The 225,327-nt window shown below is 69.2% G+C and carries 220 protein-coding genes and 1 other RNA gene; 126 read left to right on the top strand and 95 right to left on the bottom strand.

Features of this window, described 5'->3' with window-relative positions:
- A partial coding sequence (locus ED92_RS01230; protein WP_037332257.1) for a sigma-70 family RNA polymerase sigma factor occupies positions 1–996 on the bottom strand: 996 nt, incomplete at its 3' end.
- Positions 997–1,253: 257 nt separating this feature from the next.
- Between ED92_RS01230 and ED92_RS01225 the strand changes: the two genes are divergently transcribed.
- From ED92_RS01225 to purE, 5 genes are all read left to right on the top strand, one after another.
- Entirely contained in the window at positions 1,254–2,126 is an 873-nt protein-coding gene (locus ED92_RS01225) for a hypothetical protein (protein WP_037332256.1), read from the top strand.
- An 82-nt stretch (positions 2,127–2,208) separates the two neighbouring features.
- Positions 2,209–3,561 (top strand): glycosyltransferase 87 family protein, encoded by a 1,353-nt coding sequence (locus ED92_RS01220; RefSeq protein WP_037332255.1) that lies wholly within the window; start codon positions 2,209–2,211, stop codon positions 3,559–3,561.
- Positions 3,536–4,741: a glycosyltransferase 87 family protein gene (locus ED92_RS01215; RefSeq protein ID WP_037332253.1), complete on the top strand. Its 1,206-nt coding sequence runs from the start codon at positions 3,536–3,538 to the stop codon at positions 4,739–4,741. Before ED92_RS01220 ends, ED92_RS01215 begins: the two co-directional genes overlap by 26 nt.
- A 13-nt stretch (positions 4,742–4,754) precedes the next feature.
- Positions 4,755–5,939 (top strand): 5-(carboxyamino)imidazole ribonucleotide synthase, encoded by a 1,185-nt coding sequence (locus tag ED92_RS01210; RefSeq protein WP_037332252.1) that lies wholly within the window; start codon positions 4,755–4,757, stop codon positions 5,937–5,939.
- A gap of 12 nt (positions 5,940–5,951) precedes the next feature.
- Positions 5,952–6,449, top strand: coding sequence for a 5-(carboxyamino)imidazole ribonucleotide mutase (gene purE / locus ED92_RS01205; RefSeq protein ID WP_037332250.1), 498 nt, complete (start codon positions 5,952–5,954; stop codon positions 6,447–6,449).
- Positions 6,450–6,522: 73 nt separating this feature from the next.
- Here purE and ED92_RS01200 read toward each other — a convergent pair whose 3' ends face one another.
- On the bottom strand, positions 6,523–8,172 hold the full coding sequence (locus tag ED92_RS01200) for a class I adenylate-forming enzyme family protein (protein ID WP_037332249.1): 1,650 nt from the start codon (positions 8,170–8,172) through the stop codon (positions 6,523–6,525).
- A 105-nt stretch (positions 8,173–8,277) separates the two neighbouring features.
- Between ED92_RS01200 and ED92_RS01195 the strand changes: the two genes are divergently transcribed.
- Complete coding sequence (locus tag ED92_RS01195; RefSeq protein WP_174492065.1) at positions 8,278–9,450, top strand: acyl-CoA dehydrogenase family protein; 1,173 nt, start codon at positions 8,278–8,280, stop codon at positions 9,448–9,450.
- A 75-nt stretch (positions 9,451–9,525) separates the two neighbouring features.
- Here ED92_RS01195 and ED92_RS01190 read toward each other — a convergent pair whose 3' ends face one another.
- Positions 9,526–9,792, bottom strand: a complete 267-nt coding sequence (locus ED92_RS01190; protein ID WP_037332248.1) for a DUF3027 domain-containing protein — start codon at positions 9,790–9,792, stop codon at positions 9,526–9,528.
- 106 nt (positions 9,793–9,898) lie between these two features.
- Here ED92_RS01190 and ED92_RS01185 point away from each other — a divergent pair, with 106 nt between their 5' ends.
- Positions 9,899–10,327, top strand: a complete 429-nt coding sequence (locus tag ED92_RS01185) for a hypothetical protein (RefSeq protein ID WP_037332246.1) — start codon at positions 9,899–9,901, stop codon at positions 10,325–10,327.
- Here the strand turns inward: ED92_RS01185 and ED92_RS01180 are convergent.
- Positions 10,275–10,727 carry a hypothetical protein gene (locus ED92_RS01180; RefSeq protein WP_037332245.1) on the bottom strand — a complete coding sequence of 151 codons (453 nt, stop codon included), beginning with the start codon at positions 10,725–10,727 and terminating at the stop codon, positions 10,275–10,277. The two genes, ED92_RS01185 and ED92_RS01180, sit on opposite strands and share 53 nt — an antisense overlap.
- A gap of 134 nt (positions 10,728–10,861) precedes the next feature.
- On the opposite strand from ED92_RS01180, the gene ED92_RS01175 reads away from it, so the two are divergent.
- Positions 10,862–11,287, top strand: a complete 426-nt coding sequence (locus ED92_RS01175; RefSeq protein WP_016331387.1) for a DoxX family protein — start codon at positions 10,862–10,864, stop codon at positions 11,285–11,287.
- Between the two features lie 64 nt (positions 11,288–11,351).
- On the opposite strand, the gene ED92_RS01170 is transcribed toward ED92_RS01175, so the two are convergent.
- The 3 genes from ED92_RS01170 to ED92_RS01160 form a co-directional block, all read right to left on the bottom strand.
- The gene (locus tag ED92_RS01170) at positions 11,352–12,059 is read right to left on the bottom strand and encodes a TIGR03089 family protein (protein WP_037332244.1); all 708 of its coding nucleotides are present in this window, start codon (positions 12,057–12,059) and stop codon (positions 11,352–11,354) included.
- Between the two features lie 10 nt (positions 12,060–12,069).
- Entirely contained in the window at positions 12,070–13,389 is a 1,320-nt protein-coding gene (locus tag ED92_RS01165) for an LCP family protein (protein ID WP_037332243.1), read from the bottom strand.
- A gap of 88 nt (positions 13,390–13,477) precedes the next feature.
- A complete protein-coding gene (locus ED92_RS01160) occupies positions 13,478–15,010 on the bottom strand; it encodes an LCP family protein (protein WP_037332241.1) in 1,533 nt (510 codons plus the stop codon).
- A gap of 151 nt (positions 15,011–15,161) precedes the next feature.
- On the opposite strand from ED92_RS01160, the gene rfbB reads away from it, so the two are divergent.
- Together rfbB and rfbD are read left to right on the top strand one after the other, a co-directional pair.
- Positions 15,162–16,145 (top strand): dTDP-glucose 4,6-dehydratase, encoded by a 984-nt coding sequence (gene rfbB, locus ED92_RS01155; protein ID WP_037332240.1) that lies wholly within the window; start codon positions 15,162–15,164, stop codon positions 16,143–16,145.
- Positions 16,132–17,022, top strand: a complete 891-nt coding sequence (gene rfbD / locus ED92_RS01150; protein WP_152610811.1) for a dTDP-4-dehydrorhamnose reductase — start codon at positions 16,132–16,134, stop codon at positions 17,020–17,022. Before rfbB ends, rfbD begins: the two co-directional genes overlap by 14 nt.
- Before the next feature lie 58 nt (positions 17,023–17,080).
- On the opposite strand, the gene ED92_RS01145 is transcribed toward rfbD, so the two are convergent.
- From ED92_RS01145 to ED92_RS01135, 3 genes are read right to left on the bottom strand one after another with little or no spacing between them, the layout of a single operon-like run.
- Positions 17,081–18,169: a glycosyltransferase family 1 protein gene (locus tag ED92_RS01145; protein ID WP_037332239.1), complete on the bottom strand. Its 1,089-nt coding sequence runs from the start codon at positions 18,167–18,169 to the stop codon at positions 17,081–17,083.
- Entirely contained in the window at positions 18,162–20,675 is a 2,514-nt protein-coding gene (locus ED92_RS01140) for a glycosyltransferase (RefSeq protein WP_037332237.1), read from the bottom strand. The genes ED92_RS01145 and ED92_RS01140 overlap by 8 nt, the downstream gene beginning before the upstream one ends.
- A 32-nt stretch (positions 20,676–20,707) precedes the next feature.
- A complete protein-coding gene (locus tag ED92_RS01135) occupies positions 20,708–21,619 on the bottom strand; it encodes a glycosyltransferase family 2 protein (protein ID WP_037332236.1) in 912 nt (303 codons plus the stop codon).
- A 19-nt stretch (positions 21,620–21,638) separates the two neighbouring features.
- Between ED92_RS01135 and ED92_RS01130 the strand changes: the two genes are divergently transcribed.
- Positions 21,639–22,694 carry a glycosyltransferase family 1 protein gene (locus tag ED92_RS01130; RefSeq protein ID WP_037332235.1) on the top strand — a complete coding sequence of 352 codons (1,056 nt, stop codon included), beginning with the start codon at positions 21,639–21,641 and terminating at the stop codon, positions 22,692–22,694.
- A 70-nt stretch (positions 22,695–22,764) separates the two neighbouring features.
- The gene (locus tag ED92_RS01125) at positions 22,765–23,901 is read left to right on the top strand and encodes a glycosyltransferase family 1 protein (protein WP_037332234.1); all 1,137 of its coding nucleotides are present in this window, start codon (positions 22,765–22,767) and stop codon (positions 23,899–23,901) included.
- Positions 23,902–24,027: 126 nt separating this feature from the next.
- On the opposite strand, the gene ED92_RS01120 is transcribed toward ED92_RS01125, so the two are convergent.
- On the bottom strand, positions 24,028–24,561 hold the full coding sequence (locus tag ED92_RS01120; protein WP_037332233.1) for a hypothetical protein: 534 nt from the start codon (positions 24,559–24,561) through the stop codon (positions 24,028–24,030).
- Positions 24,562–24,689: 128 nt separating this feature from the next.
- Here ED92_RS01120 and ED92_RS01115 point away from each other — a divergent pair, with 128 nt between their 5' ends.
- Positions 24,690–25,553, top strand: a complete 864-nt coding sequence (locus tag ED92_RS01115; RefSeq protein ID WP_200882659.1) for a glycosyltransferase family 2 protein — start codon at positions 24,690–24,692, stop codon at positions 25,551–25,553.
- A gap of 58 nt (positions 25,554–25,611) precedes the next feature.
- Positions 25,612–26,652 carry a serine hydrolase gene (locus ED92_RS01110; protein ID WP_037332231.1) on the top strand — a complete coding sequence of 347 codons (1,041 nt, stop codon included), beginning with the start codon at positions 25,612–25,614 and terminating at the stop codon, positions 26,650–26,652.
- A gap of 61 nt (positions 26,653–26,713) precedes the next feature.
- Here the strand turns inward: ED92_RS01110 and ED92_RS01105 are convergent, their stop codons facing one another.
- Together ED92_RS01105 and ED92_RS01100 are read right to left on the bottom strand one after the other, a co-directional pair.
- Positions 26,714–27,151 carry a hypothetical protein gene (locus ED92_RS01105; RefSeq protein WP_081975671.1) on the bottom strand — a complete coding sequence of 146 codons (438 nt, stop codon included), beginning with the start codon at positions 27,149–27,151 and terminating at the stop codon, positions 26,714–26,716.
- A 188-nt stretch (positions 27,152–27,339) separates the two neighbouring features.
- Entirely contained in the window at positions 27,340–27,792 is a 453-nt protein-coding gene (locus ED92_RS01100; protein ID WP_016331402.1) for an HldE family cytidylyltransferase, read from the bottom strand.
- Between the two features lie 74 nt (positions 27,793–27,866).
- Here ED92_RS01100 and ED92_RS01095 point away from each other — a divergent pair, with 74 nt between their 5' ends.
- Entirely contained in the window at positions 27,867–28,763 is an 897-nt protein-coding gene (locus ED92_RS01095) for a DNA-3-methyladenine glycosylase (protein WP_037332224.1), read from the top strand.
- A gap of 1 nt (position 28,764) precedes the next feature.
- On the opposite strand, the gene ED92_RS42865 is transcribed toward ED92_RS01095, so the two are convergent.
- From ED92_RS42865 to ED92_RS01060, 7 genes are read right to left on the bottom strand one after another with little or no spacing between them, the layout of a single operon-like run.
- Positions 28,765–28,956, bottom strand: coding sequence for a hypothetical protein (locus ED92_RS42865; RefSeq protein WP_037332221.1), 192 nt, complete (start codon positions 28,954–28,956; stop codon positions 28,765–28,767).
- 9 nt (positions 28,957–28,965) lie between these two features.
- Positions 28,966–29,316, bottom strand: coding sequence for a GntR family transcriptional regulator (locus tag ED92_RS01085; RefSeq protein ID WP_037332219.1), 351 nt, complete (start codon positions 29,314–29,316; stop codon positions 28,966–28,968).
- Between the two features lie 20 nt (positions 29,317–29,336).
- Complete coding sequence (locus tag ED92_RS01080) at positions 29,337–29,999, bottom strand: hypothetical protein (protein WP_233629594.1); 663 nt, start codon at positions 29,997–29,999, stop codon at positions 29,337–29,339.
- A gap of 30 nt (positions 30,000–30,029) precedes the next feature.
- Positions 30,030–30,575, bottom strand: a complete 546-nt coding sequence (locus ED92_RS01075) for an NUDIX hydrolase (RefSeq protein WP_037332216.1) — start codon at positions 30,573–30,575, stop codon at positions 30,030–30,032.
- Positions 30,572–31,909 (bottom strand): coenzyme F420-0:L-glutamate ligase, encoded by a 1,338-nt coding sequence (locus ED92_RS01070; protein WP_037332214.1) that lies wholly within the window; start codon positions 31,907–31,909, stop codon positions 30,572–30,574. The genes ED92_RS01075 and ED92_RS01070 overlap by 4 nt, the downstream gene beginning before the upstream one ends.
- Entirely contained in the window at positions 31,902–32,900 is a 999-nt protein-coding gene (gene cofD / locus ED92_RS01065) for a 2-phospho-L-lactate transferase (protein ID WP_037332212.1), read from the bottom strand. The genes ED92_RS01070 and cofD overlap by 8 nt, the downstream gene beginning before the upstream one ends.
- Positions 32,897–33,631 (bottom strand): N-acetyltransferase, encoded by a 735-nt coding sequence (locus tag ED92_RS01060; RefSeq protein WP_037332210.1) that lies wholly within the window; start codon positions 33,629–33,631, stop codon positions 32,897–32,899. The genes cofD and ED92_RS01060 overlap by 4 nt, the downstream gene beginning before the upstream one ends.
- Positions 33,632–33,684: 53 nt before the next feature.
- Between ED92_RS01060 and ED92_RS01055 the strand changes: the two genes are divergently transcribed.
- From ED92_RS01055 to dapC, 3 genes are all read left to right on the top strand, one after another.
- Positions 33,685–33,885 (top strand): hypothetical protein, encoded by a 201-nt coding sequence (locus ED92_RS01055; protein ID WP_037332209.1) that lies wholly within the window; start codon positions 33,685–33,687, stop codon positions 33,883–33,885.
- A 110-nt stretch (positions 33,886–33,995) separates the two neighbouring features.
- Positions 33,996–34,316, top strand: coding sequence for a ferredoxin (gene fdxA, locus ED92_RS01050; protein WP_016331413.1), 321 nt, complete (start codon positions 33,996–33,998; stop codon positions 34,314–34,316).
- Positions 34,313–35,404, top strand: coding sequence for a succinyldiaminopimelate transaminase (gene dapC / locus ED92_RS01045; protein WP_037332207.1), 1,092 nt, complete (start codon positions 34,313–34,315; stop codon positions 35,402–35,404). The genes fdxA and dapC overlap by 4 nt, the downstream gene beginning before the upstream one ends.
- A 6-nt stretch (positions 35,405–35,410) precedes the next feature.
- Here dapC and ED92_RS01040 read toward each other — a convergent pair whose 3' ends face one another.
- Positions 35,411–36,019 carry a TetR/AcrR family transcriptional regulator gene (locus tag ED92_RS01040; protein ID WP_037332205.1) on the bottom strand — a complete coding sequence of 203 codons (609 nt, stop codon included), beginning with the start codon at positions 36,017–36,019 and terminating at the stop codon, positions 35,411–35,413.
- A 79-nt stretch (positions 36,020–36,098) separates the two neighbouring features.
- On the opposite strand from ED92_RS01040, the gene ED92_RS01035 reads away from it, so the two are divergent.
- Positions 36,099–37,502, top strand: a complete 1,404-nt coding sequence (locus ED92_RS01035; RefSeq protein WP_037332204.1) for an FAD-dependent monooxygenase — start codon at positions 36,099–36,101, stop codon at positions 37,500–37,502.
- On the opposite strand, the gene ED92_RS01030 is transcribed toward ED92_RS01035, so the two are convergent.
- The 3 genes from ED92_RS01030 to ED92_RS01020 all read right to left on the bottom strand — a co-directional run bounded on the left by ED92_RS01030 (position 37,478) and on the right by ED92_RS01020 (position 40,165).
- Entirely contained in the window at positions 37,478–38,446 is a 969-nt protein-coding gene (locus ED92_RS01030) for a CHAD domain-containing protein (RefSeq protein WP_037332202.1), read from the bottom strand. The genes ED92_RS01035 and ED92_RS01030 overlap by 25 nt on opposite strands.
- A gap of 308 nt (positions 38,447–38,754) precedes the next feature.
- Positions 38,755–39,741: a 2,3,4,5-tetrahydropyridine-2,6-dicarboxylate N-succinyltransferase gene (gene dapD, locus ED92_RS01025; RefSeq protein WP_037332200.1), complete on the bottom strand. Its 987-nt coding sequence runs from the start codon at positions 39,739–39,741 to the stop codon at positions 38,755–38,757.
- Between the two features lie 28 nt (positions 39,742–39,769).
- Positions 39,770–40,165, bottom strand: coding sequence for a hypothetical protein (locus tag ED92_RS01020; RefSeq protein WP_052120195.1), 396 nt, complete (start codon positions 40,163–40,165; stop codon positions 39,770–39,772).
- Positions 40,166–40,207: 42 nt separating this feature from the next.
- On the opposite strand from ED92_RS01020, the gene dapE reads away from it, so the two are divergent.
- Complete coding sequence (dapE, locus tag ED92_RS01015; protein WP_037332197.1) at positions 40,208–41,281, top strand: succinyl-diaminopimelate desuccinylase; 1,074 nt, start codon at positions 40,208–40,210, stop codon at positions 41,279–41,281.
- Here dapE and ED92_RS01010 read toward each other — a convergent pair.
- From ED92_RS01010 to ED92_RS00985, 6 genes are all read right to left on the bottom strand, one after another.
- Positions 41,274–42,161, bottom strand: coding sequence for an aminoglycoside phosphotransferase family protein (locus tag ED92_RS01010; RefSeq protein WP_200882658.1), 888 nt, complete (start codon positions 42,159–42,161; stop codon positions 41,274–41,276). The genes dapE and ED92_RS01010 overlap by 8 nt on opposite strands.
- Positions 42,158–43,411 carry a helix-turn-helix transcriptional regulator gene (locus ED92_RS01005; protein WP_037332196.1) on the bottom strand — a complete coding sequence of 418 codons (1,254 nt, stop codon included), beginning with the start codon at positions 43,409–43,411 and terminating at the stop codon, positions 42,158–42,160. The genes ED92_RS01010 and ED92_RS01005 overlap by 4 nt, the downstream gene beginning before the upstream one ends.
- An 85-nt stretch (positions 43,412–43,496) precedes the next feature.
- Positions 43,497–44,552, bottom strand: coding sequence for a chitinase (locus ED92_RS01000; RefSeq protein ID WP_037332194.1), 1,056 nt, complete (start codon positions 44,550–44,552; stop codon positions 43,497–43,499).
- Positions 44,553–44,755: 203 nt separating this feature from the next.
- A complete protein-coding gene (locus ED92_RS00995; protein ID WP_037332192.1) occupies positions 44,756–46,342 on the bottom strand; it encodes a M28 family peptidase in 1,587 nt (528 codons plus the stop codon).
- A gap of 90 nt (positions 46,343–46,432) precedes the next feature.
- Positions 46,433–48,700: a M4 family metallopeptidase gene (locus ED92_RS00990; protein ID WP_152610809.1), complete on the bottom strand. Its 2,268-nt coding sequence runs from the start codon at positions 48,698–48,700 to the stop codon at positions 46,433–46,435.
- A 277-nt stretch (positions 48,701–48,977) separates the two neighbouring features.
- Positions 48,978–50,294 (bottom strand): helix-turn-helix domain-containing protein, encoded by a 1,317-nt coding sequence (locus tag ED92_RS00985; RefSeq protein WP_235213171.1) that lies wholly within the window; start codon positions 50,292–50,294, stop codon positions 48,978–48,980.
- 183 nt (positions 50,295–50,477) lie between these two features.
- On the opposite strand from ED92_RS00985, the gene ED92_RS00980 reads away from it, so the two are divergent.
- From ED92_RS00980 to ED92_RS00970, 3 genes are all read left to right on the top strand, one after another.
- Positions 50,478–52,340, top strand: coding sequence for a glycoside hydrolase family 9 protein (locus tag ED92_RS00980; RefSeq protein ID WP_037332187.1), 1,863 nt, complete (start codon positions 50,478–50,480; stop codon positions 52,338–52,340).
- A gap of 113 nt (positions 52,341–52,453) precedes the next feature.
- The gene (locus ED92_RS00975; protein WP_016331429.1) at positions 52,454–53,239 is read left to right on the top strand and encodes a TIGR00730 family Rossman fold protein; all 786 of its coding nucleotides are present in this window, start codon (positions 52,454–52,456) and stop codon (positions 53,237–53,239) included.
- Positions 53,239–53,817 carry a TIGR00730 family Rossman fold protein gene (locus tag ED92_RS00970; protein ID WP_037332184.1) on the top strand — a complete coding sequence of 193 codons (579 nt, stop codon included), beginning with the start codon at positions 53,239–53,241 and terminating at the stop codon, positions 53,815–53,817. The genes ED92_RS00975 and ED92_RS00970 overlap by 1 nt, the downstream gene beginning before the upstream one ends.
- Before the next feature lie 431 nt (positions 53,818–54,248).
- Here the strand turns inward: ED92_RS00970 and ED92_RS00965 are convergent, their stop codons facing one another.
- The gene (locus ED92_RS00965) at positions 54,249–54,923 is read right to left on the bottom strand and encodes a 1-acyl-sn-glycerol-3-phosphate acyltransferase (RefSeq protein WP_037332183.1); all 675 of its coding nucleotides are present in this window, start codon (positions 54,921–54,923) and stop codon (positions 54,249–54,251) included.
- A gap of 51 nt (positions 54,924–54,974) precedes the next feature.
- Here ED92_RS00965 and ED92_RS00960 point away from each other — a divergent pair, with 51 nt between their 5' ends.
- Positions 54,975–55,877 carry a glucosyl-3-phosphoglycerate synthase gene (locus ED92_RS00960; protein WP_037332181.1) on the top strand — a complete coding sequence of 301 codons (903 nt, stop codon included), beginning with the start codon at positions 54,975–54,977 and terminating at the stop codon, positions 55,875–55,877.
- Here the strand turns inward: ED92_RS00960 and cydC are convergent.
- Genes cydC through ED92_RS00940 form a run of 4 tightly spaced genes read right to left on the bottom strand, consistent with a single transcriptional unit; the run spans position 55,866 to position 61,157 of the window.
- Positions 55,866–57,416, bottom strand: coding sequence for a thiol reductant ABC exporter subunit CydC (gene cydC / locus ED92_RS00955; protein WP_037332179.1), 1,551 nt, complete (start codon positions 57,414–57,416; stop codon positions 55,866–55,868). The genes ED92_RS00960 and cydC overlap by 12 nt on opposite strands.
- Positions 57,413–58,972, bottom strand: a complete 1,560-nt coding sequence (cydD, locus tag ED92_RS00950; RefSeq protein WP_037332178.1) for a thiol reductant ABC exporter subunit CydD — start codon at positions 58,970–58,972, stop codon at positions 57,413–57,415. Before cydD ends, cydC begins: the two co-directional genes overlap by 4 nt.
- A 10-nt stretch (positions 58,973–58,982) precedes the next feature.
- Positions 58,983–59,975, bottom strand: a complete 993-nt coding sequence (locus ED92_RS00945; RefSeq protein ID WP_037332176.1) for a cytochrome d ubiquinol oxidase subunit II — start codon at positions 59,973–59,975, stop codon at positions 58,983–58,985.
- A gap of 3 nt (positions 59,976–59,978) precedes the next feature.
- Positions 59,979–61,157, bottom strand: a complete 1,179-nt coding sequence (locus tag ED92_RS00940) for a cytochrome ubiquinol oxidase subunit I (RefSeq protein ID WP_037332174.1) — start codon at positions 61,155–61,157, stop codon at positions 59,979–59,981.
- Positions 61,158–61,297: 140 nt separating this feature from the next.
- Between ED92_RS00940 and ED92_RS00935 the strand changes: the two genes are divergently transcribed.
- From ED92_RS00935 to ED92_RS00905, 7 genes are read left to right on the top strand one after another with little or no spacing between them, the layout of a single operon-like run.
- Positions 61,298–61,624: a helix-turn-helix transcriptional regulator gene (locus tag ED92_RS00935; RefSeq protein WP_005155407.1), complete on the top strand. Its 327-nt coding sequence runs from the start codon at positions 61,298–61,300 to the stop codon at positions 61,622–61,624.
- Positions 61,621–62,286, top strand: a complete 666-nt coding sequence (locus ED92_RS00930; protein ID WP_037332172.1) for a permease prefix domain 1-containing protein — start codon at positions 61,621–61,623, stop codon at positions 62,284–62,286. The genes ED92_RS00935 and ED92_RS00930 overlap by 4 nt, the downstream gene beginning before the upstream one ends.
- Complete coding sequence (locus tag ED92_RS00925; RefSeq protein WP_037332170.1) at positions 62,283–62,933, top strand: permease prefix domain 1-containing protein; 651 nt, start codon at positions 62,283–62,285, stop codon at positions 62,931–62,933. Before ED92_RS00930 ends, ED92_RS00925 begins: the two co-directional genes overlap by 4 nt.
- Positions 62,930–63,604, top strand: coding sequence for a permease prefix domain 1-containing protein (locus tag ED92_RS00920; protein WP_081975670.1), 675 nt, complete (start codon positions 62,930–62,932; stop codon positions 63,602–63,604). Before ED92_RS00925 ends, ED92_RS00920 begins: the two co-directional genes overlap by 4 nt.
- Positions 63,601–63,903, top strand: coding sequence for a DivIVA domain-containing protein (locus tag ED92_RS00915; protein WP_037332168.1), 303 nt, complete (start codon positions 63,601–63,603; stop codon positions 63,901–63,903). The genes ED92_RS00920 and ED92_RS00915 overlap by 4 nt, the downstream gene beginning before the upstream one ends.
- Positions 63,900–64,349 (top strand): SRPBCC family protein, encoded by a 450-nt coding sequence (locus ED92_RS00910; RefSeq protein ID WP_037332167.1) that lies wholly within the window; start codon positions 63,900–63,902, stop codon positions 64,347–64,349. The genes ED92_RS00915 and ED92_RS00910 overlap by 4 nt, the downstream gene beginning before the upstream one ends.
- On the top strand, positions 64,342–64,911 hold the full coding sequence (locus ED92_RS00905; RefSeq protein ID WP_037332166.1) for a DNA-3-methyladenine glycosylase I: 570 nt from the start codon (positions 64,342–64,344) through the stop codon (positions 64,909–64,911). Before ED92_RS00910 ends, ED92_RS00905 begins: the two co-directional genes overlap by 8 nt.
- Before the next feature lie 94 nt (positions 64,912–65,005).
- On the opposite strand, the gene ED92_RS00900 is transcribed toward ED92_RS00905, so the two are convergent.
- On the bottom strand, positions 65,006–65,800 hold the full coding sequence (locus tag ED92_RS00900) for an enoyl-CoA hydratase/isomerase family protein (protein ID WP_037332165.1): 795 nt from the start codon (positions 65,798–65,800) through the stop codon (positions 65,006–65,008).
- A gap of 195 nt (positions 65,801–65,995) precedes the next feature.
- Between ED92_RS00900 and ED92_RS41715 the strand changes: the two genes are divergently transcribed.
- Together ED92_RS41715 and ED92_RS00895 are read left to right on the top strand one after the other, a co-directional pair.
- Complete coding sequence (locus ED92_RS41715) at positions 65,996–66,163, top strand: DUF3117 domain-containing protein (RefSeq protein WP_005155393.1); 168 nt, start codon at positions 65,996–65,998, stop codon at positions 66,161–66,163.
- A gap of 90 nt (positions 66,164–66,253) precedes the next feature.
- Complete coding sequence (locus ED92_RS00895; protein WP_037332162.1) at positions 66,254–67,717, top strand: M17 family metallopeptidase; 1,464 nt, start codon at positions 66,254–66,256, stop codon at positions 67,715–67,717.
- 8 nt (positions 67,718–67,725) lie between these two features.
- Here ED92_RS00895 and ED92_RS00890 read toward each other — a convergent pair whose 3' ends face one another.
- Both ED92_RS00890 and ED92_RS00885 read right to left on the bottom strand, forming a co-directional pair.
- A complete protein-coding gene (locus ED92_RS00890; protein ID WP_037332159.1) occupies positions 67,726–68,337 on the bottom strand; it encodes a phosphatase PAP2 family protein in 612 nt (203 codons plus the stop codon).
- Between the two features lie 69 nt (positions 68,338–68,406).
- Entirely contained in the window at positions 68,407–69,291 is an 885-nt protein-coding gene (locus tag ED92_RS00885) for a LysR family transcriptional regulator (RefSeq protein ID WP_037332158.1), read from the bottom strand.
- A 105-nt stretch (positions 69,292–69,396) separates the two neighbouring features.
- On the opposite strand from ED92_RS00885, the gene ED92_RS00880 reads away from it, so the two are divergent.
- A complete protein-coding gene (locus tag ED92_RS00880) occupies positions 69,397–70,632 on the top strand; it encodes an MFS transporter (protein WP_152610856.1) in 1,236 nt (411 codons plus the stop codon).
- Positions 70,633–70,654: 22 nt separating this feature from the next.
- Here the strand turns inward: ED92_RS00880 and ED92_RS00875 are convergent, their stop codons facing one another.
- Positions 70,655–71,305 (bottom strand): O-methyltransferase, encoded by a 651-nt coding sequence (locus ED92_RS00875; protein WP_037332154.1) that lies wholly within the window; start codon positions 71,303–71,305, stop codon positions 70,655–70,657.
- A gap of 178 nt (positions 71,306–71,483) precedes the next feature.
- Here ED92_RS00875 and sigE point away from each other — a divergent pair, with 178 nt between their 5' ends.
- On the top strand, positions 71,484–72,104 hold the full coding sequence (sigE, locus tag ED92_RS00870) for an RNA polymerase sigma factor SigE (RefSeq protein WP_037332153.1): 621 nt from the start codon (positions 71,484–71,486) through the stop codon (positions 72,102–72,104).
- On the top strand, positions 72,101–72,778 hold the full coding sequence (locus ED92_RS00865) for an anti-sigma factor (protein WP_037332152.1): 678 nt from the start codon (positions 72,101–72,103) through the stop codon (positions 72,776–72,778). Before sigE ends, ED92_RS00865 begins: the two co-directional genes overlap by 4 nt.
- 9 nt (positions 72,779–72,787) lie before the next feature.
- On the opposite strand, the gene ED92_RS00860 is transcribed toward ED92_RS00865, so the two are convergent.
- Positions 72,788–73,420, bottom strand: a complete 633-nt coding sequence (locus ED92_RS00860) for a hypothetical protein (RefSeq protein WP_037332150.1) — start codon at positions 73,418–73,420, stop codon at positions 72,788–72,790.
- 160 nt (positions 73,421–73,580) lie between these two features.
- Here ED92_RS00860 and ED92_RS00855 point away from each other — a divergent pair, with 160 nt between their 5' ends.
- Together ED92_RS00855 and tatB are read left to right on the top strand one after the other, a co-directional pair.
- Positions 73,581–75,122 (top strand): trypsin-like peptidase domain-containing protein, encoded by a 1,542-nt coding sequence (locus ED92_RS00855; RefSeq protein WP_037332148.1) that lies wholly within the window; start codon positions 73,581–73,583, stop codon positions 75,120–75,122.
- Positions 75,123–75,177: 55 nt separating this feature from the next.
- Entirely contained in the window at positions 75,178–75,588 is a 411-nt protein-coding gene (gene tatB, locus ED92_RS00850) for a Sec-independent protein translocase protein TatB (protein ID WP_037332145.1), read from the top strand.
- 97 nt (positions 75,589–75,685) lie between these two features.
- On the opposite strand, the gene ED92_RS00845 is transcribed toward tatB, so the two are convergent.
- Genes ED92_RS00845 through ED92_RS00830 form a run of 4 tightly spaced genes read right to left on the bottom strand, consistent with a single transcriptional unit; the run spans position 75,686 to position 79,597 of the window.
- Complete coding sequence (locus tag ED92_RS00845; RefSeq protein WP_037332142.1) at positions 75,686–76,831, bottom strand: Mrp/NBP35 family ATP-binding protein; 1,146 nt, start codon at positions 76,829–76,831, stop codon at positions 75,686–75,688.
- Between the two features lie 9 nt (positions 76,832–76,840).
- A complete protein-coding gene (locus tag ED92_RS00840; protein ID WP_037332140.1) occupies positions 76,841–77,350 on the bottom strand; it encodes a DUF1003 domain-containing protein in 510 nt (169 codons plus the stop codon).
- On the bottom strand, positions 77,343–78,641 hold the full coding sequence (locus ED92_RS00835) for a magnesium transporter MgtE N-terminal domain-containing protein (RefSeq protein ID WP_037332139.1): 1,299 nt from the start codon (positions 78,639–78,641) through the stop codon (positions 77,343–77,345). The genes ED92_RS00840 and ED92_RS00835 overlap by 8 nt, the downstream gene beginning before the upstream one ends.
- Before the next feature lie 44 nt (positions 78,642–78,685).
- On the bottom strand, positions 78,686–79,597 hold the full coding sequence (locus ED92_RS00830) for an aminoglycoside phosphotransferase family protein (RefSeq protein ID WP_037332137.1): 912 nt from the start codon (positions 79,595–79,597) through the stop codon (positions 78,686–78,688).
- Positions 79,598–79,685: 88 nt separating this feature from the next.
- On the opposite strand from ED92_RS00830, the gene ED92_RS00825 reads away from it, so the two are divergent.
- Together ED92_RS00825 and ED92_RS00820 are read left to right on the top strand one after the other, a co-directional pair.
- Complete coding sequence (locus ED92_RS00825; RefSeq protein WP_037332136.1) at positions 79,686–80,531, top strand: slipin family protein; 846 nt, start codon at positions 79,686–79,688, stop codon at positions 80,529–80,531.
- A gap of 66 nt (positions 80,532–80,597) precedes the next feature.
- Positions 80,598–81,686, top strand: a complete 1,089-nt coding sequence (locus tag ED92_RS00820) for a hypothetical protein (protein ID WP_235213170.1) — start codon at positions 80,598–80,600, stop codon at positions 81,684–81,686.
- Between the two features lie 18 nt (positions 81,687–81,704).
- Here ED92_RS00820 and ED92_RS00815 read toward each other — a convergent pair whose 3' ends face one another.
- The 3 genes from ED92_RS00815 to ED92_RS00805 are packed head-to-tail and all read right to left on the bottom strand — an operon-like array spanning position 81,705 to position 83,116.
- Positions 81,705–82,340: a DUF4190 domain-containing protein gene (locus ED92_RS00815; RefSeq protein WP_037332135.1), complete on the bottom strand. Its 636-nt coding sequence runs from the start codon at positions 82,338–82,340 to the stop codon at positions 81,705–81,707.
- Positions 82,341–82,392: 52 nt separating this feature from the next.
- Positions 82,393–82,767 (bottom strand): DUF4190 domain-containing protein, encoded by a 375-nt coding sequence (locus tag ED92_RS00810; RefSeq protein WP_037332132.1) that lies wholly within the window; start codon positions 82,765–82,767, stop codon positions 82,393–82,395.
- Between the two features lie 31 nt (positions 82,768–82,798).
- Positions 82,799–83,116, bottom strand: a complete 318-nt coding sequence (locus tag ED92_RS00805) for a DUF4190 domain-containing protein (protein WP_037332130.1) — start codon at positions 83,114–83,116, stop codon at positions 82,799–82,801.
- 158 nt (positions 83,117–83,274) lie between these two features.
- On the opposite strand from ED92_RS00805, the gene ED92_RS00800 reads away from it, so the two are divergent.
- The 7 genes from ED92_RS00800 (at position 83,275) to ED92_RS00770 (ending at position 90,481) form a co-directional block, all read left to right on the top strand.
- A complete protein-coding gene (locus ED92_RS00800) occupies positions 83,275–84,471 on the top strand; it encodes an acyl-CoA dehydrogenase family protein (protein ID WP_037332128.1) in 1,197 nt (398 codons plus the stop codon).
- 60 nt (positions 84,472–84,531) lie between these two features.
- The gene (locus ED92_RS00795; protein ID WP_037332126.1) at positions 84,532–85,047 is read left to right on the top strand and encodes a general stress protein; all 516 of its coding nucleotides are present in this window, start codon (positions 84,532–84,534) and stop codon (positions 85,045–85,047) included.
- Between the two features lie 225 nt (positions 85,048–85,272).
- Entirely contained in the window at positions 85,273–86,595 is a 1,323-nt protein-coding gene (locus tag ED92_RS00790; RefSeq protein ID WP_037332125.1) for an ABC transporter substrate-binding protein, read from the top strand.
- Entirely contained in the window at positions 86,592–87,542 is a 951-nt protein-coding gene (locus tag ED92_RS00785) for a carbohydrate ABC transporter permease (protein WP_037332124.1), read from the top strand. Before ED92_RS00790 ends, ED92_RS00785 begins: the two co-directional genes overlap by 4 nt.
- A complete protein-coding gene (locus ED92_RS00780) occupies positions 87,542–88,384 on the top strand; it encodes a carbohydrate ABC transporter permease (RefSeq protein ID WP_037332121.1) in 843 nt (280 codons plus the stop codon). The genes ED92_RS00785 and ED92_RS00780 overlap by 1 nt, the downstream gene beginning before the upstream one ends.
- Before the next feature lie 3 nt (positions 88,385–88,387).
- The gene (locus ED92_RS00775; RefSeq protein WP_037332119.1) at positions 88,388–89,566 is read left to right on the top strand and encodes an ABC transporter ATP-binding protein; all 1,179 of its coding nucleotides are present in this window, start codon (positions 88,388–88,390) and stop codon (positions 89,564–89,566) included.
- A gap of 153 nt (positions 89,567–89,719) precedes the next feature.
- Positions 89,720–90,481: an NPP1 family protein gene (locus ED92_RS00770; RefSeq protein WP_037332116.1), complete on the top strand. Its 762-nt coding sequence runs from the start codon at positions 89,720–89,722 to the stop codon at positions 90,479–90,481.
- A 7-nt stretch (positions 90,482–90,488) separates the two neighbouring features.
- Here ED92_RS00770 and ED92_RS41710 read toward each other — a convergent pair whose 3' ends face one another.
- Entirely contained in the window at positions 90,489–90,689 is a 201-nt protein-coding gene (locus tag ED92_RS41710) for a PspC domain-containing protein (RefSeq protein WP_063774594.1), read from the bottom strand.
- Positions 90,690–90,888: 199 nt separating this feature from the next.
- Here ED92_RS41710 and ED92_RS00760 point away from each other — a divergent pair, with 199 nt between their 5' ends.
- Positions 90,889–91,812: a hypothetical protein gene (locus ED92_RS00760; protein WP_037332115.1), complete on the top strand. Its 924-nt coding sequence runs from the start codon at positions 90,889–90,891 to the stop codon at positions 91,810–91,812.
- 67 nt (positions 91,813–91,879) lie between these two features.
- On the opposite strand, the gene ED92_RS00755 is transcribed toward ED92_RS00760, so the two are convergent.
- A complete protein-coding gene (locus tag ED92_RS00755) occupies positions 91,880–92,560 on the bottom strand; it encodes a TetR/AcrR family transcriptional regulator (RefSeq protein WP_037332113.1) in 681 nt (226 codons plus the stop codon).
- 122 nt (positions 92,561–92,682) lie between these two features.
- Between ED92_RS00755 and ED92_RS00750 the strand changes: the two genes are divergently transcribed.
- Complete coding sequence (locus ED92_RS00750) at positions 92,683–94,206, top strand: MFS transporter (RefSeq protein ID WP_037332112.1); 1,524 nt, start codon at positions 92,683–92,685, stop codon at positions 94,204–94,206.
- Positions 94,207–94,282: 76 nt separating this feature from the next.
- Here the strand turns inward: ED92_RS00750 and ED92_RS00745 are convergent, their stop codons facing one another.
- From ED92_RS00745 to corA, 3 genes are all read right to left on the bottom strand, one after another.
- Positions 94,283–95,122 carry a ParB N-terminal domain-containing protein gene (locus tag ED92_RS00745; protein ID WP_037332111.1) on the bottom strand — a complete coding sequence of 280 codons (840 nt, stop codon included), beginning with the start codon at positions 95,120–95,122 and terminating at the stop codon, positions 94,283–94,285.
- Positions 95,119–95,766, bottom strand: a complete 648-nt coding sequence (locus ED92_RS00740) for a metallophosphoesterase (protein WP_037332110.1) — start codon at positions 95,764–95,766, stop codon at positions 95,119–95,121. Before ED92_RS00740 ends, ED92_RS00745 begins: the two co-directional genes overlap by 4 nt.
- Before the next feature lie 178 nt (positions 95,767–95,944).
- Positions 95,945–97,033, bottom strand: coding sequence for a magnesium/cobalt transporter CorA (gene corA / locus ED92_RS00735; protein ID WP_037332108.1), 1,089 nt, complete (start codon positions 97,031–97,033; stop codon positions 95,945–95,947).
- Positions 97,034–97,283: 250 nt separating this feature from the next.
- Here corA and ED92_RS00730 point away from each other — a divergent pair, with 250 nt between their 5' ends.
- Both ED92_RS00730 and ED92_RS00725 read left to right on the top strand, forming a co-directional pair.
- Complete coding sequence (locus ED92_RS00730; RefSeq protein WP_225949972.1) at positions 97,284–97,862, top strand: MaoC family dehydratase; 579 nt, start codon at positions 97,284–97,286, stop codon at positions 97,860–97,862.
- A 33-nt stretch (positions 97,863–97,895) separates the two neighbouring features.
- Complete coding sequence (locus ED92_RS00725; protein ID WP_037332105.1) at positions 97,896–98,999, top strand: DUF2332 domain-containing protein; 1,104 nt, start codon at positions 97,896–97,898, stop codon at positions 98,997–98,999.
- A 330-nt stretch (positions 99,000–99,329) separates the two neighbouring features.
- On the opposite strand, the gene ED92_RS00720 is transcribed toward ED92_RS00725, so the two are convergent.
- Positions 99,330–99,743 (bottom strand): NUDIX hydrolase, encoded by a 414-nt coding sequence (locus tag ED92_RS00720; protein ID WP_037332103.1) that lies wholly within the window; start codon positions 99,741–99,743, stop codon positions 99,330–99,332.
- 186 nt (positions 99,744–99,929) lie between these two features.
- Between ED92_RS00720 and ED92_RS42935 the strand changes: the two genes are divergently transcribed.
- The 7 genes from ED92_RS42935 to ED92_RS00690 all read left to right on the top strand — a co-directional run bounded on the left by ED92_RS42935 (position 99,930) and on the right by ED92_RS00690 (position 104,461).
- Positions 99,930–100,091: a hypothetical protein gene (locus ED92_RS42935; RefSeq protein ID WP_005167589.1), complete on the top strand. Its 162-nt coding sequence runs from the start codon at positions 99,930–99,932 to the stop codon at positions 100,089–100,091.
- 24 nt (positions 100,092–100,115) lie between these two features.
- Positions 100,116–100,676 carry a PH domain-containing protein gene (locus ED92_RS00715; protein ID WP_016331479.1) on the top strand — a complete coding sequence of 187 codons (561 nt, stop codon included), beginning with the start codon at positions 100,116–100,118 and terminating at the stop codon, positions 100,674–100,676.
- Positions 100,677–100,727: 51 nt separating this feature from the next.
- Complete coding sequence (locus tag ED92_RS00710) at positions 100,728–101,591, top strand: PHP domain-containing protein (protein ID WP_037332102.1); 864 nt, start codon at positions 100,728–100,730, stop codon at positions 101,589–101,591.
- The gene (locus ED92_RS00705) at positions 101,588–102,217 is read left to right on the top strand and encodes a MarC family protein (RefSeq protein ID WP_016331481.1); all 630 of its coding nucleotides are present in this window, start codon (positions 101,588–101,590) and stop codon (positions 102,215–102,217) included. The genes ED92_RS00710 and ED92_RS00705 overlap by 4 nt, the downstream gene beginning before the upstream one ends.
- A gap of 246 nt (positions 102,218–102,463) precedes the next feature.
- On the top strand, positions 102,464–103,324 hold the full coding sequence (locus ED92_RS00700; protein ID WP_037332100.1) for a PD-(D/E)XK nuclease family protein: 861 nt from the start codon (positions 102,464–102,466) through the stop codon (positions 103,322–103,324).
- 34 nt (positions 103,325–103,358) lie between these two features.
- The gene (locus ED92_RS00695) at positions 103,359–103,697 is read left to right on the top strand and encodes a hypothetical protein (RefSeq protein WP_037332099.1); all 339 of its coding nucleotides are present in this window, start codon (positions 103,359–103,361) and stop codon (positions 103,695–103,697) included.
- A gap of 119 nt (positions 103,698–103,816) precedes the next feature.
- The gene (locus ED92_RS00690) at positions 103,817–104,461 is read left to right on the top strand and encodes a hypothetical protein (RefSeq protein WP_037332097.1); all 645 of its coding nucleotides are present in this window, start codon (positions 103,817–103,819) and stop codon (positions 104,459–104,461) included.
- A gap of 41 nt (positions 104,462–104,502) precedes the next feature.
- On the opposite strand, the gene ED92_RS00685 is transcribed toward ED92_RS00690, so the two are convergent.
- Positions 104,503–105,897, bottom strand: coding sequence for a hypothetical protein (locus ED92_RS00685; protein WP_037332096.1), 1,395 nt, complete (start codon positions 105,895–105,897; stop codon positions 104,503–104,505).
- Positions 105,898–105,933: 36 nt separating this feature from the next.
- The gene (locus tag ED92_RS00680) at positions 105,934–107,523 is read right to left on the bottom strand and encodes a DEAD/DEAH box helicase (protein WP_037332095.1); all 1,590 of its coding nucleotides are present in this window, start codon (positions 107,521–107,523) and stop codon (positions 105,934–105,936) included.
- A gap of 463 nt (positions 107,524–107,986) precedes the next feature.
- Here ED92_RS00680 and ED92_RS00675 point away from each other — a divergent pair, with 463 nt between their 5' ends.
- The 3 genes from ED92_RS00675 (at position 107,987) to ED92_RS00665 (ending at position 110,326) form a co-directional block, all read left to right on the top strand.
- A complete protein-coding gene (locus ED92_RS00675; RefSeq protein WP_037335764.1) occupies positions 107,987–108,640 on the top strand; it encodes a ferritin-like fold-containing protein in 654 nt (217 codons plus the stop codon).
- A 60-nt stretch (positions 108,641–108,700) separates the two neighbouring features.
- Positions 108,701–108,931, top strand: a complete 231-nt coding sequence (locus ED92_RS00670) for a DUF3107 domain-containing protein (protein WP_005167610.1) — start codon at positions 108,701–108,703, stop codon at positions 108,929–108,931.
- Positions 108,932–109,045: 114 nt separating this feature from the next.
- On the top strand, positions 109,046–110,326 hold the full coding sequence (locus ED92_RS00665) for a heparan-alpha-glucosaminide N-acetyltransferase domain-containing protein (RefSeq protein WP_037332093.1): 1,281 nt from the start codon (positions 109,046–109,048) through the stop codon (positions 110,324–110,326).
- A 112-nt stretch (positions 110,327–110,438) separates the two neighbouring features.
- Here the strand turns inward: ED92_RS00665 and ED92_RS00660 are convergent, their stop codons facing one another.
- A complete protein-coding gene (locus tag ED92_RS00660) occupies positions 110,439–110,765 on the bottom strand; it encodes a DUF4873 domain-containing protein (protein ID WP_016331491.1) in 327 nt (108 codons plus the stop codon).
- On the bottom strand, positions 110,762–111,529 hold the full coding sequence (locus ED92_RS00655; protein ID WP_037332089.1) for a TetR/AcrR family transcriptional regulator: 768 nt from the start codon (positions 111,527–111,529) through the stop codon (positions 110,762–110,764). Before ED92_RS00655 ends, ED92_RS00660 begins: the two co-directional genes overlap by 4 nt.
- Before the next feature lie 50 nt (positions 111,530–111,579).
- Here ED92_RS00655 and ED92_RS00650 point away from each other — a divergent pair, with 50 nt between their 5' ends.
- On the top strand, positions 111,580–112,488 hold the full coding sequence (locus tag ED92_RS00650) for a diiron oxygenase (protein WP_037332087.1): 909 nt from the start codon (positions 111,580–111,582) through the stop codon (positions 112,486–112,488).
- A complete protein-coding gene (locus tag ED92_RS00645) occupies positions 112,485–113,408 on the top strand; it encodes an alpha/beta fold hydrolase (protein ID WP_037332085.1) in 924 nt (307 codons plus the stop codon). Before ED92_RS00650 ends, ED92_RS00645 begins: the two co-directional genes overlap by 4 nt.
- Positions 113,409–113,876: 468 nt before the next feature.
- Here the strand turns inward: ED92_RS00645 and ED92_RS00640 are convergent, their stop codons facing one another.
- Entirely contained in the window at positions 113,877–114,413 is a 537-nt protein-coding gene (locus ED92_RS00640; protein WP_037332083.1) for a carboxymuconolactone decarboxylase family protein, read from the bottom strand.
- 156 nt (positions 114,414–114,569) lie between these two features.
- On the opposite strand from ED92_RS00640, the gene ED92_RS00635 reads away from it, so the two are divergent.
- The gene (locus tag ED92_RS00635) at positions 114,570–115,988 is read left to right on the top strand and encodes an amidohydrolase family protein (RefSeq protein WP_037332081.1); all 1,419 of its coding nucleotides are present in this window, start codon (positions 114,570–114,572) and stop codon (positions 115,986–115,988) included.
- Positions 115,989–116,060: 72 nt separating this feature from the next.
- On the opposite strand, the gene ED92_RS00630 is transcribed toward ED92_RS00635, so the two are convergent.
- A complete protein-coding gene (locus tag ED92_RS00630; protein WP_037332079.1) occupies positions 116,061–116,684 on the bottom strand; it encodes a TetR/AcrR family transcriptional regulator in 624 nt (207 codons plus the stop codon).
- A gap of 244 nt (positions 116,685–116,928) precedes the next feature.
- Here ED92_RS00630 and ED92_RS00625 point away from each other — a divergent pair, with 244 nt between their 5' ends.
- The 3 genes from ED92_RS00625 (at position 116,929) to moeZ (ending at position 120,331) form a co-directional block, all read left to right on the top strand.
- On the top strand, positions 116,929–117,786 hold the full coding sequence (locus tag ED92_RS00625) for an alpha/beta fold hydrolase (RefSeq protein ID WP_037332077.1): 858 nt from the start codon (positions 116,929–116,931) through the stop codon (positions 117,784–117,786).
- Between the two features lie 81 nt (positions 117,787–117,867).
- Positions 117,868–119,034: a DUF3152 domain-containing protein gene (locus ED92_RS00620; RefSeq protein ID WP_037332076.1), complete on the top strand. Its 1,167-nt coding sequence runs from the start codon at positions 117,868–117,870 to the stop codon at positions 119,032–119,034.
- A gap of 118 nt (positions 119,035–119,152) precedes the next feature.
- Positions 119,153–120,331 (top strand): adenylyltransferase/sulfurtransferase MoeZ, encoded by a 1,179-nt coding sequence (moeZ, locus tag ED92_RS00615; protein ID WP_016331501.1) that lies wholly within the window; start codon positions 119,153–119,155, stop codon positions 120,329–120,331.
- A gap of 299 nt (positions 120,332–120,630) precedes the next feature.
- Here moeZ and ED92_RS00610 read toward each other — a convergent pair whose 3' ends face one another.
- Entirely contained in the window at positions 120,631–121,599 is a 969-nt protein-coding gene (locus ED92_RS00610) for a hypothetical protein (protein ID WP_235213169.1), read from the bottom strand.
- Positions 121,600–121,704: 105 nt separating this feature from the next.
- Between ED92_RS00610 and ED92_RS00605 the strand changes: the two genes are divergently transcribed.
- A complete protein-coding gene (locus tag ED92_RS00605) occupies positions 121,705–122,502 on the top strand; it encodes a TIGR02569 family protein (RefSeq protein ID WP_037332073.1) in 798 nt (265 codons plus the stop codon).
- A gap of 1 nt (position 122,503) precedes the next feature.
- On the opposite strand, the gene ED92_RS00600 is transcribed toward ED92_RS00605, so the two are convergent.
- The 3 genes from ED92_RS00600 to ED92_RS00590 are packed head-to-tail and all read right to left on the bottom strand — an operon-like array spanning position 122,504 to position 125,964.
- A complete protein-coding gene (locus tag ED92_RS00600) occupies positions 122,504–124,747 on the bottom strand; it encodes an FtsX-like permease family protein (RefSeq protein WP_037332072.1) in 2,244 nt (747 codons plus the stop codon).
- The gene (locus ED92_RS00595) at positions 124,744–125,424 is read right to left on the bottom strand and encodes an ABC transporter ATP-binding protein (protein ID WP_037332071.1); all 681 of its coding nucleotides are present in this window, start codon (positions 125,422–125,424) and stop codon (positions 124,744–124,746) included. Before ED92_RS00595 ends, ED92_RS00600 begins: the two co-directional genes overlap by 4 nt.
- Positions 125,425–125,439: 15 nt before the next feature.
- Positions 125,440–125,964, bottom strand: a complete 525-nt coding sequence (locus ED92_RS00590; RefSeq protein WP_016331506.1) for a PadR family transcriptional regulator — start codon at positions 125,962–125,964, stop codon at positions 125,440–125,442.
- 497 nt (positions 125,965–126,461) lie between these two features.
- Here ED92_RS00590 and ED92_RS00585 point away from each other — a divergent pair, with 497 nt between their 5' ends.
- From ED92_RS00585 to ED92_RS00560, 6 genes are read left to right on the top strand one after another with little or no spacing between them, the layout of a single operon-like run.
- Positions 126,462–128,531, top strand: coding sequence for a molybdopterin oxidoreductase family protein (locus tag ED92_RS00585; protein ID WP_235213168.1), 2,070 nt, complete (start codon positions 126,462–126,464; stop codon positions 128,529–128,531).
- Entirely contained in the window at positions 128,528–129,955 is a 1,428-nt protein-coding gene (locus tag ED92_RS00580) for an FAD-dependent oxidoreductase (RefSeq protein WP_037332068.1), read from the top strand. Before ED92_RS00585 ends, ED92_RS00580 begins: the two co-directional genes overlap by 4 nt.
- A 29-nt stretch (positions 129,956–129,984) precedes the next feature.
- Positions 129,985–131,343, top strand: a complete 1,359-nt coding sequence (locus ED92_RS00575) for a NarK/NasA family nitrate transporter (protein ID WP_037332066.1) — start codon at positions 129,985–129,987, stop codon at positions 131,341–131,343.
- Positions 131,343–133,847 carry a nitrite reductase large subunit NirB gene (gene nirB / locus ED92_RS00570; RefSeq protein ID WP_037332064.1) on the top strand — a complete coding sequence of 835 codons (2,505 nt, stop codon included), beginning with the start codon at positions 131,343–131,345 and terminating at the stop codon, positions 133,845–133,847. Before ED92_RS00575 ends, nirB begins: the two co-directional genes overlap by 1 nt.
- Positions 133,844–134,191 carry a nitrite reductase small subunit NirD gene (gene nirD / locus ED92_RS00565; RefSeq protein ID WP_037332061.1) on the top strand — a complete coding sequence of 116 codons (348 nt, stop codon included), beginning with the start codon at positions 133,844–133,846 and terminating at the stop codon, positions 134,189–134,191. The genes nirB and nirD overlap by 4 nt, the downstream gene beginning before the upstream one ends.
- Positions 134,188–135,291, top strand: coding sequence for a uroporphyrinogen-III synthase (locus tag ED92_RS00560; RefSeq protein ID WP_037332059.1), 1,104 nt, complete (start codon positions 134,188–134,190; stop codon positions 135,289–135,291). The genes nirD and ED92_RS00560 overlap by 4 nt, the downstream gene beginning before the upstream one ends.
- Before the next feature lie 62 nt (positions 135,292–135,353).
- Here ED92_RS00560 and ED92_RS00555 read toward each other — a convergent pair whose 3' ends face one another.
- Entirely contained in the window at positions 135,354–136,472 is a 1,119-nt protein-coding gene (locus tag ED92_RS00555; protein WP_037332057.1) for a DNA glycosylase AlkZ-like family protein, read from the bottom strand.
- Positions 136,473–136,481: 9 nt separating this feature from the next.
- The gene (locus tag ED92_RS00550; protein WP_037332056.1) at positions 136,482–136,877 is read right to left on the bottom strand and encodes a DUF3224 domain-containing protein; all 396 of its coding nucleotides are present in this window, start codon (positions 136,875–136,877) and stop codon (positions 136,482–136,484) included.
- Between the two features lie 60 nt (positions 136,878–136,937).
- Here ED92_RS00550 and ED92_RS00545 point away from each other — a divergent pair, with 60 nt between their 5' ends.
- Genes ED92_RS00545 through ED92_RS00535 form a run of 3 tightly spaced genes read left to right on the top strand, consistent with a single transcriptional unit; the run spans position 136,938 to position 140,052 of the window.
- On the top strand, positions 136,938–137,906 hold the full coding sequence (locus ED92_RS00545) for a YafY family protein (protein WP_037332054.1): 969 nt from the start codon (positions 136,938–136,940) through the stop codon (positions 137,904–137,906).
- Positions 137,899–138,708, top strand: a complete 810-nt coding sequence (locus tag ED92_RS00540; RefSeq protein ID WP_037332052.1) for a uroporphyrinogen-III synthase — start codon at positions 137,899–137,901, stop codon at positions 138,706–138,708. The genes ED92_RS00545 and ED92_RS00540 overlap by 8 nt, the downstream gene beginning before the upstream one ends.
- 54 nt (positions 138,709–138,762) lie before the next feature.
- On the top strand, positions 138,763–140,052 hold the full coding sequence (locus tag ED92_RS00535; RefSeq protein ID WP_037332051.1) for a sensor histidine kinase: 1,290 nt from the start codon (positions 138,763–138,765) through the stop codon (positions 140,050–140,052).
- Positions 140,053–140,310: 258 nt separating this feature from the next.
- Here ED92_RS00535 and ED92_RS00530 read toward each other — a convergent pair whose 3' ends face one another.
- Together ED92_RS00530 and ED92_RS00525 are read right to left on the bottom strand one after the other, a co-directional pair.
- Complete coding sequence (locus ED92_RS00530) at positions 140,311–141,138, bottom strand: siderophore-interacting protein (protein ID WP_037332049.1); 828 nt, start codon at positions 141,136–141,138, stop codon at positions 140,311–140,313.
- A gap of 14 nt (positions 141,139–141,152) precedes the next feature.
- Positions 141,153–141,476 carry an MGMT family protein gene (locus tag ED92_RS00525; protein WP_037332048.1) on the bottom strand — a complete coding sequence of 108 codons (324 nt, stop codon included), beginning with the start codon at positions 141,474–141,476 and terminating at the stop codon, positions 141,153–141,155.
- A gap of 54 nt (positions 141,477–141,530) precedes the next feature.
- Between ED92_RS00525 and ED92_RS00520 the strand changes: the two genes are divergently transcribed.
- Both ED92_RS00520 and ED92_RS00515 read left to right on the top strand, forming a co-directional pair.
- Positions 141,531–144,746, top strand: coding sequence for an ATP-dependent DNA helicase (locus ED92_RS00520; protein WP_200882657.1), 3,216 nt, complete (start codon positions 141,531–141,533; stop codon positions 144,744–144,746).
- Positions 144,743–148,000: an ATP-dependent helicase gene (locus ED92_RS00515; RefSeq protein ID WP_037332046.1), complete on the top strand. Its 3,258-nt coding sequence runs from the start codon at positions 144,743–144,745 to the stop codon at positions 147,998–148,000. Before ED92_RS00520 ends, ED92_RS00515 begins: the two co-directional genes overlap by 4 nt.
- 24 nt (positions 148,001–148,024) lie before the next feature.
- Here the strand turns inward: ED92_RS00515 and ED92_RS00510 are convergent, their stop codons facing one another.
- Positions 148,025–148,411: a membrane protein gene (locus ED92_RS00510; protein ID WP_037332044.1), complete on the bottom strand. Its 387-nt coding sequence runs from the start codon at positions 148,409–148,411 to the stop codon at positions 148,025–148,027.
- An 88-nt stretch (positions 148,412–148,499) separates the two neighbouring features.
- Here ED92_RS00510 and ED92_RS00505 point away from each other — a divergent pair, with 88 nt between their 5' ends.
- Positions 148,500–149,576, top strand: coding sequence for a TrkA family potassium uptake protein (locus ED92_RS00505; protein ID WP_037332041.1), 1,077 nt, complete (start codon positions 148,500–148,502; stop codon positions 149,574–149,576).
- 126 nt (positions 149,577–149,702) lie between these two features.
- The gene (locus tag ED92_RS00500) at positions 149,703–150,110 is read left to right on the top strand and encodes a hypothetical protein (protein ID WP_152610854.1); all 408 of its coding nucleotides are present in this window, start codon (positions 149,703–149,705) and stop codon (positions 150,108–150,110) included.
- 637 nt (positions 150,111–150,747) lie between these two features.
- Here the strand turns inward: ED92_RS00500 and ED92_RS00495 are convergent.
- Entirely contained in the window at positions 150,748–151,833 is a 1,086-nt protein-coding gene (locus ED92_RS00495) for a neutral zinc metallopeptidase (protein ID WP_369797369.1), read from the bottom strand.
- 216 nt (positions 151,834–152,049) lie between these two features.
- On the opposite strand from ED92_RS00495, the gene ED92_RS00490 reads away from it, so the two are divergent.
- From ED92_RS00490 to ED92_RS00465, 6 genes are all read left to right on the top strand, one after another.
- On the top strand, positions 152,050–153,156 hold the full coding sequence (locus ED92_RS00490; protein ID WP_037332038.1) for a hypothetical protein: 1,107 nt from the start codon (positions 152,050–152,052) through the stop codon (positions 153,154–153,156).
- Complete coding sequence (locus ED92_RS00485) at positions 153,150–153,791, top strand: DUF4129 domain-containing protein (protein ID WP_037332036.1); 642 nt, start codon at positions 153,150–153,152, stop codon at positions 153,789–153,791. Before ED92_RS00490 ends, ED92_RS00485 begins: the two co-directional genes overlap by 7 nt.
- Entirely contained in the window at positions 153,788–154,912 is a 1,125-nt protein-coding gene (locus tag ED92_RS00480) for a DUF4350 domain-containing protein (protein WP_037332034.1), read from the top strand. The genes ED92_RS00485 and ED92_RS00480 overlap by 4 nt, the downstream gene beginning before the upstream one ends.
- A 17-nt stretch (positions 154,913–154,929) precedes the next feature.
- The gene (locus ED92_RS00475; protein WP_073847551.1) at positions 154,930–155,889 is read left to right on the top strand and encodes a MoxR family ATPase; all 960 of its coding nucleotides are present in this window, start codon (positions 154,930–154,932) and stop codon (positions 155,887–155,889) included.
- A complete protein-coding gene (locus tag ED92_RS00470; RefSeq protein WP_037332030.1) occupies positions 155,889–157,175 on the top strand; it encodes a DUF58 domain-containing protein in 1,287 nt (428 codons plus the stop codon). The genes ED92_RS00475 and ED92_RS00470 overlap by 1 nt, the downstream gene beginning before the upstream one ends.
- Before the next feature lie 92 nt (positions 157,176–157,267).
- Positions 157,268–158,050 (top strand): hypothetical protein, encoded by a 783-nt coding sequence (locus tag ED92_RS00465; RefSeq protein ID WP_037332028.1) that lies wholly within the window; start codon positions 157,268–157,270, stop codon positions 158,048–158,050.
- A gap of 17 nt (positions 158,051–158,067) precedes the next feature.
- Here the strand turns inward: ED92_RS00465 and ED92_RS00460 are convergent, their stop codons facing one another.
- Both ED92_RS00460 and ED92_RS00455 read right to left on the bottom strand, forming a co-directional pair.
- On the bottom strand, positions 158,068–159,141 hold the full coding sequence (locus ED92_RS00460) for a hypothetical protein (RefSeq protein ID WP_037332026.1): 1,074 nt from the start codon (positions 159,139–159,141) through the stop codon (positions 158,068–158,070).
- A 17-nt stretch (positions 159,142–159,158) separates the two neighbouring features.
- Positions 159,159–160,166, bottom strand: a complete 1,008-nt coding sequence (locus ED92_RS00455) for a stage II sporulation protein M (RefSeq protein ID WP_037332025.1) — start codon at positions 160,164–160,166, stop codon at positions 159,159–159,161.
- Between the two features lie 61 nt (positions 160,167–160,227).
- Between ED92_RS00455 and ED92_RS00450 the strand changes: the two genes are divergently transcribed.
- Positions 160,228–161,109 (top strand): RDD family protein, encoded by an 882-nt coding sequence (locus ED92_RS00450; RefSeq protein WP_037332022.1) that lies wholly within the window; start codon positions 160,228–160,230, stop codon positions 161,107–161,109.
- A 298-nt stretch (positions 161,110–161,407) separates the two neighbouring features.
- Here the strand turns inward: ED92_RS00450 and ED92_RS00445 are convergent, their stop codons facing one another.
- Positions 161,408–162,670 (bottom strand): neutral zinc metallopeptidase, encoded by a 1,263-nt coding sequence (locus ED92_RS00445; RefSeq protein ID WP_052120193.1) that lies wholly within the window; start codon positions 162,668–162,670, stop codon positions 161,408–161,410.
- Between the two features lie 268 nt (positions 162,671–162,938).
- On the opposite strand from ED92_RS00445, the gene ED92_RS00440 reads away from it, so the two are divergent.
- The 5 genes from ED92_RS00440 to nudC are packed head-to-tail and all read left to right on the top strand — an operon-like array spanning position 162,939 to position 170,056.
- Complete coding sequence (locus ED92_RS00440; protein ID WP_235213167.1) at positions 162,939–164,708, top strand: DUF2207 domain-containing protein; 1,770 nt, start codon at positions 162,939–162,941, stop codon at positions 164,706–164,708.
- A gap of 34 nt (positions 164,709–164,742) precedes the next feature.
- Positions 164,743–166,329, top strand: a complete 1,587-nt coding sequence (locus ED92_RS00435) for a DUF2207 domain-containing protein (protein WP_152610852.1) — start codon at positions 164,743–164,745, stop codon at positions 166,327–166,329.
- Positions 166,330–166,350: 21 nt separating this feature from the next.
- Positions 166,351–167,670, top strand: a complete 1,320-nt coding sequence (locus ED92_RS00430) for a pitrilysin family protein (protein WP_037332018.1) — start codon at positions 166,351–166,353, stop codon at positions 167,668–167,670.
- Positions 167,667–169,043 (top strand): pitrilysin family protein, encoded by a 1,377-nt coding sequence (locus tag ED92_RS00425; protein WP_037332017.1) that lies wholly within the window; start codon positions 167,667–167,669, stop codon positions 169,041–169,043. The genes ED92_RS00430 and ED92_RS00425 overlap by 4 nt, the downstream gene beginning before the upstream one ends.
- Positions 169,043–170,056 (top strand): NAD(+) diphosphatase, encoded by a 1,014-nt coding sequence (gene nudC / locus ED92_RS00420; protein ID WP_037332016.1) that lies wholly within the window; start codon positions 169,043–169,045, stop codon positions 170,054–170,056. The genes ED92_RS00425 and nudC overlap by 1 nt, the downstream gene beginning before the upstream one ends.
- A 101-nt stretch (positions 170,057–170,157) precedes the next feature.
- Here nudC and ED92_RS00415 read toward each other — a convergent pair whose 3' ends face one another.
- Together ED92_RS00415 and ED92_RS00410 are read right to left on the bottom strand one after the other, a co-directional pair.
- Positions 170,158–170,514, bottom strand: a complete 357-nt coding sequence (locus tag ED92_RS00415) for a hypothetical protein (RefSeq protein ID WP_037332014.1) — start codon at positions 170,512–170,514, stop codon at positions 170,158–170,160.
- Positions 170,511–170,888, bottom strand: coding sequence for a TetR/AcrR family transcriptional regulator (locus ED92_RS00410; protein WP_052120191.1), 378 nt, complete (start codon positions 170,886–170,888; stop codon positions 170,511–170,513). The genes ED92_RS00415 and ED92_RS00410 overlap by 4 nt, the downstream gene beginning before the upstream one ends.
- A gap of 140 nt (positions 170,889–171,028) precedes the next feature.
- Here ED92_RS00410 and ED92_RS00405 point away from each other — a divergent pair, with 140 nt between their 5' ends.
- The 7 genes from ED92_RS00405 (at position 171,029) to ED92_RS00375 (ending at position 178,330) form a co-directional block, all read left to right on the top strand.
- Positions 171,029–171,274, top strand: coding sequence for a hypothetical protein (locus ED92_RS00405; protein WP_016331544.1), 246 nt, complete (start codon positions 171,029–171,031; stop codon positions 171,272–171,274).
- Between the two features lie 277 nt (positions 171,275–171,551).
- Positions 171,552–172,802, top strand: coding sequence for an ROK family transcriptional regulator (locus ED92_RS00400; protein ID WP_037332012.1), 1,251 nt, complete (start codon positions 171,552–171,554; stop codon positions 172,800–172,802).
- Positions 172,803–172,812: 10 nt separating this feature from the next.
- Positions 172,813–174,195 (top strand): extracellular solute-binding protein, encoded by a 1,383-nt coding sequence (locus ED92_RS00395; protein ID WP_037332011.1) that lies wholly within the window; start codon positions 172,813–172,815, stop codon positions 174,193–174,195.
- A gap of 4 nt (positions 174,196–174,199) precedes the next feature.
- On the top strand, positions 174,200–175,189 hold the full coding sequence (locus ED92_RS00390) for a carbohydrate ABC transporter permease (protein ID WP_037332010.1): 990 nt from the start codon (positions 174,200–174,202) through the stop codon (positions 175,187–175,189).
- Positions 175,186–176,079: a carbohydrate ABC transporter permease gene (locus ED92_RS00385; protein ID WP_037332009.1), complete on the top strand. Its 894-nt coding sequence runs from the start codon at positions 175,186–175,188 to the stop codon at positions 176,077–176,079. Before ED92_RS00390 ends, ED92_RS00385 begins: the two co-directional genes overlap by 4 nt.
- Complete coding sequence (locus tag ED92_RS00380; protein ID WP_037332007.1) at positions 176,076–177,341, top strand: 6-phospho-beta-glucosidase; 1,266 nt, start codon at positions 176,076–176,078, stop codon at positions 177,339–177,341. Before ED92_RS00385 ends, ED92_RS00380 begins: the two co-directional genes overlap by 4 nt.
- A complete protein-coding gene (locus tag ED92_RS00375) occupies positions 177,326–178,330 on the top strand; it encodes an N-acetylglucosamine kinase (protein ID WP_037332006.1) in 1,005 nt (334 codons plus the stop codon). The genes ED92_RS00380 and ED92_RS00375 overlap by 16 nt, the downstream gene beginning before the upstream one ends.
- A 63-nt stretch (positions 178,331–178,393) precedes the next feature.
- Here ED92_RS00375 and ED92_RS00370 read toward each other — a convergent pair whose 3' ends face one another.
- From ED92_RS00370 to ED92_RS00355, 4 genes are read right to left on the bottom strand one after another with little or no spacing between them, the layout of a single operon-like run.
- Positions 178,394–178,903 (bottom strand): SRPBCC family protein, encoded by a 510-nt coding sequence (locus tag ED92_RS00370; protein ID WP_037332003.1) that lies wholly within the window; start codon positions 178,901–178,903, stop codon positions 178,394–178,396.
- Positions 178,900–179,226, bottom strand: a complete 327-nt coding sequence (locus ED92_RS00365) for a helix-turn-helix transcriptional regulator (protein ID WP_016331552.1) — start codon at positions 179,224–179,226, stop codon at positions 178,900–178,902. The genes ED92_RS00370 and ED92_RS00365 overlap by 4 nt, the downstream gene beginning before the upstream one ends.
- A 43-nt stretch (positions 179,227–179,269) precedes the next feature.
- Positions 179,270–180,637, bottom strand: a complete 1,368-nt coding sequence (locus tag ED92_RS00360) for a gluconate:H+ symporter (protein ID WP_037332001.1) — start codon at positions 180,635–180,637, stop codon at positions 179,270–179,272.
- Entirely contained in the window at positions 180,637–181,128 is a 492-nt protein-coding gene (locus ED92_RS00355; RefSeq protein ID WP_037331999.1) for a gluconokinase, read from the bottom strand. Before ED92_RS00355 ends, ED92_RS00360 begins: the two co-directional genes overlap by 1 nt.
- 103 nt (positions 181,129–181,231) lie before the next feature.
- Here ED92_RS00355 and ED92_RS00350 point away from each other — a divergent pair, with 103 nt between their 5' ends.
- Entirely contained in the window at positions 181,232–181,927 is a 696-nt protein-coding gene (locus ED92_RS00350; protein ID WP_016331555.1) for a FadR/GntR family transcriptional regulator, read from the top strand.
- Between the two features lie 38 nt (positions 181,928–181,965).
- On the top strand, positions 181,966–182,919 hold the full coding sequence (locus tag ED92_RS00345; RefSeq protein ID WP_200882656.1) for a CobD/CbiB family cobalamin biosynthesis protein: 954 nt from the start codon (positions 181,966–181,968) through the stop codon (positions 182,917–182,919).
- 546 nt (positions 182,920–183,465) lie between these two features.
- Here ED92_RS00345 and ED92_RS00340 read toward each other — a convergent pair.
- From ED92_RS00340 to ED92_RS00330, 3 genes are read right to left on the bottom strand one after another with little or no spacing between them, the layout of a single operon-like run.
- The gene (locus ED92_RS00340; RefSeq protein ID WP_037331997.1) at positions 183,466–184,086 is read right to left on the bottom strand and encodes an FMN-binding negative transcriptional regulator; all 621 of its coding nucleotides are present in this window, start codon (positions 184,084–184,086) and stop codon (positions 183,466–183,468) included.
- Positions 184,087–184,141: 55 nt separating this feature from the next.
- Complete coding sequence (locus tag ED92_RS00335; protein WP_037331996.1) at positions 184,142–184,963, bottom strand: SURF1 family protein; 822 nt, start codon at positions 184,961–184,963, stop codon at positions 184,142–184,144.
- A gap of 23 nt (positions 184,964–184,986) precedes the next feature.
- Positions 184,987–185,448, bottom strand: a complete 462-nt coding sequence (locus ED92_RS00330) for a low molecular weight protein-tyrosine-phosphatase (protein ID WP_037331995.1) — start codon at positions 185,446–185,448, stop codon at positions 184,987–184,989.
- Positions 185,449–185,578: 130 nt separating this feature from the next.
- On the opposite strand from ED92_RS00330, the gene ED92_RS00325 reads away from it, so the two are divergent.
- Positions 185,579–185,899, top strand: a complete 321-nt coding sequence (locus ED92_RS00325; RefSeq protein ID WP_037331993.1) for a hypothetical protein — start codon at positions 185,579–185,581, stop codon at positions 185,897–185,899.
- 41 nt (positions 185,900–185,940) lie between these two features.
- On the opposite strand, the gene ED92_RS00320 is transcribed toward ED92_RS00325, so the two are convergent.
- Positions 185,941–186,495, bottom strand: coding sequence for a chorismate mutase (locus ED92_RS00320; protein WP_037331991.1), 555 nt, complete (start codon positions 186,493–186,495; stop codon positions 185,941–185,943).
- A 31-nt stretch (positions 186,496–186,526) separates the two neighbouring features.
- Between ED92_RS00320 and ED92_RS00315 the strand changes: the two genes are divergently transcribed.
- From ED92_RS00315 to ED92_RS00300, 4 genes are all read left to right on the top strand, one after another.
- On the top strand, positions 186,527–187,348 hold the full coding sequence (locus ED92_RS00315) for a Nif3-like dinuclear metal center hexameric protein (RefSeq protein ID WP_037331989.1): 822 nt from the start codon (positions 186,527–186,529) through the stop codon (positions 187,346–187,348).
- 17 nt (positions 187,349–187,365) lie between these two features.
- On the top strand, positions 187,366–188,103 hold the full coding sequence (locus tag ED92_RS00310) for a zinc ribbon domain-containing protein (protein ID WP_037331988.1): 738 nt from the start codon (positions 187,366–187,368) through the stop codon (positions 188,101–188,103).
- The gene (locus tag ED92_RS00305; protein WP_174492060.1) at positions 188,100–189,209 is read left to right on the top strand and encodes a bifunctional RNase H/acid phosphatase; all 1,110 of its coding nucleotides are present in this window, start codon (positions 188,100–188,102) and stop codon (positions 189,207–189,209) included. The genes ED92_RS00310 and ED92_RS00305 overlap by 4 nt, the downstream gene beginning before the upstream one ends.
- A 112-nt stretch (positions 189,210–189,321) precedes the next feature.
- Positions 189,322–191,058 (top strand): hypothetical protein, encoded by a 1,737-nt coding sequence (locus ED92_RS00300; RefSeq protein WP_037331986.1) that lies wholly within the window; start codon positions 189,322–189,324, stop codon positions 191,056–191,058.
- A gap of 48 nt (positions 191,059–191,106) precedes the next feature.
- Here ED92_RS00300 and sfnG read toward each other — a convergent pair whose 3' ends face one another.
- The 4 genes from sfnG to ED92_RS00280 are packed head-to-tail and all read right to left on the bottom strand — an operon-like array spanning position 191,107 to position 196,014.
- Positions 191,107–192,198, bottom strand: a complete 1,092-nt coding sequence (sfnG, locus tag ED92_RS00295; protein WP_037331985.1) for a dimethylsulfone monooxygenase SfnG — start codon at positions 192,196–192,198, stop codon at positions 191,107–191,109.
- A gap of 33 nt (positions 192,199–192,231) precedes the next feature.
- Positions 192,232–195,057 carry an AAA family ATPase gene (locus ED92_RS00290; protein WP_037331983.1) on the bottom strand — a complete coding sequence of 942 codons (2,826 nt, stop codon included), beginning with the start codon at positions 195,055–195,057 and terminating at the stop codon, positions 192,232–192,234.
- 31 nt (positions 195,058–195,088) lie between these two features.
- Positions 195,089–195,448 carry a zf-HC2 domain-containing protein gene (locus ED92_RS00285; protein ID WP_235213166.1) on the bottom strand — a complete coding sequence of 120 codons (360 nt, stop codon included), beginning with the start codon at positions 195,446–195,448 and terminating at the stop codon, positions 195,089–195,091.
- An 11-nt stretch (positions 195,449–195,459) separates the two neighbouring features.
- On the bottom strand, positions 195,460–196,014 hold the full coding sequence (locus ED92_RS00280; RefSeq protein ID WP_037331979.1) for a sigma-70 family RNA polymerase sigma factor: 555 nt from the start codon (positions 196,012–196,014) through the stop codon (positions 195,460–195,462).
- A 246-nt stretch (positions 196,015–196,260) separates the two neighbouring features.
- Here ED92_RS00280 and ED92_RS00275 point away from each other — a divergent pair, with 246 nt between their 5' ends.
- The 5 genes from ED92_RS00275 to rnpB all read left to right on the top strand — a co-directional run bounded on the left by ED92_RS00275 (position 196,261) and on the right by rnpB (position 199,891).
- Positions 196,261–196,911, top strand: a complete 651-nt coding sequence (locus tag ED92_RS00275; protein ID WP_037331977.1) for a DUF4142 domain-containing protein — start codon at positions 196,261–196,263, stop codon at positions 196,909–196,911.
- The gene (locus ED92_RS00270; RefSeq protein WP_037331976.1) at positions 196,908–197,717 is read left to right on the top strand and encodes a ferredoxin; all 810 of its coding nucleotides are present in this window, start codon (positions 196,908–196,910) and stop codon (positions 197,715–197,717) included. The genes ED92_RS00275 and ED92_RS00270 overlap by 4 nt, the downstream gene beginning before the upstream one ends.
- A complete protein-coding gene (locus ED92_RS00265; protein ID WP_037331975.1) occupies positions 197,714–198,997 on the top strand; it encodes an NAD(P)/FAD-dependent oxidoreductase in 1,284 nt (427 codons plus the stop codon). The genes ED92_RS00270 and ED92_RS00265 overlap by 4 nt, the downstream gene beginning before the upstream one ends.
- Entirely contained in the window at positions 198,918–199,478 is a 561-nt protein-coding gene (locus ED92_RS00260) for a hypothetical protein (RefSeq protein ID WP_228694698.1), read from the top strand. The genes ED92_RS00265 and ED92_RS00260 overlap by 80 nt, the downstream gene beginning before the upstream one ends.
- A gap of 14 nt (positions 199,479–199,492) precedes the next feature.
- Positions 199,493–199,891: RNase P RNA component class A (rnpB, locus tag ED92_RS41290), an RNA gene on the top strand.
- A 207-nt stretch (positions 199,892–200,098) separates the two neighbouring features.
- On the opposite strand, the gene ED92_RS00255 is transcribed toward rnpB, so the two are convergent.
- Genes ED92_RS00255 through ED92_RS00240 form a run of 4 tightly spaced genes read right to left on the bottom strand, consistent with a single transcriptional unit; the run spans position 200,099 to position 202,791 of the window.
- Complete coding sequence (locus ED92_RS00255; RefSeq protein WP_037331973.1) at positions 200,099–200,734, bottom strand: hypothetical protein; 636 nt, start codon at positions 200,732–200,734, stop codon at positions 200,099–200,101.
- A 50-nt stretch (positions 200,735–200,784) separates the two neighbouring features.
- Positions 200,785–201,927: a hypothetical protein gene (locus ED92_RS00250; protein ID WP_037331972.1), complete on the bottom strand. Its 1,143-nt coding sequence runs from the start codon at positions 201,925–201,927 to the stop codon at positions 200,785–200,787.
- 5 nt (positions 201,928–201,932) lie between these two features.
- Positions 201,933–202,265 carry a hypothetical protein gene (locus ED92_RS00245; protein ID WP_037331971.1) on the bottom strand — a complete coding sequence of 111 codons (333 nt, stop codon included), beginning with the start codon at positions 202,263–202,265 and terminating at the stop codon, positions 201,933–201,935.
- A 25-nt stretch (positions 202,266–202,290) separates the two neighbouring features.
- Complete coding sequence (locus ED92_RS00240) at positions 202,291–202,791, bottom strand: YbaB/EbfC family nucleoid-associated protein (RefSeq protein ID WP_037331969.1); 501 nt, start codon at positions 202,789–202,791, stop codon at positions 202,291–202,293.
- 256 nt (positions 202,792–203,047) lie between these two features.
- Here ED92_RS00240 and ED92_RS00235 point away from each other — a divergent pair, with 256 nt between their 5' ends.
- From ED92_RS00235 to ED92_RS00195, 9 genes are all read left to right on the top strand, one after another.
- Positions 203,048–203,911 carry a hypothetical protein gene (locus ED92_RS00235; RefSeq protein WP_037331968.1) on the top strand — a complete coding sequence of 288 codons (864 nt, stop codon included), beginning with the start codon at positions 203,048–203,050 and terminating at the stop codon, positions 203,909–203,911.
- A 443-nt stretch (positions 203,912–204,354) separates the two neighbouring features.
- Positions 204,355–204,621, top strand: coding sequence for a hypothetical protein (locus ED92_RS00230; RefSeq protein WP_005166545.1), 267 nt, complete (start codon positions 204,355–204,357; stop codon positions 204,619–204,621).
- 9 nt (positions 204,622–204,630) lie between these two features.
- Entirely contained in the window at positions 204,631–205,107 is a 477-nt protein-coding gene (locus ED92_RS41705) for a hypothetical protein (protein WP_076153445.1), read from the top strand.
- A 3-nt stretch (positions 205,108–205,110) separates the two neighbouring features.
- Positions 205,111–208,065, top strand: a complete 2,955-nt coding sequence (locus ED92_RS00220; RefSeq protein ID WP_037331966.1) for an ATP-binding protein — start codon at positions 205,111–205,113, stop codon at positions 208,063–208,065.
- Positions 208,062–210,227 (top strand): hypothetical protein, encoded by a 2,166-nt coding sequence (locus ED92_RS00215; RefSeq protein WP_037331964.1) that lies wholly within the window; start codon positions 208,062–208,064, stop codon positions 210,225–210,227. Before ED92_RS00220 ends, ED92_RS00215 begins: the two co-directional genes overlap by 4 nt.
- Before the next feature lie 3 nt (positions 210,228–210,230).
- A complete protein-coding gene (locus tag ED92_RS00210; protein ID WP_037331963.1) occupies positions 210,231–210,827 on the top strand; it encodes a hypothetical protein in 597 nt (198 codons plus the stop codon).
- A gap of 4 nt (positions 210,828–210,831) precedes the next feature.
- Positions 210,832–211,830, top strand: a complete 999-nt coding sequence (locus ED92_RS00205; RefSeq protein WP_037331962.1) for a C40 family peptidase — start codon at positions 210,832–210,834, stop codon at positions 211,828–211,830.
- A 102-nt stretch (positions 211,831–211,932) separates the two neighbouring features.
- Complete coding sequence (locus tag ED92_RS00200) at positions 211,933–213,096, top strand: hypothetical protein (protein WP_037335729.1); 1,164 nt, start codon at positions 211,933–211,935, stop codon at positions 213,094–213,096.
- A gap of 34 nt (positions 213,097–213,130) precedes the next feature.
- Positions 213,131–213,328, top strand: a complete 198-nt coding sequence (locus ED92_RS00195; protein WP_037331961.1) for a hypothetical protein — start codon at positions 213,131–213,133, stop codon at positions 213,326–213,328.
- Positions 213,329–213,412: 84 nt separating this feature from the next.
- Here ED92_RS00195 and ED92_RS00190 read toward each other — a convergent pair whose 3' ends face one another.
- Positions 213,413–214,378 carry an AAA family ATPase gene (locus tag ED92_RS00190; RefSeq protein WP_037331959.1) on the bottom strand — a complete coding sequence of 322 codons (966 nt, stop codon included), beginning with the start codon at positions 214,376–214,378 and terminating at the stop codon, positions 213,413–213,415.
- Between the two features lie 134 nt (positions 214,379–214,512).
- On the opposite strand from ED92_RS00190, the gene ED92_RS00185 reads away from it, so the two are divergent.
- Together ED92_RS00185 and ED92_RS00180 are read left to right on the top strand one after the other, a co-directional pair.
- On the top strand, positions 214,513–215,922 hold the full coding sequence (locus ED92_RS00185; RefSeq protein ID WP_037331958.1) for an RNB domain-containing ribonuclease: 1,410 nt from the start codon (positions 214,513–214,515) through the stop codon (positions 215,920–215,922).
- Complete coding sequence (locus tag ED92_RS00180; protein WP_037331956.1) at positions 215,919–216,680, top strand: helical backbone metal receptor; 762 nt, start codon at positions 215,919–215,921, stop codon at positions 216,678–216,680. The genes ED92_RS00185 and ED92_RS00180 overlap by 4 nt, the downstream gene beginning before the upstream one ends.
- 40 nt (positions 216,681–216,720) lie before the next feature.
- On the opposite strand, the gene ED92_RS00175 is transcribed toward ED92_RS00180, so the two are convergent.
- Both ED92_RS00175 and gabT read right to left on the bottom strand, forming a co-directional pair.
- A complete protein-coding gene (locus ED92_RS00175; RefSeq protein ID WP_037331955.1) occupies positions 216,721–218,151 on the bottom strand; it encodes an aldehyde dehydrogenase family protein in 1,431 nt (476 codons plus the stop codon).
- Positions 218,148–219,479 (bottom strand): 4-aminobutyrate--2-oxoglutarate transaminase, encoded by a 1,332-nt coding sequence (gabT, locus tag ED92_RS00170; RefSeq protein WP_052120189.1) that lies wholly within the window; start codon positions 219,477–219,479, stop codon positions 218,148–218,150. The genes ED92_RS00175 and gabT overlap by 4 nt, the downstream gene beginning before the upstream one ends.
- A gap of 110 nt (positions 219,480–219,589) precedes the next feature.
- On the opposite strand from gabT, the gene ED92_RS00165 reads away from it, so the two are divergent.
- The gene (locus tag ED92_RS00165; protein ID WP_037331952.1) at positions 219,590–221,077 is read left to right on the top strand and encodes a PucR family transcriptional regulator; all 1,488 of its coding nucleotides are present in this window, start codon (positions 219,590–219,592) and stop codon (positions 221,075–221,077) included.
- On the opposite strand, the gene ED92_RS00160 is transcribed toward ED92_RS00165, so the two are convergent.
- Positions 221,061–221,795 (bottom strand): cache domain-containing protein, encoded by a 735-nt coding sequence (locus tag ED92_RS00160; protein ID WP_037335726.1) that lies wholly within the window; start codon positions 221,793–221,795, stop codon positions 221,061–221,063. The two genes, ED92_RS00165 and ED92_RS00160, sit on opposite strands and share 17 nt — an antisense overlap.
- A gap of 32 nt (positions 221,796–221,827) precedes the next feature.
- The gene (locus tag ED92_RS00155; RefSeq protein ID WP_037331950.1) at positions 221,828–222,571 is read right to left on the bottom strand and encodes a FadR/GntR family transcriptional regulator; all 744 of its coding nucleotides are present in this window, start codon (positions 222,569–222,571) and stop codon (positions 221,828–221,830) included.
- A 157-nt stretch (positions 222,572–222,728) separates the two neighbouring features.
- Between ED92_RS00155 and ED92_RS00150 the strand changes: the two genes are divergently transcribed.
- Positions 222,729–224,150 carry a gamma-aminobutyraldehyde dehydrogenase gene (locus ED92_RS00150; RefSeq protein WP_037331948.1) on the top strand — a complete coding sequence of 474 codons (1,422 nt, stop codon included), beginning with the start codon at positions 222,729–222,731 and terminating at the stop codon, positions 224,148–224,150.
- Between the two features lie 20 nt (positions 224,151–224,170).
- A complete protein-coding gene (locus ED92_RS00145) occupies positions 224,171–225,265 on the top strand; it encodes an ABC transporter ATP-binding protein (protein ID WP_037335723.1) in 1,095 nt (364 codons plus the stop codon).
- The last annotated feature ends 62 nt before the right edge of the window (positions 225,266–225,327 follow it).

The following is a 225,327-nucleotide window of genomic DNA, read 5'->3' as shown; positions in this document are numbered from 1 at the left end:
GGCCGGGATCTCCTGGGTGCCGCCACCGGCGGCGAGCGCCACCGCGACGGCGGCGACGATGGCCACACTCGATCCGGCCACACCGGCGAACTGGCGCGGTCCGGCCGCGGCGGCACCGGCGGCGCCGCCCGAGGTCGAACCCGCGGCGGCGGCCGTCGCGGCCGCGGTGACCGCGCCCGCCTTGCCCGCCCCGGTCGTCGCCAGGTATCCGAGAGCCGCGCCACCGAGCACGATCGGCGCGATGATCCCGCGCAGCCCGGTGTTGACGTCGGCCAGTTCCGCGGCCAGCGCGCGGCATTTCTCGCATTCGTCCAGGTGGTTCTCCACCTGGGCGCGTTCGCGTTTGGACAACCCGTCGCGGGTCCACGCGCCGAGCTTGTCCGCGCTCGCGCGGCAGCGTTCGGCGGAGTTCTCGGCCAGGTGGACCTGCAGATACGCCTGCCGCAGGCCTTCACGCGCCCGGTAGGCGAGCGCGGAGACACCGTTCGCGGTCAACCCCAGCAGCGGCGCGACCTCGGCGGGCGTCTGCCCTTCGATCTCGGTGTGCCACAGCACCGCCTGCCACCGCTCGGGCAGCCGGGCGAACGCCTTCGCGGCGAGCGTGCGCTCGAGCCCGGCGACGGCCGTGTCGGAGAAGGGGACCGTCAGCGCTTCGCCGACGGCACCGCCGACGTCGGACATGTCCTCGTTCAGGTCGACGCGTTTGTCCTTGCGCGTCTTGTCGTAGGCGGTGTGCCGGAGCGCGGTCAGCAGGTACGCGCGGAACGCGGCGTCGGGGCCTTTGCCGCCGCGCAGCGTGTCCAGCACCTTCGCGAAGGCTTCCGAAACGAGGTCGTCGGCTTCGGAACTCGAGCGGGCGAGCTGGCGGGCGAGGTTGTGCGCCGCGCCGGCGTGACGCTCGTAAAGGGTTCCGTAAGACGCGATCTTCCCGTCACGCACCTCGGCGATCAGCTCGGCGTCACTCTTACCGGAGAGATCGGCGGGAACGGTGGACACGGGGCTCCTTCATCTGCGGGTTAGGCGGGTCTACTCTTCCTAACGCCCGAACACGCTCAGTGTGACGGAACGGGCGACGCACGTCACCTCGCGGTCCCTTCGATGACCCGGAGGGCGCAACGCCATCACCCAGGATGGGTTACCGAAGAGTTCGGAAAGATCCTTGAAAAACGCCGTCACGCGCGGCGTGGACGGGCGTCCCCACCGTGAAGCGATCGCAAGATCGAAAAGATCGGAACGGAAAGGGGCGGTGGGCAGTGGACGTACCGGCCACCGGTGCGCCGTCCGGGGGATCCGACGGGCAAGCCGCCTGGAACCGGTTCGAACGAGATCGCACGCTCCGCGCACTGCGGGCCCGCTGGCGGACGGCCAGCCTGGCCGCGGGCTGGCGTTTCCCCAGCGACTGGGGCCTGCCCGAGGTCGACGCCGTCTGCGCGGCGGTGATCAAGAACGGCCGGGTCGCTCCCGCGGAAGTGGCGGAGACCGCCCTCGCGGGGCTGGGCCGGGCTCGGGCCGCCGCGGGTGCGGGACTGGCCGAGACGCTCGCGGACCTCGCGGCGTTGCACGCCGTGCTCGCCGACCCGGACGCGGTGGACGGTTTCCTCGCTCCGGATGTCGACTCCACGCCTTCCCGGCTACTCCGGGTGACGGCGCTGGCCTGGGCGGACGTCGCGACCGATCAGCTGGTGAACACCGAGGTCACCGAACCCCTCACCGGTCTGCCCACCGCCGCGTACCTGAGGACCCGGTTGAGTGAGCTGTACCGCCAGGCCCGCCGCGACGAGCGGCCGGTCGCGGAGGCGCACACGCTGCTCGTGGTCTCGATGGACTTCAGCTCGGTCGCGGGCTGGCCCCGGCTGACCGGGATGATCCTGGTCGCCGACGCGTTGAAGCAGGTGTTCGACGGCGGGGAGAGCGTCGCCTCGATCGGGCCGTCCGTCGCGGGCGCCCTCGTGCCGAAGGACGTGAGGCTCGCCTCGTCCGGCGTCGCGCTGCGAAGGGCGCTCAACGAGCGGCTTTCGGTGGACGCGCAGTTGCGCGACACGGGCCGTCCGCAGATCTCGGCGGTCCGGCTCCCGGCGACCTACGATCTGGCGTGCGATCTGCTCGGCTCCCTCGCCCGCTCCTGACGCTGGGTTAGCGTAAGAGGTTCTCCAGGTCACGGGCGACCCTGTCGACCAGGCACAACCCGGTTCATGATTTCCTGTTTGCGTGACCCGGACTGTTGACGCCGACGCCAACGGCGACGTTTCGGCGAGCCGACCGCAGCATCGTCTCTCGCTGCGGAAGTCGCTCGCCCGCTTGTCCGTCCGGCCGAGGTCGATCCTGATCCTGTCGGTGATCCCGCTGGTCGCGATCGGTTTCGGCATCTGGGGATGGCAGCACGAATGGGTGCTGGGCGTGGACAGCGCGGTCTACCGCGCCGGTGCCGAGACCTTGCTCAACGGTGACCCGCTGTACGACGCGAACACCCTTCCGGTGGAGCCGTGGTGGGCGCTGTTGCCGTTCACCTACCCGCCGACCGCCGCGCTGCTGTTCATCCCGCTCGCGATGGTCCCGACGCAGGTCGCCTGGGGGCTCCTGACCGCGGTTTCGCTGCTGGCGCTCGCGCTGTGCGTCCGGATCGCCATTGGCGCGCTGCCGAAGCCCTCGACCGACGGGCCCCGCTGGTGGGCCTCGCCCGCCCGGTCGACGATCGCGTTCTTCCTGGTCTTCCTCGGCCTCGAGCCGGTGTGGCGCACGATCTTCCTCGGCCAGATCAACATCATCCTGATGGCGCTGGTGATGCTGGACATCCTGGTCATCGGGGCGAGGGGCAGCCGCTGGGGCGGCGTGCTCGTCGGCGTCGCGGCGGCGGTGAAGCTCACCCCGATCGTGTTCCTGGGGCATCTGTTCATCACCGGCCGCCGGATGGACGCCGTCCGCGGGCTCGTCACGTTCGTCGTGATGCAGGGCCTGATGTTCCTGATCATCCCGCACGACGCGGCCCGCTACTGGACCTACACGCTGCCCGACACCGGCCGCATCGGCCCGGTGCACTGGGCGGGCAACCAGTCGCTGAACGCGCTGATGAACCGCTTCACCGAGCTCGCGCCCTGGGCGTCGAAGGCCGCGATGGGGATCGGCGCGCTGCTCGCGATCCCGGCGATCTGGCTGGTGCTGCGTTTCCACCGCAAGGGCCAGGCGCTCGCGGCGATGCTGGTGACGGCGTTCTGGATCCTGCTGATCTCGCCGATCTCCTGGACCCACCACTGGGTGTGGGTGGCGCCGCTGGTCGTCCTGCTGGTCTCGCGCCTGCCGAAGACCACGCCCGCCACCGCGTGGAAACGCTGGCTCGGCACCTTCGCGGTGTTCTTCGTCTTCATCAGCTGTGTGCTGCTGATCCTGCCGAACGGCCGCAACGTCGAGCTGCACTGGAAGGTGTGGCAGAACATCCTCGGCAGCGCGTACATCTTCATGCCGTTGGTGCTGGCGGTCGCGCTCGCCGGACGCTGGTGGTACCTGCGGCGGAAGCAGGGCACGGGGGACACCGGAAAGCATGCTGAAGTCACGTCCGGCGGCTGAGGCCCGGCTCGTCGGGATCACGCTGGCGGGTGTGCTCGCGCTGGCGATGCTCACGCTGGGCGTCGTCGCGTGGCTCGGCGAATGGCATCTCGGCGCGGACAGCGCCGTCTACCGGGCCGGCGCCCTCACACTGCTGAAGGGTGAACCGCTCTACACCCGCGAGGCGCTGACGACACTGCCGCCGTGGGTGCTGCTGCCGTTCACCTACACCCCGGCCGCGGCGCCGCTGTTCCTGCCGCTCGCGATCGTGCCCGCCGGGCTGACCTGGGGCGTCGTCGGCGCATTGTCGCTGGTCTGCCTCAGCGTCGTGATCTCCGTGGTCGCCCGCGCCTGCGGTGCCCCGCTCACCCGTTGGTGGGTGCTTCCGCTGGCCACGGCGGGCGCGCTGGTGCTGGAGCCGGTCTGGAAGACGATCTTCCTCGGGCAGATCAACCTCATCCTGATGGCGTTGATCGTCGTCGACGTCCTGGTGCTTTCGGCGCGCGGTTCGCGCTGGGCCGGGGTGCTGATCGGGATCTCGGCCGCGATCAAGCTGACTCCGCTGATCTTCGTGCCGCATCTGCTGTTCACCGGACGCTGGAAGGACGCGCTGCGAGCGCTCGGCACGTTCGTCGCGCTCGAAGCCGTGATGTTCGCGGTGATCCCCGGTGACGCCGTCCGGTTCTGGACCGAGTCGGCGACCGATCCCAGCCGGGTCGGCTCCGTGCACTGGATCTTCAACCAGTCGCTCAACGGGCTGGTGAACCGCGCTTCGGAACTCGCGTCGTGGTCACTGGCGGTGGCCATCGCCGTCGCCGCCGTCCTGGCCGTTCCCGCCGTCTGGCTGGTCGTGCGCCTGCACCGCCGCGGCGACCCGGTCGGCGCATTGCTGGTGACCGCCTTCTACGGGCTGTTGCTCTCGCCGGTGTCGTGGTCACACCACTGGGTGTGGACGGTGCCGCTGCTCGTCCTGCTCGTCGTCCGCCGGGCGTGGGTTCCTGCGGCGGGCGTCGCGGTGCTGTTCGCGAGCGGCGTGATCATGTTCGTGCCCAACGGCGGGGACACCGAGTTCGGCTGGGGGCTGGGCTGGTCGCTGCTCGGCAACGTCTACGTCCTCACCGCTGCGATCGCCATCACAGGCCTGGCCGTGCGGGAGCTGCGACGCGGGTCCGCCCAGGTCGCGGCGGTGGCGGCCAAGTAATCTGCACGACGTTATGGACAAACGAACCGGTCTTCCGATCGTGGGCATGGTGGGCGGCGGACAGCTGGCCAGGATGACCCACCAGGCGGCGATCTCCCTCGGCCAGTCCCTGCGCGTGCTGGCCGCCGGGGAGAACGAATCCGCCGGCCTCGTCGCGGGCGAGGTCGTGCAGGGGCACCACACCGACCTCGAAGCGCTGCGCTCGTTCGCCGCCGGGGTCGACGTGCTGACCTTCGACCACGAGCACGTTCCCGGCGAGCACCTGCTGACGCTCGCGATGGAAGGCGTCACCATCCGGCCGGATCCGGCCGCGTTGTCGATGGCGCAGAACAAACTCGTCATGCGCGAGATGATGGCCGGGCTCGAGATCCCCGGCCCCGCCTTCGCCGAAGTGTCCTCTGTGGACGATGTAATCACCTTCGGCGACAAGCACTCGTGGCCGGTGGTGCTCAAGGCGGCACAGGGCGGCTACGACGGCCGCGGCGTCTGGATGCTCGACACCGCGCAGCACGCCCGCGAGACCGTCCCCGAACTGCTCGACGCCGGAACCCCCTTGCTGGTCGAGGAAAAGGTCGTCATGCGGCGCGAACTGTCCGCGCTCGTGGCCCGGTCGCCGTTCGGGCAGGGCGCGGCGTGGCCGGTGGTGGAGACCGTGCAGTCCGGCGGGATCAACACCGAGGTGCTCGCTCCCGCCCCGGGCCTGAGCCTCGAACGCACGCAGAAGGCGCAGGATCTGGCGCTGCGGATCGCCGCGACGCTGAACGTGACCGGCCTGCTCGCCGTCGAGCTGTTCGAGACCGACGAAGGCCTGCTGGTCAACGAACTCGCGATGCGCCCGCACAACTCGGGGCACTGGACCCAGGACGGTTCGAAGACCTCGCAGTTCGAGCAGCACCTGCGGGCCGTGCTCGACTACCCGCTCGGGGTGACCGATCTGATCGCCCCCGCCTGCGTGATGGCGAACGTCCTCGGCGCGCCCGAGGCACCGGAAATGGGCCCGGACGAGCGGCTGCACCACCTGTTCGCGCGGTACCCGGACATCCGCGTTCACTTGTACGGCAAGGGAGAACGCCCCGGCCGCAAACTCGGCCACGTCAACCTCGTCGGCGAACGCATGGAAGAGCTGCGCGACCGCGCGCTGCTCGCCGCGCATTGGCTTTCCCACGCCGTCTGGCTCGACGGCTACGAGATCCACTAGGAGTAACTGAGTATGTCGCCGCAGGTTGGCCTGATCATGGGCAGCGATTCGGATTGGCCGACGATGGAAGCGGCCGGGCAGGCGCTGGCCGAGTTCGGCATCGAATACGAAGTCGGCGTCTACTCGGCGCACCGCACTCCGCAGCGGATGCTCGACTACGCGACTTCGGCCGCTTCGCGCGGTGTGCGCGTGATCATCGCGGGCGCCGGCGGTGCCGCGCACCTGCCGGGCATGGTCGCTTCGGCGACCGTGCTTCCGGTGATCGGGGTGCCGGTGCCGCTGAAGTACCTCGACGGCATGGACTCGCTGCTCTCGATCGTGCAGATGCCCGCCGGTGTCCCGGTCGCGACGGTCTCCGTCGGCGGGGCGCGCAACGCGGGTCTGCTCGCGGTGCGCATCCTCGCCGCGTCCGATGAGGCGCTTCAGGCGAAAATGGCGCGATTCCAGGCGGATCTGGAGCAGCTGGTGCTCGACAAGGACTCCGCGCTGCGGAAACGCGTCGAAGGCTGACCCCGCGTTTCGTCCTCTGAATGCGATAGTTCGCCATCGAACCACCGCATTCAGAGGACGAAACGCGCGGGGTTCAGTCGGCGAGCTGCTTCCGCAGTTCCCGTTTGAGCACCTTCCCGGCCGCCGACACCGGGATCTGGTCGACGAAGTGGATCGCCCGCAGTCGTTTGTACGGCAGGACGCGGGCGCCGACGGCTTCCAGGAGTTGTTCGGCAGTGACGTTCTCGTCGCTGCGCACCACGAACGCGACCGGCAGCTCGCCGACCTCGGTGTCCGGTTTGCCGACGACGGCCGCCGCCGAGACGCCGGGCAGGGTGATCAGCAGCTCTTCGAGCTCGCGCGGGAAGACGTTGTATCCCTTGTACAGCAGCATGTCCTTCTTGCGATCCACAATGGACAGATAGCCGTCTTCGTCGAGGACGCCGATGTCGCCGGTGTGCAGCCAGCCGTCGACGAGCGCGGCCGAGGTCTCCTCGGGGCGGTCGCGGTAGCCGATCATCACCTGCGGGCCGCGCAGGCAGACCTCGCCGCTTTCCCCGGCGGGCAAAGGATCTTCGCCGCCTTCGGCCGGGACGATCTTGATTTCGGTGTCGGGGAGCGGAAGGCCAACCGAGCCCACCTTCCGGACCGCGGAGCGGTAGGCCGGCGCGATGACGGCTCCCATGGTGACCTCGGTGAGGCCGTAGCCCTCGATGACGAGCACACCTGGGAAGCGTTTCTGCAGCGCGCGGATCATCTCGTGGTTCATCGGCGCCGCGCCGGAACCGATGGTCAGTACCGAAGACAGGTCGGCTGTGTGAAACTCGGGGCAGGCGAGCAACGCGGCGAACAGCGCGGGCGCGCCGCCGATCGTGGTGACCCGGAGTAGTTCGGCGTCGGCCACGTACGCGGCCGGGTCGAAGCGGTCGTGCAGGACGATGGTGCCGCCGTCGAGCAGTGGGACGTTGAGCGCGGCGATGGTGCCCATGGCGTGGAACCACGGCGTCAGGTTGAGGGCGATCCCGGTGCCGATCCGAGACGGCCACTCGTCCGGGCCGCCGAGCTGCTCGACGATCACCTCTCCCGAATCGTCGACCGCGGGGACCGCGCCCAGGCGCCAGCAGGAGCTCTGCAGACTGTTGACCACGACGTTCCGATGCGGCAGGCGGACACCCTTCGAGCGTCCGGTGGTGCCGCCGGTGTACGCCAGATGGGCGAGATCGCGGTAGATGTCGATCTCGACGTCCGGCCGCTCGTCGGAGTGACCCGAGTGGAACTCCGTGAACTCGACCTCTCCCTGCCCGAGTGCCTCCGGCGGGTGAACGACGATGGTCAGCCGGACCGACGTCCGCTCGCGCACCGAAGCCAGCACGCGCGCGAACGGGCCGACGGTGACTGCGGCGACCGCTCCGGCGTCGGCCAGTTGGATGGCGAGGTCCTCGGGTGGGAGCAGGGGATTCGCCGGGCTGAAAGTCGCCCCGGCGAGCAGCGTTCCGTAGTAGGCGACCGGGTACGCCAGGCAGTTCGGCAGGTGGAGCGCGACGACGTCGCCCCGGCCGATGCCCTCGGCGCGCAGGGCGTTCGCGAACCGGCAGGCCGCGCTGTATGTCTCGGCGAAGGTGAGGCTCTGGTCTCCGTGGGCGAACGCCGTGCGGGAGCCCCAGCGAGCGGCGGCGCCGGCGAGCACCGAGCCGACCGGGACCTCGGGATAATCGAGCGACCGGGGGAACGGGGTGAGCTCCATCACTCGAACGTACGGACTTTGCGGTCAAAGACACAAGCGCTCGCGATGTCGCACCATGTGAACGAGCGCTAACATCGGTCAAACTCCCAAACGCGGTTAGAAGAGGTGACGAAGGTGTCTGACGGCCCGGGTCTGTACCAGCTTGCCGAAGAGCACGAGGAGCTGCGGGCCGCGGTGCGTGCCCTCGCCGAGAAGGAGATCGAGCCGTACGCGGCCGAGGTCGACGAGAACGAGCGGTACCCGATCGAGGCGTACAACGCGCTGGTCAAGTCGGGTTTCAACGCCGTGCACATCGACGAGGCCTACGACGGCCAGGGCGCGGACGCCATCGCCGCCTGCATCGTCATCGAAGAGGTCGCGCGGGTCGACGCGTCGGCGTCGCTCATCCCGGCGGTCAACAAGCTGGGCACGGTGCCGATCATCCTTTCGGCGTCGGAAGACCTCAAGAAGCTCGTGCTGCCTTCCATCGCGTCCGGTGAAGCCTCGGCGTCCTACGCGCTTTCGGAGCGTGAAGCCGGCTCGGACACCGCCTCGATGCGCACCCGCGCGAAGCTCGACGGCGACCACTGGGTGCTGAACGGCACCAAGTGCTGGATCACCAACGCGGGTGAATCGTCCTGGTACACCGTGATGGCGGTGACCGACCCCGAGGCCGAGAAGAAGGCCAACGGCATCTCCGCGTTCGTCGTGCACAAGGACGACCCCGGCTTCACCGTCGGCTCGAAGGAGCGGAAGCTCGGCATCAAGGGCTCGCCGACCCGCGAGATCCACTTCGAGAACGCCACCATCCCGGCCGACCGCATCATCGGCGAGCCCGGCACCGGCCTGAAGACCGCGCTGCGCACCCTCGACCACACCCGCCCGACCATCGGCGCGCAGGCGCTGGGCATCGCGCAGGGCGCGCTCGACGCCTCCATCGCGTACGTCAAGGAGCGTAAGCAGTTCGGCAAGTCGATCTCGGAGTTCCAGGGCGTCCAGTTCATGCTGGCCGACATGGGCATCAAGATCGAGGCCGCCCGGAACCTCGTCTACGCCTCCGCCGCGGCGACCGAGCGTGGCGACAAGCGCGGCGGCTACATGGCCGCGGCCGCGAAGGCGTACGCGTCGGACATCGCGATGCAGGTGACCACGGACGCCGTGCAGCTCTTCGGTGGCGCGGGCTACACGCGCGACTTCCCGGTGGAGCGCATGATGCGCGACGCGAAGATTACGCAGATCTACGAAGGCACCAATCAGATCCAGCGCATGGTCATGGCGCGGGCTCTGCTCAAGGGCTGATTCTGCGGTAAGTACATGAAGGCCCCCTTCCTTGCGTCTAGCGCAAGGAAGGGGGCCTTCATGTACTTAGGAGCGTCAGCCGAACGAGCCGTCACTGCGCTCGGTGAAAGCGGTGCAACCGTCGTGTTCGAAGCGGACCACTCCATCGAAGAACGAACGTGCATTGGTGCAGGCGCCGTAGTCGTCGCCGAGCCGTCCGTGCAAGGCGACCCAGAAGGCGCATCCGCCGCATTGTTCGCCCTGCCGGTCACCGAGGCGGTTGAATCGTTCGCGCCAGCGCGCGTGACAGGCGCGGTTGAAGTTCTCGTCGTCGCCCGACCAGGGCTGGTTCGTGGCGGGCACGGTGTGAGATTAGATGCGCCGGGTCACGCAGGCGATCGGTTTAGCCCTCGGTGAGATGCTTCACGGAAGTACGGCGATCATGGGCCGCCGGTGTCACTCTCGAAGGATGTTCTGGTTCGCTCCGGTGTCGTGGACACCGCACGACGAGGCCGAGCTGATCGCCGGCTGGCGGTTGTGGCTCGAACTCGGGGATCGCACGTGGCCGTCGGCCGCGTGGGACGGGACGGCGGCCGACGTCGTCAGGCCGCTGCGGGAGCTGGTCGCGGCCTGCGACGAGATCGAGACGGGATACCGCGGCGCCGTCGACGAGCCGTCCGAGGAGTTCATCCGGATCATCCAGTTCCTCGTGTGGACCGTCAGCACGGTCATCGAGCTGTGGGCCGACGACGAGGTCCCACTCGACGCCGAGCGGATAGCGTTGCTGCACGCCGATCTGGCCGGGTTCGCCGAGCAGGCGGAGCGGGTGCTCGAGTTGCTGGCCGTCAGCGGCGGCTGGACGGGTCTGGCCGCGGAGCATCGGCGGACGGGTCGCTGAGCGATTCCGGTTTCTCGACCCAGGCGAACCGTGATCCCGCCAGGTGCTCATCCAACGCGCGGTCCAGCGAGAGCAGGGTCACCGGGTTGCCGAACGGATCCTCGCCGGGCGCGATTTCGTAGCCGAGCCGGATGACGGACTCTTCTTTCTCGTCGGACTCGACTTCGTGACGGGTGAAACCGTCTTTGATCGACCACGTGCCGCCGAGAGCGCGATGGAAATGCAAGACCAGTTCGCCCGGAGTCGCCCAGGTGAAGCGCGACACCGCGAATTCGGTGCTCCAGCTCGACCAATAGAGCCATCCGGAGCCGTTGTCCAGGAACGCCAGGTCGACGGACTCGACGCTGCCCGGATACACGATCTCATCCGACCAGAGGCCGACCAGCCGTTCGTCCGTCACGGCGGGGATTCTGCCGTATGGGAGTTCCTGTCGGGTACCTGTCGATCACGCTCCGGAGGTGCCGTCGGAGGCGCTCGGTGCCCTACCGTGATCCGGGTAAGTTGAATATTCACCGACCAGAAAGCTGATACCCGATGTTCGCTCGTTTCAAGGATGTCGCCCTCCTGCTGGGCCGGATCGGTGTCGGTGTGGTCTTCCTCGCACACGGCCTGCAGAAGTGGGAAAACGGGATCGACGGCACCGCGAAGTTCTTCGAGCAGACCGGAATCCCGCTCCCGACGCTCGCGGCGATCTTCGCGATCGCGGTGGAGATCGTGGGAGCCATCTTGTTCATCGTCGGTTTCCTGACGCCGCTGGTGGGCCTCGGCTTCGTCGTGGTCTCCGTCGGCGCCCTGCTCTCGGTGCACCTCGACAACGGCCTCACCGGTCAGGGCGGTTACGAACTCGTCCTGGTCCTGGCGGTCGCCGGGCTCGCGCTCGGTTTCAACCCCGGCAAACTGTCGCTCGACCACGCGCTCTTCGGCCGCAAGCGTGAGGCGAAGCAGCTCCAGGACGCCTGACCCCAGATGTCATGAAAGGGCCGTTCCTGACGTATTTCGTCAGGAACGGCCCTTTCATGACATTTCAGGAGGGGAGATCCGCGGTAGTCCGCTCCGCTTCGCGCCGAGAAGCGAGTTTGGCCGGATCAGCGTCGGTGACCTGGACCAGATGGGCACCGGCCGCCAGCGGCGTCAGGAAGCCCGCCAGGATCCCTTCCGTCCCATTCCATTCCACAGTGGACAGAACGCGGTCGTCGGCGGACAGGCCCAGATCGGACGCCCGAGATCGAGCCGCGGCGAGCACTTCGTCCACAGTGGACGAGCCCAGGGCGGGAGTGTCGCCGGGCACCGGGAACAGCGGGCTGAACTGGTCACCCGAAAGCCGGGCTTCGGTCAGGTAGTCCATCGCCCCGTCGGGTACGGAGCCGGCGGGCAGCCCGAGACCCATGGGGTGCAGCGAGACGACGGCGGTCGCGGCCGCGTCGGAGGCGCCGCCCGGCGCGACGAACGCCACCCGTGCGCCCGCGGTCTCCGTCACCACCCTGGCGCCGCACCACCACGCGCCCAGCAGCACACCGGCGGTCTGCCAATGCGACGGCAGCACCACGGCGACCTCGTCGCCAGGCTCGACGTCGAACTCGTCGACCAGCCAGTTCGCCGTTTTGGCGGCCCAGTTCACCGTGGTCGCCACGGACAGTTCGACCCGGCTGCCCTGCTTGTCGTCGTAGTGCGTGATCAGCGGTTTCGCGGGCGACCCGAGTACGGGCCGCAGCAGCAGTTCGGTGAGGCTCACGCCCCCAACGCTAGTTCACGCAGGGAACGCTCGACGCGGCGAGCAGCGGAGCCGCCCCAGGCGCCCCACCGCCACCACCCCGGCCCACCAGGCCGGAGACGAACGACCGCACCGCGGCGGGGTCGATCTCGACGATGCTCTGGCCGTCGGCGCTGCGGCCGTTGATGTTCACCACCGGGATCGTCGTGAACGTCAGGTCGCCCGACGCGATCCCCTTCGCCTGCTGCGCGAACTCCAGCAGGTCCAGCCCTTCGTCGAGGACGATCGACCTGCGCACGACGTCCATCAGGCCCGCCATCGTCGACGGGCTGGTCAGCGTCCCCGCGGAGAGCACCTGGTTCAGCGCCGACGACAGGAACGTCTGCTGCCGCACGATGCGGTCGAGGTCGCCACGCGGCAGGTTCTTGCGCTGCCGGACGAACGAAAGCGCCTCACCGCCCGACACGGTCTGCTCACCGCGCCGGAAGTTCGCGCCGGAGTCCTTGTCCTCGGTCGAGTGGTTCAGGCAGACCTTGACGCCGCCCAACGCTTCGGTCAGCAGATAGAACCCGAGCAGATTGACCTCGGCGTAGTGGTCGATGCGGATCTGCGTCAGGTCCTGAACGGTCTGGACCAGTGCCTTCCGGCCTTCCTGATCGGAATCGCGTTCGAGTTTCGCCTGATCGGATTCCCCGCGATGCGCGTTGGCGTAGTTGGTCTTCGCGACGCCGTAAGCCGAGTTGATCTTGTTCGGGCCGCGGCCGGGGATGCCGGTCCAGGTGTCCCGCGGGATCGAGACGCCGGACGGTTTCCCGCCGTTCTTCGGGATCCGCAGGATGATGATGGTGTCGGTGTTGACGCCCGGCTTCTCCTCGGTGCGCAGCTCCTTGAGCACCCGTAGCGGCAGCGGATTGCCCTGCGCGTCGGTGCGCGCGTCGCTGCCGACCAGGAGGATGTCGTTCGCGCCGTCGTCGGCGGGCGGGGCGGCGGGATCGTCGGCCTTGCTCAGGGCGTTCGTCGTGGGGACGTTGTTCTGCAGCTGGTCTTTGGTGACGTACGCGTAGCCCGTCGTGCCGAGGGCGAGCAGGGACACGAGGCCGACCGCGATCCGGCGGGTGATCCGGCCGGCGCGGCGCAACGGGCGTTCGGGAACGGCGAGCGTGCCAGAGACGGCTTCGTCCCCGGCCGGCGTGGACGGCTGGGGGAGCGGCGGATTCCGCGGGTACGGCGTCGGGACGAACCGGGGCTCTTCGTCACTCTCGGTGTCCGATTTGGTGTCCTCTTCGGACTTCGGCTCCTCGTCGTCCAACTGCTCAGAACGTGCGTTGACGCTCTTTTCCTCGTCGCTCATCCCTGATCACCTCCCCTTGCGCTGTCGCTCGTCCGATCGTAGGAGAAGGCTAGGCCACCGTGAGGTCGGCCACGCTGAGTACCCGGGATTAATTGACGCAGGGCACATTGCCCGCGACGATCGGCGTCGTGCTGGGCGCCGCCGGGGCGCTGGAGGGCGGCTGAGCGGGCTTCGAAGGGATCGAAGTCTTCGACGGGGCCGTGGTCGCGCTCGCGCCCTTGAAGTCCTTGCCGAGCAGCACCCGCACCTTGCCGGGGGCGACGTCACGGTCCGCCTCGGCCTGCACCGCGGTGCCGAAGACCTGCTTGATCAGGGCCAGCGCGTCGTCGTCACCCGGCGCGTACCGGACGACCGTCGAGTTGCGGGTGCTGAGCTTGGTGTCGGCCGCCAGTTTGAAACCCTTGCCCTGCAACAGGTTCCGCGTTTCGGTGGCCACCGTGGGCGAGCCGGATCCGTCGAAGAGTTCGACGGTCACCGCTTCCGCGCCCGGCAGGGTGGCCGGGGTCTCGGCCGGTGCCGTCTCGCCGTCGGCGGTCAGGCGGGTGACCTCGGCCTGCACCTGCGCCGGGTCCACCCGGAGCACCGCGGCGCCGCCGATATTCGCGTCGCCCTGGGTCGGGATGGTGTGGAACTCGACGTTTCCACTGGTCAGGCCCCGCATCTGGGCGGCGAACTCGGGCAGATCCCAGCCCGCCGACAGCACGACCGACTTCTTCACCGCGTCGATCAGGTCGGAGATCTTCGCCGGGTTCATCAGGACGTCGGAGGAGAGCACCTTGTTCGCCAGCCCCGACAGGAAGGCCTGCTGCCGCGCGATCCGGTCGAGGTCGCCGTTCTGCAGGTCGTAGCGCTGACGGACGAACGCGAGCGCCTGCACGCCCTCGACGATCGACTTGCCCGCGGGCAGGTCCACGCCGGACTTCTTCTCCTTGACCGCGTTGTTGAGGCAGACTTCGACGCCGCCGATCGCCTTGGTGATCTCGTAGAAGCTCGACAGGTTCACCTCGGCGTACCGGTCGATCATCTTCGGCTTGCCGATGAACTTCTCCAGCGTCGCGATCAGGTTCTTGCGGCCGGCGTCCTTGGCCTTGGCGTCGACGTCCTTGAGATCGGAGTTGCCCTGCTGCTGCAGCGTCTTCGACGTGTCGTTGTAGGCGTACACGTACGCGCTGTTGAGCTTGTGCTTGCCGAAACCGCCGGTGATCTCGACCCACGAGTCGCGGGGGAAGGAGATCGCGACCGCCTTCTTACCGTTCTGGGGGATGTGCACCAGGATCATCGTGTCGGTCTGGCGCTCGCCGTCGGAAACCCCGGCGTGCAGCATGTCGAGGACCTCGCGCGGCAGCGGGTTGCCTTGCGCGTCGGTGCGGCTGTCCTGACCGACGAGCAGGATGTCGATCGCGCCGTCCAGCGGTTTCGCCGGCGGATGGCCGTTGTCCTCGAAGATGTTCGTGGTCGCGAAGCCCTGCGACGGGTCACCGATGAACTGCCAGCCCCACCAGGTCAGCGCCAGGATCGTGATCGAGACCAGGCTGAACACGACCTTCACGCCGCGGCGGGCGAACACCACGACGCCGCCGCCACGGCGCGCCGGAATGGGTGGCCCGGGCCACTCGGTCACGTGCGGTCCTCCACGAATCTCCCCAGGGCACACGCGTGCCTCGCCGGTAACTCTACTGATCCTCGTGTTAGACGTCCGTAGGCTGGTGAAAGGTTGCCCCGGTCGTGACACACTCGGCCGGTCGGTGAAGTCGTAGAGGGAGGATCGCGGGATGCGAGTGCTGGTCACCGGGGGTGCCGGGTTCATCGGTTCGCATTACGTCCGGCAGGTGCTGACGGGCGCGTACCCAGGCTTGGCCGACGCCGAGCTGATCGTGCTCGACAAGCTGACCTACGCGGGCAACGAGGCGAACCTGGAGCCGGTGCGCAAGAACCCGCGCTACCGGTTCGAAAAGGGCGACATCTGTGACGGTGCCCTGGTCAGCGAGCTCATGCGGGGCGTCGACCTCGTCGTGCACTTCGCCGCCGAGTCCCATGTGGACCGTTCGATCGCCGGTGCGGCCGACTTCGTGCTGACCAACGTCCTGGGCACGCAGACCCTGTTGCAGGCCGCGCTCGAGGCCGAGGTCGGGAAGTTCGTCCACGTGTCCACCGACGAGGTGTACGGCTCGATCGACGAGGGTTCCTGGTCCGAAGACCACGCTCTGGAGCCGAATTCGCCGTACTCGGCGTCGAAGGCGTCCTCGGATCTGTTGGCGCGTTCGTTCTTCCGCACGCACGGGCTGCCCGTCTGTGTCACGAGGTGCTCGAACAACTACGGTCCGTACCAATTCCCGGAGAAGGTCATCCCGCTCTTCGTGACCAATCTGCTCGACGGCAAGAAGGTCCCGCTCTACGGCGACGGACTCAACGTGCGTGACTGGCTGCACGTGGACGATCACTGTCACGGCATCCAGCTCGTCGCCGACGGCGGGAGGCCGGGCGAGGTCTACAACATCGGCGGCGGCACGGAACTCACCAACCGCGAGCTGACCGAGCGGCTGCTGACCGCCGTCGGCGCGGACTGGGAGAGCGTCGAGCCGGTCGAGGACCGCAAGGGGCACGACCGCCGGTACTCGGTCGACATCACCAAGATCTCGACGGAGCTCGGCTACGCGCCGCGTCAGTCCTTTGAGGACGGTCTGGCCGAAACGGTCGCCTGGTACAGCGGAAACCGGTCGTGGTGGGAGCCGCTGAAGAACCGTGCGGGGGCGTGAGCGGGTGCTGAGCATTCTCGTACCGGGTGGATCCGGTCAGCTCGGGCAGGACCTCGCGGCGCTGGCCCCCCAGGTCGCGGCACCGTCGTCTTCGGAGCTGAACGTGCGCGACACCGGCCAGGTCGTCGCCGCGGTGACCGAACTGGCGGACCGGGCGCGGGCGACGGGGACGTCGCCGGTGGTGATCAACGCGGCGGCCTACACCGCGGTGGACGCGGCGGAAACCGATGAAGAGCGGGCGTTCGCGGTGAACGCCGACGGACCCCGGGTGCTCGCCGCCGCGTGCTCGTCGCGCGGGGTGCCGCTGATCCACGTGTCCACGGACTACGTGTTCGCCGGTGACGCGACTACGCCGTACGAGCCCGGTGACCTGCTGGGCCCGCTGAACGCCTACGGCCGGACGAAGGCGGCCGGCGAGGACGCGCTGCTCGGATCCGGGGCCCGGTCCTGGATCGTGCGGACGTCCTGGGTGTACGGCAAAACCGGGTCGAACTTCGTGAAGACCATGGCGCGCCTGGAGAAGGAGCGCGAAGAACTGTCCGTAGTGGACGATCAGACCGGTTCGCCGACCTGGTCGCGCGACCTCGCCGCCGGGCTGCTGGAGCTGGCGGGCCGGATCGCCGCGGGTGAAGGGCCTTCGCAGCGGGTGCTGCACTGCACGGGCGGTGGGTCGACGACGTGGTGCGGCTTCGCGAAGGCGATCTTCGCGGAACTCGGCGCGGACCCGGCTCGGGTGAAGCCGTGTACGACGGCGGAATTCCCACGTCCGGCTGCGCGTCCGGCGTATGGGGTGCTGTCGAATGCTTCGTGGCGCGAGGCGGGTCTCACGCCGCTTCGGGACTGGTCCGATGCCCTGAAGGCCTACTTCGCTTCCTGACTCCTCCCGCATTTAGTCCTCTGAATGCGCTCGCATTCAGAGGACTAAATGCGGGAGGTCAATGCTTCGTGCTCGCCTGGCGGTACGCGGCGACGGTGAGTTCGGCGCACGCGCGCCAGGTGAAGTTCGCGACGTGGGCGCGGCGCGCGGCCGAGGTGGCGACGGCGTGCGGGTCGCTGACGGCCATCCGCAGCGCCTCCACGAGTCCGTCGACGTCCTCGTAGGGCACCAGGCTCGCGCAGTTCCCCGCGACCTCGCGCAGCGCCGGGATGTCCGTGCACACCACGGGAACGTCCGACGCCAGCGCTTCCAGCACCGGAAGCCCGAAGCCTTCGTCGCGTGACGGCAGCACCAGCGCGCTGGCCCCGGCGACGACCCGCCGGAGGTTCACGTCCGACAGGTAGCCGACATGCCGCGAACGTGAGCCCACCGAGAACGAACCGGGGCCGACGAACACCAGATCCGGCAGATCCGGCGCGGCCTCGTGGGCCTGCTGAAGCCAATGCAGGCCCTTCCGGGGGCCGGGGGCGCCCGCGAAGAGCAGGTACTTGTCCGGGAGCCCGAGTTCCTTGCGGCGCTCGGAATCCGGCGGGCGCGCGGTGAACCACGCCGGGTTCACGCCGAGCGGGGTGACGATGATCTTGCCGCGGTCCACGTCGAGCCGTTCGGCGACCTGATCGGCGACGGCGTTGGTGGGCGTGCAGATCGCGTCGGCGAGCCGGGCACCGCGCCGGACCAGCCGCGGCAGCTCGTGATCGCTCGGCGCGAGCTCCTCGGGAGCTTCCAAAAAGGCCAGATCGTGGATGGTCACCACACCCGCCGCGCGGAACCGGCCGGGCAGCACGAAGTTGGTGCCGTGTACGACATCCGTCGGCCCGGCGAACAGTTCGACGGGCGGCAGCTGCGATCGCAGCCACGCCTTCCGCAACAGCCGCGCGGCCACCGGCATGCCACGGGCCCGGACGCCGTGCGGGAGCACGTGCCGCAGCCGTCGCCAGCCGCGCAACGTGAACGCGACCGCACGAGTGTCCACTTCGGACATCGAGGCGAGCTCTTCGGACAGGGCGACGGTGTACCGGCCGATACCCGTCCTGGCGCCGAGCAGCGGGGTCCCGTCGAGCAGGACGCGCAAGGGGCGGTCAGCCACGGCCGAGCCTCTGCTTGGCGACCTTGACCACCCGGCCGCCGACGCGCCGCACGAGTTCCTTCGGCCCGCCGTCGGCGAGATACTCGCGGATCAGGTCGACGTCGCGGCGCAGCATTTCCTTGCCCCGTACCGGAGCCGTGACCACGAGGTCCTCCGAGCCGGGCAGCCGGTCCGCGGCGGGCCGCGGGTTCCGGCAGAACTCCACCAGCGGTTTCAGCGCCTCGGGCCAGGCGTAACGCTGGGCGACGGCGGCCATCCGCTCGACGCAGCGGGCGGCGAACTCCTCGTCGTACAACGCCTTTTCCAGCGCGTCGGCCAGCGCGTCCACATCCTCGGCCGGGACGACGACGCCGAGCTTCTCCTCGCGGACCAGATCGGCGAACGAGTCCCCGTCGGTGGTGACGATCGGCAGCCCGGCCCACAGGTAGTCCAGCACCCGCGTGCGAAACGCGAACGTCGTCTCGACGTGCTCGTAATGCGTGGTGACACCGCAGTTCGCGTCGAGCAGCCAGTTCTGGCGTTCCTCGTAGGGCACCCACTGCTGGTTGAAGAACACGTGCTTGCCGGTGAGGCCGAGCGTGTCCGAGAGCAGCATCGTGCGCGCGCCGATGTCCATCTCGGTGACCTCGGGGTTGGGATGCTTCATCCCGAGGAACACCAGGCGGACGTCACCGCGGCGCTGCCGGAGCCGTTCGATCGCCCGGACCAGGGTCAACGGGTCGAACCAGCTGTAGACCCCGCCCGCCCACAGCACGACGTGATCGGTCTCGCCGATACCGTCCAAAGTGGATCGAAGACCGGGGCCGGTGCGGACCGGTGCCTGCGGCGACAGGCCGAACGGGACGATCGACAGCAGCGACTGGGTCGTCGGATCGGCGTCGTACAGCCGCGGCGAGAGCCTGCCCATCGCGGCGAGGTGGCCCAGCCAGAAGTGGCGCTGACGCTCCGAGGCGCACAGGAAGAAGTCCCCGCGCTCCAGTTGCGCGTCGAGGACCTTGGTGACCCCGATGAGGTCCAGCGCCCGTTTGTCGTCGGGCACGCCCTTGCCCTGTTCGAGCAGCTCCAGATGCATCGGGTCGTACAGGTCCGCGACCACGATCTTGTGCGCGTACTGCTTCTTGAGCGACGGTGCGAGCTCCAGCACGTGCCCCTGCAGGATGATGATGTCGGCCCAGGCGATCGGTGTCTCCAGATCGCGCCTGGTCGCCGCGCTGACCCGGAACGGCGCGGGCGGCGGGTCGGCGAGGGGGTTGATCGTCACCAGGTGGACGTCGTGCTCGGTGGCCAGCGTCGCGGCCATGTTCCACGCGCGGATCGCCGGGCCCGCCATCCGCTCGGTGATCGCGTCGCCGGTGATCACCAGCACCTTGCGGCGCTGCCCGAAGAGCGCGTCGATCCCGAACGTCTCGACCAGGACGTCGTGCGCGGCGAGATAACGCGGCAGCGGATACGCGGGCTCCAAGGCCTTGCGCAGCAAGGGAAGCAGATCGGCGTCGGTGCGGACACGGGCGGCCTGTTCGGTGGCGCGCGCCTCGGCGATCGACGGCAGGAGTTCGACGAACTGGTCGATCGCCAGCACCCCGGCCAACGTCGTTCTCGGCACTTCGACCGGGCCGGTTTCGGCCGGGCCGACACCCCGGGCGAGATCGAACTGGGTGGCGTCGAGGTCTCCGCGCGCCGTCGCCCGGCGGACGGCCAGGGCCAGCGCGGCGGGCAGCGCCCGCGAGAGGGTCTCGTCGGAGAGGTTCTTGTACAGCGCCGCCAAGGCGTTGCGCTCCAGCAAGAACGTCTCGCGCCCGGAGTCCGGAGCGTCCACTGTGGACATCGTGGCGTGGTGCTTGTGGTAGGTCAGCGACTCGGGCACGTACCGCACGCGCCAGCCGCGCAGGTTCAGCCGCCAGCCGAGGTCGACGTCCTCGTAGAACATGAAGAACCGCTCGTCGAAGCCGCCGAGTTCGGCGAACACCCCGGCGCGGACGAACATCGCCGAACCGGTCGCGAACAGGACGTCCTTGGCGATCTCGTGTTCGGCGGCGGGGACGTCGGCCAGCGGGCTGCCGGCGTGGCGTTTGTAGCCCATGCCGAACCAGGTCAGGCCCGCGTCGACGAAATCGGTGCCGGTGCCGTCCCAGTCGAGGACCTTGCTGGCCACCGCGGCGACGGTCGGCTGTGCGCGCAGCTCGGCGACGGCCGCGCCGACCCAGCCGGGAGCCGGGCGGGCGTCGTTGTTCAGGAAGGCGAGGACGGTGCCGGTGGCGTGCCGCGCGCCGAGGTTGCAGCCGCCCGCGAAGCCGGAGTTCACCGGGGATTCGACGAGTTTGACGCCCGGTGCGGCGGCCTTGATCTCGGCGACGTCGGTGCCGCCGGAGGCGTTGTCGACGCAGATGACCTCGAGGTTCGGGTAATCGTGTTCGGCGAGTGCGCGCAGGCAGGTGACGGTGTCGGCGGCCCCCCGGTAGTTCACGACGATCACCGAGACGACCGGTTGCGTTTCCCCCTGCGCCAAAGCCGTACTCCCTGCTCTCGATTGGGGCAAGCTTAATTGCCCGCCCACGCCTCCCAGACCGCGCCTCGGCCCAGTGTCGCCCGTCGCCCGACGGCCCGCCGCTCGACCAGCGTGCGCGGCAGGCGGACGGCGACGGCGCCGAGGACGCGGCACCGGAGGCTCGGACGGAAGTTCGGTGCCGCCGGTTTCCCTCGGAGGGGCAGCACCAGGGTGAGCACGGCGAACTTCACCAGCTGGCGGATCGCCACCGCGCGCGGAGCACACCGCAGCAGGGTCAGGAGGCGGTTGCGTTCATTCCACAGGTGGAACCGGACCGAACCCGGCCGGGTGCTCGCGCCATGCTGATGGGTGACGTCGGCTTCGGCGCTGACGACGTCCCAGCCCGCCAGCCGCAGCCGCCACGCGGTGTCGGTGTCCTCGTAGTAGCAGAAGTAGGAGGCGGGGACGCCGCCGACGGAACGGAGCGCCTCGACGTCGAGCACGGCCGCGCCCCCGCAGAAGCCGAAGATCTCGTCGGCGGATTCCGGCAGGTCGGCGCCGTGACCGTCGGCGGTCAGGCGGACGCCGGTGGACTGGACGGTCCCGTCGGCGAGCGTCAGGCGGGCGCTCACGGCGGCGGCGAGCGGCGCCTTCGCGAGCGTGTCTTCGCAGGTCGCGAGCCAATCCGGGCTCGGCGCGGCGTCGTCGTTGAGCCAGGCCATCAGCGGAGTGTCCACTTTGTCCAGTGCGGCGGCCATGGCGCCCGCGTAGCCGGTGTTGTGCCGCAGCCGGAGCACTTCGGGTTTCGACGGATGGGCGGCGAGCAGGGCGGCCGTTCCGTCGTCGGAGGCGTTGTCGACGACCAGGGTCCGGTGCGCGCGGGACTGGGCGGCGAGGGCGTCGAGGCAGGCGGTGATGTGCGCGGCGCCGCGCCAGGTGACCACGACGACGGTGGTGCTGGTCATGGTGGAGAGAATAGAGACCATGCCCGAACTGGTCGTGCTCGCCGAGCAGCTGCTGGCGCCGGTCCCCGGCGGGACCGGCCGCTACACCGGTGAGCTGCTGCGCGCGCTCGCCGAGACGGCGCCGCCGGGCTGGACGGTGTCGAGCGTCGTCGCGCGGCACGCCGACATCGAAGCCGCGGTCGTCGAGGGGGTCGAGGGGCCGCGCGTGCTGCCGATCCCGCCCCGGGCGCTCATCGCCGCTTGGCAGCTGGGCCTGCCGTGGTGGCCGGGCGGCGACGCGGTCCACGCGCCGACACCACTCGCACCCGCCCGGGTGCCGAAGGGGCGGACGTTGTCGGTCGCGGTGCACGACACCGTGCCGTGGACGCATCCCGAGACGCTGACCCCGCGCGGCGTCGCTTGGCACAAGGCGGTGATCGCGCGGGCCGCGTCACGGGCGACCGCGCTGACCGTGCCCACGCAAGCTATTGCGGACGAGCTCGCCGCGCTGGTGCCGGTTTCGGTGCCGGTGCGCGTGATCCCGCACGGGGTGCGGCCGCCCGCCGGGTTCGCCGAGGTCGCGCTGCCGGAGAAGTACGTGCTCGCGATCGGGACGATCGAGCCGCGCAAGGGCATCGACGTGCTGATCGACGCCGCCGGCCGGATCGGCGTGCCGCTGGTGCTGGCCGGTCAGCCGGGGTGGGGCGGTATCGATCCGTCGGCGCTCGCGCGCGAGCACGGCGCCGACGTCCGGGTGCTGGGGAAGGTGAGCGACGCGGAGCTGGCGTTCGTGCTGCGGGGCGCGTCGGTGCTGGCGATGCCGAGCCGGGCGGAGGGGTTCGGGCTGCCGCTGATCGAGGCGATGGCGGCCGGGGTGCCGGTGGTGCATTCGGACGCTCCCGCCCTGGTCGAGGTGGCCGGGGGAGCGGGCGTCACCGTCCCCGTCGGCGACGCGCAAGCGCTTGCGGATGCCCTTCGCGGCGTCCTCGACCAGCCGGAGCGTGCGGCAGCCCTGCGTGACAGTGGTCTCAGTCGTTCGAGTGAGTTCACCTGGCAACGAGCCGCTTCGGCGGTTTGGGGGCTCCACCTGCGCTAGCAGTTTGTCGGTTCCCCACCGCGAACGCAGTGCACCGCCGTACCCTCCTAGGGTGACCGATGACCCTCGCGTGCTTATCGACGCGACCGCCGTCCCCGCGGACCGGGGTGGCGTCGGTCGTTACGTGGATTCGCTGGTCGCGGCGCTGGACGAGGACGGCGCGCGGATCACCGTCGTCTGCCAGCCGCGGGACGCGGTGCTGTACGACCGGCTCGCGCCCGGCGCGCGGATCGTGCCCACGTCACCGTCGACGTCGACCAGGACGGCCAGGCTGACCTGGGAGCAGGCGACCCTGCCCCGGCTGGTCCGCCGGCTCGCCGCCGACGTCGTCCATTCACCGCACTACACGATGCCGCTGGCCAGCCCGGCCGCTTCGGTGGTGACGCTGCACGACGCGACCTTCTTCACCGACGCGGTCTTGCACTCTTCGGTGAAGGCGCGCTTCTTCCGCGCCTGGACCGCGACGGCGCTTCGCCGGGCGACGCTGTGTGTCGTGCCGAGCATCGCGACGGCGGCCGAGCTGGAACGCGTCGGCCAGGTCCGCACGGCGGAACTGGAGATCATCCACCACGGCGTCGAACCGGATCGGTTCCATCCGCCTTCGCCTGCGGAGATCGAGGCCGCGCGCAAGGCCGTCGGACTCGGGAAGACGCCGTACGTCGCCTTCCTCGGCGCGCTGGAACCGCGCAAGAACGTGCCCGCGCTGATCCGCGGCTTCGCGCACGCCGTGATCGGCAGGCCGAACCCGCCCGCCCTGGTGCTGGCCGGGCAGCCGGGCTGGGACTCGCAGGTCGAACGCGCGCTGGACGCCGTTCCGCACCGGCTGCGGGTGATCCGGGCCGGGTATCTGCCGTTCGACACGCTCGCCGGTTTCCTCGGCGGCTCCGAACTGGTCGCCTATCCGAGCCTCGGCGAGGGCTTCGGGCTGCCGGTGCTGGAGGCGATGGCGTGCGGTGCGAGCGTGCTCACGACGCGACGGCTTTCGCTGCCGGAGGTCGGCGGGGACGCGGTCGCCTACTGCGGTGTCGGCGCCGGAGACGTCGCCGCAGCCATCTCGGAGCTGCTCGATGCCCCGGCTCGCCGGGCCGAACTGGCCGAAGCCGCGCTTCGGCGGGCGAAGGAGTTCTCGTGGGCGACGACCGCGGAGCGGCACCGGGAGGCTTACGCGAAGGCTTGGCACCGGCATGCGCAGCGGCGGGCGAGCTGAGGTCCCACTTCCGCCAGGGGAGCCGTTCGCGGCATGTGGGGTATGCTTGAAGCGCGAGGTCCCGGTGGGGCCGAGTATGAAAGCCCGTGACGCGTCCGGACGGTCGTCTCGCGGGCTTTTCGCCGTTCAGAGTTCGATGATCGCGTCGACGAGCCGGTCTGCTTTCCGGCGCCAGTGACCGCCCGCGCCGAAACACCATCCCACCGCGTCGGAAATCCACAGCAGCGGCTCGGCGGTCGAGTTCAAGTGCTCGTAGGTGAGCTCGGTCTTGGAAGGCCGATGGCCGAGAGCGCGCTGCAATGTTCTGCGGTCGTGGACATCGCGGTGGTCACGCGAGTCGAGAACCAACCGGTGTGCGTTCTTGGCGAGTAGATCGGTGACAGCACGTTCAAGGCATTTCTGCCTGGTCTCTTCCTCTTCTTTCCGGGTGCACGAGCCCAGATACAGGATCGTCGTGACTTCCAAGGCGGCTATGCGGTCGATCAGTCGCCTGCGACGGGGTTCCTTTTCCTTCTTGAAGTGCAGTTCCCGTGCGCCAGGAAGAAGCAGTGCGGTCAGCTCTCGTCGCGACGGTGCCAGCTGTGCCGGGGGAACCAGCGTCATGCACAGGAGGTACCGCTGGTCTCGCACCGATTCGTCGATGAAGGCGTGCACGGGCATCGGTCCATTCTGCCTGCCGCTGATTGCGTAAAGCAGTCGGGTGCGCACGCTCTGTTGCGGCCGTGCAACCCGCGTGGCCGAGGTGGGTGGGCCGAAGTCGCGTTCGGTGACGGGTGGACAATGGCCGCGTGACTGAGCACCCCAGCTACGGCGACGGGATCGCCGTCGTGACCGTGACGTACTTCCCCGGCGAGACCCTCGAGAAGTTCCTCGACACCCTCGAGAAGGCGACGGACCGGGACGTCCAGGTCGTCGTCGCCGACAACGACTCCACGGACGGCGCGCCGGAGAAGGCCGCCCGCCGGGACAACGTCAAGCTGCTCAGCATCGGCGAGAACGTCGGCTACGGCACCGCCGCCAACCGGGGCGTCGCGGAACTCGACGACAACTACGGCTGGGTCGTCGTGGTGAACCCGGACCTCGAATGGGAGCCCGGTTCGCTCGACGCGTTGCTCGAGGTGGCCGAGCGCTGGCCGCGCGGGGGCGCCTTCGGCCCGCTCATCCACGACCTCGACGGCACGGTGTACCCGTCGGCCCGGCTGCTGCCGTCGTTCGGCCGCGGGATCGGGCACGCGGTGTTCGGCAAGATCTGGCCGGGCAATCCGTGGACTCGGCAGTACCGGCAGGAGACCGGCACCCCGGTCGAGCGCACGGCGGGCTGGCTTTCCGGGTCCTGCCAGCTGTTCCGTCGCGAGGCCTTCGACTCGGTCGACGGGTTCGACACGCGCTACTTCATGTACTTCGAGGACGTCGACCTCGGTGACCGGCTGTCCCGCGCCGGCTGGCTGAACGTGTACGCGCCTTCGGCCAGCGTCATGCACATCGGTGGTCACTCGACGTCGCAGGCGTCGGCGAAGATGCTGCGCGCGCACCACGACAGTGCGTACCGCTACCTCGCGGACCGTCACCGCGGTCTCCTGTGGAAGCCGGTCATGCTCGCGGTGAAGGCCGGGCTCGCGCTGCGTCTCAAGCTCGAAACGCGCCGGAAGTAGTCGTTCCGGCCACCGGAATTCACGCGACTGGGTTCCTCGTCGTCGTTACCGTCGGTGCATGGACTTCGCCGCACTGGACACCTGGCTGACGGAACGCGCCGGGGAGGATCGCTTCTCCGGAGTCGTGCTGATCCGGCGCGGCGACGAGACCCTGTTCGAACGCGGTTACGGCCTGGCCAGCCGCCGCTGGTCGGTGCCGAACGCGCCGGACGTCCGGTACGACACCGCGTCGATCACCAAGGTCATCACCTCGATCGCCGCAGTGCAGTTGGCCGACGAAGGCCGCTTGGACCTCGACCGCCCGATCGGCGAGATCATCGACCTCGGCGACACGATGATCACGGCCGGGGTGACGACGCGGCATCTGCTCACGCACACGTCCGGGATCGCCGACGACGCCGACGAGGAAGCGGGCGAGAGTTACGAGGCGTTGTGGGTCGACAAGCCGGTGTACTCGGTCGTCGAGACGCGTGACCATCTGCCCAATTTCGCTTACCGGACACCGAATTTCGCGCCCGGCGAGGGCTGCCGGTACTGCAATTCGGGCTATGTCCTCGCGGGGCTGGTGATCGAGGAGATCACCGGGAGGCCGTATCGCGACCACGTCCGGGAGGCCGTGCTCGACCGCGCGGGGATGACCGATTCGGGGTTCTTCGACCGGCGTGATCCGCAGCCGAGGGTCGCCGAAGGCTGGGACCCGATCCTCGACGGCGATCGGATCACCGGCTGGAAGCAGAACATCTTCAGCTACCCGCCGATCGGTTCACCCGACGGAGGGGCGTACTGCACCGTCGGCGATCTCGTGCGGCTTCTGCGGGCGATCCGCGAAGAACGGCTCTTGAGCCCTGAGCGCACGAAGGAGTTCCTCACGCCGCAGGTACTCCACAGCAGCGGAGTCTGGTACGGCTTCGGCCTCGAATTCGTGCCGGCACCGGACGGATCGGTGCGGCACTACTACAAGGACGGCGGGAACGTCGGCGTCTGCTCGCTCATGCGGCACTACCCGGCCGAAGGGCTGGATGTCGCGATGCTGTCCAACGCCACGTACGGCGGAGGTGCGGCGATCAAGGAGATCGATCGGCTGATCCGGAGGCCATGAAAGGTCCTTTCCTTGCAAATTTTGCAAGGAAAGGACCTTTCATGCCACGCGTGTGGAGGGGCTAGATGCCGTCCAGCCGGCGCGAAAGGTTCGAACGCCCCGAAGGGTTCTGCTTCACCGTCGGCACCAAGCCGCCGACCTCGTTCTCGACGGTCTCCGGCTCCGGCTGCTCGATCAGCGGGCTCTGCACCGGAGCGGCGGGCGGCCGCCGGGTGAGCGGGGTCGTCGCCTGCGGCAGCGGTCTGGTCTGCTGCGGGGTGCCGGGACGCCGGGGATACGGCTGCGGCTGGGTCGAGCCCTCGCCCCGCGCCGGCGGCAGGTCCAGCCGCGTCGTCGGTTCGGGTCCCGCTAGCGGGTGGTCGTTCTCCGCGATCAGCGAAGCAGGCAGCTGAGTGGTCGTGTCCGGGTCCGACGAACGGTCGATCTCGGCGACCACCGACCGGGGGATCTGCTGAGTGTTCGCGGAGTCCATCGGAGACGTCGCGTTGTCCGGTGTCACGACGAAGGCTCCACGCGCGCTTGCGCGTGCGAGCAAGGCGTCCGCCCGAGCACGGGGGTCCATTCCCCTAGGCCTCCCGACTGACCTGGGGCCCTCTGGGTTCAGGGCCGACTGTGTGATGTCTAGGGTAGGCCCTAGGAGCGGCCGCCGTCAGCAGACCCGCGAACGTCGTCCGACAAATATCGGCGTCAGGCTTCCATGTCCGAAAGGATCCGGGTGCTGGAGTCGGCCTTGTCCGTGCCGCCGATGCCGTAGATCATCGAGATGTTGTTCCGGGCCCCCGCCTCGACCTCGTCGGCGGGCAGCTCGTCGACGTTGCGCCGATCCCCACCGTTGCAGAACTCGAGCTCCGTGTCCGGGTACGCCGCGCGGATCAGGTCGAACGACTCGTTGATGCCGGGCCCCTGCTCGACGGCGATGTACACGTCGTCGACGATGCGCAGCGCGCGGACGATCCGGGCCCGGACGTCCTCGACCTGGATCACCCTGCCCTTCTTGAGGACCTGCTGGTGATCGTTGTTGACGATGACGATCAGGTAGCCGGACCTGGCCTGAGCGGCCTCGAACAGGTCGAGATGGCCCTGGTGGAGCGGGTTGAAGTACCCGCTGACGATCGAGGCCTTCGCCGGTCGCTCGGTCATCGTCGGTGTCCTCCGTAGGCGTACGGTTTCGGGTGGCCCGCTCACCCTAGCCGAGTGCCGGGTAGTTTCCGTGTGTGCGATTCCGTCCTGCCTTCGAGCTGGACCTGGACACCGTTCTGGGCCCGCTGAGCCGTGGGTCGCGTTCGCCCAACGTCGTCCGGACCGAGGGCGGGGTCACCTGGCTTGCCGCGAACACCGCGGACGGCCCGGGCACGCTCGCGCTGCTGCGGCGCGCGGACGGCGAGATCGAGGCGGAGGCATGGGGCCCCGGCGCGGACAGGCTGCTCGAAGGCGTCCCGGCGATGCTCGGCGCCCACGACGACGACTCCGGATTCGTCGCGCACCACGACGTCATCGCGTCGGCTCGGCGCCGGAACCCGGGACTGCGCCTCGGCTCGACCGGCCGGGTGTGGGACGCGCTGGTGCTCGCCGTGCTGGAACAGAAGGTGACCAGCACGGAGGCGCTCCGGTCTTGGGGCGAACTGTGCCGCTGGTTCGGCGAACCGGCGCCAGGCCCGGCGCCGTCACGGTTGCGCGTGCCGCCGACGCCCGTCGCCATCCGATCCATTGTGGACTGGAAATGGCATCGCGCCGGGGTGGATCTGAAACGGCGGACGACGCTGATCGCGGCGGCCCGGGTCGCACCGCGGCTGGAGAAGGCCGTCGAACTGAAGGGTGTCGAGGGCCGGGCCTGGCTGCGGAAGGTACCCGGCATCGGTGTGTGGACCGCGGCGGAGATCGCGCAGCGTGCCTGGGGAGATCCGGACGCGGTCAGCTTCGGCGACTACAACATCCCGTCGATGGTCGGGCACGCGCTCGTCGGCACGAAACTCGACGACGCCGGGATGTCCGAAGTGCTGGCGCCGTATTCGCCGCAGCGGCAGCGCGCGGTGCGCTACCTCTCGACGGCCGGATTCCGGCGGCCGAGGTTCGGGCCGAAGATCGAACTCCGCGACTACCGCGCGATGTGACTCAGTTGCCCCAGCCCTGCGGCGGGTAGGGCTGCTGCTGGCTGGGGTACTGCGGCGGCTGCTGCGGGTACTGCTGGTACGGGTACACCGGGGGCTTCGGCTTGCTGAGGGCCTTCACCAGGAAGAAGATCCCGACGCCGACGCCGGCGAGGAACAGGATGACGACCAGCAGCATCAACACGGAGACTCCCATTCGGTGAGGCTAGCCCAGCGCGGCGTCGACGATCGCCTTGGCCTCGTCGCGGCCGAGCCCCAGCTTCCTGGTCAGCGCGGCGTAGTCGGCGGCGGCCTGCCGGGCCCGCTCCCGGCTTTCGTCACCGACCGCGCTCACGAACGTCCCCGCCCGGCCACGGGTTTCGATGAGACCGGCTTCTTCGAGCTCGCGGTAGGCCTTGGCGACCGTGTTCGGGGCGATGCCGAGGTCTTCGGCGAGTTTCCGCACGGTCGGCAGCTTCGCCCCGACGGGCAGCGTGCCGTCGTTGATCCGCTCCGCGTAGGCGGTGCGGACCTGCTCGAACGGCGGGACCGAAGAATTCGGGTCGACCCTGACCATGCGGTTTCTCCCTGCTGGGGTTACTGGCTGGGCGGGACCACCTGGGTCCGGTCGCCGCCGCCACCGGGTACGACCTGGGTGGCGTCACCGGAAACCACCTGCGTGCGGTCGGCGTTCGCGGGCGACACGACCTGGGTGCGGTCGGCGTTCGCGGGGGAGACCACCTGCGTGCGGTCGGCGGCCGCCTGCTGCTGCGGGGACACGACCTGTGTGCGGTCCGCGTTCGGGTCGATCGGCGGCCCGGCCTGCGGAGGCGGCGGCGGGAAACCGGGCTGGGGCATACCGGGCGCGCCGAACGGGCTGGGCGCCGGGGCGCCGGGCGGCGGCGCGAAACCCGCCGGGGCCGGAGCCGGAGGCGGCGGGAAGCCGGGCGCCTGGCCGAAGCCGGGCTGAGGGGGTGGCGGGAAGCCGGGCTGCTGCTGCCAGTTGCCCTGCGGGGCGGGGCCGCCGGCGGGCGGAGGCGGCGGCGGGAAGCCCGGAGCCGGGCCGCCACCGCCGAAGTTCGGGTTCTGCGGGAAGGTCATCGGCGGTTTCTTCGCCTGGTTGACCTTCACGATGATCACCACGATCACGATGATGACGACGATGATCGCCAGCACCAGCAGAAACCAGCCGAAGCCTTCACCGTCACCGCTGCTGTGGACCCGGACCCGGTCCAGGTATGGCGTCAGTGTCGTCAGCATCATTCCCCCTTAAGAACGTCAGCCGACACCCTAACGGCCGGACGCCGCGGGCACGGCGGCTTCCACCAGTTCGGCGAGATCTTCCGACCCTTTCGGGAGGGAATTCACCGGCCACCAACGAAGATCGTCCGATTCGTCGCTTTGGACCGGTTGTGCCCCGCGGGGTGCGCGCACCACGAAACGCACGTCGAAATGCCGGGTCGGCACGCCGAGCGAGCACGTGATCGGGTGGACGTCGAGATGCACCGGAGCCGGGTCGATCACGAGGTCTTCGATACCGGATTCTTCGCGTGCCTCACGAAGGGCGGCGTCCGCGAGCGTCGCGTCGCCGGGTTCGCAATGCCCGCCGAGCTGCAGCCAGCGGCCGACCCGCGGATGCAGGGTGAGGAGCACGTTCTCCGCGTCGGCGTCGAGAAGGACGGCCGAGGCGGTGATGTGCCCGGCCGCGCATTCGCGGCGGCAGACGTCGTCTCGTGCGGCGAGGAAACCGAGATAGGCCTGGCGCAAGGATTCCTGGGCCGCGTCCGCCGGTCGCCAACCGGACAATGTGGACACGACGTCTTCGTGCAGGGTCACAGTTCGAGAAGTCCTTCACCGGGTTCGACGGGGCCGCGCGCGGGCGGGAGGGCGGCGGGATGGCCGATCGCGACCGCGCCGAGCGGTTCCCAGCGCTCGTCGAGGCCGAGGACGTCGCGCACGATGGCGGACGCGAAGATCGTCGATCCGATCCAGCACGAGCCGAGGTCTTCGGCGGCGAGCGCGACCAGCAGGCCCTGCACGGCAGCTCCGCCGGCGACGGTGAACATCGTGTGTTCACAAGCGTTCCGGCGGTCGTCGGGGTAGGTGTGCGCGCCCTCGGCGACGAGGAACGGCACCACGACCTCGGGCGCGTTGTACAGGATGTCGCCGCGGCTGAGCCGTTTCGCGACCTGATCCGGCGTGAAGCCGTCGCCTTCGAGATCGGCCTGCCACGACGCCTTCATCGCGTCGAGAAGCTTGCGGCGCAAGCCTTCCTCGCGCAGCCACACGAACCGGACCGGCTTCGTGTGATGCGGCGCGGGCGCCGTCAGCGCCGTCCCGACCGCGCGGCGCAGCACCTCGGGATCGACCGGCTCGTCGGTGAACGACCGGATCGACCGCCGCGCGAGCACGGCTTCCCGGCGGCCCTGCGCGATGGATTCGTTGGTACCGAGGCGGAACAGGTCCTCCTCGACCGGCCGGAGCAGTTTCCTGGCGGTCGAGCCGTCGTCAGTGAGCCGAAGGCCGCGCACGACGGCGACCGGCGTCCCGCCGAGCTTGCCCTTCACCAGATCCGCCGCGGCGGCCAGTTCGTCGGCGATCGCCACCTCGGTGACGGCGAGTTCGTTGCCCTGGCTGTCGACCTCGCCCGCGTACGAATGCAGCACCCGCAGGCCGGACGCGCCGATCGCGGCGTCGGTCTGCCCGATCCGCCACGCGCGGCCCATCGTGTCGGTGACCACGACCGCGATCTCGACGCCGAGCCGCTCACGCAGCCCGTTCCGCAGCGCGAGCGCGGACGCGTCCGGATCCGACGGCAGCAGTGCGACCTCACCGGAGGCCACGTTCGACGCGTCCACGCCGGACGCCGCCTGCACGATGCCGAGTTTGTTCTCGGTGATCACCGTCCGGTTGATCCGCGCGATCACGCGGACGGACTCCTCCTCGACGAGTTTGCGCCGGGCGGCGTCACGCTCCTCGGGATCGGACGGGACGCGGATCAGCATGCCCTCGGCCTTGGAGACGATCTTGCTCGTCACGACCAGGACGTCGCCCGAACGCAGCCACGGGGCCGCCTCGACGATCGCGCCGGTCAGGTCGTCGCCGGGCCGGAACTCCGGCAGGCCCTCGACCGGCAGGATCTCGATCTTCGCCGAAGCGTGGTCAGTCAACGGAAACTCCAGCCAGATCGAAGGCGGCAAGCACCATCGCCGCGGTCGCGTCCACATCGGACATCAGCAAGGGCACGTCGCGGACGGCGACGCCCGGCACGTCGACGGTTTCGCCCTCGGCCACCAGCCAGCCGTCGAGCACACCGTCGGTGGATTCCTTGCGGGAACCGTAATGCCGCCCGACGGCTTCGGCGGAGGTCTCCACGCCGATCGCGCTCAGGCACGCGTCGGCCATACCGCGCAACGCCTTCCCGCCGATGATCGGCGAGACACCGACGACCTTGGCGCGCGTTTTCCGCAGCGCGTCGCGGATTCCCGGGACGCCGAGCGTCGTGCCCACCGAGACCACCGGATTCGACGGCGCGAACAGCACGACGTCGGCGGCCGCGATCGCGTCGAGCACGCCCGGCGCGGGCTTGGCCTCGTCGGCGCCGACGGCGATGATCGAATGCGCCTTCGGCTCGGAGCGGTAGCGCACCCACCACTCCTGGAAGTGGATCGCCTTGCGCTGGTCCGGATCCTCCGGATCGTCGATCACGACATGCGTTTCGACGCGGTCGTCCGACATCGGCAGCAGGCGCACGCCCGGCTGCCAGCGATCGCACAGCGCCTCGGTGACCTGGGACAGCGGATAGCCCGCGCGCAGCATCCGCGAACGGATGAGATGCGTCGCGATGTCCTTGTCGCCCAAGCCGAACCAGGTCGGCTCGGCGCCATAAGCGGCGAGCTCCTCCTTGACCGTCCAGGTCTCGCCGGCGTGGCCCCAGCCGCGTTCGGTGTCGATCCCCCCGCCGAGGGTGTACATGCAGGTGTCCAGGTCCGGGCAGATGCGCAGACCGTGCATCCACACGTCGTCCCCGGTGTTCACCAGCGCGGTCACCTCGTGCGGCGATTCCGGCGCGGAACCCGTCGCGGGCAGACCCAGTGCTTGCTTGACCCCCAGCAGGAAGCGGGCCCCGCCCACTCCGCCGACCAAAATGACGACCTTCACGACGGGCGATCCTCGCACGTCCCCGGAGCGGGAGCCCAGTAGCGGTACCTGTGGTGCTCCGTACAGCCCAGGCTTTCGTACAGCTTCAGCGCGCCGGAGTTCGCCATCGCGACCTGCAGGAGCATCCCGGTCGCGCCCTGACCGGCGCCCCAGGCGCCCACGGCGTTCATCAGCCCGCGGGCCAGCCCTCGCCGCCGGAACTCCGGCCGTACCTCCAAACGGGCGATGTGCAGCCACTCACCGACGACCGCTCCGCGCACCGCGCCGGCCGTGACGCCGTCCAGTTCCACGATCCCGAAGCCGACCTTGCCGGTGCCGAGGACGTGACGCGGCGCCTCCGGCGGGTCGGCGCTGCCCGCCGTCATCTCCCACCATCCGGACGTCGGCTCGTCGAGAATCACCGCTTCCGCCGAGGTCCCGCGCGAGAGCGGCCCGGTGAGCAGGCGAACCTCGTGCGCGGGCCGGTGTTCCACATAGTGGACCCAGCCGGAGGCGGCGAGATCGTCTTCGAGAGACGTGTTCTGGATCACCTGAACGACCGGCGGGATGGCATGATCGTGGGCGAAGTCACAGACCGCCCGCAGGGCGTCTGGCAGCGGTTTTCCCGGGTCACCGATCGCCAGGGCGCTGTTGGCCCGGGCGGTGAACCCGTCCGCCCAGCGGAGCCGCCAGTCACCGATCCGGCTCTCCAGCAGGGGAGTCCAAGCCCGGCTACAGGTGAGCTCGAGCATTTCCGCACTGTTCACGGTTAGATTGTGCCAAGGAAGGCAGTGGAGGGACCCCGATGAGCATCGCGCGCAAGGACGACAGGCACAACGAAGACCTGGTTCGCGAGATCTCCGACGGCTTCAACCGGGCGTTGGGCGCGGAAAAGGCCGTCGAGCAGGACGAGAAGGACGCAGCGGCGACGAAGCCCGCCGCGCCGCAGTTCGTCATCACCGGGGACAGCAGGGCCACTCCGCCGCCACGCCGGAAGGACCGCTGAAGGCCCATACCCGGGGTATGGATAAGGGTGGCCTAAGCGGGCCGGTCGCGCCCGTGGGCGCGTAATGTCCGTTGCAGACTGGTGAAGCAGAGATAAAGCAGGAGTACGCAGTGACCTACGTGATCGCCGAGCCCTGCGTCGACGTGCTCGACAAGGCGTGTATCGACGAGTGCCCCGTGGATTGCATCTACGAGGGTGACCGCATGCTGTACATCCACCCGGACGAATGCGTCGACTGCGGTGCCTGCGAGCCGGTCTGCCCCGTCGAGGCGATCTACTACGAGGACGACGTCCCCGACGAGTGGAACGACTACACCAAGGCCAACGTCGACTTCTTCGACGAGCTCGGTTCGCCCGGTGGCGCCTCCAAGGTCGGCAAGACCAGTCACGACCCCGCCTTCATCAAGGCTCTTCCCCCGCAGGGCGAATGAGCCGGGTCGCTCTTCCCGATTTTCCCTGGGATTCCCTCGCCGAAGCCAAGGCGAAGGCCCAGGCGCATCCCGGCGGCATCGTCGACCTGTCGATCGGTACGCCGGTGGACCCGGTCCCCGAGAGCATCCGCGCGGCGCTCGCGTCCGTGTCGGAGATCCCGGGGTACCCGACCACACACGGGATCCCCGAGCTCAGGGCCGCCGCGATCGAAGCGCTTTCGCGGCGGCACGGCATCTCGGGTGTTCCCGAGGCCGCCGTGCTGCCGACGATCGGCTCGAAGGAGCTGGTCGCTTCGCTGCCGCGGCAGCTGGGCTTCGGCCCCGGTGATCTCATCGTCATCCCCGAGGTGGCGTACCCGACCTACGAGGTCGGCGTGCTGCTGGCGGGTGCTTCGCTCCTGCGCGCGGACAGCACGTTCGCGCTCGGCCCCCAGCGGCCTTCGATGCTGTGGCTGAACTCGCCGTCCAACCCGACCGGGCGCGTGCTCGGAGTCGACCATCTGCGCAAGGTCGTCGACTGGGCGCGGGAACGCGGCGTCGTCGTGGTGTCCGACGAGTGTTATCTGGCGCTGGGCTGGGAAAGCGAGCCCGTGTCGATCCTGCACCCGGACGTGCACGGCGGCTCCCTCGACGGCCTGCTGGCCGTCCATTCGCTGTCGAAGTCCGCGAACCTCGCGAGCTATCGCGCCGGATTCGTCACCGGTGACCCGAAGCTCGTCGCCGGCCTGCTGGAGATCCGCAAGCATTCCGGGCTGATCGTGCCGCGGCCGGTGCAGGAGGCCATGGTCGCCGCGCTGAAGGACGACGAAGCGCTTGCCGTGCAACGGGAACGCTACGCGCGCCGTCGGCTGGTGCTGCGGAAGGCGTTGCTGGACAGCGGTTTCGAGATCTCGCACTCCGAGGCGGGGCTGTATCTCTGGTCCACGCGCGGCGAATCCGCGCTCGACACGGTCGACTGGCTCGCCGGACGCGGGATCCTCGCCGCGCCGGGCACGTTCTACGGGCCGACCGGTGGGAACCACGTCCGGATCGCCTTGACGGCGACGGACGAGCGGATCGACGCCGCCGTGGAGCGGCTCACCGCCTGATCGGCTTCAGGACACGTCGCGACCGGTGAAACCCCGGTAGACGAACCGCGTCAGCGCCTCGACGGCTTCTTCTTCCGAGATCGCCGACGGGTCGAGCAGCCACGTGTGCGCGAAACCGTTGACCAACTCGGCCATCATCGCGAGCGTGACCTGCTCCGACGCCGGGAGTTCCATGCCCGCCGCGGTGATGTACCCGAGGTGGTCGAGGATGTCCGCCGCCTGGTCGGCGCCGAAGCGCGCGTAAGTGCGTGCGAACTCGTCGCTGACCATCGCGGCCTGGCGCAGCGCGAGCATCGTCGCGGCGTTGTCGCGGTGGAAGTTCCAGTACTCGCGGACATGCCAGCGCACGGCCTGCGGGTCGGTGAAGTCGGGGATGTGCTCCGGTGAGGCCGCGTTGACGTCGCTCTCCGCCGCCAGATCCTCGAGAAGCGCTTCGAGCAGTTCTTCCTTGCTCGCGAAGTGGTTGTAGAACGAACCCGCCGCGCGTCCGGCCTCCGCCGTGATGTCGGTGATCTTGGTGTTCAGGTACCCCTTCGCCGCGAAAACGCGCTTCGCCGCCTCCTTGAGTGCGGCCTCGGTCTCCGCCGCCTTCTCCTTGCGGCTCATCGCCGTCATCGGCACCTCCTTGACACGGAAGGCTAGCAACGAGCATAGTGAATCCAGATTCACTGAATCCTAATTCACTGGAGGAGAGATGACCGAAGTGCTGATCGCGGGGGCCGGGCCGACCGGGCTCACGCTGGCCATCGACCTCGCGCGCCGCGGCGTCGGCGTGCGGATCGTGGAGAAGGCCGAGACGTTCTTCGAGGGCTCGCGTGGCGACGGCCTGCAGCCGCGCACGCTGGAGGTCTTCGAGGACCTCGGCGTCCTGGACGCGGTACTGGCCGCCGGGCAGCCGCCCGTGGCGATGAAGATCCATCTGGGCGGCGAGGTCGTCGGCGAGCGCTGGATGGCCGAGCTCGCCGAGCCGACGCCGGACGTGCCGTATCCCAACGGCCACTTCCTCGGCCAGTCGCGGACCGAGGGCATCCTTCGCGAGCGGCTCGCCGAATTCGGCGTCCAGGTCGAGCTCGGCACGCCACTGCTCGGTTTCGAGCAGGACGCCGACGGGGTGACCGCCGAACTGCCGGGCGAGCGCGTCCGGGTCGACTACCTCGTCGGCGCGGACGGGGGGAAGAGCTTCGTGCGCAAGGCGCTCGGGATCGCGTTCGAGGGCACCACCGACGAGTCGGTCCGCATGTTGCTGGGCGACGTCCAGGCCGAGGGGCTCGATCGTGCGTACGGGCACTGGTTCGCGAAGCCCGAGGATCCGATGTCGGGGATCGTGCTCACGCCGCTGCCGGGGGTGCCGCATTTCCAGTTCGGTGCGCCGCTGGGCGAGGAGGAGGTCGAGGCCTCGCTCGGCACGTTGCAGTCCCGGCTCGACGAACTGTCCGGCGGCGGGGTCCGGCTGCACGATCTCGCCTGGTCGACGGTGTGGCGGCCCAATATCCGGCTCGCGGAGCGGTTCCGTGACGGTCGCGTGTTCCTCGCCGGCGACGCGGCGCACGTCCACCCGCCGACCGGTGGGCAGGGGCTCAACACCGGGGTCCAGGACGCGTACAACCTGGGCTGGAAGCTCGCCGACGGTTCACCGGAGCTGCTCGACAGCTACGAGCCCGAGCGTCGCGGGGTCGCCGCGCGGGTGCTGAAGATCAGCACCGAGATCCTCGAGAAGTACAAGGAAGGCACCGAAGACGCGCACGAGCGCGGCGAGAACACGCGTCAGCTCGACATCGGCTACCGCGGCGGCCCGCTCGCGCCCGCGGCGACCGGCCGGATCCGGCCCGGCGACCGCGCCCCGGACGCGCCGCTGAAGGACGCGAACGGCAAACCCGTCCGGCTGTTCGAGCTGCTGCGCGGCCCGCAGGCGACGCTGCTGGTGTTCGGCGACGGTCCGGCCCCCGAAGGCGCGCGGCGGATCCTGCCGCCGGGCAGCGCACTGTCCGATGTGGACTTCGAGGACGTGGGCGGGCACGCTTTCGCGGCGTACGAAGCCGTGAACGGGCGGCAGGTGGAGATCCGCCCGGACGGCTACATCGGCGGGCTCACCGCCTGAGCGGCCGCGTCGACCTCCGCCCAGACGTCGCGCCACACGGCACGGACCTCGGCGCGGCGCAGTAGTTCCTTCTCGGCGACCCGGCCCGCGATGAACGCGACTTCGGCGTCGACGGACGCCACCACGCCACGCATCCGATCCGCGGCGACGCAGGCGTCCTGGTGCTCCCCGAGGACGGTCTGGAAGTTCTTCGTGGCCTTGATCAGCCGCTGGATTCGTTCCGCTTGCTTCTTCTTCGCCGCGGGCTTGGCCATTTCGGCGGCGTAGCGGAGTTTCTTGCCGTAGATGCGAAGCGCGTGAAGGTCGTCGTCCGGGGGATCGGAGGGAAGCGCCTTCACAGCCTTCGCGAGCTTTCGATGCGGCTTCGCGAGACCGGCGACGAGATCGGCCGAGGTCTGGGGGCTTTCATCGGCTTCCTCGGTGGCGGGCTGCCGGGCGAGACGGCCGATGTCCTGCAGCATCGAGGCGTACCGGGGGCTGGCGAGCGCCCGGGTGAGCCGCCGCTTCGCGACACCGCGTTCGGTGACGAACTTCGAGACCAGACGGCGCGCGGCGGGCTGGTCGCGCACCTCGAATTCGGCGACGACCTCGCGGAGGTGCCCGATCAGGACGTCGTAGTCGCGGACGTCGCCGAGGGACTGGCCGAGCCAGCCGAGTTCGGTGCGCACGGGCTCGGCGTCCGGGCCGACGAGGCGGCCCGAGAGTTTGAGGACGCTCCGCATGCGGCGCAGCGCGACCCGCATCTGGTGGAGGTCTTCGGGATCGGTACCGGATTTGGTGCCCGGTTCGTGCGCGAGGAGGGCGCGGATCTCGACGTCGAGTTTGACCCGGACGTGGGTGGCCGCCGGATCGCCCGGTCCCGCTTTCGCGGGCCGGTCGCCGAGCCCGAGCGCGGCAGGAGTGGTCGAAGGGACGTTCTTGCGCGGCAGGGTCTCGGCTGTCACAAGATGAATTCTAGGTGAACCGGCAAGGTGGTCCAGGCCGTGAGAGAAGCAAGGGACCTTTGCTACCGCCCTCCGGGGGAGAGTGGTAGCAAAGGTCCCTTGCTCTCTTTCTCTGGCTTCGGCCTTGGTGACTGTGTGGGTTTTGGGTCATCCAACGCACCAAAATCCACACGGTGGCCAGTGTCGCTACGCGGGGTGAGGGGTGTGTGGAAATAGGGACACTCAACGTCTCTGTTTCCACACACCCTCTGCCGTCCGCCCGGTCCAGCCTGGGCGGTAGCAAAGGTCCCTTGCTCTCTTTCCGCAGGTCAGTTGGCGTGCAGTGCCGCGTTCAGCTCGATGCCGACACCGGTGCGCGCGACGACCTCGACGGCGCCGGTCCCGGAGTTCCGCCGGAACACCGCACCCGAGATGCCGGACAGCTCCAGCGCCTTCACGACCTTGCCCTCGAAGGTCACCTTCGTGCCGGCCGTGACGTACAGCCCCGCCTCGACGACCGAGTCGTCGCCGAGCGAGATGCCGACGCCGCCGTTCGCGCCGATCAGGCAGCGCTCGCCGATCGAGATGGTCTCCTTGCCGCCGCCGGACAGCGTGCCCATGATCGACGCGCCACCGCCGACGTCGGAGCCGTCGCCGACCACGACGCCCGCCGAGATCCGGCCTTCGACCATCGAGGCGCCGAGCGTGCCGGCGTTGAAGTTGACGAAGCCCTCGTGCATGACCGTGGTGCCGTTGGCCAGGTGCGCGCCGAGGCGGGCGCGGTCGGCGTCGGCGATGCGGACGCCGGTCGGCACGACGTAGTCCACCATCCGCGGGAACTTGTCCACGCCGTAGACGGTGACGTTGCCGCGCGCCCGCAGCCGCAGCCGGGCCGCCTCGAAGCCCTCGACGGGGCACGGCCCGTGGTTGGTCCACACGACGTTCGCCAGCAGGCCGAAGATGCCGTCGAGGTTCGCGCCGTGCGGCCGGACCAGACGGTGCGACAGCAGGTGGAGGCGCAGATAGACGTCGTGCGTGTCGCCGGGGGCGTCGGCGAGCCTGGCGATGGTCGTGCGGACCGCGACGACCTCGACACCGCGGTCGGTGTCCGGGCCGAGCTGGGCGGCGGCGGCCTCACCGAGGGCCTCGGAGGCCTCCTCGGCGGTCAGCCGCACCGTGCCGGCCTTGCCTTCGGTGCCGTCGATCAGCTTGGGCAGCGGGAACCAGGTGTCCAGCACCGTGCCGTCGGTCGTGACGGTGGCCAGTCCGACGCCGGTGGCGCCGGTCGTTTCGGGGTCAGGGGTCTGCTCGCTCACGTCCTGAACGGTAACCCAGTGACCCTCCTCAGCCGCCGACGAGGCTCTTCACACTGGTCAGCGCCGTCGCCATGTCGCCGAGCGCCTGGCCGCACGGTCCGCCGGGAGCCGCCACGTCCTGGCAGTTCGCGGCGCGGAAGGCGGCGATCGGGCGGTCGAGGACGTCGGCGTGCGACGACAGGTCCGGGCGCCGCTTGCGGATGCTGCCCGCGGCGCTGGAGAGTTCGGTGACGTACTTCTGGCAGCCCTTGGGCGATTCCGTCCCCGGCGCCAGGTAGCACTGGTCGGTCGTCAGCGCTTTGAGCTTGATCGGCAGCACGTCCGGCCCGGTGCTCTGGGTCGGACGGACCTTCACCGGGACTTCCCCCGATCCGCAGCCGCTGAGTACCAGGAGGAGGGCGACCAAGATCGTTCGCATGCGCACTCCTTCACGGTAGCCCCGGGCGCCCGGCGGTACGGTGCGGGCATGCCTTCGCTCGATCTGCACGCGGACCCCGTCGACCTCACCGCCGCGCTGGTGGACATCTTCAGCGTCTCGGACGAGGAGAAGGTCATCGCGGACACCGTGCAGGCCGCGCTCCAGGCGCAGGCGCCGCATCTCGAGGTGATCCGCAACGGTGACGCGGTCCTCGCCCGCACGAACCTCGGCCGTCCGTCGCGGGTGCTGATGGCCGGGCATCTCGACACCGTTCCGGTCAACGAAAACATGCCCGTGCGCCGCGAGGGGGCCGGTGACGACGAGATCCTGCACGGACTCGGCACCGTCGACATGAAGAGCGGCGACGCCGTCTTCCTGCATCTCGCCGCCGCCCTCCGGGAGCCGAAGCACGACGTCACCTTCGTGTTCTACGACTGCGAAGAGATCGAAGCGACGAAGAACGGCCTCGGGCGCATCGAACGCGAGCTGCCCGAGTGGCTGGGGGCCGACCTCGCGATCCTCGGTGAGCCATCGAACGGGGGAATCGAGGGCGGCTGCCAGGGCACGATGCGGATCGAGATCCGCGTCGAAGGCGCCCGCGCGCACACGGCGCGCGGCTGGATGGGCGTCAACGCGATCCACGGGCTCGCCGAACCGCTGCGCAGGCTGGCCGAGTACACGCCGCGGGTGGTCGACATCGACGGCCTGACCTACCGCGAAGGGCTCCAGGCCACGAAGATCGGCGGCGGGGTCGCGGGCAACGTCGTGCCGGACGAGGCCGTGCTCACGATCAACCACCGCTTCGCTCCCGACAGGAGCGGCGAGCAGGCCGAAGCGCACCTTCGCGAGCTCTTCGAGGGCTACGACGTCGAGGTTGTCGACTTGTCGCCAGGAGCGTTGCCCGGGCTGAGCGCTCCTGCGGCGGCCGAGCTGGTCGCCGCGGCCGGCGGCAAGGCGGTCGCGAAGCTGGGCTGGACCGACGTCGCGCGCTTCGCGGCTCTCGGGATCCCTGCGGTCAACTTCGGACCCGGCGACCCGACGCTCGCGCACACCCGCCAGGAGAACGTGCGGGCGGGCGAGATCCGGCAGGTCGCTTCGGTGCTGCGAGCGTTCCTCAGCTAGCCAGGGCGAGGAATTCGTCGAGAGCCGCCTCCGGGCCGCCGTAGGTGAGGTGCGAGATGGCGAACATCGGGGCGATCACGCGGCTCCAGGCGTACAGCCGGTCGCCGTCGAGCCCGCACGCGGCCGCCACCACCTGACACCGGACGTCGACACCCTCGCGTCCGGCGCCGCCCACCACGTAGTCGACGGCGTCGAAGCACGGATCACCCACGCACGCCTTCGGATCGATCGCGATCAGGCCGCGCGGGCCCCCGTCCAGGACGTTGCCGAGATGCAGATCGCCGTGGAGCAGTACGACCTCGGCCTGCGTGTCCAGCAACCGCTCGCAGCGCTCGATCGCCCGCCGCCAGGTGGCCGGGCCGACCCGGGCGGCGATGTCCGGTTCGGTGACCCGGCGGCCGATCCGGTCGAAGGACTCCTCGAACCGGCCGCGCAGGCTCCACGGCCAGCCTTCGGGCGGGGCCACGGAGTGCAGGGCGGCGAGCAGCTCTCTCCATTGCCCCGGCAGGGTCGATGACGGCAGGTTCTCGGCTTCGGTGCCCGGCTGGATCTCCTCCAGCACCATCGCACCGGCGTCCGCGTCGGCGGCCAGGACGGCGGGCACCCGGCCCGACGGCGCGAACACCCGCAGCATTTCGAGCTGTTTGGTCAGCAGCGGCCCGTCCGGGCTGAGTTTGAGCACCGCCGGTGTCCCGTCGGACCACCGGCAGCGCAGGACGACGGACGAGGCTCCGCTGTCGAACAACTCGCCGAGCGCGAAGTCCCATCGGGAGGCCAGGCGTTCTGCGAGGGCGGGCACACCGGCGAGCCACCCTTCGGCATCGGCGCCGAAGCGGCCGACCAAACGGGTGCCGATGTCGTCCAAGTCCACTTCGGTCACTGGGAAACGTCCTCCTCGGCTCCGAGAAGGAGCAGTCCACGCCGCAGTACGTCCGCGGCCTCTTCGAAGCGCCCCTGATCGCGAAGGAGCTCTCCCGCCTTGTCGATCGAAGCGGCCAAGACGCCGCGAGCGTCGCGGAGTGCCGCTACGTCAATGGCGTGCGCGAAGCCCGCTTCGGCTGCTTCGAGGTCTCCGCGAGCCAGCGCCAGCGACCCCTGCTGGAACACGAGGGACGCGAAGAGCGGCGAGTCCGCGGGGATGGCTTCGGCCGCTTCGGAGAGTAGACCGGCGGCGTCGTCGAGACGACCGAATTCGCGGCAGACGTCGGCGAGCACCAGCGTGACGGCGTGATCGGGCGCGGCCGCGCGTGACGCGCGAAGGTCCGCGAGAGCGCCTTCGAGGTCGTCGGCGCGCCGGACCAGCGCTCGCGCGAACAGACACCGGGCCAGCATCGGCCGCAGGGCTCGTTCGTGGAGCAGGTCGTGCAGCGCCGACACGGCGGCGACGGCGTCGGCCACCCGTCCGTCACCGAGATACGCCTCGGCCAGCCGACGCTGGTTCTCGGCGAGTTCGGCCAGGATCTCCTCGTCGCCGCGAGCCAGCCGCAGTGCCTCTCCCGCGTGATGCGCGGCCTGGACGGTCTCGCCGAGACGGAGCTGCCCGTCGGCGAGGTACGCGTGCAGCGTCAGCAGGAGCACCGGATGCGGATGACGGTCGAGGCTCGCGTCGAGCGCCGTCCGGAGCAGGTGCATCGCGTGGTGCGGCTCGCCCCGGCCGACCAGGACGTTCGCCTGCAGCGCGGCGGCCAGCCCCCGGTACGCCGGGATGTCGTTCGCGAGCGCGGTTTCGGCGGCGGCCACCAGCCGGGGCCGGGTGTCGCCGTGGGCGGATCGCGCGAGCCACAGCCAGGCGAGTCCGGCCTGGCGGTCACGGCCGATCTCCTCCGCCCGCCGCGCCAGCCGTCGCATCTTCGGCGCCGAACCGTGCCCCGCCAGGAAATCCACCGCGGCCGCCGCGATGTCCAGGTCGAGCCGGACGTCGTCGCGCGGCGAAGTCACGCCCAACAGCTCACCGGTGTCCACACTGAGCCGGGTGGCGAAATGGCGCACCGCGTCGCCGGACGGGGTCCGCGCGCCCGTCTCGACGGAAGAGACGTACGCGGCGGTGTAGTGCGGCTCGGCGAGCTCGCGCTGGGTGAGGCCGCGTTCGGCGCGCAGCCGCCGCAGTCGTCCACCGACCTCCTCGTCCATACCCGAGAACGATACGGGCGACCGCGGCCGTACTGACTCGTGAGTGGTAAGGAGGGTTGGAACCGTCCTTACCACTCACGAGGCTTCAGCGGCCCTGCAGGGATTTCACGTTCTGGCCGAAGGTCCAGTTCCGCGAACCGTCCCAGTTGATCGACCAGGTCATCAGGCCCTTGAGCGAAGGAATGCTGCGGTACGCCTGGGAAACCAGGCTCGGCGACATGTAACCGCCACCCGCACCCGCCTGCGCCGGCAGGCCGGGGGCCTGCTTGTCGAAGGGGACGCGGATCGTCTGGCCCTGGATCACCAGGCCCTTGTCGAGGCAGTTGGTCTGCGCGACGAAACCCTGGACCGTCCCGGCCTGGTACGAATCGCCGGAGCAGCCGTACATGCTTCCGTTGTAGTACTGCATGTTCAGCCACCACAGCCGGCCGTTGTCCGCGTACTTCTTGATGATCGGCAGGTACGCGCCCCAGATCGAGCCGTAGACGACGCTGCCACCGGTGACGTACGCGGTCTCGGGCGCCATGGTGAGCCCGAAGTTCGGCGGCATCGCGGCGAGGACGCCGTCGATGATGCGGATGAGGTTCTTCTGCGACGCGGAAAGCGTGTTGATGTTCCCGCTGCCGGTGAGGCCGGTTTCGATGTCGATGTCGATCCCGTCGAAGTTGTACTTCTTCAGGATCGGCACGATGGTCGCGACGAATTTGTCCGCCACGGTGGCCGAATTCAGATCGATGCCCGCGGTGGCACCGCCGATGGACATCAGGATCGTCGCGCCCGCGTCCTTGGCGGCGCACATTTCGGACGGGGTCGCGACCTTCACAGTCGCGTCCATCCCATCCTCCCATTTGGCCGTTCCGTCGGACAGGATGACCGGAAAGGCAGCGTTGATCACGTTGTACCCGTTGGCTTTGATCCGGGCGTCGGTGATCGGGATCCAGCCCAGCGGCGGATGGACGCCGTTCGAAGCGCCGTCCCAGTTCTCCCAATAGCCTTGCAGGACCTTGCCCGCGGGCTTCGATTTGACCGCGCAGACCTCGGCGTCGGGCGAGGCGTGTGCCGGGCTCAGTACGACGAGTGTGGTGACGGCGAGTACCGCCGCGCCGGTGATTGCGAGCAGCCGTGAGACGCGACCGAACATACCCAGCTCCCATCTCGAAAGCGGTTTGAACGAACAGGAAGCGGCCGTTCGGCTCAACATAGGTCGCGGTGCCCGGCCCCCGCTACCGACGATCGGGTGGTCTAGACCAGATATCGAAGAGTTGCCCGAAAATCCCTCTCACGCACGAAGGCCATCTCACGAGGCCGGGTGTCCTCGTGAGATGGCCTTCGCCATTCGGATGGTCAGACGGTGATGGTCCAGCTGTCGAGCGTGCCGGTGTCCTGCGCGTAGGCGTCGTAGATCACGAGCGTCCAAGTGCCGGAAGCGGCTTCGTTGGTCACCGGGACCGAGTAGTTCCGCGTGCCGAGGTCGGTACACGGAAGGGATCCGGTGGGCTTGACCGAGTACGTGCTGCCGTCGGGCGCCTTGAGGCTGATCCGCAGATCCTCGGAGCAGGTGTGCGTTCCGGTGATCGACACCTTCACCGGCGACGTCGCCGTACCCGTCGCGCTGGACGTGATCGGGCTGTTGACCGTCGCGTAGTCGTTGAGCGCGTAGTCGGTGCCGTTGGTGAACGTGCGCACGCTGACGTCGCCGACGGTGAGCGTGTACTGCGCCGTGCGGTCCACCGAGGTCCCGTCACCGGTCACGGTGATCGTGCTGGTGCCGTTGGGGGTGCTCGCCGACGTCGCGATGGTGAGCGTCGAAGAACCGCCCGACTGCACCGAAGCGGGGTTGAACGTCGCGGTGGCTCCGGCGGGGAGGCCGCTGGCGCTCAGCGAAACCGTTTGTGCCGCACCGGAAGTCGTCGTGGTGTTGACCGTGACGGTCGTCGACTGTCCAGGTTGGACGGTGCCGGAGGACGGGGACAGGCCGAGCGAGAAGTCGGGGCCCGTCGACGTGCCGACGGCGAGCTTCCAGAGCGCGTAACCGATCGCGTCGCTGTTCTTCTCCAGCGGGGTGTCCGGGATGTTGGACAGCGTGTCGCACGCGCGGTGGTAGCAGCTGTCGAACGCCTGCCCGGCGGTGCCGCCCCATTTCTGTTGCTGCGCGGAGCTCTTCGTGTAGCCGGCGCCGGTCGCGAGACCGCCGACCGGGATACCCGCGCTCTTGAACGACGCGTGGTCCGAGCGGCCGTCGCCTTCGGTGTCGCCCTCGGTTTGGATGCCGATCGTCCGGAAGTATTCGTCGAACACCGCCTTGACCGAAGCGACGTCGTCATAGACGAAGTAGCCCCAGTTGTCGGAGCCGATCATGTCGAAGTTCAGGTATGTCTTGATCTTCGTGCGCTCGGTCTGCGGCAGGCTGTTGACGTAGAACTTGGAGCCGCGCAGGCCGGACTCCTCGTCGGCCCACCAGCCGAAGCGGACGCGCTTGGCCATCGCCGGGTTCTCGCGGGCCAGCGTCAGGGCGACTTCGAGGATCGAGGCCGAACCCGAGCCGTTGTCGTTGATACCGGGACCGGCGCTGACGCTGTCGAGGTGCGCGCCGAGCATGATGACCTGGCTCGCGTCACCCTGCGGCCATTCCGCGATCACGTTCTGGCTCGAACCCGCGCAGCTCGAACAGGTCTGCAGTGTGACGTTGTAGCCGGCGTCGCGCAGTTTCTGTGCCACATAGGACACCGATGCCGGATAGCCCGGCCGCCCGGAGGCGCGGTTGCCGCCGTTCTGGTTGGCGATCGTCTGCAACGCGCTCAGATGCGCCTTGACGTTGGCGAGCGAGATGTCCGGTGCGGCGGTGGTGGTCGCCTGCGCGGGCGCGGCGACGACACCGAGTACGGCGGCCATGCCGACGACGGCCGCTCCTATTCGCTTTCCCCACTTCATGCCGGGGTGTTCCTTTCTGGAGGGGTTTGCGTGAAGGACTCCTTCCCTCGGCTGAGCCGAGGGAAGGAGTCCTTCACGCGCGAGGTGGAGCTAGACGGTGATCGACCAGCTGTCGAGCGTGCCGGTGTCCTGCGCGTAGGCGTCGTAGACCACGAGGGTCCAGGTGCCCGCCGCGACCTCGTTGGTCACGTTCACCGAGTAGTTCCGCGTGCCCAGGTCGGTGCAGGGCAGGGAACCGGTGGGCTTGACCGAATACGTGCTGCCGTCGGGCGCCCGCAGGCTGATGCGGAGGTCCTCGGAGCAGGTGTGCGTACCGGTGACCGTCACCTTCACCGGGGACACCGCGTTACCGGTGGCGGTGGAGGTGATCGGGCTGTTGATCGTCGCGTAGTCGTTCAGCGCGTAGTCGGTGTCGTTGGTGTACGTCCGCAAGTCGCCGCCGGTGCCGACGGTCAGCTTGTACTGAGCGGTGTGCGTGCCGCTCGCCGCGGTGCCGGTCACCGTGATGGTGCTGGTGCCGTTGGGGGTGCTCGCCGACGTCGCGATGGTGAGCGTCGAGGAGGCGCCGGACTGCACGGTGTCCGGGTTGAACGTCGCGGTCGCCCCGGCCGGGAGGCCCGAAGCGGTGAGCTTCACCGACTGCGCCGCACCGTTGACGGTCGCGGTGTTCACCGTGACGGTCGCCGATTCACCCGGCTTGACCGAACCGGACGCCGGGGTGACGCCGACCGAGAAGTCGGGGCCGGACGGCGTGCACGAGGTCGGCTCGCCGGTCGCCGCGGTGACGCTGATGGCGTCCCACGCCGCCTTGGTGGTGTTGAACTCGGTGCAGGAACCCGGGTACAGCGCGAGCGCCGCTTCCAGGGTCGCCTTGCGGGCGGCCTTGTGGTTCCAGCTGGAGGTCTTCTTCAGCAGGCCGTTGTAGAAGATCTTCGCGGCCTTCTGGATGCCGATCCCGGTGATCGAGGTGTTGTTGCAGGTCGGGCTGGCCGGCTTGCCGACCGGCGCGGTGCCCTCGGCGAGCAGGTAGAACCAGTGGTTCTGCGGGCCCGCGGCGGCGTGCACCTCGGTGTTCGGGATGGACGACGTGTAGCAGTCGGGGTTGCCGGAGATCCTGCTCGGCTTGTTCATGTAGCGGATCGGGCCCTGGCCGACCAGGTTCACGCCCTCGCCGACGTCGTAGTCCGGGACGTCCTTGGCGTTGTTGGCGTAGTGCTCGGTGATGGCGCCGAAGATGTCACCGGTGGACTCGTTGAGGCCGCCGTTCTCGTTGCCGCTGCCCGCGCCGCCCGGCGTGGTCTGGAAGATGGCGTGGCCGTACTCGTGCGCGACGACGTCCATCGGGGTGGCCTGGCGCTGGTTGTCCTGCGAGTGGCCGAAGGTGGTCGACGAGCCGTTCCAGTAGGCGTTGACCTGGTTGAGGCCGACGTAGGCGGGGAAGCCGCCGCCGCTGCCGTTGATACCGTTGCGGCCGAGCCATTCGCCCAGCATCTTCCACTCGGTCTGGACGCCGAAAAGCGTGTCGACACAAGCGGTTTCCAGGTCGGTGCCGGAGCCGTTGCCCCAGTTGTCGTCCGGTCCGCTGTAGGGCGAGCCGTTCTGGCGGGCACAGCTGATGTTGCTGCGCTGCGGGTCGCGCATCGTGTACGTGCCGCCGGAGTTCGTCGTGTCGATGGTGACGTTGCCGACGTAGTAGCTGTTCCCGGCGCCGAGCGTGCCGAGCTCGTTCGACGTGGACTTCTTCGCCGCGGTCGGGAAGTTCGACATCTTGACGTCGTCACGGGTTTCGAGCACCGCGCCGGTGGCGCCGTCCACGAACACGTGCAGGTTGCTCGGTGCCGTCGCCTTGGTGCCCGCGACGACGACCTCGTAGGCGAGCTTGGGGGAGTTCCCCGCCAGCACGACGAGCTTCGGCGCGACCACGCTGTCTACTTTGGACAGCTGGCCGCGGGCGACCTCGGTCGCCTTCGCCGCGGAGATCCTGGCCTTGGTGTCGACCGAGATCGTCGCGGTCTCCGCGGCGCTGGTGCCGCGGACGCGCCCGGCGCCGTCGGCGACCACCACCGCGTCCCCGCCGACGACCGGCAGGCCACGGTAGGTTCGTTCGTAAGCGGCGTAGAAGAGTCCTCCGCCGCCCTGGGTCAGCCCGACGCGACGGAAGTCCTCGTTGGCTCCCCTTCGCAGGTGATCCACTCCGGCCGCGGCGGCCTGGTCGGCCGCGCTCGCGGCCACGGCGTCGGGGCTCGCGGGCTGGATGGTGGCGGTGGTCGCGTTCGCCGGGGTCACCGGGAACGTCATGCTCAGGGCAAGGCCGGCGACGGCCGCCAACCCTGTTCTGAGCCCTCGCTGAACGGTCATGTGAACCTTCCATGGGCAGGACCGTGTACCCGGACGGCCAGTGGCGCGGCGGGGAATGCGACCGGGGCGGGTACACGGCGGGGGACGGGGAGCGTGCCCATTCGGATAACTGGAGTTATCCCGATGGACACGTCCGAGTAAAGGAGCCGCTCACAAGGCCGTCAATGGGCCGGATGGCCTAGCGGAGCGGACGAAGATCCACATGCGAGGAATAAAATCCCTGTGTAGTAAGAGTTTTTCCCGCCATGTGCGATATATGGCGACTTTCGTATGGTTTTCAGTCCGCCGGCCCGGAATCGGACATAGCGGCCGCGCGTACACCGCGCCGATAGGCCTCCGCCGCTTTTTCGATTAATCCGCGGGCTCGCAACGTGTCGCCCAAATGCAGTGAGGTGGCGACGAGCGCACCGCGCAGTTCGGACTTTTCCTGTGCGGTGGCGGCTTCTTCGAGCAACGCGGTCGCCGCGGGCAGATCACCTCGGGCGCGGGCGATGAGTCCCAGTAACCGGAGAACCTCGGCCTTCGCCTCGATATCGGGGGATCGATCCAGAAGCGGCCGGATCCCTTCGGCGAGTTCGGCCGCCTCGTCGAGTTCCCCTTGGCGGCGGCGGACGTCGGCGAGCTCGATCGTCGCGCCGAGTACGCCCTCCCGCGACCCGGCCTTGGCGAGCAGATCGCGAGCGAGCCGGAGTTCGGCGTGCGCCTCCTCGAGTTTTCCCAGCCGTCGCCAGAGGAAGCCGCGGGCCCAGCGGCTCCGGGCGGCGTCGCGGTCGTAGCCGATCGACGTGAACAGCCGCAGTGCGCGCGAAAGGTCCTTCTCCGCGCGGTCGACCAGACCGATCTCCTGCCACAGCTGCGCCGCCTGCCGGTGGTAGCGCGCGGAGATGTCCTTGCGGTGGGCGGAAGGAAGGACGCGTCGGCCTTCTTCGGCGGCCCGTCGCGCCCGGCGCAGCGCGCCCATTTCGATGAGCGGATGGATCAACGCGGTCAGCAGCGCCAGTTCGGCGTCCGGATCGCTCGTGCCGGTGGCGCGGAGTTCGGCGAGCGCCGTTTCGACGAGCGCGACCGACGCGCCCAGGTCGCCCGACAGCGCGCGGCAGGCGGCCAGCCGGTTGACGATCATCGCGCGCAACCGGGGCGAAGCGGCGTCGGCGAGCTCCATCGCGTGCGCGAAACCCTTGTCCGCCAACGGGATGTCGTAACGCTGCCACTGGACCTCACCGAGATAGAAGCGGGCGTGGCACTGGACGTCCGGCAGCCGGTACTCGGCCGCACGTCGCTCCACACGGGTGAATTCGCGCTCCGCCGCTTCGAGTCCGCCCTTCTGCAACTCGCGATACGCGGTTTCGAGGGCGTCGGTGAGTTCGTCGGCGGCGCCCGGCGGCCGATCGAAGCGGAGCTCGTCCGGTGTGAGGCCGAGCCGTCTGGCGAGGTGGGAGAGCACGTCGTCCGAGGGCAGGCGTCCGCCCGACTCGACCTTGGCGAGGAAGCCGCGGTCGTAGCGGGGCTCGGCCAGCTCGCGCTGGGTCAGCCCGCGTGCCCGGCGCAACCGCCGGATCCGCGCGCCGAGTGGTTCTGCCCCGCTGGACGGCACCTCGACCACGGTAGACGATTTCCCGGCGGGGATCCGGGTTGAGCAGGACGGATACCCGCCAACAACGCCCGGATCCGGTGACTTTCGACCGTCGAAACGGACATATTGACTGGTGGCGTTCCGGACGCTAGCGTCTTGCGCCATAAAAAGGAAACTTTCTTAACTAATTCGAGCGGGGCGCCGATGATGGTGAGTTCCTGGTCCCGGACGGTGGCCGCGGTTTCGGCACTGGTCCTCGGGGGTTTGACGGTTCCGGCGGTTTCGGCCGCGGCGGCGGTGCAGGGTGAGGTCCGGGTCGACCAGGTCGGCTACGGCATCACCGAGACCAAGCACGCGTATCTCCTCTCCAGCGCGCCGGGTTCGTTCTCGGTGATCGACGAACGCGGCCGGACCGTCCATCGTGGACGGACCGGGCAGTCGCTCGGCGCCTGGAACGCGAAATACCCGGCGGTGTACCAGCTGGACCTGTCGAAGGTCTGGCTTCCGGGCAAGTACCGGATCGAGGTCACCGGTGAGACCAAGGCGACCTCGCCGACGTTCCGGGTGGACACCAAGGACCGGCTCTTCACCCCGCTCGTCCGCGCCACCAACGAGTTCTTCCAGGCGCAGCGCGACGGTGACGACATCATCCCCGGCAGGCTCGACCGCAAACCCTCGCATCTGGCCGACAAGCAGGCCACGGTCTACGAATGGCCCGCGTTCGGCGGTGAATTCGGTGACGAGATCACCGAACCGCTGAAGCCGGCGGGCGGGCCGATCGACGTCGAGGGCGGCTGGGTCGACGCGGGCGACTTCGTCAAGTTCACCTCGAACACCGCGTACTCGCTGGCGGAGCTGGGATACGTGCTCCGCGAGGGCTACGACCCGGTGCTGGCCAAGGAGGTCAAGCTCGGTCTGGACTGGCTCGACAAGATGTGGGACGAGAAGAGCAAGACGCTCTATGCCCAGGTCGGCATCGGGACGGGCAGTGACAAGTTCGGCTTCCTGGGCGACCACGACGTCTGGCGGAATCCGCACGACGACGACCCGCTCGACGTGAAGCCGGGTGACCCCAAGTACTTCGTGAAGCACCGGCCGGTCTTCCCGGCGAACCCCGGTGGTTCCGCGCTCAGCCCGAACCTCGCCGGCCGCGTGGCCGCCGCGTTCGCCCTCGGCGCGCAGGTCGAGGCCAAGCGGAACCCTTCGCTGGCAAGGAAGTACTTCGCCGAGGCCGCCTCGGTGTTCGCGCAGGCCAAGACCGAGAACGTCGGCGAGCTGGTCACCGCGTTCCCGCACGCGTACTACCCGGAATCGTCCTGGCGGGACGACATGGAACTCGGCGCGACGCAGCTCGCCCTGGCGGCCAAGGCCCTGCGTGACCCGCGGTCGGCCGAATGGACCCGGCAGGCGGCGTACTGGGCGAAGGCCTACATCGACGTCGAAGAGAAGAGCACGCTCAACCTGTACGACACCAGTGCGCTGGCGCACGCCGAACTGGCGAAGCTCCTGCGGCACGGTGTCCCGGGTGCGGCGCTGGGGCCGAAGGAGCTGATCGGCGACCTCCGCCGTCAGCTCGACGAAGGTGTCGCGAGTGCGGCTCAGAGTCCTTTCCGGACCGCCGTCTCGGTGAAGGAATTCGACGCGGCCAGCAAGAGCTTCGGGTTCGCCGCGACCGAGCGGCTGTACGCGGACCTGACCGGTGACCGCCGGTACGCGGCGTTCGGCTCGCAGCAGCGGAACTTCACCCTCGGTGCGAACGCCTGGGGCATCTCGCTGGTCGTCGGCGTCGGCACCACGTATCCGCGCTGCCCGCACCACCAGGCGGCGAACCTCGCCGGTGAGGAGAAGGTGCTCTACGGCGCCGTCGTGAACGGCCCCAACGGAGCGGAGAACTTCGAGCACATGGAGCTCCCGCCCGGTTCGAAGGACTGCAAGAAGCCCTTCGACGCCTTCGACACCCCCGAGGCTCGCTACGCCGACGACCTCGCCTCGTGGCCGAGCAACGAGCCCGCCATCGACTTCACCTCGACGGCCATGCTCGCGTTCGCGCTGACCGGACGTTCCTGAGGCGTGATCGCGGGGCCCGCTTTCGTGGCGGGCCCCGCGTTCGCGTACCCGACAACTCCTGTTCGCGGCGATGCCGCCGCTCCGGACGGTGACGACGTCGTAGTCTTGGCGGGGTGAGTGAGACAAGCGAGTTCCCCGACGGCCAGTACCCGGAACGTCCGATCGAGCGCCACAAGGGCCCGGTCGTGCTGCGGCGGGATCGCCGTGACCAGGGCAGCACCACCGACCAGCGCCTGCTGGACTCGCGGGGGCCGAGCGATTGGGTGCACACCGACCCGTGGCGGGTGCTGCGGATCCAGGCCGAGTTCGTCGAGGGCTTCGGCGCGCTGGCCGAGGTGCCGCGCGCGGTGACGGTGTTCGGTTCCGCGCGGACCAAACGGGAGCACCCGGAGTACGAACTCGGCCGCAAGATCGGCGCCGCGCTCGCGAACGCGGGCTTCGCGGTGATGACCGGCGGCGGCCCCGGCGCGATGGAAGCGGTGAACCGCGGCGCCAACGAGGCGGGCGGGTTCTCCGTCGGCCTCGGCATCGAGCTGCCGTTCGAGCAGGGCCTGAACCCGTGGGTCGACCTCGGCGTCAACTTCCGGTACTTCTTCGCCCGCAAGACCATGTTCATCAAGTACTCGCAGGCGTTCATCTGCCTGCCCGGCGGTTTCGGCACGCTCGACGAGCTGTTCGAGGCGCTCACCCTGGTGCAGACGAAGAAGGTCACCAAGTTCCCGGTCGTGCTGTTCGGCAGCGACTACTGGGGCGGGCTGTACGACTGGATCGCCAAGACGCTGCTCGCCGAGGGCAAGATCGGCGAGAAGGACCTCGACCTGCTGCACGTCACCGACGACATCGACGACGCCGTGCGCGTCGTGCAGGAGTCGTACCAGGCATGGGAGGACACCCACTGATGGCGGCGCCGCGCCGGATCTGTGTCTTCTGCGGCTCGTCGATGGGCTTCGACCCGAGGTACGCCGACGAGGCCCGAGCACTGGGCACGCTGCTGGCCTCACGGGGGATCGGGCTGGTCTACGGCGGGGCCTCGGTCGGCACCATGGGCGTCGTCGCGGACGCCGCGCTCGCCGCGGGCGGTGAGGTGATCGGCGTGATCCCCGAGGCGCTGGGCAGCGTCGAGATCGCGCACGCGGGCCTGACCGAACTGCACGTCGTCGCCGACATGCACCAGCGGAAGGCGAAGATGGCGGCGCTGTCCGACGGGTTCCTCGCGCTGCCCGGCGGTGCGGGGACGCTGGAGGAGCTGTTCGAGGTGTGGACGTGGGCCCAGCTCGGGCTGCACGAGAAGCCGATCGGGCTGGTCGACGTCGGCGGGTACTACGCGCCGCTGCTGAAGTTCGCCGACCACATGGTGTCGGAGGGCTTTCTGTCGGCTGGGTACCGGGACATGCTGTCGATCGACTCGGACGCTTCGGTGCTTCTGGACGGCTTCGTGGACTACGTGCCTCCGCCTCGGCCTAAGTGGGCTAAGTAGGGCTTTGGGTCGCGTTGGTCGTGAGTGGCGATTCGGGTTCTAAGCCGAATCGCCACTCACGACCACCTGTACCGATCGGCCTGCCGGCGCTTGATCGACGCCGGAACCCCCGAGTGCGGCCTCCAGTCACGCGAGTTACGTCCCTGATCACGCGAGTCACGCCTTTGCCCACGCCGCGCGTTTGTGTCCAGTCCGTGAAGGCCTCCTTGAGGGACTCTGGGTCCCTCAAGGAGGCCTTCACGGCACTTCACCCAGGTAAGTCGCACCGTAATGCGCCAAATGTCCCTTTAGTCTCACTCGCCCCTGCAATGAAAGGCTCTTTCCTTGCAAAATTTGCAAGGAAAGAGCCTTTCATTGCAGGGGCGATGCGGAGCCGCGAGCAGCGGGGGGAGCAAGGGACCTTTGCTACCACCCCACGCCACCGCGAACCCTCAGGCAGCGCTCTGATCAGGCCGTTTGTGGTAAGAGTCGACGTACTCCTGCCCCGAAAGCTCCAGGATCGCGTACATGATCTCGTCGGTCACCGAACGCCGGATCGCCGGCGAAGAGTCCTGCCCCTCGTACCGCGAGAAGTCCAACGGCGCACCGTAGGTCACCGTGATCTTCGCCCGCCGCGGGATCCGCTTCCCGGCGGGCTGCAGGTTTTCGGTACCGGTCAGCGCGACGGGCACCACCTTCGCCCCGGTCGCCAGCGCCAGCGCCGCGACACCGGTGTGCCCGCGGTGCAGCCGCCCGTCCAGCGAGCGGGTGCCTTCGGGGTAGATCGCGAACGCGCCGCCCGCGTCGAGCACCTTCCGCGCCGCTTCGAGCGCGGCGAGACCGGCCTGCGCGTTGCCGCGTTCGACCGGGACGTAGCCGAGGCCGCCCAGGAAACCGGCCATCAGTTTGCCCTTGAGCCCGCGGCCGGTGAAGTACTCCGCCTTGCCGAGGAACTTGACCTGTCGCATCGCCGTGAAAGTGATCACGCCGGTGTCCAGCGCCGCCCGATGGTTGGGTGCCAGCAGCACCGGACCGGTGGCGGGGATGTTCTCCACGCCGCGGATCTCGGGGCGGTACAGCGCTCTGACCAGCGGGCCGAGCACGAAACGGACGAGCAGCGGTAGCAAGGTTCCTCCATCGACAGGGTGTCGGACTCCAGCATGGCACGATCACTACTCATGAGTTGGTTCGAGCGGCGCACCTGGCAGAACCCCGATTGGACGCTCGACGACATCGTCGCTGCGAAGGGTGACCGGACGGTTTCGGTCGTGCTACCGGCGCTCGACGAAGAGGACACCGTCGCCGAAGTCGTCGGCACGGTCCGCCCGTTGCTGGGCACGGTCGTCGACGAGCTGGTCGTGATGGATTCGGGCTCCACCGACGCCACCGCCGAGCTCGCCGCACGCGCCGGCGCGCGCGTGGTGCACCGCGAGGACGTGCTCCCCGAGCTGCCGCCGGTGCCGGGCAAGGGCGAAGTGCTGTGGCGGTCGCTGGCCGCGACGACCGGTGACGTCGTCGTGTTCCTCGACTCCGACCTGGTCGACCCGGATCCGGCGTTCGTGCCGACTCTCCTCGGGCCCCTGCTCTGCGAGGAAGGCGTCCACCTGGTCAAAGGCTTCTACCGGCGGCCGCTGCGCCTGGAGAGCAGCGGCGGCGGCCGGGTCACCGAACTGCTGGCGCGACCGGTTCTCTCGGCGCTGCGCCCGTCACTCTCGGGGTTGATCCAGCCGCTTGGCGGCGAGTACGCCGCTACGCGCGAGTTCCTCGAGTCGGTGCCCTTCGCGGCCGGGTACGGCGTCGAGATCGGGCTCATCCTCGACGCCGAAGCGCGCTACGGCCTCGAAGGGCTCGCTCAGGTCAACCTCGGCGTACGTAAGCATCGCAACCGCTCACTGCTTCAGCTGGGTGTGATGGCGCGCCAGATCCTCGGGACGGCGCTCGCGCGTTGCGGCATCAAGTCCGACGACCCGGCCCAGCTCACCCAGTTCGCGCAGGTGGGTGACGAATGGCTGCCGGAGGTGGCCGAGGTGTCGGTCAGCGACCGGCCGCCGATGCGCGAAGTGCGCGGTCTAGAGGCGTAGCACCTCGTCGAATCCGGCCACCTGCGATTCACGATGCGTCACGAGCACGACGGTCCCGCGCGCGGCGGCGAGCACGTCGGCCAGGACGGCGTCGCCGTGCGCCGGATCCAGACCCTCGACGGGCTCGTCCAGGACGAGGATCGGCGGTGCCGAGAGCACTGCTCTCGCCAGGATGAGCCGCTGGCGTTGCCCACCGGACAGCGCGTCGCCGTCGGAGCCGACTTCGCGATCCAGCGGCAGATCGAACCCGGCTGTGGCGCACGCGTCGAGCAGTTCGGCGTCGGAAGCGCCGGGCTTCGCGAGGAGGAGGTTCTCGCGGACGGTCGTGTGGAAGACGTGCGCGTCCGCGAGCGCGCCCGAAATCACCGACGGCAGCAGTGCCGGGTCGTAGGCATCCAGCGGCTTCCCGTTCAGCAGAGCGCGCCCGGACGTCGGCGCCACGGCTCCGAGCAGGACGTTCAACAGCGTCGTCTTCCCCGCCCCGCTCGGCCCCACGATCCCGATCCGCTTGCCCGGCGGCAGGTCCAGGTCGATGCCGTCCAGTGCCGCCGCCCTGCCCGCGAAATGAACGCCGACGCCTTCGAGCCGCAGATGTCCCGGCTCGGGAACCGCGGTCCCGCGCGCGGGCGGCGGTTCGGTCAGCAGCGAGCGCACCCGCTCGGCCGACGCCCGGACCTCGACCCAGCACTGGGCGGCCGCGGTCAGCGGCAGGACCAGTTCTAACACGGCCAGCGCGCCCAGGGCCAGTGCCGCGGTCAGTGGCGCTGAAACCCCGGCGGTCAGCGCGATCGCGACACAGGTCAGCAGCTGGACGAGGATCCCGGCCGCGGTCAGCAGGCTCGTGCGGTTCGCCGTCGCCCGGTCTCGCGACGCGAGGGAATCGACCGCGGTGTGCGCGGCGTCCACAGTGGATTCGTGGACGCCGTAGGCGATCAGCTCGCGTCGCCCGGTGATCAGTTCGACCGTCCGTTCGGCGAGGTCGGCGCGCGCCGGGGCGCTCGCTTCCGCCGCCGCGCGGGTGATCCGCACGCACAGCCACGGCAGGCCGATCCCGGCGACGGCGAGTCCTGACGCGAGCACGAGCCCGGCGGCCGGGCTGACGATCAGCGCGACCGTCGTCGACACCGCGCCGACGAAAGCGGCGACCCCTGCGGGCAGCAGGCAGCGGAGGATCGCGTCCTGTACGGCGTCCACATCGGACACCAACCGCGTGACGAGGTCGCCGCCGGAATGCCGCGAGACCCGGTGCGGCAGCAACGACGTGTACACGCGGGTCCGCAAGGCGCCGAGATAGCGCAGGACGACTTCGTGCCCGGCGAGCCGTTCCGCGTAACGCAGCCCGCCGCGCAGCAATGCCAGCGTCCGTACGGCGACGATCGCCACGGTGAGCGACGCCAGCGGCGGCTGCTCGGCCGCCTTGAGCAGCAGCCACGCGGCGGTGGCCATCAGTGCCAGTCCCGCCAGCTCGGCACCGGCCGCGATCAGCCCGGCACGGGCCAGCCGTACGGCGTCCTTTGTGGACACTCCCCAGACGTTCACACCAGTTCCCGTTCTCGTACGGCGCCATCGTGGACTTCGAGGACGCGGGTGGCCAGCGCGGTCATCGCGGGCCGGTGGGCGACGAGTACCGCGGTCCGGCCGGTGAGCAGTGCACGGGTCGCGCCGAGCACGGCGGCTTCGGTCCCCGCGTCGAGCCTGGCGGTCGGCTCGTCGAGCAGCGCCAGACCCGCCTCGGTGCGGGCCAGCGCCCTGGCCAGGCCGAGCCTTTGCCGCTGACCGGCCGAAAGCGGCGCGCCCAGTTCACCGATCCGGGTCCGGTAGCCGTCGGGCAGGCCGTGCACGACCTCGTCGAACGCCGCCGCGCGTGCCGCGGCTTGGACGTCCGGCACCTGGCCCATCGCGATGTTCTCTTCGACGGTCCCGGTGAACAACGTCGGCCGTTGCGGCACCCACGCCGTCCCGGCCCGCCACGCGGCCGGATCCAGCTCGCGCAGGTCGACGCCGTCGACGAGGACCCGGCCGGACGTCGGCGTGACGAAGCCCAGCAGCACGGCCAGCAGCGTGCTCTTCCCGGAACCACTGGGCCCGACGAGCGCGACGTGCTCACCCGCCTCGATCGTCATGTCCACTTCGGACAGTACGGTCTCGTCGCCGTACGCCACGCTCACCTTCTCCAGCACGATCCGCGGCGCGCTGCGGCGGGCCACCCGCGAGCCCCCGGTGACCTCTTCCGGACGCACGGCCAGCGCTTCCCGCAGCGTGGCGAGCCCTTCCGCGCTGGCGTGGAACTTCGCCCCCGCGGCCCGCAGTGGCAGATAAGCCTCAGGCGCGAGCAGCAGCACGAGCACCGCGGTGTGCACGACCATGCCGCCTTCCAGCAGCCGGAAACCGATCGGCACCGCCACGAGCGCGACCGAAAGCGTCGCGACCAGCTCCAGTACCAGCGCGGACAGGAACGCGACCCGCAGCGTGCGCATGGTCGCGTCGGTGTGCGCGTCCGCCATCGCCCGCACGGTCTTCGCCTGCGCCTCCGCGCGGCCGAACACCTTGAGCGTGCCGAGCCCGCGCACGACGTCGAGGAAATGCCCGCCCAGCTTGGAAAGCAGCGACCATTGCTTGGCGGTCTTCGCCTTCGTGTGCTGTCCGACCAGGATCGCGAACACCGGGATCAGCGGCAGCGTCGCGGTGATGATCAGCGCCGACGACAGATCCGCGGCGAACAGCCGGACGAGCACCGCGACCGGGATGATCGCCGAGAGCATCACCGTCGGCAGATACCCGGTCAGGTAGGCGTCGCTCGCGTCGATCCCCTTGGTCACCAGGGTCGCGACCTCGCCCGGGTTCTCCGCCTCCGCGCCGAGAAGCCGTTTGCGCAGCCCGGATTTGACGTTCGCCGCGAACCGGCCGCCGACGGAACCCTGGACACCGGCGAGCAGCGCCCGCGCCGCGATGGCGGCCACGAGCGTCCAGGTCACGCCGCCGCCGGTGAGCAGCGTCGCGAGACCGTCGGCCTGGACGAGGATCGCCGCGGCGGTCAGCGTTCCGAGGGCGGCCAATACGCCGAAGTGGCGCCGCAATCCGGGAAGGGGAGGCATCTCTCGGCTCCTAGAAGTGCAGCAGCGAACGCTGGTCGACGCGGGTGTCGTGCCTGCGCCAGGTCGCCCACTGCACGGCGGCGATCACCACGAGCGCGGGCGGCAGGACGAACGTGAGCAGGCCGAGCATCTCGGTGCTGGTGGCCGCTTCCGACAGGCTCAACGAGAACCCTCCGTCCACAGAGGACATCAGCGCGTCCGGCAGGCGCAGGGTTCCGACCGCCAGCACCGGCGACGCGGACAGCGTCATCGTGGCGACCAGCGCCGCCTTGTGTCGTCCCGCGCGCAGGGCCGCGGCCGCGACCCCCAGCGCGCCGAACGCCAGCACGATCGCGGGCAGCACCGACCACGACGCGGTGGTCTCGACGGCGCCCCAGACGACCGCCACGACCAGGAACGCGAGCGCCGGCGCGAGCAGGGCCTTGGCGATCCGGTTCGCGCGGGCGGTGAATTCGGCCGGTGCCCGGACGGCGAGGAAAGCCGCTCCCTGCAAGGCGAACAGCGCGACGAACCCGGCACCCCAGAGCAGCGCGTACGGACTGAACACCGCGAGGACGTCGCCCGCCGGTTTCCCGGCCGCGTCGAGCGGGAGCCCGAGCACGAGGTTGCCGAGGAACACGCCCCACGACACCGCCGTCACCCAGGCGCCGACGGTGATCGCCAGCGTCCAGGCGCCGCGGCCCGCGTCCGGCCGCCTGCTGCGCAACTGCACCGCCGCGGTGAACGTGACGAGACCGAGCAGCAGGGTGACGACCGGAAGGTACGCCCCGGCGAACACTTTTCCTTCCAGATGTGGGAAAGCGCCGAACAGGACGCCGACCGCGGCCACCAGCCACACCTCGTTGGCCAGGAAGAACGGGCCGAAAGCGCCGAGCACACGCCGCCGTCCGGCCTCGTCACGGCTGAGCCTGCCGAGCAGCATCCCGACGCCGTAGTCGTAGCCTGCCAGCGCGAAATAGCCGGCCGTCAGGAAACCGAGCACACACCACCAGAGGATCACCATCGGTCAGACTCCGCTCAGGACGGGAAGTTCGGGACGAGGCGCGACCGCCTCTTCGCTCGCGTCGGGGCCGCGTTTGGCGACCCGCGACATCAGGACCCAGTCGGCGATCGCGAGCGCCGCGAACAGCACGGTGAACGCGATGAAGGAGAACAGGACCTGCCCGGCCGGGATCGACGCGACGGCGTCCGCAGTGGTCAGCTGCCCGCGGATCAGCCACGGCTGGCGGCCGATCTCCCGGACGAGCCAGCCGGAGATCGCGGCGACGAACGGCAGCGGAATGGCCAGCACCATCACGTACAGCAGCGGCCGCACCTTGGTGATCCAGTTCCGGAACAGCAGCAGCGTGCCGAGCATCGAGGCGAGGAACGCGATGAAGCCGATCTGGATCATGAATCCCAGCGGGGCGCCGACCAGCGGATCAGGCGACTTGAGCTTGTCGGGGTGGTACTCGCCCAGCGGGCCGAACTGGCCGAAACCGAAGCCGATCACCAGTGTGCTGCCGACCAGCGAGGCGAGCACGCCGATCCGCATCGAGCGCTGGAAGAACTCGATCTCCTTGGTGCGCTTGATGAAGTGGTACGCGCTGACGCCGACCACGAAGAAACCGCCGGTCATGAGTGCAGCACTCAGCACGTGCGGCAGCGAGCTGGTCAGTGCCGGGTTGGTGAACAGCGCGCCGAAGTCGTCGAGCTTCAGCACGCCGTTTTCGGCGTGCGTGCCGACCGGGTTCTGCAGGAACGAGTTGGCCACCATGATGAACAGCGCCGAGGCGTACGCGGTCAGCGTGACCAGCCAGATCAGCGTCAGATGGACCCATTTGTTCAGCCGCCCCCAGCCGAAGATCCAGAGCCCCAGGAAGGTCGATTCGGCGAAGAACGCCACCAGCGTCTCGATGGCCAGCGGGGCGCCGAAGACGTCGCCCGCGACCGCGGACAGGCCGGTCCAGGTGAGTCCGAACTGGAATTCCATCACGATTCCCGTGACGATTCCCAGCGCGTAATTGATCACGTAAAGCTTGCCCCAGAAACGAGTCATCCGCGTGAGCTCCGGCTTTCCGCCGAACGCGGAGCGTGTCTGCATCACCGCGACGAGTGTCACGAGCCCCAGTGTGAGCAGCACGAACAGGAAGTGGAACGAGGTCGTCGTCGCGAACTGGAGTCTCGCGATCGGGAGTGCGTCCATGTCGAAGCACTGTATACGTAGGCTGGCTACATGTAGCCACTAAATCTATGAAATCGGGGTGATCTCGGGGACATTCCCTGAGGCCGGTCCGGGAAAGTCCCGGCTACCCTGGCAGGCGGCGATGTGTAGACTGTCTATCTATGAAGGCCGACAGCCTGCGCGGGCACCTCGACGCGCTGCTCCTCGCCGTCCTCGACGGCCGGAAGCTGCACGGATACGCCATCATCGAGGCGCTCCAGCTCCGCAGTGACGGTGCGCTCGACCTGCCGACGGGCACCGTCTACCCGGCGCTTCGCCGCTTGGAGCGCGCCGGATTCCTCGCCAGCGAATGGGACGTCGTGTCCGGCCGCAAACGTCGTACGTACAAGCTCACCCGCTCCGGGCAGAAGGCCTTGGCGGCGGAACGGGCGGAGTGGCAGGAGTTCACCACCGTGATCGGTGGTGTCCTCGGGGGGAGCACCGCATGAGCACGATCGAGGCCTACATCGGTGATCTGGACACCAGATTGCGCGGGTCGGCGGGGGCGAAGGCCGATCTGCTCACCGAGGCCAAGGACGGTCTGATCGACGCGGCCGAGGCGTATCGCGAGGGTGGTGTCGACGAGGCGGAGGCCGAACGCCGTGCCGTCGCCGATTTCGGCCCGGCCGCCGTGATCGCCCGCGAGTACCAGGCCGAGCTGGCGTTGCGCGGCGACATCGGCACGTTGTGGAAGGTCATCGTCGGCATCCCGCTGATCCAGGTCGGCTGGGAGCTGGCGCGGATCTGGACCTACGGCGACTGGAGCCGGAGCGGGAATGCGCATCCGGAGTGGTACATGTCCGTCATCGAGCTCTTCGGCGTCCTCGTCCTCGTGCCGCCCGTGCTCGGCGTGGTCGCGCTGTTCGGGACGCGGCGGCTGGGGCGCAGGCTCGACAGCGTCCGGCTCGGGAAGGTGACGCGGTCGACGGTGGGCGCCGCGGCGAGCATGAACCTGCTGGCGCTGTTGCTGCTCACCGTGGGTACGGCGGCCCTCGATCCGTCCAGGCTCAACGTGAGCCTGGTGTGCAACGTGCTCGCCCTCGGCTGGGTCGTGTTCAGCTTCAGGCTGCTTTCGCTGGCCTTCCGGCCCCGGTCCGCCCTCGCCGCATGAACGCGATCGAGGCCTACATCAGCGAGCTGGACGGCCGCTTGCGCGGGCCGCGGTCGGCGAAGGCCGATCTGCTCACCGAAGCGAGGGACGGTCTGGTCGACGCGGCCGAGGCCTATCGGGCGGGTGGCGTCGACGAGGCGGAGGCCGAACGCCGTGCCGTCGCCGATTTCGGGCCGGCCGACCTGATCGCCCGTGACTACCAGGCGGAATTGGGACTCCGGCGCGACATCCGCGTGCTGTGGGAGCTGATCGCCGGTGTCCCGCTGCTGATCCTCGGCTGGGATTTCGCGCGGGGCTTCGGTGACTGGTCGCGGTTCGGCGACGCGCCGTCCTGGTACCACCGCGCGATCGGTGCGGCCGACACACTCGCGGCGCTGTCCCCGGCCATCGCGGTCGCCGGGTTGCTCGCCGCACGGTTGCTTTCGCGGCGCGCGGGCGGCCCGCCCGTCGCCCGCGCGGTCTCGTGGTCGCTGGCGGGCGCGGTGGGACTGAACCTGCTCGCGGTCGCGACGTACGGCGGCGCGACCGGCCTGCTGGAACCCGCGCGCATGCTCGTCAGCGTGCCGTGCGCGGTGATGTCCGGAACCTGGATCCTGTTCAGCATGCGGCTCGCGGTCGCCGCGCGGAGTCGGAGAGCCACGGCATGACGGTGATCGAGGCGTACCTCGGGGAACTGCGCACCCGGCTGGACGGTCCGGCGTCGGCGAAGCGGGATCTGCTGCGCGAGGCACGGGACGGGCTCAACGACGCCGCGGACGCGTACCGCGACGGCGGTTGGAGCGAGCACGAGGCGCAGCGGCGCGCGGTCGCCGACTTCGGGCCGGTGCATCTGATCGCGCGGGACTATCAGGCCGAACTGGGGATGCACAGCGGCACCCGCACCTTGTGGAAACTGATCCTCGGCGTGCCGATGATGCAGCTCGCCTGGGAGTTCGCCCGCAAATGGACCTTCGGTGACTGGTCGCAGCTTTCGACGCCGACGCCGGGTTGGTACAAGTACGTCGCGCAGTTCACCCACGGCTCGGTGTTCATCGTTCCGATGCTGGGCGTGCTCGCGCTGCTCTGCATGCGCTGGCTTTCCCGGCGGATGGACGGCGCGCGGCTGGTCAGGACCGCCGGCGTGCTGATCGGCGAGGCCGTCGGGCTGAACCTGCTTTCGGTGGCGCTGCTGGTGATCGCCACCGGGTTCATCGACGCGTCGAGACTGTTCCTGTCGGTGCCGTGCGGGATCCTCATGGTGCTCTGGGTGGTGCTCAGCGTGCGACTCGCGTTGCTGGCGCGACGATCGTGGCGTTCGTGTGCCACGATCGTGGCGTGACGACCGCCCTGATCTATCTCGTAGTCATGCTGCTGGTGGCCGCAGTGGTGTTTTTGCTGGCCGCCGTGGTGTTCGGCAGGGGTGAGGAGCTGGCGCCGCTGCCGCCCGGCGGCTCGCCGACCAGGCTGCCCGCCGAGGACATCACCGCCGAGGACGTCCACGCCGTCCGCTATCAGATGGTGCTGCGCGGCTACAAGATGTCCGAAGTGGACTGGGTGATGCGGCGCCTCGGCGTCGAGATCGAGGACCTGCGGGCCAAGGTGGCCGAACTGGAGGCCGAGCGCGAGGGCGCCAGGTGACCGACGTCGTCGTCTCCGTCGACGTCGCGGTACCGGCGGGGACGGCTTGGCTCGCCCTGACCGACTGGGAACGCCAGGGCGAATGGATGCTCGGCACCGAGGTCAAGGTCGTCGAGGGCAACGGGCGCAGCGTGGGATCGAAGCTGTCGGCGTTCACCGGTGTCGTGGGGATCGGCTTCACCGACACCATGGAGATCACCAGCTGGGAGCCGCCGCTGCGCTGCGTCGTGCGGCATACCGGCAAGATCGTGCAGGGCACCGGGGTCTTCCAGGTGATCGAGAAAGGGCCGCATGCCTCGACGTTCGTCTGGGCGGAGCATCTGCGGCCGCCGTTCGGCGTCGTCGGACGGCTCGGCTGGCCGGTCGCGAAACCGGGCTTCGAACTGGGACTGCGGTTGAGCCTGCAGAGATTCGTGAAGTACGCGGAGGGGTACCGGGTTGGCTGAGGCGGGTCTGCTGGGCGCGGACGGGATCAACCGGTGTTCGTGGGGCAATTCGGCGCCGGACTACGTCGAGTACCACGACACCGAGTGGGGCGTCCCGCTCCACGGCGACGAAGAGCTGTACGAGCGGCTGTGCCTGGAGTCGTTCCAGTCCGGGCTTTCGTGGATCACGATCCTGCGGAAACGGGAGTCGTTCCGGAAGGCGTTCGCCGGGTTCGTGCCGGAGAAGGTCGCTCTGTTCACCGACGACGACGTCGCCCGGCTCATGGCGGACGCGTCGATCGTGCGGAACCGGGCGAAGATCCTGGCGGCGATCAACAACGCCCGGGCGATCTCGGAACTGGACGGTTCGCTGGACGACCTGCTGTGGTCGTTCGCGCCTGCGTCGCACACCCGGCCGCGGCGGATGGCGGACGTCCCGGCGATCACCGACGAGTCGAAGGCGATGGCGAAGGAACTCAAGAAGCGCGGCTTCGTGTTCCTCGGGCCGACGACCTGCTACGCGCTGATGCAGGCGACGGGGATGGTCGACGACCACGTGAAGGACTGCTTCCGGGCCGCTTAGCCCGCCGGAGCGCGGAGGTCCCGGATGTCATGAAAGGGTCGTTCAGGACATCTTTCGTCCTGAACGACCCTTTCATGACATGTCCGGTGAGCGACTACTTGCCCTGGAAGTTCGGCTTGCGCTTGCCCACGAAGGCCTCGACGGCCTCGGTGTGGTCCGCGGTCGCGCCGAGCGCGGACTGCGCGGCGTCCTCGGCGTCCAGCGCCTCTTCGAGCGTGGACTCGGCGGCGACCGCGAGGACGTTCTTGATCTTCGCGTACGCGACCGTCGGGCCGGCCGCGAGCTTCGCGGCCACCTTCTGCGCGCGGGCGGCCAGTTCCTCGTCCGGAACGACCTCGCTGACCAGCCCGAGCGTCAGCGCCTCGGCCGAGTCGACCGTGCGCGCCATCAGCATCAGCTCGGCCGCGCGGCCGAGGCCGATCAGCCGCTGCAACGTCCACGACGCGCCCGAGTCCGGGCCGAGGCCGACGTTCGCGAACGCCATCAGGAAGTTCGCCGACGTCGCCGCGATCCGGAGGTCGCTCGCGTACGCGAAGGCCGCGCCCGCGCCGGCCGCCGGGCCGTTCACCGCCGCGATGACCGGCTTCGGCATCCCGACGATCGTCTTGACGATCGGGTTGTAGTGCTCCTTGACGGTGTGTAGCGGAGCGGGGTCACCCGCCTGCAGCAGCCCGACGTGCTCCTTCAGGTCCTGCCCGGCACAGAAGGCCTTGCCCGAACCGGTCAGCACGACCGCGCGGACGCTGTCGTCGGCCGCGGCCTCGGTGAGGCCCGCCAGCAGCAGTTCCTTGAGTTCGACGGTCAGCGAGTTGTACGCCTGCGGCCGGTTCAGCGTGAAGGTGCGCACGCCATCGGCGTCGGCGGTCAGCAGAACGTCGGATGTGGTCACGGGATCTCCTAGTCGGCGAAACTGCGGTCCGAGACGAGTCTTTCAGCCTCGCGAGCCGCATACCAGCACCGATACGGCGGCAAAAGATCGGTCCGCGTTCGCGCTCGGCCGCTGATGAGGGACAATGGACAGTAGACCCGGCTGGCTTTGACGAGCGCGACCCGGGCGCGCCGGTTGAGACGGAGGGAGCACGCTATGGCGGCCATGAAGCCCCGGACCGGAGATGGTCCCCTCGAAGTGACTAAGGAGGGGCGGGGCCTCGTGATGCGCGTACCACTCGAAGGTGGTGGGCGCCTCGTCGTCGAACTCTCCGCGGAAGAAGCGAAGGATCTCGGCGCGGCCTTGCAGGAGGTCACCGGCTGAGCCGGACCGCACCAACGTTCAACCACCCGCACCCCGGTCTCCCTTCGGAGGCCGGGGTCGCGGTTCATCTGCGCCCGGAGGTCGCTCACTGTGCGTAACCCGCTACCCCCCGTTCCGGGGAAGCTGCTCGAACTCGAGGTCTCGGACGACCTAAGGCGCGGGACACCGCTGGCCACGCTGATCGCGGCGCCGTCCGAAGAGGACGGTGACGCCGGACTCGCGGAGATCGGCGGCGTGCGGCCCACCGGCAAGGCCGGTGACGTGCAGACCGTGCCGACCGGCGGCGTCCGCTGGCTGGCCGGCGTCGGAGACGGCGAGCCCAAGCAGTACCGCAAGGCCGGTGCCGCGCTGGTCCGCGCCGTTTCGTCGGCGCTGGAGGAAGACGTCAAGGCGGGCCAGAAGGCGTTCCGTGCCTTCGCCGTCGAACTGCCTGAAGACGCGGGCGCCGAGCACGTCGAGGAGCTCGCGTTCGGGCTCCTGCTCGGCGGCTACCGGTTCACGGTGACGGCCGAGGAGCCCAAGCCGAGCCTGCGGACCGTGCGCTTGATCACACGCCACGAGAACGCCGCGGACGCCTTGGAGCGGGTCCGCGAACTCGCCGCGGCCGCCGCGTTCGCGCGCGACCTGGCGAACACGCCGTCGAACATCAAGACCCCCGCCTGGCTCGCCGACACGGCCGTCCGCGTCGCCGGCGGCCTGCCGAACCTGACCGTGACGGCCAGGGACGAGAAGTGGCTGGCCGAGCAGGGCTTCGGCGGCGTCCTCGCGGTCGGTGGCGGTTCGGCCGCGCCGCCGCGGCTGATCGAACTGGAGTACCGGCCGCGCGGGGCGACGACGCATCTGCTGCTGGTCGGCAAGGGCATCACCTTCGACACCGGTGGGCTTTCGATCAAACCGGCCGACGGCATGCACCTCATGCGCACCGACATGGCGGGCGGTGCGGCGATCATCGCCGCGGTCCGCGCGATCGCCGCGCTGCGCCTGCCGGTCAAGGTGACCGCGCTGGTGCCCGCCGCCGAGAACCACGTGTCCGGTTCGTCGTACCGGCCCGGCGACATCGTCCGGCACTACGGCGGAAAGACGACCGAGGTGGGCAACACCGACGCCGAGGGCCGCATGGTCCTGGCCGACGCCCTCGTCTACGGCATCAAGAAGCACAAGCCGGACGCGGTGATCGACGCGGCGACCCTGACCGGCGCCATGAAGGTCTCGCTCGGCGTCCGCACCGGCGGCGTCTTCGCCAACGAGGACGCGCTCGCGGAGCGGGTCACGAAGGCGGGCGAGCGTGTCGGCGAGGCGTGGTGGCGGATGCCGCTGCTGGAGGACCTGGCCGAGACCGTGCAGGGCTCGCTCGGTGACGTCCGGCAGGCGCCGGGCGGTCCCGGCGGCATCGTCGCGGCGCTGTTCCTGCGCGAGTTCGTCGGGGACGTGCCGTGGGCGCATCTCGACATCGCCGGCCCCGCGCGGGCCGACAAGACCTACGCGGACGTCGTGCCCGGGGCCACCGGGTTCGCGGCGCGGACGCTGGTCGAACTGGTCGCGTCCTACGCCTGACCTGCGGTTTACCTGCGGGGTGGTAGCAAAGGTCCCTTGCTCCCACCCCGCAGGTCGACCTTGGGCATGGGCTGGGTCGGCGCGTCACCGGCGTGGGCGGTGAGCCGCCGGGCGATCCCGGTCGCGGGGCCGGTCAGGTAGCGGAAGACGAGCCACGCCGTCACGGAGCCGAGGACGAGCCCGGCGAGCACGTCGTGCGGGTAGTGCGCGCCGACGAAGACCCGCGAGAAGCCCATCAGCACCGCGCCCGGGAGCACCCACGGCGCGAGTCGCCGCCAAGCGAGTGCCAGCCCGACGGCGGCCGCCGCTCCGATGGTGGAGTGGTTGCTCGGGAAGGACCAGTCGCCGATCGGCGGGCAGTCGACGAGCGTGACGAGGTTCCGGCACGGCCGGTCCTCCTGGATCACGCTTTTCAGGCCTTCGCTGATCAGGTACGCGATCGCGGTCGCGGCGGGCGGCAGCAGCGCCACGGCGATCCGGACGGGTGAGGTGCGCGCCCGCCACAGCATCCAGGCGAAAAGCGCCGCGAAGACGAGCAGTCCTGCTTCGGTGAACAGGATTCCGGTCGCCTGAAGCCAGCTCGGGCTTTCCCCCGCCAACTCCACGATGTCGTCGTACATTCACCCGAAGTTAGCGAAAACGACGCGCCCGCGGGGTGGACGAACGGCAGGGACCGACCCTGACGATCGTCACCAGGGATGCGCGCGGACCCGTTCCCGGAACCTCATGACGGCGGGCGGCAGGACGACGTCCTTGCGCCAAGCCAGCCCGATGGTCCGGCCGACCGGCGGTACCAGCGGGACTTCGGCGACACCCGCCGGGCTGCCCGGCTCGAAACGGGGGAGCAGCGCGACACCGAGCCCGGCCGCGACGAGGCCTCGCACGGTGTCGGACTCCTGTCCTTCGAAGGCGATCTTCGGCTCGAAGCCGGCCGCGGCGCACAGTTCGTCGGTGATGGTGCGGAGGCCGTAGCCGGTCTCGAGGAGCACGAACTCCTCGTCCTTGAGGTCCTCGATGGCGGCGCTGGGCCGGTCGGCGAGGCGGTGCGACGTCGGCACGGACAGGAAGATCTCCTGCTCTGACAGCACGGCGGTGTCGAGCAGCGGGTCGTCGACCGGGGCCGGCGCGAGCAGCGCGAGGTCGAGCTCGCCGCTGGTCAGCCGGTCGACCATGTCCTGGCGCGAGCCTTGGACCAGCGTGAACCGGACTCCCGGGTGGTCCGCGCGATAGCCGCGGAGCAGCGTGGGGACCAGCGAACGGCCGAGGAGGTGCAGGAAGCCGAGGACGATGTGCCCGGATTCGGGGTCGACCTCCTCACGGGCTTGGCGGACCCCGGCGTCGACGGCGGCGAGAGCGCGCTCCGCGGCGTCGGCGAGCAACTCGGCGGCCCGGGTGAGCCGGATGCCGCGGCCGTCGGGGACCGTCAGTGGTGCGCCGAGGGCCTCGCCGAGTGCCGCGATCCGGCGGCTTACCGTGGGCTGCGGGACACCGAGCAGTTCCGCCGCGCGTGTGACGTTCGTCGTGCGGCGCAGTGCGGTGAGCAGAGCGAGCTGGGGGGCTAGCTGGGCGGTCATCCTTTCATTCAGCACGGTATCGATTGTGGCAGATGAGCGTATTAGACGTATCGTTTAGCGAGGCTTAGCTTCGACGTCGTGCCTGCTCCCGGAACCACCCGCCGCGTGACGATCGCCGTCGCCGCGGCCGGGATCTCCTCGTTCGCGCTGCTCTACGCGCCGCAGCCGGTGCTGCCGCAACTGGCCGAGCAGTACCACCTCGATCCCGGTGGTGCCTCGCTCGCGGTGAGCGTCGCGACCGGCGCGCTCGCGATCGCCGTGCTGCCGATCGCGGCGCTTTCGGAGGTGGTGGGACGGCGGCCGGTGATCATCGCCTCGGTGGTCGCGTCGGTCGTGTTCGGTTTCCTGCTGCCGCTGGCGCCGAGCTATCCGGCGCTGCTCGTGCTGCGGGCGCTGCAGGGGGTCGCCATCGCGGGGTTCCCCGGCGTGGCCGCGGCCTACCTCGCGGAACGGCTCGGGAAGGCCGGGCTGGCGGCAGCGGTGGGCGCGATGATCGCCGGGAACACCGTCGGCGGCATGGTCGGACGGCTCGCGGCCGGGTTCACCGCCGGACCGTTCGGCTATCAGGGCGCGCTGCTCGTCGTCGCGGGGGTCGGGCTGGTCTGCACGGTGGTCACGGTGCTGGCCCTGCCGCCGGGGGAGCAAGGGACCTTTGCTACCACTTTCGCGGATCGGCGCAGGTCAGAGCGCTTTAGTGACCAGGGCAAGGCGGTGCTGGCCGGGCTCGGCGCGGCCGTCCGGAAGCCGGTCCTGCTGGTCCAGTACGCGGTCGCGCTCCTGGCGATGGGCTCGTTCGTCGCGCTCTACAACGCCGCCGGCTTCCGCCTGACCGGCGAGCCGCTGAACCTCTCGCCCGCGATCGCGTCGCTCGTCTTCCTCGCGTACGCGATCGGCTCGGTCTCGTCCGCGACGGCGGGGAAGCTCGTCGGCCGCTTCGGGCGTCGCCGGTCGCTCGCCGGTGCCCTGCTGCTCACGATCGCGGGCGCCGCGCTGACGTTGTCCGACTCGCTGCCCGTGGTCGTCGCCGGGTTCGTGGTGCTGACCGGCGCGTTCTTCGCCGCGCACGCCGTCGCCAACGGCTGGGCCGCGGCGGAAGCGCCCGAGAACGCTCGCGGCCAGGTGGGCGGGCTCTACACGCTTTCGTATTACCTCGGCAGCAGCGTCGGCGGTGCGGTCGGCGCGACCGTGTACGGGCACGCGGGCTGGACGTGGCTGATCGTGCTCACCGCCGCCTGGCTGGCCATCGCCGCGGTGGCCGTGGTCGCGGTGGTCCCCAAGTCCGTGAAGGCCTCCTTGAGGGACTCTGGGTCTCTCAAGGAGGCCTTCACGGAACGGGTCTGAAAGTGGTAGCAAAGGTCCCTTGCTACGCGATCGCGGCGACCAGCAGCCCGCCGCCCACCGGCAACAGCGCCGGGACCAGCCGCACGTCCTCCCGGAAGGCCCGCGCGACCTCCCGGAGCGCGAGGGTGTCCGGATCACGCCGTGAGGGATCGGTCACCCTGGTGCCCGAGACGTTGTGGAACGCCAGTATCCCGCCGGGCCGCAGCAGAGCGACGGCCTTCTCGTAGCAACTCGGGTACTCGACCGGCGCCGAATCGACGAACACCAGGTCGTAACCGCCGGGGGTGAGCCGGGGGAGGACGTCGAGCGCGCGCCCCATGATCAGCCGGGTCCGCCCCGGCGGGTAGCCGGCCTCGCGGAACGCCGCCCGCGCCGCCCGGTGGTACTCCGGCTCGATGTCGATCGAGGTGAGGACCCCGTCGTCGACCATGCCGCCGAGCAGGCACAACCCGCTCACCCCGGCCCCGGTCCCGACCTCGACGACGGCCTTCGCCCGCAGCGTCGTGGCCAGGAAACGGAGAGTCGCGCCCGCGCCCGCGCTCAGCGGACCGCATCCCAGATCGGCCGACCGCGCCCGCGCGGCGGCCAGTACCTCGTCGTCGGGGACGTAGCCGTCGACGAGATCGGCGTCGGCGGCCTCGGCAGGCGAGCCCGCATGCGTCCCGGAATTCACACGCGGAGGTTAGCGCTGCCTATCGCCAAAAGAGCAGAAGACTCCTGGTAACGACTTCTCAGCCTCCTCTCAGTCCAGTCTCACTAGAAACATAAGCAGGCCGGACAGACTGGTCCTCGACAACGGGAACACCGTGCTCATCGCCCGCGTTGGGTGGAGTAGTTGGGAGAAGACGCTGATGGAGGTGCCTACTTCCCCGATGCAGGACACGATGCAGGACCAGCACGCGGACCAGGTCACGCCGGTGACGGTGGACGAGGCCGCATGGACGCCGCCCTCGTGGGACGAGGTCGTGCGTGAGCACGCCGACCGCGTGTACCGGCTGGCATACCGCCTGACCGGTAACGCCCACGACGCCGAGGACCTGACGCAGGAGACCTTCATCCGGGTCTTCCGCTCCCTCGCGTCCTACAAGCCCGGCACGTTCGAAGGCTGGCTGCACCGCATCACCACGAACCTCTTCCTCGACATGGCCCGCCGCCGCTCGCGCGTGCGGATGGAAGGCCTCCCCGAGGACACCGACCGCATCGTCGGTGACGACCCGAGCCCCGAGCAGGTCTACTCGGACACGCATCTCGACCCGGACCTGCAGGCCGCGCTCGACGAGTTGCCGCCCGAGTTCCGTGCCGCGGTCGTGCTGTGCGACGTCGAAGGCCTCTCGTACGAGGAGATCGGCGCCACCCTCGGTGTCAAGCTCGGCACCGTGCGCAGCCGGATCCACCGTGGCCGCCAGGCGCTTCGCGCTTCTTTGGAGCGTCGTCGCGCCGCGGCGCAGGAGTCTGCGAAGGTGGGGGTATGACCGCACCGCGAGGTTGGGGACTCCCCGAGTCGCATCTGCTTCCGGACGCCATCGTCGCCTTCGTGGACGGCGAGCTGACCCTCGGCGCCCAGGACAGGGCTTCGGCGCATATCGCCCGTTGCCAGTCCTGCGCCGCCGAGGTGACCGCCCAGCGCCAGGCCGTTGCGGCCCTGAAGCAGGCGGGAGCCCCGTCGATGTCGGCGGGTTTCCTGGCCAGCCTTTGCTCCATCCCGCAGAACACCGAACTTCCCGGCACGCCGGACAATCTGGCGATGACCGCGGACGGCCAGCTCGTGGCCATCCAGCGTCCCGACCGGGTCGCCGGCCTTCGCGACACCGGGGTCTTGGGCGGTACCGCGCCGTTGGGATCATCGGCACCGCTGGGCCAGTCGCCGAACGTCCTCGGCGGCGGGCGGTTCGGCCTCGCCCGGCGGAAGTACGCGCAAGGCGCCGGAGTCGTCGTTTCGGGCCTGGTCCTGAGCGCCCTGGCCCTGGTCGCGACCTCGGGTGACGGCACCGAAGACCAGCCGGCCACCGGTTTCACCCCGCCGCAGGGCGTCAACGCCGGGCTGCTGCCCGCGCAGCTGGGCGGCGGCACCCAGCCGGAACCACCGCGCAGCCCCACGCCGAGCCCGAGCACGTCCAGCCGGCCCATGCCCGTCTCGGCCCGCTGATCCGCTCCGTCAGGGTTTGACGAAGCAGATCGTCGCGCTCTTGAACTTCTGCGTCGCGCCGTACGCCGAGTAGGAGATCACCTCTTCTGTGCCCTCCTTGCACGGACTGTTCACGTAGCTGGCCTTGTCGAACACCTCGCTGATCTTCAGCCGCGCTCGCGAGCAGTCCACCAGCGGCGGCGGGGTCTTGGTCTTGATGACGTCGAAACACAGGCCGATCCGGGCGTTGATCCCCAGACAGAGTCCGACACCGTCACCGCGCAGCGGCGTCGCCACCGAGTAGCTGTAGAAGCCCTCCGGGCAGTCGCCCTTGACCGTGCCCTTGACGCTCACGACGTACGGCGTCCGCGGGTCGTCGCAGGCGGCCTTCACCGCGTCCGCCTCTTTCCCGGCGCCGGTCAGCTGGACGCAGTCGCCGGCCTCCACCTTGGTGGCCTGCTTCTCCGGCCCCGCGACCGATTTCATCACGACGACCAGGCCGATCCCGCCGCCGACCACGACGAGTGCCGCCACGAGCAGCAGCACCTTCACCTTGGTGCTCAGGCCCTTCTTCTTCGGTGGCTGCGGCCAGCCCTGCTGCTGCGGCCACTGCTGGTGAGGGACGTTCTGGGGCGGATAAGGGGCCCCCGGATTCTGCGACATGGCCGTCAGCGTGCCATAAGTGAGACATCTTCGCGGCAAGTGTCACATTTCTGTCCGGTCCGGGGAATCAACGCGCACTTCACCGTGGTCACGGCAGAATCCAGGGCGAGGCTTGGCGTACTCTCGCGTCCGGCCAACCTGATCTCAGCCCCGGGGAATGATGACCGAGCAGCCGAACGCGAAACCGCAGCAGCCTGGTGACCCGGCGGGGGATCGGCTGGCACCGCGCCCGCTGGCCCGGCCCGCCGTCGATCCGGCGCAGGCGGCCACGTTCGGGAGGCCGCATGGCGTCGATGGCGCCTTCGACAAGCTGTACCAGCCCAGCGCGAACGGACAGCCCGCGCCGGGCCTGAATCTGGCGCCCCCGACGCCGGAATCGCTCGCCGAAGCCTTCCGCCGCCCGCCGGGCGCCGAAGGTGTCGTGCTGGAGCGGCCGCACGGGACCAACGGCTCCGGGCCGTCCGCGAGCGGCGCGGAAGATCCGCTTTGGACCACGACGTCGGACCCGTGGCGTGATCCCGGTTCCGGCGCGGTGCTCGCCGGGCCCGCCGTGCAGCAGGACACGGAAGAAGAGAAGCAGGCGAAGCGCCCGCAGGGTGCGCTGCTGAGCCTTCCGGAGGTCCTCTTCGGGCGGCGTGTGCAGACGAAGGCGCTGGCGATGCTCGCCGCGGTCGCGCTGGCCATCGGCGCGGTCGGCGGGCTGATCGGCTGGTGGTTCGCCGACACCGGCACCGAGCTGACCGGCCAGGCCAGCATCTCCGAGGCCGACGCGGCCAAAGAACGGCCGGCGGGTTCGATCGCGGACATCGCCCATCGGGTGGCGCCCGCCGTCGTCTCGCTCGAGGTGTTCAAACCCGGCGCCGACGCGGGCCAGCAGGGCTCCGGCGTCGTCATCGACAACCAGGGCTACGTGCTCACCAACGAGCACGTGATCTCCGCCGCGACGGCCGACGCGGCCACCAAGGTCACCGCCGTGTTCTTCGACGGCAAGCGCGTCGAGGCGAAGGTCGTCGGCGCGGACGCCAAAACCGACCTGGCCGTGGTCAAGGTCGACGTCAAGAACCTCACCGCGCTCCAGGTCGGGAAGTCGTCCGACCTGGCCGTCGGCGACTCGGTGATCGCCGTCGGTTCGCCGCTGGCCCTGCAGAACTCGGTCACCGCCGGCATCGTGAGCGCGCTCAACCGCCCGGTGACCGCGGGCGGCGACGGCGGCAGCGCGCCGGTGATCTACGAGGCCATCCAGACCGACGCCGCGATCAACCACGGCAACTCGGGTGGTGCGCTCGTCGACGCGACCGGCGCGCTGGTCGGGATCAACTCGGCGATCCGCTCGTCCAGCGCCGAAGGCGGCAGCATCGGCATCGGATTCGCCATCCCCAGCGACTACGCGGTGAAGATCGCGAAAACACTGATCAAGGACGGCAAGGTCGTCCACCCCGACATCGGCATCAACGCTTCGTCGACCGTCGCGGGCTCCAGCACCATGGGCGCACAGGTCCGCAACGTCGCCCCCGGGGGCCCCGCGGCCTCGGCGGGGATCAAAGAAGGCGACGTCATCACGGAAGTCGGCGGCAGGCTCGTGCGCGACTCGGCGGAACTGCTCGTCGCGGTCCGCGCTCGCGAAGTCGGCGAAGTGGTCCCTGTCCGGCTTGTCCGGGATGGGTCTTCACTTGTCGTGGACGTGAAACTGGCCTCGGACTAGCGAGTTCGGCCGGGTACCCTGAACGGGGAAGACGCCGAGGCGGAGGTTCACACGGGTGTTCGAGAGTGTCGGCTGGGGAGAGATCCTCATCATCGTCGTCGCGGGTCTTTTCATCCTCGGTCCGGAGCGGCTGCCTGAAGCGGCGTCCTGGGTGGCGAAGAGCGTCCGCAAGGTCCGCGACTTCGCGACCGGGGCCAAGACGCAGCTGCGCGAGGAGATGGGCCCGGAGTTCGATCAGCTGCGCAAGCCGCTGGAGGATCTGCGGGGCCTGCGGAACTTCGACCCGAAGCGGGTCGTCACCCAGCACCTGTTCGACGGTGACACGGATCCGCTGGGGCTCAACAACGTCAACGGCACCAACGGGTCCAATGGCGCTTCGAAGCCCAACGGCCACCCGGCGCCGGCTTCGCAGCCCGAGCCGCTGAAGCCCGGTGAGCGCCCTCCGGTCGACCCGGACGCCACCTGACCCAGGCCTTCAACCCGACGCATTTAGTCCTCTGGATGCGATCCTTGCGCACGCAAGTACCGCATCCAGAGGACTAAATGCATAAGTAGGGGGACGGTCAGCGGCCCGCGGGGGTGACGTTCAGCATCATCCCGGCCAGCCCGCGCGCCCGGACGGTCAGCTTCTTCGCCGCCTCCTTGAGCACGAGCGACGCCGGCGCGTCCGGCTCGGCCAGCACGATCGGCGTGCCCGCGTCGCCGTTGGAGACCACGCGCGGGTCCATCGGGACCTGCCCGAGCAGCGGCACCGTCGAGCCGACCGACTTCGACAGCGAGTCGGCGACCGACTGCCCGCCGCCGGAGCCGAAGATCTCCATCTTCTGGCCGTCGGGCGTCTCCAGCCACGACATGTTCTCGATGACCCCGGCCACCCGCTGCCGCGTCTGCAGCGCGATCGCGCCCGCGCGCTCGGCCACCTCGGCGGCCGCCTGCTGCGGCGTGGTGACGACCAGGATCTCCGCGTTCGGGATGAGCTGCGCCACCGAGATCGCGATGTCGCCGGTGCCCGGCGGCAGGTCCAGCAGCAGGATGTCGAGGTCGCCCCAGAACACGTCGGCGAGGAACTGCTGCAGCGCGCGGTGCAGCATCGGCCCGCGCCACACCACGGGGGTGTTGCCCGGGGTGAACATGCCGATCGAGATCACCTTCACGCCGTGTGCCTGCGGCGGCATGATCATGGTGTCGACCTTGGTCGGCTTCTCCCGCGCGCCGAGCATCCGCGGCACCGAGTGCCCGTAGATGTCCGCGTCCACCACGCCGACGGACAGCCCGCGTTCGGCCATCGCGGCCGCGAGGTTCACCGTCACCGAGGACTTGCCGACGCCGCCCTTGCCGGACGCGACGCAGTAGACGCGCGTCAGCGAGCCCGGCTGCGCGAACGGGATCACCGGTTCGGCGGCGTCACCGCGCAGGGATTTCCGCAGCTCCGTGCGTTGCTCGTCGCTCATCACGTCGAGCTCGACCCGGACGTCGTTGACGCCGGGGAGCTTCTTGACGGCTTCGGTGGTGTCGTTGGTCAGCGTCGCCTTCAGCGGGCAGCCGGCGACCGTCAGGTAGATCCCGACGGTGACCACACCGTCCGAGCCGACCTCCACGTCCTTGACCATGCCGAGTTCGGTGATCGGTTTCTTGATCTCCGGGTCGTACACGGCCTTCAGCGCGGTGCGGACATCGTCGACGCTGGGGAGTTGCTGCGTACTGGTCACCCCACCATGTTACGTACCGGTAGGCGTGCGGTCGGGTTTGGCCTTGCGCGGCTTGGCGTCGAGATCCTCGCGGAGCCGGTCGAGCTCGCCCCGCAGGAAGTCCCGGGTGGCGACCTCGCCGAGCGCGATCCGCAGCGACGCGAGCTCCCGCGCGAGGTATTCGGTGTCGGCCTTCGTCTGCGCGGCGCGGTTCCGGTCCTCGTCGAGGGAGACGCGGTCGCGGTCGTCCTGCCGGTTCTGCGCGAGCAGGATCAGCGGCGCGGCGTACGCGGCCTGCGTCGAGAACGCCAGGTTCAGCAGGATGAACGGGTACGGGTCCCACCGCAGCGAGACCGCGACCAGGTTCAGCACGATCCAGACGATGACGATCAGCGTCTGCCAGAACAGGTACTTGCCGGTGCCGAGGAACCGCGCGATCCGTTCGGTGAACCGGCCGAACGAGTCGGGGTCGATGTTCAGCCTGAACCGGCTCTGGCCGCGGGGCTGGTCGAGCCGCCGCCCGGACGTCAGTTCAGGCACGTTCGGCCTCCTCGGTGATCTCGCCGGTGATGTCGTGCAGCCCGGTCTCGCGCCAGTCCTCCGGGAGCAGGTGGTCGAGCACGTCGTCGACGGTGACCGCGCCGAGCAGGTGATCCTCGGCGTCCACCACCGGCCCGCAGGTGAGGTTGTAGGCGGCGAAGTAGCGCGTGACCTCGGACAACGTGGCCTTCGGCCGCAGCGCGGGCAGCTGGGAGTCGATGGCGCTCGCCACCATCTCCGCGGGTGGCTCGCGCAGCAACCGCTGGAAGTGGACGACGCCGACGAAGCGCCCCGTCGGCGTCTCCGTGGGCGGACGGCAGACGAACACCATGCTCGCCAGCGCCACTGGGAGGTCCGCGTTGCGGATGTGCGCGAGGGCCTCGGCGATCGTGGCGTCCGGGGTCAGCACCACCGGCTCGGGGGTCATCAGACCGCCCGCGGTGTCGGACGAGTACTCCAGCAGCCGCTTCACCGGCGCCGACTCCTCGGGTTCCATCAGCTCCAGGAAGCGGTTCTGCTCGGCGGGCGCCAGTTCGGCCAGCAGGTCGGCGGCGTCGTCGGGGTCCATCGCTTCGAGGATGTCGGCGGCCCGTTCCTCGGCCAGGTAGGACAGCAGTTCCTTTTGGTCGTCCTCGGGAAGCTCCTCGATGACGTCGGCGAGGTGCTCGTCGTCCATCGCGTCGGCGACCTCGTGCCGTCGTTTGAGCGGCAGATCGCGGACCGTGGCGGCGACGTCGGCCGGGCGCATCGTGTCGAACAGCATCAGCAGCTGCGCCGCGCCCTGGGTCTGGCCGGTCAGATCGGTGAGCCCGAGCCCGGACACCTCCGACCACGGCAGCACCTGCATCGCCGAACGCCGCCTGCCGAGGCCGAGCCTGCTCGACCGTTCACGGATCGCGAGTTTCGCGAGCACCCAGTCCCGCGTCCGCGTCGGTTCCATGGCGGCGTCGACGACGGTGATCCTGGTGTCCGAGCCCGCGAGCGTGGCGTACGCATCGAAGAGCTGCCCGACCACCAGCACCTCGTTGGGCCGCTGGTGGAAGCGCCGCATGTTCACCGATCCGGTGGCGAGCGTGACCGCGGTGGGCTCGATCGAGGTCACCCGCAACATCGGCACGAACACGCGGCGCCTCGTCGTCAGCTCGACCACGATGCCCAGGATCCGGGGCGGCTGCTGATCGAGGCGCAGGCCCGCCACCAGGTCCCGCACCTTGCCGATCGATTCGCCATCGGGCCCGAAAACCGGCAAACCGGCCAGCTGGGCTGCGAATACCCTGTTCACGGCTGCCATGCCCGAAGGTTATCCGCTCCCGGGGCCCACGACGATTCGTGTGATCACCGCAATGCCCAGGCCGCGATTCCGGGGACGGCGGCGTAGGCCGGGTCTTCGGCGACGGTCTCGGGCGAGGCGCCCTCGGCGAGGTCTTCGTACAGCCAGGTCCAGTTCTGCACCGCGCGCACGAGCGTCCACGCCCGCGCCCGCTCCGCGTCCACCCCGGCCGCCGCGCAGAACCACTTGAGCTTTTCGTCCATTGTGGACTCTTCCGCGCGGTTCCAGAGGATCGAGATCGCACCGAACTCCAGATCACCCGAAAGCGGCTTCGGGTCGATCACCAGCCACGGTTCGCGCGCTCCGGCGAGGACGTTCTCGAAGTGCAGATCCTCGTTCACCATCAGCTCACCGGCTTCCGGCCCGAGGCTCACGCAGATCTCCACCGCCGCGTCGACGTACTTGCGGTCGAACGGTTCGCCCAGCTCGCTCCAGGTCTCCGGGAGTTCGGTGACCAGCTCCGCGGCCTCTTCCCGAAGAGACCGCTGCAGGGCTTCGGGAGCGGGGACGGCCAGCCGGCGCGCCAGCGCTCCGACCGTCTCGACGGCCTCCTGGATCGGCTCCGTTTCCAGCGACCGGGTGGCGTCGAGCCGCTCCAGGAGCAGCACGCCGTCCTCGGGCACGTTGTCGTACATCAGGACCGCGCCCTGACCGGCCCAAGTGGACAGTGCGAGCGGTTCGTCGTCGGACTCCTCGTGCGGCCAGCCGAGTTTGAGGATCGCGGGGGAGCCGTCCGCGCGGCGTACGGGCTGCGCGACGCCGACGAAACCGTGCATGGCCTCGCCGTCGTATTCGAGTTGCCACTTGGCGGTGTACTTCTCGGCGAGGAACGGGAGGGAATCGAGCCACTCGGCGGCTCCGGGGCCGAGGTCGGCGGCGCGGTCGAGGAACTTGGGCGGGATCTTGAAACCGGTCACGAACCCACCTTGGCAGGCCTGTCCACCGTGTTTCCCCCGTGACTCGCCGGGCGTACCGTGAACAGCGAGAACAACCCCGGGAGCAGCCATGGTGGTGGAGATTCTCAGTGCGGTCGCCGTCGCGGGCGGAGCTTGGCTCGCGGCCAGCCTTCGCGTGGTGAAACAGTACGAACGCGGTCTCGTGTTCCGGTTCGGGCGGGTGCGCCCGGCCATCCGGGAGCCGGGGCTCGCGCTGCTCGTGCCGATCGCGGACAGACTGCAGAAGGTCAACATGCAGATCGTCACGATGCCGATCCCCGCGCAGGACGGCATCACCCGCGACAACGTCACCGTGCGGGTGGACGCGGTCGTGTACTTCAAGGTGATCGACCCGGTGCTGGCCGCGGTCAACGTGCAGGACTACCGCTCGGCCGTCGGGCAGGTCGCGCAGACCTCGCTGCGGTCCATCATCGGCAAGAGCGACCTGGACGACCTGCTGTCCAACCGCGAACGGCTGAACGAGGGCCTGGAACTGATGATCGACAGCCCGGCGCTGGACTGGGGCATCCACATCGACCGGGTCGAGATCAAGGACGTCGCGCTGCCGGAGTCGATGAAACGCTCGATGTCACGCCAGGCCGAAGCCGAACGCGAACGGCGGGCGCGGGTCATCTCGGCCGACGGCGAACTGCAGGCGTCGCACAAACTCTCGCAGGCGGCGGCGACCATGGCCGACACCCCGGCGGCGTTGCAGTTGCGGCTGCTGGAGACGGTCGTGCAGGTTTCGGCGGAGAAGAACTCGACGCTGGTCCTGCCGTTCCCGGTGGAGCTGCTGCGCTTCCTGGACGCGAACACGCCGAAGCGGGAGGCGCCTCCGGAGGACGCGCCGGCCAACGGTCAGGTGGCGCCGGCGCCGAGGGAACCGGGCGACGTGGGTCAGGTCTCCGAGACGTGAAGAAGCCCCAGGCGCTTGCATCAGAGGCGACACTGGGGCGTTCGTCACTGACGGTAGCATCTTCGGGTGTCATCCGTCGAGACCGAAGAGTCCATGGTCTGGAACCTGCTGTCCGAACCCCGAATGGCTCCCTATCTCGAAGGAGCGTCGGGAGACCAGGTCGCGGCCCTGCGGTTGTACGAGTGGAGCGCGCGCACGTCTTCCGCCGCTTTCGAGGTGGTGGGCCATCTCGAGGTGCTCCTTCGTAACGCTCTGGATAGGTGTCTTCGCGAGCACTTCCGAGAGGATCAGTGCGGCATCCCGTGGTTCTTGCTGCCGACTCCGGGTGGGGACCATGTGGCGGAGGCCGTCGCCGCCGTGCGGGAGCGGCTGCGCCCCCAGCGGAAGGAAACCCGGCATCAGATCATCGCCGGGTTGAGCTTCGGTTTCTGGTCCGGTTTGCTCGGCCCCAAGTACGAGGAGCTCTGGCGCGACTGTCTTCATCGCGCTTTCCCGAACTCGTCGGGAAAGCGAAAACAGGTCGCCGTCGCGGTCGAGCGGGTCCGCAAGTTCCGGAACCGGCTCGCGCACCACGACTCGACGATCAACGTCGACATACCCTTCGAGCTTCGCCAGATGTTCGAACTGGCAGCGTATATCGACGTGGATGCCGCGCGATGGCTGAAGCGGTGCAGCGGATTGATGACCGTCTACGCACAACGACCGGTCACGATCGACGACACCGTCGTCGTGTCGGCGAAGCACGCTTGGCCGCTGTACGTGACCTGCTCCGCTTACGTGTGCCAATCCGGGCGGGCATTCCGGCCGATCGAGCGTGTGGCGTTCTACGTGGACCGTCAGGTGAAGCTCGACGTGCCCGCCGTGCTTCACCGCCGGGACAATGTCGAGTGGTCCTCGGAAGAGGCAGCGCGGCTCGGTGCCTCCGACGATCGGTTCGACCGCAAGATCGCCAAAGTCATCGAAGCGTCGGACGAGAACTGGAGGGATGGCCGCTATCAGGTCTTCTTGCTGACCGGTCCAGGCCATCCCGACCACCGGCGGCTACGGGCGGCGTTACCCCACCTCGGCACCGGCAGAGGCTCGGCATTCGTCCAGCGGCAGCGGTATGTCTCCCTGCACTCGTTGGAGAACGCGGCGACGACGGCCGACCTCTAGGCCGGACGAGGCCCAGCGCTAATCGAGCTCGCCGTTCACGCCGAGAATGATCAGCGTCCCGATGAACCCGACGTACAGCGCGATGACGATGTACGCGATGACCACCGCCGCGAGCGCGATGCCGCGTCCGCCCGCTTCGCCGCGGTTCGCCTTCGCCAGCCCGATGTGCCCCAGGATCAGCCCGACGATCACGGTCACGCACGAGCAGATCCCGACGAGCGAGCACACCAGCCCGGCGATCGCCATCCCGTTGTCCTGCGAACGCGGCGGTGCCGCCATCGCGTACGGGTTGTACGGCTGCGGCGCTGGATAAGCGGCAGGCAACGGCACGGGCGTGTACACCGGAGGAACCGAAGTGTCCGGAGCCGTGAAGGGCGGCGGGACGGGCTCGGCGGTCAGCGGATCGATGGTCTGCCCGTACGTCTCGACCGGAACCGGTGTCGGCTCCGGAGCCGGAGCGGACGCCGAAGGCACCTCGAACGGTGCGGGCGGCTCGAACGGCGGAGGCGGCGTGAAGGGTGCGGGCGGCTGGAACTGCTGCGGTTCCGCCGGGCTCGAAACCGTTTCGGACGACGCGGAAGTCGGATCCGAGAAGGTGTTCGAGTCGGTGTAGGACGACGTCGACGGTGTGTCCTGCGAGTCGGAACTGCTCATCCTGCTGGCCCCCTGGTTCGTGCGGGACACCACCGTATCGTCCGGCGACGGGTCACGAGACGCCCGCGGCACCGATCGCGAGCACCACGAAGACGAACCACAGGATGACCGGGATCAGCCACAGCGCGGTGACGACGTACCCGATGATCATGCCCGCCTGCGCCATGCCCTGGCCGCCTGCTTCACCGCGTTTGGCCTTCGAGAGCGCGATGTGCCCGAAGATGATCCCCAGGATCGCCGGGAAGCACATGAGTAGCCCGATCAGAGAGCACACCAGCGACGCCACCGCCATGCCCTGGTCCGGAGGCCGCACATAGGCCGGCTGGACGTAGTACTGCTGCGGCGGTGGTTGGTACGGCTGGAGTCCGTAGGGCTGCTCGAACTGCCCGGACGGCTGATGCCCGTACGGGTCGTGCGGATTCGTCATGCTGGTCCCCTCGTAGACGAGGACCGTATCGCTACCGGAAAGCGCCGTGTTTCGCGGCGACGTTGAGCAGGACCGGGACCGCGATGGCGTACAGGACGATCATCAGGTAGCCGACGACGAACGCGGCGAGCGCCATGCCCTTGCCGCCGGCCTCGCCGCGCCGGGCTTTCGCGAAGGCGACGTGTCCCAGGACGATCCCCGGGATCACGGACACCAGCCCGATCAGCCCGAAGAGTGAAAAGATCAAGGCGGCCGTCGCGAGGCCGGAATCCTTGCTCCGCGCCGGAGGCTGGTTCGGGAAGGCGTACTGCTGCTGCGGCGGGAACCCGCCGAAAGGCTGCTGAGCCACGTTTCGTCCCCCTCGGACTGTGATCGGCTTGTCACTGTAGTGGCATGCTCACGGATGGCGTACGCGTGACTGCGCTCATAGCGAGCTCCCACGTCAGACGGCATACTCACCGGTAACCCAGCGCCGGGAGCCCGGTGCGCGCGAATTTAGGAGCAGCGATGGCTCGCCTCGCCCAGACCGCCGGCTTGACCGACGTGCAGTCCGAAATCCTGGCCACGGTCCGCCAGTTCGTGGACAAGGAGGTCATCCCGCGCGCGCAGGAGCTCGAGCACTCCGACACCTACCCCGCCGAAATCGTCGAGGGGATGAAGGAGATGGGCCTGTTCGGGCTCACCATCCCGGAGGAGTACGGCGGCCTCGGCGAATCGCTGCTGACCTACGCGCTCGTGGTCGAGGAGATCGCGCGCGGCTGGATGAGCGTCTCCGGCGTCATCAACACGCATTTCATCGTCGCGCACATGATCAAGCAACACGGGACGCCCGAGCAGAAGCAGCACTTCCTCCCGCGGATGGCGACCGGCGAGGTCCGCGGCTCGTTCTCGATGTCCGAGCCGGACCTCGGCTCCGACGTCGCCGCGATCAAGACCCGCGCCCGCAAGACCGACGACGGTTACGTCATCGACGGTTCGAAGATGTGGCTGACCAACGGCGGCAGCTCCAACCTGATCGCGCTGCTCGTCAAGACCGACGAAGGCGCGGAGAAGGCCCACCAGAACCTCACCACGTTCCTGATCGAGAAGCCCGAGGGCTTCGGCGAGGTCGCGCCCGGGCTCACCATCCCCGGCAAGATCGACAAGATGGGCTACAAGGGTGTCGACACCACCGAAGCCGTGTTCGACGGCTACAAGGTCGGTGCCGACAAGGTCCTCGGCGAAGCGCCGGGCAAGGGCTTCGCGTACATGATGGACGGTGTCGAGGTCGGCCGGGTCAACGTCGCCGCCCGCGCCTGCGGCATCGCGATCCGCGCGTTCGAACTCGCGGTGGAGTACGCCCAGCAGCGCAAGACCTTCGGCAAGGCGATCGCCGAGCACCAGGCGATCGCGTTCAAACTCGCCGAGATGGCCACCAAGGTCGAGGCCGCGCACCTGATGATGGTCAACGCCGCCCGGCTCAAGGACTCCGGCGCGCGCAACGACGTCGAGGCCGGCATGGCGAAGCTGATCGCGAGCGAGTACTGCGCCGAGGTCACCCAGGACTCCTTCCGCATCCACGGCGGCTACGGCTACTCCAAGGAGTACGAGATCGAGCGCCTCATGCGCGAGGCGCCGTTCCTTCTCATCGGCGAGGGCACCAGCGAGATCCAGAAGACCATCATCAGCCGCGGTCTGCTTCGCGAGTACAAGTCCCGCTCCTGAACGTTCGCGCCTTTCGCCCGTCCTTGAGAAGATGGACCAGGACGGGCGAGAGGTGATTACGTGAGTGCTCCCTTTGGCGGAGGCGGCCGGGCCGCGGGTGGGCTGCCCAGGCTGCCGACACCGCCTTCCGGCTGGCCGATCGGTTCCTACGCGACGTACGGCGAAGCCCAGCAAGCCGTCGGCTTCCTCGCGGAGAAGGAGTTCGGGGTCGCCGACGTGACCATCGTCGGTGTCGACCTGATGCTCGTCGAGCGCGTCGTCGGCAGGCTGAGCTGGGGCCGGGTGCTGGGCACCGGTGCGGTGTCCGGCGCGTGGTTCGGCCTGATCATCGGGCTGCTGCTGGGCATGTTCAACAACCAGGGGTTCGCCTGGCAGCCCATGATCGGCGGGCTCGTGCTCGGCATCCTGGCGTGGACGGTCTTCGCCGCGATCAGTTACAGCATGTCCCGCCGCGACTTCTCCTCCGCGAGCCAGCTGGTCGCCGGCCGGTACGACGTGCTCTGCCAGCCGCGTTCGGCCGAACAGGGCCGTGAGCTCCTGGCCCAGCTGGCGTTGGGCGGCCGCCCCGCCGGATGACATTCGGCGGTACTCGTTCACCTGTTCGTCGTGCGGTCCGCTGAATCGTTACCGATACTGCTTGCGGGCGGTGATCGCCCGGAATAGGTTGCACAACACCAGTCGGGCGGTCATGTACTCCAGCGTGTCCGCCCGAGCACTAGCACGTCGGGGTGCTGGCGCGCGGGCTTCTTCAACGCGTCCTAGTGCCGCCGTTCCCCAGGCGTGCGCGGGTGAGGAGGCCTCATGGGGAAGAGGATGAGCGCGAGCCGGAGGGGCCGCTCACCAGGCCGCACCGGCTCGCTACTCGGCGCGACAGCGCTGACGGTCGGCCTGCTGGCGGGCTGCGGTTCGGATGCCGGACTGAAGATCAACGTCTACTACGCGCCCGAAGACAATTTCCAGTCCGTTGTGGACGATTGCACGAAGGCCTCGGGCGGGCGGTACGAGGTCGTCTACAACAAGCTCCCGCGACCGGCCGACGGCCAGCGGGAGCAGATGGTGCGCCGCCTGGCCGCCGGGGACGAGTCGCTCGACGTACTGGGGCTGGACGTCACCTGGGTCTCGGAGTTCGCCGAGGCGGGCTGGGTCGACGAATGGACGGGCGAGGCGAAGGCCGAGGCGACCGAGGGTGTCCTGCCGGGACCGCTCGAAACCGCCACGTGGAACGGAAAACTCTACGCGGCGACCAAGAACACCAACGTCCAGCTGCTCTGGTACGACGACCGGTTGACGCCGACACCGCCGAAGACCTGGGACGAGATGATCGACCAGGCGAAGGCGCTCAAGGTGCAGGGCAAACCGGCGAACGTCGTGTTCACCGGCGCGCAGTACGAGGGCCTCGTCGTCATCTACAACACGCTCGTCGAGTCCGCGGGCGGCAAGATCCTGTCCGACGACGGCAAGTCGGTCGTGATGGACGCCGGCGCGGTCAAGGCGCTGGAGATGCTCAAGAAGGTCACCACGTCCGGGATCACCGACCCGTCGCTGACCAACTCGAAGGAGGACGAGGTCCGCCAGTCCTTCCAGCGCGGCAACGCCGCCTTCGAATTGAACTGGCCGTTCGTCTACGCCTCCTACGCCAAGGAGAAGAAGGACGAGCTGAAGCACTTCAAGTGGACCACCTATCCGCGGCTCGAAGCGGGGAAGCCCGCCAAGACCACGATCGGTGGCTACAACCTGGCGGTCAGTTCGACCTCGAAGCACAAGGCCGAGGCATACGAGGTCGCGCTGTGCCTGCGCAGCGCGAAGAACCAGAAGTTCTCCGCGCTCAAGGACGGCGTCCCGCCGACGATCGAATCGCTCTACACCGACACGCTGCCGCTCGACGCGACGGCGCCGCAGAGTGACGACAACCCGAGTATGGAAACGAAGTACCCGATGCGGGAGACGATCCTGGACGCGCTCAAGGACGCGGCGGTCCGTCCGCTGACCCCGGCGTACCAGAACGCTTCGACAGTGCTGTCGAAGGTGCTTTCCCCGCCTTCTGAAATCGATCCGCAGAAGACGGCGGAGAAGCTGAAGGAACAGCTCGCCGACGCGCTCCAGTCGAAGGGAGTGATCCCGTGACCGTGCAGGAGACCGCCGGTTCGGCGACCGCGAGCAAACCGGGCAAGAAGGCGAAACCGGTTCTCAGCGAAGGAAAGAAGGCCGAGCGCAGGCTCGGGCTATGGTTGTGCGCCCCGGCGGCGATCGTGATGATCGCGGTCACCGGATACCCGATCATCTACTCGATCTGGCTCTCCCTGCAGCGCTACGACCTCAGGTTCCCTGCGCAGCAGGAGTTCGTCGGCCTCGACAACTACATTTCGGTGCTGTCCAACGGTTACTGGTGGACGGCGTTCGGGACGACGATGGGGTTGACCATCGTTTCGGTGGCGATCGAGTTCGTGCTGGGCATGGGCCTGGCGCTGATCATGCACCGGACGCTCGTCGGCCGGGGCCTCGTGCGGACGGTCGCCCTGATCCCGTACGGCATCGTGACCGTGGTCGCCGCGTTCTCCTGGTATTACGCCTGGACGCCGGACACGGGCTATCTGGCCAACCTGTTCTTCCCGGACAGCGCGCCGCTGACCGAATACTGGCCTTCGCTGGCGATCATCGTGCTGGCCGAGGTGTGGAAGACGACGCCGTTCATGGCGCTGCTGCTGATGGCGGGGCTGGCGCTGGTGCCGGACGACCTGCTGAAGGCCGCGTCGATGGACGGTGCGACGGCGTGGCAGCGGTTCACGAAGGTGATGCTGCCGGTGATGAAACCGGCGATCCTGGTGGCGCTGCTGTTCCGCACCCTGGACGCGTTCCGCATCTTCGACAACATCTTCGTGCTCACCAACGGGGCACAGGACACGTCGTCGGTGTCGATGCAGACCTACAACAACCTGGTCAAGGGGTTGAACCTCGGGATCGGGTCGACGATGGCGGTGTTGATCTTCATCACGGTGGCGATCATCGCGTTCATCTTCATCAAGGTGTTCGGCACGGCCGCACCCGGCAGTGACAATGGGGGTAAGCGCTGATGGCCATCGGTGGAGCGGTCACTCCCGGCCGCAAAGTCAAATGGGGCCTGGTCGACCTCCTGGTTCTCGTGTTCGCGCTGTTCCCGGTGCTCTGGGTGGTCTCGCTTTCGTTCAAGACCAAGGAGACCTTGGACGACGGGAACTTCATCCCGTCGGAATGGACGTGGCAGAACTACGCCGACATCTTCGAGACCACGGAGTTCATCAGGGCACTGGTGAACTCGATCGGCATCGCGATCATCGCGACGGTGATCGCGGTCGTCCTCGGCACGATGGCGGCGTACGCGATCGCGCGGCTGGACTTCCCCGGCAAGCAGGTGCTGGTCGGGATGTCGTTGCTGATCGCGATGTTCCCGCAGGTCTCGCTGGTGACGCCGCTGTTCAACATCGAACGTGAGCTGGGGTTGTTCGACACCTGGCCGGGGCTGATCCTGCCCTACATCACGTTCGCGCTGCCGCTGTCGATCTACACGCTTTCCGCGTTCTTCCGGGAAATCCCGTGGGAGCTGGAAAAGGCGGCGAAGATGGACGGCGCGACCCCGGCGCAGGCGTTCCGGAAGGTGATCGCGCCGCTGGCGGCACCGGGCGTGTTCACCACCGCGATCCTGGTGTTCATCTTCTGCTGGAACGACTTCCTGTTCGCGATCTCGCTGACCTCGACCGAGGCCTCGCGCACGGTCCCGGCGGCGTTGTCGTTCTTCACCGGGTCCTCGCAGTTCGAAGACCCCACCGGGACGATCTCCGCGGCCGCCGTGGTGATCACCGTCCCGATCATCCTGTTTGTGTTGTTCTTCCAGCGTCGCATCGTGGCGGGGCTGACGTCCGGTGCGGTGAAGGGCTGACCCATGGCTGAAATCGTTCTCGAAAAAGTGTCCAAGAAGTACCCCGACGGCGCCCTCGCGGTGTCCGAAGTGGACATCACGATCGCCGACGGTGAGTTCATCATCCTGGTCGGCCCGTCCGGCTGCGGCAAGTCCACGACGCTGAACATGGTCGCGGGCCTGGAGGACATCTCGTCGGGCGAACTGCGCATCGACGGCCAGCGCGTCAACGAGAAGGCGCCGAAGGACCGCGACATCGCGATGGTGTTCCAGTCCTACGCGCTGTACCCGCACATGAGCGTGCGGGAGAACATGGCGTTCCCGTTGCGGCTGGCCAAGGTCGACGACCGGACGGTGCGGGCCAAGGTCGAAGAGGCGGCGCAGATCCTCGATCTGACCGGCCATCTCGACCGCAAGCCGGCGAACCTCTCCGGTGGGCAGCGGCAGCGCGTCGCGATGGGGCGCGCGATCGTCCGCAACCCCAAGGCGTTCCTGATGGACGAGCCACTGTCCAACTTGGACGCCAAGCTCCGCGGTCAGATGCGGACCTCGGTGTCGAAGATCCAGAAGCAGCTGGGCACGACGACGCTCTACGTCACGCACGACCAGACCGAGGCGATGACCCTCGGCGACCGGGTCGTCGTGCTCCGGGCGGGCCACGTGCAGCAGATCGGGTCGCCGCAGTTCCTCTACGACAACCCGGCGAACCTGTTCGTGGCCGGCTTCATCGGCAGCCCGTCGATGAACTTCGTGCCCGCCACGCTGGAGAACGGGACCGCCCGCAGCGCGCTGGGCGACATCCCGCTCACCGACCGGGTACGGCAACTGGTCGAAGCCGCCGACGCGCCGCGTGAGGTCATCGTCGGCATCCGGCCGGAGCATTTCGAGGACGCCGCGTTGGTGGACGCCAACTCCCGTCAGGGTGCGACGTTCACCGCCCACGTCGACGTCCTCGAGTCGATGGGTTCGGAGAAGTTCGCGCACTTCTCGGTCGAAGGTGCGGCCGCGTCGTCGTCCGACCTCGCGGATCTCGCCGCCGACAGCGGATCCTCGGACGTTCCGGGTGCCGAGTCGCAGATCGTCGCCCGCCTCTCGGCGGCGTCTTCCGCGGCGGAGAACCAGAACGTGGAGCTGTGGTTCGACGCGGACAAGATCAAGTTGTTCGATGGGGCCAGCGGCAAGAACCTGACCTACACCGACTAGGTCTCCTGTAGCGCGTGAAGGCCCCCTTCCCTCGGCTCAGCCGCGGGAAGGGGGCCTTCACGCGCAATGGGACAGAGGACTCCCCACCTTCGGCGGTTTACGTCTCTCGGGGTGATCGGGAATCCTCCGGGTACCGAGAGAAGGGCGCTCGCCTTGCCGAAGAAGCTTTCACGCCGTCTCCTGCAGGGCCTGGTCGGCGCGGTCCTGATCACCACGCTCGCCCCGGCCGTCGCCTGGGCCGAACCCCCACCGGCGCTGCCGTCGAACGCGACCGAGGCCGACCGCACCTGGCAGCCCGCGTTCGATTACGACACCGACGGCTGCTACCCGACCCCCGCGATTTCGCCCACCGGCGCGGTGGCGACCGGACTCAAGAACTCCGGCGCCCTCAACGGTCAGTGCCGGGACCGGTCCGACCTCGACAACACCAACTCCTACGCCCGATCGAAGTGCAACAACGGCTGGTGCGCCCACCTGTACGACCTGTACTTCGAAAAGGACCAAGCCGTCCCGCTCATCGACTGCTGCGGGCACCGGCACGACATCGAACACGTCGTCGTCTGGGTCAACGAGGGCCAGGCCCGGTACGTCTCGACGTCCGCGCACGGCAACTACTCGACTTACGACCGCTCGAAGGTCTCCTGGGAGGGGACGCACCCGAAGATCGTCTATCACAAGGACGGCGCGAGCACCCACTGCTTCCGCATCGCGAGCGCGACCGAGCCGCCGGAGAACCACTACAACGCCTGGCAGTACCCGGATCTCGTCAGCTGGGACGGATTCCCGCCCGGTGTCCGCGACACGCTCGTCCGCGCCGACTTCGGCAGCGCGAGCCTGGCGATCAAGGACGGCTCGTTCGAATACAACCTCGGCAAGGCCAAACCGGCGGGCATCCCCTTCGATCCCAACGCCTGAGGCCGGCTCAGTACTCGCTTTCGGGCAGGGCGAGCCACAGCACGAGATAGACGATGAACTGCGGCCCGGGCAGCAGGCAGGACAGCACGGCGAGCAGGCGGACCTTGCCCGGCGTGGTGCCGAAACGTTTGGCGATCCCGGCGCAGACGCCGCCGATCATGCGGCCCTGGCGCGGTCGGGTCAAACGGGCGGCTACGGGGTTCGTCACGGGTCTTCCCTCTCTGTCATCACTGTGTGTGAAACCCATTTTCGTCGCGCGGCGGTCGTTCCGCATCCCACCGCGGAACGAAACGCACCCCTAAGGGCGTGAAATCGAGGTAAAGCACCCACCTGGGAAAACGCGGCGAGCCCTGTGTTCTTCGCCCGTAGGGGGTGGTGTTCCCGGATCTTTTGACGATACTGCTCCGGTGCCCCCGAAGAGACTGAGCGCAGTACTCTGCGGCCTGTTCCTCGCCGCGGCCTGTGCCACACCCGAACCGGCGGCGCCTTCGCCGACCACGGCGGGCGACGAGGCCTTGACCGCTTCCGAGGCGCTCGGCGAATACTCGTCGCTCGATTACTGCAGCCTTGTCGACCAGCGGAAAGTGATCGGCGGCGGAAACGCGGTCAAACCTCCGCTGTCCTCTTTCGAGTTCTGCCGCCTCGAATTCGTCGAGGGCGCCAATCGCTACACCGTGACCACCGGCCCGATCACTTCCGGGCAGGATCCGAACAATCAGCCCTACGAATACGCCGGGCCGCTGCCGGAAGGCCTCAGCGTCCAGCGGTCGACGTTCAACGAGGACACCGTCTGCACGCGGCTGCTCACCTTCGCCGACGGGATCCGGCTGTCCGTCGCCGTCACCTCCGATGCCAAGGCGCCCGCCGACCAGGCCGGCCGTTGCCGGACCGCGGACGCGACGGTCGGCAGCGCGGCCGGGGTGATCTCGGCGCGCAAGGTCGGACGGCTGAACCTGGACCAGCGCTCGTGGGGTCGCGTCGCCCCGTGCGCGTTGCTCGATCAGCACGAACTCGACGCCGCGGCCGGACCGGAGACCAAACCGGCACCGGCGCTGTCCGGGCACAGCTGCATCCGCGGCAAGGTCAGCTTCTCGCTGTCCGTCGGCGCGGACACCACGCCGGGCGCGACCGAGGCGCTGGGCGGACGGCAGGTCCAGGTCACCACTTCCGGCGCGTTCTGCCAGGTGACCACGCACCGGCCGATCCCGGGCACCCCGGACCGGGTCGAGCAGGCGGCGCTTTCCGTGGTCGGGGTCGACGGGGCGGCGGAGGACGTCACCTGCGGGGCGGCACGGGAGGTCGCCGCCGCCGTGTTCCCGAAGCTCCCCTGACGCGTTTCGTCCTCTGAATGCGGTCCTTGCACGCGCAACTACCGCATTCAGAGGACGAAATGCGGGGTCAGGAGCGCAGCTTCGGGAGCCTGAAGGAACACATCACCTCGTCCAGGGCCTCGAAGTCCAGCGGCGGATGCGGCAGCGGGGTCGCGCGGCCGGGTTCGGCGCGCAGGCCGTCCAGCAGCATCGCGAGGCACCGTCGCCACAGGTCCGGCTGGATACCGTGCGTGAACTCGATGACGGAGCCGATCATCTGGTGCAGGAGCGGCATGTCGGTCGGCACGAAATCGGCGCGGAGCACTCCGGCCGTCTGAGCCCGTTCGACGAGCTGTGTGATCAACGGCACCATGCGTGATTTCGCCTCGGCGACGCGCTCCTGGCCGAAGACGTTCGACAGCATGACTTCCCGTAACCCGCGGTCACCGGCGTGCAGTTCGGCCGCGCGCCAGGTGAAGTCCGCGAAGCCCTCCCACGGGTCTTCGGCGCGAAGCGCTGCTTCGGCGAACTCGCGGATCGTCTCGAACTGGTCGACGAACATCGCCTCGACCAGGTGTTCCTTGCTGGGAAAGCGGCGATAGACGGTGCCGACGCCGACGCCGGCGTGATGCGCGACGTCGTCGAGTGTCGCTTCGAGCCCGCGCTCGCCGAAGACATCGCGTGCCGCCGCGATGATGCGTTGCCGATTGAGTTCAGCGTCGCGCCGCAGCGGCCGCGCCGGTGCGGCGGGAGCGAGGTCCCGAGCCATTCGTCCAGCTTAACAAACGAAGTAGAGGACACTTCTCCACTTCTTGTGTACCTTGGGCGCGGAAAGGGGAGATACCTACTCCACATAGCTTCTTCGTCACTATCGGTGAGGAAACCGCCCGTATGCCTGACTCATCCACCGCTGTCGCCACGCCGCCGGGGGACGCGGCCGCGCAGCACACCAACCCGCACCACGCCAGGAGATGGCTGATCCTGGTGATGATCGGGCTCGCCCAGTTGATGGTGGTGCTCGACGCCACCGTCGTGAACATCGCGCTCCCGTCGGCTCAGCAGGACCTCGGATTCTCGAACGACGCCCGCCAATGGGTCGTCACCGCCTACGCGCTCGCGTTCGGGAGCCTCCTCCTGCTGGGCGGGCGGCTCGCGGACCTCTTCGGCCGCAAACGCGCGTTCCTCGTCGGGCTCGCCGGCTTCGCCATCGTCTCCGCGATCGGTGGCGCCGCGAGCAGTATCGAAATGCTGCTCGTCGCCCGCGCGGCACAGGGTGTCTTCGGCGCGCTTCTCGCTCCTGCGGCCCTTTCGCTGCTGACCACGACGTTCACCGATCCGAAGGAACGCGGCAAGGCGTTCGGTGTCTTCGGCGCCATCGGTGGTGGCGGCGCGGCGATCGGCCTGCTGCTCGGCGGCGTGCTGACCGAGTACCTCGACTGGCGCTGGTCGATGTACGTCAACATCATCTTCGCGGTGATCGCGTTCGCCGGTTCGTTCGTGCTGCTGAAGAACTCCGAGACCGAGGGCCCGCGCCCGAAGCTCGACATCCCCGGCACGATCACCGCGTCGGCCGGTCTCTTCGCGCTCGTCTACGGCTTCGCGAACGCCGAGCGCGACTCGTGGTCCTCGATCTCGGTGTGGGGTTTCCTCGCCGCCGGTGTCGTGCTGCTCGCCGCTTTCGTGGTGATCCAGCAGCGGGTCTCGCATCCGCTGCTGCCGCTGCGCGTGCTGCTCGACCGCGACCGGGGCGGCTCGTACCTCGCGATGTTCCTGCTCGCCATCGGGATGTTCTCGATCTTCCTGTTCCTCACCTTCTACATCCAGCTGAACCTCGGGTTCACGCCGGTGCAGAGCGGTGTCGCGTTCCTGCCGATGGTGGCCACCCTGATGGCCAGCGCGACGTCCGCGACGGCCGTGCTGCTGCCGAAGTTCGGCGCGAAACCGTTGGTGTCACTGGGAATGCTGATCGCCGGGGCCGGGCTGTTCTGGCTCTCGGCCATCGACGTCACGAGCACGTACACCGGCGGGGTGCTGTTCCCGCTGATGGTCATGGGCGTCGGCATCGGCCTCGCGATGGCGCCCGCGATGAGCGTCGCGACCTTCGGCGTCGACACGCACGACGCCGGTGTCGCGTCGGCGGCGGTCAACACCGCGCAGCAGGTCGGCGGCTCGATCGGGACCGCGCTGCTGAGCACGCTGGCCGGTAACGCGGCGACGTCGTTCACGGCCGGAAAGGTGCCTTCGGCGCAGCTGGCGGCCGAAGCGGCGGTGCACAGCTACACGACCGCTTTCGTGTGGGGCGGGTGGATCTTCGTCATCGGTGCGGTGATCTGCGGGCTGCTGCTGCGGTCGGGTGCTCCGGCGAAGGCTCCTGAAGGCGCTTCGGAGGCTACGCCGGTCGCCGTGCACATGTAGCTCACCGGATGTCATGAAAGGGCCGTTCAGGACGTTTCTTGTCCTGAACGGCCTTTCATGACACTTGAAGGGGGCGTCAGCGGGACTGTGACCGCACCGCCTCGAAGACCTCGTCGTCCCACCGGTGCGTCCGGATCAGCCGGTAACGTTCGCACGCCACCCACAGATACGCCTCGGCGTCCGTCCGCGCACCGATCAGGTCCGCCTGCCGCAGCATCGCCACCACCGGCACGAACTCCTCGTCGAACCACCGCTGCGCCAGCGTCGCCCGATCCGAGTACGCCCCTTCGTCCTGCATCAGCCGGAAACCCCACGCCTCCACGTGCTCGCCGAGCCGCGCGTAGTCCCACGGATCGGTGAACACCACCGAAGCCCGCGCGTGCCCCGAAAGCGGGACGCGCTCCAGGAACAGCCGCCGGTAGTCCTTGACGATCAGGTCGCCGCGATACCGGATCCCGCTCGGGTCCAGTTTGGTCCGCACCTCGGTGACCATCGCCTCTATTGTGGACAGTCGCATCGCGTGCGCCACCGAGACGCGATGGTGCCCGTCGATGATGAAATGCAGTTCGCCCACGCGGTACACCTCGATCGGCGGGATCGATTCGCCGCGCCGGGTGGCGAGCGCCAGCCGTTCCCAGCGTTCGCGCACCCGCCCGGACGTGGGACGGAAACGGCGGTCGAAATCACGGCCGCGGTCGACGCTGCCGACGATCGAGTCGAGCCGGATCACCCGCGCCCCGATCTTCCGCTCGCCGAGATAGCCGAGCGCGTCGACCACCTCGTGGAACGGCAGCATGATGTTGACGTCGTCGGGTTCGCGGCGCAGCCAGTTCGCCAGGCGTGACAACACCTGACGTCGTCGCGCGCGCAGGAAGTCGTGTTCCGCGTCCGCACGGGGAAAACCGGTGTCCTTCATACGAACTCCATGATCCGGTGCCCGACCACGTTGCGTACCGTGGTCCCGCCGACCACCCGGTCCGGCACGGGTTCACCGTGCGGGTGGATATGCCCGTGCAGCAACCATTTCGGCCGCAGCAACTCGATCGTGCGATGGAGACAGTCGAACCCGCGGTGCGGCGGATCCTCACGGTCGCCGCAGTGCCGCGGCGGGGCGTGCGTGAGCAGGACGTCGACGTCCCGCCCGTCCCGCCAACGGCGGAACCGGGCCCGGCGCACCAGCCGCCGGGCACGCCGCGCCTGCTGGCGTTGCGTCCACTGGTTCGGGCCGTCGTTGTAGCGGACCGAACCGCCGAGCCCGGCGAACCGGAGCCCGCCGACGTCGACGATCCGGCCGTCCGCGTTCACCCCGCCCGCCGGCCCGGGCCACACCGCGGGGAAACCGTCCTTCATGGACAGTCCGCCGTAGCGGGTGTAGCCGGACAGGTCGGGGTCGTGGTTCCCGGGGACGAACACGCACGGCACGTCGAGCGCGCCCGCCAGGAACTCGAGGTAGTCGTACGGCAGGTCGCCGGCGCCGATCACGAGGTCGGCCGGGTGGTTGCGGACGGCGGACGTCCACAGTCGCTCTTCGACCTCGTCCGCGACCACCAGCGCTTTCATGCGCTCCAGGGTAAGCCCGGCGGCGCTACTTCGTGCCGTGTGCGAACGCGGGGTCCTTGGCGATGATCGCGATCACGATGCCGAGCCAGACGAGGCAGAAGGCCAGCGCCCAGAACTTGAGGTTGGTCAGGATCCTTGGCATGAGGGAACTCCAGAACTACCGAAAGGGGAAGAAAGGTCAGAGCCAGCGGTTCTTCCTGAATATTCGGTAGAGCAGGATGCAGACGCCGAAGATGACCGTCATCGCCACCGGGTAGCCGAAGCGCCAATGCAGCTCGGGCATGTAGTCGAAGTTCATCCCGTAGATGCCGGCGAGCGCCGTCGGGACGGCGATGATCGCCGCCCACGCGGTGATCTTGCGCATGTCGGTGTTCTGCTGGAGCGTGATCTTCGCCAGCGTCGCGTCCACCAGGGTGGTCAGCAGTTCGTCGAAGTTCGAGACCCGCTCCGAAACGGTCGTCAAGTGGTCTGAGACGTCGCGGAAGTACGAGCGGACCTCGTCCGGGATCAGCCGCGTGTAGCCCTCGGCGAGCCGCTGCAGCGGCGTCCCCAACGGCATGACGGCGCGGCGCAGTTCGAGCACCTCGCGCTTCATGAAGTAGATCTGCTCGGCGCTCACCTTGGAGCGCGGCGCGAAGACGTGCGTCTCCATCTCGTCGATGTCCGACTCGATCGCCGTGGTGACGTCGAGGTAGTGGTCGACGACGTGGTCCGCGATCGCGTGCAGCACCGCGGACGGCCCGAGGTCGAGCCGCTCCGGATCCTGGTCGAGTTCGCGGCGCAGCCTCGCGAGCCCCGAGTGGTTCCCGTGCCGCACGGTGATCACGAAGTCGCGGCCGAGGAAGGCCATCAGTTCGCCGGTCTCGACGATCTCGTTCGCCGTCGCGGGCGACTCGTGCTCGACGTACCGGACGGTCTTCAGCACCATGAACAGCGTGTCGTCGTAGCGCTCCAGCTTGGGCCGCTGGTGTGCTTCGAGCGCGTCCTCGACGGCCAGCTCGTGCAGGCCGAAGGTGTCCGCGATGCCCTGGATCTGGACGGCGTCGGGTTCGTGCAGGCCGATCCAGACGAACCCGGCGTGCCGCTTGCGCACCTCTTTGATGGCCTCGGCGTGTGTCCAGCGGCCGGGCAGGCGCTTGCCCTCCACATACACCGCGCAATCGACGACGTACGCCGAAAGGGGGACGGGCAGCGGGCGTTCGGGGACGCTCTTGGCGCGGCCGTTGCTCCGGCCGCGAAGGCCGCCGAGCGAGGGAATGGCAGGCATGGGATCTCCTGGGCAGACGTCGTGCGTTGAAGCGCGAAGACGACGGGCCAAGCGGTCGGGGAGCCGCTCGGCTAGGCCAGCGTTCCCGGTTTCGTCAGCCCTGCCAGGTGGGGATCCGGCGAGATGTGAAGGCGGAAACGCTGCGACTACTAGGAAGCGGACTATCGCCACTGGACATCGGGTTCCTCACCTCCTTCGGCTCGGCGGACGGTTACGCAGTGGTGTGGGTCGCGTTGACGACCCGACACCAATGGTCGAGGGTACTCCTCAACACGAAGGCCTGTCGTTCCAGGCTCACGCCGCGTTACTCGTGCAGGAGGAATGGGTGCAGTTCGGTCGCTATTACGAAGAGTTCGAGGTCGGTGCGGTCTACAAGCACTGGCCGGGCAAAACGGTCACCGAGTACGACGACCACCTGTTCTGCCTCATCACCATGAACCACCATCCGCTGCACCTCGACGCGCATTACGCCGAGGAGACCACCGACTTCGGCAAGAACGTCGTGGTCGGCAACTACATCTACTCGCTGCTGCTGGGGATGTCGGTGCCGGACGTGTCCGGCAAGGCGATCGCCAACCTCGAGGTCGAATCGCTGAAACACGTGAAGCCGACCTTCCACGGCGACACCATCTACGGCGAGACCGAGGTGCTGGACAAGACGCCGTCGAAATCGAAGGACGACCGTGGTGTCGTCTACGTCGAGACCCGCGGCTACAAGCAGGACGGCACGATCGTCTGTGTGTTCCGTCGCAAGGTGATGGTGCCGAAGCGGTCTTACGGTGACTCCAGGGGCGGTGAACAGCCCGGCCGTCCCGTGCCGCACGAATAATGGGTGTCACGAACGGGAAAAGGGAGCGCGTCGATGCCCATCGGGCTGGATGAGATCAAGGACCGTCTGCGGAAGTTCGCGACGGTCGAGGCGGCCGGTGTTTCGCCGCTGTACGAGCACCTGGCGGCGAAGGCGGCCGAGGACGACGACGTCGCCGGGCTGCTGACGGACGCTCGCGGCGGTGAAGCACGCGGAACGCTGCTCATGGCGACCGCGCACCGGCTCATCCAGGCCGACCCCATCCACCCGCTCTCGCGGTACTACCCGTCCGTCGGCGGTTTCGACGGCGTGGACTCGGAGACGTGGCCCTTGTTCCGCTCGTTCCTGCTGGAGCGGGCGGACAAGGCGCGCGCGATCATCTCCTCGCGGTACACGCAGACCAACGAGGTCCGCCGGGCCGCGTTGCTCTACCCCGCGGTGACGGCGGCGGCGAAGGAGGCGGGCGGCAAGATCGCGCTGCTCGAGGTCGGCTGCAGCGCGGGCCTGCTCCTCGGCCTGGACAAATACGCCTACCGTTACCAGTGCGACGGCGGCGAACAGCTCACCGCCGGGCCCGCGAAAACCGCCGTCGGCCTGCACTGCGCGCTGGACCTCGCGCCCGGCGCCGTCACGCCGAAGGTGCCGAAGAAGCTGACGATCACCGCCCGCGCAGGCCTCGACCGCGCCCCGGTGGACCTGGCCGACGAAGACGAACTCGCCTGGCTCGAAGCGTGTGTCTGGGCCGACCAGCCGGACCGGATCCGGCTCCTGCGCACGGCCGCGGCGGCACAGGGCAAGCAGCGGCCGGAGCTGATCGCCGGCGACGCCGTCGACGATCTCGCCTCGGCGGCCGCCACGCTGCCCGCCGACGCCCCGCTCGTCGTGCTGACCAGCCACGTGCTGGCGTACCTGGGGGAGCGACGCGCCGACTTCCTCGAAGCGCTCCGGAAACTCGCCGCGGACCGGCCGCTGTGGTGGGTCAGCGAGGAGTTCTACGCCGCCGCACTGGAGCCGCTGGTGCCCGGCAGGGCCGATCTGGCCGAACCGGTGGATCAGGCCGTGCTCGGGCTCGTCCGGTGGGAGTCCGGCGTCCCGGACGTGCGGGCGCTGGCCAGGACGGCGCCGCACGGGCAGCGGATGACCTGGTTGCCCGTTTAGCGTTTCCGTGGATCGCTGACGGCGAGGGGTGGGTCGAGAGGCGTTGGACGCGGCCAGGTAGGTGCCGGCCCGGTCGTGAGTGGCGTTTCGTGTTCTAACCCGAATCGCCACTCACGACCACCCTGGGCCGAACGGGTACTTCCGCGCGCCTGAGTGGACGTCACGCGTGATCAGACGGACGGCATGCGTGAGGGGGCGGTCGGCGCGAACCCGGCCGGAGCCCCGTCAGCGACTGATGGTCGTTAGCGTTTCCGCTCTTCGAAGGTGACGGGAAAGCATCGGCGAGGATAATTTTCACCTTGCGCACTGCTTTATCCCGCGTCTTTCGGGCTAACCGGTCGGCAGCACTCCCCAGTCGCGGAGAGTGACGAACAGGAGTTCGGCCAGCCGGCCGCCTTTGTCGAGTTCGATCAAGGTTTCGGCGTCGATCCACCGGGCGTCGGTGGCGTCGTCCCCGGCACGGAGAGTGCCGCCGGCGACCGTGCAGGCGTAGTCGTGGATGTCGTACGGGCCGCGGCGGACGTTGCCGACAGGTGTGCCCGGTATCACGTCGAGCCCGGTCTCTTCACGCATCTCGCGAATGACGGCCGCTTCGTCCGTTTCGCCTGGTTCGACGCGTCCGCCGGGGACCGACCACAGTCCACGTCCGGGTTCATTCGCGCGCCGGATCAGCAGAATCCGGCCGAGTTCGTCGTGGACGATGCCGCCGACACAGCGGACGGTGCTGTCCGAAACGGTGTTCATTCCCGAATGGTAGACGCGGGCTTCCTGACAATGGCTGTCCTGTACACGGAGAGTAGCCGTGCGGTACACTTCCCCCTGCCGGCTGACCCAAGCGCGGGACTTCTCTCCCGCGCCGGTGGAAGGTGCGGTACAAAATGAATGGTCAGTATCCGCAGTCAGTCACCGTAAGAGACAGGATTGATCGCTGTGAACGCGAAAAAGCTCCTCACTTTCGCAGGAATCGCGTTGGTGCTGTTCTTCGTGATCGCGCAGCCAGGTCAGGCCGCGGGCCTCGTGGGAAACATCATCGGCTTCCTGCGTGACTCGGCCGAATCGGTGATCACCTTCGTCAGCAACGTCTTCAGCTAGCGGAGGAGCGGATACTCTATCGGTATGTTCGCCCCACGCGATCCAGACGAGTATCTCCTCGACACCGAGCGGCGGGTCATCAGGATCCGCCGTCACTGGGCGGTGCTGCTGTGGGACACCTTCGAGGCGGTGGCCTTGCTGGCCATCTGCGTCCTGGTGTCCTACCTGCTGCCGCCCGCCGCGTGGGTCATCCAGAACATCCTCTGGTATGCCGCGTTGCTCGTCATCCTGCGCTTCGCGTACGTGGTGATGGAGTGGTGGGTCGAGCGACTGGTCGTCACGGACAAACGGTTCGTGATGACGACCGGCGTCTACACCACCAAGGTGCTGATGATGCCGATCACCAAGGTCACCGACCTCACCTACGAACGTTCGGCCTGGGGCCGGATGATGGGGTACGGGACCATGGTGGTCGAGTCCGCCGGTCAGATCCAGGCACTGAACCGCATCGACTACCTGCCGAAGCCGGAAGAGTTCTACGACACCATTTCCGAGCTCGTCTTCGGCGACAAGCAGAAGCAGGCCGAGCGCTTTTCGATGATCAAGGCGCAGCGTGCGGCCCGCGGCAAGAAGAAGGTCGGTTAGCGCAGGTCCCGGGGTCGCTGTGACCTGGCGCATCGTCGATACTGATCCGCGATGCGCATCGACCTGCACGCCCACTCCACCGCCTCCGACGGTACCGACAGCCCTGCCGGGCTGATCGCCGCCGCCGCGAAGGCGGGCCTCGACGTCGTCGCGATCACCGATCACGACACCACGGCCGGCTGGGCCCCGGCCGCCGAGGCACTTCCGCCGGGGCTCACCCTGGTGCCCGGCGCCGAGCTGTCCACCATCTCCGTCGACCCGGTGACCGGGCGGCACATCAGCGTCCACCTGCTCGCGTACCTCTTCGACCCGGAGTCGGCGGCGGTCGTCGCCGAGCAGACCCGGCTTCGGTCGGAGCGGCGCTGGCGGCTGCGGGTGATGGCCGAACGGATGGCCGCCGACGGTCTCCCGGTGGATCCCGACGAGGTCATGTCGCTGCTTCCCGAGGACGGTTCCGCCGGACGTCCGCATCTCGCGCAGGCCTTGGTGCGTGCCGGTGTCGTCTCGTCGGTCAACGAAGCCTTCGCGAGCTATCTAGGCAACGGCAGCGGATACTTCGTGGCGCGGCAGGACACGCTCGTGGAGGACGCGATCGACATGATCGCGGAGGCGGGCGGGGTCACCGTCATCGCGCATCCCTTCGCTTACACGCGCGGGGCGACCATCAGCGTCGACGTGCTCGCCGGGCTGGCCGAGCACGGGCTCACCGGCGTCGAGGTCGACCACCCGAACCACGACGAGGAGACCCGCGTCCGGCTGCACGGGCTGGCGGGGGAGCTGGGGCTCGTGCGCACCGGGTCGAGCGACTACCACGGCACGAACAAGACCATCGACCTCGGCGACGAGACCACCGATCCGCTCGCGCTCGAAGAGCTCGTCGCGCGGTCCACCGGCTATCAGGTCGTGACCCGGTGACGATCACGGACTTCTTCGACGCGCGCCTGTTCATGAGCGCGACGATCACGCTGATCGTCATCATGGACCCGCCCGGCACGGTGCCGGTGTTCCTCAGCCTGACCGGCCGCAAGTCGGTGGCGTTCCGCGCCAAGGCCGCGCGGCAAGCGGTGCTGGTGTCGTTGTTGGTGATCTCGCTGTTCGCCGTCGCTGGACAGGCGATCCTGTCCTACCTCGGCATCGGGATCCCGGCGTTGCAGGGCGCGGGCGGGCTGTTGCTGCTGCTCATCGCGCTGCAACTGCTGACCGGCAAGACCGGCGGCGAGGCCGAGGCGGCGGGCGACGACGTCAACGTCGCCCTCGTCCCGCTCGGGACGCCGCTGCTCGCGGGCCCGGGTGCGATCGCCGCGACCATCGTCTTCGTACGGCAGGCTGATGGCCACGTCGGAGCGTACGTGGCTCTCGCGCTTTCGATCGTGACGGTGCACTTCGTGCTGTACCTGTGCATGCGGTACTCGGGCGTGGTGATCCGGCTGATCAAGGAAAGCGGGATCACGCTGCTGGCGAAGATCGCCGGTCTGCTGCTGGCCGCGATCGCGGTCGAGCTGGTGGCGAACTCGGTGAAGGGCTTCATCTCGGGCACGTGACGGCCGGGTGGTAGCAAAGGTCCCTTGCTCCTCCCGCCTCGCGCTCCCGCCTGCCCGATGCAAGGAAAGGCTCTTTCCTTGCAAATTTCGCAAGGAAAGAGCCTTTCATTGCACGCCCGACCCACCCGGCCCCGTGCGGACCACCGCCCGGCCGCGGGTGGTAGCAAAGCTCCCTTGCTCCCTTCGGCGGGGATCCCCTCGAAAAGTGTCGGTGGGGGTGCGTAGCGTTGCGCGCGGGGTGATCCGATGGAGCAGATTGGTTTCGACTTCGGCGTCGAAGCGCCGCGCAAGCTGACGAAGGTCTCGCCCGCGCGCCTCGCGACGTTCGAAGACTGCCCGCGCCGCTACCGCATGTCGTATCTGGACCGGCCGTCCCCGGTACGCACCGGCGCGTGGGCGCACAGCACGCTGGGTGCGGTGGTGCACAACGCTTTGCGGGCGTTGTTCGACCTGCCGGTGGTCAAGCGCGTGCCGCAGCGGGCGATGGCGCTCGTCGCCGAACACTGGAAGGACGCCGGGTTCGAAGACGCCGACCAGGCCGCCCGGTACCGCGCCAGGGCCAAGGCCTGGGTCGCGGAGTACGTCGAGCACAACGACGTCAGCGTCGATCCGGTCGGGCTGGAGCGCTGGGTTTCGGCGCCGGTCACGCTCGAACCGGGCAGCGGGCCCAGCCTCATCATCGAGGGCCGCGCAGACCGGATCGATCAGCGTGGCCGGGAATTGGTGATCATCGACTACAAGACCGGCCGTCGTGAGCCGGACGAGTACGAGGCACGTTCGTCGCAGGCCTTGGCGTTGTACGCGGTCGCGGCCGCCAGGACCCTGCGCACGCCGTGCTACCAGGTCGAGCTGCACCACGTGCCCACCGGCACCATCGCGGCCGCCGAGCACACCGAGCAGAGCCTCAAGCGGCATCTCCAACGCGCCGACGAGACCGCCGGGGACCTGCGGCTGGCAACGGATACCCTGGACGCTGGCGGCGACGAGGACGTGTTGTTCCCGGCGCGCCCGGGCCGCCGTTGCTCATGGTGCGACTTCCGGCCCAGTTGCGCGGCGGGCCAGGAGGCCGGTCCCGCGGCTCAGCCGTGGGAGTTGCTGGCGCCCTAGATTCTCGAAACCCGACGATTGGACAGGCGAGGACGTGTCGTCACCGGACACCGAAGAGCTCGCGACCACCCCACCGCCCGCGGACGAGCCCAAGACGCCCGAACGCGGCCGGTTCTGGCGCGGGCTGACCGGATCGCTCGCGGCCGGGATGGTCGTGCTCGCGGTGTGCGTCCTCGCCATCGCCGGGATCTGCCTGCTCACCGGGGCGCCGGGGCCGGGGACGCTGATGCTGATCGGACACCCGGTCGCGGCGGTCCTCGCCTTGCTGGCACAGCGGGTCGCCGACACCCGTAATGGCCGTGTCGCGGGCTTCGCCGGTCTCGGTGTCGTGGTGAGCGTGACGGCCGCGCTGAGCCTGTTCTGGTGGAGCTGACCACGGCAGGAAAGTGCCAGTTCGACCGAAAACCCCTTCCTCCCCTGCGAAACTGTGGCTCACTGGGCACGTCGTGGAGAACACGCTGCCCCGCAGCGAGGACGAAGGGCACCGTTGAAATGACCTACCCACCCCAGCCAGGACAGCCCGACGGCCAAGGCGGGCAGCAGTACCCGGGACAGCAATACCCAGGGCAGCAGTACCAGCAGGGCGGTTACGACCAGAGCGGCGCGTATCCGCAACAGCAGCAGTACCCCGGCTACGGCCAGCAGCCCTACGGTCAGAACCAGCAGTACCCCCAGGGCTTCGGCGGGCCGCCCGCGCCGCCGAAGAACAACAAGACCGGCCTGATCGTCGGCATCGCCGCCGCGGCCGTGGTGGTGATCGTCCTGGGTATCACCGGATTCGTCGCTCCCGGCTTCTTCCTGGGCGACGACAAGGCCGACAAGGCGGCGGGCCCCGAGGACACCGCGCAGGCGATCGTCGACGGTATCAACGCCCATGACAAGGCCGGCTTGACGGCGCTCAAGTGCAGCGACGCGGAACAGGATGTCGTCCAGTCCATCGAGCGCGTCAACGACGTTTCGAGCGCCACGCTCGACGGAGTCACGAAGGTCTCCGAAACCGAGTACACGGTGACAGTCACGGTGACCGTCGAAGGACGAGCCCGGAGCGGTTCCGGCAAGCTCGCCTCCGAGGGCGGCAAGTGGTGCTGGAAGGAAATCGGACGGCTGCGGAGCAAGACCTCGACGACGACGCGATGACGGCGGGCCGGTAGCAAGGGACCTTTGCTACCACTCTCCGGTCACTTGAGGGCGACGACGGTGGGGCCGCGCTGCTCCAGCAGCACCGGCCCGACCGAGGAGAGCAGCACCGGGCCGGTGTAGCCGCGCCTGTCGACACCGACGGTGCGGATGGTCGCGCCGGTCGTCTCGTCGAGTACGGCCAGCCCGCCCTGGATGGGCACGACCAGCTGTTCCCCGAAGGTCACGCCCGGACCGGTCGAGTTGTTCAGCGTCCAGCGCGGAGTGAGGTCGTCCCGCGAGAACGCCATGGTCTTCGAGCCGGTGAACCAGTAGACGCCCTGCGCGGTCCACGACGTCGTCATGACGCCGCCCACCGGATCCTGCGTGATCTCGGCCTCGGGCACGTCGAGCGGATACGCCGACTTCTGCAGGCCGTCACCGCTGTAGATGACCAGCAGTTTCTGTTCGGGCAGCACGATCAGCGCGAGATCGCCGGACATCGCGACGACCTTCGCGTTCTTCCCCGCGAGCACGGTGCTGTAGTCGACCTTCGGGTCGTCGGCCTCGTCGTTGGTCGCGCGGTAGACGGTGAAGCGGTCGGCCGGGTCGCCGGGGCAGCGCTCGATCACGCCGATCTTGCCCGCCGCGGCGGCCACCGTGCCGTAGGTGCAGCCCGTCCTCGGCTGCTTGTTCGGGTTCACGATGGCGGGGACCTGGCCGTACTCCATGCTCTTGACCAGGTCGTCGCGCCAGGTGTTCAGCAGTTTCTTGCCGGTCGTGGTGACGTGCGATCCGTCGACGACCAGCCTCGTGCCGAGCTCCGCGTCGCCGTTGCGCTGCGCCGTGCGGCGCCCGGTGCCCGCGTCGAGCTGGGTGACCTCGCTGCAGCCGGTGTCCTTGCGGTACACCGCGTCCACCTTGATCCCGGCGAGGGCGACGGTGCACAGTTCGAGATCGCGCGAGTAGCGCCAGCGGACGTCGCCGGTGTACGGATCCCGTCCGAGTACTTCGCCCTTGTCGGCGGTGACGACGCTGTTGGCCTCGCCGATCGGGACGGGGGTCGACGCGCTCGGCGCCTGCCACAGTTCGCTCAACGAGCCGGGAACCTGCGCCGGCGCGGGCGGGAGCCCTGGCGGCAGGGTGGTCGCGACCTGCGCGACCGTGGCCGCGTTGTCGCTGGTCACGCCGATGACGACGCCGGTGACCGCGACGACCACGACGATCGCCGCGGCGATCATGCGGTCCCGTTTGCGGTTCCACGGTGAGGGCCGGGCGCGTTTCCCGCCCAGCGGCGGCTCGGTGGCCACCGGCTGAGCGGGGTCGGCGTCCAGCACGTCCTCGGTGCCGATCGCGTTCTCGGCCGTCTCCGGCTCGCCGCCGTTCGACTGCTCGGGATCGGCGGGCACGGGCCGCGCCGGTTCGTTGTCCGGCGCGGCGTCCCAGCGTTCGCTCACGTGCCCCTAGCTCCCCACGTCTGCGGTCTGAAAACCTCAGTCTGCCGACGCAGGTGTATCAGAAGTCGCCGACGGACGGCGACGGCGGCGTCGGCGAGCCGGACGCTCGGCGCTGTCGCCCGCCTCCTTCTCGACCGCCGGACCACTGACCTCGGGGCTCGGCTTCGCGGCACCTCGGCTGCGGCGACGGGTCCGCGTGCGGCCCTCGGCCGCGGCGTCGCCCTCGGTGCCGTCCGCCGAAGCCGCCGCGGCGGCGTCCGCCGCTTCGATCTTGGCGGCCGCGTTCGCGCCGCCGCGGGTCCGCTTGCGCGGCGCGCGGTTGCGCTTGCGGGGAGCTTCTTCGTCGGTGGCGGCGCGACCACGGCCGCGGCGCTTGCCGCCCAGGTCCTCTTCGGCCTCGGCCGAAAGACCGGCGCGGGTCCGCTTCGACAGCGGCAGGCGCCCGGTGGTGCCCTCCGGGATGCCGAGGTCGCTGAACAGGTGCTTCGACGACGAGTACGTCTCGACCGGCTCGGGCTTGTCCAGGCCGAGGGTGTCGGAGATCAGCTTCCAGCGCGGCTCCTCGTCCCAGTCGACGAGGGTGATCGCGACGCCGGTACGCCCCGCGCGGCCCGTGCGGCCGATGCGGTGGACGTAGGTCTTCTCGTCCTCCGGCGTCTGGTAGTTGATCACGTGCGTGACGTCGTCGATGTCGATACCGCGGGCGGCGACATCGGTGGCGACCAGCACGTCGACCTTGCCGGAACGGAACGCGCGCAGCGCCTGCTCGCGGGCGCCCTGGCCCAGGTCACCGTGTACGGCGGCGGCCGCGAAGCCGCGCTCGACCAGCTCGTCGGCGACCTTCTGCGCGGTGCGCTTGGTGCGGGTGAAGATCATCGTCAGGCCACGGCCCTCGGCCTGCAGCGCGCGGGCGATCAGCTCGGGCTTGTCCATCGAGTGCGCCCGGTAGACGAACTGGGTGGTGCGCTCGTGGATGGCGCCGGCGTCGTTCTCCTCGGCGCGGATATGCGTCGGCTGGTTCAGGAACGTGCGGGCCAGCGTGATGATCGGACCCGGCATGGTCGCCGAGAACAGCATCGTCTGGCGCGCGTCCGGGACCATCCGCAGGATGCGCTCGATGTCGGGCAGGAAGCCCAGGTCGAGCATCTCGTCGGCCTCGTCCAGCACCAGGCCGCGGATCTTGCCGAGCACCAGGTGCTGCTGCTCGGCCAGGTCCAGCAGACGGCCGGGCGTGCCGATGACGACGTCGACGCCCTTGCGGAGCGCCTCGATCTGCGGCTCGTACGGGCGGCCGCCGTAGATGGCCAGCGTGCGGATGCCGAGGTGCTTGCCCGCGCCCTTGAGGTCGTTCGCGACCTGGATGCACAGCTCACGGGTCGGCACGACGACCAGTACCTGCGGGGTGCCGTCGCCGGGGACCTCGACGCGGTGCAGCAGCGGGACGCCGAAGCCCAGCGTCTTGCCCATCCCGGTGCGGGCCTGGCCGATCAGGTCGTCGCCGGCCATGGCCAGCGGCAGCGTCAGCGCCTGGATGGCGAAGGTGCGCTCGATGCCGGCCTCGCCGAGGGCCTTCACGATCTCCGGCTTCACGCCGAAGGAGGCGAAGGTGGGGGATTCGGGCTCCACCGGGGCGCCCGCCTGCAGCGGGTGCGACGTGTCCAGCGCGGCCGGACCGGTCTCGCTGTGCTCCAGCGCGACGGCCTCCGGGACGCCGGTGGTGGTGTTCTCTTCGGTTGTGGTTTCGTTCGTGGTCAGGGTGCTCGCCTCTCTCGTGACCAGCGCGCACTGCCCTGGTCACCGATCGACACTCGACCACGAAATTTCGCTCGGGCTCCGCGCTACTGGCGCTGGAGCGGCCCTTCGTGGGAATGCCGCAGGATGGCGTGCACGCACATCATTCTTGTGCTGACCGGGGCCACACCGGCTGTCCTTCAGCCGCAGCGGCGTCCCGATCCGGGACGGAAGATCCGTCGTATCCGGCGGCCAGTCTACCTGATCTGCGGTTTTTCGATAGCCCCCGACTCGCCAACCGGCGTGGGATCGGTCTCTTCCGGACCCGGCGGGTGTGTTCGGCGATACCCTTTCCGCCGTGACCGAGGCAAAGCAGATCAGTGAAGGCGTAGTCGATTTGCTCGGCGTACTCGCCTATGGGGAATTGTCCGCATTCGATCGCATGGCCGAGGACGCGCGCACCGCTCCGACGCTGTCCGGACGGGCCGCGCTGGCGTCGATGGCGGCCGCCGAGATCGGGCACTACGACCTGCTCGCCAAGCACCTCGGGGGGCACGGCGTCGCGATCGAAGACGCGATGCGGCCCTTCGTCGGGCACATCGACGCCTGGCACGCCTCCACGGCGCCGCGTTCCTGGCTCGAGTCCCTGGTGAAGGCCTACGTCGGCGACGGGCTCGCCGCGGACCTCTACCGCGAGATGGCCAGCTGGCTCGACCCCGAGACCAAGGACCTGGTGCTCACCGTGCTCGCCGACACGGGCCATTCCGCGTTCGCCGAGCGCGAAGTCGCGGCCGGTATCGAGGCCGACCCGAAGGCGCGCGACAAGCTCGCGCTGTGGGGTCGCCGTCTGCTGGGGGAGGCGTTGACGCAGGCCCAGTACGTCGTCGCCGAGCGGGACGGGCTCGCCGAGCTGATCGTCGAGGGCTCGGGAGACCTTTCGGGAATCGCCGCGCTCTTCCGCCGGTTGCAGCAAGGGCACACCAAGCGCATGCAGGTGCTGGGCCTCGGCTGAGGTCACTTCGGCTAGCCTTGGCGCACCAGTAAATTTCGAACTTTCAAGCGGAGGTCCCACGTGGAGGTCAAGATCGGCATCAAGGACACGCCGCGGGAGCTCGTGGTGTCCAGCAGCCAGTCGCCCGACGAGGTCGAGGAACTGGTCGCGAACGCCTTGAGGGCCGGCGACGGGATCTTCCGCCTCGACGACGAAAAGGGCCGTAAGTACATCGTGCCCACCGACCGGATCGCCTACGTCGAGATCGCGCCGTCGGATGTTCGCAAGGTCGGCTTCGCTGTTGGTGGCTAACCCGATCGGGTTGTAGTCGGATGTCACAGTGGCGTCACCGCCGCGTCTCAGCCAGCTCTCAGATTTGATCGTCACGCTAAGGCGGGGACGGCAGGGGGCTAGCCGAGAAATGAGGTGGACGGCGTCACTGTGATGGACCGCGCGCTGGTCGACGGCGTGCGCACTGTTCCCGACCAAGGCAAACGGGCCGTAGGGCGGCTGACCGGTATCGACGTCGCCCGCGGCCTGGCCGTTCTCGGCATGTACGCGGTGCATGTCGGCCCCGATCCGGCCAAAGGCGGCGTCGGGGTGCTTTTCAAACCGTTCGAAGGCCATTCCGCCGCGTTGTTCGCGGTGCTGGCCGGGGTCTCTATCGCGCTGATGTCCGGCGGACGCCGTCCCAAAGAGGGCCGCGACCGGACCCGTGTCGCGCTGAAACTGGCGACCCGCGCCCCGCTCCTGGTGGCGCTGGGGCTGTGGCTGACCAGCCTCGAAACCGGCTACATGGTGATCCTGGCCTACTACGGGGCCTGTTTCCTCTTCGCGATCCCGTGGCTGCGCGCGGGCGCGAAGGCGCTGGCGATCGCGGCGGTGACCGTCGCCGTGGTGGGCCCGCTGCTCTCACATCTGATCAGGGCGCAGCTGCTTCCCCGTGACCTGCTGTTCTTCGCGCCGGACCTGACCGCGGACGACGTCACCTCGACCGGGCTGCTGAAGGCCGCGACCGTCCTCGTCCTGACCGGCACGTTCCCCGCGTTGACGCTGATGGCGTACGTGTTCGCCGGGATGGCGATCGGGCGGATGGACCTGACCTCGCGCGGCGTGTGCCGGCGGCTGTTCTTCGGCGGTTCGGCGCTCGCGGTGGGCGGGTATTTCGTTTCGTGGCTCGCGACCGGGCCTCTCGGTGGCATGCAGGCGATCTACCGTTCTTTGGAACCGGCCGCCGCGCAGATGGGCATGACGCCGCCGGAATTCCTGCGGCTGCACCAGACCTGGATCCACGGCACGCCGCCGACCACCAGCTGGGCGTGGGAGCTGCTGCCGACAGGGACCTCGTACACGCCGTTCGACCTGCTGATCTCGATCGGGATCGCGGCGGCGGTGATCGGCGGCTGCCAGCTGCTGATGCCGAAGTTCGAGCGCGTGCTTCGGCCGCTTTCGGATCTGGGTGGGCGGGTGCTGAGCGCGTACGTGCTGCATTTCGTGGCGATCGCGCTGCTGTGGGACGAGAGTGACGGCGATTCGATCTTCAGCGTGCTGCACTTCGTCGAGTTCTCGGTGGTGGCGCTGACCGCCGCGGTGCTGTGGCGGAAGTTCGTCGGGCGCGGGCCGCTGGAATGGGCGATGAACAAGCTGTCGAGCTGGCCGAAGTACCTGGTGCCCAGTGCCCGCGTGCCCGCTCAACGGCGGGGCTGACCTGCGAAGTGGTAGCAAAGGTCCCTTGCTCCCCGCGCTCACGGGAAGTACATGAAGGCCCCCTTCCTCGCGCTAGACACAAGGAAGGGGGCCTTCATGTACTTCCGCCTGGTCAGGCGTTGAGTTCGTTCAGTTCTTCGAGGCTGGTCGGCACGTGGAAGGGCGGCGTGCTGGTGCCCATGATGCGGTAGCGGTCCCACGGGTCCGGGTCGGAGAGCTCGCCCTTCGCGCTGTACTCGCCCGCGCGGATCTCGACGGCGGTCTTCTTGCCGCCGGCGGCCGCGGACACCTGTTCGTTGGTGGCGACGCGGCCGTACCAGCGGTAGTACCCGTCGATGGGCTGGAAGTAGCCCCGCAGATCCACCGTCGTCGCGATCTCGGTCCCGTCGATCACGAGGACCGCTTCGCCGGCGTAACCGTCTTCGTCGTGCTCGCTCACTGTGCCTCCGATTCCTTCCGCATTTGGACGACCTTGTTCTCTTCGAGCGGCAGGTTCGGGTCGATGACGATGCCCTGCTGCCGGGAGAGGCCGTCGATCGCGGCCCAGATGATCTGCGTCAGGTACTCGACGACGCTGTCGCGGCCCATCGAGCGCCGGTCCAGCCACCATTCGCCGGTGCTCTGCACCATCCCGACGATGCCGTGCGCCCACGGTTCGGCGGCGCCGGAGTCCATGTTGAACATCCGCATGTAGTCGCCGAGCAGCGCGGTCAGCGCGGTGGCGATCAGTTCCTTGTCCTCGGCGACGACGTCGGATTTGACGACCACCTTCTCCTGCAGGCCGCCGCGTGCGAGCAGGCGGTACAGGTTCGGGTGCTCCTCGATGACGCTGAAGAAGGAATCGAGCGCCATCCGGATCCGGGGGACCGGGGCGAGCTCGGAGTTGATGGCCGGGATCAGCCGCTGGAAGAGGATCTCCGTGCCGCGCTGCCCGAGCGCGACGTACAGATCCGCCTTGTCGTCGAAATGCCGGTACAGCACAGGTTTCGTGACGCCCGCTTCGGCGGCGACGTCCTCCATGCCGAGGTCCGGGCCGTGCGTGTCGAGCGCGCGAAGGGCGGCCTCGACGAACTCCGCGCGGCGCGCGATCCGGTGCTTGCGCCAGCGGTCGCGGCGGGCGTCGCCCGTGTCGGCCTCACCCGCCGTGGGGTGCTTGCTCGACTGCTTGCTGTTGCGCTTGACACGTTCGATCACCCAAGTCATGCTACCAGAGGTAACTGTTACCACGAGTTACAGATAGGGGTGTGTCGGCAATGACGCGGGCGCTGAAGGAAACAGACCGGGAGAAGACAGCCGAGCGGCTGCTCAAGTCCTCCGCGAACAAGTTCTACGATCCCGACGTCGACATCGACTGGACCGCCCCGCTCGTCGACGGGAAGCGCTTCATCCCGGCACACCGTTCTTCGCTCTACGGCACGAAATTGTGGGACTCGCTGTCGGAAGAGCAGCGCATCGAACTCGGCAAGCACGAGGTCGCCAGCGTCGCCACGACCGGGCTGTGGTTCGAAATCCTCCTGATGCAGATGCTGCTCAAGGAGGTCTACGAAGAGGACCCGACCAGTTCGCACGCCCAGTACGCGTTGACCGAGATCGCGGACGAATGCCGTCACTCGACGATGTTCGCGCGGATGGCTTCGCGGATCGGCTGCCCGTCCTACGGGCCGGTGCCGTGGTTGCGGCGGCTGGCGAAACTGATGCCGGCGATCAGCTACGGCCCCGCGCGCTACGGCGCGATCCTGGTCGCCGAAGAGGTACTCGACCGGCTTCAGCGCGAGCAGATGAACGACCCGGACATCCAGCCGCTGGTCCGCATGGTCAACCGGATCCACGTGCTCGAAGAAGCCCGGCACGTCACCTTCGCCCGCGAAGAGGTGACTCGGGGGATGGCGAAACTGTCGAAGAAGGAAATCGTCTATCAGCAGTTCATCATCGCGCTTGTCTCGTATTTCGTGACCCGGGCCTTCATCAACCCGAACGTCTACAAGGCCGTCGGCATCCGTCCGCGTGACGGCGTCGAGGCCGCGCTGAACAACCCCAACTGGCGCGAAAGCATCCAGTGGGCGGGCGAGAAGATCATGCCGTTCCTGCAGGAATCCGGCCTGGTCGGCAAACCGGGCATGTACTTCTGGCGCAAGTCCTTCCTGCTGCCGGGGAAGCGATGAGGAGCGTCAAGCAGCGCGACGCCGTCTCGTGGGACCCGTCGCGGCAACATCGGTTCGTGACCGGTGACGGCACCGCCCTGCACGTCGAGACGAGCGGGCCCGCCGACTCCGAGCTCACGTTGGTGCTCGTGCACGGCTGGACGCAGGACCATCGGACCTGGGACGGCGTGGTGTCGCGACTCGGCGACTCCGTCCGGACCCTGCGCTACGACCTGCGCGGCCACGGCGGTTCCGCGCCGGCGAAACCGGGGACGGCCACGATCGCGACCCTCGCCGACGACCTCGCCGAGCTCATCCAGGACCGCGTCCCGAACGGGCCGATCGTGCTCGCCGGACACTCCATGGGCGGTATGACGATCATGGAACTGTCCCGCAGGCATCCCGATCTCGTGGCCCGGCGCGTCGCAGGGGTCGCGTTCGTCGCCACGTCGTCCGGTGAGATGGACCGGATCACCCTCGGCCTGCCGGGGATCGCGGGCAGCGGCGCGGCGAGGTTCGAACGGAGGCTCGCGAAGCTGCTCGCGAAGAACCGCCGGGACGCCTTGCCGCTGCCGCTGTCGGTGGTGCGGCCCGGTGCGCGGTTGCTCGTCTTCGGGCGGCGGCCTCAGCGCGCCGACGTCGACTCGGTCGCCGAGCAGTTGCTGTGCGCGCATCCGGCGAGCGTCGCGGGATTCCAGGACGCGATTTCGCGGCACGACTGCCGGGTGACGCTGGCCGCGCTGCAGGGCAAGCCGGTGATCGTGCTGGCGGGGGAGCGGGACCGGCTCTGTCCGCCGCCGCACGCCAAGGTCATCGCCGACGAGCTGCCGGAGGCCGAGTTCGTGCGGTATCCGGGGGCGGGGCACATGCTTCCGCAGGAACGGGCTCAGGAGGTTTCGGACCGCATCGCGGCGCTTGTCCGCCGCGCCGCGAGGGTCTGAAAGGGGAGCAAGGGACCTTTGCTACCACTTCTCTCGACATTGAGACAGGTGGTAGCAAAGGTCCTTTGCTCTCTTTCTGCAGGTCAGGGTCCCGGGTGAGGTGGTTGTGCTCGCCTGAAGGGAGGGTGCGTGGGATCAGGCGGACGACACGCGTGATGGAGTCGGCGGCGCGAGCGGCTCGTCACTGAGATCCAGCATCGTGCCCTCAGACTGTCCTAAAAGGATAATTCTCGAGATCAAGGCGTCCAGTTTGGGCACTTTGCGCAGTATTGCCCGGGGGTCGTGAGTGGCGATGGTCGTTCTAACCCTCTTTACCACTCACGACTCCCCGCAAAACCGGACTTACAAGCATAAAGCGGGCCTATGCTGCCCGGAAAGTGACCGCCCCTCAATAACCGCCCAGACTGGGCCAAGTGGCTTTCGCGACGTGTGGCCGGCGCGGGTGGTAGCAAAGGTCCCTTGCTCCCTTCAGAGGGACGTGTAGCCGTTCGCCAGGAGCCGGACCCCTGCCTCCTGGTAGGCGTCCTGGTCGTCAACGGCGAGCGTGGCCAGCCCGTCGACATAGCGGTTGAACATGCAGAACGCGGCCGCGATCAGGACCGTGTCGTGGATCTCGACGTCCGTCGCGCCCTCCGCGCGGGCGGTCTCGATCAGGTCTTCGCCCACCGACTTCCCGCTTTCGCGAACGGCGAGCGCGACATGCAGGAGCGCCTTCAGCTTCGCCGACACGGGGGCGTCGTCGACGTCCTTCCACGCCGCCTCTACGACCGGCATGCCGCCTTCGAGCGCTTCGGCGGCGACGGCGGCATGACTGCGTGAACAGAACGTGCAGTCGTTGCCGCGCGAGACGACGGCGCCGATCAGTTCGCGTTCGCCCACGCTGAGGCTGCTCGGGCCGCGAAGCAGGACCTCGGCGAGCTGCCCGAGCGGCGCCGCCGTCTCCGGCCGGTAGGCGAACAAGGCGGTGATGCCGGGAAGGTTCTCGTCGAGCGCGATATGCGGCATGGTGACTCCTCGCGGATCGGCAACGCGGTCGCTTTGATTCATAGCCGAAACCCGGCTCGTCGCGATGCCGCTGGATTGCTCGACATGAGAGCGAGGGGCATTGGGCGTCCGCGTCAGGTGAGCTAGCGTGATCTTTTCGACTGGGGAGTTGGAACGATGAAACGAAACAGATCGATCCTGTCCGTTTTCAGCCTCACCATCGCCGTGGTCCTCGGAGCGGCCCTGCTCACCAATCTGGGGCGCGAGACCACCGAAGCCGGCGACGCGGAATTCACCGGCGCCGGCCGGGTCGTCATCCGTGACGCTTCGATGGTGCTCACGATGGATCCCGGCCTCGGCGAAGGACCGCTCGGCGCCCTCGCCGACGCCGACGTCGTACTGGAAGGCGCCAAGATCAAGCAGGTCGGCAAGGACCTCGACGCCGGCACCGCGAGAGTCGTCGACGGCCGGGGCAAGATCGTGCTGCCCGGCTTCGTCGACCTGCACAACCACCTGTGGCAGTCGCTCATCCGCGGCTGCGCGGCCGACAAGGAACTCATCGGCTGGCTCGGCAAATGTGTCATCCCGCTGTACCGCGCCCCCGTGACCGACGCGGACGCGTACGCGGGCACGAAACTCGCCGCGGCCGACGTCGTCTCGACCGGGATCACCACGGTCACCGACTGGTCGCACGCGTTCAACACCGACTTCGCCAAGGGCGGTCTCCGCGCGCTCGGCGAGTCGAAACTGCGGTTCCTCTACTCCTACAACGGCACCACCGATCCCGCGCTGCAGAACGAGATCCGCCGCGTGAAGCGCGAGGTCATCGATCCGAACCCGTTGGCACGCCTGCAGATCGGCACGCATCCGTCCACGGGGAACTTCCCGAGCGTCGAAGCCTCGGAGAAGCTCGCGCGCGAACTCGGCGTCTCGCTGAACGTGCACCTGCTCGAATCGAAGGCCGATCTGACCGCCGGGCAGATGGACGCGCTCCGGCGCGCGAACGCGTTGCACTCCGGGCTGGTGGCGAACCACGTCATCCAGACCACCGACGCCGATCTCGACGAACTCGCGGCCGCCGGGGTCGGCGTGGCGCACAACCCGCTGTCGAACATGCGGCTCGCGTCGGGCGTCATCCGGCTGCCCGAGATGAAAAAGCGGAACATGAAGGTCGGGCTCGGCCTCGACGGCGGCACCAACGACACGAGCGACATGTTCAACGTGATGCGTGCGGCCGTCGGTCTCCAGCGGGCGACCACGACGGATCCGGCGGTCTACCCGACCACGACGGACGTCCTGCGCATGGCGACCCTCGGCGGCGCGGAGGCGCTCGGGATGGACAAGGAGATCGGGTCGCTGACGCCGGGCAAGCGGGCGGACCTCCAACTGGTCGACGCCCAGGCGGTCAACTTCGCGCCGAAGGTGGACTGGGTGAATCAGCTGGTCTTCAACACCCAGCCCGCGAACGTCTCATGGGTGTTCGTCGACGGGCGCGTCCTCAAGCGCGAAGGCCGCGTGGTCGGTATCGACACCGCGAAGGTCGTCGCCGACGCCCAGGCCGCCGCCGACCGCCTGAAGAAGCTCCTGCCCCAGTGACCTGACGCAATTCGTCCTCTGAATGCGATCGTTGCGCGTGCAAGGATCGCATTCAGAGGACGAAACGCGGGGTCAGTGCTGGAGCGGGAAGCCACCGCCGATGCCTCGCCAGGCGAGGTTGGCGGTCAGCGCGACGGCCTCTTCGCGGCTCATCGACTTGTGGTGCGCCAGCCAGAACCGCGCGCTGACCTGCGAGAGGCCCACCAGGCCGACGGCGAGCAGCCGGGCTTTGTCCTCGTCGAGGCCCGCGTCGGCGGTGATGGTCTCGGTGATCGCGTCGACGCTGGCCGACGTCGCCCGGTCCACCGCCTCCTGGACGGCGGGCTCGCCGCGCAGGTCGGACTCGAAGACCATGCGGAACGCGCCGGCGTCGTTGTTCACGAAGTCGAAGAACGCGCCGACGGTCGCCGGCACGCGCTGCTTGTTGTCCGACGTGGAGTCGAGCGCGTCCTTGACCCGCCGCACCAGTTCGTCGACGTGGCTCTCCAGCAGCGCGATGTAGAGGTCGAGCTTGCCGGGGAAGTGCTGGTAGAGGACCGGCTTGCTGACTCCGGCCTCTTCGGCGATCTCGTCCATCGCGGCGGCGTGGTATCCGTTCGCGGCGAACACCCGCTGCGCGGCGGCCAGCAGCTGGGCGCGGCGTTCCGTTCTGGGCAGGCGGACGCCTCGGGCCTGCAGTCGCGCCATTTCTGTCATCGTTCCTCCAGTAGCCGCGGGCTCCGCGGGGCGGGGTCACCGCCGCGTGAAGTGAGCTCGAGATTACTCGCCGGTACGGCCGGACCGCCAAGGGTCGGGCATCCTTGATGCTGTGTCTTCTTCAGTTTCCCGTGCCGCCGGGGGCCGCTCTCCGCTGACCCATGTGCCGCTCTCGCGCAGGTCATTGCCGTCGCTGGACCCGGCGCCGCCCCCTTGGCCCGGGGAAACAATAGGTGTCGGCGGGGTGAAATTGCACATCCGCCGGACTCCGGGCGGTCCCGAGACGGCCGTCTATGTCCACGGTCTCGGGGGATCGTCCACGAACTGGACCGACCTCGCCGCCCTCTTGGCGCCCCAAGCCACGGGCACGTCGGTCGATTTGCCGGGTTTCGGCTACTCGGAGCCGCCCGACGACTTCGACTTCAGCCTCGACGCGCATGCCGAGGTCGTGGCGAGCCACATCGAGAGTCTCGAAGCGGGGCCGGTGCACCTGTTCGGCAACTCGATGGGCGGCGCCGTCGCGCTGCTCGTCGCGGCCCGCCGCCCGGAGCTCGTGAAGACGCTGACGCTGATCTCGCCCGCGATGCCGGATCTCCGGCCCAGCATGAAGCGGCTGTCCGATCCGCGGATGGCGTTCGCGTACCTGCCGCTGATCGGTCCGGCGGTGCGCCGCCAGCTCGCCGCGCTCGGCCCGCGCGAACGAGCCATGCAGGTCATCAAGCTGTGCTTCGCCGACCCGGGCCGCTTCGCGCAAAGCCGGCTGGACGAGCTCGAAGAGGAACACAGTGCCCGCGCCGGGTTCGCCTGGGCCGCCCCCGCGCTGGCGCGCAGCACGTTCGGCATCTTCCGGACGTGGTCCGCGCGCGGTCCCGCGTCGCTGTGGGCGGTCGCGCCGACCGTCGACGCGCCGACGCTCGTCGTGTGGGGGCAGCACGACCGGGTGATCTCCGTCCGGCGCGCCGAGCGCACCGCTCGGCTACTTCCGCACGCGCGGTTGCTCGTTCTGCCCCGAACCGGCCACGTGGCGCAGATGGAACGCCCGAATGTCGTAGCGAAGGCCGTTTTGGGGATGTGGGAATCGGTCGAATCGGGCACGTGGTAGCCCATTCGGGTGGGTAGGACACGCCGGGCGAAGCGCCGGTCGCTCACAACATCACAGTTCGGTTATGGCACCCTGGTGCGCGTGGATCGGGTAAAGCAAGGCGCGCAGGGCGAGGGTCGGCGGTCTCAGTACTCCGCATCCGCCCGCCGTCCGCCGCGCGCCCAGCCCCGGTCCTCCGACGTGCCGCGCACAGGCCAGTACCGGCCGACGCCGCCACCGTCGCAGCGGCTCGACGAGGACCGTTACCGTCCCGGCGGCCGCCGGACCAGCGCCCAGCCGCTCAGCGCGTCCTGGAAGCCGCACGAGACCGGCGCCGCGAAGGCCAAGGCCGCCAAACGCAAGGGCGGCATCGGCCAGTTCGCCAAGACCTACGGCTGGCGCGTGTACGCACTGCCGATCCTCGTGGTGATCACCGCGCTGGTCGTGTTCAACACCGCCACCGGCCCGGCCGAACCGATCGCCTCCGACGGCACGACCCAGGCCGCGGCCGATGGATCCGCGGGCAACGGCGGCGAGCCGGGCGCGGGGGTCGACGGAGGCGGCGATGTCCTCCCGGAGAACCCGGCCAAACCGGTCGACCTCAAGATCCCGACCGCGGACCTGCCCAAGGGCGGCCCCTTCACCGAGTCCGGCAAGGGCACCTATCACGTGGTGCCGGGCAAGGGCGACAAGGTCGGGACGGGCCAGCTGTACACGTACACCATCGAGGTCGAGGACGGCATCGATCAGGCCAGCTACGGCGGTGACGACAGCTTCGCCGCGATGGTGGAAGGCACCCTGTCGAATCCCAAGAGCTGGACGTGGGACGGCAAGAAGGCGCTCCAGCGCGTCGACGCGAGTTTCCCGAATCCGACCTTCCGGGTGAGTCTCACCACACCGAACACCACGCATCGCGCGGACGTCTGCATGTTCCAGATCACCTACGAGACGTCTTGCTACCGCTCGAGTTTCGACAAGCGCGTGGTGATCAACCTCGCCCGCTGGGTGCGGGGGGCGCTGGCCTTCGAGAGCGACATGACCGGGTACCGCCAGTACGCCATCAACCACGAGGTCGGGCACGCCCTGGGCGGAAAGCACGTGGGCTGCCCGGAGAACGGCGCCGTCGCGCCCGTCATGATGCAGCAGACCTTCGGCGTCTCGAACGACTTCGTGGCGCAGCTGAACAATCTCCCCGGCGGCGACCGCGGCAAGGTGCCGGCGGACGGCAAGGTCTGCAAGCCGGGCTCCTGGCCGAATCAGACACCCTAGTCCACGCCGTCTCACCTGCTGGAACATCCCAGGATATGAAACAGGGGAAGTCGTTTCCGCCTGTCGGTGTTGTAGATACTGGGATGCGACCCGCGATCCACGCGAGATGGAGGACCCGATGTCAGGCACGCTGCCGCCGCTCGTCGAGCCGGCCGCCGAGCTCACCAAGGAAGAGGTGGCCCGGTACAGCCGTCACCTGATCATCCCGGACGTCGGGGTGACCGGGCAGAAGCGGCTGAAGAACGCCAAGGTGCTGGTCATCGGTGCCGGTGGCCTCGGCAGCCCGGCGCTGCTGTACCTGGCCGCGGCCGGGGTCGGCACGCTCGGCATCGTCGACTTCGACGAGGTCGACGAATCGAACCTGCACCGCCAGGTCATCCACGGACAGTCCGACATCGGCAAGCTCAAGGCCGCGTCGGCGCAGGAGACGATCGCCGAGATCAATCCGTTCGTGAAGGTGCACCTGCACACCGACCGGCTCGAGTCGTCGAACGCGCTCGAATTGTTCGAGCAGTACGACCTGATCCTCGACGGCACCGACAACTTCGCGACGCGGTACCTGGTGAACGACGCCGCCGTGCTCACCGGCAAGCCCTACGTGTGGGGCTCGATCTACCGGTTCGAGGGCCAGGCGAGCGTGTTCTGGGAGGACGCGCCGAACGGCAAGGGCCTCAACTACCGCGACCTCTACCCCGAGCCGCCGCCGCCCGGCATGGTGCCGTCGTGCGCCGAGGGTGGCGTGCTGGGCGTGCTGTGCGCGTCGATCGGCTCGATCATGGTCAACGAGGCGATCAAGCTGATCACCGGTATCGGTGAGCCGCTGCTGGGCAGGCTCGTCAGCTACGACGCGCTCGAGATGAAGTACCGCGAGGTCAAGATCCGCAAGGATCCGGAGACCCCGAAGATCACCGAGCTCATCGACTACGAAGCGTTCTGTGGTGTCGTGTCCGACGAAGCCGCTTCGGCCGCTTCGGGAAGCACGATCACTCCGGCGGAACTCAAGGCCAAGTTCGACAACGGCGACAACTTCGCCCTCATCGACGTCCGCGAGCCGCACGAGTACGAGATCGTGAACATCAAGGGCGCGACGCTGATCCCGAAGGACAAGATCCTTTCGGGCGAGGCGCTGTCGGAACTGCCGCAGGACAAGCCGATCGTGCTGCACTGCAAGTCGGGCGCGCGTTCGGCGGAGGCGCTGGCGGCGCTGCACAAGGCCGGGTTCAAGGACGCGACCCACCTCGGTGGTGGCGTGCTGGCCTGGGCGCGGCAGATCGACCAGAGCCTGCCGACCTACTGACGTTTTGCGCGTGAAGGCCCCCTTTCCTCGGCTGAGTCGAGGGAAGGGGGCCTTCACGCGCGGAAGCGCCGGGCCTTGGGTGCCCAAAGTGGTAGCAAAGGTCCCTCGCTCTCTTCCCGCAGCTCGGCGCGGTGACCGTGTGGATTTCGGGTCATCTGACGCACCAAAATCCACACGGTCCGTGGGCGCCGTTACGCGGAGTACGGGGTGTGTGGAAATGGGGACACTCAACGTCCCTATTTCCACACACCTCCACTCGCCGCGCGGGTGGTAGCAAAGGTCCCTTGCTCCCCCGAGCGTCAGTAGCCGATCGAGCGGCCGGTGAAGATCGCCCGCACGAAGGTCGTGAACCCCGCCAGGACATCGGTCCGGTTCCCGCCGCGCGACTTCGGCACGGCGGCGATGATCTCGGCGTCGGTCAGCGGATGGGTCTTCCCGGCCAGTTCCCGCAGTTCCTCGGGTTTCCAGTTGTGATTGCCCGCGACGTGCACCGACAGTGTGCCGCGGCGCTGCACGAACTCGATCCGCTCGGCGTCGCGCCGCACGAACTCGCCGTCGCCGACTTGGGCGCACGTCGCGTTTTCGAGGCGCCAAGCGGTCTTCACCGCTGTCTCGCAGCTCTCGACGACGTCGGTCGCGAAGGTCCAGACGGGCGATATCCACAGCTGGGGCGCGTACTCGACGATCAGCGACCCGGAGTCTTCGGTCGTCTTGGTCGGGAGCCGATGCGGGCCGAGATCCGCGGCGAGGGTGCGGTCGTGCGGGACCCCGGTCGCGGCGAGCCGCCGGGCGGCGGTGTCCGAAGGCAGCGACGCGGGGACGGCGATCCCGCCCGCGACCAGCGCGATCAGAAGGACTCCCGCGCCCAGCCGGACGCCCAGCCCCCGCGTGAACAGACCCGCGACGAGCAGCACCGGCACCCCGAAGAACGGCACCGCGAACCAGGGATCGAACGCCTCCGCCACCTCCAGCACGAAGATCGCGCCGAAAACGCCGGAGATCCCCGCCACGAACGCCCACGCCAGCCGCGGCCAAGGCTTCGCGACGGCCGGAAAAGCCTCTGGCGCCGCGAAACCGACGACGTAGACCATCCCGATCGACGCGAGCGGAACCGGCAGGGCGATCCACGGGACGTGCAGGAACGCGGCGAGCAGGAGCAACAGGCCCACGGTGACCGCGCCCAGTGTGCCGAGCAGCCACAGTGAACCGAGCGCGAGGGCGGTGAGTTGCCCGTCGGTGAGGCGGCGCTGCGCCGTTCGGGGGAGCACGGTCGAAGAATGGCAGGTCAGAAGCGATCGTGTCATGAGTATCGCTACTCAAGACCAGCGCGTCTTCTCGTTCGTGGCACGGAAGACGGGGTAACGTGCCGAGCCGTGCGTGCCACCCTTCAGAGCCCTCCCGAACACGTCTGTGCGGCGTTCGGCGGACGTACCGGTGACGCGGAACCGATGCCCGGCACCGATTCCTGGCGCTACAACGATCTCGTGCTCAAGCCGGTCGTGGACAAGTCCCGGACCCTGTGGACGGCACGGGCGCTGGAGGCCGTCGACGAGCCGGGGCTGCGGGTCGCGAAACCGGTCCGGTCCAGTGACGGCCGGTGGGTGGTCGGCGGCTGGTCGGCGAACCGGTTCGTGTCCGGCACGGCCGAGCACCGGTACGACGAGGTCGTGCACGCGGCGATCAAACTGCATCGCGCGACGGCCGGTCTGCCCCGGCCCGATTTCCTGGGACGGCGCACCGATCTAGAGGCGCTGGCCGACAAACTCGCCTGGGGCGAGGCGGACATGTCCCTCGACGAGAACAAGGGCGGCCGCTGGTTCGAGGTACTGGCCGGGTCCCGAAGACCGGTCAAACTACCCGACCAGGTCGTCCACGGGGAACTCCTCGCCGGCGTGCTCTTCGACGGCGACGCGGCGCCCGGCATCGTCGATTTCGTGCCGTACTACCGGCCGGGTGAATGGGGCGCGGCGATCGTCGCGGTCGACGCGCTGGCCTGGGGCGGCGCGACCATCGATCTCCTCGAACGCTGGGCGCATCTCCCCGAATGGCCGCAGCTTCTCCTGCGGGCCGTCCTCTTCCGCCTGGCTGCCAACGCTCTCGACCCGCGGTCGACCCGGGCGGCGCACGACGGACTTCGTGCCGCCGCCCGGGACGTGAGCGCCGTGCTGTAGGTCACTCGGTGCGCAGGTTCTCCGTCTTCGCCGCCGAGCGCACGGACGGCACCGTCGACGCCGTCACCAGCAGCACCATCACGACGGCCGCCGCGGCGAGCAGTGCGACCGCGGACCAGTCGACGTACAGCCCGTCCCAGAACAGCCGCTTGCCCAGCGCGGCGACGGCGATTCCGGTCGCCGTCGCGAGCACGATGCCCAGCAGCAGCGGAATCCCGTTCTGCCACATGAGGGATCGCACGATCACCCGCACCGGGACACCGGTGGCGGACAGCGCGCCGAGGGCCCGCCGCCGTTCACGGACCTGTTCCTGGGCGAGCACCAGCAGGCTCACGCCGGCCAGTAGCAGGACGAACAGCGCGCCGCCGAGCAGGATGTCCCGCGCGTCGTCGAACATCCGGGCCTCGGTGGAGGCCCGCTCCCCGTTGAAGGCCGCCACGGTGACCTGCCCGCTGTACGGCGCCACCGAGTTCCGCACCAGCTCGACGAAATCCGGATTCCCGGTCGTTCCGCGCAGGGTCGCCGTGACCAAGGCCGCGGCCAGGTCGACACCCGCCATCGCCGCGGGCGTCGCGAGCACTTGCGGCGCCAGGGTCTCGGTGACGCTCGATGGCTTCACCTCGAACGGCCGCGGGGTGACCGGAACGGTCCACGGCTGCTCCCGTTTGTCGTTGTCCGTGATCTTCGCCGACTGTCCTATGTGGAGGAAGGAGGGATCGGCGAACACGTCGCCGTCGCGGCAACCGGTCGCGGTGGTCGTCGCCTCGATCGTGGCGCAGTCGGCGACGGCGATCGGCACGAGCGCGCCGTCCTGGCGCTTCCCGTCGACGAACAGCGAACGCAGCGCCTGGAGATCGGCGGCGCCGGGGACGGCGCGGACCGCGGCGATCGCCCGATCGGCCACGGAACCGTCCGCGTAAACGGTGATCCGGCCTCCCGTGCGGTCTTGGCGATCGGCCTCCATCGCGGCCTGCCCCGCCAGGAGGCTCTGCAGCGCGATCGCCCCGGCGAGGACCACGCAGAGCCCGGCGACCACCCGTGACGGGGTCCCGCTGTCGCTCTGCAGACGGCGGATCGCGAGCTGGAACGACGGCGGCCCGCCCTTGATCCGGGAAACGGCGCGTTCCAGCAGCCACGGCAGCAGCGCGGGAATCCCGACCATCAGCAGTGCCGCGCCACCGATCAGCGCCCAGCGGCCGAGTTCGCTCGCGACACCGAGGTCCGGAGCGATCACCAGGATTCCGAGGACGACCGGCAGCAGCCGCCACCACAACCGGCGCTTCGGCGGCGCGGTCTCGCGGACGACGTCGAGCGGTTCGACGACCAGGTGTCGTTGGGACGCCCAAGCCGTCGCCACGGTCAGGGCCGGGACCGCGAGCACGATCAGCACCACCAACGGCCACGAGGGCGTCAGGTCGTCCGGGTACAACCCGAACCGGAACACCTGGAAATCCGCCGCCGTGCCGCGGAAGAGCAGGAACAGCGCGGTACCGACGACCAACCCGGCCGCGGCGCCCACGAGGGATTCCGCGGCGGTGATCCGGCGTAGCTGCGCGAGGGACGAGCCAGCCAGCCGCAACGCGGCGAGCCGCCGGTCCCTGGCCGCGCCGCCGAGCCGGGAGACCGTCCCGACGAAGATGAACACCGGCGTGAGGAGGACGAAGAGCCCGAGCAAGAGGAGGATCAGGATCCCGTTTTCGATCAGGGCGTGATAGCCGGGCTCGGCGCCGAAGCCGTAGACCGTGCGTGCGTCCCGCATCGCGTCCGTGCCGACGTAGGCGACCAGGTCGTTCGGATTGAGCGTGGTCTCCGCGGCGATGAGCCCGGCGGGCTTACCGGGCAGACGGGGCCGCAGCAGGCCGCTGGTGTCGGCCGCGACGAGCTCGGCCAGCTTCGGCGAAAGGAAGACTTCGCCCGGCGCGGGGAGCCGGTCCACCCCCGGCGGGATCGGCGAATTCGGGCCGGTCGGCCGCAGGTGGACGAGTGAGATCGCCTCGCCGCGGAAGTCGGTCGTCGTCGCCGCGTACTTCAGCGGGTCGACGCCCGGGATCGGTTCGCTCCGCACGGAAGCGGCGAACGTCCGCTGGTCGCGGTTCTCCTTGATGGTGCCCGCGGAGGCGCCGAGCAGCAGGATCGCCACCGCGAGCCCGATGCCGACGGTGCTCAGGACGAGTCTGACGATCGAGCCCCGGCCGCCCCCGACGGCCAGCCGGAACCCGAGCATCAGGTCTTCGCGCCCGGTCATCGGGTCACCACCGGTTCCCGTGTCCGGCCGTCGCGCACGATGACCTCCCGGTCGGAGTAAGCGGCCACCCGCGGTTCGTGGGTGACCAGGACGACGGCGGCGTCGGTTTGTTTCGCCGCCTCGGACAACAGGCGCATGACCAGTTCTCCGCTGAGCGTGTCCAGCGCGCCGGTCGGTTCGTCGGCGAAGATCACCGACGGTTCGGTGACCAGGGCCCTGGCCATCGCGACCCGCTGGCTCTGCCCGCCGGAAACCTGGCCGGGCGTGCTGTCGCCGACCTCGCCGACCGTCAGCCGGTCGAGCCAGCCGCGCGCGATCCGCTCGGCGGGGCGGCGCCTCATCCCGCTCAGCCGCAGCGGCAGCGCGACGTTCTCCAGGCACGTCAGCTCCGGCACGAGCTGCCCGAACTGGAAGACGAAACCGAATTCGGTGCGCCGCAAGGCACTGCGTTCGGCGTCGGACATGCTCGCGAGATCACGTCCGCGAAAGAAGACCTGACCTTCATCGGGCCGGACGATCCCGGACAGGCAGTGCAGCAGCGTGGACTTCCCGGACCCCGACGGCCCCATGACCGCGACGATCTCGCCGGGTTCGAGCGTCAACCCGGCCCCGGCCAGCGCCTGATTCGGACCGAAGGCCTTGTGCAGGCCCAGCCCGTGTAACAACGGTGTTTCCACTGTGTGGTCCCCAGATCAGCGCGTCAGCTGGCGCGCGAGGTCGTCGAGGCGGGCGGCGGTGAGCTCCAGCCACCGCAGATCCGCCTCCAGGTGGAACAGGGCGTGGTCGCAGATCAGCTGGTCGGCGAGGTCGCCGTCGGTTTTGCGGGCGGTGAGCTCGCGCATGGCGCGCAGATGGGAGCTCCGCTGCGCGTCGAGCAGATCCTGGGCGCCGCGGCCGGACAGGAGCGCGAGCACGACCTTGGTGTAGAGCGTGTTCTGCAGGTAGACGGAGGGGTTTTCCGGGCTCTTCAGCCATTCTTCGACGTTGGTGACGCCGGCGTCGGTGATCGCGTACCGCTTCCGGTCCGGACCGCCGCCCGCTTCGACGCCGTTCTCCTCGACGAGGCCGTTCTTCAGGAGCCGGTTCAGCGTCGAGTAGACCTGCCCGTAGTGCAGTGGACGGTCTTGGCGGAACTGCTTGTCGTAGAGCTGCTTGAGGTCGTAACCGTGCTTCGGACCGGCTTCGAGCAGGCCGAGCAGGGTGTTCCCGATGGACATGCGGGCGACTATACACAGTGTGTATACGCACGGTCTATACACACTGTGCATAGCTGCTGAACGGCGCTTTCCCTGCATGTGGCGCGGTGAAAGCTCCCTTCGCCGCGTGGCATGTGGTGAAGGGCCCCTTCGGCCCTTATGGGATCTGTGCCGCATCGAGAGGTGTCGCGAAAGCCACTTTCGGGACGTCAGATGTCCTGAAAGTGGCTTTCGCGCACGATCTGGGAGGCAAGGGGCCGGAGCCGTGTCGAGGAGTTCGCTCGTCGGCGGTCGAGTGTCGCCAATGTGGCATTGGGGACGCTGACTGTCCCCAATGCCACATTGGGGGCATCGGTTGCCTTCACGGACAGCGCGGAGCCCGCCAAGGCCCGCCCTCCGACCTCACGGTGTGACGTCCATCGGCGGCGGGCAATGTCAAACGCCTGAAACATTCAGGAGTTTTCAGGTAACACGGCCTACCTACCTTCGAGCGCTATCGACGCCTGGAGGAGGTGCCCGTGCCGCTCGCCGCCCCCACCGTGACCGCGGTGGACACGCACTGCCCCTACTGCGCCCTGCAGTGCGGGATGAGCCTCGACGGCGCCCGGGTCGCCCCGCGCGACTTCCCGGTCAACGCCGGCGGCCTGTGCCAGAAGGGCTGGACGTCGGGGGAGCTGCTCACCTCGCCGTCCCGCCTGACCACGCCGCTGATCAGGGTCGACGGCGAACTCCGGCCCGCGACCTGGGACCAGGCCCTCGACCTCGTCGCCCGGCGCCTCACCGAGATCCGCGCGGCCAAGGGTGCCGACGCGGTCGCCGTCTTCGGCGGCGGCGGGCTGACCAACGAGAAGGCTTATCTGCTGGGGAAATTCGCCCGCGTCGCGCTGGGCACCTCGCAGATCGACTACAACGGCCGGTTCTGCATGTCTTCGGCGGCCGCCGCCGGGATCAAGGCGTTCGGCGCCGACCGCGGGATGCCGTTCCCGGTCACGGATCTCGCCGACGCCGACGCGGTGCTGCTGATCGGCGCGAACCCGGCCGAAACGATGCCGCCCTTCATCCAGCACCTGCGGGGCGCGGACCTGATCGTCGTCGACCCGCGCCGCACGCCGACCGCCGAGCTGGCCGGACTGCATCTGCAGCCCGCGCCGGGTACCGATCTCGCGCTCGCGCAGGGCATCCTGCACGCCGTCGTCGCCGACGGCCTGCTCGATCAGTCCTATGTGGACAAACGCACGAACGGTTTCGAAGAGCTGTGGCGTTCAGTCGCGGCCTGGTGGCCGGAGCGTGTCGAGCAGATCACCGGCGTCTCCGCCGCCGACCAGCGACGCGTCGCCGCCAAGCTCGCCGCGGCCCGCAACGCCTACGTCCTCACCGCGCGCGGCACCGAACAGCACGCCAACGGCACCGCGATGGTCAACGCCTGGATCAACCTCTCGCTCGCCCTCGGCCTGCCGGGGCGCGAGGGATCCGGTTTCGGCTGCCTGACCGGCCAGGGCAACGGCCAAGGCGGTCGCGAGCACGGGCAGAAGGCCGACCAGCTGCCCGGTTACCGCAAGATCGACGACCCCGCCGCGCGCGAGTACGTCGCCGGAGTGTGGGGCGTGCCGCCGGAATCCCTGCCGGGGCCGGGGCGTTCGGCCGTCGAGCTGCTGGAGGCGCTCGGCACCGAAGACGGGCCTGGCGCGCTGATGGTGTTCGGCAGCAACCTCGTCGTTTCCGCGCCCGGCGCCGGGAACATCCAGGACAAAGTGTCCTCTTTGGACTTCCTGGTGGTCTCGGACCTCGTCCTCTCGGAGACGGCGGCGATGGCCGACGTAGTCCTGCCGGTCACCCAGTGGGCCGAGGAGGACGGCACGATGACCAACCTCGAAGGCCGGATCCTCCTGCGGCGCAAGGCGATCGATCCGCCGTCCGGCGCGAAGACGGATCTCTATGTGCTTTCCGAACTCGCCCGCCGCTTCGGGCAGCCCGAAGGACGTTTCCCGACGGACGCGGAGACCGTCTTCACCGAGCTCCGGCGTGCGTCCAAGGGCGGTGTCGCCGACTACTCGGGTGTCACCTACGACCGGCTCCGCGCCGGCGAGGCCCTCTACTGGCCTGTCCCGGCGGAATCGCATCCCGGCACGCCGCGGATGTTCCTCGACTCCTTCGCCCATCCGGACGGCCGCGCGCGGTTCGTGCCGGTGGACCACGTCGGCCCGGCCGAGCCGCCGGACGCCGAATTCCCCTTGCAGGCCACCACCGGACGGGTCCTGCAGCACTACCAGTCCGGGGCGCAGACCCGGCTGGTCAAGGAACTCAACGACGTCGTGGCGGAGGCCTTCGTGGAAGTTCATCCCGACACCGCTGCCCGTGCGGGGCTGGCCGAGGGCGACCTCGCGCTCGTGCGCTCCCGCCGCGGGGAGACCGTCGCCCGTGTCCGCTGTGTGGCGTCGCTACGCCCCGATCTGGTGTTCCTGCCGTTCCATTTTCCCGGTGAGGGCAGGGCGAACCTGCTGACCAACCCGGCGCTCGACCCGACGAGCCGGATGCCCGAGTTCAAGGTGTGCGCGGTCGCGCTCGCCCCGGCCGAGGTCGTCGCGTGAGCCCCCGGTCGGTGGTCATCGCCGGATACGGGATGGCGGGCGCGCGGCTCGCGGACGAGATCCAGCGCCGCGACCCCGAGGGCGAGCGCGTGCGGCTCACGGTCGTCGGCGCGGAGGAACACGCCGCCTACAACCGGGTGCTGCTCTCGTCGGTGGTCGCCGGGACCATGCGGCCCGAGGCCGTCCGGCTGCACGACGACGAATGGCCGTCCCGCACCCGCGCCGACCTGCGCCGGGGTGTCTCCGCGACGTCGATCGACCGGGACGCGCGGCGGGTGCACCTCGACGACGGGTCCACTGTGGACTACGACGCGCTCGTGCTCGCGACCGGCGCCAATCCGTGGATGCCGCCGGTCGAAGGGCTCGAACCCGGCCCGGACGTCGTCGCGTTCCGCACCCTCGACGACTGCGCCCGCATCCTCGACGCCGCCAGGCTGGGCGCGCCGGTCGCGGTGCTCGGCGGCGGACTGCTCGGCCTGGAGGCCGCGCGCGGCCTCGCCGGACGCGGGAACCTCGTGACCGTCGTGCATCCGATGCCGCACATCATGGAACGGCAACTGGACGCGGAATCGGCACGGGTGCTGACCAGGAAGCTCGAAGAACTCGGCGTCGCCTTCCGGCTCGGTGTCGGGGCCGCGCGCTACGTCAGCGGCGACGGGCTCAAACTCGACGACGGCACGCACGTCCCCGCCGATCTCATCGTCGTCTCCACCGGCGTCCGGCCGGAGACAAAACTGGCCGTGGACGCCGGGCTGACCGTCGAGGGCGGTGTCGTCGTCGACGATCTGCTGCGCACCAGCGACGGCCGGATCCACGCGATCGGCGACTGTGCCAAGCATCCCGGCGCATTCGGCGGGCTCGTGCAGCCCGCGTGGGAACAGGCCGCCGTCGTCGCGGATCTGGTCACCGGGACGAAATCCGCGTCGCGGTACCGCGGCACCCAGGCGGTGACCCGGCTCAAGGCACGGGGCATCGACCTCACCGCGCTCGGCGAGACGATGACCGGCGCGGACGACCCGACCGCCGAGGTGCTCACCTTCAGCGACCCGGCGGGCTGCCGCTACGGCAAGCTCGTCATCCGCGAAAACCGGGTGGCCGGCGCGATCCTGCTCGGCCTGCCCGACGCGGCCGCGACGATCACCCAGCTCTACGACCGGGGCACCCCGGTGCCCGAAGACCGGCTGGCGGTCCTTTTAGGACGCTTGCTGCCGCCGGGCGCGCCGTCGGCGGCGAGCCCGGCCGATCTGCCCGCGTCGGCGGTCATCTGCCGCTGCAACGCGGTGACCAAGGGGCGGCTCGTCGAAGCGTGGCGCGGCGGCGCCACCGACGTCCCCGCCCTCGCCGGGGCGACCCGCGCGACGACCGGCTGCGGCGGCTGCAAGGACGCCGTGAGCGGGGTCGCGAAATGGCTGGCCGCCCAGTGAACCCGAACGCATCCACCAAGGAGGACCTCATGGAAGCTCGTGGAAAGCGCTGGATCGAGCACTGGGATCCCGAGAACGAGCGGTTCTGGGAGGAGACCGGGAAGAAGATCGCCCGGCGGAACCTCTGGTTCTCCATCCTCGCCGAGCACATCGGCTTCTCCGTCTGGACACTGTGGTCGGTCATGGTCCTGTTCATGGGCCCGCAGTACGGCTTCTCCGCCGCCGACAAGTTCCTGCTGGTCTCCACCCCGACGCTGATCGGCGCGCTGATGCGGCCGCTCTACACCTTCGCGGTGGCGCGGTTCGGTGGCCGGAACTGGACGATCGTCAGCGCGCTGCTGTTGCTGGCGCCCACGATCCTGGCGGCGATCGCGATGCAGCCGGGCACCTCGCTCGGCACGTTCCTGCTGATCGCCGCGCTCGGCGGGGTCGGCGGCGGGAACTTCGCGTCGTCGATGACCAACATCAACGCGTTCTACCCGGAGAAGCACAAGGGCTGGGCGCTCGGGCTCAACGCGGGTGGCGGAAACCTCGGCGTGGCGGCGATCCAGCTGATCGGCCTGCTGGTCATCGGTACCGTCGGCGCCACCGCGCCGCGGGTGGTGCTCTACATCTACATTCCGCTGATCGTGGTCGCCGCGACCTGCGCGTACTTCTTCATGGACAACCTCGCCTCGATGAAGGGCGACACCAAGGCGATGCGCGAGGTCGTCAAGGATCCGCACACCTGGGTGATGTCGTTCCTCTACGTCGGCACGTTCGGTTCGTTCATCGGCTACAGCTTCGCTTTCGGCCTGGTGCTGCAGAACCAGTTCGGCCGCACGCCGCTGCAGGCGGCCGCGGTGACCTTCCTCGGCCCGCTGCTCGGCTCGTTCTCGCGGCCGACGGGCGGCTGGCTGGCCGACCGGATCGGCGGCGGCAAGGTCACCTTCGTGACGTTCGTCGGCATGGCCGCGGCGACCGTGGTGCTGATCCTGGCCTCGACGTCGAATTCGCTGGCGCTGTTCACCGTCGCGTTCATCGTGCTGTTCGTGCTCACCGGTATCGGCAACGGCTCGACGTACAAGATGATCCCGGCGATCTTCCGCGCCAAGGCGAAGGTCGCGATCAGCGAGGGCGCGGACGAGACGCTGGAGATGCTCAAGGCGCGCAAGCTTTCCGGCGCGCTGATCGGGCTGGCCGGCGCGATCGGCGCACTCGGCGGGTTGTTCATCAACCTGGCCTTCCGCCAGTCGTTCGCGGACACGAAGAGCGGGGTGCCTGCGTTCGTCGCCTTCCTGGTCTTCTACGGCCTGTGCTTCGGCGTCACGTGGGCGGTGTATCTGCGTAAACAGCAGTCGGAGGTGGCGAGCACCCGAGGCCTGGCGCTCGCGGGAGCGGAGGTCTGATGCGGAAACTCGTCGTCGTCGGACATGGCATGGTCGCGCACCGGCTCGTCGAGGCGGTGCGCGCGGAGGACAAGGCCGGTCAGTGGCAGGTCGTGGTGCTCGCCGAGGAGGCGCGTCCCGCGTACGACCGGGTCGCCCTGACGTCCTATGTGGACACCTGGGATCCGGCCTCTCTCGCCCTGGAAGGCGCGGACTACGCGGGTGATCCGCTGGTCGAGCTGCGGCTCGGTGACACGGTCGCTTCGGTGGATCGCGAGCGCAAGATCGTCGTCACCGAAGAGGGCCACGAGCAGCCGTACGACACGCTGGTGCTCGCGACCGGTTCGCGGCCGTTCGTCCCGCCGGTACCGGGACACGACCTCCCCGGCTGCTTCGTCTACCGGACGATCGAGGACCTCGACGCCATCCGGGAAGCCGCTCAGCGTCCGGGCCGCGGACGTCGTTCGGCGGTCGTCATCGGTGGCGGGCTCCTGGGGTTGGAGGCCGCGAAGGCGTTGCGGGACATGGGTCTCTCGCCGCACGTGGTCGAGATGGCGCCGCGCCTGATGCCGCTGCAGGTCGACGAGGGCGGCGGCGGGCTGCTCCGGCGGCTGATCACCGACCTCGACGTGACCGTCCACACGGGAACGTCGACCGACGCCATCGTGCCGGACGGCGAACGCTACATCGCGCGGCTCGGCAACGGCACCGAACTCGACGTCGACCTGGTCGTGTTCTCCGCCGGTATTCGGCCGCGGGACGATCTGGCCCGCTCGTCCGGGCTGGAAGTCGGTGCGCGCGGTGGGATCCTGGTCGACGACACCTGCCGGACGGCCGATCCCGCGGTGTACGCGATCGGCGAATGCGCGGCCGTGGACGGCAAGGTGTACGGCATCGTGGCGCCCGGTTACGCGATGGCGGAGATCGTCGCCGCGCGGCTGACCGGCGGCGAGGGCACGTTCCCCGAGCCGGACATGTCGACGAAACTCAAGCTCATGGGCGTCGACGTCGCCAGCTTCGGCGACGCGCACGCGGCGACCGAGGGCGCGCTCGAGGTCGCGTTCAACGACGCCGTCGCCGGGACGTACAAGAAGCTCGTCGTCTCGGATGACTCGAAGACGTTGCTCGGCGGTGTCCTGGTCGGTGACGCGAGCGAGTTCAACACGCTGCGCGCGATGGTCGGCAGGCCGCTGCCCGCCGAACCGGGCGCGATCCTCGCCCCGGCCGGTGGCGGAGCGGCGGTCGGTGTCGACGCGCTGCCGGACGCGGCGCAGATCTGTTCGTGCAACGCGGTTTCCAAGGGCGCGATCACGCACGCGATCACCGAAGAGGGCTGCGATTCGGTCGCCAAGATCAAGGGCTGCACCCGGGCCGGAACCGCCTGCGGCTCCTGTGTCCCGCTGCTGGGCAAGCTGCTGACGGCGTGCGGTGTCGAGCAGTCGAAGGCGTTGTGCGAGCACTTCACGCAGTCGCGCGCGGAGCTGTTCCAGATCCTGCAGGCCACCCGGATCACCACGTTCAGCGAGATGATCGACCGCTACGGCACCGGGACCGGCTGCGCGATCTGCAAACCGGCGATCGCGTCCATCCTGGCCACGCAGGGCAACGGGCACATCCTCGCCGGCGAACAGGCGACCCTGCAGGACACCAACGACAAGTTCCTCGCGAACCTGCAGCGCAACGGGACGTACTCGGTGGTCCCGCGGATCCCCGGCGGCGAGATCACGCCGGAGAAGCTCATGGTGATCGCGCAGGTGGCGATGGACTTCGGGCTGTACACCAAGATCACCGGAGGGCAGCGGATCGACCTGTTCGGCGCCACCGTCGACCAGCTGCCGCTGATCTGGCGGCGGCTCGTCGACGCCGGGTTCGAGTCGGGGCACGCGTACGGGAAGTCCTTGCGCACGGTCAAATCGTGTGTCGGTTCGACGTGGTGCCGCTACGGCGTGCAGGACAGCGTCGGGCTCGCCATCGAGCTGGAGCTGCGGTACCGCGGCCTGCGCTCGCCGCACAAGCTGAAGTCGGCCGTTTCGGGCTGTGCGCGGGAATGCGCGGAGGCGCGGAGCAAGGACTTCGGCATCATCGCCACCGACAAGGGCTGGAACCTCTACGTCGGCGGGAACGGCGGCGCGACCCCGCGGCACGCGGATCTGCTCGTGTCCGAAGTGGACACCGAGACGCTGATCCGCACGATCGACCGGTTCCTGATGTTCTACGTCCGCACGGCCGACCGCCTGCAGCGCACCGCGCCGTGGGTCGAGGAGATGGAAGGCGGGCTCGACCACCTGCGCGCGGTGATCGTCGACGACAAGCTCGGCATCTGCGAGGACCTCGACGCGGCGATGGCCAAACACGTCGGCGACTACGCCGACGAATGGCGTGGCGTGCTGGAGGATCCGGAGAAGCTGGCGAAGTTCAGCTCGTTCGTCAACGCGCCCGGCACCCCGGATCCGACGATCTCGTTCCGTACCGAACGCGACCAGAAGGTTCCCGTCCTGCTGGGCATTCCGGAGGTGAAACAGTGACGACGTCGATCGAGCGCACCTGGACCGCAGTCTGCGCGGCGGGCGCCGTCCCCGAATGGTCCGGTGTCGCGGCCCTGCTCGACGGTGGGACGCAGGTGGCCATCTTCCGACTCTCCGGCGACCGGTGGTACGCGTTGTCCAATGTGGACCCGATCAGTGGTGCGGCGGTGCTTTCGCGAGGGATCGTCGGCGACGCGTGCGGTGTTCCCGTGGTGGCTTCGCCGGTGTACAAGGAACGCTTCGATCTGCGTACCGGCTCGTGCCTCGACGCCGAAGGGGTCTCGGTCGCCGCGTATCGGGTCCGGGTCACCGGGGGTGTGGTGGAGGTGGAATTCTCACCGTGACAGAAGTCCTTCCCCTGGCAGGATTCGTCATCGGGATCACGGCGGCGCGACGGGCTGACGAGCTCGGCGCGCTGTTCGTGCGTAAAGGTGCGACCGTGCGCTACGGCCCGGCGATCCGGATCGTGCCGCTCGCCGACGACACCGAGCTGCGGTCGGCCACCATGCGCCTGCTGGAAGACCGGGTCGACGTCGTCGTCGCGACGACCGGGATCGGCTTCCGCGGCTGGGTCGAGGCGGCCGAAGGCTGGGGGCTGGGGGAGGAGCTGCTGGCCAGGCTGGGGAAATCTTCGCTGCTCGCACGCGGTCCGAAGGCAAGAGGCGCGATCCGCGCGGCCGGGCTTTCGGAGGACTACTCACCGGCCTCGGAGAGCAACGCCGAGGTGCTGAGACATCTGCTCGATTCCGGTGTGGACGGTCAGCGGATCGCGGTGCAGCTGCACGGCGAGCCGCTTCCGTACTTCGTGGACAGTCTGCGTTCCGCGGGGGCCGACGTGATCGAGGTGCCGGTGTACCGGTGGGTCGGGCCGTCCGATCCCGGGCCGCTGGACCGGCTGCTGGACGGTGTCCTCGACGGTTCGGTGGACGCGTTGCCGTTCACCAGCGCACCCGCGGTGGCGTCCCTGCTGGCAGTGGCGAAACGGACCGGACGGCTGCCGGGAGTGGTGGGAGCGCTGGAGAAACGGGTCGTGGCGGCCTGCGTCGGACCGATCACCGCGGCGCCGTTGGCCGCGCTCGGGATCCCGACAGTGCAGCCGACGCGGTCGCGGATCGGGGCGCTGGCGCGGACGGTGTCCGACGCGCTCGAAGCCCGTTCGCCGCGGCTGACCGCGGGCGGGCGGAGTATCGAACTGCGGGGTCAGGCGGCGCTGGTCGACGGGCAGTGGTGCGACATCGCGCCCGCGCCGATGGCCCTGCTGCGGGCGCTGGCGGAATCGCCGGGGCGAGTGTTCTCCCGGCGGGAACTGGTCTCCGCGCTCCCCGACGGCGGCGAGGAACACGCCGTCGAGACCGCCATCGGCCGCCTGCGGAGCTCTTTGGGCGCGCCGAAACTGGTCCAGACGGTGGTGAAACGCGGCTACCGCCTGGCCGTCGACCCCTGACGCCCGCATTTCGTCCTCTGAATGCGGTATTCGCATTCAGAGGACGAAATGCGGGAGGTCGTTCAGGAGAAGGTGACACGGTGGTCGGGGAATTCCCGGGCGGCGGCGACGCGGGCAGCCTCCTCCTCGGCCGCCTTCCGGACGGCCGGGCGGAGGGCGTCGAACGGGGTGACGGTGAAGTCGAGCCGCTTCTTCCCGCTCGCCTTGGCCCGCCACACGCCGGCGATCTCGCCGTCGGCCAGCAGCGCGCCAGGGCTGCCGAGGATCTTCCAGACCTCCTTCTGCCGGGCCTTGTCCGGCACCAGCACGGCTCGGTCGCGCGCCTGGACGAACGGATCGAGCGGCGGCAGCAGGCGTACCACGTCCGGCTCGGGCGGATTCTCCAGCAGCGCCACCCGGTCTTCCGGCAGGAAGGCCTTCTTGCCACCGACGCGGACCTCGGCCAGGCCGTCCGGCCACATCGCGTCGACCCCGGTGCGGGTGGTCCCGACGTAGGCGGCGGCGTCGCCGGGAGCGGCGGGACCGTTGATCCGCAGGTAACCCTCGACGACGCGGGTGGCAGCCTTGACGTCCGGCGCAGTCTTGAGCCGTCCGCGCCTTTCCAGCGGTGCCAACGTCGCCGGGGTCGCGCCCGTCTCCAGCCGGACCCCGGCGTGGATCGACGCGACCCGCATCAACTGCTCGTAGATGTGCACGACACCGCAGCCGCGGCAGGCGTACGACAGGCCGTCGGGGATCAGCTTCGTGACCGCGCCGCTCACCGTGCCCTTGGTCTGAACGCCGGTGACGACCTCGCGGATCGCCTTCGCCGCGGTGAACAACGCGTCCGTCGCGGACATGCCCGCGTCGTCGACCTGCTTGCGCTGCCAGAGGATCCGGGCCATCGCGTCCTTCTCGTCGAGAGGCACGAGAGCGGCCCGGATCGCGTCCAGCTCCGCACGGCGGTGGAAATGCGGTGCGCCGCGATGCGTCCACGCAAGCACAAAACGGCCGTCGTCCCAGACACCGGGCGTGATGTCGCCGTCGACCCGGGCGGCGAGACCCAGCAGGGCGGTGTCCCGCACGGAATCCTGCAGCCCGAGGTCGAACACGGCCGCCGCGGCCGGATCCGTCTCCTCACGGTGCAGGCCGTGCGCGGCGATCCGGTAAGCCAGCACCTGCTCGCGATCGACCTCGAGCACCTGTCCTCCCTAAAGCGAGTAATCGAGCGTGTACGACATCGTCGGCTCGCCGAGGGCGCCCGTCGTGGTGCCGCTGCCGGTGATCCCGGCGAGTTCACCCGTTCCGGAGCCTTCGACCACCGTGAACGCCGACCTGATCCCCTGCGTGTCGAACCCGGTGTCGTGCTTGATCACGAAGCTGCCCTTGCGTCCGTCCACGCTGCCCTCGATCCGTTCGAGGCCGGGAGAGGTCGTGTCACCGCCGTCGTAGCCCTCACCCGCGTAGTACAGCAGGTAGTCGAGGACCGACTCGCCTTCGATGAGCCCGCTGTAGGTGAGCGTGGCGTGCGCGTACGCGACTCGCGGCGCGCCCTCCGTGCCGCTGACGACGGATTCTTCCCAGTTCTTCATGGCGAACGTGTTCATGGGTACACCCTGTCAGCCATACCTGTCAGGATGTGTCAGGTTTTAGGGGATACTGGATTCATGCGCGCGAGCAGACTCCTGTCCGTCCTCCTCCTGCTGCAGAACCGCGGCCGGATGACGGCCGAGGAGCTGGCGACCGAGCTGGAGGTGTCGGTCCGCACGGTCTACCGCGACGTCGAGGCGCTGTCCGCGGCCGGCGTGCCGGTGTACGCCGATCGCGGGCGCACCGGCGGCTATCAGCTGGTCGACGGCTATCGCACGCGGCTGACCGGGCTGACCGAGGAGGAGGCGCAATCGCTTTCGCTGGCGGGTCTGCCCGGCGCGGCCACCGAACTCGGGCTCGGCGCGGTCCTCGCCGCCGCGCAGCTCAAACTGCACGCGGCCATGCCGTCGGAACTGCGTGCCGGGGCGGGCAAGATCTCCGAGCGGTTCCACCTCGACGTCCCCGGCTGGCATCGCGGGATCGAAAGCCTGCCGCGACTGTCCGAACTGGCCGACGCGGTCTGGCACGGGCGGCGCGTCAAGGTCCGGTACGAACGCTGGGGGCAGCGGAAGGTCGACCGCGTACTCGATCCGCTGGGCCTGATCCTCAAGGCGGGGAACTGGTATCTCGCGGCGCGGTGCGACGGGACCGACCGGACGTACCGCATCTCCCGGATCGAAGAACTCGAAGACCTCGGCGAGACCTTCGAGCGGCCGTCGGACTTCGACCTCGCGCGTTACTGGCACGAATGGTCGGAGCAGTTCGAAAAGCGGATGTACTCGCGGACGGCGGTGGTGCGGCTGAACGAGTTCGCCCGCATACTGCTGCCGTTCTACCTCGGGGCGGTCGGGGCCCGGGCGTTGCGGGAAACCACCGCGAAACCGGACGAAGACGGCTGGCTGACGATGGAACTGCCCGTGGAACCGGGAGAATCGGCCGTCGGCGAACTGCTGCGGTTCGGCGGGAACCTCGAAGTGCTCGAACCGCCGGAGCTGCGCGAGCGGCTGGCGGAGGAGATCGGGAAGATGGGCGCGGTTTATGGCTGACCTGGACGGCATCACGATCGGGATCACCGCGGAGCGGCGGGCCGACGATTTCATCGGCGCGCTGACCCGGCAGGGCGCGACGGTGCTGCACGCGCCCACCATCCGGATCGTCCCGCTGCCCGACGACACCGAACTGCGGGCGGCGACGGACGCCGTGCTGGCCGGGCCGGTCGGGTTCACCGCCGTCACCACGGGCGCCGGATTCCGTGGCTGGCTTTCGGCGGCCGAAGGCTGGGGGCTGCGCGAGCCGTTGTTGGACCGGCTGGCGGCGTCACGGATCTTCGCGCGCGGGCCGAAGGCGGTGGGCGCGGTGCGTGGTTTCGGCCTCCGGGAGGAGTTTTCCGCGCCCGAGGAGAGCAACGCCGAACTGTTCGAAGGATTGCGGGACGCCGGGGTCCGCGGCGAACGGGTCGCGGTCCAGCTGCACGGCACCCTGCTACCCGAACTCACCGCGTCGTTGCGGGACGCGGGCGCGGACGTCGTCCAGGCGCAGCCGTATCGCTGGCTTTCGCCCGTGGACGTCGCACCTGTGCACGAACTCGTCGAAAGCGTGATCGCCGGACGCGTGCACGCTTTGGCCTTCACTTCCGCTCCCGCGGCGGCGAACCTGCTCACGCTGGCGGGCCCCCGTCGTGAAGAACTTCTCGCCGCACTGCGAGGTCCGGTGCTGTGCGCGTGCGTCGGACCGGTGACCGCGGCGCCGTTGGAAGCCGCCGGGGTACCGACCGTCCAGCCCGAACGTCAGCGGCTCGGCGCGTTGGTCAAACTTCTCGTCGCGGAACTGCGCATTCGGCCGTCTTGACGCGGGAAGACCGCTTTGCCAGGCTCGACACATCGGACGCGGGGAGGGCGGCGGATGTCCGAGTCTCAATCGGTCACCTTCGTGCGCGCGATGTTGCGAAAGGGCTCTTCGGTACTGGGCGCCAGCCCCGCCGACGAAGCACCCGACCCGGATTCGGTGCCGGACTGGCGCTATCGCGAGGACTCCGCGGACACGCTGCTGATGCGCGCGATCCGGTACTCCGCGCTGGGCCCGATCTTCTACCGCGTGGCCGCGTTTCCGAAGGTGTACATCGGTTTCCTGGTCGCGAACGGCTCGGCGGGGATCGTTCCGGTGCTGAGCACGACGATCCTCGGGATGCTGCTCAACGTCTTCGCGGTCTGGTGGGTGGTGCGCGGCCGCGGGATCCGGGCGAAGACGTCCGGACGGCTGATGTACGCGGATCTCGCCGTGGGCGTGGTGCTGACGACGATCGTGGCCACCGCGGCACCGACCGAGATCCAGCCGTTCGCCATCGACGTCGCGTGGACGTGGATGGTCGGGACGGTGGCGTTGTGGACGCTGTCGTTCGGGCTGCCCGCGGCTTGTCTGCTGCTGATCGCGGCCGTGCCGTTCCGGGCCTTCCTGACCTGGGCCGGCGGGCTCCCGCTCGACCATCCGCTCGCGACGAGCCGGTCGGTGGGGTGCATGGTCGCGCTCGTCGTGGCGATGGTGACCACGGCCGGGATCCTGATCCTGCTCGGTGTCGGCACCCGGTTCGCGCTGGGCATCGGGATGCGGCGGGGGCAGCGCGCCGAACGTCTGCGGACGCAGCGGGTGATGCACGATTCCGTGCTGCAGACATTGGAAGCGATGGGACTCGAAGCGCCGGACGACGATTCCGCCGCCGCGGAGCGGCTCGCGGAAATGCGCGCGACGGCGCGGGCACAGGCGGCCGAACTGCGGCGTGAACTGACCGGCCCCGACGCGCCCTCGGCCCGGGGTCTCGCGGCGGATCTCGCCGAGGTCGCCACCGAGATGGCGCGCGACGGCCTTCGCACCCAGCTCGTCGCCGCCGAGACCGAAGAGGACTACCGCCTCTCGCACGCGCGCCGGACCGCCATCCGTGACGCCGTCCGCGAAGCGCTCCGAAACACCGTGAAGCACGCCGGGACGAAACAGGTCGTGCTTCGCGTCGAGGAGTGCGAAGGCGGCGTCGCGGTCATCGCGCGGGATCAGGGGACCGGCTTCAGCATGCTGGACCGGCCGCCGGGCTTCGGGATCAGCCAGTCGATCATGGCGCGGCTGGCGGAGGTCGGCGGGCGAGGGACGATCGATTCGCATCCGGGGCGGGGGACCCGGGTGACGCTCTGGGTGCCGCACTGACGTCGGTGGTAGCAAGGGACCTTTGCTATCGCTTGCTTAGCATTGCTACGTAAGTGGTAGCAAAGGTCCCTTGCTCCCTTCCCGCAGGTCAGGCGCCTACTGGGTGGGTGCCGATGTCTCAAAGGGGCCCTTCGGGGCGTCCAGCGTCCCAAAGGTGGCCTTCAGGACATGCCACCGGCGGCCTGCATGTCATGAAAGGGCCGTTCAGGACATAAAACGTCCTGAACGGCCCTTTCATGACACATCGCGAGAAGCCCCTCAGTCCTCCTCGGCCGGAGCCTCCCCGGCCTCCGCCTGCCGCATCGCCTCACGCCCAGCGGCCTCTTCGCTGACCCCCCGCCGCCAGTACCCCGTGAAGCAGATCGCCCGCTTGTCGATCCCGCGCTCCCGCACGAGGTGTCGCCGTACCAGCTTCACCATGTTCGCCTCGCCGGAAATCCACGCGTAGGCCGTCCCGCCCGGCAGCTCCGCCTTCCGCACGGCCTCCAGGATCGCCGAGCCGACGTCGCCGGAACCGCGCACCACCCAGTGCAGCTCCACGGTGCCTTGGGTTTCGAAGACCTGCCGGTCTTCGCGATCACCGATCTCGATGTAGACCAGCGCTCGCGTCCCGGCCGGCAGCGCCTCGACGATCGCGCCGATCGCCGGGATCGCGGTCTCGTCGCCGATCAGCAGCTGCCAGTTCGTCTCCGAAGGCACGTCGTAGAGCCCGTGCGGCCCGAGGAAAGCGACCCTGTCGCCCTCCGAAGCGCGCGAAGCCCACGCGGAGGCGGGGCCTTCGTCGCCGTGCAGCACGAAGTCGATGTCGACCTCCTGCACGGACGGCCGCAGCGCGCGCACGGTGTACGTGCGCATCGGCGGGCGGACGTCGTCGGGCATCGCGAGGTAGGTCCGGTACCAGGACAGCACTTCGTCGCCGGTCAGCGGCGCGGGCAGCACGGGTTCCGCCTGGCCCGGCTGCGGGAAGAACACCTTCAGGTACTGGTCGGGCGCCTGGTCCACCAGCGACGCCCCCGAGAAGGTCACCCTGCTCATATGCGGGGTGAGCCGCCTGACGCCGGTCACCTTCGCCTCGATGTAGCTCATTAGGGGAGGCTAACCTAAAAGAGCGCGCCGGGACCAGCGTCGTCGCCGGGATCACGTTGCCAACGGTATTTCCGCAGGTCGACGCGCTGTCCGTCGGGTATGACGCCTTCCGCGCGCAGTCGTTGCAGCTGTTCGTCGACCAAATGCGGCGCCGGCGTCCCGTCTGCCCGCAGAATGCGGTGCCAAGGCAGGTCCTGGCCGTCCTCGCCGAGGATCCGGCCGACCAGCCGCGGTGACGGCGCCCCCGAAACCGACGCTATATCCCCATAAGTCGCGACCGAGCCGGCGGGCACGCTCGCGATGACCTCGCGCACCCGCTCGTGCAGTTCGTCATCCATGGGACCACTTTGCCGTGCCGCTGCGAGGTTGTGTCGGCGGGGCGTGGTTCCATCGTGGGCGTGAACGGGCGGCGAACAGCGGCAGGAACCGACGCGCGGCTGGTCCGCACGCCGGTCACCGGCACGCCGTCCTTCCAGTGGGATCACGGCGCCCGCCGCCTGCTGGCCGCCCCGGACGGGTTCCGCAGGGTCCTCGGCGGCCCCGGCACGGGTAAGACGGCCTTGCTGGCGTCGGCGGCGTCGCGGCGTATCGCGGAGGGCGCGAATCCGGAGAGCGTGCTCATCCTGACCACTTCCCGCAAGGCGGCCGAGGCCCTGCGCGCCGACATCACCCATCGGCTCACCACCGATCCGGAAGAGGATCCGCTGCCGCGCACGATCCGCGAGCCGCTCGTGCGCACGGTGCATTCGTACGCGTACGCGCTGTTGCGGATGGAGGCGCAGGCCGACGAGCTCCCCCCGCCCCGCCTGCTGGCCGGGGCGGAGCAGGACGTCGTCGTCCGCGATCTGCTCGCCGGTGACATCGAGGAAGGCGCGCTCGACTGGCCCGAACAGCTGCGCCCCGCGCTGGGCGTGCCCGGTTTCGCCGAGGAGCTGCGAGACCTCCTGCTCCGCGCCGCCGAACGCGGGCTCGGCCCGGAGGATCTGGTCGAACTCGGCAGGCGGCGCGGCCGCGAAGAGTGGATCGCGGCCGGGCGCTTCTGGAGCCAGTACGAAGAGGTCACCCTGCTGCAGGGCGCGGGCGGCAACGCGCTCGGCGTGGCGAGCGCGCCCGCGCTGGACGCGGCGGAGCTCGTCACTTCCGCCCTGCTCGCCTTGGAGGACGATCCGGACCTGCGTGAACGCGAGCAGCGGCGCGTCCGGCACCTGTTCGTCGACGACGCGCAGCATCTCGACCCGCTGCAGACCCAGCTCGTCCGGCTCATCGGGCACGCGGCCGACGAGTTCGTCGTCGCGGGTGACCCCGATCAGTCCGTGTTCTCCTTCCGTGGCGCGGATCCCCGCCTGTTCGCCGACGCGGACGAGGACGGCGAGCGCACGGTCCTGCTGACCACGGCGCATCGGCTCGCGCCCGTCATCCGCACGGCCGTCACGAAACTCGGTTCCGTGCTGCCCGGCTCGTCGCCGCAGCGCAAACTCGTCGACGCGCCGGACGCAGAGGGCGGTGTCGTCCGTGTCCGCCTGATGCCGACCCCGGCCGCCGAGGCGAGCTGGATCGCCGATCAACTGCGCCGCGCACATCTCGTCGACGGCGTGCCGTGGTCGGAGATGGCGGTGCTCGTCCGGTCACCCGCCCGTACTTTCCTTGTCCTGCAACGTGCTCTGCGCGCGGCCGGGGTGCCGATCGGTTCCGCCACCGAAGAACTGCCGCTCGCGAAGCAGCCCGCAGTTCGTCCTCTGCTGGCGATGCTGCGGCTCGCGGCGGATCCGGAACTGCTCGACGTCGACCTCGCCGAGATGCTGCTCTCCTCGCCCTTGGGCGGCGCGGATCCGCTCGCCCTGCGGCGGCTGCGGCGCGGTTTGCGCAGGCTGGAGCTCGCGGGCGGCGGGCAGCGGTCCAGCGACGAACTGTTGGTCGAAGCCTTGCGCACCAACGATGTTCTCACCGGCCTCGCCGAAGCCGAGTCGCTCCCGATGCGCCGGATCGGCGGTCTGCTGCACGCGGCGCATCAGGCCGTGGTGCGCGGGGACGGCGTCGAGCAGGTGCTGTGGGATCTCTGGCAGGCCAGCGGTCTGGAACAGCGTTTGCTGCGGCTGGTCGATCGTGGTGGATCGCTGGGTTCCCAAGCGGATCGCGACCTCGACGCGATCGTCGCGCTCTTCGACGCGGCCGGTCGCTATGTCGACAGATTGCCGAAGGCGAGTGTCGCCTCGTTCGCGGATTACCTGTCCTCGCAGAACATCGCGGGTGACACGCTGGCTCCCGCCGCCATGAAGAGCGAAGGTGTCTCGCTGCTCACCGCGCACGCGTCCGCCGGTCGTGAGTGGACGGTCGTCTCGATCGCCGGTGTCCAGGAAGGCAGCTGGCCGGATCTGCGGTTGCGCGGATCCGTGCTCGGTGTCGAGCGGCTGGTCGACCTCATGTCCGGGGTCGACGACGAAAAGGTGTCCGCCACCGCGCCGATCCTCGCCGAAGAGCGGCGGCTGTTCTACCTCGCCGCGAGCCGCGCGCGGAAGACGCTGCTGGTCAGCGCGGTCGCGGGGGAGGACGAGCAGCCCTCGCGGTTCATCGACGATCTGGAGGAGAACGGCGCGGACGACGGCGGACTCGACTCGCGGATGAAACCGGCGGGACGTTCGCTGGTGCTCGCCGAACTCGTCGGTGAGCTGCGCGAGGTCGTCTGTGCTGATACGAGCGACCCGGAAAGGCGGCGGCGGGCGGCGCGTCAGCTCGCGAAACTGGCCGCGGCCGGGGTGCCGGGCGCGCATCCGAGCACCTGGTACGGCCTGCTGGAACCGTCGACCGGCGAACCCGTGCACGGGCCGGGTGACCTCATCCGCATCTCACCGTCCACTGTGGAGGTTCTGGTCAAATGCCCGTTGCGCTGGCTGATCGAACGCCACGGCGGCAGTGACCCCGCGCAGCTCGCCGCGGTCACCGGAACACTGGTGCACGGGCTCGCGCAGGCGGTCGCCGGCGGCAGCAGCGACGAGCAGATCCGCGCCGCCCTCGACGAGGCATGGGTACGGGTCGACGCCGGGGCGCCGTGGTTCTCGCGCCGCGAGCGGTCGCGGGTCGAGCAGATGCTGCGGAACTTCATCTCCTGGCTGGAATCCAGCCGCAAGGAGCTGATCGAAGCCGGGGTCGAGCAGGACATCGAGGTCGAACTGCCCGTCGGCGATGACGACGTTCGCGTGCTCCTGCGCGGCCGCGTCGACCGGGTGGAGATGGACAAGGACGGCCGTCCGGTCGTCATCGACATCAAGACCGGCAAGGTCCCGATCTCCGCCGCCGACGCCGAACAACATCCTCAGCTGGCCGCGTATCAGCTCGCCGTGCTGCTCGGCGCGGTCGAGGGCGGTTCGAAACCCGGTGGCGCACGGCTGGTCTACGTCGCGAAGTCCAACAACAAGACCGGATCCACCCAGCGTGAACAGGCACCGCTGGACGAGGACAGCGGCAAGCAATGGCTCGAACTGGTGCGCTCGGCGGCCGGATCCGCCGCGGGCCCGGAGTACGGCGTCACCGAGAACCCGGACTGCGATCGTTGCCCGGCAAGGGGTTGCTGTCCGTTGCGCCCCGAGGGCAGGCAGGTGACCGGCCCTTGATCTCCGAACTCCAGCGCCGTCAGGTCGAACCGGGCGAGATCGCCCGCGCGCTCGGCCTGCACAGCCCCACCGACGAGCAGGCCGAGGTCATCGCGGCACCCATCGAGCCGTCGCTGGTCGTCGCGGGCGCGGGCGCGGGCAAGACCGAGACGATGGCCGCGCGCGTCGTCTGGCTGGTGGCCAACAGTGTCGTCCCGCCGGAACGCGTGCTCGGCCTGACCTTCACCCGCAAGGCCGCTCGTCAGCTCGGCGAACGCGTCCGCACCCGGCTGCGACGGCTCGTCGGATCAGGGCTGCTCGACAAGATCGACCCGACCGGCGACCTGCGCACGACGGTGACCGCGGGCGAGCCGACGGTGCTCACCTATCACGCGTATGCCGGGCGGCTGCTGTCCGAACACGGCCTGCGGCTGCCCGTCCAGCCCGGCGTCCGGCTGCTTTCGGAGACGTCTTCGTGGCAGTTCGCGCATCGCGTCGTGTCCACTTGGGACAATGACCTCGACACCGATCGCGTGCCCTCGACGGTGACGGCGCAGTTGCTGGCGCTGGCCGGGGAACTCGGCGAGCACCTCGTCGAGACCGAACGGCTGGCGCAGTACACGTCTTGGCTGTGCGAGGTCATCGAGAACGCGCCGAGGGCGAAGGGGCAGCGTGCTTCGCTGCCGCAGAAGCTGGCCGAAGTCATGACGGCGCAACGGTTCCGGCTCGCGCTCCTGCCGCTGGTCGAGGCGTATCACACGCGGAAGCGGGCGGAAGGCGCGCTCGACTTCGCCGACCAGATGTCGCTGGCCGCGCAGCTCGCCAGCAGCTATCCGGCGGTGGTCGCGGGGGAGCGCGAGCGCTACGGCGCCGTCCTGCTCGACGAGTACCAGGACACCGGGCACGCGCAGCGGATCCTGTTGCGTTCGCTGTTCGGCGGGGTCGAACATCCGCCGATGCCGGTGACCGCGGTGGGCGACCCGGCGCAGGCCATCTACGGCTGGCGCGGCGCGAGCGCGGCGAACCTGCCCCGGTTCACCACGGACTTCCCGCGTGACAACGGCGAACGGCTCGTTCCGGCCCTGGATTTCGGGCTGCTGACCAGTTTCCGCAATCCGCCCGAGGTGCTCGAACTCGCGAACGCGATCTCGGAGCCGCTGCGGGAACGCGGTCTCGGGGTCGCACGGCTGCGCGCGCTGGAGGGCGCGGGGGCCGCCGACATCGCCGCCGCGCTGCTGCCGGACATCCGCGCCGAACGCGAGTGGGTGGCCGACGCGGTGGCGAAACGCTGGTTCGAAACCGTGGAGGAGACCGGAAAACCACCGACCGCCGCGGTGCTGGTGCGCCGTCGTGCCGACATGGCGCCGATCGCGGCGGAGCTGCGGGCGCGTGGACTTCCGGTGGAGGTCGTCGGTCTCGGTGGGTTGCTCGACGAACCCGAGGTCGCGGACCTGGTGAGCACGTTGCGGGTGCTCGCCGATCCGCTCGCGGGCAGTGCGGCCGCCCGGCTGCTGACCGGGGCGCGCTGGCGGATCGCGGCGGCCGACCTCGCGGCGTTGTGGCGCCGGGCCGGCGAACTCTCGTCGCCGGTGCCGCCGTCGGGAAAGTCCGATGTGGACGAACCGGTGCTGGTGACCGAGCGGGTCGAGCAGGCGGGGCTCGCCGACGCGATCGACGATCCCGGGACGCCGGAACGCTATTCGCCCGAGGGATACCGGCGTATCCGGAAGATCGGCGCCGAGCTTTCGGCGTTGCGACGACGGCTCGACCAATCGCTGCCCGAACTGGTCGCCGACGTGGAACGCACGATGCTGCTCGACGTCGAGTCGCTGGCCCGTCCCGGCCCCGCCGGACGCGCGCACCTGGACGCTTTCGCCGACGTCGTCACGGATTTCGCCGAGACCTCGCCGACTGCCACTCTTTTGTCCTTTGTGGACTATCTGAACACGGCCGCGCACGCGGAAGACGGGCTCACCCCCGGAGAGGTGGAGGTGGTCCCGGATCGGGTCCAGGTGCTGACGGTGCACTCGGCCAAGGGGCTGGAATGGCGCATCGTCGCGATTCCGCATCTGGTCAAGGAGGTCTTCCCCGGTCGGCGGCGTTCGTCGTCGTGGCTGCGGACGTCGACCTCGCTGCCCGCCGCGCTGCGCGGGGACTCGGAGGATCTGCCGGAGCTGCGGATCCCCGAAGGCGCGGACCGCAAGGAAGTCCAGGAAGCGCTGGAACTGCACGAAGAAGGCTTCGTCGCGCGCGAAGCGGATGAAGAGCGGAGGCTTTGCTACGTCGCGCTGACCCGCTCCGAGCACACGATGCTGATTTCCGGCCATTGGTGGAACGAGAGCAGCGCGCGGCCGAAGGGGCCGTCGGAGTTCTTGCTGGAAATCGGCGAGGTGATGCGGGGGAACTCGGTCGGCCGGATCGAGCACTGGGCCGACGAACCCGAGACCGACGGCGAGAACCCGCTGGTCGCCGACTCCCGCCGGTCACGATGGCCGGTCGATCCACTGTGGCCGCGGCGCGAGGGCGTCACGAACGGCGTCGACATGGTGCTCGGGGCGCTGGAAGACGCCGAGCATGCCGAGGAGGAGGAAGAGGACGATCCGGACGGCTGGATCTCCGACACCAAGGTGCTGCTGGAGGAGCGGGCGCGGGCGCGGGACCGGGTGCAGCAGGTCGTCCTGCCGCCGCATCTCTCGGTGAGCCAGCTGGTCGAGCTGTCGGCCGATCCCGCCGCGCTGGCCAAACGGCTGCGGCGGCCGCTTCCCGTGCGCCCCAACACCTACGCGCGGCGGGGCACGGCGTTCCACGGCTGGCTGGAGCAGCGGTTCGGCGGCGAGCAGCTGCTGGAGATCCACGACCTGCCGGGGGCGGCGGACGTCGACGAGGCGCCCGACACCGAGCTGGAGGCGCTGCAGACCGCGTTCGAGAAGAGCGAGTGGGCGCATCGGGTGCCGCACGCGGTCGAGGTGCCGTTCTCGGCGGACGTCGTGGGCGTGACGGTGCGCGGGCGGATGGACGCCGTGTTCGCCGACGCCGACGGCGGCTGGACCGTCGTCGACTGGAAGACCGGAGCCGTCCCGGAAGCCGACCGGCTCGAATCGCTGGCCGTGCAGCTGGCGGCGTACCGGCTGGCTTGGGCGGCGTTGAAGAACATCCCCGTGGAGAAGGTGCGGGCGGCGTTCCACTACGTGAAACACGACAAGACTGTCCGCCCGGCGGATCTGCTGGACGCCGAAGGACTGCGTCAGCTCCTGCGAAGCGTCCCGACGATCTAGCGTTTAGTCCTCTGAATGCGGGGGTCAGGCGCGGTCGCGGACCTTGAGTGCCCAGGTCACCAACGGGATCTGAAGCGGGACTCGGACCCAGAAGGCCGCCCGCCAGTGCTTCGGGGCCTTCCGGCGGTCGGCGTCGACGGCCATCTTCACGTTCCCCGGCAGGACCACGACGAACAGCAGCGCGGCCGCGAGCCCGCCGAGCCGTCGCGTCTTCGGATTCGCGATCGCGGCGGCGACACCCAGCTCGGCCACGCCGGATCCGTAGGTCCACGCCCGAGGTGAGCCGGGAAGCTGTTTCGGGATGATGGCGTCGAAGGGTTTCGGCTGGACGAAGTGCAGGACGCCGGCCGCGCCGAGCAGGCCGGCGAGGAAATGGGCGGGCCGCTGAGACGGTCGTAAATCCGAAGACATGCCCTGAGCTTCGCATACCGAGCTGAACGGAAGGTTCTTCGGCTATCCTCCCGACCGTGAGTGACGCGGACCAGGCCGGAGCCTGTGCATGAGGGTTCTCAAGCGTTTCCCGGTCAGGCTGAGCGACCGCCCGGACCACGAGCTCGTCGGTGTGATCCGGATGCCGGAACTGACGGTCAGCCCGCTGCGGTCGATCCTCAAACGGATCATCGGCGCGATGCTCGCCCTGCTCGCGACCGTGCTGATCGTCTACCTCGACCGGGACGGTTACCGCGACGCGAACGGCGACGGGCTCACGTTCCTCGACAGCCTCTATTACGCGACGGTGTCGCTGTCGACCACGGGTTACGGCGACATCGCGCCCGCGACGCCGTCCGCGCGGCTGGTGAACGTCCTGGTGATCACCCCGCTGCGGGTGCTCTTCCTCATCGTCCTGGTCGGTACCACACTCGAAGTGCTCACCGAGCGCTCCCGCCAGGCTTTCAAGATCCAAAAGTGGAGGACGAAGGTGCGTGACCACACGGTCGTCGTCGGATTCGGCACGAAGGGCCGGTCGGCGGTCAACGCGCTGCTCGGGGACGAGAACGTCGAACCCGACCACATCGTCGTCGTCGACACCGATCAGCAGGCCCTCGAAGCGGCCACGTCACTCGGGCTGGTGACCGTGCACGGCTCGGCCACCCGCGCCGACGTGCTGCGCGTCGCCGGGGTCCAGCGGGCGCGTGCCGTCGTCGTCGCCCCGAACCGGGACGACACCGCCGTGCTGGTCACGCTGACCGCCCGTGAGCTGGCGCCGAAGTCGCATATCGTGGCGTCGGTGCGGGAGGCGGAGAACGTCCACCTGCTGAAGCAGTCGGGCGCGAACCAGGTCGTGGTGTCGAGCGAGACCGCCGGGCGCCTGCTCGGCATGGCGACGTCGACGCCGCTGGTGGTCGACATGGTCGAGGACCTGCTCACCCCGGAGTCCGGCCTCGCGATCGCCGAACGCCCGGTGGAACCGTCCGAAGAGGGCGGATCGCCGCGGCATCTGCCGGACATCGTGCTGGGTGTCGTCCGCGACGGCGTGCTGTACCGGGTGGACGCCCCGCAGGCGGACGCGATCGAGCCGGGGGACAAGCTGCTCTACATCCGCAAGGTGACCGCGGCGGAGACGATCGAGCGGTAGCAGGGGAGCTTTGCTACCACCTCTCCGGGCTCCTGTGTTTTGCCGCGAGGTTCTGGGAGCATGGCGTTCGTGCGCAAGCGATCGGACCCCGCCAGAGGGCTCACCCCGGGGTGGAACTCCCTGGCCGTGGCGGCCGGGGTCGGCCTGCTGGTGATCTTCCTGGCGTGGCTCGCCGGGCCGGGGCTGTTCGGCATCTCGAACGAGACCAAGGGGGCGACCGTCCAGGCGGAGGTCGTCGAGCCCGCGCCCTGCACGGGCGGCGGCGCGACCGAGAAGGTCAAGTTCGAGTTCGGCGGCAAACCGACCGAGGGCTCGCTCAACGGCTGCGGACACGGCAAGGGCGAGCGCCTCGAGGTCGTCGTCCCGGACGGGGCTTCGGGGGACGGCATCGCGGTGCACGCGGCCGACGCGACGGCCGGAGCGAGCGACGCGCGGCGGCCGCTCGGGCTGGCGCTGCTGGTGTTCAGCTGCTTCGCGGGCGGGATGTACGTCTTTCTGGTGTTGCGGGGGCCTCGGGTTCCGGTGGCGGCCTGACCGCCGCGCCGCCGCCCTTGCTCCCCCCCCAAGTACATGAAGGCCCCCTTCCTTGCGCTAGACGCAAGGAAGGGGGCCTTCATGTACTTGGAGAAGGTGCCCTTACGCGCCGCCGCTGTGGCTGCTGGAGCTGGTGGTGTTGCCGAGCCGTGGGTGGCGATCGAGAAGTCCGTGAAGGCCTCCTTGCCTACCTTGAGGGTAGGCAAGGAGGCCTTCACGGACTTTCGGCCAACCGGCAACTACATTCAGTAGGCAACTAAGACAGCCTTGCCCTGACCCGAATCGCCACTCACGACCACGGTGACCAGCCGCCGTTGCCTCCTATGGCTACTCGACGTGGTCGAGAGCGCGTGAGGGTTACCGCGGGTGAGGGGTGTGTGGAAATAGGGACGTTCAATGTCCCTATTTCCACACACCCCGTCGTGACCGGACCGCTCATGCGCGGACCGTGTGGATTTCCGGTCATCCAACGCCCCAAAATCCACACGGTCGGCGTCCTGGCGCGACCAGCCGCACCGGGCAAGCCGGAATCGCCCACGGCACCGCATCCGTCGGCGAGCGGCGACCCCACCCGAAACGCGTGAAGGCCTCCTTCCCTCGGCTCAGCCGAGGGAAGGAGGCCTTCACGCGCGAAAAGTCAGGAAACGGCGCTCGAAGGAGCCGAGAAGGTGTTGCAGTCGGCGATCCGGTTGTTGCTCGCCCCGGCCCGCCACCACGACGCGTAGTGCGCGTTCGTCCCGTGGTCCTGGCTGCGCGAGGTGTTGTCGCCGCGGGTCTCCTGGTCGTTCCAGGCCTTGTTGTACATGTCCCGGCTGACCGTGCCGCCCTGGTCGACGTGCGCGCCGAGGAACATCCCGGAGAAGCACTGCGCCTGCAGTTCCTTGCGCCGCGACATCTCCAGCCCGGCCGGGCTGTTCTGGCCGGCGTCGTAGATCTTCTGCCAGGCCGCGTCCATCAGCCCGGCGACCTCCTGCACGTGATGTCCGTACTCGTGCGCGAAAAGGGCCAGGTAGACGCCGGGGTTGTTGCCGTACTGGTCGGTCTGCAGACCGCGGAACGGCACGTAGAGGTTGTTCTCGCAGTAGTACGCCGCCGTCGCGATGCCCACCTGGATGGTGCCGCATTCGGTTTCGAAGCTGGCCCCGGTCGGGAAGTGCAGGGCGGGCGGGGTGAACGGCAGGTCGTAGGCGTCGAGGAACGGGCCCCACGCGTTGTCGAGGCATTTGCCCGCCGCGGTGAAGAACGCCTCGGCGGCCTGTTGGCTGCTCTGCCACTGCGGCAGCGTGCAGACCCGGTTCTGCAGGCCGGCGTTCGGGTCCTGGAGGATCGGGTGGTCGCCGAGCTTGAGGATCTTCTGCGGCCCACTCGACGAAGACGGCGCCTTGGTCGGTGACGACGGGAACGGGTTCGTCGACGACGAGGGCGACGAAGACCCGCTCGGCGGCAGCCCCGCCTGCGAAGGCGTGTTCGGCAGGGTGCTGTAGCCCGCATTCGCTACGTGATCGGAGTCGTCACGATTGAGTGAAACGATCGCGACCAGGCCGAGGACCAGCACGGCGACCGCGCCGAGGCAGATCGCGACGATCGCGCCCACGGACCGGCGCGGCGGCGGAGGCGGGAAGTGGTGCGGCGCGCCGTGCCACTGGGCAGGGGGCTGGCCGTGCACCGGCGGTGGCTGGACGGCGCCGCGTGGCGGCCACTGGCCGTGGGGCGGTTGCGTCATCAAGTCGGTCCCGGTGGTTCTAGGGGCGAACCGGGGGCACCCGGTCCGATGTTCAGCATAACGAGCTAACGGCGTCCCCACCCACAGCTCGGCTGCAGAGGGTATCCAGCGTGAGGCGAGCGGTCACCCATCAGTGTCGTCCCCCCAGCTCTGGCTGGGTGTCGGGCCCTCTGGAAGAGTGTTCGTAAGCAACGTGAACGGGTAAGGGGCTGTCGCATGACGGAGACCGGCGGACCGTCCGGGCCGGAAGGCACCGAGACGCCGAAGCCGCAGGCGGACACACCACAGCCGCAGGCGGACACTCCGACGCCACCGCAGGGGCAAGCGGCGCAGCAGTGGCAGTCACCCTCCGGGGTGACGCCGCCGCCTCCGCTGCCGTCGTACCAGCCCCCGCCGCAACAGCAGTATCCGAACTGGAAGGTCGGCCTCGGCAGGCCCGGCGTCATCCCGCTGCGCCCGCTGAACCTCACCGACATCCTCGACGGCGCGGTCACGGCCATGCGCAAGTACTGGCGGATGGTCTTCGGCGCCGCCGCGGTCACCGCCGTGCTCACCGCGGCCATCAACCTGGTCGGGCTGCTGCTGGTCGACACGACCGGCGACCTCGAGAAGGTCCGCGATCTCGGCCCGGCGGCCACCGATCAGGAACTGATGAACCAGATGGTCGGCATCCTCGGCGGGACGCTGGCGACGTCGTTCATCACCCTCGTCGCCACCCTGCTCGGGACGACCGTCCTGACCGGATTCCTGACCGTCCAGATGGGCAAGGCCGTCCTCGGCAAACCGGTCACGTTCAAAGAGGCCGCGAAGGAGGCGGCGCCCCGGCTGCTGCCGCTGCTCGGGCTGACCGTGCTCTACACGCTGGCGATCCTGGTCGGGGCGATCTTCTGCCTGCTGCCCGCGATCATCCCCTACACCTTCTGGGCGCTGGCCAGCCCGGCGTTCATCCTCGAACGCGGCACCGTGATGGAGGCGTTCCGCCGGTCGGTGAAGCTGGTGTCCGGCATGTTCTGGCGGGTCTTCGGCATCCTGTTGCTGGCGTACGTGATCTCGTCGTTCCTGGCGTCGATCATCACGATCCCGTTCAGCTTCAGCGCCTTCCTGTCGATCTTCGGCAATCTGGACCAGATCTACGTCCCGTCGACCGGCGACCTGATCCTGCAGTCGGTGGGCACGGTGATCGCCCAGACGATCGTCGGCCCGTTCACCGCGCTGGTCACCGTGATCCTCTACATCGACCAGCGGATGCGCCGCGAGGGCATGGACATCGAGCTGGCCCGCGCGGCCGGTATCCAGACGCCGCCCCCGCCGCAGGCATGGTGACGCGCTTCCTCACCGAAGTCCCGGTCGACATCGACCGGGACACCGCCCGGCTGCGCGCCGCCGAGGAGCTCTCGGGACAGGCCTACCAGGCCGCGAAACCGAGCTGGCTGTCCGAGGCGTTCACCTGGGTGGTCGAGAAACTGCTGGGCTTCCTCGAAACGGTCAACGGCGTCGTGCCCGGCGGGATCTTCGCCGTGGTGCTGCTGGCCGTCGTGCTGCTCGTGCTGGTCGTGGTGATCCGGCTGAAGTCCGGACCCCTGGCGACGTCGGCCAAGCGCGGGCGTGCCGTGTTCGCCGGGCAGCGCAAGGCTTCCGGCGAACATCGCAAGGCGGCCGAGGAAGCCGCGGCGCGGGGCGACTTCGACGACGCCGTGCGTGAGCGGTTCCGTGCCGTGGTGCGGTCCTTGGAGGAGCGGGCGCTGCTCGACGAGAAGTCCGGGCGGACCGCCGACGAGGCCGCCCTCGAAGCCGGACGGCTGCTCCCCGACGTCGCCGGGCCCCTGCGTGCCGGCGCCCGGCTGTTCGACGACGTCCACTATGGGGACATCCCCGCCACGGCGGACGGCTACCGGTCACTGTCCGATTTGGACGAACGCTGCCGTCGTGCCCGGCCGGTCGCCTTGGCGGCCGGATGACCTCGGTTTCGCCCGACGCCCGCCGGATCTGGCGCGGAGTACGGCTCCCGCTCGCGGTCGTCCTCCTGATCGTGCTGACCGGCACGCTGCTCGTGCTCTTCCAGGGCGAGCAGACCACCGGCGCGCTCGAACCGGGTTCCTACGAGCCCGGTGGCGGCCGCGCGCTGGCGACGTTGCTGGAACGGGAGGGCGTCAAGATCCCGATCGCGCGCACCGCCGCCGAGGCCAAAGGGGTCGCGAGGGACGCGACGGTCCTGATCACCAAGCCCGAGTACGTGCCCAAGAGCGCCTTCGCCGAGATCAGGGAGAACGCCGAGCACGTCGTGCTGGTGCAGCCGAGCCCCGGCACGGTCGAGGAGGTCCTTCCCGGCGTGCGGGTGAGCGGCCAGGCCGAGACCGAGACCCGCGCGCCCGACTGCGAGGCCGCGGATCCGGTCGCGGCGGGGAGCGCGACGATGGGCGGCCTGAAGTATTCGGCCACGCAGTCGAGGGCGCGGGAATGCTACGGCGGTTCGTATCTCGAGGTCCCCGGTCCACAAGGGACGGTGACCGTACTCGGCACCCCCGCCCCGCTGACCAACGAGTGGCTGGCCGACGAGGGCAACGCGGCGCTGGCGATGCGGATGCTCGGCAAGCACGAGCGGCTCGTCTGGTACCTCCCGACGCCCGCCGACCCGTCGCTGGAGACCGAGAAGAAGCCGCTGTCCGAACTGATCCCGGCGGGCTGGTCGTACGCGGCGTTGCAGGCCGGGGTCGCGGTGGTACTGCTGGCGTTGTGGCGCTCGCGGCGGCTGGGGCCGGTGGTGACCGAGCCGATCCCGGTCGTGGTCCGCGCGGCCGAGGCCACCGAGGGCAGGGCGAGGTTGTATCGCAAGGCGAAGGCCGCCGCGCACGCCGGTGAGACCTTGCGTGAGGCGGCCCGCGCGCGGCTCCGGCCGTTGCTGGGGCTCACCCGCGACGCCGAACCGGCCGCGCTGGTGGAATCCGTCGCCGCGCGGACCGGTCGGGCGGCCGCGGAGATCGGCGCGCTGTTGTACGGGGATCCGCCTGGGGACGACGCCGCGCTGGTGCGGCTGGCGGACGGACTCGATGTCGTGGAACGAGAGGTGGAGCGGTCTTGAGTAGCGAGCAGTCCGGTATGGACGGTGCGGCCGAAGCACGGGCGGCGCTGATCGCCCTGCGCGCCGAGGTCGGAAAGGCCGTGGTGGGCAACGACGCGGCCGTCACCGGGCTCATCATCGCGTTGCTGTGCCGGGGACACGTGCTGCTCGAAGGCGTTCCCGGGGTGGCGAAGACGTTGCTGGTGCGGGCGTTGGCGGCCGCGCTGGACCTGGAGACGACGCGGGTTCAGTTCACGCCGGACCTCATGCCGGGCGACATCACCGGCTCGATCGTCTACGACGCGCACAGCGGCGAGTTCTCCTTCCGCGAGGGCCCGGTGTTCACGAACCTGTTGCTGGCCGACGAGATCAACCGCACGCCGCCGAAAACGCAGTCTTCGCTGCTGGAGGCGATGGAAGAGCGTCAGGTCTCCAGCGACGGCAAGACGCGGCCGCTGCCCGACCCGTTCATCGTCATCGCGACGCAGAACCCGGTCGAATACGAAGGCACGTACCCGCTGCCGGAAGCCCAGCTGGACCGGTTCCTGCTGAAGCTGACCATGCCGATGCCGTCCCGCGAGGACGAATTCGGCATCCTTTCCCGGCACGCACAGGGTTTCGACCCGCGTGATCTCGGCGCGGCCGGGGTCACGCCGGTCGCCGGGATCGCCCAGCTCGACGCCGCGCGGCGCGCCGTCGCCGGGGTCACCGTGCGGCCCGAGGTGCTCGCCTACATCGTCGATGTCTGCCGGGCGACGCGGTCGATGCCGTCCGTGCGGCTCGGCGTCTCCCCGCGTGGCGCCACCGCGCTGCTGGCGGCGACGCGGGCGTGGGCGTGGCTCGCGGGCCGTGACTACGCCACCCCGGACGACGTCAAAGCCTTGGCACGGCCGGCTTTGCGGCACCGTCTCGACCTGCGGCCCGAGGCCGAACTCGAGGGCGCGACCGCCGACGGCGTGCTGGACCGCGTCCTCGCGTCCGTGCCCGTTCCGCGCTGATGGCCGTCACCGGGCGGCTCGGGCTGCTGGCGCTCCTCGCGGCGCCGGTGGTCGGATTCCTGCTGCCCTCGTGGGCCGGGATCGGGCTGGCCGCGGCGGTGCTGCTGCTGGCGGTGGTGCTGGATCTCCTGCTCGCCGGGAGTGTGCGACGGCTTCAGTTCGCGCGGTCCGGCGCGACGTCCGTGCGGCTGGGGGAGGAGTGCGAGGTCACGCTGACCGTGGCCAATCCCGGCGGCCGTCCGGTGCGCGCGTGGCTCCGCGACGCCTGGCCGCCCAGCGCCGGCGCGGACGACCGGCACCGCCTCACCCTGCCCGCGGGCGAACGCCGTGTCGTGACCACACGACTTCTGCCGACCCGGCGCGGCGACCGGACGGCGGTCCGGGTCACCGTCCGGTCGACCGGGCCGCTGGGGCTCGCCGCCCGGCAGGGTTCGCACGACGTGCCGTGGACCGTGCGGGTGCTGCCGCCGTTCCACAGCCGCAAGCATCTGCCGTCGCGGCTGGCGCGGCTGCAGCAGCTCGACGGCCGCAACGCGGTGCTGATCCGAGGCCAGGGCACGGAATTCGACTCGTTGCGCGAGTACGTGATCGGCGACGACGTCCGGTCGATCGACTGGCGGGCTTCGGCGCGCGCGTCCGATGTCATGGTGCGGACCTGGCGCCCCGAACGCGACCGGCACGTGGTGCTGGTGCTCGACACCGGCCGCGTTTCGGCGGGCCGGGTCGGGGACGCGCCGCGGCTCGACGCGGCGATGGACGCGGCCCTGCTGCTGGCCGTGCTCGCCGCCCGGGCGGGTGACCGCGTCGATCTGCTGGCGTATGACCGGCAGGTCCACGCGGCGGTCCAGGGATCGACGGATCTGTTGCCCGCCTTGGTGAACGCGATGGCGCCGCTCGAACCGTCGCTGGTCGAGACCGACGCGCGGGGCATGGTCGCGGAGGTGCTGCGGCGGACCCGGCGGCGCGCACTGGTGGTCCTCCTGACCGGGCTGGACGCGGCGCCGCTGGAAGAAGGCCTGTTCCCGGTGCTGTCGAAGCTGACCTCACGGCACCAGCTGATGATCGCTTCGGTCGCGGACCCGCGGGTCGCCGAGATGGCGGCGGGCCGTGGCGACGCGGAAGCCGTCTACGACGCGGCGGCGGCCGAGCGGGTGCTGGCCGAACGGCGCCAGGTCACCGCGCGGCTGGCGCGGCACGGGGTCGAGGTCGTCGACGCCGTGCCCGAGGATCTGCCGCCGCGGCTGGCGGACCGGTATCTCGCGCTGAAGGCGGCCGGACGGCTTTGACGCCGAACCCGATGGGGTGGTGCCGGTTGGCGGGCGGGGTCGCGGGCGGTTAGCTCGGAAGGAGATCCGGACCGACGCGATTGGGGCCAGGTTTGCGCAAGCTCGTGCTGTTCTTCGCGGTACTTCCGGCGGTGCTGCTCGTGTCACCCGCTTCCGCACAACCCGCCGGGAAGCCCGTCTATCTCGCAGACGGGGGCGGAACCGTCTCCCTGGCCGCGGCCGACGGCAAGCTCTCGCTCGCGGACGCGAAGGACGCCAACGCGCAGTGGGTGTACGACAAGGCGGCGTTGTCGTACAAGCATGTCGCGAGTGGACAGTGCTTGGCGGCGATCAGCCCGGTCGACGGGGTCGGCGTCAAACTCGTGGCGTGCGACGGCAAAGACCGTCTCCAGCAGTGGCGCCGCAACGCCGGGCTGCCGGGGCTCGTGCTGCTGGCGAACGTGGCGACCGCGCGCTGCCTGACCGCGGAGGCGCCGGCCATCGGATCGCGTCTGTACCAGGAGGTCTGTTCCCTGCCAGGGCTGTCCAACACCTGGGCGGCGGGGGTGCGGACACTCGCGATCCTGTCGGGGAACGGGCAGCGGCTGTCCACGAAGACGCCCGGCCAGCCGTTCGTGGTGCGCGTGATCGGGGAGAACGGCCAGCCCGCGGCGGACGTGCCGGTGAACTTCTTCGTCCGCGCGGCACGGCCGAAGAACGTCCTGGTCTTCGAAGGCGGCGCCGAGACGGCGACGGCCAAGACCGGCGCCGACGGTTCGGCTTCGAGCCCGAAAATCGTGCTGACCGAACCGGGCGAGTTCGAGATCCGGTTCACCGGCAGCGCGAGCCTGGAGGACGGGAACAGCATCACCTTCGAGGGCAGCTGCACCTGTTGAGCTTCGGCCGGGTGGGACTAGGCCACCAGCGCGAAACTCGAGTAGTACTCGCCCGACGGATCCCGTGAACCGCTCCGGTCCGGGCTGACCTCGGCGCCGACCCAGCCCTGGAACGCGCCCGCGTCGTCGATCACCTGCAGCAGCGGGCGGACGTGACTGTTGCCGAGGTAGCAACCGTTGTAGGACAGGCATTCGCACCAGAACTCGTAGCTGTTGCGCCGTCCGCCGAAAGCGTCGCTCAGGTAGTAGAACCGCCTGTCACCGGTGTCGATGATCTTCTTCGCGCAGGCCTCGTATCCGGCGCCGGGGAGGCAGCAGGAGGACGGGTCGCATCCGGAGTCGTACTGCACGTACCCGAGGCAGGAGCCGTCGTCGCATTTGTTCCACCCCGGGCCGACGCCGAGCGCGCCGCTGCCGCCGCGGGTCCAGTTCGTGATCGCGCGGCGGTTCACGCCCTGCCCTTCGAGCAGGTACGACCGCTGGGTCGCGCGGACCGAACTCATCGGGGCCTTGCTGGTCTGCGCGAGGGAGGCGTTGCTGCCGTAGGCGATGCCGCTGGTGATCGAGTAGTTGTCGCTCACCAGTTGCAGACGCCCGAGACCGGGCCGCGTCTCCGAAACCGTCCACGTCTCCGTGAGGTTCACGGCGGTGGTGGTGCCGTCGACGGTGCTGCTGGTCCAGTTGATGGCCACCTGACCGGAGTTCTCGGCGTACGTGCCGGTGAAGTGGCCGTTCGGAGCGCCGGTGAAACCGGGCGCGGTCTTGATCGGGCAGTTGTTGCGGGGATTGGTACCCGGCGCCCAGTCACCGCAGTAGTAGACGTCGCCGCTGTCGACCGGGACGGGGAAACCGGCCTGGCTCCAGGTCCAGAAGTTGTGCGCGACGGTGTTGTCGGCCGGGTTGAACACGAGATAGCCGAGGCGGACGTAATTGCGGTCGGCGTCGGTCCGGAATCCGCCGACGCTCACCACCCAGTTCTGCTTGCCCGACGGCGCGGACACGGTCCGGGCCTGGGACGCGCCGACGAGGAGCGTCGAGGCGAGTACGGACAGGACGACGATCGCGAAGGCGCGTAACCGTTTTCTCCCCATGAAAGGAGCTAACCAGGTCAGCCCGCTTCCGGTCGAGAATCTCCAGCGTATCGCCAGTCGACATCACCCACTTCGCCCGCTTTCGCGGCACGACGCCCGACGACGAACACGTAAAGTAAGAAAGCGACCTCGGCGATTACTCCGATTCCTATCCTCGCCCAGGTCGGCAGGCCCGACGGCGTCACGAAACCTTCGATCACGCCGGAGATCAGCAGCACGACGGTGAGCCCCAGCGCCATCACCACGACCGACCGCCCTTGCTCGCCGAGCGCCGCCGTCCGGGAACGACGTCCCGGGTCGATGACCGTCCAGCCGAGTTTGAGCCCCGTCCCGGCCGCGACGAAGACCGCGGTCAGCTCCAGCAGGCCGTGGGGCAGGATCAGCCCGAAGAACACGTCGAGCCGTCCGGCCGACGACATCAGCGCCGCGCCGATCGCGAGGTTCAGGGAGTTCGCCCAGAGCGCGTAGATCACCGGGACGCCCAGCACCACGCCGAGGAACAGACAGGTCGCGGCCACCCAGGCGTTGTTGGTCCAGACGCGCGCGGCGAAGGAGCCCGCGGGGTCGGACGAGTAGTACGTCTCGTACTTCCCGCCCGGCGCGGTCAGGTCCTTGAACTCCTCTGGCGACGCCAGCGACGCGAGCACCTGCGGATCGCCGGCGATCCACACCGCCGCGATCGCCATCACCGCGATCGACGCCGCCGCCGACGCCAGCCACCAGCGACGGCTCAGGTACAGCGCCGCCGGGAACCGATGGGTGAAGAACAGGCCGACCTCGCGCCAGGCGGGACTGTGCGAACCGGTGACGGCCGAGCGCGCCTTCGCGACGAGGCCGGACAACTGCGCCACGAGCACCGGGTCGGGCGCGACCGAGCGGATGATCGAAAGATGCGTCGCGACGCGCTGGTACAGCGTCACCAGCTCGTCGGCGTCCGGGCCGCTGAGCTTCCCGGCGCGGCCGACGAGGTCGCGCAGCCGGTTCCATTCGGCCTGGTGCGCGGCGACGAACACGTCCACGTCCAACTCGGAGCCCTCCCGGCGATCGTCCTTGGTCGCCCAGCCTATTCGTCACTACGCTTGCCGGGTGGAACAAGAGTCCGAACTCGTCACCGGCGAGGCCGTCGTCCTGGACGTGCGCGCGGCGAAACTGGCCAGCCGCGGGCTCGCCATGATGCTCGACGTCGCCCTCCAGCTGATCGCCCTGGTCGTCGCGATGCTGGTGCTCAGCCAGGTCGCCGTCTTCGGCGACGAGGCGCTGGCACTGACGCTGTTCCTGGTGACCCTTGTGCTGATCATGGTCGGCTACCCGGTGATCTGCGAGACACTGAGCCGCGGCCGCACGCTCGGGAAGATGGCGCTCGGCCTGCGGGTGGTCCGCACCGACGGCGGCCCGGTGCGGTTCCGGCACGCGCTGGTCCGCGGGCTCGCCGGCTTCTTCATCGACTTCTGGGCGCTGGGCATGCTCGGCGTCGTGGCGGTGGTCACGTCGCTGCTGTCGCCCAACGGCCGCCGCGTCGGTGACTACCTCGCCGGCACGCTGGTGATCCGGGAACGCATGCCCGCGGCGCGGACGCCGTACGTCGGGATGCCGCCGCAGCTGGCGTACTGGGCTTCGCAGCTGGACCTGACCCGGCTGCCGAACGATCTTGCGCTGGCCGTCCGTCAGTACCTGAGCCGCACGAGCGAGCTTCGGCCCGAAGCGGCCGAAGCGCTCGGGTACGGGCTCGCGCAGCAGGTCGCGGCGGCGATCGGGACGCCGGTGCCGCCGGGGGTGCCGTCCTGGGCGTACCTGTCGGCGGTGCTGGCCGAGCGGCGGCAGCGGGATCAGGCGAAGCTGCAGCCGGCGGTCCAGTACGGGCCGCCTGTCGTGCGGTCCTATCCGCAGCCTGCCGCCCCCGCCCCGGTCGCCCAGCCGCAGCCGCCCGCGGAACCGGCCCCGGAAAACCCCTTCGCACCACCGAGCTGACCGGCGCCCGCTTTGTGCCTTTAAGTCCGGCTTCGCGGTGAGTCGTGAGTGGTAAAGAGGGTTAGAACGACAATCGCCACTCACGACCCACGCGGCCCAGGCCGGCACTCGCGCGTGACTGAGTGGACGGCACGTGTGATCAGACGGACGACACACGTGGCCAGACGGACGACACTCGCGCGGCCGGGGTGCCGCCTTGTGTCGTCCGCCTAGTCACGCGTGTCGTCCGTCCGGTCACGCGTGTCGTCCCGCTGATCACGCGAACCCGCCGCCGCACGCCTTCACGGACAGTCGCGAATCAGGAGACGTCGGCCGACTTCGCCGCCCACGTGTTGCACTGGAACATCCGGTTCTTCTGGGCGCCGTGCTGCCACCACGAGACGGCGTGCGCGTCGGAACCGTGGTCGCGCGGGCCGCCGTTGTGGTCGCCGCGGTCCTGTGTCTGCCAGGCGTCGCGGTACATCGCCTGATCGACCGACCCGCCGCGCCCCACCGTCGAACCCAGGAACGTCCCGGAGAGACACTGCGCCGAAAGCTCGTTGCGCCGCGACATCTCCAGGCCCGCCGCCGAGTCGGTGCCCGCTTCGTACCGTGCGTCCCAGTAGGCCTCCGAGATCCCCGAAAGCGCCTGGATGTGATGCGCGTACTCGTGGGCGAAGACCGCCAGATAGACCCCGGGCCGGTTGCCGTACTGAGGCACCTGAAGGCCTTCGTAGGGCATGTACAGCGTCTCGTTCTGTGAGCAGTAGAACGCCGCCACCGAGCCGCCGCTGGCGTCACCGCACGGGCTCGACCAGTTCTTGCCGGACGGGTACTTCACGGTCGGGACCCGGAACGGCAGTTTCGTGTAGTTCATGACCTGCTGCCAGACGCTGTCCAGGCACGGCCGCGCGCTTTCGAAGAATGCCGCCGCCGCGTCCGGGTTGTTCGCCCAGCGCGAGAGGTTGCACGGCTGGTTCGGCAGGCCGACTTCGTCGTCGAGCCACAGCGGGTTGTCCGCCAGCTTGTGGTGCGGTTGCGGGCCGGACGGGGCGCGGCTGGCGGACGTCTCCCGGGTCGAGCCGGTCGACGTCTCGCGTGTGCCGGTCGAGTCACGCGAACTGGTGGCCGTCGTCGTCGACGAAGCTGTATCGCTGGTCGTCGTGTAGTCCGAAGTGGAGGTTGTCGGATAGCTGGAGTAGCCGACGTCCGCGACGTGTTTCGACTTGCCGTTCGCGATGGTGATCACCATGAGCAGCCCGCCCATGACCGCCATCACGGCGACGATCGCGACCGCCGCGATCACCCCGCCGTTCGACTTCTTGGCTTGGTATCCGCCGTAGGGCGCGAAAGCGGGCTGAGCGAAACGCGGGCCGTACGGAAGCTGCGGCGGGCCGACGGCACCGGGCCGGAACGGGACCGGCGCGCCGATCTGCGGCGGCGGCAGCGGCGCCGCGCCCGGCGGGGGCAGCGGCATGCCACCGCTCGGCGGACCCGGCCGGAACGGCGGCGGAACCGGCGTCGGCCGGGAAATCGGCGGACGACCCGGCGGGACGGGACCCGGCCGGTTCGGCGGCGGCATCGGCGGGCCCCCGCGCGGTGGAAGCGGACGCGCTCCCGGCGGCGGGAGTGGTCGTCCGCCCTGTGGCGGAAGCGGTCGGCCACCCTGCGGCGGCCGGGGTGGCTGCCGTGGCGGTGGCGGAGTCGGCCGGCGCCGCGGATCAGGCGGGCCGGGCGGCTGCTGGTTCATCGAGTGGATCCCCCATGCGGTTCGGCAACGCCGTTCGCCCAGGTGGCGGATTCGGCGTTTCGGCGGTCAGCATAGATCGGCTGCCCTAGAGTGTGTGGCTGTGTTGACGAAATGGGGGACGGCGGTCGTGGCCGTCGCGGCGAGCTCGGCCTTGATGGCCCCGCCGTCGGATACGAACGTTCCGGAGGCGCCCGGAGCGGGCCCTTCGCTGACCAACGCGCCACAGCTGCCGAAGCCGCCGCCGCTGGGCGCGCGCGGCCAGCTCGGCCTGCTCCAGCCACCGAGCGGAGCGTCCGCGAACGTCGCGGTGAAGGTGGAACGCGACGGTTCGCTGTCGATCACCGAGCAGGTGACCGTCCCGGGTGGACAGCACCTGGTGCGCCGGATCCCGTTGAAGGTTCCCGCGGGTGAAGAGCAGGACCGCGTGTACGCGATCCGTGACGTCTCGGTCGAGGGCGCGGGCAAGACGGAGCCGAACGGCGAACAGCTGGTCGCCACCTTCGACGGCGGCGCGGCCACTCTCAAGTACAAAGTGGACGGTGCGGTCGCGGACGTCAACGGCGCGCAGCAGGTGCGCTGGCAGGTCGCGAGCGGCTGGGACGGCGAACTGTCCCGGGTGTCCGCTTCGTTCAGCGCGCCGACGCGCGAAACGCCCACAGTGGACTGTTTCGCCGGACCGCTCGGCTCGGACCGGCAGTGTTCGCTCGCGGAGACCGACCACAGCGGCGTCGTCCGCATCGAGCAGGACAAGCTCGCGCCGGGCGAACGGGTCGACCTCGCCGTCCAGCTGCCGGCGGGCACGGTGCCCGCGAACGCGCGGTTCGAGCAGATCGCCTCGGTCGGCGGCGCCTTCGCCCTCACCACCCTCGCCGGTATCGGATTCGGGGCGCTGGCCCTGTTCCTGATCCTCGGCGCGCTCGCCGTCTGGCTGCTGCGCCGCCGTGACCGGGGCGCGCTCGCCGCGGGCACCGGCCCGGTCGACGTCCTCATGCGGGAGGGCGATCGGGTCTCCTTCGCCTCGCCCGACGGTGTCCTGCCCGGACAGGTCGGGACGGTCGTCGACGAGACGGTCGACGTCGTGGACGTCAGCGGAACGGTGGTCGACCTCGCGGTCCGCAACTACCTGTGGATCGCCGAAGTCCGTGGTGCCGGCACGGTCGACTGGCAGATCGCGCGCCGCAACGCGCCGGACGAGCACCTCGCCGCCTTCGAGCGCGAGATCTACACCGCGCTCCTGCCCGAGGGCACCGATTCCGTGCTGCTGTCGGAACTCCGCGGCCGCGGCACCGTCGATCTCCGCGTCGCGGGCGAGGCGATGTACGCCGATGTCGTGCGCAAGGGCTGGTTCTCGCGGCGCCCGGACAAGGGCAAGAGCAAACTCACGTGGGCGGGTATCGGGCTGATCGCGCTCGGTCTCGTGGCCACCGTCGTCCTGACCTTCACGGCGGGCCACGCGCTGCTCGGTGTCGCGGTCGCGCTCGCCGGGGTCGCGACGCTGCTGGGCGCCTCGTGGGTGCCGCCGAGGACGACGCGCGGCAGGCGCCTGGTCGGCCAGGTACGCGGGCTGCTCGAATACCTGCACACCGTCAAGGTCGCCGACATTCCTTTGGGGGACCGGGAAATGGTGTTCTCCCGGTCGCTGCCGTACGCCATTGTGCTCGGCGACACCGAGCACTGGCTCCGGACGTTCGAGGGGCTCGACCCGTCGGCGGACGGTTCGGCCGGGCTGTACTGGTTCGGCGGCCTCGAAGGCGATCGGGATCTGCGCCGGTTCGCCGCGCATCTGCCGTCGTTCCTGTCCGCTTTGGACGGTCTGCTCGCCGAATCCGGGCATCTGCGTTCGCTGCGTCCGGAACCGGTTCCCGCCTGAGGTGAAGTACCGCATTCAGAGGACTAAATGCGTGCTGTTGCCGGTGCTTCTCCTGCTGGTGCTGGGTGCGGCACCGGCGGGGGCGCAGAGCGAACCGCAACTGCCCGCACTGCCGAACAGCGCGGAGATCTCGCTCAAGGTGGAACGCGACGGCGCGCTCACGGTCGTCGAGGCGGTGTCCGTGCCGAGCGAGGCGACGATGACCCGCCGGATCCCGCTCCGCACGGCCGCCCCGCGCGACCGCGACCGGATCATCGGCATCCGGGACGTCGTCATCGAGGGGGCGGGCAACGCCGAGCTGACCGATGACGAGTTCACCGTCAAGCTCAAGGGCGGCACCTCGATCGTCCGGTACACAGTGGACGGTGCGGTCGCCGAAGCCGACGGCCTGACCCGGGTGAGCTGGCAGCTCGCGGGCGGCTGGGACGCCCGGCTCGAACTCGTGCGGGCGAGCTTCGCCGCGCCGGCCATCCCGAACGCGGTCTCCTGTTACGCCGGGCCCGAGGGGTCGCGCGCGCACTGCGCGACCGCCCAGATCGCGCATTCCGGGCTGACCCGGTTCAGCCAGCAGAACCTCGCGCCGGGGCAGCGGATGGAGATCTCCGTCGAACTGCCCGGCGGCACCGTCCCGGCGAACGCGCGGCTGGAGCCGTCGAAGACCTTCGCCGGGGCGTTCGTGCTCACTGCCCCGGTCGGCTGGGCCTGGGGTGGCTTCGCCCTCGTGCTGATCGCGGCCGCCGTCGGCCTGGCCCTCCTGCGAAGGCGAGACAGGCACCCGGGCGATGCGCTCCCGGTCCGCTTGCTCACCGGGAAGGCGTTCTCGTCACCCGATGGCGTGCTCCCCGGACAGGTCGGGACCGTCCTCTCGGGCCGCGCCGACGCCGTCGACCTGGCCGCGACGGTCGTCGACCTCGCCGTCCGGAACTACCTCTGGGTGAGCGAGGAGCCCGGCGAGCTGACCACCTGGCGGCTCGTCCGCCGCAATCCGCCGGACGAGCAGCTGACCGACTACGAACGCGCCGTGTTCGACCTCCTCCTGCCCGGCGAAAGCGAGTCGGTGCGGTTGTCGGAGATCCAGGCCGCGCGGATCGGCGTCGAATCGGTGCGGGAGGCGCTGGACGACAGCGTCGTCGAGCGCCGCTGGTATTCGCGTCTGCCGGGCAGGCTGACCCGCGTCGGCCTGCGGATCTGCCTCTACGGCCTGTTCCTCACCGTCCTGCTGGCCTTGACCGTCGGCTACGCCCAGCTCGGGCTGATCGTCATCGCCGCGGGCGCGGTACTCGCCGTCGCCGCCCGGTGGCTGCCGGTGCGCACCGGCGCCGGCGTCGTGCTGCACCGGCGGCTGCTCGGCGTCCGCGAGGCGCTGCTGGCGACCAAGGCGAAGGACGTTCCGAAGCTCGAACGCGAGGTGCTCCTTTCCCGGGCGCTGCCGTACGCGCTCGCTCTCGGCGAACAAGAACGGTGGGTCGCCGGATTCGCCGAACTGAAGGGTCCGCCCAAGATCTACTGGTACGGCAAGGAAGACGACGGCGAGGTCCCGATCGCGCGGGTGAGCGACTTCACCGCCGCACTGGTGGGAACCTTCGCCGCGACCCGCCAGGGTCGTCGCCTGGAGGCCTGAGTAGCCCGTAGGGTGGTGCGCATGGCCGATCCCGAGCTTGTCCGATTCACCCTCGACAACGGTCTGCGCGTGGTGCTCGCGCCCGACGCGACCGCTCCGGTGGTGGGTGTCAGCGTCCACTACGACGTGGGCTTCCGTTCCGAGCCCGAAGGGCGCACCGGTTTCGCGCACCTCTTCGAGCATTTGATGTTCCAGGGGAGCGAGAGCTTGGAGAAGCTCGCGCACTTCCGGTACGTCCAGTCGAGTGGTGGCAGCTTCAACGGCTCCACCCATCCGGACTACACGGACTACTTCGAGGTCCTCCCCGCGGCGGCTCTCGAGCGCGCCCTGTTCCTCGAAGCGGACAGGATGCGGGCGCCGAAGCTGACGCAGGAGAACCTGGCCAACCAGATCGACGTGGTCAAGGAGGAGATCCGCCTCAACGTGCTGAACCGGCCGTACGGCGGGTTCCCGTGGATCCTGCTCCCGCCGGTGCTGTACTCCACGTTCCCCAACGCGCACAACGGTTACGGCGGTTTCGAGGATCTCGAACAGGCCACCTTGGACGACTGCGCGGCCTTCTTCGACACCTACTACTCGCCCGCGAACGCGGTGCTGACCGTCGCCGGTGACTTCACCGTCGACGAGGCCCGCGAGCTGATCGAGAAGCACTTCGGCGACGTTCCGCACCGGCCCGCGCCGCAGCGTCCGTCGTTCGCCGAGCCCGCCCCGGAGGGCGAGCTGCGCGGCGAGCACGTGGACCCGCACGCCCCGCTGCCCGCGGTCGGCGTCGGCTACCGCATGCCGGACCCGATCAACGACCTCGACGGCTACCTGGCGAACCTCGTGCTCGCCGGCGTGCTGACCGACGGCGACGGCTCCCGGCTGCAGCAGCGGCTGGTGCACCGCGAGCCGCTGGTCGTCGACATCGGCGCGGGCGCCGGGCTCTTCGGCCCGTTCGAGGCGCGCGATCCGGACACGTTCACCATCACCGCGATCCACCCGCACGAGGTGAGCACCGACCAGGTCCTCGCCGCGCTGGACGAGGAACTGGAGAAGCTGGCGGCCACGCCGCCGGAGGACCAGGAACTCAAGAAGGTCACCGCGCGCTGGGCCGCGAGCCTGCACTCCGAGCACGACAAACTGGTGTCCCGCACGCTGGCGCTCGGCTCGTTCGAGCTGCTCTACGGCGACGCGTCGCTGGTGTACCGGCTCGCCGAGAAGATGTCGGCGGTCACCGCGGAAGCCGTTTCGGCGGCGGCGAAGGCGCTGCGGCCGGACTCGCGGGCCGTCCTCGTCGTCCGCCCCGGCAGCGCCGATTCCGAGCAGGCTGATTCCGATCAGGAAGGTTCCGAGCAGTGAGCGCACCGCACCGCACCGCCGAGGAGATCGGCCGCACGGCCGCCGGGCCGCGTCCGGTCCCGTCGCTGGGGACGCAGCGCGCCGCCGCGGATCTGTCCCATGTGGACACCACGCTGAGCAACGGCCTGCGGGTGCTCGCCGTCCGCAAGCCCACCGTGCCGCTGGTCGAGCTGCGCGTCTGGATCCCGTTCGCCGGTGAGGACAAGCTGCACCCGGCCACCGCCGAGGTACTGGCCGAAACCCTGCTGACCGGCACCGCCCGGCGCGACCGCATCGAGATCGACGCGGATCTGGCGCTGATCGGCGGTGACCTCGCCTCCGGCGTCGACCCGGAGCGCCTCGTCGTCACCGGCACCTCGCTGGCCGACGGCCTCCCGACGATGCTCGACGTCCTCGCCGACGCGCTCACCGGTGCGTCGTACGCGGACGCCGAGGTCGAGCGGGAACGCGAGCGGCTCATCGAGCGGATCGCCGTGTCCCGCACGCAGCCGAGGACGATCGCCCGTGAGGCGCTGCAGAAGCACCGCTACGGCGACCACCCCGCCGTGCGCGAGGTCCCGCAGGCCGAAGACGTTGCCGTCGTGACGCCCGAGCAGGTTCGCGCGCTGCACCGGGCTTCGGTGCTGCCGCGGGGATCCGTGCTGGTGATCGTCGGCGACATCGACCCCGAGACCGTCATCGGCGACCTGGAGAAGGCGTTCGGCGGCTGGGCTTCGGACCGTTCCGCCGTCCGCCTGCCCCCGCTGCCCGACCTCGTCGGCGGCAATGTCCTGCTGGTGCCGCGGGCCGGTGCCGTGCAGTCGCAGATCCGGCTGTCCGCGCAGACCGTATCGCGTACGGACCCGCGGTATCCGGCGCTGCAGCTGGCGAACCTCGTCTACGGCGGGTACTTCTCCTCGCGGCTGGTCGAGAACATCCGTGAGGACAAGGGTTACACCTACAGCGCGCACTCCGGATTCGAGTTCACCGACCAGACCGCCGTGGTGAACGTCGACGCGGACACCGCGACCGACGCGACCGCCGCCGCGCTCATGGAGACGCGGTACGAGCTGGCCAGGCTCGGTCTCGTGCCGCCGACCGCCGAAGAGGTCGAGTCGGTGCGCCAGTACGCGATCGGTTCGCTGGTCACGGCCGCGTCGTCGCAAGGCGGCCTGGCCGCTCAGCTGTCCGCGCTCGCCGCGACCGGGCTGGGCGTCGAATGGCTCGCCGGGCATCCGGAGCGTCTCGCCGCCGTCACCGCCGAAGACGTCGCGAACGCCGCGCTGGAGTTCTTCGCGCCCAAGCGGTTCACCGGTGTCGTCGTCGGCGACGCGGACGTCCTCGCGCCGAAGCTGACGGCGCTCGGCGACGTGACCGTCGGGGAGCCCTCCTGATGGAGACGCCGTTCGGGTTAGGGGCGCTCCCGACGCTTTCGCGCTCCACGGCGGACCGTCAGGAATCCTTGCGCACCAACCCGGACAGGCTCGCCGAGCGCTGGCCGAACGCCCGGATCGTGCTGCTCGACGAGCACGCGCGCACCCCGGTGGTGGAGGGTTCCGGCAGTCTCGCGACCCGCAAGTCGCAGGAGTTCGGCACCGAGCCGCCCGCCGAGGCGGTCTTCCTGGGGGAGTGGCAGGGCACCGACTACTGGTCGATGCCCGGCCGCCCCGCCGGCGAGACAGAGACCGTCGAGATGGCGGGCAGCTGGGGCGTCGTGGAACAGGTCGCCCGGCACGAAGGTGAGATCTGGGTCGACCTGCGTGGCTACGGCGACCTGCTCGACGACACGTCGGCCGGGCTGTTCACCACCGCGCAGGCGCTGCAGGCCTGGCGGCGGCAGGCGAAGTTCTGCACGCGCTGCGGAAGCCCGACCGAGCTGATCCAGCTGGGCTGGGCGAGCAAATGCACCGGCTGCGGCCGGGAGGAGTACCCGCGCACCGACCCGGCCGTGATCTGTCTCGTGCACGACGACGCCGGTGTCAACGGCGAACACGTCCTGCTGGCCCGGCAGCCGATCTGGCCGCCGGACCGGTACTCGATCCTCGCCGGTTTCGTCGAGGCGGGGGAGTCGCTCGAAGGCTGTGTCGAGCGGGAGATCCGCGAAGAGGTCGGCGTCGAGGTGCGCGACGTGCGGTATCTCGGTAGCCAGCCGTGGCCGTTCCCGCGGTCGATCATGCTCGGCTTCACCGCGCGGGCGGACATCTCTTCGACGATCGTGCCCGCCGAGGGCGAGATCGAAGAGGCGTTCTGGGTTTCGCGCGAGGAGGTGCGGGCCGCTTTCGCGAACAGTCAGCTGCGGAACGCGGGCGCCGTGCCGACCCCGATCGCCGGCGGGACGCGGCAGCTGGTGCTGCCGGGGAACTCGTCGATCGCGCGGGTGATGCTGGCGGCCTGGGCCGGGGTCTGACAGCCGACGGGTAGCAAGGGACCTTTGCTACCACTTTTCCGACTCGTTCCGTGAAGGCCTCCTTGAGGGACTCTGGGTCCCTCAAGGAGGCCTTCACGTGCTCACGCGATCGCGTTGTTGACGGCCGTGACGATCTCGTCGGGATCGTCGACCGTGAGCACGAGCCGGTTGAAGTCCTCGGCCTCGTCGAGGGTGATGACGACCGTGCGGTCGAACCCGGAGACGTTCCAGAACTGCCGGTCGCCGTCGGCGTGAAAGGTGCCGGAGAGTTTGCCGGGGATCCGGAGACCCGGTCCGCGCCAGCCCTTCGGCTCGTCGCGCATCCCCGGATCGTGGGTCGCGCCGCGTACGTGGGCGAGCGGGATTTCGAGCCGCCGGGTGAACGACCAGACCTTGTCGATCCCCACGGGTTCGACCACGAGCCGGTCGCCGCTGATGGTGACCCGGTTGTTGCTCATGCCTTTTCTCCTTCGTCGTCGATGGCCCGCACGCGGGCGCGGGCCAGCAGCCGTCGTCCCAGCTGGTCGGGCGTCGTCCCGAGGTCCTGGATGACGGCCCGGGCACGGGCGCGCAGCCGCTCGTCGGTGGGCGCCAGTTCGAGCAGCGCGACCAGCAGGATGTCGAGCTGCTCGTCGCGGTCCGCGGTGACGTGTTCCAGCACCCGGGCGAACAAGCCGTGCTTGCTGCCGAACGCGCCGTACAGGCTTCCCCGGTGAACTCCTGTCGCCTCGACGAGGTGATCGACCGAAGTCGCGTTGTATCCCCGCTGCCGGAAAACCGCCGCCGCGGCTTCGATCGCTGTCGTCTCGTCGAACTGGCGTGGTCGGGCCATGAGTTTGAGAATAGTCATTCAAGAATGACCAGTCAAGAACTCGTGGCGAATGTTGGTGATTCGCCCTCAAGGCGGCTTCGTGCCCGCTATTCTCCTGCTGTCCGTTTTCAGGACCATCGAGTTAGGACACTGGGGAAACCATGAAGAACACCTTGCGGCGGTTCGCCGTCGCCGGAGCCGCTGTCGCGGCCTTCGCCTCGATCAGCGCCGTGACCGCGGGAGCGGCGCAGGCCTCGGACTACGAGTACTTCGGTTCGTACAGCCAGGAGGACTGCGGAATCACCGGTCACCATGGCCAGATCGCCGGGGACTGGAACGGGTGGATGTGCTATCCCTCGCCCACGTTCCCCTGGGTGTACGACCTGTACGTGCAGCCCAACTTCTGATCCACCGCCGCGTCGCCGAAGGGCCGCCCGGGAGGCCTCGAACCTCCTGAGCGGCCCTTCGTCGTCTGGTGCGGACCACTCACCAGGCAGGTCCGCTCGAACGGCCACCCTCCGCGCCGGTACGTATACCCGCTGTGCGGCACACGGCAAGCGTTACCTCCCCGTTTCCCGACCCCGTTGACGGCTGTGGCTCGGCTCACTACAGTCCCCGGAAACCGTCTGTAAAGTTTCCTAACGAAGTCGGGAGTGAACTCCAGTGCGAGCCGGCAGTCCGCGAATGCTGCGCGAGATCAACGATCGCGCGGCCATCGAGGTCCTCCTCAGGGAGGGCCCGCTGACGCGCTCCGAGCTCGAAGTCGCGATCGGCCTGTCCAAGCCCGCGACGGCGCAGCTGCTCACCCGTCTCGAACAAGACGACGTCGTCACCAAGGCCGGTGTCCGCGGTGGCGGCCGTGGTCCGAGGGCGCAGCTCTGGCAGGTCAACGGCGGCGTCGCCTACGTCGCGGCCGTGGACCTGACCCCGCAGACGGCCGACTTCGTCGTTTCCGACGTCACGGGCGCGGTGCTCGCCGAGTACCAGGTCCCGCTGCCGGTCCACGAGGGCGCGGACGTCGTCGGCACTTTCGGCGCGGCGCTCACCCACGTCGCGAACAGCGCCGGGCTCGCCGCCACCGATCTCCGCCACGTCGTCATCGGCGCGCAGGGCGCGTTCGACCCGCGCACCGGTCTGCTCTCCTCCGCGCCGCACATCCCCGGCTGGCTCGGGTTCGACGTGCCGAGCAGGCTCAGCCGGGAGCTCGGCGTCGAGGTCACCATCGAGAACGACGTCAACCTCGTCGCGATCGTGGAGATGACGGTCGGCCAGGCCGTCGGGCTCGACGACTTCGTGATGATCTGGCTCAGCGACGGCGTCGGCGGTGCGGTGGTGGTCGGCCGCAGGCTGTTGCGCGGCGCGACCGGCGGTGGTGGCGAGATCGACTGGATGCGTGTCCCCGATCCGGTTTCCGTTGCCACGGCGAAGAAGAAGACCCGCGAGGGAGATCGTTTCGGCGACCTCGTCGCGTCGCCGGCCGTCGTCGAGCTGGCCGCCGCGCACGGCTTCGAGGCCGAGACCGGCGCGGACGCCGTCGCGAAAGCCCGCGAAAACGGCAACGAAGCCTTCCTCGACGACCTCGCCCGCCGTGTCGCGGGCGGAGCGGCCAGCCTGATCGCAGTCGTCGACCCCGAACTCGTGCTGCTTTCCGGTGACACCAGCCGGGCCGGTGGTGACGAATTCGCCGCGCTGGTCGCGAAAAGGCTGCACGAACTGGTCTTGCCCCGCACCCCCGTCGGGGTCGCTTCGGTGCAGGGCAACGCGGTCCGCGCGGGCGCCCTCCAGTCGGCGCTCGCCACCGTGCGCAGGGACGTCTTCGGCGTCAACACCCCTTCGCTCCTCGGGCCGAGACGGTCCGGGGCGGGAGAGCCGAACCCGATCGTGGCTATCCCGGATTCACGAACAGAACCACCGTCTCCCGCCCCAACCAACTAGGAGGAGGGTCATGAGTTCCACGACCCAGGTTCGGAGAAGCGGCCGCCGTTGGCGCGGCTCGATAGTGCTCGGCGCGGTCACCGTCGCCGCGCTGGTGTCCGCCTGTTCGGGCGCCGCAAGCGGCCCGAACGGCGGGTCGGGCGACGCGGCGGCCGCCCCGGCCGCGGACGCGAAGCTCACGCTGACCGTCTACAGCAAGTTCACCGACCGTGAGTACAACGTGGTCACCGCCGGGCTCAACAAGCTCAAGGCGAAGTTCCCGAACATCGAGATCAAGCACGAAGGCCAGCAGGACGACGACAAGATCACCCAGTCCATCCGCGGTGGCAACCCGCCGGACGTGGCGATCTCGTTCTTCACCGACAACCTCGGCGCGTGGTGCTCGACGGGCAGCTTCCAGGATCTCAAGCCCTACATCGACCGCGACAAGATCGATCTGAACCAGATCCCGGACGCCGTCCGCAGCTACACCGAATACCAGGGCAAGCGCTGCGCCATGCCGCTGCTCGCCGACGTCTACGGCTTCTACTACAACAAGGACATGTTCGCGGCGAAGGGCATCACGTCACCGCCGAAGACGACCTCGGAACTGTTCGAGGCCACCAAGAAGCTGACCGAGTTCAACCCGGACGGCTCCATCAAGGTCGCCGGTTTCCTGCCGTCGATGCCGTTCTACGCCAACATGGCGCAGTACTGGGCCCCGAACTTCGGCGCGACCTACATCGGCCCCGACGGCCAGTCGCACCTCGCCGACAGCCCCGAGTGGAAGGCGATGTTCGACTTCCAGAAGCAGCTCGTGGACTTCTACGGCGGGCACGCCAAGGTCGAGCAGTTCAAGGCCGGTCTCGGCGAGGAGTACTCGGCGGACCACGGTTTCCAGCGCGGCAAGCTCGCGATGATGATCGACGGCGAGTACCGCACCGCGTTCATCAAGGACCAGGCGCCGGAGCTCAAGTTCGGCACCGCGGCCCCGCCGGTGCTCGACAGCAAGCCGGACCGGTACGGCGGCGCGTTCACCACGGGCACGATCATCGCGATCCCCAAGGGCGCCAAGAACCCCGGCGCGGCTTGGGAACTGATCAAGCAGGTCACCCTCGACACCTCGACGCTGGTCGACCTGTCGAACGGCCTGAAGAACGTCCCGAGCACCAAGGCCGCGCTGACCGACCCGAAGCTCGAGGTCACGCCGGAGTTCAAGACGTTCCTCGATCTGTACAACGGCGGAAAGCTCATGCCCAACCCGTCGACCCCGATCGGTGACGCGCACCTCAAGGCCGTCAACGACTTCGCGGAGAAGTGGCAGGCGGGCAACGTCCCCGACATGATCGCGGGACTCAAGCAGGTCGACGCTCAGATCAACGACGAGCTGGCCCAGAAACGCGCCGGCGGCTGATCGCATGACTTCGACCCTGGATTCCAGGGCGGTCGCCTCCCCTTCCGCGTCCACCCGGACGCGGAAGGGGAACGCAGCGCGCCGCCGTCGCACCGTCTTCTACTTCATCGCACCGGCGACCCTCGGGTTCCTGATCTTCTTCGGGTACCCGCTGATCGCCACGGTGTACTACTCGTTCACCCGCTACGACCTGATCAACGCGCCCGAGTTCATCGGCTTCGACAACTACATCCGCATGTTCACCAGCGAAGCGCTGGTCGGCACCGCCGCGTACAACACGTTGTGGCTGGTGATCGTGCTGACGTTCTGCCGGGTCGTGTTCTCGCTCGGCGTGGCGTCGATCATCTCGCGGCTGAAGTCGGGCGTCGGCCTGGTGCGGACGCTCTGCTACCTGCCCTCGCTGGCCCCGCCCGCCGCGGCGACCCTGGCGTTCGTGTTCCTGTTCAACCCGGAATACGGCCCGGTCAACGCGTTCCTGCGGGCGGTCGGCATCGACGGCGGCCTGTGGTTCAACGATCCGGCGATGTCGAAGCCCGCGCTGACCCTGCTGGTGATGTGGGGTTCGGGCGAGCTGATGATCATCATCCTGGCGGCGCTGCTCGACGTGCCGCAGGAACAGTACGAGGCCGCCGAACTCGACGGCGCCGGGCCGGTCCGCCGGTTCTGGCACGTCACGCTCCCGTCGATCTCGCCGGTGCTGCTGTTCGGCATCGTCAACTCGATGATCTTCGCGTTGCAGTTCTTCACGCAGGCGATCGTCGCGGGATCGGCCGCCGCGGGCGCGGCCGACGTCGCGGGCAACACGAGATTCATCGGCGCACCACAGAATTCGACGCTGACCTATCCGGTTTGGCTGTACGTCCAGGGTTTCCGGTACTTCAACATGGGTTACGCGGCGGCGATGGCGGTCCTGCTGTTCATCGTCTCGGCCGGGTTCACCTGGATCCTGGTCCGGCAGCTGCGCAAGACCCAGCATCAGGAGGAGGGCGGATGACCACACTGGCCGAGCCCCGGCACACCGCCCCGGCATCCGAACCGCCGAAGGTGCGGGTGCGGCGCCAATGGGACAAGAAGCTGTACTGGATCGCGACGCACAGCGTGGGCATCGCGATGGGCGTGATCTTCATGCTGCCCATCCTGTTCGTGTTCCTCACCGCGGTGATGTCCAGTGATCAGGCGCTTTCGTCGAACTTCTGGCCGAAGGAATGGCACTTCGAGAACTTCATCGAGGTGTTCGAAAAGGCGCCGCTGCTGCAGTATTTCGGCAACAGCATCCTGTATTCGACGCTGGCCACCTTCGGGGCGCTCGTTTCGGCGATCCCGGCGGCGTACGCGCTTTCGAAGCTGAAGTTCCGCGGGCAGAACCTGTTCTTCATGCTGACCATGGCCGCGATGATGCTGCCCCCGCAGGTCACCGTCGTCCCGTTGTACGACCTGTGGGTGCGGCTCGGGTTCACCGGGACCCTGGTTCCGCTGATCGTGCCGTACTTCTTCTTCGACGCGTTCTCGATCTTCCTGCTGCGGCAGTTCTTCCTCACCATTCCGAAGGACTACCTCGAAGCCGCGAAGATCGACGGCTGCAACGAGTTCCAGGCGATGGTCAAGGTGCTGATCCCGATGGCGAAGCCGGGGATCGCGGCCACCGCGATGTTCTGCTTCCTGTTCACCTGGAACGACTACTTCGGTCCGCTGCTCTACACCGGTGAGACCCGCGACAGCTGGCCGCTCTCGCTGGCGATCGCGTCGTTCCGCGGGATGCACCACGTGGAATGGAATCTCACCATGGCGGCCACCGCGCTGATCATGCTGCCGGTGATCGTGCTGTTCGTGTTCGCGCAGAAGTCCTTCGTCAAGGGCATCACATTCACAGGGGTCAAGGGATGAAACTGGCAGTCGTCGGTGGTGGGTCCACTTACACGCCCGAGCTGATCGACGGGATCGCCGGACGGCGGTCCACTTTGGACGTCGACGAGATCGTGCTGATCGATCCGGACACGTACCGGGTGGAGGCGGTCGGGGACTTCAGCAACCGGTTGCTGGGCCACGCCGGGCATCCGGCGCGGGTCCGCACCACGTCGAGCCTCGAAGAGGGCGTCGACGGCGCGTCGGCGGTGCTGATCCAGTTGCGGGTCGGCGGGCAGCGCGCCCGCCGCGGGGACGAGACGTTCCCGCACGCCTGCGGCTGTGTCGGACAGGAGACCACGGGCGCGGGCGGCCTCGCGAAGGCGCTGCGCACCGTGCCGGTGGTACTCGACATCGCCGACCGGGTCCGCAAGATCGCCGGGGACGACACGTGGATCGTCAACTTCACCAACCCCGTCGGCATCGTCACGCGGGCGCTGCTGAACGAGGGCCACCGCGCCGTCGGCCTCTGCAACGTCGCGATCCACCTCCAGCGCACCTTCGCGCATCTGCTCGGTGCCGGGATCGACGACGTCAAACTCGTCCACACCGGACTGAACCACCTGAGCTGGGAACGGAAGGTGCTCGTCAACGGCGAAGACCGCCTGCCGGAACTGCTGGCGGAGCACGCGGAATTCCTCGGCGAGCACGTCACCGCGCCCGTCGAGTGGATGCGGCGGATGAACGTCGTGCCGTCGTACTACCTGAAGTACTACTACGGGCACGACGAGCAGGTCGCGAAGCAGCGCACCGAGCGGCCGCGCGCGGACGTCGTGAGCGACGTCGAGGAGGAGCTGCTCAAGGTGTACCTCGACCCGGAGGTGGTGACCAAACCGGAGCAGCTGGAAAAGCGGGGCGGCGCCTACTATTCCGAGGCCGCGGTGCAGCTCGTGCACGCGCTCACCTCGGGTGGCCCCGCCGAAGAGCACGTCGTCAACGTCCGCAACGAAGGCACTTTCGACTTCCTGCCGGACGACGCCGTCATCGAGGTGCCGTCCCTTGTGGACGGAAAGGGTCCGCGCCCGATCGCGCAGCCGCCCGTGGAGCAGCGGTTCGCCGGGCTCATCGCCGGGGTGACCGCCTACGAGCATCTCGCGCTGGAGGCGGCGATCAAGGGCGGCCGGGACCGGGTGGCCGACGCGTTGCTCGCGCATCCGCTGGTCGGCCAGTACACCAAGGCGGATCGGCTCGCCGACTCGCTGGTGCAGATCAATCGTGAGTTCCTGCCGTGGGCGGGGGCATGACGGCCGGCTCACAGGACGTCGTCGTCGCGATCGACGGCGGCAACAGCAAGACCGACGTCCTGATCGTCTCGCGGGACGGACGGGTGCTCGGGCAATCGCGAGGACCGGGTGCTTCCCCGCAGAACATCGGGGTCGACGGCAGCGTCCAAGCGTTGGAGAAGCTGGTCCTGGAAGCCCTTCGCGGGGCAGGGCTTCCCGACGAACGTCCTTTCGCGACACATACGTCGGCCTATCTCGCGGGGCTGGATTTCCCGCGGGAGGAAGAGATCCTGCACGCCGCGCTGGCGGCACGCGGCTGGAGCGACACCCTGATCGTCGGCAACGACACGCTCGCGCTGCTGCGTGCGGGCAGTTCCGACGGGACGGGCGTGGCGGTGGTGTGCGGTGCCGGGATCAACGGTGCCGGCGTCAGCGCCGACGGCCGTGAACACCGGTTTCCCGCGCTGGGCAAGATCTCCGGTGACTGGGGCGGCGGCTACCGGCTCGGCGAGGAGGCGCTGTGGTGGGCCGTCCGCGCCGAGGACGGCCGCGGCCCGGGTACGGCTCTGCAAGCTGCTGTCACCGCGCATTTCAAGGCGTCGTCCGTGCTGGACGTGGTGCAGCGCCTGCATTTCCAGGATCTGCACTCCGATTCGATCCACGGCCTGTGCCCGCTGCTGTTCGCCGTCGCGGCGGACGGCGACGAGGTGGCGCAGGACGTGGTCGACCGGTTCGTCGAAGAGGTCGCGCTGCTGGTCTCGGTCATCCTGCGGCGGCTCGAACTCACCGAGGAGGCACCCGAAGTCGTCCTCGGCGGGGGAGTGCTGACCGGGGTCGGCGCGCAGGTGATCGCGGAAATCGAGCGGCGGTGCCTGAAAGTGGCGCCGCGGGCGTCGATCCAGGTGGTCGACGTGGCGCCCGTGGTCGGTGCGGCGCTGTTCGCGCTGGACACCATCGGCGCTTCTGCTTCCGCGAAGGCCTCTCTGAAGGCCGCGACCAAACGGGTCTGAAAGTCCGTGAAGGCCTCCTTCCCTACCTTGAGCATAGGGAAGGAGGCCTTCACGGACATCGGCTCAGGAAGCGGCGGGGACGAGCGGCTCGTCCGTCTCCAGCAGCGTCTTGAGGTCCGACAGGATCCAGGCCCAGCCACCGCCGGCGTTCTCGCCCGGTCCGGCGTTGATGTCCTCCTGCGAGCCGTTGACCAGGGCGGCCGTCGTCGGCGCGTCGGTGACGTCGTGGGTGACGGTCAGCCGGGTGCCCGCGGTCTTCGTCTCTTCGATCTCGTAGGTCAGCTTGGTGTACGGCTCCTTGTCGAAGGCGGGATCCATCCGCAGTTTCCAGGTGATGACCAGCTTGCGTGGCGGATCCACCTCCAGGACCTCACCGTCGACCAAGTCGTTGGTGAAACCCGCTTCGACGTATTCGGGCGTCGGATGGGTGGCGTGCTTGCCGCCCGGCCGCAGGTCGAAGTCGACGAGGCCGGTGTAGCCGTACTTCCGTGACCACTCGGGCTTCGTGATCGCGTCCCAGATCTTCTCCGGGGTGGCCTTGATGTAGACGCGGTAAACCTGGGTGTCGGTCATGAGGGCTCCTCGGTCTCGAGTTCGGCTTTGAGGTCGAGCAACGCGGTCACGTTGCGCTCCGTGAACTTGTCGATCCACCTGTCGTGGATCTGCCGGATCGGCACCGGGTTGAGGAAGTGCTTCTTCTCCCGGCCCTCCTTGCGCGTGACGACAAGTCCGGCTTCTTCCAGCAGTTTCAAGTGCTTCATCACGCCGAACCGGCTCATGTCCACTTCGGACTCGAGTTCGGTCAGCGTGCGGCCGTCACGCGCGAACAGCTGGTCGAGCAGGAACCGGCGAGTCGGATCCGCCAGGGCCTTGAAAACCAGGTCGTCGTCGGGCACGTCGGAAGAATAGGTGACTAAAAGGTCACGTGTCAAGCCGGACCTACAACAAGGCACCCAGCGGCAGGATCAGCGCGATCGCGACCACCGAGATCACCGTCTCCATGATCGACCAGCTCTTCAGCGTCTGCCCGACCGAAAGCCCGAAGTACTCCTTGACCAGCCAGAACCCGGCGTCGTTGACGTGGGAGAAGAACAGCGAACCGGCGCCGATCGCCAGCACCAGCAGCGCGCTGTGCGACGGATCCATGGTCGCCGCGAGCGGCGCCACGATGCCCGCGGCGGACACGGTGGCGACCGTCGCCGAACCGGTGGCGAGCCGGATCGCGACCGCGACCAGCCAGCCGAGCAGCAGCGGCGACAGGTTCGCGCCGGTGGCCAGGCTGGTGATGACGTTGCCGACCCCGGCGTCGACGAGGGTCTGCTTGAACCCGCCGCCCGCGCCGACGATGAGCAGGATGCCGGCGATCGGCGGCAGCGAATCGGCCACAGTGGACGAAAGCTTGTCCCGCGTGAAGCCGGCGGACTTGCCCAGGGTGAGCATGCCGAGCAGCACCGCGGCGAGCAAGGCGACCAGTGGGTCGCCGATGAAGTCCAGCACGCGGCGGAGGTGGTTCTCCTTCGCCAGCAGGATGTCCGCGAGCGCCTTGCCCATCATCAGCACGACCGGCAGCAACACCGTCGACAGCGTCGCGAGGAAACCGGGACGTCGTCCGTCCGAAGAGGACGATTCCGGGACGAGCCGCTCCGGCGCGACGGCGTCCGGGACCATCTTCGCGGCCAGCCTGCCGAACAGTGGCCCGGCGATGATCACCGTCGGGATCGCGACGAGCAGGCCGAAGGCCAGGGTGAGGCCGACGTTCGCGTTCAGCGCGCCCGCGGCGGCGAGCGGGCCGGGGTGCGGCGGGACGAGACCGTGCAGCACCGAAAGCCCGGCGAGCGCGGGGATGCCCAGCATCAGCAACGGTTTCCCGGTGCGCTTGGCGACCAGCAGGATCACCGGGATGAGCATGACCAGGCCGATCTCGAAGAACATCGGCAGCCCGATCAGCGCGGCGACCAGCGCCATCGCCCACGGCAGGGCGCGGTCGCCCGAGCGGCGCAGGATGGTGTCGACGATCTGGTCGGCGCCGCCGGAGTCGGCGAGCAGTTTGCCGAGCATCGCGCCGAGCGCGATCAGCACGCCGACCGACGCGACGGTGGAGCCGACGCCGGAACTGAAGCTCTTGATCAGCTTGTCCACCGGCATGCCGCCGACGAGCCCGAGTACGCCGGAGCCGAGGATGAGGGCGAGGAACGGATGCTGCTTCGCCTTGGTGATCAGGACGACGATCACGGCGATGGCGAGCACCGTCGCGCCGATGAGGCGGGTGTCGTGTCCGGTCCAGGCGGCGGCGAGGGTGGTGGTCATCAGCGGTCCTTGAAAACGGAAAGGGCGGTTTCGACGATCTCTTCCGGCTTCTTCGCGATGTCGGCGACGAGGCCGTGCTCGTCCGGACGCAGCGGTTCGAGGTCGGCGAGCTGGGAGTCCAAAAGGGACACCGGCATGAAGTGGCCGGAGCGGGTCTTCATCCGATCGGCGAGCAGGTCGCGGTCGCCGTGGAGGTGCAGGAACCAGACTTTCCCGCCGCCACGCAGGATGTCGCGGTAGCGATACTTGAGCGCGGAAGACGTCACGACGCCGCCGGAGCACTGGTGGTCCCGGATCCAGGTGGCGATGGCCTCGAGCCAGGGTTGCCGGTCTTCGTCGTTCAGCGGGTGGCCGGAGCTCATCTTGTCGATGTTCGCCTTCGGATGGAACGTGTCCGCTTCGGCGTAGTCGACGCCGAGGCGTTCGGCGAGTGCCGTGCCCACGGTCGTCTTGCCCGAGCCGGAAACGCCCATCACCACGATGACGGTCATCCGTACCTCCCACGTCGTTGTAGCCGGGACGAGTACAGCTCAAAAGTACTACTTAAGCAACATCAAGTACTACTTAATCGAGTCAGAACGTTAGAGTCGCCTGGTGGGCAACGATAGGCATGCCGAGGTGCTCGACGCGCTCGGCTCCGCGATCGCGAACGGGGAGCTCCCGCCGGGCTCCGTACTGCGCTCGGAGGAGCTCCAAGAGCGGTTCGGCGCCTCTCGCACGGTGGCGCGCGAGGTGGTGCGCGTCCTCGAAACGATGTGCCTGACCAGCAGCAAACGCCGGGTCGGGGTGATCGTGCGCGAGCCGAGCGAGTGGAACCATTACGACCCGAGATTGCTCCGCTGGCAACTCGACGGCTCCGAGCGCAAGACCGCGCTGCGCACCCTGACCGAACTGCGTTCCGGGGTGGAACCGTGCGCCGCCCGGTACGCCGCGCTGCGGGCGACGCCGGAGGAGGGCGGTCGCCTCCGGGCGTTGGCGAAGCGGCTTGAGGAGACAGCGCACCGGCGAGATCTCGACACCTTTCTCGGGCACGACGTCGCTTTCCACGATCTGCTGCTGTCCTCGTCGCGGAATCCGATGTTCGCCCAGCTTTCGGCGGTCGTCGCCGAGGTGCTCGCCGGGCGGACCGGCCACGGCCTGATGCCGGAGGAGCCACAGCCCGAGGCCGTCGCGCTGCACGTCGAGGTCGCGGTGGCCGTCGACGCCGGTGACCCTGACCGGGCCGAACGTGCGATGCGGGACATCGTCATCCAGGCGCGTGACGAGATGGCCGTCCTTCTGGACGGATGATCTTCGAGTAATCTCTGCAGGTCTTCGAGGGATACTGCATGCAGGGGGCGACGGTGAGCGCGGCACGCGCGATCGGCTTGGTGTTGGGGGTGGCCGCGGACGGGGCGATCGGGGACCCCCGGTCGCGGCGTCCGGTGACGGCGTTCGCCAGGGCGGCTTCGGCGGTGGACGCGAAGGTCCGGTCGAAACACCCGATGGCCGGGGTCCTGTGGACCGGCGGCCTCGCGGGCTCCGCCGTACTGGCGGGCGTGCTCGCCGAGCGAGCGGGACGGCGCAGCCCCGTCCTGCAGGCGACCACGACCGCGGTGACCACCTGGGCCGTCCTCGGCGCCGCCGGCCTGGCCGCGCACGGCACCTCACTGGCCCGAGATCTCGAAGAAGGCGAACTCGAGACCGCGCGCGGCACACTGTCCACACTGGACCCGCGAGTCGCCGACGACCTCGGCGTCATCGGCCTCTCGCGCGCTTCGGTGGAAACCCTCGCCGAGAACACCGCGGACGTCGTCGTCGCGCCGCTGGTGTGGGGAGCGCTGGCCGGCGTCCCCGGCCTGCTCGGCTCGCGCGCGATCAGCCTGCTGCGCGGCATCGGCCGCGGACGCCCCGAGCGGTACCGGTGGCTCATCGCCCGGCTGGATGAAATCGTCCATCTCGTGCCCACGCGGGTCGCGGCCGGGCTGACCGTGCTCGCGGCCCCGGTCGTCGGCGGTTCGGCGGGCGGCGCGTGGCGGGCGTGGCGGCGGGACACCGCCGCGCACCCGAGCCCGAACGCCGGCCGCGTCGAGGCCGCTTTCGCCGGGGCGCTGGAGATCAGGGTCGGCGGGCGGACGGTGTACCCGCACGGGGTCGAGGAACTGCCGGTGCTCGGCATCGGGCGCAACCCGGACGCCGGGCACGTGACGCGGGCCGTGGAGCTCTCGCGGGTAGTCGGGTGGCTGGGCGCGATCAGCTCGGTGGTGCTGGCGGGTCTCGTCGGGCTGCGGCGACGGCGCTGACCTGCGCTTTCCCGGCGGCGGGGGAGCAGGGGACCTTTGCTACCACCCGGCCCCTGACCTGCGGAAAGGGAGCAAGGGACCTTTGCTACCACTTGGGGCGGGGGGTGTGTGGATATAGGGACGTTGAGTGTCCCTTTATCCACACACCCCTTACTCCGCGTGGTGACCGTGTGGATTTTGTTGCGTTGGGTGACCCGAAATCCACACGGTCCTCGTGCAGGGGGAGCAGGGGACCTTTGCTACCACTTGGCCTCTGACCTGCGGAAGGGAGCAAGGGACCTTTGCTACGGCGGGGTCACTGTGTGGATTTTGGGACGTTAGATGTCCCGAAATCCACACAGTGACCGCGGGCAGTCCTGGCTGGGCGACGGGCGGGGAAGCAAGGGACCTTTGCTACCACTTGGGGCGGGGGGTGTGTGGATATAGGGACGTTGAGTGTCCCTGTTTCCACACACCCCTTACTCCGCGTGGTGACCGTGTGGATTTTGTTGCGTTGGGTGACCCGAAATCCACACGGTCATCGCGCAGGGGAGCAAGGGACCTTTGCTACCGCTCCCGCTGAGCCAACCGCGCCCGCACCTCCGCGTCCATCGGCCCATCGCGTCGCGCGAGCTCGGCGTCGATCCGTGACCGGTCGGCCGGCTGCTTGTTGCCGCCGAACTTGAACTTCGCCCGCACCCCGGTCACGGTCAGTTCGACCCCGCGGATGCCGGGGAGCAGCCGCTTGTCCGGCGCCTCGGTCGCGCTCACCGCCGACCTGCCCGAACCGGGCTCGAATCGCGCGAGCTGCCGGTCCAGGAGCGCGGCCTTCTCCGCGGCGTCGTCGATCAGCCGGACGTCGCATTCGAGCTGGACCGACGAGTAGTACGACGTCGGCACGCCGTGCGGCGGGTCGGCCGGGGTGTTCCAGTCGGAGCGGATGTAGGTGTGTTCGTCGATCACTGCGAGCAGCGCGCGCGGGTGTTCCTCCAGCAGCGGCCAGACCGGGTTCGGACGCGCGAGGTGCAGCAGGACCGTCTGGTCGCCGTCGTAGGCGAAGTGCACCGGGTTGACGATCGGCAGGTCGCGGCCCACGCCGCCGGCGATCAGCTGGCCGAAGTCGTGCGTCGAGAGCCAAGTCCGCCATTCGGCGTCGTCGTGGGCGGCGTCCCACGGGTGAATCAGCATGCCCGAAGCGGAACACGGAGAAATGGACCTGCGAAAGGTCCATTTCCAGGTCGGATCAGGTGGCCACTTCGGAGCGTTCGTCTTCGGCCAGCATCTCCGCGACACTCTTGCGCCGCTGCGGCCGCTCCGTCGTCAGCGCGCCACCCGGCTTCAGTTCGCGGACGGTGAAGTACAGCCACCCCATCAACGCCATCGCACCGAACGCGATCCACTGCAGGGCGTAGGAGAAGAACGGTCCCGCGTCGGTCTGCGGCAGAGGCAGCGCGCCCAGGACGCCGGGCTGGTTCACGTCGAGCTGGAAGTAGCCCGGACGGATGTCGAGCTTCGCGGCCCGCGCGACGACCTGCGAATCGACAACGTAGCTCTGAAGCTTCCCGCCGGTCGACTCGTCGGCGAACGCGTCGCGGTTCTTCCCGTCCTTCTCGTCGTGGCGTGCGCGCGTGACGATGTCGACCGTGCCTGCCGGAGGCGGGGCGAAGGGGAGCGCGCGCGATTTGTCGTCGAGCCGGACGTACCCGCGGTCGACCAGCACAATCGTGCCTTCGACGGTCCGGAACGGTGTCAGGACCTCGAAGGCCGCTTCGCCCTGTACGGAGCGCAGACGGGCCACGACCTCGCCCTCGGGCAGGTACGTGCCCTTCAACGCGACCAGGTGCCATTCGGTGCGCTGATCAGGCACGGCGCCGTTGGGGAGCAGCTCCTCCAGTGAGCGCGGCTGACCGGAGAACGACTCCCGCAGCGCCGCGTTCTGGTGCTCGCGTTCGGTGTCGCGGGAGAACTGCCACGGCGCCAGCAGGGTGAAGCAAGTGATGGCGAAGGTGAACACCACCAACGTCAATGCCAGCCACCCGGGCTTCAGCAGGAACTTCAACCGCACCCCACCACGGTAAGCGGTCGGCCTCAGGCGTGTGCGCGCACCCAGTCGAGCAGGCCCGGGACGGCCCGCTCGATCATGCCGAGGACGTCCTCGAAACCGTCGTCCTCGCCGTAGTACGGGTCCGGGACCTCGGCGCCCTCGGGTGCGGACGGATCGAACTCACGCAGCAGGCGGACCTTCGCCGGGTCCGACACCTTGCGCCGGAGGAACGACAGATGTCCCTCGTCCGCCGCGAGCAGCAGGTCGGCGGCCAGATGTCCGCGGTCGACCTCGGCCGCGACGTGGCCGGTCGGGTAGCCGTGTTCGGCGAGCTTCGCGCGGGCCCGCTTGTCCGCGGCCTCGCCCACGTGCCAGCCGCCGGTGCCCGCGCTGGACACCTGCACGAGATGATCGAGACCCGCCTCCTCGGCCTTCGCGCGGAAGACGAGCTCGGCCATCGGGGAACGGCAGATGTTGCCGGAACAGACGAAGACGATGTGCAGCACCTGATCAGTGTGAAGGCCGACGGAGATCGACCGCTCACCGGCTCCGAACGGCTACCGGGCGCGCGAAGCTGGAAAGCCGGGACGAAGCGGGAGTAGACCTCCTGGAGAGAAACACGCAGGAAGGTCGCGTATGAGCGCACCAACACCCAGCGTCGAGTCGCCGGCAACCGGGCTCCGCTGGTACCGCATCACCGTCAAGCTTCCGCACCCCTACGAGGTCGGGCGGATCCTGTCGGAGCACCACTTCGTCCAGGCGAGATCGCCGAAAGAGGCGATGACCAGGATGCCGTTGCACCTCCGGTCGAGCGCGTCCGTCTCGCCGTACGAGGTCGTCCGACCCGATGTCCCCGATCAGGCGACGAAGGCCTATCGCGCGGTGCTGTGGACGGGGCGCGTGATGCGTGCGGCCGGCCGTTGGGCGATCAACAAGGACGCGAAGGCCCTGGACTGAGCCGGGGTGGCAGCAAAGGTCCCTTGCTCTCTTTTCGCAGGTCAGGAGCGGGAACAGGCCGACCGCACGGCCTCCGCAAGTGCCCCCGAGTGCAGCCGGTCCAGCCCGCGCCGCGCGTCGGCCAGCCGCACCGTGACCGCGAGCCGCACATCGCACGACCGCCGCGTCCGCGTGTCCCGGGTCTCCGCGAGTTCGGTGAGCAGCCCCGCGTTGAGCCGGTCGATCACCGGCCGCACCTCGGTCCCCAGATCGGGGCGCCCGGGCGGCCGCGTGCCGGGGTGCTCGGTCCACCGCGCGTACAGACCGCGCTGCACGACCTTGTTCGCCTCGATCTGGTCGCGGAAGAACCGCACCACGCCTGCCGGGTCGAGGCCGAGGCCGGGCGCCTTCGCGGCCATCGAGTCGAGGATCTGCCGCTCGCGCACCGGGTCGTCGATCGGCGACGGCGTGCCGAATTTCGCGGCCGCGACCTTGTCGGCGATCTGGACGCGCTGAGCGGCCAGGTCGGTCAGTTCCCAGAGGCCCGGAGACGCCGACGCCGGCGCGGGTAACGCCACGAGAAGCAGCGAAGTGGCACAGAGCACCCGAAGTCGCATGCCCGGAAACGCTACATGCGAAAATCCCCGGGTGCCCGCGCTAGTCGAAGTCATCGCCGCCCTGGAGCAGGCGTATCCGCCCGAACTCGCCGAATCGTGGGACGCCGTCGGCCTCGTCTGCGGCGACCCGGCCGAGCACGTGGACAAGGTCCTGTTCTGTGTGGACCCGGTCGACGAGACCGTCGACGAGGCGATCGCCGGGGGCGCGCAGCTGATCGTCGCGCACCATCCGCTGCTGCTGCGCGGAGTCCACGGCGTACCGGCGGACAGCACGAAGGGGCGCCTCGTGCACCGCCTGATCCGGGCCGGCGTCGCCCTCTACTGCGCGCACACCAACGCCGATTCCGCGTCCCCCGGCGTCTCCGACGCGCTCGCCGACGCCATCGGCCTGACCGTCCTCGGCCCGCTCGACCCCCGCGAAGACGGCGTCACCGGCATCGGCCGCATCGGTGAATTGCCCGCGCCCGAACCGTTCTCCGCCTTCGTCGAACGCGTCGCGAACGCCTTGCCCCGCACGGAGCCCGGCGTCTACGGCGCGGGCGACCCGGATCGCCCGATCCGCCGCGTGGCCGTGTCCGGCGGTTCCGGCGACAGCTATCTCAAGCGCGCCACCGCCGCCGGGGTCGACGCGTACGTCACCGCCGATCTCCGCCATCATCCCGCCGGCGAGCACCTCGCCGACATCGCGGAAGTCCCCGCCCTGGTCGGCGTCACCCACTGGGCGAGCGAGTGGCCGTGGTGCGAGCAAGCCTCGGGCGTCGTCCGCGCCGCGTTTGCGGGTAACGTCGACGTTCACGTCTCCACGCGGTGCACCGACCCGTGGACGCTACGGGCCACCCGAACCGAGCACTAAGAACTCCAAGGAGCACCGTGAAGGCCGACCCCGCCGTCCAGCGCCAGCTGCTCGAACTCGCGAAGGTGGACGCCGAACTCGCGCGTACCGCCCACCGCCGTCGCACCCTGCCGGAGATCGCCGAGATCGACGCGGGCGAGAAGACGGTGCGCGAACGACGTGACGCGCTGGTCTCGGTCCAGACGGCGGCGTCCGACCTCGACCGCGAGATCGCCCGCCAGGAGAAGGAGATCGAGTCGGTGCGCGCTCGCGGAGACCGCGACCGCAAACTCCTCGAATCCGGTTCCGTCGCGGCGAAGCAGATGACCGACATCGAGCACGAGCTGAACAGCCTCAGCCGACGTCAGTCCGCGCTCGAGGACGACCTGCTCGAACTGATGGAACGCCGCGAGGCCCTCGAACTCGACGCCCAGCGCACCAGCGCCGAGGTCGCGAAGGCCGAGGGCGAGGTCGCCGAAGCCATCGGGCGCCGCGACGAGCACTTCACCGACCTCGACACCACGAAGGCACGCCGCGACGAAGACCGCGCCAAGCTCCTGCCGCGCTTCCCGGAAGACCTGCTGAAGCTCTACGAGCGGGTCCGCGCGCACAAGGGCATCGGCGCGGCGCTGCTGCGGGCCCGCCGCTGCGGCGCCTGCCAGCTCGACATCGACCGCCGCGAGATCGCCGAGATCAAGGCGGCCCCGGAGGACAACGTCATCCAGTGCGAGAACTGCGGCGCCATCCTGGTGCGCACACTGGAGTCCGGCCTGTGACCGACCACGTGCTCGTCGAGGCCGACGGAGGTTCGCGGGGCAATCCGGGGCCCGCCGGGTACGGCGCGGTCGTCAAGGACGCGGCCACCGGCGAGGTGCTCGCCGAGCGCAAGGCCTACGTCGGCATCGCGACCAACAACGTCGCCGAGTACGGCGGCCTGATCGCCGGGCTCGCCGCGGCCGCCGAGCTCGGAGCGTCCACAGTGGACGTCCGGATGGACTCGAAGCTCGTGGTGGAGCAGATGTCCGGGCGCTGGAAGGTCAAGCACCCGTCGATGCAGCCGCTGAACGCCGAAGCCAAGGAGCTGGCGGCGCGGTTCTCGCGCGTGCGCTACGAGTGGATCCCGCGCGCGGAGAACTCCCACGCGGACGGCCTCGCGAACGAAGCGATGGACGCGGGGAAACAGGCGGAAGCGCCGAAGAAGACCGTGAAGCAGGACAGGGTCAGCCCCGTCGGCTGGACCGGTGCGACCGGGACCCCGACCAAACTGCTCCTCGTACGGCACGGCCAGACGGCGATGTCGGTCGAGAAGCGGTACTCCGGCCGCGGCGACGTGCCCCTCACCGAGCACGGCAAGCAGCAGGCGGCCGCCGCCGCGAAACGCCTCGGCGCGATGGAGGGCCTGGTCGTCGACGGCGAGGCGGCGCCGATCATCGCCTCACCGCTGATCCGCACCCAGCAGACCGCGCAGGCGATCGCCGACGCGCTCGGCGGCCGGGTCGAGACCCACCCCGGGCTGATCGAGACCGACTTCGGCGAGTGGGAGGGTCTCACCTTCAAAGAGGCGATGGACCGCGATCCCGAATTCCAGACCAGCTGGCTTTCCGACACCTCGATCGCGGCGCCGGGCGGGGAGAGCTTCGACGGCGTGCACCGGCGGGTCCGCAAGGCGCGCGACGAGCTGATCGCGAAGTACGGCGGCCGGACGCTGGTGCTGGTCAGCCATGTCACGCCGATCAAGGCACTCCTGCGGATGGGCCTGGACGCCGGGCCGTCGCTGCTGTTCCGCCTGCACCTGGACCTGGCCTCGCTGTCGATCGTCGAGTTCTACCCGGACGGCAACGCCTCGGTCCGGTTGGTGAACGACATTTCGCACCTCTCCTAGCCGGGAGAATGTGGCGCGGATCACGCCTGGATATGACGTGTCGCGGGCGGTCGATGGGGTATTGGCTACAGTTTCGGCGACGGCACGTGAGCGAAAAGGCAAAGACGGGGACATGACGGCGAGCGCACTCAGCGAAGCTTCCGAACAAGGCGTGCCCGATCCGGCGGAGACGCCGGCCCGTCGTGGCCTGGCCGCCCGTGTCGCGCCGTACCTGGCGGTCCTCGCCGGAGTGGCGGCGCTGGCCTGGCACGCCACCCTCTACGGCCACTGGATCGTCGACGACGCGGCCATCACCTTCTCCTACGCGCGCAGCTTCACCGACGGCCTCGGCCCGGTGCTGCAGCCGGGGCAGCCGTCGGTCGAGGGCTGGTCGAACTCGACGTGGCTGGTGATGCTGGCGCTCGGCAAGCTCGTCGGCATCTTCGACAGCGGCATGCTGTTCGGCCTTCCCGACTACGTGCTGTTCCCGAAGCTGCTGGGACTCCTGTTCACCGCCGGGACGCTGGCCGCGTGCCACATCGCGGCGAAGCAGATCTTCGCGCGCTTCGCCTGGCTGGCGACGTTGGTCGTCGGGCTGACGCTGGCCGCGATCCCGTCGTTCGTCATCTGGACGATCTCCGGGCTGGAGAACTCGCTGTTCGGGATGGCCGTCGCCTGGCTCGCGGTGCTGCTGTTCGTGGCCGTGCGCAAGGACACCCTGCTCACCGCGAAGGTCGCCGTCTGGTCCGGGGTGCTGGTCGCGTTCGCCGCGCTGACCCGTCCCGAAGGCCTGATCTACGGCGGGGCGTACCCGCTCGTCGTCCTGTTCCAGCTGCGGAAGCCGCTGCTGGGGCAGAGCATCAAGTTCGTCGTGGTGTCGGTGGTCGCGTTCGCGATCCCGTTCGGGGCGTATCTCGCCTGGCGGATCACGGAGTTCGGCAGGTTGCTGGCGAACCCGTCCATCGCCAAGGGGCAGGGGCTGCCCGGCCTTTCGGCGCTGAAGCAGCCGTTCGAGCTGGTCGGTTACGCCGGTGTGGCCGGCACGATCCTGCTGGCGCTGACCATCGGGTACGCGCTGGTCCGCGCGGAATGGCGGCGCGCGCTGATCGCGCTGCTGGTCCCGTTGGCGCTGGGCATCATCGCCTACGGCGTGATGGTCCCGGACTGGATGGGCCAGCACCGGTTCGCGACGCCGATCTGGATCCTCTCGGTGCTGGCGGGAACGCTGGCCGCCGGTGAACTCCTGCGCCGTTCGCGGGCGGCGCTGCGGACCGTCGTGGTGCTCGTGCTGGTCGCGGCCGCGATCCCGTCCGGGATGGGGTTCGCGTCGGCGTCGAAGAAGTTCCAAGAGGTCCCGACGGTGCCCGCGTGCCTCATCGCCGACCGCTTCGGCCGCGGCTTCAACACCATGGCCGACATCCTGGGCCTCCAGCAGGCGTCGCTGCTGCTGCCGGACCTCGGCGGCTCGTCGATGACCAGCCGCCTGCACCTGGTCGACATGGCCGGGCTGGTCGAGGCGGACGTCGCGGACTTCCTCAAGAAGGGCGACCTGCCGGGGCTGCGCGACTACGTGTTCGACAAGGTCAAGCCGACCTTCATCCACTCGTGGGGCCCGTGGGCCGCGGGCAACGGCATCACCGTCGACCCGCGGATCGACCGCGACTACGAGCCGATCTTCGTGTACCCGGGCAGCGGGCCGCGCAACGGCGACTTCGTGCGCAAGGACGCCGTCTCGAGCCCCGAGAAGCTGAAGGCCGTCCGGGACTACGCCGCGAAGACCATGCCGGACGTGGAGAAGGCGCGCTTCGGCGGGCCGCTCAAGGACTGCGGCCCGACCATGCACCCGGGCCAGACCGTCTACCTCCCGTAACCCGACCGCATTTCGTCCTCTTAATGCGATACGACCGCATTCAGAGGACTAAACGCGGTCGAGGGCGGCCTCCTTCTCCCGGATCACGGGCAGCACGTGCTTCCCGAAGTGCTCGACGTCCTCCAGGTAGTGCAGGAAGCCGAGCAGCAGCAGGTTCGCCCCGCGCTTCTTGTACTCGATGGCCCGGTCCGCGATCTGCTCCGGCGTGCCGATGAGCCCGGTGCGGAAGCCGTCGTTGTACTGCACCAGATCCTTGAACTCCGAGTCGGCCCACATCCCCTTCTTGTCCGATGTGGAGCTTCCCGCCTGCTTGACCGCACCGCGGAAACCTTCGACGGCCTCGGTGTTGGCCTTCTCGACGATCTCGCGCAGCACGGCCTTCGCCTCGCTCTCGGTCTCCCGCGCGATCACGAAACCGTTGAGCCCGAACCGAACGGCGTGGTCGTTCTGGGCCGCGTAGCCGCGGACCTCCTCGACCTGCTCGCTGAACCCGTCGAAATCCTTGCCGTTGCTGAAGTACCAGTCGGAGACCCGGCCCGCGAGCTTCCTCGCCGCGGTGGAGTTGCCGCCCTGGAAGATCTCCGGATGCGGCCGCCCGACCGGTTTGGGTTTGATGTCGAAATCGTGGATCCGATAGAAATCACCGGCGAATTCGGCGTGGTCGCTCGTCCAGAGTTCCTTCAGCACGCGGATGAATTCTTCCGAACGACGGTACCGTTCGTCGTGTTCCAGCCACGGTTCGCCGAGGTTCGTGAATTCGTCCTTGAACCAGCCGCTGACCACGTTGACCGCCGCGCGCCCGCCGGAGATCACGTCCGCGCTCGCGATGAACTTCGCGAGCACCCCGGGATGCCACAGCCCGGGATGGACGGCCGCGATCACCTTGAGCCGCTGCGTCGCGAGCAGCAGCGCGAGGCTGAACCCGGTCGATTCGTGCTGGTAGGCGGCACCGTAGCTGGCCGTGTAGCGGACCTGGCTCAGCGCGTACTCGAAGCCGCTGTTCTCCGCGAGGACGGCGAGATCCCGGTTGTACTCGTATCCCCAGTCGGTGCGCTGCTCGATGTCGCTGGTGACCAGACCGCCGCTCACATTGGGGACCCAATAGGCGAATTTGAGTGGTTCGGATTCGATTCCCGGCATGCCGCGGAGTGAACCCGCCGCCCCCGGAAACCGTCAATCGGTGTCCACGCGCTGAGACCGCCCGAGCGCGGAACCCAATTCGGTGCGTCCGGTGATGCCCAGTTTGCGGTAGGCCCCGGACAAATGCAGTTCGACGGTGCGGCGGGTCAGGTGCAGTGCTTCGGCGATCTCCCGGTTGGTGAGACCCTGTGACGCCATCAGCGCGACGCGGTATTCCTGTTTGGTGAGACCGTGTTCGTTGTCCTTCGCCGTCGCGAGGCTCGCCCGCGCGTCCCGCAACGCCTCCGCGGCCCGCCTCGCGAGCGGCCGCGCCCCGCAATGCTTGCTCGACTGCGCGGCCATCCGCAGCGTGCCGACCGCCTTTTCGGCCTGCCCGTGCCGGGTCTGCAGCACGCCGAGCTCGGTCAGCGCCTCGGCCAGCGCGAGTTTCGCGGTCGACCCGCCGAGGACGTCGACGGCCTTGGTGAGCAGGCGTTCGCCCTCTTCGTCCTCGCGGACGAGCCCGGCCGTGGTCAGCGCGCCGCCGAGGATCCTCGGCGCTCCCCAGCGTTCCGCGGCCTCGAGATCCTCCTCCGCGAGCCGGGCCGCCGCGTCGGTGCGACCGAGCGCCAGCGCGGTGCGAGCGGCGTGCGCCCGCCAAGGGGCGAAGCCGGGGAAACGCATGCCGTGGTGTTCGAGACGGCGCCCGCAGCCGAGCAGGTCTTCGTACCCGAGCTCCGGTTCACCGGTGGCCGCACGAAGTCTGCCTCGGGCGTAGAGCAGGTAGTTGTGCGTGAAAAGCGCTTGTGTGGCCCCGAAATCGATTCTGTCCAGCAGGGCTTTCGCGAGGTCGGGGCGGCCGAGGTCCACCGAGACCTCGATCAGTCTCGCCGCGCACAGCACCGCGATCGGGCAGCGGCCGGTGACCCCGCGCTCGTCGAACTGCCGCACCAGCGATTCGAAGTGGACACTCGCGCGCACCAGGTCTCCGCCCGCCTGCAGGGCGATGCCGCGGGCGAGGGTGGCGAGGGCGCCCTTCGGCACGTGGAAGTCCCACGGCAGGCGTTCGGTGTCGAGCACTTGGCAGAGCTTGTCGGTGAGCGCGGGTTCGTCGGCGAGCGCGGCCGTCGCGAGCGTGAAGAAATACGGCTGCTCGAACAGTTCGGGCTGTTCGCCGGACAACGCCTCTCCGAAATGCCGGACGGCGTTCGCCGAGGACTTGCCGCCGCGTACCGCGTCGAGCGCGAGGAGACCGGATCGGCTCTGTTGCGCGGCGGGATCGTTCAGCGGCGCCCATTGCCGTTCGAAGTCGCGGAAGTCCGGCGGTGGCCCGAGTCTGCTGCCCGCTTCGGCGAGATAGGTCATGCAGAGCAATGGCCAGACGGCGTCGGGTCCGCCCGCGTCGAGCCGTGCGGCGAACTGGCCCGCGGAGTTGATCGCCAGCCGCGCGTCCGGGCCGCAGCACAGCGAAAGGATCATGGCCGTCGCGACGAAGGCCGCGGTTTCCCGGTCGTCGATATGGTCGATGGCCTCGCGCACCCTGGCCGGCGCCGAATCCCGGTCGCAGTGGAATTCCGCGTGCGCGAGCTGGAGCAGGATCGCCATCCGCTTGCGCTCGCTCAGACGTTCTTCCAGCGCGCGTGAAAGGAACCGGACGGACAGCTCCGGGTCGCCCTCGACCACCGAATGCCGGGCGGCCAGCCGCAGAACGTCGACCGCCCAGGGGATCCTGATCGCGGTCGCCTCCAGGAGATGGACGCCGACCCGCTCCGGCGCGGCACCCGCGTCGTGCAGGAGCCGCGCCGCCCGCGACTGGGTGACCGCCCTGGTGGTGAGCGGCATGTCGGCGAGCACCGAGTTGCGGACGAACCGGTAGGTCAGCGACGGCCGGTGGCTGTTGGTCAGCAGGTGCACGCGCACCATCGTGTCGATGGCCTCCAGCGCGGTGCTCTCGTCGACCCCGGCGAGTTGTGCCAGCAGGTCGAAACTCGCGTCCTCGCCGAGGATCGCGACGGCTTCGAGCACCTTCGGCGCGGCGGTGTACTGGTGCACGCGGACCCGCAGCACCTCGCCGATCATCGCCGACCCCGCGGTGGCCGGATCCATCCCCGGGACCAGGCGGCGGCGCAGCGCGCCGAGCAGGAACGGGTTGCCGCCGGTGACCTCGCGGCATTCCTCGGCGAACCGTCCGACGGAGACTTGGAGGAACTCGGCGACGTGCCGCGTCCCGAGCCCGCGCAGCAGGATGGTCGCCGGGGTGCAGCCGGACATCTCCAGCAGGGCGACCTCGCCGGTCTGCAGATGTCCGATCAACGAGGTCAGCACGACCACCACCGGCAACTGCTCGACCCGGTGCCGGATGTAGGCGAGACAGCGCATCGACCACGGGTCGGCGAGGTGGATGTTGTCGATGCCGAGGAAGACCGGCCCTTGCTCGGCGGCGTGCCGGACGATGTGGAAGAAGGCGTCGAGCGCCTCCGTCTGCTCCCGTTCGGTCCGGGGAGGGTGATCCGGCAGGATTTCGGCCGCGTGCGGCGTGCGCGGCCGCGGCGACCCGGGTTCGGGGGGCGCGTGGGTGAGTCCTTCGACCAGCTGACGGCAGACACCGCCGCTCAGGTGGGTTTCCAGCCGGGACGCGGTGGCGATCGCGACGGTGAACCCGGCCGCTTCGGCGAGCTCGCCGGCCGCGGTGAGCATCGAGGACTTGCCCATCCCGAACTCGCCGACCACCACCGCGCTGACGGCGCGGCCCCGCAGGGCGGCGCGGAGCAGTCCGGTGATCGTGTCGAGTTCGCCGTCTCGACCCAGTAACCCGGCGGCGCGGCGCTTCGGTACCGAAGGCCCGCCGAAGGGACTCTCGGGATTTACTTCGGTATGCACCGTAGAGACCTTCGTGTCGGCTTGCGGCAGACTACTCGCATGTAAGCGGTAACGGGAGTGATCGCTGGTCGTCGAGGGGAGCAGGAGCCGGGATGTCCGCATCCGACGAGATCCGCCGGGACGATCGTTGCGACGACATCAAGGCCGCGACGACGCACGCCAGGAAGACCACGACGAGGTTCGCCGTGATCATCGACAGCCGGCCGCGACATCGCGTGGTGACGGGGGACAGGTAGCGCAGATCGGCCTTCGCCAGCGCGTGTTCCACCGACGCGAATTCCGCGACCTGCCGTCCGCATCGCGCGCAGCCCTTCAAATGCTTCTCGAAGGCGTGCGCCTCGGCGCGGTCCAGCACGCCGAGTACGTACGCCGCCACATCGGTGTGTTTCACCTTTCGCTTCCTCATCGGGACCCCAGTTCTCCTAACGACCGTCGCAATGTCTTCATGGCCGCGTACAGCCGTGATTTGACCGTTCCCTCCGGGATCCCCAATATCACCGCCGCCTCCCGGACCGTATGCCCGGTCAGATACGTCTCGTAGATGACGGCCTGGTATTTGCCGTCCAGATAACGCAGTGCTTCGGAAATGACGAGTGCGGACAGTGACTGTTCGGTCCGGTCCGCTATTTCGGCGTTTTCGGAACTGTCCAGCTCGACCTCCTGTGGCCGGGCGCGCCGGTTTCGCCAGCCGTCGATCACGATCCGCTTGGCGACCGTGAGCAGCCAGCCGCGCAACATTCCCGGCTCGCGGTTCAACGTGTCCGAATGCTGCCAGGCGCGGATCAGTGTTTCCTGGACGACGTCTTCCGTCCATTGTTGATCATGGCCCGTCAGGTACATCACCTGCCCGAACAGTGTGTCCCGGAAATCCTTGTACAGCACCGAAATGAACTCATCTGGAACCTCGCCCGGCCGATGGTCGCCATCGAACCGGCATCCTCTGCCCACTGCTTCCATAAGATTCGCTACCTCCCCGGCGGTGGAGGATTTCACGGGTTCGTACACCGTAGCGCAGACTATCGCCGTGAGCCATGTGCAGTAGTGGTTCGTTTACATTTAGTCGGCCGGTACGTATCGCGGCGATAAACGGTTCTAAATGTGTTGTGTGATGCACATCACACTGGCCTGCTTCGGCTAGATCGAACCGGCCGCTCCGGTTCGCCGTACTCCCAGTGAGGCACTTCGAGGACGGGGACGGGTGAAATGATCTATCGGCTGTTCGGACTGGTGATCGCCTGCTTGGTGATATGGGCGGGAACGCCCATCCAAGCGTTCGCGGAAATCGACGCCCATGATCGTGAACTGCTCGTCCGCGTGCGCCAGGCGGGTTTGTGGGAAGGGCCGATCAGCCGTCAGGCGGAACAGCGCGGGAGCGGGCAGCGGGTACGGGAGGTCGGCCGGAAACTCGCCGACGACCACGACCGGCTCGACGCCCAGGTCCGCGCGCTCGCTTCGAAGGTCCGCGTCGAACTCCCCGCCGAGCCCACCGCGGAACAGCGTTCCTGGATCGACGAGATCACCGGGGCCGCCGGCGCCGACTTCGACCGCCTCTACGTCAATCGCGCCCGCGCCGCACACGGGAGCGTCTTCGGTCTCGCCTCCCAGGTGCGGGCCGCCACCCGTGACGACGCGATGCGGTCCTTCGCGCAGACCGCCGTCGACACCGTCATGCGGCATATGACCCTGCTCGAAAGCACCGGCATCGCCGAAACCACCTCGCTGATGGTCGCTCCCGGCGGCGGTGACGAACTCGACGGCGGCGACCTCGCGCTCGGCGTGCTCATGGCGGGGATCGCCGGGGGCGCGACCTTCGGGCTCGTCCGGGTGCTCGGGGCATCGGGCAGGCGCGGATGAACGCCGCGCTCCTGGCCGTCATCCCGGCACCGTCACCCCACGACAGCGGGGTGCGGGACATCGCCGCCCTGTCGGCCCGGTTCGCCTACGTGACCATGTGCCTGACGCTGGTGTGGGGCGTGCTGAGCGCCACCGGCTGGATCAGGCGCGTCACCGGTCACGAGGCGTTGCGCGGAGGTCACGTCGTGCTCGCGGTGTTCAGTCTCGCCACCGGTGTCGTCCATGGACTGTCCTATCTGTTCCTCGACGACGAGTCGTTCGGCGTCCTGGCGCTGCTGATCCCGTTCGCCGGTGGCGGGTTCGCGCGGCACGCGGCCGGTGTCGTCGGGCTGGAACTGTTCATCGCCGTCTCGGTCACCGCGGCGGTGCGCCGTGGCGCGGCCGATCCACGGGGGCAGCGTTTCCATCAGGCCGGCTACTTCGCGGTCGGCCTGCTCGCGATCCACTCCTGGCTGGGCGCGTCCGCGAACGGGAACCTCGCGACGGTCTGGCTCGGCGGGATCACCGTGCTCACCCCGGCCGTCGTGCTCACCGTGCTGCGGGTGCTCCCGCCGCGGGTGCTGGTCCTGCTGGGACTGCTCGAAGGCGGCACCGGCCGGGCCGAGCCGGTCCGGATCTCCGTCGACGACCAGAAATGCCACCGCTACGCCATCTGTCAGGCCGAAGCGCCGCAGGTCTTCCAATTGCAGGGCGACGGGCAGCTGCGCTACCTCCGGAAACCCGGCGCCAAACAGGTGCCGCTCGTGCAAGCCGCGGCCAGAGCCTGTCCGATGCGGGCGATCCGATTACAGGGGGCGCGACGATGAGCGAACGGATCGTCGTGGTCGGCGGCGGGCTGGCCGGGCTGCGCTGTGCGGAACGGTTGCGGGAACTGCGGTTCGACGGCGAACTGGTGATCGTCGGCAACGAGCCGGAGCCGCCGTATCACCGGCCGGCGTTGTCGAAGCAACTGCTGACCGGCGCCACCGGCCCGGCGGAGATGCTGCTCGCCCGGCCCGACGAGATCGACGCCGAATGGCGATTCAACACCCCGGCGACGCATCTGCAGCCGGGCCGCCAGGTCGTCCATCTGCCCGGTGCCGAGGAACTGCCCTACGACGGGCTCGTCATCGCCAGCGGCGTCGAACCGCGAAGGCTTTCCGGTGTGCCGCACGGACATCCGCGGGTGGTCGTGGTCCGGACCCTGGCCGACGCCGCGGAACTGCGCGACAACCTGGCCGCCGACCACGGCCCGGTCGCGGTGCTGGGCAGCGGGTTCATCGGCTGCGAGGTCGCCGCCAGCCTGCGCGAGATCGGCCGGGAGGTCACCGTCATCGGCCGGTCGGCGCATCTGCTCGGCGAGGTCGTCGGCAAGCACATCGGGCAGAAGCTCTCGGCGCTGCACCGCTCGCGCGGGGTGCGGCTGGCGCTGGGCGCGTCCATCGACAACTGGCAGACCACGCCGAACGGATTGCGGCTGCGGTCGTCCGACGGCTGGATCCTGGACGTCTCGTGCGTCGTGGTGGCCGTCGGCACGGTGCCGTCGATCTCGTGGCTGCGCGGCGCGAAACTGCCGCTCGACGACGGCGTCGTCTGCTCGCCGACCTGTCACGTGCTGGGGATGGACAACATCGTCGCCGCCGGAGACGTCGCGCAATGGCCGAACCTGCGTTTCGACGAGACGCCGCGGCGGGTCGAGCACTGGCTCAACGCCGTCGAGATGGGCCGTGCGGCCGCGGAGAACCTCCTCGCCGGGCCGCAGGCTTCGCGGCCTTTCGCGCCGGTGCCGCGGTTCTGGTCCGAACAGCACGGCATGCGCATCCAGGCGGGCGGAATCCCGAAGCTCGGCACCGACACCGTCGCGCTCGCTTCACCCGTCGGTGGCGAACGGCCCGTCACCGGTTTCGTCCGCAAGGGACGGCTCGTCGGCGTCGTCGGCCTCGACAGCCCGTCCGCCGTCCTGCACTGGACCAACGAGATCGCGGCACAGAACCCCGTCAGCCACCCGGGAGAAACGGAGACGCCTGATGCGCCGATCGCGGTTGACCATGCTCGTCGTCATCGCGGCGCTCGTCGTGGGCGCCGCGATGTGGTGGCAGGCGGCTGAACCCGCGTCGCGGACGGCTCAGGCTCCGGTGACGGAATCGCTCCCCAGCCCGCGGGTGTCGCAGCCCGTCACTTCACGCGCCAGTACTCCGACGGACCCTCCGCCCGGCACGCGGCTCACCGCCGTCTACATGACACGGATGGGGCAAGCCGTCCTCGACGAGACCGGCGCCGTGCTGTTCCGCTACGAACGCGACAACCCGCACAAGGCCCGTTCGACCTGCCTCGGGGACTGCGCCGCGGTGTGGACCCCCGTCACGACGACCGGCACGCCCCTGGTGACCGGCATCGATCCGGCACTGGTCGACACCATCAAGCGTCCCGAAGGCGCCAAGCAGGTGACCTTGGCCGGCTGGCCGCTCTACAAGTTCGCCAACGCGCGGCCCGGCGAATGGACCGGGCAGGGCACCGACCACGTGTGGTTCGTGGTCGAACCCGACGGACGGCGCAACCTGAACTGCCTGCCGGCACCCGTGCAGTAGGATTCGCCGACGGACGAGTCGGCGGGGCGGCCGCGAGCCGGGAGACCGGTTCGAGGAAAGTCCGGACTCCACAGGGCAGGGTGGTTGTTAACGGCAACCCGGGGCGACCCGCGGGACAGTGCCACAGAAAACAGACCGCCTTCGCTCGCTTCGCGGGCGGAGGTAAGGGTGAAACGGTGGTGTAAGAGACCACCAGCGTCCTGGGTGACCAGGACGGCTAGGTAAACCCCACCCGGAGCAAGGCCAAGAGGGAGCCGCGAGGCTCCTGCGCAGGCGATCGAGGGCTGCCCGCCCGAGCCTGCGGGTAGGCCGCTCGAGCCCGTCGGCGACGGCGGGCCTAGATGGATGGCCGCCACCCGCTCAGCCGCAAGGCGGGGCGGGGACAGGATCCGGCTTACACGCCGGCTCGTCCGTACTACTTCTCGAGGGCGCCGGTTCGGCGCTGGAGCCGGTTGCCCCCAATGTGGCATTGGGGACGCTGGGTGTCCCCAATGCCACATTGGGGACAGTGGGTGAGTTCCGGTGTTCAGTTGAGGCGCGTGGGTGTGTCCTTAAGGGTCCCTTTGGGACGTTGAAGGTCTTCAAGGGACCCTTTGGGACATGAGGGGGCACCGAGCGAGCTACTTCGGCGCGTCCGGCCGTCCGGTCCAGCGAATCGTGTCCGGGAACTCGAAACGCTCCCGCAGATACCGCTCCTCGGTGCGTCCGTGCAGCGTGAACGCGAAACTCGACCCGTCCGGCCAGGTCAGGACGCGTTTGCGGAAGTCGATCGCGGGCGCCTGCGGTTTCCTGGCCTGCCAGAGGATCTCCGGCGGCGGCGCGTCGGCCGGATCCCGGTAGGTCGAGCCGGTGTCCACCACCGCGATCGCGGACGGCGAGCACACCAGCCAGGGCCCGCTCGCCTTCCGGACCCGATCGGCGGGCTCGAGCGCCATCGCGTTCGCCGGGCCCTTCACGCGGATCTCCCGCTGGAACGGGTGACCGCCCTTGCCACCGCCGCTGCCCGCACCGTTCAGCAGCGCGAAGACGTAGACGAACGCGCCGCCGATACCGCGGAACACGTTCCAGAAGAACCGCCGGACGAGCCGCTTCCCCTTGACCGTGCCGTCCAGTCGCCTGCCGGGCACGTCGAAACCCAGATCGGTGTCGCCGAGCCGCAGCACGATGACCGGCTCACGCCACTGGGCGGCCATCAGTTCCTCGACCCGTTCACGGAAGCCAGGCCGGACAAGGGCCTTCTCCGCCTTGTCCTCCATGCGCTCCTGGTGCGCGAAGATCTTCTCCGCCGCCCGCTGCCGGGAGTCGCTCAGATGTCGAGGTTCCCCCGCGTCTCCTCCGGGCTCTTGTCCCCGCCGATCTCGCTCTTGTTGAACCACGGCTCGTTCTCCCCCTCCGGCATGACGGCTTCCTTGCCCTCGGTGTACGCGGCCTTCCCGGCGCCGATGCCGCCCTTGACGGCCGCGCCGGAGACCAGCGGGCGCACGCCGACCGAGGTGCCGAACATCGTGGTGAGCACCCGGTTGCTCGGCGTGAGCGCGACCCCGGCGGTGTTCTCCAGGACGTTCAGCGAGAACTTCGACTCACCGGCGTAGGTGCCGATCCGGAACTTCCTCGTCATGTCCACGACCTTGGTCGCGTACTTCGCGAGGTACTCGATGAAGGTGTCGAGCAGCTTGCCGAACTTGCCGAGGTACTTGGTCACCTTCTGCAGCACGCTGGCGGCCTTGGCGATGGACGCGGTCATCGCGGCGGCGACCGAGCTGCCGAAGCTGATCACCGACGCGGCCAGCGCGGGCAGCCAGATGGTGATCAGCCAGGAGATCAGCTCGGTGATGATGCCCTTGATCAGCTCCTCGATGACCACCATGACCATCGACCACATCTGCAGCACCTCGGCCACCGATCCGGCGGCCGAACCGACGCCGCGGATCCCGGCGGAGAAGTCGCCCAGTGCTTCCTTCGCGGCCTTGCCCGCGTCGTCCACCCACTCGGCGAGCGCCGCGTCACCGGTCTTCTCGAAGTCGTCGGCGAGGGCGACGAATCCGTTCGCGAGCGCCACGAAGTTCTCCGACGCGTGCCCGATGGCCGGGCCGTCGCCGGTGACCTGGTGCAACGCGTCCTGCAGCGGCTGGACCAGCTCGAGCAGCATGTTCAGCCCGTGGCTGACCAGCCAGCCGATCGGGTCCATCGCGAAGGTGACCATGTCGGTCGCGGCGGCGCCGACGAACGCGGCCCCGTCCCCGACCAGCGCGGCACCCGCGGACGCCAGTTCGGCCGGGTTGTCCGCCTGGGCCGCCTGCTGGGCGTGCGAGGCGATCGACTTGCCCGACTTGTAGATCGTGCCCGCCACCGGCACGTGCCCCATCGCGCGATCGAGGTTCGCGCTCATGCTCTCGTCGTACGCCTGGACGTCGACGCCGTCGGCGATGCTCGACTTCTCCTCGGTCATGACCCCTACTTTCCGAGCGTTTCGTCGATGGTCGCCTCGTGCTTGCCGAACTCGACCTTTCCGGCTTCTTCGATGCCCCGGTACATCTCGGAGGCCTTGTTCAGCTTGGAGATGAACCCGTCCACGCCGTCCTTCATGTCGTTCATCAGCGAACGGAGTTCGCCGAGCCGATCGGTGTAGCCCTGCTTGGCCCAGATCCCGACGATGCCCCACGCCTCGTCGGTCACGTCGGCGGCGTCGATCTTGGCGCCGAACTTCTCCGCTTCCTGCTCGTAATAGGGGAGTTGCTGGGCATACGCGGCGATCGCCGCGATATTCGTCTCGATTCCCTTTGACATCGTGGGAGTCCCTCGGTCGGTTCGGTCAGCTGCGGCGCAGGAAGGAGCCGTCGTCGAAGTAGTCGTCGTCGTCCCGCGGGGCGGGGCGGCGCGCCGGGCGGGATGGCTGCTGCGGTTGCTGCTGCTGTGACGCGGGTTCTTCCTCGACGGTTCCGAACGCCTCGGCCTGTGCCTCGCGAACCTGCTGCGACGTGTTGACGCCGAACGCCTCGCCGAACGTCTCGTCCACGATCCCGGCCTGCTGCTGGGCGGCGCCGGCGACGGCCTTGCGCAGGGTGCTCATGATCACCGAGGACAGGTGACCCGCTTCGAGGCGCATGGCGCCCGCGCTGAGCCGGAGGTCGGTGACGGTTCCGCCCGCCCCGGCGACGACCGTGACCTCGCCGGACGGGGACGTCACGGAGGTCTCGACCTGCGCGATCCGCTCCTGCATGTCGCCGACTTCGGCGAAGCGCGCCTCGGCCTGGCGCACCTTGGCCTGGAAGTTCTCGAATTGGGCGATCAGTTGTTCCATCTGGGCGGACATCGTCGCTCCCCGTGCGCTGTGGTGATCCGGCTTCAGGAGTATGACGTAGCCGAGCCGGTTCGGTTCCCGCGTCGTCGCGGGGGTGGTAGCAAAGGTCCCTTGCTCCCTCGGCGCGAGGACTGTGTGGATTTCGGGTCACCCAACGCAACAAAATCCACACGGTCACCACACCCCCGCCCCAAGTGGTAGCAAAGGTCCCTTGCTCCCTCGGCGGCGAGACCTGCGCCGGATACCTACCTGCCGGTAGGGTGCCCCCATGGGTGAAGCGAGTCGGGTCACGGGACGTTTCCGCGGGACGTTCGATGTACTGCATTCCCTTACCTACTTCGCCCCCGAGACGGAAGAGGCGCTCACGGGTGCCGGTCTCCGTCCGGGGCGCATGACGTACTTCGCGGGCCGCGCGGCGCCGATGGGCGCGGTCGGGCCCGGCGTGGTCGCGGCGACGTTCTACAACTTCAATCCCGAACTGGTCGCCCGCCACATCCCGCGCGCGTGGACGCTGGCCACGCCCGAAAAGATCATCGAAGCCCGGTTCGAAGCCGTCGACGCGGCGCTGACCCGGCTCCTCGGCAAAGAGACCCTCGGCTCCGAAGCGGTCGCCGAGGCGGCCGAACTCGCCCGCGAGGCGACCGGCGGCTGCCAGCCGGACGGCCGTCCGCTCTACGCCGGGCACGCCGGCCTCGAGTGGCCCAGCGAGCCGCATCTCGTCCTCTGGCACGCCATCACCCTGTTGCGCGAGCACCGCGGGGACGGCCACATCGCAGCGCTCGTCGCCAACGGGGTCGACGGGCTCGCCGCTCTCGTCTCGCACACCGCCACCGGCAAGGGGTTCCTGCCAGAGGCGGCCAAGGCCTCCCGCGGCTGGAGCGACGAGCAGTGGGACGCCGCGGCGGCCAAGCTTCGCGAGCAGGGCGTCCTTGACGACCAAGGCGGCCTGACGGAGGCAGGGAACGATCTTCGCGAGCGGCTCGAAGTCGCCACGAACGCGGCTTCGGCGGGGCCTTGGGAGCATCTCGGCGAAGAGAAGACGAAGCGGCTTCACGAGCTGTGCGGGCCTTTGAGCCGCCAGGCGGTCGAAGCCGGCGCTTTTCCCGCGAATGTGTTCTCGACGGGCCGATAATCACGCTATGTAGTGAAAAAGGCCGTCCCGATTTCGCTTTGGGTAACGGAAGCGTGACTTTCGCTTGATCGGCGTTCGCGTTTTTTGTCGAATGCGTGTTCACCCAGCGGACTCGTGAGAAGCCACCGAACGAGTCATGTCACACTGGTCGAGGCCGGATTCTCCCCGGCCGACCCGTACTCACAGTGAGCAAGATGCCTCGCAAGCGAGTGAGGCCGTTCGCACACTGCGAAATACGGGTGGCCGGGGTTAATCCAGACGACCCTTGCAACGATGATGGAGACCGAGGATGGTCGTGGTGCTGTGCCTCGCTCTGTGAACTGTAGACAAAACGACATCTACAGAGCGCGCTTTGACCACTACGCCTCGTGACGCCATGATGTTCGAAGCACCACCGAGCCAGAACCGCGCGAACCCCCTCTCCGCGCACCGGGAGTAATGCGATGATGACCTTGACCACCCTCGACACGCTGGCCGCCGGCGAGCTCGGCACCGGCAACGTCCGTACCTGGCTGATCGACAACATCATCCCCCTGGTGCTGCTGGCCGTCGCGCTCCTCCTGTTGTGGCTGGGCGGTGGCAAAGGGGACAACGCGGGTGTCATGCGCCGACTCGCCGGTGTCGTGATCGCGCTGGCGATCATCGGCCTCGCCGTGAGTGGCGCCGGAGTCAACGTGGGCCAGTGGATCGCCGGCCTCTTCACAGGCTGAGGGCTCGCGTTGCGTATCCGCACCGATGACGAGGTCTACCGGGTCGATGCCGTATGGCTCGGCCCGCCGAAAGCGACTTTTCCCTGGAGAGCCCGCTACGTGGCGTGGCTCGTCGGTATCCCGGTCTTCCTGCTCGTGCTCACCGTCGAACGGTGGGCGGGCTGGAGCTTTGGGTTCTTCTCGACCGCCTGGGCCTTCGTCGCCACAATTGTGATCACCAGATTGATCACGGCCAAGATCAGCCACGAGCGTCCGCTGGGCGCCGTGGCCGCGATGGCGGCGAAAGAGCTCAACACACCGAGAGAACGGACCACGGGCACGGGTGGCGCGGCCAGCGCGTCCCGCGTCCGGGTACGGGCGAACCGCCCGCTACCGAAGCACCGCAGGAGACGGCAGTACCAGCACCACGGCTACGGCGGCGGCGCCGGAGCTCAGGGAACACCACGAGCGCGTCGGAGCCGCCCCGCGGCTCGGGCCGGGAGGTAGTCGTTGTTCGGTCGCGGCGGAAGCCGAGGAAAACGTGATCGAGACCTGCAGCAAGGGGCCTGGAACCCGCCCCAGCAGGTCCGCTCCGCGCAGCCCAAGAAGGCCGGCAAGGGGAGGCGGTTGCCCGGAGAGGCGGCGATACCCTCGTATACCCCGTCGATCGCGGCGCGAAGCATCGACGGGCACCTGTTACGCACCGGTTATGAGGTGTACGCCTGGTACCGGCTCGCGCCGCAGCGCTGGTCGTTCCGGTCGGACTCGCAGCGCCGCGACCTGATCGCGGCCATCGCCGGGCAGTACGCTGAGCTCCAGGGCCGCTGGCTGCACCTGCGCGTGACCAACCGGCCGTACCCGATCCGCATGTGGGCCGAGGCCCACGTGCACAACGCCGTCGGCCGTCCCCAGGACGTCCAGGGCGCGTTGTCCTTCGACGACTATCTCATCGGCGAGCAGCAGCAGCTGATGGGCCGCTCGATGGCCGAAAAAGAGGTCTATCTCGGCGTCCAGGTGCAGACCCGGCGGATGATCGACCGCGCGGTCGAGAGCGCCGCCCCGGTGCTGCGCAAGATCCTGCCGGAGGCCGTCGACGCCGAACTGGCCGCGCTCGACTCCGAGGTCGAGCATCTCGACCAGGTGATCGGTTCCGCCGGGCTCGAAGGTCGTCCGGTGCACGCCGAGGAGATGTCCTGGCTGATGCACCGCTCGTGCTCGCTGGGCCTGCCCGCGCCGCGCAACATGCCCGCGGTCCCGGGCGCCGCCTGGGAGCCCGAGGATCTCGCCAGCTTCACCGACGCGGCGGATTTCCACGCCGAGCCGTACGCGCCGACGGTCACCGTCCGCGGCCGCACCGGGTCGAACGCCGGCGTCTCGCGGCATCTCGCGGTCCTCACCGTCGGCCAGATGCACGGCCTGCAGATCCCCGAGGTCGACGACCCCTGGATCCAGCACGCGGACCGGCTGCCCGCCGCGGTCGAGGTGTCGGCGCGGATCTACGTCCGGCGTCCCGAAGAGGTCGCGGGCGAGCTGCAGCGCCAGATGAACAAGGTGCGTTCGCAGGTCAAGCACTACACCGACGAGCACGAACTGGAGCCGCCGCAGTCGCTGGCGCGCCAGGCGGGCCGGGTGCTGGAGATCGACGACGAGATGACGTCGGGCTTCACCGCGCTGGCCACCCGCGTGCGTTCGTGGTGGCGGCTGGCGGTGTCCGGGCCGACCGAGCGCGACGCGCTGCGCCTGGCTCAGCAGCTTCTCGACCTCTACAAGCCGAAGATCGCCGTCGAGCATCCCGAGGCGCAGTACGCGCTGGCCAGGGAGTTCATCCCCGGCGAGCCACTGGCCTCGGCGGCGTACATGCGCCGCGGTTCGGTCGTGTGGGCTTCCTCGGCGGTGCCGACGGCGACGGCCGAGGTGGGTGACCGCCGCGGCATCCTGCTCGGCGAGACCGTGACCGCGACCCGGCGCCCGGTGGCGTGGGACCCGTGGATGGCGCAGGAGATCCGCGACGGTTCGGGGCTGACGGCGATGGTCGCCGGCCTCGGTGGCGGCAAGTCGTTCCTCGGTGGCGGCATCGTCTACAAGACGCTCCGCGCGGGCGCGCACTGGACGATCCTCGACCCGTCGGGTCCGTTGTCGCGGCTGTGCGACCTGCCCGAGCTGCGGCCGTACGCGCGGCCCATCAACCTGCTCAACGCGCAGCCCGGCATCCTCAACCCGTACCGGGTGGTCGCCGAGCCGCAGATCGAGCACTTCATGGACGAGGACGACCCCGAGCGCTCCTGGCGGCGGGAGAAGGCCCTCGCGGGCGCGACGCGCCGCCGTCTCGTGCTCGACGTCCTCACCGGTGTCCTGCCGTACGAGGTCTCGCGGATGGCGCAGACCCGGATCGTGCTGCTGCGCGCCGTCCGCGCGGTCGGCGGCCGGTTCGACGCCGACCCCGGCCAGGTCATCGACGCGTTGCGCCGGGACTCCAGCGAGCACCACGAGCACGCCGTCGTCGTCGCGGACTTCCTCGACGAGATGCGCGAGCGGATGGCGCTGCTCATCCCGGAGACCGACGCGGACCCGTACTCCGAGACCCGCGACGACCGGATGACCGTGCTGACCATGGCGGGGCTGACCCTGCCCAAGGACGGCGTCCCGCGCGAGTACTGGACGGACGCGGAATCTCTCGGCGTCGAGATGCTGAACCTCGCCGCGTGGCTGACGCAGCGGTCGGTCTACGAGAAGCCGAAGGAACTGCGCAAGGGCGTCTGGATCGACGAGGCGTTCTTCCTCTCCGAGGTCCCGACCGGGCGCGTGCTGATGAACCGCTTCGCCCGTGACTCGCGAAAGTGGAACGTCCGGGTGCTGCTGTCCTCGCAGATCCCCGCGGACTTCCTGAAGATCCAGGGTTTCGTGGCGCTGCTGGACTCGGTGTTCGTCGGCCGTCTCGACGACGACGACGCCCAGGCCGACGCGCTGCGCCTGCTGAAGGTCCCGGTCGGCGTCGGCTACGAACAGGTCGTCGCGGCGCTGGGCCGCCGTCCCGGTTCGCAACGCGATCTCCAGCGCGACGTCGAGCCCCGGCAGTTCATCTTCGGTGACGGCGCCGGCGGCGTGGAGCGGATCCGCGTCGACTTCTCCGGCCCGCACCTGGAACACCTGCGCCGGGTCATGGACACCACGCCGGGCTCGCCCGACGCCAAACCGTCGAAGCCGGGCAACGAGATCGCGGTCCCGGAGGAGAAGCAGTACGTCCCGACACCGCCCGAGGACGACTTCGAGCTCGAAGAAGACCTCGAGCTCGCGGCCGAACTCGAGGTCGGCCTCACCGATGAGCAGATGCTCGGCGCCCCGGACCCGTTGGCGGCCGAAACCGGAGAAGTGCAAGGCGCTGTCCAAAATGGACACAACGGGAACGGGAGTCAGGGCGAGCACGCGCGCGCCGGCAAGGGTGGCACCGGCAGGGACGCCGCATGAACACAGTGCTGACACTGGCGTTCGTGCTCGCGTTCGCCGCCGGCTGGCACGCGCTGCGCCGCCGCCTGAAAGAGGGGCCGCGGCCCGGCAAGACCAGACCGAGCCGCCGGGCGACGATGTTCGTCGTCGTGCTGATCCTGGGCCTGCAGGCCGTGGCGACCGCTCCGGCGGCGTCGGCCGCGGCCTGTGGTGAGGCACCGAACCCGGAACGCCCCGGCGCGGGCATGGTCGGCGCGCTCGACCCGCCCGCCACGGCCAAGGGCGAAGGCGGCAGCCCGTACAACGTCTACGGGTACGCGGGACACGTCTGGGACACCTTCGAAACCGACTGTGGCCCGCTCGCCGGGATCACCTCGCCCAACTCGACGATCGACACCTGGGCGGGCAACCAGCTGTTCAACATCGGCAAGAACATCGTCGGTGCCACGAACTCGCTGCACTACACGGTGTTGCAGGGCAGCCTGCTCAGCCCGCTGTACAACGCCGTCAAGGCCGGGGCCGAGAAGGTCTACAACAACATCTACGCCCAGCTGTTCGGCCTGGCCGCGCTGATCATGTCGATCATGTTGTTCCGCAACATCTGGCGCGGCGATCTCGCCGCGGTCAGCAAACGGGCGCTGTACGGGCTCGCCGCGGTCTGGCTGGCCGCGTCCTCCCTGGCGTTGTTGCGGTTCCTCGATCCGATCGACAACGCGATCGTGCAGACCACGACCAACATCCAGGCCGGATTCATCGACGAGGCCAAGACCCCGCCGCCCACCGAACCGTCGCCGCCCGCGGCGCAACCGTGCCAGGCGACCCCGGAGGCCGTCGCGGCGCGCCAGCCGTGGGACCGGGTCCCGACCGAACTGCATTGCCGGGTCGTCTACGACAACTGGCTCCGCGGGGAGTTCGGCAGCCCGGATTCGCCGCAGGCGATCCAGTACGGCCCGCCCCTGCTGGACGCGCGGGCCTTCACCTGGAGCCAGATCCAGCAGGGCGGCGACGCCGACGCCGCGCTGGTGGACTCCAAGAAGGCGGCCTTCAAGGACATCTCCACCAAACTCGGCCCCGCGACCGGGTACTTCACCGGTGAGGACGGCAGCCGCGTCGGCGCCGGATTCCTTTCGCTCGGCCAGGGGATCTTCTACTCGCTGTTCCAGCTGCTCGCCAAGGCGACGGTGCTGCTCGCGCAGGTCCTGATCCGGATCTTCGTGCTGACCGCTCCGCTGATCGGCCTGATCGCGTTGCTTCAGCCGCAGATCATGCAGCGCATCCTCAAGGTGGTCGGCGCGGTCGCCTTCAACCTGATGGTGCTCTCGGTGCTGGCGGGTGTGCACACGCTCCTGCTGGAGGCGATCTTCACGGCGGGGAACTCCTTGTCCCTGCTGACGAAGATGGCGCTGGCGGCCATCATCACCGTGCTGCTGTTCATGGTCGGGCGCCCCGTGCGGCGGCTGTGGCAGATGGTCGAGATGTCCGTCGGCATGGTCGGCGGCGCGATGCCTTCACCGCGCGGCGGGCTCTTCTCCCGCTTCCGCAAGAAGAACAACGAACCGACCCCGCAGGACGCGTTCTGGCAGAACGTCCGCGACACCGACGACGTCGTCGACGGAGACCTTCGCGGTCCCGTGGGGGCGACGGTCGGCGGCGGGCGGTTCCGGCCCGAGGCGACGATCTTCGCCAGCTCCCAGCGGCTCGACAACGGTTCCGGCGCCATCCGCCCCGCGGCGGCGTGGTCGGGAGCGCCGTGGCCGGGCGCGGTCGGTGGTGGCGGTGGCCTGCCCGCGCTGCCCGCCGGTGGTGGCGGAGGCGTCCCGGTGTTCGGCCAGTACAACCCGTCCGCGGGCAATCCGGGCGACTCGATGTTCACCTCGGGCGGGCGGAGCCCGATCCAGGTCCCGAGCCGCCGGGTCGACACCTCGCCGGTCGCCGACCGGCGCTGGAGCGACGAACCGGAGCCGGTCGTGGTGCCGTCGCGGATGAACTCCGCGGGCGGCGGCTACACCACCCCGGACTATTCGGGCGCCGTTCCGGTGCAGGCGGGGCCGTCGACGCCGCGGCCGCGTCGCGTCGACCCCGAGGTCGTCGCGGGCAAGCCGGTCTTCGTGCTGTACCGGCCGTCGCGCGGGCTGGAGGTCCGCGAGGAAGTCCGGGACACAGACCACGCCGTGGGTCGGTGACCCATGCCGATCCGGACCAACCGCGGCCGTACCGCGGTCTACCGCAGACTGTGGGGCTGGCCGCTGCGCTCGCCCCGGCACCTCATCGGCACGCTGGTGATCCTCGCGGTGGTGCTCACCGCGCTGGGCATCCTGCTGCCCAAGGCCATCGGAAAACCGGGACAGACGGCCAACGGGCCGGGTGCTTCGGCGACGACCACCTCGCGAACCGGCGTCGCGGCGCCGGTGACCGTGACGTCGACCTTGCCGCCGAGGCTCACCACCCAGCCGCCGCCGTCTTCCGCGCCACCTGACCAGGACGGGGTCCGGGTCGCCAAGGAGTGGGTGACGGCATGGGCGAATCATCCCGACGGCACGACGACCGAGCAGTGGCTGAACGGCTTGAAGCCGTACACCACCGAGGAGTACCTCGCCGGGGAAATGACCTCGGTGGATCCCGCGAACATCACCGCGACCAGGGTGACCGGGGAGCCGCAGGTCGCCTCCTCGGTGACCGGGTCGATGGAGGTCGACGTCCCGACGGACGGGCCCAAGGTCCGGGTCACCGTCGTCAAGACGAACCCGGGATGGCGGGTCACCAAGTACACCCAAGCGGGCTGACCCGATGAAGATCGGGATCATCGTCGGCGTGCTGATCGCCGCGGTCTTCGCCGCGGTGGTCACCACGAGCACGGTCACCAAGGTGGTGACCGACCATGTCGAGGCGCAGTCGGGCGGGGTCGTCAAGACCTCCTGCGACGCGTCGATCGGGCCGACCCTGCCGGGGCAGACCGATCGCGGTTCTTCGGACATCAGCAAGCTGGACGAGGAACAGAAGGGGATCGTCGCGCTGATCATCTCGATCGGCAAGCAGCGCACGCTGTCCCCGCGCGCGTGGCAGGTGGCGATCCAGGCCGGGATGACCGAGTCCAAACTGCGGAACCTGACCTACGGCGACCGCGACTCGCTCGGCATCTTCCAGATGCGGCCGTCGATGGGCTGGGGCACCGTCGCGCAGGTCACCGACCCGCCGTACCAGGTCAACAAGTTCTTCGACGTGCTGCTCGCGGTGCCGGACTGGGAGAACATGCGGCCCGGCGACGCCGCCCAGCGCGTCGAGCGGTCCGGGTTCCCCGACCGGTACCACAACTGGGAGCCGATGGCGGCGCTCCTCGTGCAGAACGAGGGTCAGATCGTCGACGTCGTCGGCTGCGGGACGAGCGTCGGCAGTGTCGTGCCGCCGAGCCAGGCGGCCGCCCAGGCCATCAAGTTCGCCCTCGCCGAGCAGGGCAAGCCGTACATCTGGGGCGCGACCGGTCCGAACAGCTACGACTGCTCCGGGCTGATGCTGCGGGCCTACGAATCGGCCGGGATCATCCTGCCGCGTGTTTCCCGCGACCAGTACAAGGCGGGCGCGATGCTGCCGGTGCGTCAGGCGCAGCCGGGTGACCTGCTGTTCCTCGCCACCGTGCCGTCGAACCCGGCGACCATCCACCACGTGATGATGTACCTGGGTGACGGCAAGATCGTCGAAGCGCAGCAGACCGGGGTGCCGGTGCACATCCGCGACTTCTCCTTCGACGAGGCCGAAGTGGTCGCGCAGGCGGTCCGTCCTGGCGTTTAGCATGGTGAAAGCGTGGTATCGCGATCGCGGGACCATCCGATTCACCCGAAGTGGCGGCCTGTCCACCGGCGAGCGGCCGCACACTGGCAGAGGATGAAGAACGTGGCACGGAAATTCGGAAGGCGAGGCAAGCCCGCGGCGGGGAACGGCCCGGAGGTCGATCCCCGCGATCTCTTCGGCACCGCCCAGCCCGCACGGCAGGCGGCGCGGCCGGCGTCGAGCACGCCGCTGGCCGATCAGCTGAACCAGGGCTGGCCGGGCGTCGACCCCGGTTACGTCGTGTTGCCGCGTTCGCTGGCCGAGGGGATGTCGCTGCCCTGGCAGCAGCAGATGGCCGCGTTGCTGGCGCAGTTCCACCAGGAGAACGGCAGGCTCGCCTGGCCGATCTACCGGGTCGTCCCGTCGCGTTACGAAAAGCTCGTCGACCTCGACGAAGAGCAGCTGGCGGAGGCCGGCTACCTGGTCGAGATGGACACCGAAGGCGAGATGATCTACCGCGAGCGCAGCGGGCGGAAGGTCGAAGATCCGGCGAACACCACTGTGCTCGTCTCGTGCCTGGACCCGATCCCGAAGCCTTCGCAGCGCCAGGCGCCTCCGCCGCCTTCGCAGGCCGCGCCGCCGGCGACCGGGCAGCCGCCGCGTGCTCCGGCGCCGATGAACATCGGACCCGCGCCGGTGTGGCGGACGGTCGCGCCGCCTTCCGGGCCGCCCGCTCCGCCGTTGCCGGGCAATCACGGGGCTCCGCAGGCTGCCGCGCCTCAAGCGCCCGCACCGCAAGCCCCTGCGCCCCAGGCGCCCGCGCCTCCGGCGGCCCAGACTCCAGCGCCCCAGGCGCCCGCTTCTCAGCAGGTGCCCGCGCCTCAGCCGCCGGTGTCCCAGGCACCCCCGACCCAGCCGCCGGTGTCCCAGGCGCCGCCTCCGCTGCCCCAGCCCAGCCGGATGCAGCCGCCACCGGTCAGTGCCCCTCCGGCCACTCCGGAGGTGCCACCCGCCGCGGCGAGCCAGGCAGAGCCGGAGCCGCCCGTGAGCCCACCCGACCCGCCGGTCACGGCGCCGCCGTCGGCCGCGATGCCGGCGTCACCCCCGCAGGGGATTCCCGTCGCGCCGGAACCGGCGACTCCGCCGCGTGGTGTGCCGATGCACCGGGGCTGGTTCGACGAGCTCGCCGAGAACGTGCCGGAAAGTTCGAAGGTGGATCAGCCCGAGGGCGGCGAGTTCGGCCCGACCGGCGATCCCACGGAGATCCCCTACCGCTATCGCAAGTGATGACAGGACGTCCCGGTGATGTCAGGCTTGACGTATGTCGAGCGACCCGAACCCGGATCAGGGCTGGTACTTCAACACCAAGACGAACCAGGTCGAGCACCTGGAACGCGGCCGGGGCATCGACCTCCTCGGCCCGTACCCGGACGAGGCGACGGCCAGGCGCGCCTTGGAGATCGCCAAGGAACGCACGAAGCAGGCCGACGCCGAAGACGCCAAGTGGAACGGCGACTGACCCGCTCGTGAGTGGCGTTTCGGGTTCTAACCCGAAACGCCACTCACGACCACCTGGACCGATCGGCCGCGCGCACGTGATCGATCAGGCGTCCTGACCGGCGAGTGCCGGTCCCAGCACGAACTCCGGATCCACCTGGGCCGTGAGGTCTTCCCCGGCCCGTCCGCTGCCCCACGCCCGCGCGTTGCGCAGGTGGAATTCGACGCCTTGCCGCTGATAGCGGGCCCAGTCGCGCCGCTCGCCGTCGACGGTCGCGAGCATCGAGCCCAGCGTCCCGAGGTTGTGCGCCTCGAGTTCGCCGATCGGGCGCGCGCGGCCGCGTTCGGCGGCGCGGACGTGCCGCGAGTTCTCCATCCAGCCCAGCAGGGCGTCGCCGACCTCTTCGCGCAGGAACTCAATGTCCTCGTCCTCGGTCACCTTGTTGCCCACGACGACCAGCCGCACCCCGAAGTCCCGCGCGTAGTCGGCGTACTGCCGGTACACGCCGACACTGCGCACGGTCGGCTCGCACACCAGGAACGTCACGTCGAACCGCGTGAACAGCCCGGACGCGAACGCGTCGGCGCCCGCGGTCATGTCCATGACCACGTACTCGCCCGCGTCGTCGATCATGTGGTTCAGCAGCAGTTCCGCCGCGCCGACCTTGGAGTGGTAGCAGGCGACGCCGAGGTCGTCCTCGTCGAACTGCCCGGTGACGCCGAGCCGCACGCCGCCGAACTCGCGGAAGCACGCCTCGAAGATCGGGTTGTCCTCGAACGGCCGGACCAGCCGTGACCCGCGCCCCGGCGGCGTCGTCTTGATCATCGAGGCCGCGTCGGCGATCCGCGGGTTGTCGCCGCGCAGGTACTCCTTGATCAGGCCCATGTTGTCGCCCAGCGTCGGCCACGCGATGGCCTCTTCCTCGCTCGCGCCGAGCGCGACGGCGAGGTGCTGGTTGATGTCCGCGTCGATCGCCAGCACCGGTTTTCCGTCGCCTGCCAGGTACGCGGTGAACAGCGACGCCAGCGTGGTCTTGCCGCTGCCGCCCTTCCCGACGAACGCGATCTTCACGCCACGGCCCTTCCTGTCGTTTTGAAAAGGGTATCGGTTTTCATTTCGGTCCGTAACGTACACCCGACCGGCCCGCACCCGAACGGGCGATCAACGGCGCCGGATCGGGATAGGGTTGGGTGGTGCCTCCACTCGTGATCAGGACACATGCGGCGGGAGGGGACTTCGGTCACCTGCGCGCCGAGTTCGCGCTGCCGGAGTCGTTCGGGCCCGACGTGCTCGCCGAGGCGGAGGCGGCGGTCGTCGACCCGCTCGAGTCGGCCGGGGAACGCGAGGACGCCACCGGCCTGCCCTTCGTCACCATCGACCCGCCCGGCGCCAAGGACCTCGACCAGGCGGTGCTGATCGAACGCGTCGACGGCGGCGGCTTCCGGGTCCACTACGCGATCGCCGATCTGGCCGCGTTCATCCCGCCGGGTGGCGCGCTCGACAAGGAGGCACGCCGCCGCGGGCAGACGCTCTACCTGCCCGACGGGAACGTCCCGCTGCACCCGCCGGTGCTGTCCGAAGGCGCGGCGAGCCTGCTGCCGGGGGAGACCCGGCCCGCCGTGCTGTGGACCATCGACGTCGACGCGCACGGCGAGCCGACGGCGACCAAGGTCCGCCGGGCACTGGTCCGGTCCACCGCGCAGTTCGACTACGAGACCGTCCAGGCCGCGATCGACGCGGGCGGCCCGCATCCCTCGGTCGCCGCGCTGCCGGAACTGGGCCGCCTGCGGCGCGAGCTCGCGATCCGGCGCGGCGCGGTCGAACTGCAGCTGCCGGAGCAGGAGATCAGCGGCGATCCCGACGGCGGCTGGGCGCTGATCCAGCGGCCGCGCAACGACGTCGACGCGTGGAACGCCGAGATCTCGCTGCTCACCGGCATGGCCGCGGCCAAGATCATGATCGACGCGAAGATCGGTGTCCTGCGCACGCTGCCGCAGCCCGATCCCGAGGCGGTCGAATGGCTCGGCCGGTCCGCGCAGGCCTTGAACATCGACTGGCCGGAGGGCAAGAGCGTGTCGGAGTTCCTGGCCGCGCTCGACCCCGGGCAGCCCGCGTCCATGGCGCTTTTCGCCGACACCACAAGGCTTTTGCGCGGCGCCGGGTACACCGCGTTCGACGGCGAACTGCCGGAGCTGACGACGCACGCCGGGATCGGCGGCGCGTACGCCCATGTCACCGCGCCGATCCGGCGGCTGGTCGACCGGTTCGCCACCGAGATCTGTCTCGCGGTGAGCGCCGGCCGCGAAGTGCCCGAATGGGTTCGCGCGGCGCTTTCGGAGGTGCCGGAACAGATGTCGGCGTCCGACACGCTGGCGGCCAAGGTCGAACGCGCCACCATCGACCAGGTCGAGGTCTGGGTGATGGCCGAGCACATCGGCGGCGAGTTCAGCGCGATCGTGCTGCGCGCGGAAGAGACCAAGGCCGAGATCCTGGTCGAGGATCCGCCGGTGATGTCCAAGTGCACCGGTGAGAAGCTGCCGGAAGGCGAGCGGATCCGCGTCCGGCTCACCGCGGTGGACGTCGACAAGCGGAAACTGTCGTTCGAGCGGGCATGATCGACGACCTCGGCGAAGTGGTCCCGCTGCGCGAACCGGCGTCGCGGGTGGTCTCGCTCGTGCCGTCGCTGACCGAGGCCGTCGAGGTGAGCGCGCCGGGACGGCTCGCGGGCGCGACGGACTACTGCACCCATCCGGTCGATCTGGACGTCCCGCGGGTGGGCGGCTCGAAGTACCCGAACGTCGACAAGGTGCTCGAACTCGAACCGGATCTGGTGCTGGCCAACTCCGAGGAAAACCGGCCGGAGGATGTGGAACGCTTACGCGCCAACGGAATCCCGGTCTGGGTGATGGAGGCGTCGGCGACCGTGCCCAGCGCGCTCGCCTCGATCCGGCGGATCCTGACGCAGGCCTACGACCTCGCCGAGCCGGAGTGGCTGGTCGAGGCGGAGGAGATCTGGCGGGAGACGTCGCCGGAGCGCTTCCGCGCGGTCGTGCCGGTCTGGCGGAAGCCGTGGATCGTGCTCGGCCGGGACACCTTCGGCGGTGACGTGCTGCGTCGCGTCGGAATCGGCAACGTCTACGCGGACCACGAAGAGCGTTACCCACGTCCGAAGCTCGACGAGCTCCAAGCGCGCTTCGCGGCCGAAGAGGCGAACCTGCTCGTGTTGCCCGACGAGCCCTACGAGTTCACTGCCGACGATGGCCCCGAAGCGTTCCCCGGCGCGAAGCACGTCCTGGTCTCCGGCCGCCATCTGACCTGGTACGGCCCTTCGCTCGTCGAAGCGCACGCCCACCTCACGCATTTAGTCCTCTGAATGCGGTCATAGCGCATCCAGAGGACTAAATGCGGGGTGGTCAGAGGGTCAGGCCAGTCAGGACGGTGACGCGCTCTTCGGTGAAGTCCGCCATCGCCGACGCCGGGCCTTCGCGGCCGACACCGGAGTCCTTCACGCCGCCGTAGGGCATCTGGTCGGCGCGGAAGCTGGGCACGTCGCCGACGAGCACGCCGCCGACCCGCAGCTTCGCGGACACGTCGAACGCCGTCGGCAGGTCACGCGTGAACACGCCCGCCTGCAGACCGAAACGCGAGTCGTTGATCCGGCGTACGCCGTCTTCCACCGAGTCCACCCGGGTGATCGACACGACCGGCCCGAAGACCTCGTCGGCCATCACCGACGCGTCCTCCGGCACGTTCGCGAGCACCGTCGGCTCGACGGTGGCGCCGTCACGCTTGCCGCCGGTCAGCAGCTCGCCGCCCGCCTCGACCGCGGCCGTGATCCACGATTCCACCCGGGAGGCGGCGGTGGTGTTGATCAGCGGCCCGACGTCCACGCCGTCGGTGCGCGGGTTGCCGGTCCCGAGCGCGCGCACCTGCTCCAATACCTTGGCCTGAAGTTCCTCGTAGACGTCGGCGTGCGCGTACACACGCTGCACCGAGATGCACGACTGACCGGCCTGGTACATCGCGAACGTCGCGATCCGCTGCGCCGCGAAGTCCAGATCCGTCCAATCAGGACAGACGAGCACCGCGGCGTTGCCGCCGAGTTCGAGCGCGACGTGCTTGCGCGGCACGCTGTCCCGGATCCCCCAGCCCACCGGCACGGAACCGGTGAACGACACGACCGGCAGGCGCGGGTCGGCCACCAGCTTGGCCGATTCCTCGTTGCTCACCGGGAGGATCGACCAGCTGCCGGCGGGCAGCTGGGTCTCGGCGAGGATCTCGCCGAGCAGCAACGCGGTCAGCGGCGTCGCGGGCGCCGGCTTGAGCACGATCGGCGCGCCGACCGCGATCGCCGGCGCCACCTTGTGCGCCACCAGGTTCAGCGGGAAGTTGAACGGCGTGATGCCCAGCACGGGGCCCTTCGGCACGCGGCGCACCAGCGCGAGCCGTCCGGTGCCGCCGGGGTCGGTGTCGAGCCGCTGCAGGTCACCGGAGAACCGGCGGGCCTCCTCGGCGGCCCAGCGGAACGTCGACGCCGCGCGCCCGATCTCGCCGCGAGCCCACTTCAACGGCTTACCGGACTCGGCGGTGATCAGCTGCGCGATCTCTTCGGACCGCTCACCCAAAACTCGGGACACGTGGTCCAATGCGCCCGCCCGGACGTGCGCGGGCAGCGTCGCGAACTCGTCCTGGACGTCGTGCGCGGCCTGGACCGCGGCTTCGATGTCCGAAGTGGACGGAACGTGGTGCGACCCGGCCTCGCTTCCGTCGAAGGAGTGGCGGACGACGACGGTCTCGTCGCTGGTGACCGGCTTTCCGGCTACCCAGTAAGGCAAGGTGGTCACTTGGAGGCCTCCGTGCGGACAGCCTGCTCCAGGACCGACAGGCCCTCTTCGAGCAGTTCGGTGGACAGGGACAGCGGCGGCAGCAGACGAACGACGTTGCCGTAGGTGCCGCAAGTGAGGACGACGACGCCCGCCTGGTGGCAGGCATGCGCGACCCGTTTGGTCAGGTCGGCGTCGGGTTCGGTGGTGCCCGGCTTCACGAACTCGGCGGCCAGCATCGCGCCGCGGCCGCGGACGTCGCCGATCACACCGGTCTCCTCTGCCAGCGCGCGCAGCCGTGGCAGCACCGTGTCCTCGATGCGCTTCGCCGACGCCGCGACGTTCTCCTGCCGCATGATCTCGATCGAGCCGAGCGCCGCGGCACACGCGATCGGGTTACCGCCGTAGGTGCCGCCGAGGCCGCCCGGCGGGACGGCGTCGAGCAGTTCCGCGCGGCCGGTGACCGCGGCGAGCGGCAGCCCGCCCGCGATGCCCTTGGCGGTGGCGATCAGATCGGGCACGACCTCTTCGTGGGTGGACGCGAACCACTCACCGGTGCGGCAGAAGCCGGTCTGCACCTCGTCGGCGACGAACACGACACCGTTTTCGGTGCACCAGCGGGAAAGCGCGGGAAGGAAACCGGGGGCGGGCTCGATGAAACCGCCTTCGCCCTGCACCGGCTCCAGCACGACCGCCGCGACCTGGTCGCCGCCGATCTGCTTCTCGATCCGGTCGATGGCGATCCGCGCGGCCTCGGGACCGGACAGGCCGTCGCGGTACGGGTACGACCCCGGCACCCGGTAGACCTCGGGCGCGAACGGGCCGAAACCGTGCTTGTAGGGGATGGACTTCGCGGTCAGCGCCATCGTCAGGTTGGTGCGGCCGTGGTAGGCGTGGTCGAACACGACGACCGCCTGACGTCCGGTCGCGGCGCGGGCGATCTTCACCGCGTTCTCGACGGCTTCGGCGCCGGAGTTGAACAGCACCGAACGCTTCTCGTGCGTACCCGGCGTCAGCTTGTCGAGCGCCTCACACACCTCGACGTAGCCCTCGTACGGCGTGACCATGAAACACGTGTGCGTGAACCGGCCGGCCTGTTCGCGGACGCGGTCCACGACGGCGGGGGCGGCATGGCCGACGTTGGTCACCGCGATACCGGAACCGAAGTCGATCAGGACGTTGCCGTCGGCGTCGGTGAGCAGGCCGCCTTCGGCCGAGGTGACGTAGACGGGCAGCACCGAGCTCACACCGGCGGCGACGACGGCCGCGCGTCGTTCCTGCAGGGCGCGCGAGGCGGGGCCGGGGATCTCGGTGCGCAGCCTGCGCTGCGTTGCGGTGGTGGCGGTCACGGCCAAACTCCTGCGGACGCGAGGGACGGGGGTCGCCCTCCAGGATGGGAGCCGCGCCCGGCGCCGTCAGCTCGACATCTTGTCGATATCGAGGCGTAGAGTTGGACAACATGGCACTGACCCTCGCCGCGCTCGTGGCCGAACGTTCGCTCGGCCTGCGGGTGCGTGCGGCCGAGGCGGCGCTCGACCGGCCGATCGGCTGGGTCCATCCCACCGAACTGACCGATCCGCAGGCCTTCCTCGAAGGGGGCGAACTGCTGCTGACCACCGGTCTCGCCCTCGATGAGACCACGTCACCCGGGTACATCCGGCGACTGGTCGACGCGGGCGTGGCGGGGCTCGGATTCGGGGTCGGCCTCAGTCACGAGAGCATTCCTCAGTCCCTTGTGGACACTGCGGACGAGGTCGGGCTCCCGGTTCTGGAAGTGCCGAAGAAGACGCCGTTCATCGCGATCACGCGCGCGGTATCCCGTGCGGTCGCCGCGGACGAGTACGCGTCGCTCGTGCGCACCGGCAAGGGGCAGCAGGAACTGACGAGGACCGCCGTCGGCAAGGGCGGCCCCGGCGGGGTGGTGCGGAAACTGGCGAAGCTGGTCGATGGCTGGGTGCTCCTGCTCGATTCGGCGGGCCGGGTCACCGAAGCCTCGCCATCGTCGGCGCGTCCTTTCGCCGACGAGGTTCGCGAAGAGCTCGCGCGCCTGCGTGCGGGCACGCTCGTGACGGCGGTGGGGGAGGACGAGGTGGTGCTGCAGACGCTCGACACTCGGGCGCGTGGCGTACTCATGGTCGGGACAGCCGACCCGTTGGACGCCGCGGGACAGCACATCGTCAACACCGCGGTCTCGCTACTTTCTCTTGCGCTGGAACGGAATCGTGAGCATGTGGCCGCTCTTCGGTACTTGCGCACAGGTCTGTTCGACCTCTTGGTGGGCGGTCAGGACGAGCTCGTGATGAGTGTCCTTTCCACCGTCTGGGGCGGTGCGCCGGACGCGCCTTGGCGAGTCCACGCCTTCGTGGGGCCGCCAGGGACGAGGCAGGCGTTTCACGCTCTGCTGGAAGCGGAAACCGAGGCGAACGAGGTGTTCTTCGCGCACTCGGGTACCGCGGTGATCGCCGTGACGGTCGCGGATCCCCGCGTCTCGGAGAAAGTGGTGCGGCTGGCGGGCCGGGTCGGTGGAATGCACGGCGGCTCCTCGGAAGTCGTCGCCATCGCCGAGTTCGCGTTCGGTGCCCGCCAAGCCGAACAGGCGGCAGGTGTGGCGAAAGCCAGGGGAGTGGAGTTCGTCCCTTATGCCGACCATGCCGGACGCGGCTTTCTCAGCCTGGTCGATTCCCAAGCGGCGCAAGCCTTTTCGGACAGCCTGCTGGCGCCGCTACGGCACCACGACGAAACCGGCCGAGGCCAATTGGTCGCCTCGCTGACCTGCTGGCTCGAACACCACGGTCACTGGGATCTGGCGTCCGCGCGGCTCGGCGTCCACCGGCACACCCTGCGCAACCGCATGCGCAAGGTCGCCGAACTCACCGGCCGCGACCTCGATTCCCCTGGCGTGCGCGCCGAATTCTGGCTCGCGCTGCAGGTCAGCGCTCGGACCTGACCAGAGCGATCGGCGAGTCCCCGCAGCGCCGCAGCTGAGCGCCGGTCTCCGTCGTGACCGGCTCCGCGCCGGCGGACCACCACGCCGGGACGTCGACCTCGCGGACCAGCGATCCCGTCGCCTGCCGGGCGTTGTTCGACACGATCACCCTGCCCTGCGCGTTGACCAGCGCCGCGCGGCCGCCGAGGGCGCGCAGCTTCGGCTGCAGCAGGCGCTCGACCTCGCGCACGTAGATGTCCGCGCCGACGACGCCCGCGAAGGCCCCGTCGCGCTGGACAGGGACGGTGAAGGTCAGCGTGTATTCGTCGGTGCAGAGGTAATCGACGTACGGGCCGTTGATGTGGCGGCGGCCCGTGTCACGCGGGACGGTGAACCACGACTGCCGGGTGTAGTCCAGGAAGTTCTCGCTGTCCGGATCGAGGCTGATGACCAGCTGCACCGGCTCGGCGTCGCCGGTCTCGGTCCACCATTCGAAGCCGAATTCCTGATCGGCCAGTGCGTTCGGCGCGCTGATGAACCCGGCGCCGACGACCAGGCCGCCGAGGACCTCGAAGACCTGCGGCCGGAGACGGGTCAGGTCTTCCGCGGTGGCATCGGCGGATGCGGCCAGGAGCCCCTCGGCGCCGGCCAGTACCGGCTTCAGCCGGCCGAAGACGTCTTCGACCAGGGCGGATACCTGTTCGACGACCTCGGAACCGGCGGACGGTGTGTCGTTCACGATGCTCACCTCGGATGCGCGGATGTCGCAGCTTAAGGGGCCAGAAGGTCTAAATGCACGTCCGCCAGCCGGTCTATCGCTTCGAGGATGTGCTCCTCGGTGAGCTTCCTGGCCAGCTCGCCGTCGCCCTGTGCGATGGCGGCGGCGATCGCGCGGTGTTCGGCGTAGGCGTTCTCGCGGGTGCCGTGCGGCTCGAGCGGAAGCCACAGCAATCCACCACGTTCGCTCTGCAACTGCACTTCTTCCCTGGTCAACCGCGGCGATTGGGCGGCCGCGGCGACTTCGAGATGGAACTGGCGCTCGGCACGCGACGCTTCCGCGCCGGTGGCGGTGCGGATGTCCTCGGTCGCCAGTTCGAGCCGCTCGATGTCTTCGGGCGAACTCCGCTCGGCGGCGAGTTTGGCCGCCGAGCCCGCGATGGCGAGGTAGTGATCGCCGACGTCGCGAAGCTCGGACAGCGAGACCGTGCGAAGGCGCTCTCGCCACGAAGCGGCCGAAGGGTTGGCAGGCGTCTTCACGAAGCTTCCGCCGCCTCGGCCGCGTCGCGTCTCGACAAGACCCTGCTGTCGCAAGGCCACGAGCGCTTCGCGGACCGTCACGGTGGAGACGCCGAACTGGGCGGCCAGCTCGGCTTCGCTCGGCAGCTGTTCCGAATCGGCCAGCAGCCCGAGCGTGATGGCGTCGACCAGCCGCGAGGTGACCGCTTCCGCCCGGCCGATCTGGTCGAGCGGAGCGAACATCGCTGATCGCGCGCTGTGCGACATCCCCTTACGCATGGTGGCCCTTCGCCTGTACCGCTACCCGATGGAACCAATCTTGCACCATCGTCTTGTCATTTAACCTATGGACTTATATGTTTTAGCTCCCGCGCCGCCCCACAAGGGAGCAGGGGACCTTTGCTACCACCTCACGCCACCAGGCCCTGGAGGTCTCGTGCAGCAGTTGAAGCACTTCATCGGCGGTGAGTACACCGGATCCGCGTCGGGCAAGGTCGCCGACGTCGTCGATCCCGTCACCGGCCGCCCGTATTGCACCGCCGCCGTCGCCGGCCCCGAAGACGTCGACCGCGCGCTCAAGGTCGCGGCAGCCGCCTTCGAAACCTGGCGCGAGACCACGCCGGCGCAGCGCCAGCTCGCGCTGCTGAAGATCGCGGACGCCGTCGAAGCCCGCGCGGACGACCTCGTCCTCGTCGAATCGGCGAACACCGGCAAGCCGGTCGCGCTCACCGCGGCCGAAGAACTGCCGATGATCGTCGACCAGTTGCGGTTCTTCGCGGGGGCCGCGCGTGTCCTCGAAGGACGGTCGGCGGGCGAGTACATGGAAGGACATACCTCTTTCGTCCGCCGAGAACCGATCGGCGTGTGCGCGCAGGTTACGCCGTGGAACTATCCGCTCCTCATGGCGGTCTGGAAGATCGCGCCCGCGCTCGCCGCGGGGAACACCGTGGTGCTCAAACCGGCCGACACGACTCCCGCGTCGACGCTTCTCTTCGCCGAGATCTGCGCCGGATTCCTGCCACCCGGCGTGCTCAACGTGATCTGCGGCGACCGCGAGACCGGGCGGGTGCTCGTCGAGCACGAGATCCCCGCGATGGTGTCCATCACCGGTTCCGTGCGAGCCGGGATCGAAGTCGCCGCTTCGGCCGCGAAGGACGTTAAGCGCGTACACCTCGAACTCGGCGGTAAAGCGCCCGTAGTCGTCTTCGCGGACGCCGACATCGAAGCGGCCGCAGAAGGCATCGCCGCCGCCGGCTACTTCAACGCGGGCCAGGACTGTACGGCGGCGACGCGCGTCCTGGTCGCCGACGAAGTCCACGACACCTTCGTCGCGGCTCTCACCAGGCAGGCGCGGGCGACCACCACCGGCAAGCCCGACGACACGTCGGTCAGCTACGGGCCGCTCAACAACGCAGCCCAGCTCGACCGGGTCGCAGGTTTCGTCGACCGGCTGCCCGCGCACGCGATAGTCCACTGTGGAGGTAAGCGGCATGGGGACGAGGGTTACTTCTACGAACCGACGGTGATCTCCGGGGTCCGCCAGGACGACGAGATCAGCCAGACGGAGATCTTCGGCCCGGTCATCACCGTGCAGCGCTTCGAGACCGAAGCCGAAGCGCTCGCCGCGGCCAACGGCGTCGAGTACGCGCTCGCGTCGTCGGTGTGGACCAGCGACCACCAGCGGGCGATGCGGCTGGCCGGGAAGCTCGATTTCGGCTGCGTGTGGATCAACACGCATATCCCGCTGGTCGCCGAGATGCCGCACGGCGGCTTCAAGAAGTCCGGCTACGGCAAGGACCTCTCGCTCTACGGCCTCGAGGACTACACCCGCGTCAAGCACGTGATGAGCGCGCTGTGACGACCACCGAAAGGCACGCCATGCCTCATCAAGCGCCCACCGCCGCCGCGGGGGAGCAAGGGACCTTTGCTACCACTTCCGCAGGTGGAGGCGACAATCCGGCCATCCGGCTGCGCGGCCTGCGCAAGGAGTTCGGCCAGGTCCACGCGGTCGACGGCGTCGACCTCGACATCCCGCCCGGCGAGTTCTTCTCCATGCTCGGCCCGTCCGGTTCCGGCAAGACGACCGTGCTCCGCATGATCGCCGGCTTCGAACTCCCGACGTCGGGCACGATCGAACTCCACGGCCGCGACGTCAGCCGTCTCGCGCCCTTCGACCGCGACGTCAACACCGTCTTCCAGGACTACGCGCTCTTCCCGCACATGACCGTGCAGCAGAACGTCGAGTACGGCCTCCGGGTGAAACGCGTGCCTCGCGCGGAGCGCCGTCAACGCGCGAAGGAAGCTCTCGACACCGTCCGGCTCGGCGAGTTCGGGGAGCGCAAACCCGACCAGCTCTCCGGCGGCCAGCGGCAGCGGGTCGCCCTCGCCAGGGCACTGGTCAACCGGCCCAAGGTGCTGCTGCTCGACGAACCGCTCGGCGCGCTCGACCTGAAACTGCGCCACACCATGCAGACCGAGCTGAAGCAGATCCAGCGCGAGGTCGGCATCACCTTCATCTTCGTCACCCACGACCAGGACGAGGCGTTGACGATGAGCGACCGCATCGCGGTGTTCAACGCCGGCCGCATCGAACAGGTCGGTTCACCGGTCGAGGTCTACGAGCGGCCCGCGACGGCGTTCGTCGCCGGCTTCGTCGGCACCTCGAACCTGCTCAGCGGCGGCGGCGCCGAGAACATCATCGGCAAACCCGGTGTGTTCAGCATCCGCCCCGAGAAGATCCGCATCGACGCCGATCTCTCGAAATCCGCCGGGGTCGGCGAGACCAGCGCCACCGGCACCGTCACCGACACCGTCTACGCCGGCGCGATCGTGCGCTACGAGGTCACGCTCGACGCCGGTGGCCAGCTCTCCGTGGTCCGGCAGAACACCGCCGAACCCGCGGACTTCGAAGGCGGCCGCGTCCGCCTGAGCTGGCGGCACGAACACAGCTTCCGCGTCCCCGAAGCCGGTTAGTTCTCCCCCTGTACCGAAAGGTTGTTCAATGAAGAACAGGAAACTCGCGCTCGCCGGCCTGC

Source organism: Amycolatopsis sp. MJM2582, assembly GCF_000754115.1.
Classification (GTDB): Bacteria; Actinomycetota; Actinomycetes; order Mycobacteriales; family Pseudonocardiaceae; genus Amycolatopsis; species Amycolatopsis japonica.
This window is presented reverse-complemented; position numbering and strand designations above follow the sequence as displayed.

Bases quoted from the DNA above. Each gene is read 5' to 3' on its own strand.
- ED92_RS01215 (WP_037332253.1), top strand. From the start codon at position 3,536: ATGCTGAAGTCACGTCCGGCGGCTGAGGCCCGGCTCGTCGGGATCACG.
- ED92_RS01210 (WP_037332252.1), top strand. From the start codon at position 4,755: ATGGACAAACGAACCGGTCTTCCGATCGTGGGCATGGTGGGCGGCGGA.
- purE (WP_037332250.1), top strand. From the start codon at position 5,952: ATGTCGCCGCAGGTTGGCCTGATCATGGGCAGCGATTCGGATTGGCCG.
- ED92_RS01200 (WP_037332249.1), bottom strand. From the start codon at position 8,172: ATGGAGCTCACCCCGTTCCCCCGGTCGCTCGATTATCCCGAGGTCCCG.
- ED92_RS01185 (WP_037332246.1), top strand. From the start codon at position 9,899: ATGTTCTGGTTCGCTCCGGTGTCGTGGACACCGCACGACGAGGCCGAG.
- ED92_RS01175 (WP_016331387.1), top strand. From the start codon at position 10,862: ATGTTCGCTCGTTTCAAGGATGTCGCCCTCCTGCTGGGCCGGATCGGT.
- ED92_RS01165 (WP_037332243.1), bottom strand. From the start codon at position 13,389: ATGAGCGACGAGGAAAAGAGCGTCAACGCACGTTCTGAGCAGTTGGAC.
- rfbB (WP_037332240.1), top strand. From the start codon at position 15,162: ATGCGAGTGCTGGTCACCGGGGGTGCCGGGTTCATCGGTTCGCATTAC.
- ED92_RS01135 (WP_037332236.1), bottom strand. From the start codon at position 21,619: ATGACCAGCACCACCGTCGTCGTGGTCACCTGGCGCGGCGCCGCGCAC.
- ED92_RS01130 (WP_037332235.1), top strand. From the start codon at position 21,639: ATGCCCGAACTGGTCGTGCTCGCCGAGCAGCTGCTGGCGCCGGTCCCC.
- ED92_RS01120 (WP_037332233.1), bottom strand. From the start codon at position 24,561: ATGCCCGTGCACGCCTTCATCGACGAATCGGTGCGAGACCAGCGGTAC.
- ED92_RS01110 (WP_037332231.1), top strand. From the start codon at position 25,612: ATGGACTTCGCCGCACTGGACACCTGGCTGACGGAACGCGCCGGGGAG.
- ED92_RS01100 (WP_016331402.1), bottom strand. From the start codon at position 27,792: ATGACCGAGCGACCGGCGAAGGCCTCGATCGTCAGCGGGTACTTCAAC.
- ED92_RS42865 (WP_037332221.1), bottom strand. From the start codon at position 28,956: ATGGGAGTCTCCGTGTTGATGCTGCTGGTCGTCATCCTGTTCCTCGCC.
- ED92_RS01085 (WP_037332219.1), bottom strand. From the start codon at position 29,316: ATGGTCAGGGTCGACCCGAATTCTTCGGTCCCGCCGTTCGAGCAGGTC.
- ED92_RS01080 (WP_233629594.1), bottom strand. From the start codon at position 29,999: ATGCTGACGACACTGACGCCATACCTGGACCGGGTCCGGGTCCACAGC.
- ED92_RS01060 (WP_037332210.1), bottom strand. From the start codon at position 33,631: ATGCTCGAGCTCACCTGTAGCCGGGCTTGGACTCCCCTGCTGGAGAGC.
- ED92_RS01055 (WP_037332209.1), top strand. From the start codon at position 33,685: ATGAGCATCGCGCGCAAGGACGACAGGCACAACGAAGACCTGGTTCGC.
- dapC (WP_037332207.1), top strand. From the start codon at position 34,313: ATGAGCCGGGTCGCTCTTCCCGATTTTCCCTGGGATTCCCTCGCCGAA.
- ED92_RS01040 (WP_037332205.1), bottom strand. From the start codon at position 36,019: ATGACGGCGATGAGCCGCAAGGAGAAGGCGGCGGAGACCGAGGCCGCA.
- ED92_RS01035 (WP_037332204.1), top strand. From the start codon at position 36,099: ATGACCGAAGTGCTGATCGCGGGGGCCGGGCCGACCGGGCTCACGCTG.
- dapE (WP_037332197.1), top strand. From the start codon at position 40,208: ATGCCTTCGCTCGATCTGCACGCGGACCCCGTCGACCTCACCGCCGCG.
- ED92_RS01005 (WP_037332196.1), bottom strand. From the start codon at position 43,411: ATGGACGAGGAGGTCGGTGGACGACTGCGGCGGCTGCGCGCCGAACGC.
- ED92_RS01000 (WP_037332194.1), bottom strand. From the start codon at position 44,552: ATGTTCGGTCGCGTCTCACGGCTGCTCGCAATCACCGGCGCGGCGGTA.
- ED92_RS00995 (WP_037332192.1), bottom strand. From the start codon at position 46,342: ATGAAGTGGGGAAAGCGAATAGGAGCGGCCGTCGTCGGCATGGCCGCC.
- ED92_RS00990 (WP_152610809.1), bottom strand. From the start codon at position 48,700: ATGACCGTTCAGCGAGGGCTCAGAACAGGGTTGGCGGCCGTCGCCGGC.
- ED92_RS00980 (WP_037332187.1), top strand. From the start codon at position 50,478: ATGATGGTGAGTTCCTGGTCCCGGACGGTGGCCGCGGTTTCGGCACTG.
- ED92_RS00970 (WP_037332184.1), top strand. From the start codon at position 53,239: ATGGCGGCGCCGCGCCGGATCTGTGTCTTCTGCGGCTCGTCGATGGGC.
- ED92_RS00960 (WP_037332181.1), top strand. From the start codon at position 54,975: ATGAGTTGGTTCGAGCGGCGCACCTGGCAGAACCCCGATTGGACGCTC.
- cydD (WP_037332178.1), bottom strand. From the start codon at position 58,972: ATGCCTCCCCTTCCCGGATTGCGGCGCCACTTCGGCGTATTGGCCGCC.
- ED92_RS00945 (WP_037332176.1), bottom strand. From the start codon at position 59,975: ATGGTGATCCTCTGGTGGTGTGTGCTCGGTTTCCTGACGGCCGGCTAT.
- ED92_RS00940 (WP_037332174.1), bottom strand. From the start codon at position 61,157: ATGGACGCACTCCCGATCGCGAGACTCCAGTTCGCGACGACGACCTCG.
- ED92_RS00935 (WP_005155407.1), top strand. From the start codon at position 61,298: ATGAAGGCCGACAGCCTGCGCGGGCACCTCGACGCGCTGCTCCTCGCC.
- ED92_RS00930 (WP_037332172.1), top strand. From the start codon at position 61,621: ATGAGCACGATCGAGGCCTACATCGGTGATCTGGACACCAGATTGCGC.
- ED92_RS00925 (WP_037332170.1), top strand. From the start codon at position 62,283: ATGAACGCGATCGAGGCCTACATCAGCGAGCTGGACGGCCGCTTGCGC.
- ED92_RS00920 (WP_081975670.1), top strand. From the start codon at position 62,930: ATGACGGTGATCGAGGCGTACCTCGGGGAACTGCGCACCCGGCTGGAC.
- ED92_RS41715 (WP_005155393.1), top strand. From the start codon at position 65,996: ATGGCGGCCATGAAGCCCCGGACCGGAGATGGTCCCCTCGAAGTGACT.
- ED92_RS00890 (WP_037332159.1), bottom strand. From the start codon at position 68,337: ATGTACGACGACATCGTGGAGTTGGCGGGGGAAAGCCCGAGCTGGCTT.
- ED92_RS00885 (WP_037332158.1), bottom strand. From the start codon at position 69,291: ATGACCGCCCAGCTAGCCCCCCAGCTCGCTCTGCTCACCGCACTGCGC.
- sigE (WP_037332153.1), top strand. From the start codon at position 71,484: ATGGAGGTGCCTACTTCCCCGATGCAGGACACGATGCAGGACCAGCAC.
- ED92_RS00865 (WP_037332152.1), top strand. From the start codon at position 72,101: ATGACCGCACCGCGAGGTTGGGGACTCCCCGAGTCGCATCTGCTTCCG.
- ED92_RS00860 (WP_037332150.1), bottom strand. From the start codon at position 73,420: ATGTCGCAGAATCCGGGGGCCCCTTATCCGCCCCAGAACGTCCCTCAC.
- ED92_RS00855 (WP_037332148.1), top strand. From the start codon at position 73,581: ATGACCGAGCAGCCGAACGCGAAACCGCAGCAGCCTGGTGACCCGGCG.
- ED92_RS00835 (WP_037332139.1), bottom strand. From the start codon at position 78,641: ATGGCAGCCGTGAACAGGGTATTCGCAGCCCAGCTGGCCGGTTTGCCG.
- ED92_RS00825 (WP_037332136.1), top strand. From the start codon at position 79,686: ATGGTGGTGGAGATTCTCAGTGCGGTCGCCGTCGCGGGCGGAGCTTGG.
- ED92_RS00815 (WP_037332135.1), bottom strand. From the start codon at position 82,340: ATGAGCAGTTCCGACTCGCAGGACACACCGTCGACGTCGTCCTACACC.
- ED92_RS00810 (WP_037332132.1), bottom strand. From the start codon at position 82,767: ATGACGAATCCGCACGACCCGTACGGGCATCAGCCGTCCGGGCAGTTC.
- ED92_RS00800 (WP_037332128.1), top strand. From the start codon at position 83,275: ATGGCTCGCCTCGCCCAGACCGCCGGCTTGACCGACGTGCAGTCCGAA.
- ED92_RS00790 (WP_037332125.1), top strand. From the start codon at position 85,273: ATGGGGAAGAGGATGAGCGCGAGCCGGAGGGGCCGCTCACCAGGCCGC.
- ED92_RS00780 (WP_037332121.1), top strand. From the start codon at position 87,542: ATGGCCATCGGTGGAGCGGTCACTCCCGGCCGCAAAGTCAAATGGGGC.
- ED92_RS00775 (WP_037332119.1), top strand. From the start codon at position 88,388: ATGGCTGAAATCGTTCTCGAAAAAGTGTCCAAGAAGTACCCCGACGGC.
- ED92_RS00755 (WP_037332113.1), bottom strand. From the start codon at position 92,560: ATGGCTCGGGACCTCGCTCCCGCCGCACCGGCGCGGCCGCTGCGGCGC.
- ED92_RS00750 (WP_037332112.1), top strand. From the start codon at position 92,683: ATGCCTGACTCATCCACCGCTGTCGCCACGCCGCCGGGGGACGCGGCC.
- ED92_RS00745 (WP_037332111.1), bottom strand. From the start codon at position 95,122: ATGAAGGACACCGGTTTTCCCCGTGCGGACGCGGAACACGACTTCCTG.
- ED92_RS00740 (WP_037332110.1), bottom strand. From the start codon at position 95,766: ATGAAAGCGCTGGTGGTCGCGGACGAGGTCGAAGAGCGACTGTGGACG.
- corA (WP_037332108.1), bottom strand. From the start codon at position 97,033: ATGCCTGCCATTCCCTCGCTCGGCGGCCTTCGCGGCCGGAGCAACGGC.
- ED92_RS00730 (WP_225949972.1), top strand. From the start codon at position 97,284: ATGGTCGAGGGTACTCCTCAACACGAAGGCCTGTCGTTCCAGGCTCAC.
- ED92_RS00725 (WP_037332105.1), top strand. From the start codon at position 97,896: ATGCCCATCGGGCTGGATGAGATCAAGGACCGTCTGCGGAAGTTCGCG.
- ED92_RS00720 (WP_037332103.1), bottom strand. From the start codon at position 99,743: ATGAACACCGTTTCGGACAGCACCGTCCGCTGTGTCGGCGGCATCGTC.
- ED92_RS00715 (WP_016331479.1), top strand. From the start codon at position 100,116: ATGTTCGCCCCACGCGATCCAGACGAGTATCTCCTCGACACCGAGCGG.
- ED92_RS00710 (WP_037332102.1), top strand. From the start codon at position 100,728: ATGCGCATCGACCTGCACGCCCACTCCACCGCCTCCGACGGTACCGAC.
- ED92_RS00700 (WP_037332100.1), top strand. From the start codon at position 102,464: ATGGAGCAGATTGGTTTCGACTTCGGCGTCGAAGCGCCGCGCAAGCTG.
- ED92_RS00690 (WP_037332097.1), top strand. From the start codon at position 103,817: ATGACCTACCCACCCCAGCCAGGACAGCCCGACGGCCAAGGCGGGCAG.
- ED92_RS00655 (WP_037332089.1), bottom strand. From the start codon at position 111,529: ATGACTTGGGTGATCGAACGTGTCAAGCGCAACAGCAAGCAGTCGAGC.
- ED92_RS00650 (WP_037332087.1), top strand. From the start codon at position 111,580: ATGACGCGGGCGCTGAAGGAAACAGACCGGGAGAAGACAGCCGAGCGG.
- ED92_RS00645 (WP_037332085.1), top strand. From the start codon at position 112,485: ATGAGGAGCGTCAAGCAGCGCGACGCCGTCTCGTGGGACCCGTCGCGG.
- ED92_RS00640 (WP_037332083.1), bottom strand. From the start codon at position 114,413: ATGCCGCATATCGCGCTCGACGAGAACCTTCCCGGCATCACCGCCTTG.
- ED92_RS00635 (WP_037332081.1), top strand. From the start codon at position 114,570: ATGAAACGAAACAGATCGATCCTGTCCGTTTTCAGCCTCACCATCGCC.
- ED92_RS00630 (WP_037332079.1), bottom strand. From the start codon at position 116,684: ATGACAGAAATGGCGCGACTGCAGGCCCGAGGCGTCCGCCTGCCCAGA.
- moeZ (WP_016331501.1), top strand. From the start codon at position 119,153: ATGTCAGGCACGCTGCCGCCGCTCGTCGAGCCGGCCGCCGAGCTCACC.
- ED92_RS00600 (WP_037332072.1), bottom strand. From the start codon at position 124,747: ATGACCGGGCGCGAAGACCTGATGCTCGGGTTCCGGCTGGCCGTCGGG.
- ED92_RS00590 (WP_016331506.1), bottom strand. From the start codon at position 125,964: ATGTCCATCGGGAACACCCTGCTCGGCCTGCTCGAAGCCGGTCCGAAG.
- ED92_RS00575 (WP_037332066.1), top strand. From the start codon at position 129,985: ATGGAAGCTCGTGGAAAGCGCTGGATCGAGCACTGGGATCCCGAGAAC.
- nirB (WP_037332064.1), top strand. From the start codon at position 131,343: ATGCGGAAACTCGTCGTCGTCGGACATGGCATGGTCGCGCACCGGCTC.
- ED92_RS00550 (WP_037332056.1), bottom strand. From the start codon at position 136,877: ATGAACACGTTCGCCATGAAGAACTGGGAAGAATCCGTCGTCAGCGGC.
- ED92_RS00545 (WP_037332054.1), top strand. From the start codon at position 136,938: ATGCGCGCGAGCAGACTCCTGTCCGTCCTCCTCCTGCTGCAGAACCGC.
- ED92_RS00540 (WP_037332052.1), top strand. From the start codon at position 137,899: ATGGCTGACCTGGACGGCATCACGATCGGGATCACCGCGGAGCGGCGG.
- ED92_RS00535 (WP_037332051.1), top strand. From the start codon at position 138,763: ATGTCCGAGTCTCAATCGGTCACCTTCGTGCGCGCGATGTTGCGAAAG.
- ED92_RS00530 (WP_037332049.1), bottom strand. From the start codon at position 141,138: ATGAGCTACATCGAGGCGAAGGTGACCGGCGTCAGGCGGCTCACCCCG.
- ED92_RS00525 (WP_037332048.1), bottom strand. From the start codon at position 141,476: ATGGATGACGAACTGCACGAGCGGGTGCGCGAGGTCATCGCGAGCGTG.
- ED92_RS00510 (WP_037332044.1), bottom strand. From the start codon at position 148,411: ATGTCTTCGGATTTACGACCGTCTCAGCGGCCCGCCCATTTCCTCGCC.
- ED92_RS00505 (WP_037332041.1), top strand. From the start codon at position 148,500: ATGAGGGTTCTCAAGCGTTTCCCGGTCAGGCTGAGCGACCGCCCGGAC.
- ED92_RS00495 (WP_369797369.1), bottom strand. From the start codon at position 151,833: ATGACGCAACCGCCCCACGGCCAGTGGCCGCCACGCGGCGCCGTCCAG.
- ED92_RS00490 (WP_037332038.1), top strand. From the start codon at position 152,050: ATGACGGAGACCGGCGGACCGTCCGGGCCGGAAGGCACCGAGACGCCG.
- ED92_RS00485 (WP_037332036.1), top strand. From the start codon at position 153,150: ATGGTGACGCGCTTCCTCACCGAAGTCCCGGTCGACATCGACCGGGAC.
- ED92_RS00480 (WP_037332034.1), top strand. From the start codon at position 153,788: ATGACCTCGGTTTCGCCCGACGCCCGCCGGATCTGGCGCGGAGTACGG.
- ED92_RS00475 (WP_073847551.1), top strand. From the start codon at position 154,930: ATGGACGGTGCGGCCGAAGCACGGGCGGCGCTGATCGCCCTGCGCGCC.
- ED92_RS00470 (WP_037332030.1), top strand. From the start codon at position 155,889: ATGGCCGTCACCGGGCGGCTCGGGCTGCTGGCGCTCCTCGCGGCGCCG.
- ED92_RS00460 (WP_037332026.1), bottom strand. From the start codon at position 159,141: ATGGGGAGAAAACGGTTACGCGCCTTCGCGATCGTCGTCCTGTCCGTA.
- ED92_RS00445 (WP_052120193.1), bottom strand. From the start codon at position 162,670: ATGCCGCCGCCGAACCGGCCGGGTCCCGTCCCGCCGGGTCGTCCGCCG.
- ED92_RS00430 (WP_037332018.1), top strand. From the start codon at position 166,351: ATGGCCGATCCCGAGCTTGTCCGATTCACCCTCGACAACGGTCTGCGC.
- nudC (WP_037332016.1), top strand. From the start codon at position 169,043: ATGGAGACGCCGTTCGGGTTAGGGGCGCTCCCGACGCTTTCGCGCTCC.
- ED92_RS00415 (WP_037332014.1), bottom strand. From the start codon at position 170,514: ATGAGCAACAACCGGGTCACCATCAGCGGCGACCGGCTCGTGGTCGAA.
- ED92_RS00410 (WP_052120191.1), bottom strand. From the start codon at position 170,888: ATGGCCCGACCACGCCAGTTCGACGAGACGACAGCGATCGAAGCCGCG.
- ED92_RS00405 (WP_016331544.1), top strand. From the start codon at position 171,029: ATGAAGAACACCTTGCGGCGGTTCGCCGTCGCCGGAGCCGCTGTCGCG.
- ED92_RS00400 (WP_037332012.1), top strand. From the start codon at position 171,552: ATGCTGCGCGAGATCAACGATCGCGCGGCCATCGAGGTCCTCCTCAGG.
- ED92_RS00395 (WP_037332011.1), top strand. From the start codon at position 172,813: ATGAGTTCCACGACCCAGGTTCGGAGAAGCGGCCGCCGTTGGCGCGGC.
- ED92_RS00390 (WP_037332010.1), top strand. From the start codon at position 174,200: ATGACTTCGACCCTGGATTCCAGGGCGGTCGCCTCCCCTTCCGCGTCC.
- ED92_RS00385 (WP_037332009.1), top strand. From the start codon at position 175,186: ATGACCACACTGGCCGAGCCCCGGCACACCGCCCCGGCATCCGAACCG.
- ED92_RS00380 (WP_037332007.1), top strand. From the start codon at position 176,076: ATGAAACTGGCAGTCGTCGGTGGTGGGTCCACTTACACGCCCGAGCTG.
- ED92_RS00370 (WP_037332003.1), bottom strand. From the start codon at position 178,903: ATGACCGACACCCAGGTTTACCGCGTCTACATCAAGGCCACCCCGGAG.
- ED92_RS00360 (WP_037332001.1), bottom strand. From the start codon at position 180,637: ATGACCACCACCCTCGCCGCCGCCTGGACCGGACACGACACCCGCCTC.
- ED92_RS00355 (WP_037331999.1), bottom strand. From the start codon at position 181,128: ATGACCGTCATCGTGGTGATGGGCGTTTCCGGCTCGGGCAAGACGACC.
- ED92_RS00345 (WP_200882656.1), top strand. From the start codon at position 181,966: ATGCAGGGGGCGACGGTGAGCGCGGCACGCGCGATCGGCTTGGTGTTG.
- ED92_RS00340 (WP_037331997.1), bottom strand. From the start codon at position 184,086: ATGCTGATTCACCCGTGGGACGCCGCCCACGACGACGCCGAATGGCGG.
- ED92_RS00325 (WP_037331993.1), top strand. From the start codon at position 185,579: ATGAGCGCACCAACACCCAGCGTCGAGTCGCCGGCAACCGGGCTCCGC.
- ED92_RS00320 (WP_037331991.1), bottom strand. From the start codon at position 186,495: ATGCGACTTCGGGTGCTCTGTGCCACTTCGCTGCTTCTCGTGGCGTTA.
- ED92_RS00300 (WP_037331986.1), top strand. From the start codon at position 189,322: ATGACGGCGAGCGCACTCAGCGAAGCTTCCGAACAAGGCGTGCCCGAT.
- sfnG (WP_037331985.1), bottom strand. From the start codon at position 192,198: ATGCCGGGAATCGAATCCGAACCACTCAAATTCGCCTATTGGGTCCCC.
- ED92_RS00280 (WP_037331979.1), bottom strand. From the start codon at position 196,014: ATGGAAGCAGTGGGCAGAGGATGCCGGTTCGATGGCGACCATCGGCCG.
- ED92_RS00275 (WP_037331977.1), top strand. From the start codon at position 196,261: ATGATCTATCGGCTGTTCGGACTGGTGATCGCCTGCTTGGTGATATGG.
- ED92_RS00270 (WP_037331976.1), top strand. From the start codon at position 196,908: ATGAACGCCGCGCTCCTGGCCGTCATCCCGGCACCGTCACCCCACGAC.
- ED92_RS00265 (WP_037331975.1), top strand. From the start codon at position 197,714: ATGAGCGAACGGATCGTCGTGGTCGGCGGCGGGCTGGCCGGGCTGCGC.
- ED92_RS00260 (WP_228694698.1), top strand. From the start codon at position 198,918: ATGCGCCGATCGCGGTTGACCATGCTCGTCGTCATCGCGGCGCTCGTC.
- ED92_RS00255 (WP_037331973.1), bottom strand. From the start codon at position 200,734: ATGGAGGACAAGGCGGAGAAGGCCCTTGTCCGGCCTGGCTTCCGTGAA.
- ED92_RS00250 (WP_037331972.1), bottom strand. From the start codon at position 201,927: ATGACCGAGGAGAAGTCGAGCATCGCCGACGGCGTCGACGTCCAGGCG.
- ED92_RS00245 (WP_037331971.1), bottom strand. From the start codon at position 202,265: ATGTCAAAGGGAATCGAGACGAATATCGCGGCGATCGCCGCGTATGCC.
- ED92_RS00240 (WP_037331969.1), bottom strand. From the start codon at position 202,791: ATGTCCGCCCAGATGGAACAACTGATCGCCCAATTCGAGAACTTCCAG.
- ED92_RS00235 (WP_037331968.1), top strand. From the start codon at position 203,048: ATGGGTGAAGCGAGTCGGGTCACGGGACGTTTCCGCGGGACGTTCGAT.
- ED92_RS00230 (WP_005166545.1), top strand. From the start codon at position 204,355: ATGATGACCTTGACCACCCTCGACACGCTGGCCGCCGGCGAGCTCGGC.
- ED92_RS00215 (WP_037331964.1), top strand. From the start codon at position 208,062: ATGAACACAGTGCTGACACTGGCGTTCGTGCTCGCGTTCGCCGCCGGC.
- ED92_RS00210 (WP_037331963.1), top strand. From the start codon at position 210,231: ATGCCGATCCGGACCAACCGCGGCCGTACCGCGGTCTACCGCAGACTG.
- ED92_RS00205 (WP_037331962.1), top strand. From the start codon at position 210,832: ATGAAGATCGGGATCATCGTCGGCGTGCTGATCGCCGCGGTCTTCGCC.
- ED92_RS00195 (WP_037331961.1), top strand. From the start codon at position 213,131: ATGTCGAGCGACCCGAACCCGGATCAGGGCTGGTACTTCAACACCAAG.
- ED92_RS00180 (WP_037331956.1), top strand. From the start codon at position 215,919: ATGATCGACGACCTCGGCGAAGTGGTCCCGCTGCGCGAACCGGCGTCG.
- ED92_RS00165 (WP_037331952.1), top strand. From the start codon at position 219,590: ATGGCACTGACCCTCGCCGCGCTCGTGGCCGAACGTTCGCTCGGCCTG.
- ED92_RS00155 (WP_037331950.1), bottom strand. From the start codon at position 222,571: ATGCGTAAGGGGATGTCGCACAGCGCGCGATCAGCGATGTTCGCTCCG.
- ED92_RS00145 (WP_037335723.1), top strand. From the start codon at position 224,171: ATGCCTCATCAAGCGCCCACCGCCGCCGCGGGGGAGCAAGGGACCTTT.